The organism is Mitsuaria sp. BK037, assembly GCF_014193045.1.
GTDB lineage: Bacteria > Pseudomonadota > Gammaproteobacteria > Burkholderiales > Burkholderiaceae_C > Roseateles.
The window spans coordinates 2,505,297-2,730,849 of record NZ_JACHYS010000001.1; the positions used below are offsets into that span (position 1 = coordinate 2,505,297).

210 protein-coding genes and 5 tRNA genes (2 of these 215 only partly in view) are annotated in these 225,553 nt (G+C 70.0%); 74 read left to right on the plus strand and 141 right to left on the minus strand.

Annotated features, from left to right (window positions below; translation table 11 throughout):
• The 4 genes from FHT37_RS10340 to FHT37_RS10355 form a co-directional block, all read left to right on the plus strand.
• Positions 1-592 carry the 3' end of a cytochrome-c peroxidase gene (locus tag FHT37_RS10340; RefSeq protein ID WP_183480624.1) on the plus strand. 821 nt of this gene lie to the left of the window's left edge, so only the last 592 of its 1,413 coding nucleotides appear in the window; its start codon lies beyond the left edge, outside the window; its stop codon occupies positions 590-592.
• A 14-nt stretch (positions 593-606) separates the two neighbouring features.
• A complete protein-coding gene (locus FHT37_RS10345; RefSeq protein WP_183480626.1) occupies positions 607-1,269 on the plus strand; it encodes a hypothetical protein in 663 nt (220 codons plus the stop codon).
• Positions 1,270-1,277: 8 nt separating this feature from the next.
• Complete coding sequence (locus FHT37_RS10350; RefSeq protein WP_183480628.1) at positions 1,278-2,180, plus strand: 2OG-Fe(II) oxygenase; 903 nt, start codon at positions 1,278-1,280, stop codon at positions 2,178-2,180.
• A gap of 75 nt (positions 2,181-2,255) precedes the next feature.
• Positions 2,256-4,427, plus strand: a complete 2,172-nt coding sequence (locus FHT37_RS10355) for a glycoside hydrolase family 13 protein (RefSeq protein WP_221210996.1) — start codon at positions 2,256-2,258, stop codon at positions 4,425-4,427.
• Between the two features lie 19 nt (positions 4,428-4,446).
• On the opposite strand, the gene FHT37_RS10360 is transcribed toward FHT37_RS10355, so the two are convergent.
• From FHT37_RS10360 to glk, 4 genes are all read right to left on the minus strand, one after another.
• Positions 4,447-5,691, minus strand: a complete 1,245-nt coding sequence (locus FHT37_RS10360; RefSeq protein ID WP_183480632.1) for a type II toxin-antitoxin system HipA family toxin — start codon at positions 5,689-5,691, stop codon at positions 4,447-4,449.
• Positions 5,688-6,038 (minus strand): XRE family transcriptional regulator, encoded by a 351-nt coding sequence (locus FHT37_RS10365; protein ID WP_183480634.1) that lies wholly within the window; start codon positions 6,036-6,038, stop codon positions 5,688-5,690. Before FHT37_RS10365 ends, FHT37_RS10360 begins: the two co-directional genes overlap by 4 nt.
• Before the next feature lie 172 nt (positions 6,039-6,210).
• The gene (locus FHT37_RS10370) at positions 6,211-9,006 is read right to left on the minus strand and encodes a TonB-dependent receptor (RefSeq protein WP_221210997.1); all 2,796 of its coding nucleotides are present in this window, start codon (positions 9,004-9,006) and stop codon (positions 6,211-6,213) included.
• 329 nt (positions 9,007-9,335) lie between these two features.
• A complete protein-coding gene (gene glk / locus FHT37_RS10375; RefSeq protein ID WP_310739735.1) occupies positions 9,336-10,346 on the minus strand; it encodes a glucokinase in 1,011 nt (336 codons plus the stop codon).
• Between the two features lie 405 nt (positions 10,347-10,751).
• On the opposite strand from glk, the gene FHT37_RS10380 reads away from it, so the two are divergent.
• Together FHT37_RS10380 and FHT37_RS10385 are read left to right on the plus strand one after the other, a co-directional pair.
• On the plus strand, positions 10,752-12,665 hold the full coding sequence (locus tag FHT37_RS10380; RefSeq protein ID WP_091732595.1) for a glucokinase: 1,914 nt from the start codon (positions 10,752-10,754) through the stop codon (positions 12,663-12,665).
• Between the two features lie 17 nt (positions 12,666-12,682).
• Entirely contained in the window at positions 12,683-13,267 is a 585-nt protein-coding gene (locus FHT37_RS10385; protein WP_183480635.1) for a PH domain-containing protein, read from the plus strand.
• Positions 13,268-13,345: 78 nt separating this feature from the next.
• Here the strand turns inward: FHT37_RS10385 and FHT37_RS10390 are convergent, their stop codons facing one another.
• The 17 genes from FHT37_RS10390 to FHT37_RS10470 all read right to left on the minus strand — a co-directional run bounded on the left by FHT37_RS10390 (position 13,346) and on the right by FHT37_RS10470 (position 29,529).
• Positions 13,346-14,119 carry a class II aldolase/adducin family protein gene (locus FHT37_RS10390; RefSeq protein ID WP_183480637.1) on the minus strand — a complete coding sequence of 258 codons (774 nt, stop codon included), beginning with the start codon at positions 14,117-14,119 and terminating at the stop codon, positions 13,346-13,348.
• 98 nt (positions 14,120-14,217) lie between these two features.
• Positions 14,218-14,637 (minus strand): hypothetical protein, encoded by a 420-nt coding sequence (locus tag FHT37_RS10395; protein WP_183480639.1) that lies wholly within the window; start codon positions 14,635-14,637, stop codon positions 14,218-14,220.
• Complete coding sequence (locus tag FHT37_RS10400) at positions 14,637-14,831, minus strand: hypothetical protein (RefSeq protein ID WP_141225431.1); 195 nt, start codon at positions 14,829-14,831, stop codon at positions 14,637-14,639. Before FHT37_RS10400 ends, FHT37_RS10395 begins: the two co-directional genes overlap by 1 nt.
• Positions 14,832-15,023: 192 nt before the next feature.
• Complete coding sequence (locus FHT37_RS10405; protein WP_091732560.1) at positions 15,024-16,217, minus strand: acyl-CoA dehydrogenase; 1,194 nt, start codon at positions 16,215-16,217, stop codon at positions 15,024-15,026.
• Between the two features lie 66 nt (positions 16,218-16,283).
• On the minus strand, positions 16,284-16,721 hold the full coding sequence (locus tag FHT37_RS10410) for a RidA family protein (RefSeq protein WP_147240687.1): 438 nt from the start codon (positions 16,719-16,721) through the stop codon (positions 16,284-16,286).
• A 13-nt stretch (positions 16,722-16,734) separates the two neighbouring features.
• Positions 16,735-17,181 carry a thioesterase family protein gene (locus FHT37_RS10415; RefSeq protein WP_091732553.1) on the minus strand — a complete coding sequence of 149 codons (447 nt, stop codon included), beginning with the start codon at positions 17,179-17,181 and terminating at the stop codon, positions 16,735-16,737.
• Positions 17,182-17,191: 10 nt separating this feature from the next.
• On the minus strand, positions 17,192-17,905 hold the full coding sequence (locus FHT37_RS10420; RefSeq protein ID WP_409072697.1) for an ABC transporter ATP-binding protein: 714 nt from the start codon (positions 17,903-17,905) through the stop codon (positions 17,192-17,194).
• Positions 17,902-18,786: an ABC transporter ATP-binding protein gene (locus FHT37_RS10425; protein ID WP_183480641.1), complete on the minus strand. Its 885-nt coding sequence runs from the start codon at positions 18,784-18,786 to the stop codon at positions 17,902-17,904. The genes FHT37_RS10420 and FHT37_RS10425 overlap by 4 nt, the downstream gene beginning before the upstream one ends.
• The gene (locus tag FHT37_RS10430; protein WP_409072707.1) at positions 18,779-19,744 is read right to left on the minus strand and encodes a branched-chain amino acid ABC transporter permease; all 966 of its coding nucleotides are present in this window, start codon (positions 19,742-19,744) and stop codon (positions 18,779-18,781) included. Before FHT37_RS10430 ends, FHT37_RS10425 begins: the two co-directional genes overlap by 8 nt.
• 73 nt (positions 19,745-19,817) lie before the next feature.
• Positions 19,818-20,738: a branched-chain amino acid ABC transporter permease gene (locus tag FHT37_RS10435; RefSeq protein WP_183480645.1), complete on the minus strand. Its 921-nt coding sequence runs from the start codon at positions 20,736-20,738 to the stop codon at positions 19,818-19,820.
• Positions 20,739-20,757: 19 nt separating this feature from the next.
• Entirely contained in the window at positions 20,758-21,903 is a 1,146-nt protein-coding gene (locus FHT37_RS10440; RefSeq protein WP_255489611.1) for an ABC transporter substrate-binding protein, read from the minus strand.
• Between the two features lie 164 nt (positions 21,904-22,067).
• Positions 22,068-23,702, minus strand: a complete 1,635-nt coding sequence (locus tag FHT37_RS10445) for a benzoate-CoA ligase family protein (protein ID WP_183480649.1) — start codon at positions 23,700-23,702, stop codon at positions 22,068-22,070.
• Positions 23,703-23,712: 10 nt separating this feature from the next.
• Positions 23,713-24,864, minus strand: coding sequence for an acyl-CoA dehydrogenase family protein (locus tag FHT37_RS10450; protein WP_183480651.1), 1,152 nt, complete (start codon positions 24,862-24,864; stop codon positions 23,713-23,715).
• Positions 24,865-24,871: 7 nt separating this feature from the next.
• Positions 24,872-25,711 (minus strand): enoyl-CoA hydratase family protein, encoded by an 840-nt coding sequence (locus FHT37_RS10455; protein WP_091733802.1) that lies wholly within the window; start codon positions 25,709-25,711, stop codon positions 24,872-24,874.
• Positions 25,712-25,814: 103 nt separating this feature from the next.
• Entirely contained in the window at positions 25,815-26,330 is a 516-nt protein-coding gene (locus FHT37_RS10460; protein ID WP_183480653.1) for a MarR family winged helix-turn-helix transcriptional regulator, read from the minus strand.
• On the minus strand, positions 26,330-27,118 hold the full coding sequence (locus FHT37_RS10465) for an SDR family NAD(P)-dependent oxidoreductase (RefSeq protein WP_183480655.1): 789 nt from the start codon (positions 27,116-27,118) through the stop codon (positions 26,330-26,332). Before FHT37_RS10465 ends, FHT37_RS10460 begins: the two co-directional genes overlap by 1 nt.
• Positions 27,119-27,180: 62 nt before the next feature.
• The gene (locus FHT37_RS10470; RefSeq protein ID WP_183480657.1) at positions 27,181-29,529 is read right to left on the minus strand and encodes a bifunctional salicylyl-CoA 5-hydroxylase/oxidoreductase; all 2,349 of its coding nucleotides are present in this window, start codon (positions 29,527-29,529) and stop codon (positions 27,181-27,183) included.
• Between the two features lie 222 nt (positions 29,530-29,751).
• On the opposite strand from FHT37_RS10470, the gene kynB reads away from it, so the two are divergent.
• The 5 genes from kynB to FHT37_RS10495 all read left to right on the plus strand — a co-directional run bounded on the left by kynB (position 29,752) and on the right by FHT37_RS10495 (position 35,166).
• On the plus strand, positions 29,752-30,387 hold the full coding sequence (gene kynB / locus FHT37_RS10475) for an arylformamidase (protein ID WP_183480659.1): 636 nt from the start codon (positions 29,752-29,754) through the stop codon (positions 30,385-30,387).
• A gap of 74 nt (positions 30,388-30,461) precedes the next feature.
• Entirely contained in the window at positions 30,462-31,766 is a 1,305-nt protein-coding gene (kynU, locus tag FHT37_RS10480) for a kynureninase (protein WP_183480661.1), read from the plus strand.
• Between the two features lie 8 nt (positions 31,767-31,774).
• Complete coding sequence (kynA, locus tag FHT37_RS10485) at positions 31,775-32,665, plus strand: tryptophan 2,3-dioxygenase (RefSeq protein ID WP_091733800.1); 891 nt, start codon at positions 31,775-31,777, stop codon at positions 32,663-32,665.
• Between the two features lie 121 nt (positions 32,666-32,786).
• A complete protein-coding gene (locus FHT37_RS10490) occupies positions 32,787-34,604 on the plus strand; it encodes an aminopeptidase P family protein (protein WP_183480663.1) in 1,818 nt (605 codons plus the stop codon).
• Between the two features lie 280 nt (positions 34,605-34,884).
• Complete coding sequence (locus FHT37_RS10495) at positions 34,885-35,166, plus strand: hypothetical protein (RefSeq protein WP_141225430.1); 282 nt, start codon at positions 34,885-34,887, stop codon at positions 35,164-35,166.
• Between the two features lie 62 nt (positions 35,167-35,228).
• Here the strand turns inward: FHT37_RS10495 and FHT37_RS10500 are convergent, their stop codons facing one another.
• The 4 genes from FHT37_RS10500 to FHT37_RS10515 all read right to left on the minus strand — a co-directional run bounded on the left by FHT37_RS10500 (position 35,229) and on the right by FHT37_RS10515 (position 38,244).
• On the minus strand, positions 35,229-36,059 hold the full coding sequence (locus tag FHT37_RS10500) for a LytTR family DNA-binding domain-containing protein (protein WP_183480665.1): 831 nt from the start codon (positions 36,057-36,059) through the stop codon (positions 35,229-35,231).
• Positions 36,056-37,153, minus strand: coding sequence for a sensor histidine kinase (locus FHT37_RS10505; protein WP_183480668.1), 1,098 nt, complete (start codon positions 37,151-37,153; stop codon positions 36,056-36,058). The genes FHT37_RS10500 and FHT37_RS10505 overlap by 4 nt, the downstream gene beginning before the upstream one ends.
• Positions 37,154-37,334: 181 nt before the next feature.
• Positions 37,335-37,589, minus strand: coding sequence for a hypothetical protein (locus FHT37_RS10510; RefSeq protein WP_091732496.1), 255 nt, complete (start codon positions 37,587-37,589; stop codon positions 37,335-37,337).
• 148 nt (positions 37,590-37,737) lie between these two features.
• Positions 37,738-38,244 carry a hypothetical protein gene (locus FHT37_RS10515; RefSeq protein ID WP_183480670.1) on the minus strand — a complete coding sequence of 169 codons (507 nt, stop codon included), beginning with the start codon at positions 38,242-38,244 and terminating at the stop codon, positions 37,738-37,740.
• A gap of 247 nt (positions 38,245-38,491) precedes the next feature.
• Here FHT37_RS10515 and FHT37_RS10520 point away from each other — a divergent pair, with 247 nt between their 5' ends.
• The gene (locus FHT37_RS10520; RefSeq protein WP_183480672.1) at positions 38,492-40,756 is read left to right on the plus strand and encodes a bifunctional (p)ppGpp synthetase/guanosine-3',5'-bis(diphosphate) 3'-pyrophosphohydrolase; all 2,265 of its coding nucleotides are present in this window, start codon (positions 38,492-38,494) and stop codon (positions 40,754-40,756) included.
• Positions 40,757-40,839: 83 nt separating this feature from the next.
• Here the strand turns inward: FHT37_RS10520 and greB are convergent, their stop codons facing one another.
• Positions 40,840-41,409: a transcription elongation factor GreB gene (gene greB, locus FHT37_RS10525; RefSeq protein ID WP_091732486.1), complete on the minus strand. Its 570-nt coding sequence runs from the start codon at positions 41,407-41,409 to the stop codon at positions 40,840-40,842.
• Between the two features lie 107 nt (positions 41,410-41,516).
• Between greB and FHT37_RS10530 the strand changes: the two genes are divergently transcribed.
• Positions 41,517-42,626, plus strand: a complete 1,110-nt coding sequence (locus FHT37_RS10530) for a CaiB/BaiF CoA-transferase family protein (protein ID WP_183480674.1) — start codon at positions 41,517-41,519, stop codon at positions 42,624-42,626.
• 113 nt (positions 42,627-42,739) lie between these two features.
• Here FHT37_RS10530 and FHT37_RS10535 read toward each other — a convergent pair.
• The 6 genes from FHT37_RS10535 to hemC form a co-directional block, all read right to left on the minus strand.
• Positions 42,740-42,816, minus strand: a tRNA-Arg gene (locus FHT37_RS10535).
• Positions 42,817-42,925: 109 nt separating this feature from the next.
• Positions 42,926-43,002 (minus strand) — tRNA-Arg (locus FHT37_RS10540).
• Between the two features lie 84 nt (positions 43,003-43,086).
• Complete coding sequence (locus tag FHT37_RS10545; protein WP_183480676.1) at positions 43,087-44,334, minus strand: heme biosynthesis HemY N-terminal domain-containing protein; 1,248 nt, start codon at positions 44,332-44,334, stop codon at positions 43,087-43,089.
• 10 nt (positions 44,335-44,344) lie between these two features.
• Positions 44,345-45,484, minus strand: coding sequence for a uroporphyrinogen-III C-methyltransferase (locus FHT37_RS10550; RefSeq protein WP_310737379.1), 1,140 nt, complete (start codon positions 45,482-45,484; stop codon positions 44,345-44,347).
• Complete coding sequence (locus tag FHT37_RS10555; protein WP_091732477.1) at positions 45,481-46,344, minus strand: uroporphyrinogen-III synthase; 864 nt, start codon at positions 46,342-46,344, stop codon at positions 45,481-45,483. Before FHT37_RS10555 ends, FHT37_RS10550 begins: the two co-directional genes overlap by 4 nt.
• Positions 46,344-47,273, minus strand: a complete 930-nt coding sequence (hemC, locus tag FHT37_RS10560) for a hydroxymethylbilane synthase (RefSeq protein WP_183480678.1) — start codon at positions 47,271-47,273, stop codon at positions 46,344-46,346. Before hemC ends, FHT37_RS10555 begins: the two co-directional genes overlap by 1 nt.
• Before the next feature lie 414 nt (positions 47,274-47,687).
• Between hemC and ppc the strand changes: the two genes are divergently transcribed.
• Positions 47,688-50,432, plus strand: a complete 2,745-nt coding sequence (gene ppc, locus FHT37_RS10565) for a phosphoenolpyruvate carboxylase (RefSeq protein WP_255488814.1) — start codon at positions 47,688-47,690, stop codon at positions 50,430-50,432.
• 8 nt (positions 50,433-50,440) lie between these two features.
• Here the strand turns inward: ppc and FHT37_RS10570 are convergent, their stop codons facing one another.
• Complete coding sequence (locus tag FHT37_RS10570; RefSeq protein ID WP_091732467.1) at positions 50,441-51,268, minus strand: LytTR family DNA-binding domain-containing protein; 828 nt, start codon at positions 51,266-51,268, stop codon at positions 50,441-50,443.
• Between the two features lie 56 nt (positions 51,269-51,324).
• Positions 51,325-52,515 (minus strand): sensor histidine kinase, encoded by a 1,191-nt coding sequence (locus FHT37_RS10575; protein ID WP_255489534.1) that lies wholly within the window; start codon positions 52,513-52,515, stop codon positions 51,325-51,327.
• A 191-nt stretch (positions 52,516-52,706) separates the two neighbouring features.
• Between FHT37_RS10575 and argH the strand changes: the two genes are divergently transcribed.
• From argH to FHT37_RS10590, 3 genes are all read left to right on the plus strand, one after another.
• Positions 52,707-54,164 carry an argininosuccinate lyase gene (gene argH / locus FHT37_RS10580; RefSeq protein ID WP_183480682.1) on the plus strand — a complete coding sequence of 486 codons (1,458 nt, stop codon included), beginning with the start codon at positions 52,707-52,709 and terminating at the stop codon, positions 54,162-54,164.
• A gap of 3 nt (positions 54,165-54,167) precedes the next feature.
• Positions 54,168-54,659 (plus strand): hemerythrin domain-containing protein, encoded by a 492-nt coding sequence (locus tag FHT37_RS10585; protein ID WP_183480690.1) that lies wholly within the window; start codon positions 54,168-54,170, stop codon positions 54,657-54,659.
• A gap of 72 nt (positions 54,660-54,731) precedes the next feature.
• Entirely contained in the window at positions 54,732-55,976 is a 1,245-nt protein-coding gene (locus FHT37_RS10590) for a DNA polymerase IV (RefSeq protein ID WP_183480692.1), read from the plus strand.
• On the opposite strand, the gene FHT37_RS10595 is transcribed toward FHT37_RS10590, so the two are convergent.
• Entirely contained in the window at positions 55,977-56,432 is a 456-nt protein-coding gene (locus FHT37_RS10595; RefSeq protein ID WP_183480694.1) for a YbaN family protein, read from the minus strand.
• 93 nt (positions 56,433-56,525) lie between these two features.
• Here FHT37_RS10595 and FHT37_RS10600 point away from each other — a divergent pair, with 93 nt between their 5' ends.
• Positions 56,526-57,425, plus strand: a complete 900-nt coding sequence (locus FHT37_RS10600) for a LysR family transcriptional regulator (protein WP_183480696.1) — start codon at positions 56,526-56,528, stop codon at positions 57,423-57,425.
• Positions 57,426-57,529: 104 nt separating this feature from the next.
• A complete protein-coding gene (locus FHT37_RS10605; RefSeq protein WP_091732446.1) occupies positions 57,530-58,675 on the plus strand; it encodes an alpha-hydroxy acid oxidase in 1,146 nt (381 codons plus the stop codon).
• Positions 58,676-58,969: 294 nt separating this feature from the next.
• Here the strand turns inward: FHT37_RS10605 and FHT37_RS10610 are convergent, their stop codons facing one another.
• Positions 58,970-61,129, minus strand: a complete 2,160-nt coding sequence (locus FHT37_RS10610; RefSeq protein ID WP_183480698.1) for a S46 family peptidase — start codon at positions 61,127-61,129, stop codon at positions 58,970-58,972.
• 270 nt (positions 61,130-61,399) lie between these two features.
• Here FHT37_RS10610 and FHT37_RS10615 point away from each other — a divergent pair, with 270 nt between their 5' ends.
• The 3 genes from FHT37_RS10615 to FHT37_RS10625 are packed head-to-tail and all read left to right on the plus strand — an operon-like array spanning position 61,400 to position 63,232.
• On the plus strand, positions 61,400-61,663 hold the full coding sequence (locus FHT37_RS10615; protein ID WP_091732438.1) for a hypothetical protein: 264 nt from the start codon (positions 61,400-61,402) through the stop codon (positions 61,661-61,663).
• Positions 61,664-61,700: 37 nt separating this feature from the next.
• Positions 61,701-62,405, plus strand: coding sequence for a DNA adenine methylase (locus FHT37_RS10620; RefSeq protein ID WP_221210998.1), 705 nt, complete (start codon positions 61,701-61,703; stop codon positions 62,403-62,405).
• On the plus strand, positions 62,402-63,232 hold the full coding sequence (locus tag FHT37_RS10625; protein ID WP_183480700.1) for an 8-oxoguanine DNA glycosylase: 831 nt from the start codon (positions 62,402-62,404) through the stop codon (positions 63,230-63,232). The genes FHT37_RS10620 and FHT37_RS10625 overlap by 4 nt, the downstream gene beginning before the upstream one ends.
• 87 nt (positions 63,233-63,319) lie before the next feature.
• On the opposite strand, the gene FHT37_RS10630 is transcribed toward FHT37_RS10625, so the two are convergent.
• The gene (locus FHT37_RS10630; protein WP_183480702.1) at positions 63,320-65,968 is read right to left on the minus strand and encodes a DNA internalization-related competence protein ComEC/Rec2; all 2,649 of its coding nucleotides are present in this window, start codon (positions 65,966-65,968) and stop codon (positions 63,320-63,322) included.
• Positions 65,969-66,034: 66 nt separating this feature from the next.
• Between FHT37_RS10630 and FHT37_RS10635 the strand changes: the two genes are divergently transcribed.
• From FHT37_RS10635 to FHT37_RS10650, 4 genes are all read left to right on the plus strand, one after another.
• Entirely contained in the window at positions 66,035-66,502 is a 468-nt protein-coding gene (locus FHT37_RS10635; protein WP_183480704.1) for a RidA family protein, read from the plus strand.
• A complete protein-coding gene (locus FHT37_RS10640; RefSeq protein WP_091732419.1) occupies positions 66,502-66,999 on the plus strand; it encodes a disulfide bond formation protein B in 498 nt (165 codons plus the stop codon). The genes FHT37_RS10635 and FHT37_RS10640 overlap by 1 nt, the downstream gene beginning before the upstream one ends.
• Before the next feature lie 50 nt (positions 67,000-67,049).
• A complete protein-coding gene (locus FHT37_RS10645) occupies positions 67,050-67,436 on the plus strand; it encodes a VOC family protein (protein ID WP_183480706.1) in 387 nt (128 codons plus the stop codon).
• 78 nt (positions 67,437-67,514) lie between these two features.
• Positions 67,515-69,116, plus strand: coding sequence for an alkaline phosphatase (locus FHT37_RS10650; protein ID WP_091732405.1), 1,602 nt, complete (start codon positions 67,515-67,517; stop codon positions 69,114-69,116).
• On the opposite strand, the gene FHT37_RS10655 is transcribed toward FHT37_RS10650, so the two are convergent.
• From FHT37_RS10655 to FHT37_RS10675, 5 genes are all read right to left on the minus strand, one after another.
• Entirely contained in the window at positions 69,117-69,740 is a 624-nt protein-coding gene (locus FHT37_RS10655) for a helix-turn-helix transcriptional regulator (RefSeq protein ID WP_183480708.1), read from the minus strand.
• Between the two features lie 282 nt (positions 69,741-70,022).
• Entirely contained in the window at positions 70,023-71,411 is a 1,389-nt protein-coding gene (locus tag FHT37_RS10660) for a DUF1501 domain-containing protein (RefSeq protein WP_254783549.1), read from the minus strand.
• Positions 71,412-71,452: 41 nt separating this feature from the next.
• Complete coding sequence (locus FHT37_RS10665; protein WP_310739736.1) at positions 71,453-73,255, minus strand: DUF1800 domain-containing protein; 1,803 nt, start codon at positions 73,253-73,255, stop codon at positions 71,453-71,455.
• Positions 73,256-73,594: 339 nt separating this feature from the next.
• A complete protein-coding gene (locus FHT37_RS10670; protein WP_183480710.1) occupies positions 73,595-74,980 on the minus strand; it encodes a DUF1501 domain-containing protein in 1,386 nt (461 codons plus the stop codon).
• Positions 74,981-74,994: 14 nt separating this feature from the next.
• Positions 74,995-76,704: a DUF1800 family protein gene (locus FHT37_RS10675; RefSeq protein ID WP_091732387.1), complete on the minus strand. Its 1,710-nt coding sequence runs from the start codon at positions 76,702-76,704 to the stop codon at positions 74,995-74,997.
• A 252-nt stretch (positions 76,705-76,956) separates the two neighbouring features.
• Here FHT37_RS10675 and FHT37_RS10680 point away from each other — a divergent pair, with 252 nt between their 5' ends.
• Positions 76,957-80,334: a hypothetical protein gene (locus FHT37_RS10680; RefSeq protein WP_183480712.1), complete on the plus strand. Its 3,378-nt coding sequence runs from the start codon at positions 76,957-76,959 to the stop codon at positions 80,332-80,334.
• Between the two features lie 8 nt (positions 80,335-80,342).
• Here FHT37_RS10680 and FHT37_RS10685 read toward each other — a convergent pair whose 3' ends face one another.
• Entirely contained in the window at positions 80,343-80,981 is a 639-nt protein-coding gene (locus FHT37_RS10685; protein ID WP_147240842.1) for a 3-oxoacid CoA-transferase subunit B, read from the minus strand.
• Between the two features lie 10 nt (positions 80,982-80,991).
• Positions 80,992-81,693 (minus strand): CoA transferase subunit A, encoded by a 702-nt coding sequence (locus FHT37_RS10690; protein ID WP_147240843.1) that lies wholly within the window; start codon positions 81,691-81,693, stop codon positions 80,992-80,994.
• Between the two features lie 133 nt (positions 81,694-81,826).
• Here FHT37_RS10690 and FHT37_RS10695 point away from each other — a divergent pair, with 133 nt between their 5' ends.
• From FHT37_RS10695 to FHT37_RS10710, 4 genes are all read left to right on the plus strand, one after another.
• Positions 81,827-82,234 carry a PaaI family thioesterase gene (locus FHT37_RS10695; protein ID WP_254783547.1) on the plus strand — a complete coding sequence of 136 codons (408 nt, stop codon included), beginning with the start codon at positions 81,827-81,829 and terminating at the stop codon, positions 82,232-82,234.
• A gap of 20 nt (positions 82,235-82,254) precedes the next feature.
• The gene (locus tag FHT37_RS10700; protein ID WP_091732371.1) at positions 82,255-82,809 is read left to right on the plus strand and encodes a LuxR C-terminal-related transcriptional regulator; all 555 of its coding nucleotides are present in this window, start codon (positions 82,255-82,257) and stop codon (positions 82,807-82,809) included.
• 194 nt (positions 82,810-83,003) lie between these two features.
• Complete coding sequence (locus FHT37_RS10705; RefSeq protein WP_091732368.1) at positions 83,004-83,345, plus strand: HU family DNA-binding protein; 342 nt, start codon at positions 83,004-83,006, stop codon at positions 83,343-83,345.
• Between the two features lie 97 nt (positions 83,346-83,442).
• Positions 83,443-85,365, plus strand: a complete 1,923-nt coding sequence (locus tag FHT37_RS10710) for a radical SAM protein (protein ID WP_183480714.1) — start codon at positions 83,443-83,445, stop codon at positions 85,363-85,365.
• 30 nt (positions 85,366-85,395) lie between these two features.
• On the opposite strand, the gene FHT37_RS10715 is transcribed toward FHT37_RS10710, so the two are convergent.
• From FHT37_RS10715 to FHT37_RS10730, 4 genes are all read right to left on the minus strand, one after another.
• A complete protein-coding gene (locus FHT37_RS10715) occupies positions 85,396-86,703 on the minus strand; it encodes a cyanophycinase (RefSeq protein WP_183480716.1) in 1,308 nt (435 codons plus the stop codon).
• Positions 86,704-86,827: 124 nt separating this feature from the next.
• Complete coding sequence (locus FHT37_RS10720) at positions 86,828-87,067, minus strand: hypothetical protein (protein ID WP_091732360.1); 240 nt, start codon at positions 87,065-87,067, stop codon at positions 86,828-86,830.
• 13 nt (positions 87,068-87,080) lie between these two features.
• Complete coding sequence (locus tag FHT37_RS10725) at positions 87,081-88,112, minus strand: hypothetical protein (RefSeq protein WP_183480718.1); 1,032 nt, start codon at positions 88,110-88,112, stop codon at positions 87,081-87,083.
• Between the two features lie 174 nt (positions 88,113-88,286).
• Positions 88,287-90,272 (minus strand): ATP-binding protein, encoded by a 1,986-nt coding sequence (locus FHT37_RS10730; protein WP_183480720.1) that lies wholly within the window; start codon positions 90,270-90,272, stop codon positions 88,287-88,289.
• 318 nt (positions 90,273-90,590) lie between these two features.
• Here FHT37_RS10730 and FHT37_RS10735 point away from each other — a divergent pair, with 318 nt between their 5' ends.
• The gene (locus FHT37_RS10735) at positions 90,591-91,976 is read left to right on the plus strand and encodes a hypothetical protein (RefSeq protein ID WP_183480722.1); all 1,386 of its coding nucleotides are present in this window, start codon (positions 90,591-90,593) and stop codon (positions 91,974-91,976) included.
• A 36-nt stretch (positions 91,977-92,012) separates the two neighbouring features.
• Here FHT37_RS10735 and FHT37_RS10740 read toward each other — a convergent pair whose 3' ends face one another.
• The 3 genes from FHT37_RS10740 to FHT37_RS10750 form a co-directional block, all read right to left on the minus strand.
• Positions 92,013-92,663 (minus strand): YceH family protein, encoded by a 651-nt coding sequence (locus FHT37_RS10740; protein ID WP_183480724.1) that lies wholly within the window; start codon positions 92,661-92,663, stop codon positions 92,013-92,015.
• Positions 92,664-92,713: 50 nt separating this feature from the next.
• Complete coding sequence (locus tag FHT37_RS10745; protein WP_091732344.1) at positions 92,714-93,496, minus strand: SDR family oxidoreductase; 783 nt, start codon at positions 93,494-93,496, stop codon at positions 92,714-92,716.
• 80 nt (positions 93,497-93,576) lie between these two features.
• Positions 93,577-93,978 (minus strand): OsmC family protein, encoded by a 402-nt coding sequence (locus tag FHT37_RS10750; RefSeq protein ID WP_091732340.1) that lies wholly within the window; start codon positions 93,976-93,978, stop codon positions 93,577-93,579.
• Positions 93,979-94,232: 254 nt separating this feature from the next.
• On the opposite strand from FHT37_RS10750, the gene FHT37_RS10755 reads away from it, so the two are divergent.
• On the plus strand, positions 94,233-95,915 hold the full coding sequence (locus FHT37_RS10755; protein ID WP_183481523.1) for an electron transfer flavoprotein-ubiquinone oxidoreductase: 1,683 nt from the start codon (positions 94,233-94,235) through the stop codon (positions 95,913-95,915).
• A gap of 9 nt (positions 95,916-95,924) precedes the next feature.
• Here the strand turns inward: FHT37_RS10755 and FHT37_RS10760 are convergent, their stop codons facing one another.
• The 7 genes from FHT37_RS10760 to cysS all read right to left on the minus strand — a co-directional run bounded on the left by FHT37_RS10760 (position 95,925) and on the right by cysS (position 102,689).
• Complete coding sequence (locus tag FHT37_RS10760; RefSeq protein WP_183480726.1) at positions 95,925-96,590, minus strand: FMN-binding negative transcriptional regulator; 666 nt, start codon at positions 96,588-96,590, stop codon at positions 95,925-95,927.
• 90 nt (positions 96,591-96,680) lie between these two features.
• A tRNA-Ser gene (locus FHT37_RS10765) sits at positions 96,681-96,773 on the minus strand.
• Positions 96,774-96,852: 79 nt separating this feature from the next.
• Entirely contained in the window at positions 96,853-98,124 is a 1,272-nt protein-coding gene (locus FHT37_RS10770) for an aspartate kinase (RefSeq protein WP_183480728.1), read from the minus strand.
• 87 nt (positions 98,125-98,211) lie between these two features.
• Positions 98,212-99,714 carry a tRNA lysidine(34) synthetase TilS gene (gene tilS / locus FHT37_RS10775; protein WP_255489535.1) on the minus strand — a complete coding sequence of 501 codons (1,503 nt, stop codon included), beginning with the start codon at positions 99,712-99,714 and terminating at the stop codon, positions 98,212-98,214.
• Positions 99,665-100,636, minus strand: a complete 972-nt coding sequence (locus FHT37_RS10780) for an acetyl-CoA carboxylase carboxyltransferase subunit alpha (protein WP_091732330.1) — start codon at positions 100,634-100,636, stop codon at positions 99,665-99,667. The genes tilS and FHT37_RS10780 overlap by 50 nt, the downstream gene beginning before the upstream one ends.
• Before the next feature lie 2 nt (positions 100,637-100,638).
• Complete coding sequence (locus FHT37_RS10785; protein WP_091732327.1) at positions 100,639-101,292, minus strand: DNA-3-methyladenine glycosylase; 654 nt, start codon at positions 101,290-101,292, stop codon at positions 100,639-100,641.
• Complete coding sequence (cysS, locus tag FHT37_RS10790; protein WP_183480732.1) at positions 101,292-102,689, minus strand: cysteine--tRNA ligase; 1,398 nt, start codon at positions 102,687-102,689, stop codon at positions 101,292-101,294. The genes FHT37_RS10785 and cysS overlap by 1 nt, the downstream gene beginning before the upstream one ends.
• A gap of 193 nt (positions 102,690-102,882) precedes the next feature.
• On the opposite strand from cysS, the gene FHT37_RS10795 reads away from it, so the two are divergent.
• From FHT37_RS10795 to FHT37_RS10815, 5 genes are all read left to right on the plus strand, one after another.
• Entirely contained in the window at positions 102,883-103,368 is a 486-nt protein-coding gene (locus FHT37_RS10795) for a tetratricopeptide repeat protein (RefSeq protein WP_183480734.1), read from the plus strand.
• Positions 103,369-103,460: 92 nt separating this feature from the next.
• A complete protein-coding gene (locus FHT37_RS10800; RefSeq protein WP_091732320.1) occupies positions 103,461-104,036 on the plus strand; it encodes a peptidylprolyl isomerase in 576 nt (191 codons plus the stop codon).
• Positions 104,037-104,048: 12 nt separating this feature from the next.
• Positions 104,049-104,552 carry a peptidylprolyl isomerase gene (locus tag FHT37_RS10805; RefSeq protein ID WP_091732316.1) on the plus strand — a complete coding sequence of 168 codons (504 nt, stop codon included), beginning with the start codon at positions 104,049-104,051 and terminating at the stop codon, positions 104,550-104,552.
• Positions 104,553-104,575: 23 nt separating this feature from the next.
• Positions 104,576-105,400 (plus strand): UDP-2,3-diacylglucosamine diphosphatase, encoded by an 825-nt coding sequence (locus FHT37_RS10810; protein ID WP_310739737.1) that lies wholly within the window; start codon positions 104,576-104,578, stop codon positions 105,398-105,400.
• The gene (locus FHT37_RS10815; protein ID WP_183480736.1) at positions 105,397-106,188 is read left to right on the plus strand and encodes a zinc-dependent peptidase; all 792 of its coding nucleotides are present in this window, start codon (positions 105,397-105,399) and stop codon (positions 106,186-106,188) included. Before FHT37_RS10810 ends, FHT37_RS10815 begins: the two co-directional genes overlap by 4 nt.
• Positions 106,189-106,363: 175 nt before the next feature.
• Here the strand turns inward: FHT37_RS10815 and clpA are convergent, their stop codons facing one another.
• Together clpA and clpS are read right to left on the minus strand one after the other, a co-directional pair.
• Positions 106,364-108,685, minus strand: coding sequence for an ATP-dependent Clp protease ATP-binding subunit ClpA (clpA, locus tag FHT37_RS10820; protein ID WP_091732310.1), 2,322 nt, complete (start codon positions 108,683-108,685; stop codon positions 106,364-106,366).
• On the minus strand, positions 108,682-109,050 hold the full coding sequence (clpS, locus tag FHT37_RS10825; protein WP_091732307.1) for an ATP-dependent Clp protease adapter ClpS: 369 nt from the start codon (positions 109,048-109,050) through the stop codon (positions 108,682-108,684). Before clpS ends, clpA begins: the two co-directional genes overlap by 4 nt.
• Positions 109,051-109,228: 178 nt before the next feature.
• On the opposite strand from clpS, the gene FHT37_RS10830 reads away from it, so the two are divergent.
• The gene (locus FHT37_RS10830) at positions 109,229-109,513 is read left to right on the plus strand and encodes a cold-shock protein (protein WP_091732303.1); all 285 of its coding nucleotides are present in this window, start codon (positions 109,229-109,231) and stop codon (positions 109,511-109,513) included.
• A gap of 172 nt (positions 109,514-109,685) precedes the next feature.
• On the opposite strand, the gene icd is transcribed toward FHT37_RS10830, so the two are convergent.
• From icd to hemN, 3 genes are all read right to left on the minus strand, one after another.
• Entirely contained in the window at positions 109,686-110,939 is a 1,254-nt protein-coding gene (gene icd, locus FHT37_RS10835; RefSeq protein ID WP_091732300.1) for an NADP-dependent isocitrate dehydrogenase, read from the minus strand.
• A 107-nt stretch (positions 110,940-111,046) separates the two neighbouring features.
• Positions 111,047-111,766: a sulfite exporter TauE/SafE family protein gene (locus FHT37_RS10840; RefSeq protein WP_255489536.1), complete on the minus strand. Its 720-nt coding sequence runs from the start codon at positions 111,764-111,766 to the stop codon at positions 111,047-111,049.
• 19 nt (positions 111,767-111,785) lie between these two features.
• Complete coding sequence (gene hemN, locus FHT37_RS10845; RefSeq protein ID WP_183480738.1) at positions 111,786-113,249, minus strand: oxygen-independent coproporphyrinogen III oxidase; 1,464 nt, start codon at positions 113,247-113,249, stop codon at positions 111,786-111,788.
• Between the two features lie 108 nt (positions 113,250-113,357).
• Here hemN and FHT37_RS10850 point away from each other — a divergent pair, with 108 nt between their 5' ends.
• Positions 113,358-114,107, plus strand: a complete 750-nt coding sequence (locus FHT37_RS10850) for a helix-turn-helix domain-containing protein (protein WP_183480740.1) — start codon at positions 113,358-113,360, stop codon at positions 114,105-114,107.
• Positions 114,108-114,132: 25 nt separating this feature from the next.
• Here the strand turns inward: FHT37_RS10850 and FHT37_RS10855 are convergent, their stop codons facing one another.
• From FHT37_RS10855 to FHT37_RS10890, 8 genes are all read right to left on the minus strand, one after another.
• On the minus strand, positions 114,133-114,405 hold the full coding sequence (locus tag FHT37_RS10855; RefSeq protein WP_183480742.1) for a hypothetical protein: 273 nt from the start codon (positions 114,403-114,405) through the stop codon (positions 114,133-114,135).
• A gap of 55 nt (positions 114,406-114,460) precedes the next feature.
• Positions 114,461-115,888 carry a cytochrome c oxidase accessory protein CcoG gene (gene ccoG / locus FHT37_RS10860; RefSeq protein ID WP_255489537.1) on the minus strand — a complete coding sequence of 476 codons (1,428 nt, stop codon included), beginning with the start codon at positions 115,886-115,888 and terminating at the stop codon, positions 114,461-114,463.
• A complete protein-coding gene (gene ccoP, locus FHT37_RS10865) occupies positions 115,875-116,777 on the minus strand; it encodes a cytochrome-c oxidase, cbb3-type subunit III (RefSeq protein WP_183480745.1) in 903 nt (300 codons plus the stop codon). The genes ccoG and ccoP overlap by 14 nt, the downstream gene beginning before the upstream one ends.
• On the minus strand, positions 116,770-116,946 hold the full coding sequence (locus FHT37_RS10870; protein WP_147242059.1) for a cbb3-type cytochrome c oxidase subunit 3: 177 nt from the start codon (positions 116,944-116,946) through the stop codon (positions 116,770-116,772). Before FHT37_RS10870 ends, ccoP begins: the two co-directional genes overlap by 8 nt.
• A 13-nt stretch (positions 116,947-116,959) precedes the next feature.
• Complete coding sequence (gene ccoO / locus FHT37_RS10875) at positions 116,960-117,586, minus strand: cytochrome-c oxidase, cbb3-type subunit II (RefSeq protein WP_091732274.1); 627 nt, start codon at positions 117,584-117,586, stop codon at positions 116,960-116,962.
• 25 nt (positions 117,587-117,611) lie between these two features.
• Complete coding sequence (gene ccoN / locus FHT37_RS10880; protein ID WP_183480747.1) at positions 117,612-119,072, minus strand: cytochrome-c oxidase, cbb3-type subunit I; 1,461 nt, start codon at positions 119,070-119,072, stop codon at positions 117,612-117,614.
• A gap of 76 nt (positions 119,073-119,148) precedes the next feature.
• A complete protein-coding gene (gene ccoS / locus FHT37_RS10885; RefSeq protein ID WP_091732264.1) occupies positions 119,149-119,295 on the minus strand; it encodes a cbb3-type cytochrome oxidase assembly protein CcoS in 147 nt (48 codons plus the stop codon).
• 40 nt (positions 119,296-119,335) lie between these two features.
• Positions 119,336-121,696 carry a cation-translocating P-type ATPase gene (locus tag FHT37_RS10890; protein WP_183480749.1) on the minus strand — a complete coding sequence of 787 codons (2,361 nt, stop codon included), beginning with the start codon at positions 121,694-121,696 and terminating at the stop codon, positions 119,336-119,338.
• Between the two features lie 35 nt (positions 121,697-121,731).
• Here FHT37_RS10890 and FHT37_RS10895 point away from each other — a divergent pair, with 35 nt between their 5' ends.
• Positions 121,732-122,208 carry a DUF192 domain-containing protein gene (locus FHT37_RS10895; protein ID WP_183480751.1) on the plus strand — a complete coding sequence of 159 codons (477 nt, stop codon included), beginning with the start codon at positions 121,732-121,734 and terminating at the stop codon, positions 122,206-122,208.
• Positions 122,209-122,308: 100 nt separating this feature from the next.
• Here the strand turns inward: FHT37_RS10895 and FHT37_RS10900 are convergent, their stop codons facing one another.
• Positions 122,309-122,893, minus strand: a complete 585-nt coding sequence (locus FHT37_RS10900) for a superoxide dismutase (protein WP_091732254.1) — start codon at positions 122,891-122,893, stop codon at positions 122,309-122,311.
• Between the two features lie 115 nt (positions 122,894-123,008).
• A complete protein-coding gene (gene xseA, locus FHT37_RS10905; RefSeq protein WP_183480753.1) occupies positions 123,009-124,373 on the minus strand; it encodes an exodeoxyribonuclease VII large subunit in 1,365 nt (454 codons plus the stop codon).
• A gap of 328 nt (positions 124,374-124,701) precedes the next feature.
• Between xseA and FHT37_RS10910 the strand changes: the two genes are divergently transcribed.
• The 7 genes from FHT37_RS10910 to FHT37_RS10940 all read left to right on the plus strand — a co-directional run bounded on the left by FHT37_RS10910 (position 124,702) and on the right by FHT37_RS10940 (position 129,565).
• A complete protein-coding gene (locus tag FHT37_RS10910) occupies positions 124,702-125,403 on the plus strand; it encodes a MotA/TolQ/ExbB proton channel family protein (protein ID WP_091732246.1) in 702 nt (233 codons plus the stop codon).
• Positions 125,400-125,813: a biopolymer transporter ExbD gene (locus FHT37_RS10915; RefSeq protein WP_091732241.1), complete on the plus strand. Its 414-nt coding sequence runs from the start codon at positions 125,400-125,402 to the stop codon at positions 125,811-125,813. The genes FHT37_RS10910 and FHT37_RS10915 overlap by 4 nt, the downstream gene beginning before the upstream one ends.
• A gap of 34 nt (positions 125,814-125,847) precedes the next feature.
• A complete protein-coding gene (gene lpxK / locus FHT37_RS10920; protein WP_183480755.1) occupies positions 125,848-126,903 on the plus strand; it encodes a tetraacyldisaccharide 4'-kinase in 1,056 nt (351 codons plus the stop codon).
• Positions 126,884-127,087 (plus strand): Trm112 family protein, encoded by a 204-nt coding sequence (locus FHT37_RS10925; protein ID WP_183480757.1) that lies wholly within the window; start codon positions 126,884-126,886, stop codon positions 127,085-127,087. Before lpxK ends, FHT37_RS10925 begins: the two co-directional genes overlap by 20 nt.
• The gene (gene kdsB, locus FHT37_RS10930; protein WP_183480759.1) at positions 127,084-127,842 is read left to right on the plus strand and encodes a 3-deoxy-manno-octulosonate cytidylyltransferase; all 759 of its coding nucleotides are present in this window, start codon (positions 127,084-127,086) and stop codon (positions 127,840-127,842) included. Before FHT37_RS10925 ends, kdsB begins: the two co-directional genes overlap by 4 nt.
• A gap of 148 nt (positions 127,843-127,990) precedes the next feature.
• Positions 127,991-128,644, plus strand: coding sequence for an adenylate kinase (gene adk / locus FHT37_RS10935; RefSeq protein WP_147240717.1), 654 nt, complete (start codon positions 127,991-127,993; stop codon positions 128,642-128,644).
• A gap of 162 nt (positions 128,645-128,806) precedes the next feature.
• Positions 128,807-129,565 (plus strand): 3-hydroxyacyl-CoA dehydrogenase, encoded by a 759-nt coding sequence (locus FHT37_RS10940; protein WP_183480761.1) that lies wholly within the window; start codon positions 128,807-128,809, stop codon positions 129,563-129,565.
• 45 nt (positions 129,566-129,610) lie between these two features.
• On the opposite strand, the gene FHT37_RS10945 is transcribed toward FHT37_RS10940, so the two are convergent.
• The 7 genes from FHT37_RS10945 to FHT37_RS10975 form a co-directional block, all read right to left on the minus strand.
• Positions 129,611-130,954, minus strand: coding sequence for a patatin-like phospholipase family protein (locus FHT37_RS10945; RefSeq protein ID WP_221210999.1), 1,344 nt, complete (start codon positions 130,952-130,954; stop codon positions 129,611-129,613).
• 180 nt (positions 130,955-131,134) lie between these two features.
• A complete protein-coding gene (locus tag FHT37_RS10950; RefSeq protein WP_183480763.1) occupies positions 131,135-131,617 on the minus strand; it encodes a YXWGXW repeat-containing protein in 483 nt (160 codons plus the stop codon).
• A 67-nt stretch (positions 131,618-131,684) separates the two neighbouring features.
• Positions 131,685-132,104 carry a succinate dehydrogenase, cytochrome b556 subunit gene (sdhC, locus tag FHT37_RS10955; protein ID WP_175538450.1) on the minus strand — a complete coding sequence of 140 codons (420 nt, stop codon included), beginning with the start codon at positions 132,102-132,104 and terminating at the stop codon, positions 131,685-131,687.
• An 87-nt stretch (positions 132,105-132,191) separates the two neighbouring features.
• Positions 132,192-132,815 (minus strand): TetR/AcrR family transcriptional regulator, encoded by a 624-nt coding sequence (locus FHT37_RS10960; RefSeq protein ID WP_091732215.1) that lies wholly within the window; start codon positions 132,813-132,815, stop codon positions 132,192-132,194.
• Between the two features lie 85 nt (positions 132,816-132,900).
• Positions 132,901-134,337: an AdeC/AdeK/OprM family multidrug efflux complex outer membrane factor gene (adeC, locus tag FHT37_RS10965; protein ID WP_183480765.1), complete on the minus strand. Its 1,437-nt coding sequence runs from the start codon at positions 134,335-134,337 to the stop codon at positions 132,901-132,903.
• A gap of 1 nt (position 134,338) precedes the next feature.
• Entirely contained in the window at positions 134,339-137,512 is a 3,174-nt protein-coding gene (locus FHT37_RS10970; RefSeq protein WP_183480767.1) for an efflux RND transporter permease subunit, read from the minus strand.
• A gap of 19 nt (positions 137,513-137,531) precedes the next feature.
• Positions 137,532-138,728 (minus strand): efflux RND transporter periplasmic adaptor subunit, encoded by a 1,197-nt coding sequence (locus FHT37_RS10975; RefSeq protein ID WP_183480769.1) that lies wholly within the window; start codon positions 138,726-138,728, stop codon positions 137,532-137,534.
• A gap of 135 nt (positions 138,729-138,863) precedes the next feature.
• On the opposite strand from FHT37_RS10975, the gene FHT37_RS10980 reads away from it, so the two are divergent.
• Entirely contained in the window at positions 138,864-139,517 is a 654-nt protein-coding gene (locus FHT37_RS10980) for a TetR/AcrR family transcriptional regulator (protein ID WP_147240061.1), read from the plus strand.
• Positions 139,518-139,621: 104 nt separating this feature from the next.
• Here the strand turns inward: FHT37_RS10980 and FHT37_RS10985 are convergent, their stop codons facing one another.
• The 13 genes from FHT37_RS10985 to tadA form a co-directional block, all read right to left on the minus strand.
• On the minus strand, positions 139,622-140,872 hold the full coding sequence (locus FHT37_RS10985) for a hypothetical protein (RefSeq protein WP_091732195.1): 1,251 nt from the start codon (positions 140,870-140,872) through the stop codon (positions 139,622-139,624).
• An 84-nt stretch (positions 140,873-140,956) separates the two neighbouring features.
• The gene (locus tag FHT37_RS10990) at positions 140,957-141,388 is read right to left on the minus strand and encodes a biopolymer transporter ExbD (RefSeq protein ID WP_175538449.1); all 432 of its coding nucleotides are present in this window, start codon (positions 141,386-141,388) and stop codon (positions 140,957-140,959) included.
• A gap of 12 nt (positions 141,389-141,400) precedes the next feature.
• Positions 141,401-141,829, minus strand: a complete 429-nt coding sequence (locus FHT37_RS10995; protein ID WP_091732187.1) for a biopolymer transporter ExbD — start codon at positions 141,827-141,829, stop codon at positions 141,401-141,403.
• 25 nt (positions 141,830-141,854) lie between these two features.
• Positions 141,855-142,706, minus strand: coding sequence for a MotA/TolQ/ExbB proton channel family protein (locus FHT37_RS11000; protein WP_091732184.1), 852 nt, complete (start codon positions 142,704-142,706; stop codon positions 141,855-141,857).
• Between the two features lie 103 nt (positions 142,707-142,809).
• Positions 142,810-143,391: an ABC transporter substrate-binding protein gene (locus tag FHT37_RS25665; RefSeq protein ID WP_147240063.1), complete on the minus strand. Its 582-nt coding sequence runs from the start codon at positions 143,389-143,391 to the stop codon at positions 142,810-142,812.
• A gap of 636 nt (positions 143,392-144,027) precedes the next feature.
• Positions 144,028-144,729 (minus strand): 2OG-Fe(II) oxygenase family protein, encoded by a 702-nt coding sequence (locus FHT37_RS11010; RefSeq protein ID WP_091732176.1) that lies wholly within the window; start codon positions 144,727-144,729, stop codon positions 144,028-144,030.
• 78 nt (positions 144,730-144,807) lie between these two features.
• Positions 144,808-147,492: a TonB-dependent receptor gene (locus FHT37_RS11015; protein WP_091732172.1), complete on the minus strand. Its 2,685-nt coding sequence runs from the start codon at positions 147,490-147,492 to the stop codon at positions 144,808-144,810.
• Between the two features lie 441 nt (positions 147,493-147,933).
• A complete protein-coding gene (locus FHT37_RS11020; protein WP_183480771.1) occupies positions 147,934-149,958 on the minus strand; it encodes a dipeptide ABC transporter ATP-binding protein in 2,025 nt (674 codons plus the stop codon).
• Positions 149,959-149,968: 10 nt separating this feature from the next.
• Positions 149,969-151,414, minus strand: coding sequence for an ABC transporter permease (locus FHT37_RS11025; protein ID WP_183480772.1), 1,446 nt, complete (start codon positions 151,412-151,414; stop codon positions 149,969-149,971).
• A gap of 34 nt (positions 151,415-151,448) precedes the next feature.
• The gene (locus tag FHT37_RS11030; RefSeq protein ID WP_147240069.1) at positions 151,449-152,432 is read right to left on the minus strand and encodes an ABC transporter permease; all 984 of its coding nucleotides are present in this window, start codon (positions 152,430-152,432) and stop codon (positions 151,449-151,451) included.
• Positions 152,432-154,672: an ABC transporter substrate-binding protein gene (locus FHT37_RS11035; RefSeq protein WP_183481534.1), complete on the minus strand. Its 2,241-nt coding sequence runs from the start codon at positions 154,670-154,672 to the stop codon at positions 152,432-152,434. Before FHT37_RS11035 ends, FHT37_RS11030 begins: the two co-directional genes overlap by 1 nt.
• Before the next feature lie 243 nt (positions 154,673-154,915).
• Positions 154,916-155,896: an LD-carboxypeptidase gene (locus FHT37_RS11040; protein WP_183480774.1), complete on the minus strand. Its 981-nt coding sequence runs from the start codon at positions 155,894-155,896 to the stop codon at positions 154,916-154,918.
• On the minus strand, positions 155,893-156,564 hold the full coding sequence (gene tadA, locus FHT37_RS11045; protein ID WP_091732151.1) for a tRNA adenosine(34) deaminase TadA: 672 nt from the start codon (positions 156,562-156,564) through the stop codon (positions 155,893-155,895). The genes FHT37_RS11040 and tadA overlap by 4 nt, the downstream gene beginning before the upstream one ends.
• 48 nt (positions 156,565-156,612) lie before the next feature.
• Here tadA and FHT37_RS11050 point away from each other — a divergent pair, with 48 nt between their 5' ends.
• Complete coding sequence (locus FHT37_RS11050) at positions 156,613-157,785, plus strand: DUF72 domain-containing protein (protein ID WP_183480776.1); 1,173 nt, start codon at positions 156,613-156,615, stop codon at positions 157,783-157,785.
• A gap of 66 nt (positions 157,786-157,851) precedes the next feature.
• On the opposite strand, the gene FHT37_RS11055 is transcribed toward FHT37_RS11050, so the two are convergent.
• The 3 genes from FHT37_RS11055 to FHT37_RS11065 all read right to left on the minus strand — a co-directional run bounded on the left by FHT37_RS11055 (position 157,852) and on the right by FHT37_RS11065 (position 159,476).
• Complete coding sequence (locus tag FHT37_RS11055; RefSeq protein ID WP_183480778.1) at positions 157,852-158,403, minus strand: 2'-5' RNA ligase family protein; 552 nt, start codon at positions 158,401-158,403, stop codon at positions 157,852-157,854.
• Positions 158,400-158,627, minus strand: a complete 228-nt coding sequence (locus tag FHT37_RS11060) for a hypothetical protein (protein WP_183480780.1) — start codon at positions 158,625-158,627, stop codon at positions 158,400-158,402. Before FHT37_RS11060 ends, FHT37_RS11055 begins: the two co-directional genes overlap by 4 nt.
• A gap of 72 nt (positions 158,628-158,699) precedes the next feature.
• On the minus strand, positions 158,700-159,476 hold the full coding sequence (locus FHT37_RS11065; protein ID WP_183480782.1) for an NIPSNAP family protein: 777 nt from the start codon (positions 159,474-159,476) through the stop codon (positions 158,700-158,702).
• Between the two features lie 252 nt (positions 159,477-159,728).
• Between FHT37_RS11065 and FHT37_RS11070 the strand changes: the two genes are divergently transcribed.
• The 4 genes from FHT37_RS11070 (at position 159,729) to FHT37_RS11085 (ending at position 161,343) form a co-directional block, all read left to right on the plus strand.
• Positions 159,729-159,944: an AbrB/MazE/SpoVT family DNA-binding domain-containing protein gene (locus tag FHT37_RS11070; protein ID WP_141225424.1), complete on the plus strand. Its 216-nt coding sequence runs from the start codon at positions 159,729-159,731 to the stop codon at positions 159,942-159,944.
• Positions 159,931-160,434 (plus strand): type II toxin-antitoxin system VapC family toxin, encoded by a 504-nt coding sequence (locus FHT37_RS11075; RefSeq protein WP_183481537.1) that lies wholly within the window; start codon positions 159,931-159,933, stop codon positions 160,432-160,434. Before FHT37_RS11070 ends, FHT37_RS11075 begins: the two co-directional genes overlap by 14 nt.
• 194 nt (positions 160,435-160,628) lie before the next feature.
• Positions 160,629-160,844, plus strand: coding sequence for an AbrB/MazE/SpoVT family DNA-binding domain-containing protein (locus FHT37_RS11080; protein WP_183480784.1), 216 nt, complete (start codon positions 160,629-160,631; stop codon positions 160,842-160,844).
• Complete coding sequence (locus tag FHT37_RS11085) at positions 160,822-161,343, plus strand: type II toxin-antitoxin system VapC family toxin (protein ID WP_310737382.1); 522 nt, start codon at positions 160,822-160,824, stop codon at positions 161,341-161,343. The genes FHT37_RS11080 and FHT37_RS11085 overlap by 23 nt, the downstream gene beginning before the upstream one ends.
• A 44-nt stretch (positions 161,344-161,387) precedes the next feature.
• Here the strand turns inward: FHT37_RS11085 and guaA are convergent, their stop codons facing one another.
• From guaA to guaB, 3 genes are read right to left on the minus strand one after another with little or no spacing between them, the layout of a single operon-like run.
• On the minus strand, positions 161,388-162,992 hold the full coding sequence (gene guaA, locus FHT37_RS11090) for a glutamine-hydrolyzing GMP synthase (protein WP_091732129.1): 1,605 nt from the start codon (positions 162,990-162,992) through the stop codon (positions 161,388-161,390).
• Between the two features lie 52 nt (positions 162,993-163,044).
• Positions 163,045-164,340, minus strand: coding sequence for an MFS transporter (locus FHT37_RS11095; protein WP_409072698.1), 1,296 nt, complete (start codon positions 164,338-164,340; stop codon positions 163,045-163,047).
• Positions 164,337-165,809, minus strand: coding sequence for an IMP dehydrogenase (gene guaB, locus FHT37_RS11100; protein ID WP_091732127.1), 1,473 nt, complete (start codon positions 165,807-165,809; stop codon positions 164,337-164,339). The genes FHT37_RS11095 and guaB overlap by 4 nt, the downstream gene beginning before the upstream one ends.
• Before the next feature lie 60 nt (positions 165,810-165,869).
• On the opposite strand from guaB, the gene FHT37_RS11105 reads away from it, so the two are divergent.
• Positions 165,870-166,367, plus strand: coding sequence for a DUF4124 domain-containing protein (locus FHT37_RS11105; RefSeq protein ID WP_091732123.1), 498 nt, complete (start codon positions 165,870-165,872; stop codon positions 166,365-166,367).
• Between the two features lie 149 nt (positions 166,368-166,516).
• Here the strand turns inward: FHT37_RS11105 and FHT37_RS11110 are convergent, their stop codons facing one another.
• A complete protein-coding gene (locus tag FHT37_RS11110; protein ID WP_147240092.1) occupies positions 166,517-166,840 on the minus strand; it encodes an RnfH family protein in 324 nt (107 codons plus the stop codon).
• On the minus strand, positions 166,827-167,291 hold the full coding sequence (locus FHT37_RS11115) for a type II toxin-antitoxin system RatA family toxin (protein WP_091732114.1): 465 nt from the start codon (positions 167,289-167,291) through the stop codon (positions 166,827-166,829). Before FHT37_RS11115 ends, FHT37_RS11110 begins: the two co-directional genes overlap by 14 nt.
• Positions 167,292-167,397: 106 nt before the next feature.
• Here FHT37_RS11115 and smpB point away from each other — a divergent pair, with 106 nt between their 5' ends.
• Complete coding sequence (smpB, locus tag FHT37_RS11120; RefSeq protein ID WP_091732110.1) at positions 167,398-167,862, plus strand: SsrA-binding protein SmpB; 465 nt, start codon at positions 167,398-167,400, stop codon at positions 167,860-167,862.
• Positions 167,863-167,938: 76 nt separating this feature from the next.
• Here the strand turns inward: smpB and FHT37_RS11125 are convergent, their stop codons facing one another.
• A complete protein-coding gene (locus FHT37_RS11125; RefSeq protein WP_310739738.1) occupies positions 167,939-169,138 on the minus strand; it encodes a PLP-dependent transferase in 1,200 nt (399 codons plus the stop codon).
• Positions 169,139-169,286: 148 nt separating this feature from the next.
• On the minus strand, positions 169,287-170,696 hold the full coding sequence (rimO, locus tag FHT37_RS11130) for a 30S ribosomal protein S12 methylthiotransferase RimO (RefSeq protein ID WP_183480787.1): 1,410 nt from the start codon (positions 170,694-170,696) through the stop codon (positions 169,287-169,289).
• A gap of 167 nt (positions 170,697-170,863) precedes the next feature.
• Between rimO and FHT37_RS11135 the strand changes: the two genes are divergently transcribed.
• Positions 170,864-171,331 (plus strand): GFA family protein, encoded by a 468-nt coding sequence (locus tag FHT37_RS11135; protein WP_147240087.1) that lies wholly within the window; start codon positions 170,864-170,866, stop codon positions 171,329-171,331.
• Between the two features lie 28 nt (positions 171,332-171,359).
• Here FHT37_RS11135 and phaR read toward each other — a convergent pair whose 3' ends face one another.
• The 10 genes from phaR to FHT37_RS11185 all read right to left on the minus strand — a co-directional run bounded on the left by phaR (position 171,360) and on the right by FHT37_RS11185 (position 181,993).
• Complete coding sequence (gene phaR, locus FHT37_RS11140; RefSeq protein ID WP_183480789.1) at positions 171,360-171,941, minus strand: polyhydroxyalkanoate synthesis repressor PhaR; 582 nt, start codon at positions 171,939-171,941, stop codon at positions 171,360-171,362.
• Positions 171,942-172,056: 115 nt separating this feature from the next.
• The gene (locus tag FHT37_RS11145; RefSeq protein WP_255489540.1) at positions 172,057-173,061 is read right to left on the minus strand and encodes a tripartite tricarboxylate transporter substrate binding protein; all 1,005 of its coding nucleotides are present in this window, start codon (positions 173,059-173,061) and stop codon (positions 172,057-172,059) included.
• 161 nt (positions 173,062-173,222) lie between these two features.
• The gene (locus tag FHT37_RS11150; RefSeq protein ID WP_183480793.1) at positions 173,223-174,254 is read right to left on the minus strand and encodes a LacI family DNA-binding transcriptional regulator; all 1,032 of its coding nucleotides are present in this window, start codon (positions 174,252-174,254) and stop codon (positions 173,223-173,225) included.
• A 32-nt stretch (positions 174,255-174,286) separates the two neighbouring features.
• Entirely contained in the window at positions 174,287-175,471 is a 1,185-nt protein-coding gene (locus tag FHT37_RS11155; protein ID WP_183480795.1) for a DUF1624 domain-containing protein, read from the minus strand.
• Positions 175,472-175,482: 11 nt separating this feature from the next.
• Positions 175,483-177,666: a TonB-dependent siderophore receptor gene (locus tag FHT37_RS11160; protein ID WP_255489541.1), complete on the minus strand. Its 2,184-nt coding sequence runs from the start codon at positions 177,664-177,666 to the stop codon at positions 175,483-175,485.
• A gap of 103 nt (positions 177,667-177,769) precedes the next feature.
• Complete coding sequence (locus FHT37_RS11165) at positions 177,770-178,192, minus strand: hypothetical protein (protein ID WP_147241377.1); 423 nt, start codon at positions 178,190-178,192, stop codon at positions 177,770-177,772.
• Between the two features lie 165 nt (positions 178,193-178,357).
• Positions 178,358-178,434 (minus strand) — tRNA-Val (locus FHT37_RS11170).
• Between the two features lie 113 nt (positions 178,435-178,547).
• Positions 178,548-178,624 (minus strand) — tRNA-Val (locus FHT37_RS11175).
• A gap of 183 nt (positions 178,625-178,807) precedes the next feature.
• Entirely contained in the window at positions 178,808-181,081 is a 2,274-nt protein-coding gene (locus FHT37_RS11180; RefSeq protein ID WP_183480797.1) for a bifunctional (p)ppGpp synthetase/guanosine-3',5'-bis(diphosphate) 3'-pyrophosphohydrolase, read from the minus strand.
• A gap of 45 nt (positions 181,082-181,126) precedes the next feature.
• Positions 181,127-181,993: an alpha/beta fold hydrolase gene (locus tag FHT37_RS11185; protein ID WP_091732061.1), complete on the minus strand. Its 867-nt coding sequence runs from the start codon at positions 181,991-181,993 to the stop codon at positions 181,127-181,129.
• A gap of 48 nt (positions 181,994-182,041) precedes the next feature.
• Between FHT37_RS11185 and FHT37_RS11190 the strand changes: the two genes are divergently transcribed.
• Positions 182,042-182,812 carry a 3-hydroxybutyrate dehydrogenase gene (locus FHT37_RS11190; RefSeq protein WP_091732057.1) on the plus strand — a complete coding sequence of 257 codons (771 nt, stop codon included), beginning with the start codon at positions 182,042-182,044 and terminating at the stop codon, positions 182,810-182,812.
• A 102-nt stretch (positions 182,813-182,914) separates the two neighbouring features.
• Here the strand turns inward: FHT37_RS11190 and FHT37_RS11195 are convergent, their stop codons facing one another.
• On the minus strand, positions 182,915-183,652 hold the full coding sequence (locus FHT37_RS11195; protein ID WP_183480799.1) for an SIMPL domain-containing protein: 738 nt from the start codon (positions 183,650-183,652) through the stop codon (positions 182,915-182,917).
• A 227-nt stretch (positions 183,653-183,879) separates the two neighbouring features.
• Between FHT37_RS11195 and ompR the strand changes: the two genes are divergently transcribed.
• A complete protein-coding gene (gene ompR / locus FHT37_RS11200) occupies positions 183,880-184,608 on the plus strand; it encodes a two-component system response regulator OmpR (RefSeq protein ID WP_091732051.1) in 729 nt (242 codons plus the stop codon).
• An 85-nt stretch (positions 184,609-184,693) separates the two neighbouring features.
• Entirely contained in the window at positions 184,694-186,019 is a 1,326-nt protein-coding gene (locus FHT37_RS11205; RefSeq protein WP_310739739.1) for an ATP-binding protein, read from the plus strand.
• Positions 186,020-186,045: 26 nt separating this feature from the next.
• Here FHT37_RS11205 and FHT37_RS11210 read toward each other — a convergent pair whose 3' ends face one another.
• The 4 genes from FHT37_RS11210 to ispD all read right to left on the minus strand — a co-directional run bounded on the left by FHT37_RS11210 (position 186,046) and on the right by ispD (position 188,644).
• Positions 186,046-186,465, minus strand: a complete 420-nt coding sequence (locus FHT37_RS11210) for a GNAT family N-acetyltransferase (protein WP_183480801.1) — start codon at positions 186,463-186,465, stop codon at positions 186,046-186,048.
• Between the two features lie 107 nt (positions 186,466-186,572).
• Positions 186,573-187,061 carry a 2-C-methyl-D-erythritol 2,4-cyclodiphosphate synthase gene (ispF, locus tag FHT37_RS11215; protein WP_147241380.1) on the minus strand — a complete coding sequence of 163 codons (489 nt, stop codon included), beginning with the start codon at positions 187,059-187,061 and terminating at the stop codon, positions 186,573-186,575.
• 93 nt (positions 187,062-187,154) lie between these two features.
• Positions 187,155-187,910 carry a type I methionyl aminopeptidase gene (gene map / locus FHT37_RS11220; RefSeq protein ID WP_183480803.1) on the minus strand — a complete coding sequence of 252 codons (756 nt, stop codon included), beginning with the start codon at positions 187,908-187,910 and terminating at the stop codon, positions 187,155-187,157.
• A complete protein-coding gene (gene ispD, locus FHT37_RS11225; RefSeq protein ID WP_183480805.1) occupies positions 187,907-188,644 on the minus strand; it encodes a 2-C-methyl-D-erythritol 4-phosphate cytidylyltransferase in 738 nt (245 codons plus the stop codon). The genes map and ispD overlap by 4 nt, the downstream gene beginning before the upstream one ends.
• An 81-nt stretch (positions 188,645-188,725) precedes the next feature.
• Between ispD and FHT37_RS11230 the strand changes: the two genes are divergently transcribed.
• The 6 genes from FHT37_RS11230 to FHT37_RS11255 all read left to right on the plus strand — a co-directional run bounded on the left by FHT37_RS11230 (position 188,726) and on the right by FHT37_RS11255 (position 197,435).
• Positions 188,726-189,781, plus strand: a complete 1,056-nt coding sequence (locus FHT37_RS11230) for an RNA methyltransferase (protein WP_183480807.1) — start codon at positions 188,726-188,728, stop codon at positions 189,779-189,781.
• A 200-nt stretch (positions 189,782-189,981) separates the two neighbouring features.
• Positions 189,982-193,449, plus strand: coding sequence for a transcription-repair coupling factor (gene mfd / locus FHT37_RS11235; protein ID WP_183480809.1), 3,468 nt, complete (start codon positions 189,982-189,984; stop codon positions 193,447-193,449).
• 55 nt (positions 193,450-193,504) lie between these two features.
• Entirely contained in the window at positions 193,505-194,026 is a 522-nt protein-coding gene (locus FHT37_RS11240; RefSeq protein ID WP_183480810.1) for a hypothetical protein, read from the plus strand.
• A complete protein-coding gene (locus FHT37_RS11245) occupies positions 194,013-194,588 on the plus strand; it encodes a PIN domain-containing protein (protein ID WP_183480811.1) in 576 nt (191 codons plus the stop codon). Before FHT37_RS11240 ends, FHT37_RS11245 begins: the two co-directional genes overlap by 14 nt.
• Positions 194,589-194,736: 148 nt before the next feature.
• Positions 194,737-195,459: a phosphoserine phosphatase SerB gene (gene serB, locus FHT37_RS11250; protein WP_183480812.1), complete on the plus strand. Its 723-nt coding sequence runs from the start codon at positions 194,737-194,739 to the stop codon at positions 195,457-195,459.
• Between the two features lie 128 nt (positions 195,460-195,587).
• Positions 195,588-197,435 carry a bifunctional diguanylate cyclase/phosphodiesterase gene (locus tag FHT37_RS11255; RefSeq protein ID WP_221211000.1) on the plus strand — a complete coding sequence of 616 codons (1,848 nt, stop codon included), beginning with the start codon at positions 195,588-195,590 and terminating at the stop codon, positions 197,433-197,435.
• A 103-nt stretch (positions 197,436-197,538) separates the two neighbouring features.
• Here the strand turns inward: FHT37_RS11255 and rraA are convergent, their stop codons facing one another.
• The 4 genes from rraA to FHT37_RS11275 form a co-directional block, all read right to left on the minus strand.
• Positions 197,539-198,075: a ribonuclease E activity regulator RraA gene (rraA, locus tag FHT37_RS11260; RefSeq protein WP_091732022.1), complete on the minus strand. Its 537-nt coding sequence runs from the start codon at positions 198,073-198,075 to the stop codon at positions 197,539-197,541.
• A gap of 123 nt (positions 198,076-198,198) precedes the next feature.
• On the minus strand, positions 198,199-198,426 hold the full coding sequence (locus FHT37_RS11265) for an RNA-binding S4 domain-containing protein (RefSeq protein ID WP_147240705.1): 228 nt from the start codon (positions 198,424-198,426) through the stop codon (positions 198,199-198,201).
• A gap of 14 nt (positions 198,427-198,440) precedes the next feature.
• Positions 198,441-200,165, minus strand: a complete 1,725-nt coding sequence (locus FHT37_RS11270; protein WP_183480813.1) for a thiamine pyrophosphate-binding protein — start codon at positions 200,163-200,165, stop codon at positions 198,441-198,443.
• 168 nt (positions 200,166-200,333) lie between these two features.
• A complete protein-coding gene (locus FHT37_RS11275; protein ID WP_183480814.1) occupies positions 200,334-201,590 on the minus strand; it encodes an MFS transporter in 1,257 nt (418 codons plus the stop codon).
• A gap of 69 nt (positions 201,591-201,659) precedes the next feature.
• Between FHT37_RS11275 and FHT37_RS11280 the strand changes: the two genes are divergently transcribed.
• The 3 genes from FHT37_RS11280 (at position 201,660) to FHT37_RS11290 (ending at position 204,350) form a co-directional block, all read left to right on the plus strand.
• A complete protein-coding gene (locus FHT37_RS11280) occupies positions 201,660-202,601 on the plus strand; it encodes a helix-turn-helix domain-containing protein (RefSeq protein WP_183480815.1) in 942 nt (313 codons plus the stop codon).
• 12 nt (positions 202,602-202,613) lie between these two features.
• Positions 202,614-203,720 (plus strand): quinolinate synthase NadA, encoded by a 1,107-nt coding sequence (gene nadA / locus FHT37_RS11285; protein WP_091732003.1) that lies wholly within the window; start codon positions 202,614-202,616, stop codon positions 203,718-203,720.
• 342 nt (positions 203,721-204,062) lie between these two features.
• A complete protein-coding gene (locus FHT37_RS11290; protein ID WP_091731999.1) occupies positions 204,063-204,350 on the plus strand; it encodes a late competence development ComFB family protein in 288 nt (95 codons plus the stop codon).
• An 18-nt stretch (positions 204,351-204,368) separates the two neighbouring features.
• Here the strand turns inward: FHT37_RS11290 and nadB are convergent, their stop codons facing one another.
• Both nadB and FHT37_RS11300 read right to left on the minus strand, forming a co-directional pair.
• Entirely contained in the window at positions 204,369-205,982 is a 1,614-nt protein-coding gene (gene nadB, locus FHT37_RS11295; RefSeq protein WP_091733767.1) for an L-aspartate oxidase, read from the minus strand.
• A gap of 98 nt (positions 205,983-206,080) precedes the next feature.
• The gene (locus FHT37_RS11300; RefSeq protein WP_183480817.1) at positions 206,081-206,974 is read right to left on the minus strand and encodes an NAD(P)/FAD-dependent oxidoreductase; all 894 of its coding nucleotides are present in this window, start codon (positions 206,972-206,974) and stop codon (positions 206,081-206,083) included.
• Between the two features lie 113 nt (positions 206,975-207,087).
• Between FHT37_RS11300 and FHT37_RS11305 the strand changes: the two genes are divergently transcribed.
• Positions 207,088-207,729, plus strand: a complete 642-nt coding sequence (locus FHT37_RS11305) for a TetR/AcrR family transcriptional regulator (protein WP_091731992.1) — start codon at positions 207,088-207,090, stop codon at positions 207,727-207,729.
• A gap of 45 nt (positions 207,730-207,774) precedes the next feature.
• Here FHT37_RS11305 and FHT37_RS11310 read toward each other — a convergent pair whose 3' ends face one another.
• The 14 genes from FHT37_RS11310 to FHT37_RS11375 all read right to left on the minus strand — a co-directional run bounded on the left by FHT37_RS11310 (position 207,775) and on the right by FHT37_RS11375 (position 220,628).
• Positions 207,775-208,149 carry a response regulator transcription factor gene (locus FHT37_RS11310; RefSeq protein ID WP_183480818.1) on the minus strand — a complete coding sequence of 125 codons (375 nt, stop codon included), beginning with the start codon at positions 208,147-208,149 and terminating at the stop codon, positions 207,775-207,777.
• Positions 208,150-208,272: 123 nt separating this feature from the next.
• The gene (locus FHT37_RS11315; protein ID WP_175538442.1) at positions 208,273-208,440 is read right to left on the minus strand and encodes a hypothetical protein; all 168 of its coding nucleotides are present in this window, start codon (positions 208,438-208,440) and stop codon (positions 208,273-208,275) included.
• 121 nt (positions 208,441-208,561) lie between these two features.
• A complete protein-coding gene (locus FHT37_RS11320) occupies positions 208,562-209,989 on the minus strand; it encodes an aldehyde dehydrogenase family protein (protein ID WP_183480820.1) in 1,428 nt (475 codons plus the stop codon).
• Between the two features lie 111 nt (positions 209,990-210,100).
• Positions 210,101-212,155, minus strand: coding sequence for a phenylacetic acid degradation bifunctional protein PaaZ (gene paaZ / locus FHT37_RS11325; protein WP_183480822.1), 2,055 nt, complete (start codon positions 212,153-212,155; stop codon positions 210,101-210,103).
• A complete protein-coding gene (locus tag FHT37_RS11330; RefSeq protein WP_183480824.1) occupies positions 212,152-213,309 on the minus strand; it encodes an ABC transporter substrate-binding protein in 1,158 nt (385 codons plus the stop codon). Before FHT37_RS11330 ends, paaZ begins: the two co-directional genes overlap by 4 nt.
• Positions 213,310-213,403: 94 nt before the next feature.
• Positions 213,404-214,045 carry a TetR/AcrR family transcriptional regulator gene (locus FHT37_RS11335; RefSeq protein ID WP_091733927.1) on the minus strand — a complete coding sequence of 214 codons (642 nt, stop codon included), beginning with the start codon at positions 214,043-214,045 and terminating at the stop codon, positions 213,404-213,406.
• Between the two features lie 21 nt (positions 214,046-214,066).
• Entirely contained in the window at positions 214,067-215,146 is a 1,080-nt protein-coding gene (paaE, locus tag FHT37_RS11340; RefSeq protein ID WP_183480826.1) for a 1,2-phenylacetyl-CoA epoxidase subunit PaaE, read from the minus strand.
• A gap of 47 nt (positions 215,147-215,193) precedes the next feature.
• Positions 215,194-215,790: a 1,2-phenylacetyl-CoA epoxidase subunit PaaD gene (gene paaD / locus FHT37_RS11345; protein WP_183480828.1), complete on the minus strand. Its 597-nt coding sequence runs from the start codon at positions 215,788-215,790 to the stop codon at positions 215,194-215,196.
• Positions 215,791-215,821: 31 nt separating this feature from the next.
• Complete coding sequence (gene paaC, locus FHT37_RS11350) at positions 215,822-216,595, minus strand: 1,2-phenylacetyl-CoA epoxidase subunit PaaC (RefSeq protein ID WP_183480830.1); 774 nt, start codon at positions 216,593-216,595, stop codon at positions 215,822-215,824.
• Between the two features lie 10 nt (positions 216,596-216,605).
• Positions 216,606-216,911, minus strand: a complete 306-nt coding sequence (paaB, locus tag FHT37_RS11355) for a 1,2-phenylacetyl-CoA epoxidase subunit PaaB (protein WP_147242123.1) — start codon at positions 216,909-216,911, stop codon at positions 216,606-216,608.
• A 45-nt stretch (positions 216,912-216,956) separates the two neighbouring features.
• Complete coding sequence (gene paaA, locus FHT37_RS11360; protein ID WP_183480832.1) at positions 216,957-217,958, minus strand: 1,2-phenylacetyl-CoA epoxidase subunit PaaA; 1,002 nt, start codon at positions 217,956-217,958, stop codon at positions 216,957-216,959.
• Positions 217,959-217,967: 9 nt separating this feature from the next.
• Positions 217,968-219,275: a phenylacetate--CoA ligase PaaK gene (gene paaK, locus FHT37_RS11365; RefSeq protein WP_183480835.1), complete on the minus strand. Its 1,308-nt coding sequence runs from the start codon at positions 219,273-219,275 to the stop codon at positions 217,968-217,970.
• 37 nt (positions 219,276-219,312) lie between these two features.
• Complete coding sequence (gene paaI, locus FHT37_RS11370; protein ID WP_183480838.1) at positions 219,313-219,768, minus strand: hydroxyphenylacetyl-CoA thioesterase PaaI; 456 nt, start codon at positions 219,766-219,768, stop codon at positions 219,313-219,315.
• Positions 219,768-220,628: an enoyl-CoA hydratase-related protein gene (locus tag FHT37_RS11375; protein ID WP_183480841.1), complete on the minus strand. Its 861-nt coding sequence runs from the start codon at positions 220,626-220,628 to the stop codon at positions 219,768-219,770. Before FHT37_RS11375 ends, paaI begins: the two co-directional genes overlap by 1 nt.
• Positions 220,629-220,840: 212 nt before the next feature.
• Here FHT37_RS11375 and FHT37_RS11380 point away from each other — a divergent pair, with 212 nt between their 5' ends.
• A complete protein-coding gene (locus FHT37_RS11380) occupies positions 220,841-221,458 on the plus strand; it encodes a phenylacetic acid degradation protein PaaY (protein WP_183480844.1) in 618 nt (205 codons plus the stop codon).
• 45 nt (positions 221,459-221,503) lie between these two features.
• Here the strand turns inward: FHT37_RS11380 and FHT37_RS11385 are convergent, their stop codons facing one another.
• From FHT37_RS11385 to FHT37_RS11395, 3 genes are all read right to left on the minus strand, one after another.
• A complete protein-coding gene (locus FHT37_RS11385; protein ID WP_183480847.1) occupies positions 221,504-222,466 on the minus strand; it encodes a carbohydrate kinase in 963 nt (320 codons plus the stop codon).
• A 74-nt stretch (positions 222,467-222,540) separates the two neighbouring features.
• Positions 222,541-222,819, minus strand: coding sequence for a DNA-binding transcriptional regulator (locus FHT37_RS11390; RefSeq protein ID WP_183480850.1), 279 nt, complete (start codon positions 222,817-222,819; stop codon positions 222,541-222,543).
• Positions 222,812-223,123 carry a transcriptional regulator gene (locus FHT37_RS11395; protein WP_183480853.1) on the minus strand — a complete coding sequence of 104 codons (312 nt, stop codon included), beginning with the start codon at positions 223,121-223,123 and terminating at the stop codon, positions 222,812-222,814. Before FHT37_RS11395 ends, FHT37_RS11390 begins: the two co-directional genes overlap by 8 nt.
• 205 nt (positions 223,124-223,328) lie before the next feature.
• Between FHT37_RS11395 and moaA the strand changes: the two genes are divergently transcribed.
• The 3 genes in view from moaA to FHT37_RS11410 are tightly spaced (each overlapping or abutting the next) and all read left to right on the plus strand, a layout consistent with a single transcriptional unit that may run on beyond the window.
• Positions 223,329-224,462 carry a GTP 3',8-cyclase MoaA gene (moaA, locus tag FHT37_RS11400; RefSeq protein ID WP_183480856.1) on the plus strand — a complete coding sequence of 378 codons (1,134 nt, stop codon included), beginning with the start codon at positions 223,329-223,331 and terminating at the stop codon, positions 224,460-224,462.
• On the plus strand, positions 224,462-225,217 hold the full coding sequence (gene mobA / locus FHT37_RS11405) for a molybdenum cofactor guanylyltransferase (RefSeq protein WP_183480859.1): 756 nt from the start codon (positions 224,462-224,464) through the stop codon (positions 225,215-225,217). The genes moaA and mobA overlap by 1 nt, the downstream gene beginning before the upstream one ends.
• A protein-coding gene (locus FHT37_RS11410; protein ID WP_183481593.1) for a GNAT family N-acetyltransferase crosses the window boundary here: on the plus strand, positions 225,186-225,553 show its 5' portion. The gene runs 205 nt beyond the window's last position; 368 of the gene's 573 nt are visible here — the first part of the coding sequence; the start codon lies at positions 225,186-225,188; its stop codon lies off the right edge, out of view. The genes mobA and FHT37_RS11410 overlap by 32 nt, the downstream gene beginning before the upstream one ends.

The following is a 225,553-nucleotide window of genomic DNA, read 5'->3' on the forward strand; positions in this document are numbered from 1 at the left end:
CCAGGGCGCCGGCCTGAACGGCAGCACCGCGCTCTTCACCGACTTTTCCTACGAGGCCATCGGCGTGCCGCGCAACGCGGCGCTGCCCGTGAACGCGGACCCGAACTACGTCGACCTCGGCCTGTGCGGCCCGGCCCGCACCGATCACCCACCCACGCCGGGCAACCGCTTCTGCGGCATGTTCAAGTCGCCCACGCTGCGCAACGTCGCTTCGCGGCGCAGCTTCTTCCACAACGGCATCTTCCATTCGCTCGAGCAGACGATCCGCTTCTACAACACGCGCGACACGATGCCGGAGCTCTGGTACCCGACCGTCGGCGGCCAGGCCAAGGCCACGCCCGATCCGGACTTCCCGAGCTACGGCCTGATCACCACGCAGTACGTCGGCGGCCAGGTGTGCAAGTTCGACGACCTGCCCGCGCGCTTCGTCGGCAACATCGACACGCAGATGCCGCTGGACGGCCGTCCCGCCCACAGCAAGCCGCCGATGTCCGAGCAGGACATCGCCGACCTCCTCTGCTTCCTCAACACGCTCAACGACAAGGACGTCCAGCCGGCCGAGCCGCCCAGGCCGGGGGCCTGCACGTCGTGATGCTTCGCTTCCCCATGACTCACGCCCTCTCCTTGCGCCGCACCGCCGTGTCCATCGGCCTGATCGCGAGCGCGCTCGTCCTGAACGCGCTCAGCGGATGCGCGCGCTCGCCGGCACCTTCCTCGGACCAGTTCGCCGCGGCGCTGAAGGACTACCTCGCCCAGCGCGGCGACCTGTGCCTGGCCAAGACCGACTGGCCCATCGACCTGACGCAGCACGAGATCGACACCGGCGCGCGCAACGCGCTGCAGCTGCCGGTCCTGGAGCGACTGGGGCTGGCGAGCTCGACGGTCGCCGAAGTCGAGGTCCAGGACGACCAGGCGGTGTCGCACCGCATGAAGGTCCGCCGCTATGCGCTGACCGAGGCGGGCCGGCAGTTCTACCTGACGCGGGAGCGAGCCACGCCGGGCGGCGGCCGGCAGACGGTCGGCGACTTCTGCGCGGCCAGGCTGAGCCTGGACCGGGTCGTCCATTGGGAACTGGCCGGCGAAGGCCGGGACCGGCTCGCGACGGTCAGCTACACCTACCAGGTGAAGGCCGCGCCCTGGACCGCGGACGCCGAGGTGCAGCGGGTCTTCCCCGTCGTCGCCCAGGTGATCCGCGGAGCGGGCAGCGCGCAGTTGCAGGAGCGGTTCCGGCCGACGGCGACCGGCTGGGTCGCGGTGGACCTGCCCTGAGCGCCGCCATGACGAGCGTCGTGCGCTTTCCCTCGGCCCTGGGCGACTGGGTCCGTCGACATCTGGACGACGGCGCGTCGCCCGATGAGCTGTGCCACGCGCTGCGCGAGCGCGCCATCGCGCCGGAGGCCGCGCAGGCGATCGTCGACGGCTTCGTCCGCGCGCGCCACGGCCACGCGCCGATGCCGGTGGATCAGGTCGCGCTGCCCTCGCCCGCGGAGCCGGGCGGCACGCCGCTGCCGCCATATCGCCATGGCGAGCCGCGCCTGCGTCCCGGCACCTCGATCGCGACGCATGACCGCGTCGTGCGCGTCGCCGCGCGCGCGGCGCAGCCGCTGCTGGCGGTGCTGAACGGCGTGATCGATGCCGATGAATGCGAGCAGCTCATCGCGCTGGCGCGCCCGCGACTGCGGCCCTCGACGCTCGTCGATCCGCACACCGGTCGCGACGTGGTGAGCGGCTTGCGCAGCAGCTTCGGCATGTTCTTCCGGCGCGCCGAGACGCCGCTGATCGCGCGCCTGGAGCAGCGCCTGGCCGAGCTGATGAACCTCCCGGTCGCGCACGCCGAAGGCCTGCAGGTCCTGCACTACCCGCCAGGCGCCGGCAGCGCGCCCCACTACGACTTCCTCGTGCCGTCCAACCCGGCCAACCGGGCCTCGATCGATCGCAGCGGCCAGCGCGTCAGCACCTTGGTGACCTACCTGAACGACGTGCCCGCCGGCGGCGAGACGGTCTTCCCGGCGGTCGGCTGGGCGGTGTCGCCGCAGCGCGGCCACGCCGTCTACTTCGAATACACCAATGCCCAAGGGCAACTGGACCACGCCTCGCTGCACGCCAGCGCGGCCGTTGTCCAGGGCGAGAAATGGGTCGCGACGACCTGGATGCGGGAGCGCCCGTTCGTGAGCGCGTAGGCCGGAGGGACGCAAGCCCGAAGAAGGGCTGACCCCGAGGGCCCTCGCCTCGAATCCGAGGTAGCGTTCCCGGCCATGCACGCCTCCTTGCCACGCCGACGCGCGCCGCTCGCGTCCCTCCCCGCCGCGCTGCTGACCGGCCTGGCGGCCACGCTGTACGCCACCGGGCCGGCGCTGGCCGCGCGGGCCGACGAGGCCGGCCCACCTCCAGCGATGCCCACGCCGAGCGCTTCGGGCGCCTGCGCCGCGTCGCTGGGCGCCGTCGCGGCAAGCCTGCGCTACGACTCGCGCCTCGCCGCCTTCAAGACGCCCTTCGGCGCGCAGCCGGCCAAGACCTGGATCGAGTTCCAGCTGACCGCGCTGCCCGGCGTCGAGAAGCTCGAGCTGGTCGTCGAGCGCCGCCGCGTCGAGGGCAACGAGGACCTGATCGCCTATGCCGAGGAGGCCCGCGTGCCGCTGCACAAGGCCGGCACCGCCGGGGGCCGCGAGCGCTGGAAGGCCCGTCACCGCTTCGGCGCGCCGGGTGTCTACGGCTACTACTTCATCGCCACGATCGACGGTGCCCGCTACGTCGTCCAGAACAACGCCGACCCGATCCACTGGACCAAGGAGAAGGGCTCGATGGGGCCGGCCAGCATCGCGCCGCTGCCCGAGGGCCCCGATGCCAAGGGGCCTTTCTCGATCCGCCGCTATCGCCAGACCATCCACGCCTCCGACTTCGCCGTCCCCGGCTTCGCGCGCGACCTCATCTACTACTACGTCTTCCCCGAGCGCTTCCGCAACGGCGACAGCTCCAACGATCCGCAGGTCGGCCAGGCCCGGTACCAGGACCACGGCATCGAGCGCCATCCGCGCTGGCTGGACCGTCCGTACAAGCCGGGCAGCGGCGACGGCTCGGACGCGGTCTACAACAACGACTTCTTCGGCGGCGACCTGGCCGGCCTCATCGACAAGCTCGATGACCTGCGCGAGCTGGGCGTCAACGCGCTGTACCTGACGCCGGTCTTCCAGGCCGCCAGCAATCACAAGTACGACACCGGCGACTACAAGCGCATCGATCCCGCCTTCGGCAGCAACGACGACTTCCAGCGCCTGACCAGCGAGGCCGGCAAGCGCGGCCTGCGCGTGATCCCGGACACCTCGCTGAACCACGTCGGCGCGGACTCGCCCTACTTCAACCGCTTCGGCAACTTCCCGGCCGGCGGCGCCTTCGACAACGGCAAGGCCAACCCGGCCTCGCCCTATGCGAGCTGGTTCCGCTTCGACCTCTCCCGGCCCAAGCCCGACGACCAGTACGCCGCCTGGATCGGCATCAAGGACCTGCCCGAGCTGGACAAGTCCAGCCGCGCCTTCCGCGACTACGCCTTCGGCCGGGACGGCGTGATGCAGTTCTGGCTGGACCGCGGTGCGGCGGGCTGGCGCATGGACGTCGCGCCCTGGGTGCCGGACGATTTCTGGCGCGCCTGGCGCATCGCGGTCAAGCGTCACCAGCCGGAGGCGCTGACGATCGCGGAGACCTGGTTCGACGCCAGCAAGTTCTTCCTCGGCGACACCTTCGACGCGACGATGAACTACATCTTCCGCAATGCCGTGCTGGACTTCGCGGCCGGCGTCAGCGCGGAGCGTGCCTACCAGAACCTGGAGCTGCTGCGCGAGTCCTATCCGCCGCAGGCGCTGTTCGCGTCCATGACGCTGCTGTCCTCGCACGACCAGCCGCGCGCGCTGCATCACTTCGGCGTGCGCGACGACAGCCCGCCGGAGAAGGTCGCCGACGGCAAGCGGCGCCTGCTGCTGGCGATGTTCTTCCAGATGAGCTACCCGGGCGCGCCGACGATCTATTACGGCGACGAGGTGGGCCTTGGCGGCGGCGAGGACCCGTACAACCGCGCGCCCTACCCCTGGGCCGACGAAGGCGGGCAGCCGGACCTGGCGCTGCGCGCGCAGGTCAAGCGGCTGGTCGGCCTGCGGCAGTCGCAGCCGGTGCTGCGGCACGGCAGCCTGTCCGCGCCGCTGTGGCTGGACGAGCACGTGATCGTGCTGCTGCGCCAGGACGGCCGCCGCAGCGCGATCGTGGCGATGAACAACGCCACCGAGCCGATGCGGGTGACCATCGCGCTGCCGCCGGCGCCGCGCGCCACGCCCTTCATCGACGCGCTGACACCCGGCGCGCCGATGAAGGCGGCGGGCAACGGCCAGTTGCTGATCGAGATCGGCCCGCTGAGCGGGCGGGTGCTGGTGGGCGATTGAGTCCGGTCGGGGATCGGGCTCAAGCCAGATGCGCTGCGCGCTGGCGGGCAAGGAAGGGCCGATCGATCTGATCCGCGAGCAACGCGATGTCGCGCGGCGACACGCCCGCGCGTTGGAAGTGATCTCGCCAGCCGTCCACGGCGCGGGCGACCCGGGACACCTCGGCTTCGGCCTCCCGCTCCTTCAGGCCAAAGAAGCGCGCCTCGGTGAGCGCGTTGACGATCGTCGATTCATGCCCCTGCTCGCCGACGCGGAGCTGCTGGTAGCCGAGCGCCTGTCCCGAGGGCAGCACGTCGAAGGCCGGTGACAACACGAGTTCGCCGTGAGGGGCGGTCAGCAGCACATGGTTCTTCTCGTGGTCGTCGGTGTTGTCGATCAGGATGTTGAACACCATGCGCCGGAACAACTCGCGCATCTGGGCCTGCGCCAAGCCATCCTCGGCCACGCCTCGGCGGCGCAACAACTGGGCCAGTTCGGGGTATCCCAGATCCGCCTTCATCGCCCTCAGCGCCACATGGGCGGACATCGCGTGCAGCCGCTGCCCGTTGCGCCGATCGAAGCGGCGCACTGCCACCGCATTGCCGCGCGGCAACGGGATGGCACGCGTCTCGGCCGCCTCGATGCCGGCACTGGCGCACAAGGTCATCGTGGCATGCTCGACCAATGGCATGTCGAAGACCTCGCCCGGCTCGGAGAACTTGACGACCCACTGATGGCCGTCGATCTCGACCAGTCCCTTGGGGCGCGCGCCGCCGAAGGTCACGCCCGGCACGATCAGGCGCCGGCTGGCGTCGTCCACCGGCTCGCCGGCCAGGACACGCAGCGCCAGCGCCTCCATGGCCGCCACATCGGCCAATTGCGGCAGCGGCCCGAGCCGACGCGGCAGATAGGCATCCGGCGCGGTCGACACGCCCAGCGCGCCGAAACGCTCATGCCCGGCGTAGTACAGGTAATCGAGCACCGCCAGGCGCGGGGGCCTGTCGAGGAATCGGATCACGCGCTCGCCCCAACGGTCTGGACGGGCGTCGTCGACCGCGCCCGCGGCGCTTTCCTTGTCCGTTGGCAGGAACTCGCCCGGATCCAGGGGAAGGTCCTCGCTGAGCGCGAACCCGTTCTTCAACCAAGCCTGCGAGTAGGTGAGGGACACGCCCTTCAGCGGCCGGACCAGGCGCAGCTCGCCGATGGGACGAGGCGTCTGCGGGTCGCCCAGCCACCACAGCCACAACTGGTCGGTCGGCTCATAGGCCCCGCTGTCCATCGTCATGCGTCCTCTCCTGGCTTCACTGGGCCGTCGCTGCCGGCGGCGAGTCGCTCATCGATCGTCGTTCGCCGCTTCACCGCCCGCTGACGGGCGACCCGCACAGCCTGCGCCAGCGCGCCGCGATCATGCTCCGGCGCCGCGAGGTCCGGCAGGGCCGCGTCGCGCCCCATCAGCCACAGCGCCGTCGCGTAGACCGCCATCGACACCGTCGGGTCGCCCTTCTCCATGCGCATCAGCGTGGGTTCAGAAACGCCGATCCGCCGGGCCCACGACTTCAGCGGCTCCTGTCTTCGCTTGCGCGCCAAAGACAGGTTTTCGCCCAGTTCGCGCAGGTGCGCGAGCACGGCCATGGGCATCTGCTCGATCGCGGCTGGTCTTTTTGGCATGACATAGATATTAGTACAACGGCTGATTTGCCAACATCTATGTTTGTTGAGCCAAAGAAACAGCCCCGCCGGCTCTCGCCGTGCGGGGCTGCATCACTCGACCCACCGGGCCCGGCCCGGTGGCTTCAGCGGGCCATCAGAACTTGTAGGTCGCCCCCAGCAGGAAGGTGCGGCCCCACTTGATGTACTCCAGCGGGCGGTCCTTGGTCTGCGCGTAGGTGCGGTAGGCCTCGTCGGTCAGGTTGTTGACCTGCGCCAGCAGCCCCAGTCCCTTCAGCGGACCTTCGGTGAAGTTGTAGCCGATCTGCGCGTCGACGATGCTCTCGCCCACCACGTAGCGCAGCGTGCGCGAACCGTTGAAGTTGCCGATCTCGCCGATGAAGTCGGACCGCTTGCGCTGGCTGATCCGGAACTCGAAGCCGTTGGCCTCGTAGTACGCGGTCAGGTTGTAGACCCGCTTGGACAGGCCCGGCAGCGAGATCGGCCCGCTGCCCACGCTGCTCGCGCTGTCCGGATCCTTGATCGAGATGTTGCTGTCGTTGAAGGTCGCGCTGGCGACGATGCCGAAGCCGTTCAGCATCGGGCTCACCAGGTTGAGCGGCAGCGACGCCGTCAGCTCCAGGCCCTTGAGCTGACCACCCTTCCCGTTGTACGGGGCGGTGAAATCGCCGGTCAGCTGCGCCGGCGGCTGGCCCGGCTGCGGCACGTAGTCGACGACGAAACGCGAGAAGTCGTAGCCATCCACCGTCTGCTTGTAGATGTAGCTGCGCAGGTCCTTGTAGTAGGCGGCCGCCGCCACGTAGGCCTTGTTGCCGAAGTACTTCTCCCACGACAGGTCGACGGCGTTGGCACGCCACGGATTCAGCGTCGGGTTGCCGCCCGTGGCGCCCGGCCTGCCGGTCGTGCCGTTGACGCCGAACTCCAGGCCCGCGTTCATCTGCTCCACGCGCGGACGCGCCATCTGCTTGGCCAGCGCGAAGCGCACCGTCTGCTCGCCCGGCAGGCTCCACGACAGGTTCATCGAGGGCAGGTAGTCGGTGTAGGTCTTGCCGCCCTCGATCGGCTTCACGCCGCCCGCGTTGTTGTTGAGCGTCGCGTCCCAGTAGTTGGACTGCGAGGACTGGTCGGTGCGCACGACCTGCAGCCCGATGTTGCCGCGCATCGGCACGCCGAAGGTGGTCGCGTCCAGGTTGCCCTTCAGGAAGGCGGTGGTCGTCTTCTCCTTGACCTGCCAGGCCTTGGGGATCAGGTAGCTGGCCGTCTCCGTCGGCGCGAAGGTCATGTAGCGGCCGACCGCGCCCGGCACGTTCCACGCCGGGATCAGGCCCAGGCCGGCGAAGCTCAGGTCCACCGGGCTGTACTGCAGGTCCGGCGCGATCGCGGTGTCGCCCTGCGCACCGACGTTGATGTTGCCTTCCGGCTGGCGCTTCTTCTTCGAGCGGTCCGCGTAGTTCAGGCCCGCCTCGAAGTCGGAGAACAGCCCGGAGGCGAAGTCGGGCGCCGGCAGGTTGCCCACCAGCTTGAAGCCGGTCAGCTCGTCCTTGACGCTGGGCACCTTGCCGTAGCCGGAGCCGTAGATCGTGTTCTGCAGCAGCAGCTGGGTCGGGTCCGAATAGTTGCGCAGCCCCGGCACGATCTGCGAGAAGCCGCCGGTGCGGAACGCCAGGCCCACGTTGTCCAGCGGCCAGTCGGTCGCGGAGGCCCGGGCCAGCTGCGTGTTGTTCTCCAGGCTCAGCTCGTTGCGGGTGGCGCGCGAGTAGTTCACGTCAGCCGTCAGCGACAGGCCGCTCTCGAACTTCAGCTTGTTGTTCCAGCCCGCGGCGACGATCTTGTCGTCGCGCTTGTTGTACATGCCGCGCACCAGCGGATAGGCATTCAGCAGCGTGCCGCCGGTCTGGGTGCCGTTGTCGTTGACGGTGGGGTTCGACCAGTTCAGGCCGGCCGGCGGGTTGTTGCCGTTCCAGCCCAGGTTCATCTCGAACTGGTTGGCGGTGTCGACCTGCTTGGCCTTGGTCCAGAAGCCGTCGACGACGCTGGTCCAGTTCTGGCTCGGACGGAACTCGATCGTGCCCATCAGCGCGTCGCGCTCGCTCTTGCCGGTGCGGCGCAGCGCCTTGATGCCGCCGGAGTTGTAGGTGCCCGCCGGCAGGCCGGTGCGGCCGGTCTGGTCCCAGGGCTCGTAGAAGCCGACCTGCTCTTCCTGGACCGGCGTCTCCTGGTGCGCATAACCCAGCGACACGCCGATGCTGCGGTTGGCGAACTGGTCGATGTAGCTGGCGCTCAGGCGGTTGCCGGTGGCGCTGGCGTCGGCCGCCTTGCCCAGCGAGTTGCGCTGGCCGCGGGCGTTCAACGTCACCACGCGGTTGCTGAAATTCAGCGGACGGACCGTCTGCATGTCGATGGTGCCCGACAGGCCCTGGCCGACCAGTCCCGCTTCCGGCGTCTTGTAGACCACCACGGCGCTGAGCAGTTCCGACGGGTACTGGTCGAACTCGACGCTGCGGTTGTCGCCGGTGGAGACCAGTTCGCGACCGTTGAGCAGCGTGGTCGCGAAGTCGGGCGACAGGCCGCGGACCGAGATCACCTGCGCGCGTCCCGCGACGCGCTGCGCCGACAGGCCGGGCAGACGGGCGATGGACTCGGCGATCGACACGTCGGGCAGCTTGCCGATGTCCTCGGCGGAGACGGCCTCGACGATCGCGTCGGCATTCTTCTTGACCGAGATGGCGGCCTCGATGCCGCGGCGGATGCCGGTGACGGTCACCGTCTCCAGCGTCTTGTCGGCCGCGGCCTTGGCGGCAGCTTCCTTGTCCGTTTCGGTCTGGGCCTGCTGCGCCTGGGCGGCGCCGGCCATCAGGGCCAGCGTCACCAGGCAGCCGGCGGCGACCGGCTGCACACGGAACAGCTCGCGGGGGGCGTGCGATGTCTTCATTGGGTTTGTCTCCTGTAGCTCTGGCTGCGCTCGAGCGTCTTCTGGCGCTCGCTGGCTCGTCCTGCGGGGCACTGCGACCGGGAGGTTCACGTTGCAGGGACCACGGAACCCCTTGTTCGGAAAGAATTCTGTACTAAAACTAGATCACCCACCTAGTTCTCGCAAACCCTGGCGCTATTGAGTTAGCCGATTTATGGTGTGAAAACCACGAATAGTCTGCGGGTTTCCACCGATAAAGCCGCAAAATGAGCAGCGGAAATGAAAAACGGCGACCGCGCGGGTCGCCGTTTTGGCTTGGTGATGTAGCTGTACTACAGCGCGTCGCTTCCTCAGCGCACCGACTGCTCCAGCGCGAACGCGGCGCCGGCCAGTGCCGTCAGGGTGTCGGTGATCAACACGCAGGGAACGGCCGCCAGGTAGGAGGCGAAGCGCCCCTTGGCCTCGAAGCGCTCGCGGAACGGCGACTCGAAGAAGCGATCCCCCAGGCGCGGCACGATGCCACCACCGATGTAGACGCCGCCGCGCGCCCCCAGCGCCAGCGCGACGCTGCCGGCGAAGCTGCCCAGGAAGGCGCTGAACTGCGTCATCGTCCGCGCGCAGATCTCGTCACCGCCCAGCGCGCGCTCCACGATCTGCTCCGCGGTCAGGCGCTGCGCCGGCGGCTGGCCCGCCACGGTCGCGACCGCGGCATGCAGCGTCGGCAGGCCGATGCCCGACAGGAAGCGCTCGGCCGACACATGCGGGAACTCGCGCCGCGCGACGGCGAGCAGTTCGCTTTCATAGTCATTGATCGGGGCCAGCGTCATGTGACCGCCCTCCCCCGGCAGCGCGATCCAGCCGCCCGAGGTCTCGATCACGCCGCCGACGCCCAGCCCGGTGCCGGGCCCGATCACCGCCAGCGTGCCGCGCGGCGTCGTCAGCGCGGGCCCAGGGACCGCGGCCACCTGGTCCGGTCGCAGGCCGGGCAGCGACAGCGCCAGCGCCTCGAAGTCGTTCAGCAGCCGCAGCTCGTCCAGGCCGAGGTCGGCCTGCAGCTGGCTGCGGGAGAAGGTCCAGTGGCTGTTGGTCAACTCGATGCGGTCGCTCTTGATCGCGGTCGCGAGCGCCAGCGACGCCCGCCGAGGCCGCGCCTGCACGCCCAGGCCGGCGAGTTCCTTCAGATAGGCCTCGGCCGCCGCGCGCAGCGATTCATATTGAGCGACCGGCAGCTTGCGCACATGCTCGACCGACTTGCCGGGGCCGTCGACCCACGCGAAGCGGGCATTGCTGCCGCCGATGTCCGCCACCAGCCACGGATACCCCGCGGCGCCCGTCGTCGCCACACCCTGATCTGCTTGCACTGTGCTTGTCCTGCTTGTTCGGCTTGTTGAAGCGCACCCCCAAGGTGCGCCGGAGGCCGCCTCGGAGGCGGAATCCGCGCAAGGTAGCAAAACTACAGCAATCGCACAAGAGCACTGTCACCCGGTCGCCCATTTCGCGACGGTGATCATGACGCAATCACTCCGCTTTCGTCGGCAAATGCTTGTCACTAATCACTTTTACCTCCCCATCCATGCCGCTGGCGGCCTCGAAAATCACTGTAGTCTCACTACAGCGCCACACGCCAAGACCAAGGCACGGCTAGGGGCGAACCCTTCCGGCGCTCCCGGGCGTGGAGGCCATAATCGCCGCTTCCCCGCCGTCCCCGCGCCGCCCCGATCCGCCCGGATCCATGCCAGGCCCGAGGCGGCCAGCACCTCTCCTTCATGCGTGAATTCGACAGTCCCCGGCTGATCGCCGACATCGGCGGCACCTTCGCCCGCTTCGCCCTGGAGACCTCCCCGGGAGAGTTCGAGCACATCGCGCTGCTGCGCTGCGCCGAGCACGCCGACTTCCACGCCGCCGTGCGGGCCTTCATGGACCGGTTGCCGCGCCAGCTGCGGGTGGCGCACGCGGCGATCGCGATCGCCAACCCGGTCGAGGGCGACCAGGTGCGGATGACCAACTACCACTGGCAGTTCTCGATCGAGGAAGCGCGCCAGCGCCTCGGCCTGGACACGCTGGTGGTCGTCAACGACTTCACCGCGCTGGCGATGGCGCTGCCGCGGCTGCGGGGCGGCGAGATCCGCCAGATCGGCGGCGGCGAGCCGCGCGCCCACAGCGTGATCGGGCTGCTGGGCTCGGGCTCGGGCCTGGGCGTGTCGGGCCTGATCCCGGCGGGCGAGGGCTGGATCTCGCTGGGCTCCGAAGGCGGCCACACCAACTTCGCGCCGCGCGACGAACGCGAGATCGCGCTGCTGCGCTTCGCCTGGAACGAGTACGAGCACGTCTCCTTCGAGCGGCTGCTGTCCGGCCCGGGCCTGGAGCTGATGCACCGCGCGATGGCGGACTACCTCCAGCGCCCGTCGGAGCCGCTGAGCGCGCCGGAGATCACCGCCCGCGCGCTGGAGGCCACCGACCCGGTCTGCGAGGAGACGCTGGAGCTCTTCTGCACGCTGCTGGGCACGGCCGCGGCCAACCTGGCGGTGACGCTGGGCGCCTTGGGCGGCATCTACATCGGCGGCGGCATCGTGCCGCGGCTGGGCGAGTATTTCGACCGCTCGCGCTTCCGCGCCCGCTTCGAGGACAAGGGCCGCTTCTCCGACTACGTCGCCGCGATTCCCACCTTCGTGATCACCGCGGAGCACGCCACCTTCAAGGGCGCGTCGGCGATCCTGGAGGCGCAGCTGCGCAGCCTGCAGACCAGCGGCGGCGCGTCGGCGATCGTCGGCCAGATCCGGCGCGCGCGCGACGGCCTGTCGCCGGCCGAGCAGCGCGTCGCGGACCATGTGCTGGCGCATTCGCGCAAGGTGCTGAACGATCCGATCGCCGAGATCGCCAAGGCCGCCAACGTCAGCCAGCCGACGGTGATCCGCTTCTGCCGCTCGCTGGGCTGCGAGGGGCTGTCCGACTTCAAGCTGCGGCTGGCGTCGGGCCTGACGGGCACGGTGCCGGTCAGCCACACGCAGGTGACGCAGGACGACTCGATGGTCGAGCTCGGCGAGAAGGTGCTGGGCAACACCGCGTCGGCGATCCTGCAGGTGCGCAGCCAGCTCAACCGCGACATGATCGACCGCAGCATCGAGCTGCTGCTGAAGGCCTCGCGCATCGAGTTCTTCGCGATCGGCCATTACGGCGTGGTCGCGCAGGATGCGCAGTTCAAGTTCCTGCGCCTGGGCGTGGCCTGCAACGCCTACGTGGAGCCGCGGCTGCAGCTGCTGGCGGCGCAGACGCTCAAGCCGGGCGACGTGGCGGTGCTGATCAGCAGCAGCGGCAAGCTGCCGGAGCTGATCGCGGTGGCCGACGCGGCGCGCGAGCGCGGCGCCCATGTGGTGGCGATCACCGCCAGCCAGTCGCCGCTGGCGAAGAAGGCCGACGCGGCGCTGATCGTCGACCACGTCGAGGACGTCGCGACACACCTGCCGATGATCAGCCGCATCCTGCACCTGCTGGTGATCGACATGCTGGCGGTGGGCGTGGCGATGCGGCGCGATCCGGCGGGACCGGCCGGCGCGGTGCTTGGCGCCGCGCATCCGGACCTGGACGAGACCGACGAGGACGGCCGCGTCAGCGCGCGCCGCGCGGCGCCGGGCGTCAGCCTGGCCTCGCCGCTGGCCAAGCTCACGGCGCACAGCCGCTGAGGGAGACGCGATCCCGCATGCAAGACACCTGGTGGCAATCGCTCGTCCAATGGACGCTCTGGGGCGCCGCGATGGCGCTCGTCATGGGCTGGGTCGGCCGCAACCGGCTGAAGCCCCGTCCCGAGGCTGAGGCGCAGTTGCTGCGCCATCCGATCAGCACGCTGGTGATCGGCGTCATCGGCGCGGTGTTCTTCTTCGGGCTCGCGATCATCTCCAACACCGTCGGCAAGAACCCCACCGCGACCGTCTGGACCACGCTCTGCTTCATCAGCCTCGGGCTGATGTCGGCGCCGATGATCCTGGACTACGTCTACGGCCGCCACCAGGTGTCGGAGGAAGCCATCGCCTATGGCCGCCTGCTCGGCCGGCGCGGCGTCATGCGCTGGGCGGACGTCCGGCGGATCCGCTTCTCGCCGGGCATGAAATGGTTCGTGCTGGAAGACCAGCAGCGCACCCGCGTGCGCGTCTCGGCGATGCTGATGGGCCTGCCGGAGTTCGCGCGGCTCGCGCTGGCGCGGGTGCCGCCCGAGGCCCTCGACGACCGCACCCGCACGCTGCTCACCGAGACCAGCCTGGGTCGGCCACCGCGGGTCTGGGGCTGAGCCCGGCTTCTGGCGGACCCAGGCGGCCCGCGCTGGCCACGACGCCCAGCCGCCCCGCTGGTAGCAGGGCGTCTCGCTTCAGGCGTCGAACCCGGGGCACTGCCGATGCGCCTGCCGCAGCAGCGTCGGCCAGACGAAGGCACCGCCCAGGCCGCCGGTCTGCACCCGCATCGACTCGGCGGTGCCGCGGATGACCGCGTCGTCGACCGGCGTGAGCGCCGCGCCGCCGGCCTGCGCGGCGATCTGGATCTGGCAAGCGCTCTCGAAGGTGTACATCGACAGGAAGGCGTCACCGATGGTCCTGCCCACGGTCAGCAGGCCGTGGTTGCGCAGGCAGTAGAAGATCTTGTCGCCGAGGTCGCGCTGCAAGCGCGGCTGCTCGTCCGGACGGATCGCGACGCCCTCGTAGTCGTGGTACGCCAGCGAGGCCAGCACGAAGGTCGACTGCTGCGAGATCGGCAGCACGCCGTCCTTCTGCGCCGACACCGCCACGCCGGCCCGCGTGTGCGTGTGCAGCACGCAACCCACGTCCGGCCGCGCCGCATGGATGGCCGAATGGATGATGAAGCCGGCCTGATTCACCGGGAACGGCGTCTCCTGCAGCTTGTTGCCGAGCGCGTCGACCTTGATCAGGCTGGAGGCCGTGATCTCGTCGAACATCAGGCCGTAGGGGTTGATCAGGAACTCATGCGCATCGCCGGGCAGCCGCGCGCTGATGTGCGTGAAGATCAGGTCGCTCCAGCCGTAGCGCGCCACCAGCCGGTAGCAGGCGGCCAGGTCCACGCGCAGCTGCCATTCGGCGTCGCTGACCTGGCCCTTGAGCGATGGGATCCGGGCGGTGATGTCGTCCATGAACGCGTCTCCTGGTCGCGCCCGGCCCTTCCTCGGGCCGGGTCCGCGGCGGATCGTCCTCCCGGAGCGCCACCGCGGCTGTCGCGTTCAGGACATCGTCATTGAGCAAGGTACTTCAGCAAGCCAGACCAGAAGTTGATCTTGCTTCCGAACACCAGCACGACAAGGAAGACGGAAATGCCCGCGGCGATCAGGTTGGCAATGACGTTGGACCACACGCCGGACCAGAAGCCGAGCGTGCGTTCGATCCGCCTCAGCCGCCTCAGATGATCGGCCTCAGCGTCCGCCAGCGCGTCCGACAGCGACTCCTCGGCCATATCCTCGAGCATCATTTCCGCGCGCGTGCGGTACGTGTCGATCTGCGATGGCAGATTCATGCTCAGCACAAAGCCGTGCACATCCACCTGCGGATGCGCCTTCATGAATTCCACCTTGTCCGCCTTGTAGAGCGCGTACGCAATCAGGCCTGCAAGGTCCCTGGGGTTCTGAACGAAGGACTGGAATGTCTGGTGCAGCATCAGACGATGACCTTGGCTTTCGCCAACCATCGCTCAAGTGCATTGTTCGCGGCCCTGACGATGTCCTCACGGCTGGGAAGTACGGCGCGCACCGCAGGCGACGGCTCGTGGTCACGCTCACGCGTCATGAGACGCTTGTTCGCGCGCCGGATCGTGTGCACGGTGATGTACTTGCGGGCAGCCGAGGACTTCATGGGAAGCGACCCTACAGCCGTGAGGCCATGGGGCTAATTGGCAATGATCGAACGGCGACGGACCTGCGATGCGGCGCATGAGCCGGCGAACAGGAACGAATGGTCGGCAGCATTGCACTGCCGGAGATCTCGATCAATGACCCGTATCAGTGACGAGCCCCGCTGGAAGAAGGCTCCGGCGGGGCAGGTCGTTCAGAACGCCGCGATCCCCGTCTGCGCCCGTCCCAGGATCAACGCGTGGATGTCATGCGTGCCCTCGTAGGTGTTGACCACCTCGAGATTGACCAGGTGGCGCGCGATGCCGAACTCGTCGCTGATGCCGTTGCCGCCCAGCATGTCCCGCGCGGTGCGCGCGATCTCCAGCGACTTGCCACAGCTGTTGCGCTTCATGATCGAGGTGATCTCCACCGCCGCCGTGCCCTCGTCTTTCATGCGCCCCAGCCGCAGGCAGCCCTGCAGGCCCAGCGTGATCTCGGTCTGCATGTCGGCCAGCTTCTTCTGCACCAGCTGGTTGGCGGCCAGCGGCTTGCCGAATTGCTTGCGATCCATCGTGTACTGCCGCGCGGTGTGCCAGCAGGCCTCGGCCGCGCCCAGCGCGCCCCAGGCGATGCCATAGCGGGCGCTGTTCAGGCAGGTGAACGGGCCCTTCAGGCCGCGCACCTCGGGGAAGGCGTTCTCCTCGGGGCAGAACACCTCGTCCATCACGATCTCGCCGGTGATGGACGCGCGCAGCCCCACCTTGCCGTGGATCGCCGGCGCGCTCAGGCCCTTCCAGCCCTTCTCCAGCACGAAACCGCGGATCTGGCCGCCATCGTCCTTGGCCCAGACGACGAACACGTCCGCGATCGGGCTGTTGGTGATCCACATCTTGCTGCCGCTGAGCGAGTAGCCGCCCTCGACCTTGCGCGCCCGCGTGATCATCGACCCCGGGTCCGAGCCGTGGTTCGGCTCGGTCAGCCCGAAGCAGCCGATCCACTCGCCGCTGGCCAGCTTGGGCAGGTACTTGCGCTTGGTCGCCTCGTTGCCGAACTCGTGGATCGGCACCATCACCAGCGAGCTCTGCACGCTCATCATCGAGCGGTAGCCGCTGTCCACGCGCTCGACCTCGCGCGCGATCAGGCCGTAGCAGACATAGTTCAGTCCGGCGCCGCCGTATTCCTCGGGGATGGTCGGGCCCAGCAGGCCGAGCTCGCCCATCTCGCGGAAGATCGCCGCGTCGGTCTTCTCATGCCGGAAGGCCTCCAGCACCCGCGGCGCCAGCCGGTCCTGGCAGTAGGCCCGCGCCGCGTCGCGCACGGCGCGCTCGTCGTCGCTCAGCTGCTGCTCCAGCAGCAGCGGATCGTCCCAGTGGAATGCGGCCTTCGCGGCCTTGGATGCTTGGCTCATGATGTCTCTTCCGTTCCTGTTGATGTGACTGCGTCTCCCGGGACGCGGCGCAGGCTGGGACCGATCCTAGTCCCGCGCCGGCACCACCGCCGTCACCTCGATTTCAACCTTCGCACGATCCTCGATCAGCCCCGCCACCTGCACGGCGGTCATCGCGATGCCGTACTCGCTGCCCAGCACCTCGCGGTAGGCCTGCCCGACCTCGCGGCCGCGCGCGACGTACTCCCGCTTGTCGACCAGGTACCAGGTCATCCGCGCAATGTGCCTGGGCTCGGCCCCGGCCTCGGCCAGCACCGCCTTGATGTTGATCAAGGCCTGCCGCACCTGGTCGACGAAATCGTCGCTCTCGAACTGGCACTGCCCGTTCCAGCCGATCTGGCCGGCGACGAAGACCTGCGTGCCGACCGCGGCGACGCCATTGGCATAACCGCGCGGCGCGGCCCAGGCCGCCGGCTGCAGCAGGCGCTTTGCGGCGGGGGTGTTCTTCTCGTTCTCGTGGCTCATCGTCGTGACTCCTCTACTGCTCGGACGATTGATGGGATTGCTGCGCCTGGACCGCCCGCACCAGCGCGGCGCGGACGTCCTCGGGAAAGGGCTGGGACTGATGCGTCTCCAGCGAGGTGCACACCAGCACCTGGCCGAAGCTCACGCGCGCGCCGTCGGCGCCGTCGAAGCGCACCCTCAGCGACAGCGAGCTGCGCCCCACCCGCTCGATCCACAGCCGCTGCGTGAGCCGGTCGCCCTGGCGGCTGATGCGCTCGAAGTTGGTCTGCAGCTGCACCGTGGGCAGGCCAATGCGACGCGGGCCCAGCAACTCGGCGTACGACACGCCCAGGCCCTCGTTGAACCAGTCTTCGACGAAGGCGTTCAGCAGCTCGTAGTAGCGCGGGAAGAAAACGATGCCGGCCGGGTCGCAATGACCGAAGCGGATCAGCACCTCACGCTCGAAGGCGGCGTTCGTCACATCGTCCTCCTCAGACGCCCAGATGGCGGTGCCACACGCCGTGATCGGCCGCCAGCGCCGCGGAGTCGCCCCGCCAGACGACCTGGCCACGCTCCACGATGCTGTGCCGGTCGGCGAGGCGGATCAGCCGCTTCACGTACTTGTCGACCACCAGGATGGTCTGGCCCGCCTGGCGCAGCGTGTCCAGGCAGCGCCAGATGTCCTCGCGGATCAGCGGCGCCAGGCCCTCGGTGGCCTCGTCCAGCACCAGCAGCCGCGGATTGGTGACCAGCGCGCGGCCGATGGCGAGCATCTGCTGCTCGCCGCCGGACAGCTGCTGGCCGAGGTTGGCCGCGCGCTCCCGCAGCCGCGGGAACAGCGCAAAGACCCGCTCGACGCTCCACGGCTCGGCCGCGCGGCAGCGGTTGGCCTCGAAGGCCCGCAGGTGCTCCAGCACGCTGAGGTTGGGGAAGACCTGGCGCCCCTCGGGCACGATGGCCAGGCCCAGCCGCGCGATGCGGTCGGCGCGCCAGCCGGTCACGTCCTCGCCGGCGAAGCGGATGCGCCCGCCGCTCGGCGCCAGCCAGCCGGACAGGCAACGCAGCGTCGTGCTCTTGCCCATGCCGTTGCGGCCCAGCAGCGTCGCGACCTCGCCCGGCGCGATGCGCAGGTCGACGCCGAACAGCACCTGGCTGCCGCCGTAGCCGGCGCGCAGGCCCTCGATCTCGAGCAGCGCGTCGCTCATGCGCCCTCCTTCGCCGGATGGCTCCGGGCCGACGGGCCGGCCGCGTCCGCCGCATCCATCGCGTCCGCCCGGTCCGCGTCATCCGCCTCGTCGCCGAGGTAGGCCTGCCGGACCGCCGCGTCGTTGCGGATCTCGTCCGGCGTGCCCGTGGCGATGACGCGCCCGCTCACCAGCACCGACACGCGGTCGGCGAGCCGGAAGACCGCGTCCATGTCGTGCTCGACCAGCAGCAGCGTCAGCCGCTGCGCCTTCAGCGCCGACAGCAGCTCGACCATGCGCGCCGACTCGTCCGGCCCCATGCCCGCCATCGGCTCGTCCAGCAGCAGCAGCCGCGGCCGCGCCGCCAGCGCCAGCGCGAGTTCCAGCTGGCGCTGCTCGCCATGCGCCAGCGTGCCCGCGACGCGGTCGGCCATCGCCGTCAGACCCACCAGCGCCAGCATCGCCTCGGCATCGGCATAAGCGGCCTCGTCCGCGCGCGCCGGTCGCCACCACGAGGGCGCCGCCGGCCGCCGCGCGAGCACCGCCAGCACCACGTTGTCCAGCACGGTGAAGCGCCGGTAGATGCTGGTGATCTGGAACGAGCGCACCAGGCCGCCGCGCACGCGCTGCGGCATCGACAGCGCGGTGACGTCCTCGCCGTCGAAGAACAGGCCGCCGCCATCGGGCGCCAGCGCGCCGGAGATCTGGTGGATCAGCGTCGTCTTGCCGGCCCCGTTCGGGCCGATCAGCGCATGGGTCTCGCCGGCGCGCACCTCGAGGCTGGCCTCGTCGGTCGCGGTCAGCGCGCCGAAGCGCTTCACCAGCCGATGCACCTGCAGCAGCGCGAGCTCGGGCAAGCGCGACGGCGCCGCCCTCGACAGGTCGTGCAGAGCCTCAGGCATGCGCGGCCTCCTTGGACCGGCCGCTCCTGCGCCCGACCAGCCCGGTGAGCCCGCGCGGCGCGAAGAGCACGACCACCAGCAGGATCGCGCCGAGCGCGAACTGCCAGTGGATCGTGACGCCCGACAGCAGCTCCTCGAGCAGCAGGAAGGCGGCCGCGCCCAGCGGGCCGCCCCACAGCGCGCCGGCGCCGCCCAGGATCACCATCACCATCAGCTGGCCCGACTGCGACCAGTGCATCAGGTGCGGCGACACCAGGCCGTTCAGGTTGGCCAGCAGCGCGCCGGCCAGGCCCGCGATCGCACCGGCGACGACAAAGGCGGTCCACTGCACCGCGAAGACCCGGCCGCCGGTCGCGGCGACGCGGGTCTCGTTCTCCCGCGCCGCCTGCAGCAGCCAGCCCAGCGGCGAATTGACCAGCCGGCGCAGGCCCGCGAACACCAGCGCGAAGATGGCCAGCGCGACCCAGTAGAACGAGGCATCGTCGGCGAGGCTGAGCGGCAGGCCGGACAGGGTCGAGCGCGCCGCCAGCGGCAGGCCGTCGTCACCGCCGTAGGCCTTCAGCGAAACCGCCAGGTAATGGAACATCTGCGCGAAGGCCAGCGTGATCATGATGAAGTACACGCCGCGCGTGCGCAGGCTGATGGCGCCGATCACCGCCGCCGCGACGCCCGACACGACCATCGCGGCCGGCCATGCGATCCAGGCCGAGCCGATGCCCGCGTCCGCGAGCACGCCGACGGTGTAGGCGCCCAGGCCGACGAAGGCCGCGTGGCCGAAGCTCACCAGCCCGCCGAAGCCCAGGATCAGGTTCAGGCTCGCCGCGGCGATCGCGAAGATCAGCACCCGCGTCGCGACCACCGTGTAGAACTCCAGGCCCAGCGCCTGCAGCAGCGGCGGCAAGGCCGCCAGCGCCGCCAGCAGCGCCCAGGCCCACGGGCCCAGGGCGCGATGGTGCAGCAGCGTGTGGCGGGTCGTCACGGGCTCGTTGATCGGCCCAATGATCGGCTCGGTGATCGGCTCTGTCATGGGCTCAGCCTCTCGCGGGGAACAGGCCGCGCGGTTTCCAGAACAGCACCGCCGCCATCAGCAGGTAGATCAGGATCGACGCCAGCGCCGGCCCGAGGTTGGACGCCACCTCCGGCGACGCCACCTGCCGCAGCACCGCGGGCAGCAGCGTGCGCGAGCCGGTGTCCACCAGCCCCACCAGCAGCGCGCCGACCAGCGCGCCGCGGATCGAGCCGATGCCGCCGATCACGATCACGACGAAGGCCAGGATCAGGATGCTCTCGCCCATGCCCACCTGCACCGCCAGCAAGGGGCCCAGCAGCGAGCCCGCCAGCGCGCACAGCGCCGCGCCGACGCCGAAGACCGCGGTGAACAGCCGGTCCGCGGGCACGCCCATCGCAGTGGTCATCGCGCGGTTGGAGGCGCCGGCCCGTACCCACATGCCCCAGCGCGTGCGCGTGACCAACAGGTACAGCCCCACCGCCACGACCAGCCCCACGCCGATGATGAGCAGCCGGTAGGCGGGATACATCAGCCCGGGCAGCAGCTCGACGGGACCGGACAGCGCGGCCGGCGTGTTCAGCATCAGCGGCTGCTCGCCCCAGATCATGCGCACGCCTTCGTTGAGCATCAGGATCAGCGCGAAGGTCGCCAGCACCTGGCTCAGGTGGTCGCGCTGGTAGAGCCGGCGCAGCAGCGTCACCTCCAGCGCCATGCCCAGGAGCGCGGTGCCCGCGATCGCCGCCAGCACGGCGATGCCGAAGGACGCGCCTGCCGCCATCGCCGCCGCGGCCAGGTAGGCGCCGACCATGTACAGCGAGCCATGCGCCAGGTTGATCAGGTCCATGATGCCGAAGACCAACGTCAGGCCGGCCGCCAGCAGGAACAGCATCAGCCCGAACTGCAGGCCGTTGAGGGCCTGCTCGGCGACGAGGATGAGGTCCATCGATGCGCGCCCGCCGCCTTCACTTCATCTTGCACAGCGGCGCGTAGGCGTCGGCGTGCTGCTCGAAGATCTTGCCCAGCGTCCGGTTGGTCACGCGGCCCTGCGGGTCCTTGGTGATCACGCGCAGGTAGTAGTCCTGCACCGGGTACTGGTTGTGGTTGAAGCGGAACGGGCCGCGCACCGAGTCGAACTTCGCCGCCTTCAGCGCCTTGAGCAGCGCGGGCCGGTCCTCGACCTTGCCCTTCACGTCGCGCACCGCCGCGCCGATCAGCTGCGCCGCGTCGTAGCCCTGGCTCGCATACAGCGAGGGCAGCCGGCCGTAGGCCTTGACGAAGTCGGCCACGAAGCGCTTGTTGGCCGGGTTGTCCAGGTCGTGCGCCCAGTGCGAGCTGTTGAACATGCCCAGCATCGGCTCGCCGACCGCCTTGATGACGTCCTCGTCGGCGGAGAAGCCCGGCCCGAAGAGCGTGATGTCCTTGGACAGCCCCGCGCCGACGAACTGCTTGATGAAGTTGATGCCCATGCCGCCGGGCAGGAAGATGTACATCGCATCGGGCTTGGCGGCGCGCGCCTGCGCGAGTTCCGCGGCGTAGTCCAGCTGGCCCAGCTTGGTGTAGATCTCGTCGGCCACCGCGCCCTTGTAGTAGCGCTTGAAGCCGGCCACCGCGTCCTTGCCGGCGGGATAGTTGGGCGCCAGCACCACGACCTTCTTGAAGCCCTTGTCCATCACCGTCTTGCCGACGGCCTCGTGCAGGTTGTCGTTCTGCCAGGCGACGTTGAAGAAGTAGCGGTTGCACTGCTCGCCGGCGTACTGCGAGGGCCCGGCGTTGGCGCTGACATAGGGCACCTGCACCGCGAAGACGCTGGGGCCGACGGCCAGCATCACGTTGGAGAACACGATGCCGGTCATCACGTCGACCTTGTCGCGCTTGAGCAGCCGTTCGGCCGATTGCTTGGCGACCTCGGGGTTCTGCTGGTCATCGGCGGTCAGGACCTCGACCGGCAGGCCGCCCAGCTTGCCGCCACCCTGCTGGACCGCGAGCGCGAAGCCATCGCGGATGTCGACGCCCAGGCCGGCGCCGGGCCCGGACAGCGTGCTCAGCATGCCGACCTTGAGCTTGTCGGCGGCCTGCGCAGGCGCCGCCAGCGCGAGCACCGCCCCCATGGCGGCGAGCGCGGCGAGCGCGCGCTGGACAACGGTGGGCTCGTACTGCGGCGACGGCTTCGTTTCGTTCGCGTTCATCGGACGCTCCAGAAAGGCCCCGTGAGGGGCGGGTCGGATGGTCACGCCGGTACGGCTGGGCGCGGTGGGGATCGCTGCGCGCGGCGTCATGCTTCGCGCAGCCGGAAGCGCTGCAGCTTGCCGGTCTCGGTCCGGGGCAGGCTGGCGCGGAACTCTATCGCACGGGGGTACTTGTACGGGGCGATCGTGGCCTTGACGAAGTCCTGCATCGCCTTGACCAGCGCGGCCTCGTCGTCGGCGCCCGCCGCGCCGGGCTTGAGCACGACAAAGGCCTTCACCAGCTGGCCGCGCTCCTCGTCCGGCACGCCGACCACCGCGCATTCGGCGACCGCCGGATGGGCCAGCAGCGCCGACTCCACCTCCGGCCCGGCGATGTTGTAGCCGCCGGAGATGATCATGTCGTCGGTGCGCGCCTGGTAGACGAAGTAGCCGTCGGCGTCGATGAGGTAGGCGTCGCCGGTCAGGTTCCAGCCGTGCCGCACGTACTGGCCCTGCCGGTCGTCGGCAAGGTAGCGGCAGCCGGTCGGTCCCTGCACCGCGAGCTTGCCGACGGTACCCGCCGGCACGTCGCGCCCCGCGTCGTCGACGACGCGGGCGCGGTAGCCCGGCACCGGCCGTCCGGTCGCGCCGGGCCGCGCGGTCTCCTCGGTGTGCGAGATGAAGATGTGCAGCAGCTCGGTCGCGCCGATGCCGTCGATCAGCTCGATGCCGGTGGCGTCCTTCCACAGCTGCCGCGTCGCCGCAGGCAGCGCCTCGCCCGCGCTGACGCACTTGCGCAGCGACGCCAGGTCGTGGGACGCCGCCTGCGCCGCCATCGCGCGGTAGGAGGTCGGCGCGGTGAAGCACACCGTCGCGCGTTGCTTCGCGATCGCGGGCAGCAGCACGTCAGGCGAGGCCTTCTCCAGCAGCACCGTCGACGCGCCGACGCTGAGCGGGAACAGCACCAGCCCGCCCAGGCCGAAGGTGAAGGCCAACGGCGGACTGCCGATGAACACGTCGTCGGCGTTCGCGCGCAGGCAGTGCACCGGCCAGCAGCGGCAGATCGCGATCACGTCGCGATGGAAGTGCATCGTGCCCTTGGGCTGGCCGGTCGTGCCGGAGGTGAACGCGATCAGCGCGCAGTCGTCGGACGCGGTGTCGACGTTGTCGAAGCGCTCGGATTGGCGTTCGGCCAAGGCCTCCAGGCCATCGGCCGCTTCGCTGCGGAACAGACAGACCCGCGCCAGCACCGGGCACTGGGCGCGCGCCGTCTCCAGCTCCGCGGCCAGCGCCGCGTCGCACAACGCATGCGAGATGCGCGCCTTCTCGATGACCTGGCCCAGTTCCTTCGCGCGCAGCAGCGGCATCGTCGCCACCGCGATCGCGCCGGCCTTCATCACCGCGAACCAGCAGGCCGCCATCTGCGGCGTGTTGGCGCCGCGCAGCAGCACGCGGTTCCCCGGCACCACGCCCATCTCGTTCACCAGCACGTTGGCGATGCGGTTGGCCTGCGCCTGCAGCTCGGCATAGGTCCAGCGCAGCTCGCCGCCGCGCCCGTCGCCGCCGATCACGCAGGCGCGATCGCCCTGCCCCTGCGCGACCCAGCGATCCAGCAGCTCATGCGCGCAGTTCATCCGCTCCGGGAATCGCAGCGCCGGCAGGTCGAAGACCAGCTCCGGCCACTGGTCCAGCGGCGGAAGGTTGTCACGGGCGAAGGTGTCCTGGTGAGCGCTGCGGTGCATGAGGAAGTCCTTATCCGTTCTTCAACAGGTCTCGTCCGATGATCAGCTGCTGGACCTCGCTGGCGCCCTCGTAGATGCGCAGCGCGCGGATCTCGCGGTACAGCGACTCGACGATCTCGCCGCGTCGCACGCCGCGCCCGCCATGCAGCTGCACCGCCGCGTCGATGACGCGCTGCGCGCCTTCGGTGGCCATGAGCTTGGCCATCGCGGCCTCGCGGGTGATGGTGCGGCCCTGGTCGCGCTCCCAGGCCGCGCGGTAGACCAGCAGCGCGCTGCTGTCGACGGTGCAGGCCATGTCGGCCAGCTTGGCCTGCGTCAGCGGCAGGTCGGCCAGCGTCGCGCCGAACATCGCGCGCTCCTTGGACTGCGCGAGTCCTTCCTCCAGCGCGCGACGGGCGAAGCCCAGCGCCGCGGCGGCCACCGAGGTGCGGAACACATCCAGCGTGCGCATCGCCACCTTGAAGCCTTCGCCCGGCGCGCCGACCATCGCGGACTTCGGCACGCGGCAGCGCGTGAACCGCAGCGTCGCCAGCGGGTGCGGCGCGATCACGTCGATGCGCTCGGCGATCTCGAAGCCGGGAAGTCCCGCGTCGACGATGAAGGCGCTGATGCCGCGCGAGCCGGGCGCTTCGCCGGTGCGCGCGAACACCACGTAGAAATCAGCGATGCCGCCGTTCGAGATCCAGGTCTTCTGGCCGTCGAGCACGTAGTGGTCGCCGTCCTCGCGCGCGGCGCACTGCATCGCGGCGACATCGGACCCCGCCTCCGGCTCGGAGAGCGCGAAGGCCGCCAGCGCTTCACCGCGCGCGACGCGCGGCAGGTAGGCCTCGCGCTGCGCTGGCGTGCCCATCAGCGAGATCGCGCCCGAGCCCAGCCCCTGCATCGCGAAGGCGAAGTCCGCCAGCCCGTCGTGGCGCGCCAGCGTCTCACGCAGCAGGCAGATCGCGCGGGTGTCGATGGCCTCGCCCTCGCCGGCCACCGCATGCGTCAGCCAGCCACCGGCGCCGAGTGCCTTCACCAGTGCCTTGCAGCTCGCGTCCACGTCCTCGTGATCGACCGCGCCATGGGCGAGGTGCTTCGCGCACCACGCGTCCAGTTCGCTCGCGAGCGCGCGATGCCGGTCCTCGAAGAACGGCCAGTCCAGGTGCTTCAGGTGATTCATGCCGTCCTCAATCGCCCTTGAATTCGGGGCGCTGCTTGGCGACGAACGCGTGGTACGCGCGGTGGAAGTCCTGCGTCATCATGCAGATCGCCTGGGCTTGCGCCTCGGCCTCGATGGCCTCGTCGACGCCCATCGTCCACTCCTGATGCAGCATCCGCTTGGTCATCGCATGCGCGAAGTTGGGGCCGGCGGCGATCTCCGCGGCCCAGGCCACCGCTTGGGCTTCCAGCGCGTCCGGCTCCGCCACGCGGTTGAAGAAGCCCCACTGCAGCGCCTCTTCACCGCCCAGGCTGCGGCCGGTGTAGAGCAGGTCCGACGCGCGGCCCTGGCCGACGATGCGCGGCAACAGCGCGCAGGCGCCCATGTCGCAGCCGGCCAGGCCGACGCGCGTGAACAGGAAGGCCGTCTTGCTGCGCGCGGTGCCGACGCGCAGGTCCGAGGCCATCGCCATGATCGCGCCGGCGCCGGCGCACACGCCATCGATGGCGGCCACGACCGGCTGCGGGCAGGCCCGCATCGCCTTGACCAGGTCGCCGGTCATGCGCGTGAACGCGAGCAGGTCCGGCATCGACATCGCCGTCAGCGGGCCGATGATCTCGTGCACGTCGCCGCCGGAGCAGAAGTTGCCGCCCGCGCCCTGCACGACGATCGCGTTCACCTCGTCGACATAGGCCAGCGTGCGGAACAGGTCGCGCAGCTCGGCATAGGACTCGAAGGTCAGCGGGTTCTTGCGCTCGGGACGGTTCAGCGTGATCACGCCGACCTCGCCCTCCTGCCGCCACGCGAAGTGGCGGGGCTCGAAGCCCTTCAGGCTGCGCCGGTTGCCGCTGATGAGGTGTTGATCCATCGATTCCTACTCCTTGATTCGTTCACTGGCGCCGATGCGCCGCATCGGTCATCGGTCCGTTCATCGCTCCGCACCGCGTGGCGCCACGGCCTGCATCCGCCGCTCATCGGCGCGCGGCGTCCAGCTGCGCGAGGTGGCCCTTCAGCCCCGCAAGCAGCGCGTACACCTGGGTCTTCTCCTCGGGCGACCAGCCGGCCAGCAGCTCGACGATCCAGCCCTCGTGCGTCGCCGCCATGCGCTTGAACTGGCGCCGCCCGGCCGGCGTCAGCCGCACGGTCACGCTGCGCCGGTCCGACGGATGCGGCTCGCGCACGACCAGCCCCTCGGCCTCGAGCTGGTCGGTGATGCCGGTGATGTTGCCGCCGGTGACCATCAGGCGCTGCGACAGCTCGCGCATCGTCAGACCGTCGGGGCTGCGCTCCAGCTGCGCCAGCAGGTCGAAGCGCGGCAGCGTCGTGCCGAAGTCGTTGCGCAGGCGCTGGCGGATCTGGTCCTCGATGCGCGTCGTGCAGGCCAGCAGGCGCAGCCACAGGCGCAGCGCCTGATGGTCGCCATCGTGCAGGCGCGACTCCAGGTCGGGCACGAGCTCGGGGCCCAAGTCCTCGTCGCTGTCGCGCATCACATCACCTCCCCGCCGGCGACCGCGATGGCCTGGCCGGTGATGGATCCGCTGTCGCGCCGCGCCAGCCAGGCGACCGAGGCGGCGACCTCCGCCGGGTCCACCAGCCGCCCCTGCGGATTCACCGCCGCCAGCTCGGCCCGGGCTTGCTCCGGCGTGCGGCCGGTCTTGGCGACGATGGTGTCGATCGCGCCGGCCACGATGTCGGTCTCGGTGTAGCCGGGGCAGACCGCGTTGACGGTCACGCCCTTGCGCGCCGTCTCCAGCGCCAGCGCGCGCGTCAGGCCGAGCACGCCATGCTTGGCCGCGCAGTAGGCCGCGACATAGGCGTAGCCCTTCAGCGCGGCGGTGCTCGCGACATTGACGATGCGGCCGAAGCGGCGCTCGGTCATCGCCGGCAGCACCTCGCGGCTGCACAGGAAGCTGCCGGTGAGGTTGACGTCGAGCAGTCGCCGCCAGGTCTCCAGCGAGGTCTTCGCGAACGGCGCGGTCTCGACCTGGCCGGCGTTGTTGACCAGCAGGTCGACCGGCCCGGCGGCCTTCACGGCTGCGGCGAAGGCCTGGCGCACGCTGGCCTCGTCGGCGACGTCGCAGACCTGCAGCTCGACCGACGGACCGCCGTCGACGCTCAGCCGGTCACGCTGCGCCTGCAGTCGGTCCAGCCGGCGCCCCATCAGCGTTACGCGCGCGCCGTCGGCGATCAGCGCCTGCGCGATCGCGGCGCCGATGCCGGAGCCGCCGCCGGTGACGACCGCATGCAGTCCTTCGAGGGGATACGGGTTGCTCATGCCGCCTGCCTGTCCATCGTTGCTCGAATGCCCATCGCCACGCGTGCGCCGCGTCCGGCCGCTCAGACGCCGAGCGCCCGGTTGGCCTGCTCCTGCGCCGCGGCGCCGCCGCCCATCGCGCGCTGGCGTTCGAAGTCGCGTTCCATCTGGCTCTTGCCGGACAGGTACTGCACCGGCCAGTCCAGGCCCGGGCCGGACAGGTAGCCGATGCGCGCGGCCTCGGTCAAGGTCCAGGCCGGATTGGCCAGGTGCGGCCGCGCGACGGCGCACAGGTCGGCGCGCCCGGCCGCGATGATGCTGTTGACGTGGTCCGCCTCGGAGATCGCGCCCACGGCGATCGTCGCGATGCCGGCGCGGTTGCGCACGCTCTCGCTGAACGGCGTCTGCCACATGCGGCCGTAGACCGGCTTCTCGCGCTTGCTGACCTGGCCGGACGAGACATCGATCAGGTCGGCGCCCGCGGCCTTGAAGGCCTCCGCGATCGCGACCGCGTCCTCGGGCGTGGTGCCGCCGGGCACCCAGTCGTGCGCGGAGATGCGCACCGACATCGGCCGATCCGCCGGCCAGACTGCGCGCATCGCGGTGAAGACCTCGAGCGGATAACGCAGCCGGTGCTCCAGCGTGCCGCCGTAGTCGTCGGTCCGTTGATTGGTCAGCGGCGACAGGAAGCTCGACAGCAGGTAGCCGTGCGCGCAGTGCAGCTCCAGCCAGTCGAAGCCGGCCTCGGCGGTACGGCGGGTTGCGGCGACGAAGTCGGCCTTGACGCGGTCCATGTCCTCGCGCGTCATCGCGCGCGACCACTGGCTCACGCCCTCCAGGTACTGCTGCGGCGAGGCCGATATCAGCGGCCAGTTGCCCTCGTCCAGCGGCTGGTCGATGCCGTCCCAGGCCACGCGGGTCGATCCCTTCGCGCCGGCATGGCCGAGCTGCATCGCGATCTTGGCGGTGGAGCTCGCATGCACATGGTCGACGATGCGCCGCCAGCCATCGCGCTGCGCGTCGTTCCACAGGCCCGGGCATCCGGGCGTGATGCGGGCGTCGGGCGAGACGCAGGTCATCTCCGCGAAGACCAGGCCCGCGCCGCCCATGGCGCGGGCGCCCAGGTGCGCGAGGTGGTAGTCCGCCGGCTGGCCGTCGACGCAGGAGTACTGCGCCATCGGCGAGACGACGACCCGGTTCTTCAGCGTCGTGCCGCGCAGCGTGAACGGCGTGAACATCGGCGGCGCGGCGCGGTCCAGGCCCGAGCGGCGCGCCAGCCAGGCCTCGTATTCGCCGACATAACGCGCATCGCGCAGGCGCAGGTTCTCGTGCGAGATCCGCTGCGAGCGCGTCAGCAGCGAGTACGCGAACTGCTCCGGCGCCAGGCGCGCGTGGCGGTCGACGTTCTCGAACCACTCGGTCGAATTGCGCGCCGCGTTCTGGATGCGCAGCACCTCGATCGAACGCGTGGCTTCGTATTCGTCGAGCGCCGAGGACAGGCTCTCCACGCCGCCACCGTGGCGTTCGATGTCGCGGGCCAGCGCGATCGCATCCTCCAGCGCGAGCTTGGTGCCCGAGCCGATCGAGAAATGCGCCGTGTGCGCCGCGTCGCCCATCAGCACCACCGGCGCGCGGCCGTTGTGATGCACCCAGCGCTTGCAGACCACGCGCGGGAAGCGGATCCACTGCGCGGATCCGCGCAGGTGCGCCGCGTTGGAGATCAGCGGATGGCCGTCCAGCACCTTGGCGAAGAGCCGCTCGCAGAAGGCGATGCCGTCTTCCTTGCTCATGTCCTCCAGGCCGGCGGCCTTCCACACCGGCTCGGGCGTCTCGACGATGAAGGTCGAGTGCGTCTCGTCGAAACGGTAGGCATGCGCCTGGAACCAGCCCCATTCGGTCTTCTGGAAGTCGAAGGTGAAGGCGTCGAAGAGCTTGGTGGTGCCGAGCCAGACGAAGCGGCACTGCCGCAGGTCGATGTCGGGCTGGTAGGTCGCGGCGTACTTCTGGCGCAGGCGGCTGTTGAGGCCATCGGCCGCGATGATCAAGTCGGCATCGATGTCCGCGTCGTCGACGACCTCGGTCTCGTAGCGGATCGCGACGCCCAGTTGCTCGCAGCGCGCGCGCAGGATGTCCAGCAGCTTGCGGCGGCCGATGCCGCAGAAGCCATGCCCGCCCGAGACCATGGTGCGGCCGTCGATGTGGACGGCAATGTCGTCCCAATGGTTGAAGGACTGCAGGATCTGCTCGGCGGTCTGGGGATCGGCCTCGCGCAGCGCGGCCAGCGTCTGGTCGGAGAACACCACGCCCCAGCCGAAGGTGTCGCCGGCGCGGTTGCGCTCCAGCACCGTGACCTCATGGGCGGGGTTCTGCCGCTTCATCAGCAAGGCGAAGTACAAGCCGGCGGGGCCGCCGCCGATGCAGGTGATGCGCATGTTTCCGAGGCCTGCTCGCGCCGGCCGATGACTGCTTGACGGGAGCACTTTAGGCATTGATAGTTGAGGTGTCAACGATCTGGATAACCCTGAGCCCATCGGCGTCGTGAGGCCGGGCGGCTTGCGGAAACGATGCCGCCTTGTTGGAATTAACCGACACCACGGCCTCCGACCCGGCGCTAAGGTGCGCGCCGTCGTGCCCAAGGCCGGCAGGAGCAACAGATGAAGTCAACACGCCCGTCCCTGTGGGACATCTCGCCGGTGGTGGCGCCCGACGCGCCGATCTTTCCCGGCGACGAGCCCTACGCGCTGAAGTGGACCGCCCGGCTGTCGCCGGAGTGCCCGGTGAACCTGAGCGCGATCACGATGTCCCCGCATGTCGGCGCGCATGCCGACGCCCCGCTGCATTACGCCGACGGCGTCGCGAGCGCCGCGGAAGTCGCACTCGATCCCTACCTCGGCCCCTGCCGCGTGATCCATGCGATCGGCTGCGGCCCGCTGATCCGCGTCGAGCACCTCGAGCACGCCGCGCACGACCTGCCGCCGCGCGTGCTGGTGCGCTGCAACGAGCGCGCCGACACGGTCTGGAATCCCGAGTTCAGCGCCTATGCGCCGGAGACCGTCGAGTGGCTCGCGGCGCGCGGCGTGAAGCTGATCGGCCTGGACACGCCCTCGGTCGATCCCGCCACCAGCAAGACGCTGGACAGCCACCAGCGCCTGCTGCGCCTGGACCTGCGCGTGCTCGAGAACCTGGTGCTCGACGACGTGCCCGAGGGCAACTACGAACTGATCGCGCTGCCGCTGAAGCTGGCCGGCGCCTGCGCCTCGCCGGTGCGCGCGGTGCTGCGCTCGCTGTGAGCCGGGCCGCCGATCCTCGCGCCGCCGCCATCCCCTTCCCTTCCACCTTCCCCTTGCATTGGTCTGGAACCCCCATGACGACAAGACAAGATTGCCTGGCCCTGGACGCCGCCGATCCGCTGGCGACGCTGAAGGACCAGTTCTCGCTGCCCGCGGGCACGCTCTACCTCGACGGCAATTCGCTCGGCGCGATGCCCAAGACGACCGCGGCCCGCGTGCAGCAGGTCATCGCGGACGAGTGGGGCCGCGACCTGATCAAGAGCTGGAACACCGCGGGCTGGATGGACCTGCCCGGCCGCATCGGCGACAAGATCGGCCGGCTGATCGGCGCCGCGCCCGGCGAGACCATCGTCGCGGACTCGACCTCGCTCAACCTCTACAAGGTGCTGAGCGCGGCGCTGCGCATCGTCCAGGCCGATGACGCCGCGGGTCGCCGCACGATGATCGTGTCGGAGCGCAGCAACTTCCCGACCGACCTCTACATCGCCGAGAGCCTCGCGCAGCAGCACGGCATGACGCTGCATCTGGTCGATCACGTCGATGAGATCCCCGGTCTGCTCGACGAGCGCCTGGCCGTGCTGATGCTCACCGAGGTCAACTACCGCACCGGCCGCAAGCACGACATGAAGGCCGTCACCGCCGCGGCGCACGCCGCCGGCGCGCTGACCGTCTGGGACCTGGCGCACTCCGCCGGCGCGATCCCGGTCGACCTGAACGGCGCCGACGCCGACTTCGCCATCGGCTGCGGCTACAAGTACCTCAACGGCGGCCCCGGCGCGCCGGCCTTCGTCTGGGCGCATCCGCGCCACGCGGACCGCTTCTGGCAACCGCTGTCGGGTTGGCTGGGCCATGCGTCGCCGTTCCAGTTCACCTCGAACTACGCGCCCGCCGCCGGCATCAAGCGCTACATCTGCGGCACGCCGGCGATCCTGTCGACGGCGGCGCTCGAGTGCGGCGTGGACACGCTGCTGGCGGCCGAGCCCTTCGGCGGCATGGGCGCGCTGCGCGAGAAGTCGATCGCGCTGACCGAGCTCTTCGCCCGCCTGGCCGAGGAACGCTGCGGCGCGCAGGGCGTCCACGTCGTCTCGCCGCGCGAGGCCGCGCTACGCGGCAGCCAGGTCTGCCTGGCACTGAAGGCGCCGCTGCACGAGGCGGGCTACGCCGTCGTGCAGGCACTGATCGAGCGCGGCGTGATCGGCGACTTCCGCGCCGGCGATCCCGCGCGGCTGGACCAGGTGCCGCACATCCTGCGCTTCGGCTTCACGCCGCTGTACATCGGCTTCGCCGACGTGTGGGACGCGGTCGAGCATCTGCATCAGGTGCTGGCCAGTGGCGAATGGCGCGAGGCCCGCTTCAACACCAAGGCGGCGGTGACATGAGCTGCCCGATGGGACACGGCACCGGCGCCGTCACGGGAACCGGCGCGGGCGACACCCCGGCGCCGGGCGGCGAGGCGATCGTGCGCGAGGAAGGCGCGCAGCTCGACTTCTCCAAGGACATGAGCTACGGCGACTACCTGCACCTGGACAAGGTGCTGAGCGCGCAGCATCCGCTCTCGCCCGACCACAACGAGATGCTCTTCATCGTCCAGCACCAGACCTCGGAGCTGTGGATGAAGCTGATGCTGCACGAGCTGCAGGGCGCCGTCGCCCACGTCGCGGCCGACCAGCTGCCCGAGGCCTTCAAGATGCTCGCGAGGGTGTCGCGAATCATGGAGCAGCTGGTGCACGCGTGGGACGTGCTCGGCACGATGACGCCGCCGGAGTATTCGGCCATCCGGCCCTACCTCTCCAACAGCAGCGGCTTCCAGAGCGCGCAGTACCGGCGCATCGAGTTCATGCTCGGCAACAAGAACGCTGCGATGCTCAAGCCGCATGCGCATCGCGCCGACCTGCTGGCCCAGGTGCAGGCCGCCTATGAGGCGCCGTCGCTGTACGACGAGGTGCTGCGCCTGATGCAGCGCCGCGGCATCGCGGTGCCGGCCGCGCGCCTGGACCGCGATTGGACCCAGCCCTATGCCGCCGACGACGGCGTGAAGGCCGCCTGGCTGGAGGTCTACCGCGACCCCAAGGCGCACTGGGACCTGTACCAGATGGGCGAGGAACTGGTCGACCTCGAGGACGCCTTCCGGCTCTGGCGCTTCCGCCACGTCACGACGGTGGAGCGCGTCATCGGCTTCAAGCGCGGCACCGGCGGCACCGGCGGCGTCAGCTACCTGCGCAAGATGCTGGACGTGGTGTTGTTCCCCGAGCTCTGGGCGCTGCGCACGGAACTCTGAGCGCACCGCCGCCACGCCGGCGGAAGGAAGTCATGGGGGCCCCGCTTCTACAATCGGCGGCTTCGGCGCGCGGCTGACCCGGCCGCCGCGCTTCATGCCCGTCAACCCGTCGAGGCCCGCCATGGACACCCGCCTTTCCGAGATCAAGCTGCGCATCGCCAGGCTGCGCGACGCGCTGCGCAACGCCGGCGCCCACGCCATCCTGGTCCCCTCGGCCGACCCCCATCTCTCCGAATACCTGCCGCGCCGCTGGCAGGCGCGCGAGGTGCTCTCCGGCTTCACCGGCTCGATGGGCACGCTGGTCGTCACGCTCGACGACGCGCAGCTCTTCGCCGACAGCCGCTACTGGACGCAGGCCGAGCGCGAACTCGCCGGCAGCGGCATCGCGCTCTTCAAGATTCCCTCCGGCGCGTCGGTGCAGCACATCAGCTGGCTGGCGGAACGCCTGCAGCCGGGCCAGACGCTGGTCGTCGACGGCCAGGTGCTGGGACTGGCGCTCGCGCAGCAGCTGCGCTCGGCGATGGGCGCCAAGGGCGTGCGCATCGACACCACGCTCGACCTGATCGACCACGCCTGGGACGAGCGCCCCGGCCTGCCCGACGCCCCGATCTACGAGCACGCCGCGCCGCAGGCCACCATCGGCCGCGCCGACAAGCTGCGGCAGGTGCGCGAGGCGATGACGCGGCACGGCGTCAGCCACCACCTGATCTCCAGCGTCGACGACGTCGCCTGGCTGTTCAACCTGCGCGGCTCGGACGTCAGCTACAACCCGGTGTTCCTGGCGCACGCGCTGCTCGACGCCAACGGCGCGACCCTGTTCGTGCAGCCCGGCAAGATCGACGCCGCGCTCGCGCAGCGCTTGGCCGCCGATGGCGTGCGCATCGCCCCCTATGCCGACGCGCGCGCCACGCTCGGCGCCCTGCCCGCCGATGCCCGGGTGCTGATCGATCCGCGGCGCGTGACCCTGGGCCTGCGCGAGTCGCTGCCCTCGACCGCCACCATCGTGGAGGCGATCAACCCCAGCACGCTGCTCAAGAGCCGCAAGAACGCCGCCGAGGCGCAATTCGTCCGCCAAGCGATGGAGCAGGACGGCGCGGCGATGTGCGCCTTCTACGCCTGGTTCGAGGCGGCGATGGCCCGCGGCGAAGCGATCTCCGAGCTCACCATCGACGAGCGCCTGAGCGCCGAGCGCGCCAGACGACCCGGTTTCGTCGGCCTGTCCTTCCCGACCATCGCCGGCTTCAACGCCAACGGCGCGATGCCGCATTACCGCGCGACCGAGGACGCCTTCGCCCGGATCGAAGGCGACGGCCTGCTGCTGATCGACTCCGGCGCGCAGTACCTGGGCGGCACGACCGACATCACGCGGGTATGGCCGATCGGCCGCATCACCGACGACCACCGCCGCGACTACACCCTGGTGCTCAAGGGCACGATCGCGCTGTCGCGCGCCGCCTTCCCGCGCGGCACGCTCAGCCCGATGCTGGACGCCCTCGCCCGCGCCCCGCTGTGGGCCCATGGCCTGGACTACGGCCACGGCACCGGGCATGGCGTCGGTTACTTCATGAACGTGCATGAAGGCCCGCAAAGCATCTCCAAGGCCGTGCCCGACGCCAACATGGCGATGGAGCCCGGCATGATCACCTCGATCGAACCCGGCCTCTACCGCCCCGGCCAATGGGGGGTGCGGATCGAGAACCTGGTGCTGAACGTGTCCTTCGACACCCCCGAGAAGGGGCAGTTCGGCGAGATGCTGGCCTTCGAGACGCTGACGCTGTGCCCGATCGACACGCGCTGCATCGCGGTGGCGCTGCTGTCGGACGACGAACTGGCCTGGCTGAACGCCTATCACGCCGAGGTCCGCCGCCGCCTGGCGCCGCTGGTCGATGGCGAAGCCCTGGCCTGGCTGAACACCCGCACCGAGCCGCTGAACCGCTGAGCCGCAGCGTCGCTGCGCCGCTGACCGCGGCGCCGGTCGCAGGGATCCCGTCCACCTCCTGCGACCGGGTTTGCGACGGAGGGGGCAAAAGCGTGGCTGAGCCGCGCTTTTTTACCCGCGGCCTCGCTGGAAGCCCTTGGGGCCGCCACCTAGACTTGTTGCAGGCTGTCGGCTCGCGTGCCGCTCGATGTCTTCATCGCCGGGGCATGTCCGGTGAACCGGGCGGGCGATCCGACGGCCCTCGCAGAGACCAGGACCAGAGGACTTCGAGGAGCAGGCCATGGATACCAGACTCTCCCAGGCGTGGCACGGTTGGCGCCTCCACGCGCGCGCCGGTTCGCCGACCAACGACGAGCGGTCGATGCATCGCTTTTCCGACGGCGCGATGCACACCGCGCTGATGGCGGCAGTCATCGCGGTGGCCGTGATGGCGGTGGTGCAGATGATCAACGTCGGCGTCCAGATGTGGCAGCTGGAGCCGGTTGTCGTGCAGGGCAAGGCGCAGAACCTGCCGCTGCCGGCGGCGCCCCAGCCGCTTGAACCGGCGCAGCCCTCGCGCTGAACATCGATCCGGCGCCGTGCAGGCGCCGGCCTCGCGTCGACCTCGCGCCGGACCCCGGCGCGCTACATCTGCCGGAACAGATGCAGGTAACTGCGGCTGACCGGCAGCACTTCGGGGCGGGCCTTCAGGTGGAGGTCCGCGGTTTCGTTGGGGCCGCGGGTGACGTGGCTGATCGCATGCAGGTTCACGACCACCGACCGGTGGACCTGCACGAAGCGCTGCGGATCCAGCCGCTCGATCAGTTCGCGGATCGGCGTGCGGATCAGCGCCTCGCCTTCGGCGGTGACCACCAGCGTGTACTTCTCGTCCGAGCGCAGGAACAGGATCTCGTCGACCGGAATCAGCTTCAGCGTCGACCCGACCGAGGCGCGTATCCACTGCAGCGGGCCGGTGTCGGCCGCCAGCGCGCCGCCGGCCGGCACGGAGAGCGCCGGCGCACGCGCCATCCGGCGCGAGAGCTCATCGATCACCGCCTCGAGCGCCGCCGGGTGCGCGGCCCCCAGCCCCGGGCGACCGCCGAGCCGCTCCTTCAAGCGCCCGATCGTGTCGGCCAGCCGCGCCTCGTCGACCGGCTTGACCAGGTAGTCGATCGCGCCGCGTTCGAAGGCCTGCAGCGCGTATTCCTCGAAGGCGGTGACGAACACCACCTGCGCCTGACGCGCGATCTGCCGCGCCGCTTCCATGCCGTTGACGCCCGGCATGTGCACATCGAGGAAGGCGATGTCGGGCCGGTGAAGCTCGAACATCTCCACCGCCTCGCGGCCGTTGCGCGCCTGCGCGACGACGCGCAGTTCCGGCCACAGCAGCGCGAGGCTGCGCTGCAGGCTGTCGCGCAGCAGCGGTTCATCGTCGGCGATCAGGGCGGTCGGCGCGGGGGAGGCAGCGGCACTCATCTCGTTGCGGGGGTGAAAGTCAGTTCGGCGCGCAGGCCGTGCGGGCGATTCTCGGTGAGCGCCAGGGCCGCGCCCTGGCCGTAGAACAGCGTCAGGCGCTCACGCAGGTTGCGCAGCCCGGTGCCGCTGCCCATCGCCTGCGTCATGCCGACGCCGGTGTCGCTGACCCACAGCCGCACCTGGTCGTCGACGCGCTCGCCGCCGACCTCGATGCGACCGCCCTCCTCGCTCGGGTCGATGCCGTGGCGCACCGCGTTCTCGACCAGCGTCAGCAGCGCCATCGGCGGGAAGCGCAGGCTGCCGAGCTCGGGCGGCAGGTCCACGAAAAAGTCCAGTCGGTCCGGCATGCGCAGGTGCATCAACTCGAGGTAGGCGCGCACCAGGCCCAGTTCGTCCGACAGCGTGGTGGCGTCGCCCTGCAGGCGCGGCATCGCGGCGCGCAGGTAGGCGATCAGGCTGCGCAGCACCGGCGCCGCCTGCGGCGAGCCGGTTTCCACCAGCGCCCGGATATTGGCCAGGGTGTTGAACAGGAAATGCGGCTCGACCTGGGCCTGCAGCAGCCGCAGCCGGGCGTCCAGCGCCTGGCGTTCCAGCTCGCTGCGCTCCAGTTCGAAGCTGAGCGCCTGGCTGCGGGCTTCGGCATCGCGCTGGCGGTACAGCGCGCCCATGGCCAGCAGCGGGCCGACGACCAGGCCGGAGCCGGCGATCCAGAGGAAGCCGAGCATCCGGGATTCGGACTCGACGAAGCTGGAGAAGTCGCCACCGACGGCGACCATGTAGACCGCCAGGGTAGCCAGCGGCACGGCGGCCGCGACCACGACCACCTGGAACAGCCAGCGCGCCCACCAGCGCGGCAGCCGGCGCGGCCACTGACCGGCCGCCGAAAAGGCCAGCAGCGCCAGCATGCCGACGAACATCGTCCGTCCCAGCAGCACCGGGAAGGGCGTGATGAAGATCGGTTGCAGCGCCAGCGCGAAGACCGTGGCCAGCGCGAGCGCCAGGAGGACCCGCTGCGGCGTCAGGTAGGAAACGAAGCCGTGCCAGGCCGGATGCGCCGGTTCGGGCGGGTGGGCGGGAAGGACCGGGGTCGACATGCCCGCACGATAGCGGGGGCGCGGCGGTGAACCAAGGGCGCGGCGGGTCTGGCGCGACGAAGCACGGGTTGAGCCGCTTGAGCCACGGGCGCCGGGCCGGCAATCGCCCGCTCGCGCTGGGCCGCCGGCGCGGCCACGCGGGGGAGCGTGGCGAGGAAGTCCTCGAACAGCGCGTCGGCCTTCATGCGTACATCCCGATGCGGCACATCACCGCTTCCTTGCCTGCGCTGATCGCGAAGCGCAGCGCCTCGGCCGGCGTCGCCCAGCCGTAGCCGCCGGCCAGGTTCTCGTCGCGGAAGGCCTCGCGCTTGTTCAGCGCCGGCGTGCCCTCGACCCGCATCACCACGACCGCCGCCACGTAGCCGAACTGGCGCGGGCGCTCGATCGCCCCGGCATAGATGCGGTAGTCCCCGGTCTCGACTTCGGCGAAGTGCATGGCTGACTCCTTGAACGCACAGCGGCCGGTAAGGCCGCGATGGAGTCAACTTTGCGCGCTGGAACGCGCACTGCCTACCCGACTGAGGAGGGCCCTCGGAAGGGGGAGGTCTCGACGAGCCCCCCTTTGGAGCGAAGCGTCCGGCGGATCAGAACTGCTGTTTGGCGATGGCGGTGTACTCGCGCAGCTCGGCGTCGACGACGCGCTTGGGCGGCACGTCCGCCGCGCGCTGGCCCAGGGTCGGATGGACGACGTCGTAGGCCCGGCGCTCGGCCGGCGAGATGACGCCGTTCTGGTCCGAATCGGCCTCGGCGTAGACCAGGTTGGGCACCAGGCTGATCGGCTCGGGGAATTTCTCCGGCTCCTCGGCCGCCAGGGAGACGGTCTGCGTCGCGGCGGGCTGGGCGGGCGGCGCGGCGGTCACGGGCTGCGAGGTCGCGGTCTGCACGGCCGTGGCCGGACCGGTCGCCGCCTGGGCCGGCGCGGCGGCGCCCGACGCCGCCAGGCTCGCCGCCTGCGGCGACAGGCTCACCACGGCGGACGCCTCGGCCTGCGAGGTGGTCGAGGGATCATCGGCTTCGCGCACGCGTGCCGACTGCCCGGTGGTCGCACCGGGACCATTCGATGTCGTTATGTTGTTCAGGGCAGCAATCATGGCGAGCCTCCCAGGAGGTTTCCGCACATTTCGGCCAGCGGACGCCGGGCCCGGAGCGCATTCCGGGTCGAAGCCCCTTCAGGGCATGTTCGGTTTATCGGCGGGCGATCTCCGGACTTTAGGCCTCGATTCCAGGGAATCGCACTTTCTTGATAGGTGAAAACCCTCGGTCCGGCGACGCGCGGGCGCATGGAGGCTCAAGTCCACTCGTCGGAAACCCCTGCTGCCATCGGTTAAATTTCCACGCATGGGTCTCCGCTCCTTCGCCACCGCTCACATCCCCGGCCTGACGGGCCTGGCCGGTCCCCGGACCGCGCCGGACACGGCCGCCGAGGCGTCGTCCTTCGACGCGCTCGTGGACCGCCTGCATTACCTGCCCAAGGCGGACGTCAAGCGCATCCGGGAGGCCTACAAGTTCGCCGACGAGGCCCACCTGGGCCAGTTCCGCGCCAGTGGCGAGCCCTACATCACCCATCCGATCGCGGTGGCCGGCCTGTGCGCCGACTGGCGCCTGGACGCGCAGGCCATCATGGCCGCGCTGATGCATGACGCGATGGAGGACTGCGGCGTCACCAAGACGGAGCTGATCGAGCGCTTCGAGGCGCCGACGGCGGAACTGGTCGACGGCCTGACCAAGCTGGACAAGCTGCAGTTCTCGACGCGCGAGGAATCGCAGGCGGAGAGCTTCCGCAAGATGCTGCTGGCGATGGCGCGCGACGTGCGCGTCATCCTGATCAAGCTGGCCGACCGGCTGCACAACATGCGCACGATGCAGCACATGGCCTTCGACAAGCGCCGCCGCATCGCCCGCGAGACCCTGGACATCTACGCGCCGATCGCCCACCGGCTGGGCCTGAACGAGATCTACCGCGAGCTGCAGGAACTCTCCTTCCAGTACATCCATCCGTGGCGCCACGGGGCGCTGGCCAAGGCCGTGACGAAGGCGCGCGGCCACCGCCGCGACCTGGTCGCGCGCATTGAACGCGACGTCCAGAAGGCCTTCTCCGAGGCCAACCTGCGCGTCGAGATCCAGGGCCGCGAGAAGACGCTGTTCAGCATCTACAAGAAGATGCGCGAGAAACACCTGAGCTTCGCGCAGGTCAGCGACATCTTCGGCTTCCGCGTGATCGTGCAGGACCTGCCCCAGTGCTACTGGTCGCTGGGCGTGCTGCACCAGCTCTACAAGCCGCAGCCAGGCAGATTCAAGGACTACATCGCCATCCCCAAGCCCAACGGCTACCAGTCGCTGCACACGACGCTGGTCAGCCCGCTGGGCACGCCGGTGGAATTCCAGATGCGGACCGAGGCGATGCACATGGTCGCCGAGAAAGGCGTGGCCGCGCACTGGCTCTACAAGAGCAAGGGCGACGCCAAGGGCTCGCAGCAGCTGGGCTCGCGCTGGCTGCAGTCGCTGCTGGACATCCAGGACGAGACCCGCGACGCGACCGAGTTCCTGGAGCACGTCAAGATCGACCTGTTCCCCGACGCGGTCTACGTGTTCACGCCCAAGAGCAAGATCATGGCGCTGCCCAAGGGCGCGACGCCGGTGGACTTCGCCTACGCGATCCACTCGGACGTCGGCGACCACTGCGTCGCCGCCAAGGTCAACGGCGAGCCGGTGCCGCTGCGCACCGAGCTGCGCAGCGGCGACGTGATCGAGATCGTGACCGCCGCCGGCGCGCGCCCCAATCCGGCCTGGCTGAGCTTCGTGCGCACCGGGCGTGCGCGCTCCAAGATCCGCCATTTCCTGAAGAACCTGGAGCAGGAGGAATCGCGCGAGCTCGGCCACAAGATGCTGGCCCAGGCGCTGCGCGCCGAGGGCCTGGCACTGCCCAGCCTGAAGGAAGAGGACGAGGCCGCCGCCGCGCTGTGGCAGGACCTGGCGCGCTGGGCCGGCAACCGCCATGTCGACGAACTGCTCGTCGAGATCGGCCTGGGTCGCAAGATCGCCACCATCGTGGCCAAGAAGCTGGCGCGCACCCTGTCCGACCAGGGGCAGCGTCCGGACGCGGTGCTGCTGACGATGGGCCGCTTCGCCACCGACGACGCACCGGCCCAGGGCCAGGTGCTGCTGGACGGCAGCGAAGGCGCGTCGGTGCGGCTGGCCACCTGCTGCCGGCCGATCCCCGGCGACGACATCAAGGGCTACCTGGGCCGTGGCGAGGGCCTGGTGGTGCACACCGCGGAATGCTCGGTGGGCCGGCGGCTGTTCCAGCGCGACAGCGAGCACTGGATCGCGGTCGGCTGGGCGGAGGAACTGACGCGCAGCTTCGAGGCCGAGGTCGGCGTGCTGATGCGCAACGGCAAGGGCGTGCTCGCGCAGATCGCGACGGCGGTCAGCAGCGCCGAGGCCGACATCACCCACATCGCCATGAGCGACGACTCGCAGCAGCGGGAGACGGCGGAAATGACGCTGCTGCTCGCGGTGCGTGACCGGCTGCATTTGGCCGACACCCTGCGCACGCTCAAGCGCTCGAGCGCGGTGATGCGGGTCTGGCGCGTCAAGCCGTGATCGCGCCCTGACCAAGCGCGCGGCAATCGGAGCATGCGGGCCTCAAGGCCCGCATGCCTCCGCTTTCGGCCGACGGCCGCGAGTCAGGCGCCGGGCTTTGGATAACGGACTTCGACGACCTCGATCGTCTCGACGCCGACCGGCGTAACCAGCTGCAGTTCGTCGCCCTCGCGCGCCTTGAGCAGCGTGCGCGCGATCGGCGACACCCAGCTCACCTCGCCCGCGAGGCTATCCGCCTCGTCGATGCCCATGATGGTGATGGTGCGCTCTTCCCCCTTGGCATTGGCATAGGTCACCGTCGCGCCGAAAAAGACCTGGTCGCTGCCGTGGTGCGCGCTGGGATCGACGACTTCCGCGATGTCCAGCCGCTTGGTCAGGAAGCGCAGCCGGCGGTCGATCTCGCGCAAGCGCTTCTTGCCGTAGAGGTAGTCCCCGTTCTCGGAACGATCGCCGTTCTTCGCGGCCCAGGAGACGGTCTCGACGATCTTGGGCCGCTCGACATCGAGCAGCTGCATGAACTCCGCCCGCAAGCGCGCGTAGCCCGCCGGCGTCATGTAGTTGCGAGAGCCCTTGGGCAGCGCCGGCAGCGAGGGGCCGTCGTCCTCGTCGTCGTCCGGGGCGGCGTCGTTTTCCTTGGTGAATGCCTTGCTCATGGGGTTGGATTGTGTCGCCCTTCCACGGTGGCCGCGCGAGGGACGACGGAGCCCCGCGCGCGAACGCGGTATGGTGTCGCGACCCATCCCCCCGGAGGCACCGAGGCATGAGCGACACGACGGAAACCGGCAGCGGCCCCTTGGCCGGATTGAAGATCGTCGAGTTCGCGGGCATCGGGCCGGCGCCCTTCGCGGGGCTGGTGCTGGCGGACTTCGGTGCGACCGTCACCGTGGTGGAGCGACCCGGCGGCGAGCAGCGTCTTGGCGGCGGCGCCGCGCTGAACCGCGGCAAGCAGGTGGTACAGGCGGACTTGAAGTCAGCGCACGGCCTGGCCCGGGTGCGGGAGCTGATCGCGCAGGCCGATGCGCTGGTCGAGGGCTTCCGGCCCGGCGTGATGGAGCGGCTGGGGCTGGGTCCCGACACGCTGCTGGCGGCGCATCCAAGGCTGGTCTACGCGCGGCTGACCGGCTGGGGCCAGACCGGCCCGCTCGCGCGCACCGCCGGACATGACATCAACTACGTGGCGCTCAGCGGGCTGATGCCTTTCGCGGGTCGGCCCGGGCAGGCACCTGCGCTGCCGGCCACCTTGCTGGGCGACGTCGGCGGCGGCGCGTTGACGATGCTGTTCGGGCTGATGTGCGCACTCTGGGAGTCGCGTCGCTCCGGTCGGGGCCAGGTCGTGGACGCCGCGATCATCGACGGCGTCGGCTACATGGGGACGCTGATCCAGGCGCTGCGCGCGGGCGGCCGATGGGACGAGGACCCGGAACGCAACTTCTTCCTGCATCGCTCGCATTTCTACGACAGCTTCGAATGCGCCGATGGGCGCTGGTTGTCGCTGGGCGCCATCGAGGCGCCCTTCCACCACGAACTGATGGAGCGCCTGGGCCTGACGCCGCTCCCGGCGCAGGACGATCCGAGCCAGTGGCCGGCGCTGCGCGAGCGGGTGGCCGCGCTGATCCGCGAACAGCCGCTGGCGCATTGGGCCGCGGTGTTCGAGGACAGCGATGCCTGCGTCGCGCCCGTGCTGACGGCCTCCGAGGCGCCCCTGCACCCGCAGCATCAGGCGCGGCGCAACTTCTTCATGCAGGATGGGCTGGCGTGGCCGATGCCGGCGCCGAAACTCTCTCGCACGCCGGCGATGCCCGGTCCCGCGGCCGGGGCGACGAGTATGCCGCCGGGTTTATCCGACGCGGACGATATTCGCACCGGATAACCGGCCCGGGTATCCGGCCGGTATTCAGGAACGGTCTTGGGCAAACAAGCGCAGGGCGGAAATGAATCAGGCAAAGAAAAAGGCCAGTGTTTTTCAACACTGGCCTTTCGATTTGGCGCGGCTGGCAGGATTCGAACCCACGACCCCTTGGTTCGTAGCCAAGTACTCTATCCAACTGAGCTACAGCCGCACGACTTTTACTGATCAGGAACCGCCGTCGTGGAAGCGATTCCAGGTTTTTGTTGTTGCTTCTTCTTTGTTGCCGAATCTTCGGTTGCCCTGGGATTCAACAGTTTTTCTGGCGCGGCTGGCAGGATTCGAACCCACGACCCCTTGGTTCGTAGCCAAGTACTCTATCCAACTGAGCTACAGCCGCTGAAAGACTGCGACTATAGCATGCGTTTTTGGAGGTCCGCAAGAATCTCCCCGAAAAATCCTTCGGGCGACCGGTCGCGGTGCTTCAACCCAGACGCGCCGCCGCCTCGAAGCAGCGGGCGCGGCGCTCGCCGTCGTCGTCCTGGTCGGCCATCTCCGCCAGGCGCAGCCAGCTGCGGCGACGCGCGGCGACGGACAGTTCCCGGTCCTCCGCCGCCTGCTCCAGCATCAGGCGCGCCTTGCCCCACAGCTGGCGCTCCGCCAGCGCGTGGCCCAGGGCCAGCGCCATCGTGCCGTCGCGCGGGAAACGCTGCACCGCGCCCTCCAGGCGCTGCAGCCATTCGGGGCCCAGCCCCGGCGTGCACAGCACCAGCGCCTCGGCCAGGGCCTGGCGCTCATCGGCGCCCTGCTCCGTGATCGCTTCCCAGAACGGACGCAGCCAGCCGCGGCCATCCTCCGGCGCGCCCAGGGCCGCCGCGCAGTTCGCCGCGCGCGCGGCGACGAACACGTCGCGCCGGTCCGACGCATCCAGCTGCTGCCAGACCGCGCGCAGCTGATCGATGTCGCGTGCGGTCTCCAGCGCCTCGCAGGCCAGCGAGCGCAACAGCCCCTGCGCCGCCGACTTCGAGAAGCCCTGGTGCTTGGCCAGCAGGCGCGCGGTGCGCAGCGCCTCCAGCGGCTGATGCGCCAGCCGGCTGCCCTGCAGCTTCAGCCGCAGCGCCTGGGTGCGGCGCGCCACGCCGGGGGTCAGTTCGCCCAGCAGGCCGAGCGCGCGCGGCGCGTCCCGGTCGTCGAGCGCCCATTCGGCCGCCAGCAGCCGGGCGCCCTCTTCCTGCACCCGCGCGCCGACCGAGGTCGCCGCCACCTGCAGCGCCTGGCGCAGGTGCTCGTCGCGGTTGCGCCGGTCCTGCAGCTTGTGCGCGCTCTGCGCGGCCACCAGGTGCGCCAGCGCCATGAACGCGCCGTCCTGCGCCAGGTCCGGCGTCTGCGACTGGATGTTGAGCGCGCGTTGCGCCGCCTTCTGGGCGCGGCTGTAGCGCGCGCCGAAATACTCGGCCCAGGCCTCGCGCAGCGCGACCTGCGCGCTGCGCTCCCGCTGGGCCATGCGCCAGAGCCGCGCGCGCTTGGGCAGCGTCAGCAGCGCATCCAGCGTCTGCATCAGTGTCATCAGCGCGAAGCAGCCCGCCACCAGCAGCAGCAGGAACAGGTTGAGCGACAGGTCCATCCGCCAGCCGCGCCAGTAGAAACTGGCCAGGCCGTCGTTGTTGCCCAGCGTCAGCGCCGCGACCACGGCCGCGACGAACAGCAGCACCAGCCAGATCACCATCCGCATGGCGATCTCCTCAGCGGGCCACCGCGCTCAGCGCGGCAAGCGTGTCGTCGGGTCGCGGCACGCTGACCTGGCGGGACTGGCCCTGCACCTGGCGCAGCAGCTCCACCGTCTGGGACAGCTTGCGCGAACGCGCGTCGAAGTAGCGGTCCAGCATCGCCTGCGCCTCGCGCAGGTCGACCTGCGCGGTGTCGAACTGCCGGCTCAGCAGCGCCAGGCGGGCGTTGAGCAGTCTGAGCTTCAAGTTCTCGCGCAGGAAGAAGGCCTGCTCCGGCGCGATCAGGGCCGCCTCCGGATGATCGATGCGCGTCACGCGCAGCAGCCCGCGGGCCTCGCGCCAGACTTCGCCCGACAAGTGGGTCCAGCGCTCGCCGGCCTGGTCCCACAGGCGCGACCACCAGCCCGGCTCGCCGTCGGCGGCGGCGAGCGACGCCGAGGACGCCGGCCGGCGCGCCGCGACCGGCTTCACCGCCGCCGCGCTGGCCGAGGCCTGCGGCGGCGGCCCGCCTTCGCGGCCGGGCTGGGCCACGGCCAGCAGCGGCAGGTCGTCGACCTGGCGCACCACCTCGTCGAGCTTGATCGTCAGCGTCGAGACGTCGACGACGCTGACCGCCTTGATCCGTTCCAGGTCCCGCGTGACGGCGCGGCGCACGCCCTCCAGGCGCGGCTGCTTGTAGCGCGCCAGCCGCTCGTCGGCCTGGCGCAGCGCGGCCACCAGCGGCTCGGCGCTGCCGGTGATCGTGCCCTGCTGCATCGCGACCCGCAGCGAGGCCTCGATGTCGCCGACGACGTTCTCGTCGCGCGACCGGTTCATCGACTGCATCAGCCCCTCGAGCTGCTCGCGCTGCACCGCCACCTCGGCCAGCCGCGCGTCGAGCAGCGCGACCTTGGCCGCCGTGTCGCGGCTCAGGTCCTGGGCCTGGCGCGCCTGGTCGCGGGCGATGTTGGCCTCGCTCTGGCTGCTGTCCTGGCGCCGGACGAGTTCCTGTTCGACCTGCTTGAGCCGCTGCTGGCTCTGCCAGGCCAGGCCGAGGGCCAGCAGGGCCACGAGGCCGACGCCGGCCACGACGGCCTGGGTCAGCGTGGCGCCGGATTGCCGGACGGGCTTGTGGGGCGACGAAACGTCGGCCGCTGGGGTGTTGGTCTCGCTCACGTCGGCGATTCTAGGGTGGACCCTGACAGCATCCGGAACCCGGCCGCGACGGCCGCCGCGTCGGGTCGCACCAAAACCACATGCCCCACCCCGAGGGCCCGCGCACGGGCGGCGATCCGCTCATGGGTCGCGAGTGCCCTCACCCGCCCCCAGTCGGCGGGCATGGGCAGGGGGTCGGACGGGGGGGCGGCGGGATCGCGCGTCCCCTGTTCGAGGGAATCCAGGTGGCCGATGGCCTCCGAGCTACTGAAGAGCCAGACATGGCGGTCCGGCGCCTCGAGCGCCTCGCGCAGCAGGCGGCGCCCCGGCGCATCGAGGACGGGACAGGCGCGGCGGTAGACGCTCACGGCCGACACCGTCGCGCCCGCTTCGCGGAGGCGATCGCCGAGCCATTCCCGCCCGCCATCGCCGCGCACCAGCAGCGCCCGGCGGCCGGTCCAGTCCGCGCCGGCGACGCGGCACAGCTCCGGCCAGAGATGTTCCGAATCGAGGCTGTCCGCCTCGGCCGGCGGCTGGACGATGCGGGCCTCGGGCACGCCGCGCTCGACCAGCGCGCGCGCGCTGCCGGGGCCCACCGTGGCGGCCCAGGTCCGGTCGGGCCATGCGTCCTGGCCGCCGTCCGCGCGGCACCGGTCGAAGAAATGCTCGACGGCATTGGGGCTGACGAACATCGCCAGATCCGTCGCCGGCAGCGCCGACCACGCCTGCGCCAGGCCGGCAGGATCGGCGGCGGGGGCGATGTCGATCAGCGGCAGCGAGGCGGTGGGCACGTCCAGCGCCGCCATCCGCCGGACCCAGTCGTCGGCCTGGGCCCGGGGACGGGTCAGCAGCAGTCGGACCGGGGCGACCTCGCCCGGCATCAGGCGTCCTTCAGGTACTCGGCGGCGCCCCGCTCGCGCAGCGCGTTCGCGGCGGCGACGCCCAGCCCCTCGGCCTGGCCCAGGTCGGACACGGTCGCGGCCGTCTCCGCCCGCAGCAGGGCCCGCTCCGGCTGGGTCGGGTGCCCCAGGGCGGCGGACAGCGTCAGCCGGCCGTCAGCCGCCCAGACCGCGTGCGCGGCCAGCGGCATCGAGCAACTGCCGCCGAGCTCGCGCGACACCGCGCGTTCGGCGGCCGCGGCCAGCCAGGTGGGCGCGTGCGCCAGGGCGGCCAGGTGCTCGGCCAGGGGCGCCTGCCCGGCGCGGATCTCGATGCCCAGCGCGCCCTGTCCGGCGCACGGGATCATCTCGTCGACGCCGAAGTACTGGCGGATCCGGCCCTCGAGTTGCAGGCGCTTGAGGCCGGCGGCGGCCAGGACGATCGCGTCGTACTGGCCCTCGTCGAGCTTGCGCAGCCGCGTGTCGAGGTTGCCGCGCACCGGCTCGATGCGCAGGTCCGGCCGCATGTTCTTCAGCTGCGTCACGCGGCGCAGGCTGGAGGTGCCGACGCAGGCACCCTGCGGCAGCGCGGCGAGGCTGTCGTACTTCGCGGACACCAGCGCGTCGCGCGGATCCTCGCGCTCCAGCACCGCGGCGAGCACGAAACCCGCCGGCAGCTCCATCGGCACGTCCTTGAGCGAATGCACCGCGAGCTGGGCGCGACCGTCCTCCAGCGCCGTTTCCAGCTCCTTGACGAACAGGCCCTTGCCGCCGACCTTGGACAGCGTGCGATCCAGGATCTGGTCGCCTCGGGTGGTCATGCCCAGCAGCCGCACCGCCAACCCCCGTGCGCGCAGCAGGGCCTGCACATGTTCGGCCTGCCACAACGCCAGCCGGCTCTCGCGCGTGGCGATCACGAATTCTTGGTTCATGGGGCGGGATGCTAGCCGAGCAGGCACGGCGTTTCTCCCCGCCCCCGGGGACCACCGCTTGCCGCGAAGCGTCGCTTGCGCGATCCCGGAGCGAGTCGCGGCGTCCGCGCCACGCCGCCGTGCGGGCCGCGCACGGAGAAACTGCTAAAGTGAACCGGAGGTAACTCCGTTACATCACCAGTCTCCGCTCACCCCTCCGGTCTCTGACGAACTCCTGACGCCACCATGCCCGCCAGTACCGCTTCCCGCCCCGACCGCCCCGCCGCCCGTTCCGCCGCCAAGCCGTCCTCGACCCCGCGGGCCAAGGCCGCCGCCACGCCCGCCTCAAAGAAGGCCGAGAAGGCCGAGAAGGCCGGCAACGCCAAGGCCACCACGCGTTCGATCCAGATCGTCAAGGACAAGAACCAGCCGCTGATGGACGACATCCGCCTGCTGGGCCGCATCCTGGGCGAGGTGATCCGGGAGCAGGAGGGCCGCGAGGCCTACGAATTGGTGGAGCGCGTGCGGCAGCTGTCGGTGGCCTTCCGCCTGAAGCGGGATGCGCAGGCCGGCAAGCAGATGGACAAGCTGCTCAAGAGCCTCTCGGGCGAGCAGACGGTCAGCGTGATCCGCGCCTTCAGCTACTTCTCGCATCTGGCCAACATCGCCGAGGACCGCCACCACGTGCGCCGCCGCGAGGTGCACGACCGCGACGGCTCGCTCCAGCCCGGCTCGCTCGCCTATGCGCTGGAGCGGCTCTTCGACGCCGGCGTGCGGCCGGCCGAGGTGGCCAGGACGCTGGAGAACGGCTTCGTGTCGCCGGTGCTGACAGCCCATCCGACCGAGGTACAGCGCAAGAGCATCCTGGACGCCGAGCGGGCGATCGCCGAGCTGGTCGGCGCCCGCGACCGGCTGCACACCGAGCGCGAGAAGGCCGCCAACGAGCACCTGATCCGCGCCCGCGTCACGCAGCTGTGGCAGACGCGCATGCTGCGCTACTCGAAGCTGACCGTCGCCGACGAGATCGAGAACGCGCTGAGCTACTACCACGCGACCTTCCTGCGCGAGATCCCCAAGCTCTACACCGAGCTCGAGGAGGCGCTGCCCGGCGAGGAGGTGGCGCCCTTCCTGCGCATGGGCCAGTGGATCGGCGGCGACCGCGACGGCAATCCCAATGTCACCGCCGACACGATGCGGCTGGCGCTGCGCCGCCAGAGCGAGCTGGCGCTGCGCCACTACCTGACCGAGCTGCATGAGCTGGGCGCGGAGCTGTCGATCTCGCTGCGGCTGGCGGGCGTGACGCCGGCGATGCAGGCGCTGGCCGAGCGCAGCCCCGACCAGAACGAGCACCGCATGGACGAGCCCTACCGGCGCGCGCTGACCGGCATGTATGCGCGGCTGGCCGCGACGCTGCAGGCCTTGACCGGTACCGAGGCGCTGCGCCACGCGGTCGCGCCGCAGGACCCGTACCTGACGCCCGAGGACCTGCTGGCGGACCTGCGCGTGATCCAGTCCTCGCTGGAAAGCCACCATGCCCATGCGCTGATCGCGCCGCGGCTCAAGCCGCTGATGCGGGCGGTGCAGGTCTTCGGCTTCCACCTGGCCACCCTGGACCTGCGCCAGAGCAGCGACCAGCATGAGCTCACCGTCGTCGAGCTGCTCAAGACCGCGCGCGTCTGCGAGGACTATTCGGCGCTGGGCGAGATGGAGCGCCGCGCGCTGCTGGTGGACCTGCTCAACCAGACGCGCCCGCTGCGCGTGCTGGGCGCCGACTACAGCGAGCGCACCCTGGGCGAGCTGGCGATCTTCGAGACGGCGCGCGAGTCGCTCAAGCGCTTCGGCCGCGAGGCCCTGCGCCACTACATCATTTCGCACACCGAGGACGTCAGCGACCTGCTCGAGGTGCAGCTGCTGCTCAAGGAGGTCGGGCTGCTGCGCGGCACGCTCGATGGCGAGGCGGTCAGCGACCTGATCGTCGTGCCGCTGTTCGAGACCATCGCCGACCTGCGCAACGCGCCCGGCATCATGCGCGGCTTCTACGAGCTGCCCGGCATGGCGGCGCTGGTGCGCCGCTCCGGCGGCGAGCAGGACATCATGCTGGGCTACTCCGACTCCAACAAGGATGGCGGCGTCTTCACCAGCAGCTGGGAGCTGTATCGCGCGGAGATCGCGCTGGTGCAGCTGTTCGACGAGCTGCGCGCCCAGGGGCCGCTGACGCTGCGGCTGTTCCATGGTCGCGGCGGCACGGTGGGTCGCGGGGGCGGCCCGAGCTACCAGGCCATCCTGGCCCAGCCGCCCGGCACGGTGAACGGCCAGATCCGCCTGACCGAGCAAGGCGAGGTCATCAACTCCAAGTACGCCAATCCGGAGATCGGCCGACGCAACCTGGAGACGCTGGTCGCCGCGACGCTGGAGGCCACGCTGCTGCATCCGACCAAGCCGGCGCCCAAGGCCTTCATGGACGCGGCGCAGGCGCTGTCCGACAGCAGTTTCGCGGCCTATCGCGGACTGGTCTACGACACGCCGGGCTTTGCCGACTTCTTCTTCGCGACGACCCCGATCCGCGAGATCGCCGAACTCAACATCGGCTCGCGGCCGGCGTCGCGCAAGGCGACCCGCGCGATCGAGGACCTGCGCGCCATTCCCTGGGGCTTCAGCTGGGGCCAGTCGCGCATCACGCTGCCAGGCTGGTGCGGCTTCGGCTCGGGCATCCAGGAGTTCCTGGGCAAGGACAAGGCGGGCCGCGACGAAAAGCTCGCGCTGCTCAAGCGCATGTACAAGCAGTGGCCCTTCTTCCGCACCCTGCTGTCCAACCTGGACATGGTGCTGGCCAAGGCCGACCTGGACATCGCCCGCCGCTACCTGGAGCTGGTGGAGGACAAGCGCCTGGGCAAGAAGATCTTCGGCGCGATCGAGACCGAGTTCGCCCGCACCGAGGCGGCGCTGGCGCTGATCACCGGCGAGAACGACCGGCTCGCGGCCAACCCGGCGCTGGCGCGCTCCATCGAGCACCGCTTCCCCTACATCGATCCGCTGAACCACCTGCAGGTCGAGCTGATGCGCCGCTACCGCGCCATCCCGGCCGAGAAGCGCGCCGAGGACCCGCGGCTGGAACGCGTGCAGCGCGGCATCCACCTGTCGATCAACGGCATCGCGGCGGGGCTGCGCAACACCGGCTGAGGATCGCCTCAGCGCTGGCCGGCCAGCGCCTCCCGCACCGCGGCGACCTGGCGGCGCGACACGGCCAGCCATTCGTTGACGTGGGCGATGCGGACCGCCCAGCCGAGTTCGCCGCCGTTGTCGCCGTCGCCATCCGCCGGCCCGTCGGTGGGCACGTGGCGCTCGAGCTCGCGCACCGCCGCCTTCGCGACCAGCGCATTGCGGTGCACGCGCAGGAAGCGGTCGCCCAGGCGCTGCTCCAGCTCGCTCAGGGACCCGTCCATCACATGGCTCTGCGTGGCGGTGCGCAGCGTCAGGTACTTGAGCTCGGCCTTGAAGTAGAGGACCTCGGCCAGCGGCACCCGCAGCAGGCGGCCGCGTTCGGTGATGTTGATGACGGGCGCCTCGGCGGCCGGCGCGGCGCCCGGGCCGTGCGGCGCGCCCGCCTCGCGCGCCTTCGCGGCCGCGCGTTCGTCCAGGCGCTGCGCCGCCCGCGCGAGGCTGGCCTGCAGCCGCTCGCGCCGCACCGGCTTGGTCAGGTAGTCCAGCGCCTCCAGCTCGAAGGCCTGCAGCGCGTGCTGCGCATGGGCCGTCACGAACACGATCGCCGGCGCGAAGGGCCGGCCGCGCAGCGCCTGCGCCAGGCCCAGGCCGTCCAGGCCCGGCATCTGCACGTCGAGCAGGATCAGGTCGCAGGCATGGTCCTTGAGCCAGGCCAGCGCCTGCTCGCCGCTGCCGGCCTCGGCGGCAACCTCGGCGCGCGGCTCCTCGTTGGCCTCGACCAGGCCCCGCAACCGCAGCCGCGCCAGCGGCTCGTCATCGACGATCAAGACCCTCAGCGGCGGATGCGTCAGCATGTCTTCCTTCCCTGTCCTCGTTCCCGTTCCGGTTCAGCTCCGGTCGTGTGATCGCGTCATCGCGGCATCACGATGCGCACGACAAAGCGGCCCTCGCCCGGCCCGGCCTCCAGCCGCGCCGCCACGTCGTGCATCAGGCGCAACCGCTGCCGCACGTTGCGCAGCGCCAGGCCATGCCCCTGGGCGCGCGACGGCAACCCGACCGTGTTGACGACGCGGATCTCGACCTCGCTGCCGCGCGCGCGGGTCACGATGTCGACGTCGCCGCCCTGGTCGTTGGGCTCGATGCCGTGACGCACCGCGTTCTCCACCAGCGGCTGCAGCAGCAGCGGCGGCACGCGCGCGTCGGCCGCATGCGGATCGAGCTGCCAGTGCACGCGCAGGCGGTCGCCGAAACGCAGCTGCTCGATCGCGAGGTAGCGCCGCGCCAGCTCGACCTCCTGGTCCAGGCGCACGCCCTCGGCCGTCGGGCCGGCGTCCGCCAGCGCGACTCGGAACAGCTCGGCCAGGTCCTCCAGCACCTCCTCGGCGCGGTTGGGATCGACGCGCACCAGCGCGATCGCCGTGTTCAGCGTGTTGAAGAGGAAGTGCGGCCGGATCCGCGATTGCAGCTCGACCAGCCGGGCCAGCGCGTCGGCTGGCGCCTGGGCGCGTTCGCGCAGCTTCAGCCAGCCCAGCAGCACACCGGCCGCGAGCCCGCCGGTGAGCGCCGCGGCCACGCGCGGCAAGGCGCCCAGATGCCCCAGTTCCACCGCCTCCAGCAGCAGCGCGCCGCCGTGGGCGCAGGCGGCCCCCAGCGCGATCGGCAGCGTCCATTGCGCCCACTCCGGCAGCCGCGCCAGCAGCCGCTTGGCGGCGCACACGATCAGCAGCCAGGCCAGCACCGCGCTCAGGGCGGCGACGGACGCGCCGCCCATGGCCCAGGCCCATTGCGCCAGCGTCTCCGACATCAGCGCCAGTCCGAGCGACAGCACCAGCTGCACGCCCAGCACCGCGCGCAGCACCAGGCCGACATGGCAGACGTCGAAGCGGCGCTGGGCATCGATCAGCCGCGGCGCCTCGGCCGTGCGCGCGTCCAGGCGGGTCTCCTCCCAGGCGGGCTGCGTGGGCAGCGGCTGGGTGCTCATGGGCTGGGTGCTCGCCGGCTGCGTCGAGGCCTCGCGCGTGTCGCGCGCGTTGCGAGAGGGGTCGGCCGGGCGTCGCGGCGCGTCGCCCGACGTCCGTCCGCTGCTTGCCTTGCTGGCCATCGGCTCCTCCCGTCCCCGCACTGTCCTTGCCCTCTGCCTGCGCCCGGGCGCCGGGATGGCGCCCCTTCCAGCCCGTGGGCGACCGGATGGCGCCCCCTTTAGAATCGGCGGCTCATTCTCTCCCAGGCGTCCGGCCGCGACCAATGCGGGCCCGCCCGGGGCGCCGCGAAGTCGTAACGCCTTGCAAGCCGATGTCCTCCTCCCCTGCTGACTCCCTGGCCGACGGCCAACCCGCCGACAACCAGCTCGCCAACAAGTCGCAAGCCTGGTCCGCCCTCTTCTCCGAGCCGATGAGCGAGCTGGTCAAGCGCTACACCGCCAGCGTCGACTTCGACAAGCGCCTGTGGGCCGCTGACATCCAGGGCTCGCTCGCCCACGCCGACATGCTGGCCGCGCAGGGCATCATCGGCGCCGACGATCTGGCCGCGATCCAGAAGGGCATGGCGCAGATCCGCGAGGAGATCGCGTCGGGCCGCTTCGAATGGAAGCTGGACCTGGAGGACGTGCACCTGAACATCGAGGCGCGCCTGACCGAGCTGGTCGGCTTGGCCGGCAAGCGGCTGCACACCGGCCGCAGCCGCAACGACCAGGTCGCCACCGACGTGCGGCTGTGGCTGCGCGGCGAGATCGACACGCTGGTCGGTCTGCTGGGCGAGCTGCAGCGGGTGCTGGTCGAGCAGGCCGAGCGCCATGCCGACGTGATCCTGCCCGGCTTCACCCACCTGCAGGTGGCGCAGCCGGTGGCCTTCGGGCATCACCTGCTGGCCTACGTCGAGATGTTCGCGCGCGACGCGGAGCGCCTCGTCGACGCGCGCAGGCGCGTGAACCGACTGCCGCTGGGCGCGGCCGCGCTGGCCGGCACCAGCTACCCGCTGGACCGCGAGCGCGTCGCGCGCACGCTGGGCATGGAGGGCGTCGCGCAGAACAGCCTGGACGCGGTCAGCGACCGCGACTTCGCGATCGAATTCAGCGCCGCCGCCGCGCTGATCATGGTGCACATCTCGCGCCTGTCGGAGGAGCTGATCCTGTGGATGAGCCAGGCCTTCGGCTTCATCGCGCTGCCGGACCGCTTCTGCACCGGGTCGAGCATCATGCCGCAGAAGAAGAACCCCGACGTGCCCGAACTGGCACGCGGCAAGAGCGGCCGCGTGGTGGGCCACCTGATGGGCCTGATCACGCTGATGAAGGGCCAGCCGCTGGCCTACAACAAGGACAACCAGGAAGACAAGGAGCCGCTGTTCGACACCGTCGACACGCTCAGCGACACGCTGCGGATCTTCGCGGAGATGATGGCCGGCCTGACGGTCAAGCCCGAGGCGATGGAACGCGCGGCCCTCAAGGGCTACGCGACGGCGACCGACCTGGCGGACTACCTGGTCAAGAAGGGCCTGGCCTTCCGCGACGCCCACGAGATCGTGGCGCACGCGGTCAAGACGGCGCAGGCGCAGGGCATCGACCTGTCGGCGCTGCCGCTGGACGCGCTGCGGCAGTTCGACGCCCGCATCGGCCAGGACGTCTACGAGGTGCTGTCGCTGCAGGGCTCCCTGAACGCGCGCAACATCCTCGGCGGCACCGCGCCGGCGCAAGTCCGCGCACAGGTGGCGCGTCATCGCGAGCGCCTGGGCGCGGCCGTCGCCGCGAAGGGCTGACCGATGAGCACGCTGGCCTGGACGGACGAGCTGGTGCTCAACCAGCCGGAGCTCGACCACACGCACGAGGAATTCGTCGAGCTGCTGAACCGCTATGGCGAGGCGCTCGACCGCGGCGAGGACGCGCTGCCCGCGTTCAAGGCGCTGCTGGCGCACACCGAGGAGCACTTCGCGATGGAGGAGCGCTGGATGGCGGCCACCGGCTTCGAGCCGGAGAACTGCCACAGCAGCCAGCATGCGATGGTGCTCAACGTGATGCGCGAGGTGGTGCGTTATGCCGAGGACCTCGGCGACCGCGAGCCGCTGGGCATCGTGCGCACCGAGCTCTCGCAGTGGTTCCCCGGTCATGCGGAGATGATGGACGCGGCGCTGGTCTACACGATGCAGCAGCGCGGCTTCGACCCGAAGACCGGCGAATGCCGCGATCCGATCCGCCCCGCGGCCGAAGCGACGGACGCGGTCTCGGCTTGCGGCTCGACGTCCTGCGGCCACTGAACCGCCCTTGCTGAAGGGCGGCTCCGGCCCTGCTGACAGCGCCTGTCAGCCGGCGCCGCCACAATCCGCCGCATGGCCGAGCCGACGCCCGCCCTGCCCGATCGCCTGATCGCCCACCTGGACATGGACGCGTTCTACGCGTCCGTGGAGCTGCTGCGTTATCCGGAGCTCAAGGGGCTGCCGGTGGTGGTCGGCGGACGGCGCGCCCACACGCCGCAGGAACGCCCCGACGGCACGCGCGAGTTCTTCAAGCTGGCCGACTACACCGGCCGAGGCGTCGTGACCACCTCGACCTACGCGGCGCGCGCGCTGGGCGTGTTCTCGGCGATGGGACTGATGAAGGCGGCGCTGCGCGCGCCGCAGGCGATCCTGCTGCCGGCCGACTTCGATTCCTACCGGCATTACTCGCGGCTGTTCAAGGCGGCGGTGCGAGAGATCGCGCCGGTCATCGAGGACCGCGGCATCGACGAGATCTACATCGACCTGACCGACGTGCCAGGCGCGCGCGAGCCGGTCGGCCACGATCCGCTGGGCGGCGTGCGGGCGGTGGCGCGGGAGATCAAGAACTCGGTGCAGAGCGCCACCGGGTTGACCTGCTCCATCGGGGTGACGCCCAACAAGCTGCTGTCCAAGATCGCGTCGGAGCTGGACAAGCCCGACGGGCTGACGCTGGTGACGATGGCCGATCTGCCGACGCGGATCTGGCCGCTGCCGGCGCGACGGATCAACGGCATCGGCCCCAAGGCCGGCGAGAAGCTCGAGGCGCTGGGCCTGCACACGATCGGGGAACTCGCGGCCGCGCCGCTGGAGCTGCTGCAACAGCATTTCGGCCCCGGCTACAGCGCCTGGCTGCACCAGGCGGCCTGGGGCCTGGACGACCGGCCGGTGGTCACGCACAGCGAGCCGGTCTCCATCAGCCGCGAGACCACCTTCGAGCGCGACCTGCACGCACGTCGCGACCGGCCGGAGCTGTCGCGCATCTTCACGGCGCTGTGCGAGCAACTGGCCTCGGACCTGCAGCGCAAGGGCTACCTGGGCCGCACCATCGGCATCAAGCTGCGCTTCGAGGGCTCCCGCACGGTGACGCGCGACCTGACGCTGGACCAGCCGGTGCAGGACGCCGCGGCCATCCGGCATGCGGCGGGGCTGTGCCTCAAGCGGGTGGACCTGAGCCAGCGGCTGCGCCTGCTGGGCGTGCGCGTGGGCAAGCTGAGCCGCCCCGGGGAGATCGAGCCGGCCCGGCGCGGTCGCGCCGGCGCCGCCAGCAAGCCGGAGGATCCGCGACCGCGGCCGGAGAACCTCAACCTGTTCGGCTGATCAGGCGGTGGGCAGGCGCCAGAGCCAGATCCCGACCGCGAGGCAGCACACCGCCGGCAGCCAGGGCAGCACCGGCATGACTGCCCAGGAGATCGCCGAGCTCAGGGCCATCATTCCCCAGGCCAGCTGCTTGGCCCGCAGCGGCACGGCGCGACGCGCGCGCCACTGGACGACCATCGGCCCGAAGCGTGGATGAGCGAGCAGCCAGGCCTCGCAGCGCGCCGAGCCCCGCGCGAAGCAGAACGCGGCCAGCAGCACGAACGGCGTGGTGGGCAGCAGCGGCAGGAAGATGCCGACCACGCCGAGCAGCAGGCTCAGCGCGCCGCCGACCAGCCAGGGCAGGCGCCGCCACAACGCGGCCTCCTCGAGCGCGCTGATCGTCGCGTCATCGGCGACGACAGCATCCACGGCTTCAGGAGCCTCGGTCGGGCGCTCGGGATCGACGGCTTGGGACATCGCGCGACTGTAGCGGCGACGCGCGGCGGCCGGTGCGGCGGCCGCTCAAGTCCGCTGGCGAGGCGGGACCTCCGGCGGCTACAGTCGCCCTCCATGAGCGATGCCCCCAGCGATTCCCCGCGCCTGCCCTCCCTCGACGGCCTGCTGGCCTTCGAGGCCGCCGCGCGCCTGGGCAGCCTGGAGCGCGCCGCCGAGACGCTGCATGTCAGCGCCAGCGCCGTCGGCAAGCGCATCGCGACGCTGGAGGAGCGCCTGGGCCTGCCCTTGATGACGCGCCAGCCCTTGCGCCTGACGGCGGCGGGCAAGGAATACCTGGCGCAGGTGCGCACCGCGCTCGCGCTGCTGGCGGCCGTGCCGCTGCACCAGCGCGAGCGGCCACGCGTCACGCGCCTGAGCGTCAGCAGCCCGCCGACCTTCGCGCGGCAGGTGCTGGTGCCGGCGCTGCCCGGCTTCGCGGCCGCGCATCCCGATGTCGAGCTCGAGCTGCTGCTGTCGACGCCCTTCCTGGATCAACCCGCGCCGCCCGCGGAGGTCGAGATCTTCGCCGGCACCGTGCCCGCCGGCGGCGAGGTCCTGCTGGACGACATCGTCACGCCGATGGCGGCGCCGGCGCTGCTCGCGCGGCTCGGCGCGATCGAGACGCCGGCGGACCTGGCCTCCGCCCCGCTGCTGCGCACGCCGCTGCAGCCGTGGCAGCCCTGGCTGCGCGCCGCGGGGCTCGATTGGCCGGAGCCCGCGCAGGGCACGCGCTTCGTGGACCTGGGTTTGACGCTGGAAGCGGCCGCCTGCGGCCAGGGCGTCGTGCTGGGCCGCCCCAGCTTGGCCGCCACCGCGCTGCGCAGCGGCGCGCTCAAGCGCCTGTTCGACCTGGCCGTGCCGGCCGCCATGCCCTATGGCCTGGTGCGCCATGGCGACGGCGAGGCGGCCCGTGTGTTCTCGCGCTGGCTGGTCCGGCATTGCGAGGCGCTGAGCGCCGAGGCGCACCCAGCCTGACGCTCACGCCCAGGGAAGTCCCTGACCGATCCGGAACGATCTTCCGGCGCGCGCGTCCAAAGTTTCCGGCCGGGCCAGCGGTGGCTCGCCTAGCATCCGGCCCCATGAGCGTCATCACCTGCATCGAAGACCTGCGCGTGCTCGCGCAGCAGCGCGTCCCGCGGATGTTCTACGACTACGCGGACTCCGGTTCCTGGACCGAGAGCACCTATCGCGCCAATGAATCGGACTTCCAGTCGATCAAGCTGCGCCAGCGCGTGGCAGTCAACATGGAAGGCCGCAGCACCGCCGCGACGATGATCGGCCGCCCGGTCGCAATGCCGGTGGCGATCGCGCCGACCGGGTTGACCGGCATGCAGCATGCGGACGGCGAGATCCTCGCCGCCCAGGCGGCCGAGGCCTTCGGCGTGCCGTTCACGCTGTCCACGATGAGCATCTGCTCGATCGAGGACGTGGCGGCGAATACGACGGCGCCGTTCTGGTTCCAGCTCTACGTGATGCGCGATCGCGGCTTCATCAACAGCCTCATCGACCGCGCCAAGGCCGCGAAGTGCGAGGCGCTGGTGCTGACGCTGGACCTGCAGATCCTGGGCCAGCGGCACAAAGACCTGAAGAACGGCCTGTCCGCGCCGCCCAAGCTGACGCTGCCCAACCTGATCAACATGGCGACCAAGCCGCGCTGGTGCCTGGGCATGCTGGGCACGCCGCGGCGCCAGTTTGGCAACATCGTGGGGCATGTGAAGGGCGTGGGGGACATGGGCTCGCTGTCCGAGTGGACGGCCAAGCAATTCGATCCGCAACTGAGTTGGGACGACGTGCAGTGGATCCGCGAGCGCTGGGGCGGCAAGCTGATCCTCAAGGGCATCATCGACGAGGAGGACGCGAAGCTCGCCGCCGCCACCGGCGCCGATGCGCTGATCGTCAGCAACCACGGCGGCCGGCAGCTCGATGGCGCGGAGTCCAGCATCCGCGCGCTGCCCCGCATCGTGGACGCGGTCGGCGACCGCATCGAGGTCCACATGGACGGTGGCATCCGCTCGGGGCAGGACGTGCTCAAGGCCTGGGCGCTGGGCGCGCGCGGCACCTACATCGGCCGCGCGTTCCTGTATGGCCTGGGCGCGATGGGCCGCCCCGGCGTGACGAAGGCGCTGGAGATCATCCACCGCGAGCTGGACCTGACGATGGCGTTCTGCGGCCATCGGACGCTGAGCGGCGTGGATCGCCAGGTGCTGCTGCCGCGGCCGGCCTGAGGCTCGGCGACGCTCTCATGGAAGGAGGGCAGCAGTGTCCAGGGCCGTCTTTCCGCGCTCCATGACTTGCAGGAGCCACACCGGCTCCAAGCGCTGCTGCATCACCGCCCTTTCGCTGCCAACGTCCGGCGCCGCACGCTCCACGTACGCCCACTCCCACATCCAGTTCGTACCCGCTCGCAATCCGGCCCGGAAATCAGGCCCGGAAAACAAAACGCCCCGCATCAAGCGGGGCGTTCTCGCGTCTGCACGCGCGCGGCGGCGTCGTCAGGACGCCTCAACCAGGTCGCGCGATCACAGCGCGTTCATTTCCTTCAGCAGACGATCCGCCTTGTCGACGACCTTCATCTGCCACAGCATGTAGCGCGCATCCAGGCAGATGCTGCGGTTCATGTGGTCGTTGTAGTCCCAGTCCGAGATCACCGCGTCCAGCGTGCCGTCGAACAGCAGGCCCACCAGCTCGCCATGGCCGTTGAGCACCGGCGAACCCGAGTTGCCGCCCGTCGTGTCCAGCGTGGCCAGGAAGTTCACCGGCACCGAGTCCAGCGCCTTCACGCCGTACTTGTCGAAGCGCCTGGCCTTGATCGCGGCCAGTTGCTCGGCCGGCGCGTTGAACTCGCCATTGCCGGTGTGCTTGGCGACGATGCCGCGCAGCGTCGTGAACGCCGTCCAGGTCGTGCCGTCCACGCCCGGCGCGCGGCCCTTCACCTGGCCGAAAGCCACCCGCAGCGTGCTGTTGGCATCCGGATAGACCGGCTGGCCGCGGCTGGCCTTGAAGTCGATCTCCGCCTGCATCGTCGCGGCATAGGCCTGCTGCAGCTTGCCGGCCAGTTCCTTGTCGCGGTTCTCGCGCGCCAGCTCGTCGGCATGCAGCGCCACCGCGGCCTTGACCAGGGTGTCGTCACTCGCCTCGAAGGCCGACGCGTCACGCGACAACCAGGCGCCGCGCTCGGCCTTGTCGGTGAGCTTCGTACCGGCATACAGCGCGTCCACCCGCGCGGTCACCGCCGCGGCGTCCATGCCGGCGCGCACGCCCAGCGCGTTCAGCAGCGCGCTGTTGAGCTGGTCCGCCGGCAGCGCCAGGTACTGCGTCAGGAAGTGGCTGACGACCTTCTTCTCGGTGATCTCGTCGAAGCGGCGGTCCACCGTCTCCAGCGCCTGCCGGCGGCGCAGCTGGTCGCGGTCCTGGTAACCGGCCTTGCGTTCGGCGTCCGGCTTGCGGCGCTGCAGCGCCTGCTCGTACAGGTCGCCCGCGCTCTTGACCAGCGTCGGCGTCGCGTAGCCCAGCAGGAACTCGCGACGGGTGATCTCCTGGCGCTCGGCGATCAGGCGGTCCACCTCGGCCAGCGACGCGCCGTAGGTCGCGCGACGCTTGGCGTCGGCATTCACCCAGGCCTTCATCTCGTCGAAGGCGGCCTGCTTGCGCGCGAGGATGTCGCTGCCCGCGTAGCTGGCCATCTGACCCTGGTAGTTCTTGTAGTAGTTGTTGACCCCGGCCACGGTGTTGGCCAGCTTGATCTCGGCGTCACGGCGGCCGGCGGTCGCCTCCTTGATCAGGTCGAGCTGCTCGCCCATCGCCTTGACGCGATGCGGGAAGTCCCAGGCGAAGGCGAAGTCCACCTCCTTGGGCAGGCGGTGGCGGTTGGTGCGGCCCGGATAACCGGCCACGGCGACGAAGTCGCCCTCGTTCAGCGGCGCGCTCGCCAGCTTCAGGAACTGCGACGGCTGGAAGGGCTTGTTGTCCTTGCTGAAGTCGGCCGGCTTGCCGTCCGGACCGACGTAGGCGCGATAGAAGCTGTAATCGCCGGTGTGGCGCGGCCACATCCAGTTGTCGGTGTCGCCGCCGAAGACGCCCACGCCCTCGGCCGGCGCGTGGACCAGGCGCACGTCGCGGATCTCGAGCTGCTTGGTCAGCTGGTACATCAGGCCGCCGTAGAACGCGCCCACCGAGCAGCGATGGCCGGCGTCCTTCTCGCAGGCGGCGACCAGCGCCTTCTCGTTGGCTTCGATCGCATCGATGCGGGCCTTGCCCTGCAGCGCGGCGGTCGCCTTGTCGATCACCTTGTCGGTGACGTCGGTCAGCGCGACCGTCACCAGGATGCGGCTGCCCGGCGCGGCCGGCAGTTCCTCGCCCAGCGAGGCGGCCAGGAAGCCGTTCTTCAGCAGGTCCTTCTGCGGCGTCGAGTTGTACTGGATGCTGCCGAAGGCGCAGTGGTGGTTGGTCACCACCAGGCCCTGCGGCGACACGAAGGAGGCGGTGCAGCCGCCCAGGCTGACGACGGCCCCCATCGGATAGCCCAGCGGCTGCGACAGGCGCGCCGGATCGAATTTCAGGCCCAGGGCCTTCATGTCCTTGGCCACCAGCGGCAGCTGCTGGGGCATCCACATGCCTTCGTGCGCCTGGGCGCCGGCCGCGGCGCCCAACGCCAGCGCGGCCCACATCAGTCGTTTCATTCGCGGGACTCCTGTCCACCTTCTTGAGAAGGGGCGAACCATACACGAGCCCGCCGCGCGCCCACCGTGCCGGTTGGCACCCGTGCCCATGCCGCATCGCGGAATCCCCCGCAGCGCCACTCGGGCTCCTTGTTCTTGGGATGGGGGAATCCCTGACTCCAAACTTACAATTCCACCCGTTCCCGCCCATTCCCCGCCCATTCGATCGCCGCCGTCCGATGGCCCTCCGGACGCCGCCGCGCCCTCTCTCCGGCCGTCCAGGAGCCCGCCATGACCCTCAAGCAGCTCAGCCAGGTGAAGCGCTGGATGGTGATGCACAGCGCGCGTCACCCGGTCGAACTGGCGGTGTGGAACGTCGTGCTGACGATCTGGATGCTGGGCTTCATGGGCGTTCCGGGCGCGTTATTGATCCAGGCATGGATCGCACTGCCGTTGTGCCTGGTGGCCTGGATGCTGCCGATGGCCTACACCGGCGGCCGGCGCCGGCTGCACCGCTCGGGCCGCCTGCGCTGCGACTGGCTGACGGCGCTCTGAGCCCGCCGGCGCCTTGACATCATCGTCACTTCTGACGATGATTCGCCGCATGAAGTATCCAGGCGGCAAGGGCAAGACGTACCAGCACGTCATCAACCTGATGCCTCCGCACCGGGTGTACATCGAGACGCATGTCGGCGGCGGCGCGGTCCTGCGCCACAAGCTGCCGGCGGCGCGCTCGATCGCCATCGACGCCGACGACCGGGTCATCGCGCACTGGCGCGCCATGGCCCTGCCCGGCGTCGAACTCGTCCACGGCCGCGCGGAGGACTTCCTCGCGCGGCATGCGTTCGAGGGCGACGAGCTCGTCTACGTGGACCCGCCCTATCACCCCGAGACGCGGCGCCAGTCACGCATCTACCGGCACGAATACGGCGCCGCCGACCACGAGGCGCTGCTAGCGCTGCTGGCGACGCTGCCGTGCCGGGTGATCGTGTCGGGCTACGCCCATCCGGTGTACGACGCCCTCCTGCGGGGGTGGCGGACGACCGAATTCCGGGCGAAGACCCACACCGACGTGCGCACCGAAACGCTGTGGTTCAACTTCGAGCCGCCCGAGATCCTTCACGACAGCCGGCACCGCGGGACGAACTTCCGCGAGCGCCAGACCAACAAGCGGCGCCTCGAACGCCTCCAAGAGCGTGTCCATGCCATGGATCCGGTCGAGCGCGCCGCGTTCCGCCAATGGCTGGACGCCACCTATCCAGCCGCCCAGAGAGGCGGCGTCTTTGCAGTCCCATGACCCAGATCGTCGCCATCGTTTCCCGCCACGGCTCCCTTCACCGAGCACTTCCCGATCCCGATCACCTCCTCCTCACCGGCGTGCGCTGGGGCGCCGTCGAGGAGTTCCCGACCCCCGCCTACTGGACGCAGCAGGCGCTGCGGCACCGCCTCGACGGCCCGGCGCCCCGCGCCTCGGGCCGCTCGCTGGCCGAGGAGGTCGGCGCCGCCTTGCTGGGCGGCCCCGGCATCCCAGCGGCCGTGGGCCAGGCGGCCTTCGCGCGGGTGCGCGAGCGCGGCGCCTTCGTGCAGCCCGGTGTCTGCGAGGCGACCTTGAACGCCTGGCTCAGCGAGCCCCTGGACGTGCAGGGCCGTGCGCTCAGCTTCCGCTTCGCGGCGCAGAAGGCGAGGCACCTGGCGGCGGTGATGCCGGCGCTGCTCTCGGCGCCCGACTTCGAGGCGGGCCAGGAGGTGCGCAACTGGCTGATGGCCCTGCCCGGCATCGGGCCGAAGACGGCGTCGGCCATCGTGCGGGGCTGGTCGGCGTCGGAGGAGGTCGCGCTGCTGGACGCCCACCTGCTGCGCGTGGGCCAGGTGATCGGCCTGTTCCCGCGCAAGCACGGCATCGAGCGGCATTACCTCGAGCTCGAGGCCCGCCTGCTCAAGCTGTGCGCGGCGATGGACGTCAGGCCGTCCGAGCTGGAGGCGGTGGTCGCGGCGGAGATGAGCCGCTCGCCGGAGACGGCGCGCTTCCTCGTCGACCACCTGAAGGCGACCGAACCGGCACCGGCCCGCAAAGCCAGCGCGACCCGCATCCCGGAGCAGATCGCGCTGGTCTTCACAGCCTGAGCGCCGCAGGTGCCCGCGTCAGCCGCCAGCGCGGCGTCACGACGTGGCGCACGCACCCTCGTGCGCGATGAACGACGGCGGCTGAAGTCAAGGCGAGCTTGCTTCGATGGCCGGATCGGAACCCTCCCCTTCTCCGACTTCCGCGGACGCTGACGACGCCGACGACGCGGCCATCGCGGCGGCAGGTGTGGCAGATGCGGCAGGTGCCGCGGGCACCGCTGGCGCCGTCAACCAGTAGCGGCGGCGCCGGGTCCGCTCGCAATCGGCCAAGGGCTGCGTCCAACGGTCGCTGCGCCATTGCCAGGCGCCGCAGTCGACGGTATTGAGCACCGTCGCGCCGGCGGCCAGGTAGCGCGCCACCACCTCGGGCCGGGGATGACCGAAGCGGTTCAGATGACCGGACTGCAGGGCCGCCACGCGCGGCGCCGTCGCCTGCACGAAGGCGGTCGACGACGAAGTCCGGCTGCCATGGTGCGGCACGACCAGCACCTCCACGCGCAAGTCGTTCGCCTTCGTCTCCGTCTCCGTCTCCGTCTCCGTCTCGGTCCCAGTCTCCGTCTGCGTCACTGCCCTGGCCTCGCCGGCCAGGCGCAGCAGCTGCGCCTCCTGCGGCGATTCGATGTCGCCGGTCAGCAGCAGGCGACGCCCCGCCGCGTCGACGCGCAGCACGCACGAAGCGCCGTTGCGCTTCGCGCCGGCCGCGTTCTCCCGCGGCGCCGGCGCCTCGAGCGGCCACAGCACCTCGAAGCGCACGCCGTCCCACGCCCAGCGCTGCCCTCGGCGGCAGCCCGCCGCTCCCGGCACCGCCCCGAGCCGCCGCTCGACCGGCAGGCCCCGCAGCAGGCTGCCGGTGCCGCCGGCGTGGTCCTGGTCCGCGTGGCTGACCATCAGCAGGTCCAGGCGCCGCTCGCCCAGGCCGCGCAGCAGCGGCAGCAGCACGCGCTGCGCCGCGTCGCTGTCGGGACCCCAACGCGGTCCGGCGTCGAAGACCATCGTGTGGCCGTGAGTGCGCAGGATCGCGGCGCCGCCCTGCCCGACGTCGGGCAGCCACAGTTCGACCGCTCCTGGCGGCGGTCGGTCGACGACCGGCCACAGCAGCGGCACGCACAGCGCGAGCCCGCCCAGCCGCAGCCGCCACGGCCAGGGCATCGCCAGCAGGACGCCGCCGACCAGGCCCAGCGCCTGCGCCCAGCCTGGCGCCCAGGGCAGGTGCCAGACGGCGAGCGGCCAGGCGCGCAGGGCCTCGAGCAGCAGGTTCAACGCGGCGACCAGCCAGGTGCCGAGCGTCCACAGCGGCGGACAGGCCGCGCCGAGCAGCGCCAGCGGCGTGATGACGTAGGACACCAGCGGGATGGCGACCGCGTTGGCGACCAGGCCGACGAGCGACAGCTGCTGGAACAGCAGCAGCGTCAGCGGTGCGAGGCCAAGCGTCACCACCCACTGCGTGCGCCAGGCCGCGCGTAGCGCGCCGCGCCAGCCGGGTTCCGCGCGCGAGTCGGCCGCCATCAGCAGCGCGACCGCGCAGAACGACAGCCAGAAGCCGGGCTGCGTCAGCGCCCAGGGATCCTCGACGCAGACGACTGCGGCGGCGACGCCCAGGCTCATCGGCCAGGGCCAGCGCACGCCGACTTGCCGCAGCAGCGCGAGGATCGCCAGCAGGCCGAAGGTGCGCTGGGCCGGCACGCCCCAGCCAGCGAAGAGCGCGTAGCCGCCCGCCGCGGCGACGCCCAGCCACATCGCCGCGCGCGGCGCGGGCAGCCACAGGCACAGGCGCGCGCTGCGCCGCCACGCCCAGCCGCCCGCGGCGCCGGCGAGCCACGCGAACAGGGTCACGTGCAGGCCGCTGACGCTGAGCAGGTGCGCGACACCGGTATCGCGATAAAGCGCCCAGTCGGCCGCGCTGACGGCGCCCTGGTCGCCCAGGCTCAGGGCTGCCAGCACGCCGGCGCCGCGCCGGTCGCGCGCCTGGCCGAGCTCGCGGTCGATCGCGTCGCGCAGCGACTGCCGCAGCGCATCCACGCCCGGCGCTGCGGAGGACAGGCGCTGCTGTCCCTGGCCTCGACAGCTCGCAGCGGCGGGCAGGTCCTGTTCGAGCATCCACAGCGCCTGGTCGAAGCCCTGCGGATTCAGCAGCCCATGCGGGCGGCGCAGCTTGAGCGCCAGTTGCCAGCGCTCTCCGGCGCGCGGCGTTTCAGGCATCTGGTAGCAGGACAGCAGCAGCCGCGGCGGCGCCCCGGCAGCGATCGAGGCGGCATCGGCGGCAAGGACGAAGCGCCAGCCCTCGGTGCCGCCCAGGCCGGTGGTGCGCTGCGGCAGGCTGGCGACGCGGCCGGCGATCATCATGACCTGGCCCTCGCGCGCCGCCGGCAGCACCTCGGCCAGGCGCCACGCGGCGCGGTGGGCGGTCAGGCCCGAACCGGCCAGCGCCGCGAGCAGCGCCCACGCGAGCCAATGGCTCGACCATCGCGACCATCGCGGTCGCGGTCGTGACGCCCCTCCTTGCCATGCGGGCCCCCGCAGCCATGGCGCCCATCGTGTCCATCGTGTCCATCGCGGCCAGGGCCGGTCCACGTCGCCGTCGGCCGCCGCCGATCGATCCCGCACCAGGGCGACCGGCAACACCATCGTCAACACCAGCGCGACGACGCACGCGAGCCAGGCGCCCCACGCCTGCGGTCCGGGCAGGACCGGCAGGCGATGGACCAGCCCCATGCCGACCAGGGCTGCTGCGGGCACCAGCGTCCAGCGCCATGCCGGGGTGTAGGATTCGCGGCGCTTTTTTTCACTTCCGCGCACATCCTCATGAGCACTTCCGTCTATGACCGCCTGACCCAACTCGGCATCGAGCTGCCGCCGGTGGCGGTGCCCGCTGCGGCCTACGTGCCCTTCGTCCGGACCGGCAACCTGGTGTTCCTCTCGGGTCATATCGCGAAGAAGGACGGCAAGCCCTGGGTGGGCCAGCTCGGCAAGGACACCGACACGGCCACCGGCCGGCAGGCGGCACGCGTGATCGCGATCGACCTGCTCGGCACGCTGCACGCGGCGGTCGGCGACCTGAACAAGGTCAAGCGGGTCGTCAAGCTGATGAGCCTGGTCAACAGCACCGGCGACTTCACCGAGCAGCACCTGGTGACCAACGGCGCCTCCGAGCTGATCGGCGAGGTCTTCGGCCCCGAGAAGGGCGCGCATGCTCGCAGCGCCTTCGGCGTGGCGCAGATCCCGCTCGGCGCCTGCGTCGAGATCGAGCTGATCGCCGAGATCGCGGACTGATGCGCGCGCTGACCGCCTCGCGCGTGCTGGCCTTCAGCGCGCTGGTGTCGCTCGCCGGCGTGGCGGCGGCGCTGGTGGCGCAGTACCAGTTCGGGGTCAAGCCCTGCCCCTGGTGCGTGATGCAGCGCGGCATCTTCCTGCTGATCGCCGCGGTGAGCGCGCTGGGCTGGCTGCTGCAGCGCGTGGGCGCCGCGCGCGTGGTGGCGCTGCTGCTGACCGCGGCGCTCGGCGTGGCGGGTCTGTTCGCCGCGGGCTACCAGCATGAAGTGGCCTCCAAGCTGGCCACCTGCGACATGACCTTCGCCGATCGCGTGCTGACGGCGCTGGACTTGGAAACCAGGCTTCCGAGTGTCTTCATGGTCACGGCCAACTGCAGCGAGGCCTCCGCGTACACGCTGCTCGGTCTACCTTATGAAATCTGGAGCGGCGCGCTGTTCACCCTGATCGCGCTACTGTGTCTGCTGACGCTCAAGCGCGGCGCGGTGCATCGTCGGTGAGCCGACGCGCCGATGTCCTTGCGATCGGTCAACCTGACGGGAGTCTCCCCATGAAGCGTGTGACAGGCATCGGCGGCATCTTCTTCAACGCCAAGGACCCGGCGGCCTTGCGCGACTGGTACCGGACGCACCTCGGCGTGGACGTGCTGCCCTGGGGCGGCGCGGCGTTCACGTGGACGGACGAGGCGGGCCAGCCCACCGGCGGCACGACGATCTGGTCGATCGGCGCGGCGGACCCGGCCGGCTTCGGCCCGCACGGCAAGTCCTTCATGATCAATTACCGCGTCGCCGACCTGGCCGCCCTGCTGCAGGCGCTGCGCGCCGAGGGCTGCGAGGTGCTCGACAAGACCGACGACTCCGAATACGGCAAGTTCGGCTGGGTCATCGACCCCGAAGGCAACCAGGTCGAGCTCTGGGAGCCGCCAGCGGGGCAGTGAGCACCGCCGCGGTGTTCACCGCCGCGTCATACCCAACCGGCAGCATCGCGGGCTTTGCCACTTCGCCGGGAGACCCGCATGGACCGCCGCCGCTTCCTCCACGCCAGCACCTTGCTCGGAGGCGGCACGCTGCTGGCGCCCCACGGCCTGCGCGCGCAGGGCACGCCGCAGGCGCCGGCCCTCATCACCCGCGATGCGATGCGGCCGCAGATGCCCCATGGCATCCAGTCCGGCGATCCGATCGCCGATGGCGCCATCATCTGGACCCGCGCCGACCGCCCCGCCCGGCTCTGGCTCGAGTGGTCCACCACCGCCAGCTTCGCCAACACGCAGCGGGTGCGCGGTCCGCATCTGCTCGAGGACTCCGACTTCACCGGCCGCGTCGACCTGCGCGGCCTGCCCGCCGGCCAGGAGATCTTCTACCGCGTCATCCTGCAGGACCTGCGCAACGAGCGCGTCCTGTCCGAGCCGATGCCCGGCCACCTGCGCCTGCCCGACGCCTTCGGCAGCCGGTCGGTGCGCGACCTGCGCTTCGCCTGGAGCGGCGACACCTGCGGTCAGGGCTGGGGCATCAACGAGGCCTGGGGCGGGATGAAGATCTACGAGCAGATCCGCCGCATCAATCCCGACTTCTTCCTGCACAGCGGCGACACCATCTACGCCGACAGCCCCATCCCCGCCGAGATCACGCTGCCCGACGGCTCGCTCTGGCGCAACCTCGTCACCGAGCAGACCAGCAAGGTCGCCGAGACGCTGGACGAGTACCGCGGCCGCTACCGCTACAACCTGATGGACGCCAATGTCCGCCGCCTGTCGGCGCAGGTCCCGCAGATCTGGCAGTGGGACGACCACGAGGTCACCAACAACTACTCGGACAGCAAGGACCTCTCCGGCGACGCCCGCTACACCGAAAAGAATGTCCCGCTGCTGGTGGCCCGCGGCACGAAGGCCTTCCAGGAATACGCGCCGATGCGCCGCTTCGGCGACGCCGAGAGCGAGCGCATCTACCGTCACCTGCCGCAGGGGCCGCTGCTGGATGTCTTCGTCGTCGACATGCGCAGCTATCGCGGCCCCAACAGCGCCAACCTGCAGACCGAGGAGAACGCCGCCAGCGCCTTCCTGGGCCGCCCGCAGATCGGCTGGCTGCTGGACGGGCTCAAGCGCTCGAAGGCGGTGTGGAAGGTGATCGCGGCCGACATGCCGATCGGCCTGCACGTGAACGACGGCAAGGACGCCGAGGGCCGCGACAAGTGGGAGGCCATCGCCAACGGCGACGACGGCGCGCCGCGCGGCCGTGAGTTGGAGATCGCGCGCCTGCTCAGCGAGATCAAGCGCCACCGTCTGCACAACATCGTCTGGCTCACGGCCGACGTGCATTACACGGCCGCGCACTTCTTCGACCCGGCCCAGGCGAAGCACACCGACTTCCTGCCGTTCTGGGAATTCGTCTCCGGTCCGCTGCATGCCGGCGGCTTCGGCCCCAACAAGGCCGATGGCACCTTCGGCATGCAGGTGGTCTACCAGAAGGGCCCGGGCGTGGCCAACGCCGCGCCGGCGGTCGACACCCAGTTCTTCGGACAGGTCGACATCGACGCGAAGACCCGCGCGATGACGGTCACGCTGAAGGACCTGGCCGGCACCGCCCTCTTCAGCAAGACGCTGGCGCCGCGGCGCGGCTGATCAACGCAGCTCGACCACGCGCAGCACGCCCTGCATCGGCGGCAGCTGCGCCACCATCGCGACCAGGTCGCGGATGCTCTCGGTGGCCGTCTTCGCGCGCACGCTCGCGATCTGCGTGCGCACCGTCGAGATCGCCACGCCGTGGCGCTGCGCGATCTCCTGTGGCTGCAGGCCGGCGCACAGCGCCTGCAGCACCTGCTGCTCGGCCGCGGTCAGCTGATGCTCGCGCGCGAAGGCCAGCATCGGCAGCTCGCCGCACAGGTTGCGCTTGCCCAGCACCAGCAGCGCCTGCGCGGTGCGCCCCAGGCCGTCCTGCAGCGGCAGCACCGACAGCGACAGCCGCCCGGCACCCCGCCCCAGGCAGATCAGGTGGCGCAGGCCGCGCTGCACGTCGGCCAGCGCGCCCTCGAGCCGGAGCTGGTCATTGCGTTGTGGCGCCACCAGTTGGCCGTCGATGAGCTGCAGCGGCGAGGTCTCGTCGAGCTGCCGCCTGGCGGTGCTGTTGGCATACAGCAGCTGCCCGTCGCCGCCGACGAGGCAGACCCCCAGGTCGATCTCCTCCAGCGCGTGACGCCACCACCGGTCCGGCGATCCTCGCCGGCGCTCCGGACCGCGATAGGACATGAGCCGGCCCGTCTCGGGGCCCCTCCCCAACACCATGCCATCCATCTCAGCCTCCCTGTTCAGGCGCGTGTGGAACGCGGCCCCCGAACCTGCACGGTCTTCGCCGCGATGAAATGGGGGCCTTCGGGGATGTTAGGAGAACCGCCCGACATTGCGTAGCGGAACTTCGCGCGCGCGGCCCCCTAGGGCTGGGGGGCCGGCGATGTCGGGTCCGGCGCCGATATACCGGGAGGCCTGCCGGCCGCGCGACCCGTCGTCATCGGTGATCCACGCTGGTGCACGTCAGCCCAGGAAGCCCAGGTCGGCGGCCGCGAAGTTGCCGATGTTGGGCAGCACCGTCCGCAGCTCGCTGGCCGGCACGCCCATCCACAGCGCCAGCGTCGCGGCGAGCTGGTCCACCGAGGTCGTCGGCAGCAGCCGCCCCTGGCCGACGTCGTCGGGGCCGTTGACGCTCACCGACGGCGCCGTGCCGTAGAAGCGCCCGCCCCGCACCGCGCCGCCCATCACGAAGTGGTGCGCGCCCCAGCCGTGGTCGGTGCCGTCGCCGTTGCTGCTCAGCGTGCGGCCGAAATCGGAAGCGGTGAAGGTGGTGACCTGGTCCGCCATGCCCAGCTCGCGCAGCGCCGCATCGAAGCTGCCCAGCGCGCCGCCGAGCTGCTGCATCAACTGAGGGTGCCGCGAGGTGAGGCCGTCGTGCAGGTCGAAGCCGCCCATCGAGACGAAATAGACCTGCCGCGTCATCCCCAGCGAGGCGCGCGCCGCGATCAGGCTCGCCACCGTCTTGAGTTGGCGCGCGAGCGAGTCGCTCGCGAAGGCCGTCGTGATCGTGGCGCCGCCCGCCAGCGCGGTGCTCAGCGTCGACTGCAGCTCGATCGAGCGCGCCGTCACGCGGTTGAGCTCGACCTCCATGGGATGGCTCCGCTGCTCGGTGATCAGCGCCCGCAGCAGCGTCGCGCAGGAGCTGGACCCGAACATCTGGCTGCCGATGCCGTTGATCGGCTTCTTGCCGCCCGGCCCGGTCAGGTACTGGAAGGCCTGCTCGCCGGCCTGGAACACCGCGTTGCCCGAGACATTGATGCAGGTCAGCCCGGCACGGCCATTGGCCGAGAGCATCAGGTCGGCCATGCGCCCGCCCCAGCCGGTGCGCGCACCCTCGACGCTGGACGACTGCCAGAGGCTGGCCTGGTCGTTGTGGGAGAACAGCTTGGGCGGCGCCGGCACCGCGCCCGAGCGGTACTGCGCCAGCGTCATCGGCGCCATCAGCGTGCCGATGTTCAGCATCACCGCCAGCCGGCCGCCGTCGAAGACCGGCTTGATCGCCGACAGCCCCGGCGCCAGCGCCATCTGCCGACCGTCCGGCAGCGCCACGGTGGGCGCCAGCGCGGTCGCGGCCAGCGCGTCGCGGCCGATCGCCAGCGTCGGCCGGATCGCCGCGTAGGCCTGGTGGTTGACGGTGTCGTAGGGGATCACCGTGTTGCCGTGGTCGTTGCCGCCGTGCAGGAACACGCACACCAGCGCCTTGTAGTCGCCGCCGCCGGTGGCGGCCGCCGCATCGCCGATCGCGGCGAGCTGCAGCGCCCAGGGCGCGGCCGCGCCGGCCACGGACACGACCGAGGCGCGCTTGAGGAATTCGCGCCGATGCAGCGCGGACAGCTTGGACACATGGGCCACGGGAGGTCTCCGGTGTAGGTCGCGCGGACAGCGCGACGCGGTCATTTCTGGATCTGGTATTCGGGGCAGGCGAGCAGCAGCATCCAGCCGGCGCGGGCCCGGTTGATCCTGCCGTCGTCGGTGCCGGCGGCGATCGTGGCCGCCGCCGCCGCGATGCGCTGCTGCGTCGCGTCGGAGATGGCGCCGCCGCCCAGCAGCAGCGCCTGGCGCGCCACCATCGCGCGCGGGTCGGTCGAGAGCGCCATGTCGGCCGCGAGGTCCGGCTTGGCATCGCCCTGCCCGGTCGTCAGCAGCGTCTGCATGAAGTTCAGGTAGCCGGTGACCGTCACCTCGTTGAGCAGCTGGAACTCCGGCGCGGTGGTGCCGGCGGCGGTCATCGGGGAATTCGGCGGCACGTAGCCCGGCCGGTAGAAGTTGAAGACCGACGGGCTGAAGAAGGGGCTCTGGCCGAGCCGCGTCTCCGGATCGCTGGTCTCCGGGATGGTCCACAGGCCGGCCGAGCTCAGCCGCACCGCGCGCGCCACCTGCACGAAGCGCAGCACCGGCTCACGCAGCTTGCCGGAGTTGCTGGCGCCGGGCTCGATCAGGCGCGCCTCCGGATCGAGCAGCACCGCGCGCAGCACCGCCTTCAGGTCGCCGCGCTCGCCGCGACCGTTGTCGTTGAAGGCCTGGGCGACGCGCTGCACGTAGGCGGCGCTGGGGTGCGAGCAGACGAAGCGCTGGATCAGCTGCCGGCCGAAGAACGGACCGACGTTGGGATGGTTGGCGAGGATGTCCAGCGCCTGGCGCAGCGCCGCGGGGCCGTCGGCGCCGGCGGAGATGGTGGTGCCGAGCACCGTCTTCGCGCCCTCCGAGAAATTGGCCGCCTTGTGCACCATCGGCCGTCGCATGAAGCCGGGATCGGCGCCGGCGGGCGCGTTGGTGTCGAGGTCCCAGCCGGTGAAGGCGCGCGCGAGCTGCGTCACCGTGGTCAGGTCGTAGGTCTCGACCGGACGACCGCCGGCCATCTGCACCGAGCCGTCCAGGTTCAGCTGGACCAGGCCGATGGTGAAGAGCTGCATCACCTCGCGGGCGAAGTTCTCGTCGGGCTGACGGCCCTTGCCGTCCTCCTTCTTGCTGCCGCGCATGGCCAGGAAGGCGCCCATCGCCGGCGACAGCGCCACCGCCTCCAGCAGTCCGCGGAAGGTGCCGAAGGCCTGTTCCTCCAGCACGTCCGCGTAGGCGCCCATCATCATCGTGCGCCACGGCAGCGTGTTGCCCACTGCCGAGACGACGAAGATCTCCGACAGCGCCAGCACCATGCGCTGGCGCAGCTGGTCCGGCGAGGTGATGAACTTGCGCCAGACGCTGCCCGGCAGGCCGTCGAAGTAGGCGTACTTGTTGGCCTCGGTGGCGAAGCCGTTGCGGGTCAGCCAGTCCCAGTGAGACTCGGTGCGCGGCGCCAGGAACTGCAGATCCAGCCAGGACGCGTAGCCGATCGACTTGAGCGTGGCGATGTCCGCCTCGCTCGCGCCGAAGCCGGCCTGCGCCAGGAAACGCGCGGCCTGCGCGTCGCCGGGCAAGGGCAGCAGGGTGGCGGCCGCGGGCGCCGGAGCCGGCTGCGGCGCGGGCGCCGGTGTAGGCGCGGGGCTTGGCGCCGCGCTGTCGACCGGTGCGGGCGCCGGCGCCGGCGCCGGTGCTGGCGCAGGTGCGGGGCTGGGCGCCGGGCCGGGGGTGCCGTCGGGCGCGGGAGCGGCGCCGTTGGGCGTGGCCGGCATGTCGCCACCACCACCCCCGCCGCCGCAGGCGCTCAGGGCAGCGGCGGCAGCCGTGGCGGCTGCGGAAGACCAGGGAAATCGGAACATGGCGGTGGGGCGTCGGTACTGCTGACGCCCGGCACTCTAGAGAGTCCGCCCGCCCGAATCAGCCGCCAAACCGCAACAGCGGAAAGGCTCGGCAACGTCTCGGGTTACCGTGGTTTTCGACCTCGACGGCCGGCCGCGATCCCCGTCACCATCGGCCCTGCCGGCGATCAAGGGGCGATCGCGGGGTCGATCAGGGGCCGCTTCGTGCGGCTTCTCACGGCCCGCCTCCCGGCGGCGCCGGCGCTGTCCCCGCGCGAGGCCTTCAGGTCCTCGCGGCTCGCGGCCCGGCGCTGTAATTGGCCGCGACAAACCCGCCAGTTCCGGCGATCGACGCCCGAATCAGGCCGCGAAGAGACCGAGGTCTTTCTGGTTGAAGTTCACGATCCCCGGAAGGATGCCCGGCAGGTCGGTCGCCGGCACGCCCATCCACATCGCCAGCGTCGCGGCCAGCTGGTCCACCGAGGTCGTCGGCAGCAGGCGGCCCTGGCCGACGTCGTCCGGCCCGTTCACGCTCACCGAGGGCAGCTGGCCGTAGAAGCGGCCGCCCTTGACCGCGCCGCCCATCACGAGGTGGTGGCTGCCCCAGCCGTGGTCGGAACCGTCGCCGTTGGAGCTCAGCGTGCGGCCGAAGTCCGAGGCGGTGAAGGTCGTGACGTTCTGCGCGACGCCCAGCTCGCCCAGTGCCGCGTCGAAGCTGGCCATCGCGTTGGCGACGGTGCCCAGCAGGCCGGGATGCTGGGCCACCAGGTTGTCGTGCAGGTCGAAGCCGCCGATCGACACGAAGTAGACCTGCCGCTGCGCGCCCAGCGCCGAGCGGGCGCCTATCAGCCGGGCCACCGTCTGCAGCTGGGCCGCCAGGCCGCCGGTGTCGAAGGGCGTCTGCAGCGTCGAGTTGGCCAGCGCCGTCGAGATCGTGCCCTGCGCGCTGATCGAGCGCGCGGTGACGCGGTTGAGCTCCTGCTCCATCCAGTGCTGGCGCTCGGCGGTGACCAGGGCGCGCAGCGCTTCCGAGCAGGCCGCGGACCCGAAAAGCGACCGCGTCGCGCCATTGATGGCGACGGCGCCGCCGCTGCTCATCTGGTACTGCACCGCCTGCCCGCCCGACATGAACACCGCATTGCCGGAGACGTTGATGCAGGTGAAGGTCGCGTTGCCGTTGCTGCCCAGGAACTGGTCGGCCACCCGGCCGCCCCAGCCGGAGGTCGCGCCCTCGGGCCGGGACGATTGCCAGAGGCTGGACTGGTCGTTGTGCGAGAACAGCTTGGGCGGCAGCGGCACGTTGCCGGCCTTGTACTGGGCCAGCGTGGTCGGCTGCATCAGCGGACCGATGTTGAGCATCACCGCCAGGCGCCCGGCGTCGAAGACCGGCTTGAGCCGGGTCATCGTCGGCGCCAGCGCCATCTGACGGCCGTCCGGCAGCGCCGTGGTCGGCGTCAGCGCGGTGGCGGCGAGCTGGTCGCGCGGCGTCGTCAGCGCCTGGCGGATGGTGGCGTAGGCCTGATGGCTCGCGGCGTCGTAGGGCACCAGGGTGTTGCCGTGGTCGTTGCCGCCATACATGAACAGGCAGACGATGGCCTTGTAGTCGCCAGGCGCGACGGCGGCGGCCTCGTTGATCGCGGCCAGCTGCAGCGCCCAGGGCGCGGCGGTGCCGGCGACGGACAGCGCCGAGGCGCGCTGGAGGAATTCGCGGCGACGCAGCGACGCCAGTTTCGAGATGTGGGGCATGGCTGTCGCTCCGCTCACTTCTGCACTTGGTATTCGGGCGCCGCCAGCACCATCAGCCAGGAGGCCTTGACGCGGTTGAGCTTGCCGGCGTCGGTGTCGGCCTTGATCGTGGCGACGGCGGTGGCGATGGTGGTGATGGTCGTGGCCGACAGGTCGCCGCCCGCCATCACCAGGGCCTGGCGCTGCACCATCGCCGCCGGGTCGGCGGCCAGCGCGAGGTCCGCCGTGTAGTCGGGCTTCATGTCGCCGATGCCGTTGCCGATCAGGCTTTGCATGAAGTTCAGGTAGCCCGCCACGGTGCTCTCGTTGCAGAGCTGGAACTCCGGCGCGGTGACGTTGTTGGTGCCGAGCTGGGAATTGGGCGGCACGTAGCCCGGCCGGAAGAAGTTGAAGACCGAGCCGCTGCGCAGCGGGCTCTGTCCCAGGCGCGTGGCCGGGTTGCTGGTGTCGCCGATCGCCCAGAGGTCGCCGGGCGACGTCAGGTTGACGCTGCGGGCCCACTGGATCAGGCGCAGGATGGGCTCGCGCAGCTTGCCGCCGCCGGGCGCGGTCGAGGGCTGGCGGGCCTCGCTGTCGAGCAGGATCGCGCGGATCACCGCGCGCAGGTCGCCGCGCTCGCCCTTGCCGTTGTTGTCGAAGACCGCGGCGATGCGCTGCACGTAGGCGGGGCTGGGGTTGGACGCCACCAGGCGCTGGATCAGCTGCCGGCCGATGAACGGCCCGACGTTGGGATGCGCGACCAGCGTGTCCAGCGCCTGCTTCATCGCGGCGGGTCCGTCGGCGGTCTCGGGGATGGTGACGTCCAGCACCTTCTTGGCGCCGGTGGAGAAGCGGCTGGCCGTGTGCTTCATCGGCCGGGTCATGTAGCTCGGATCGGCGCCGTTGGCGTCGGTGGTGTCGAAGTCCCAACCGGTGAACACCCGCGCCAGCTCGGTGATCTGCGGCAGCGTGTAGGTGTCGATGGTCTTGCCGTTGCTGGTCTTGGGCGTGCCGTCGGGATTGAGCTGGTTCAGGCCGATGGTGAACAGCTGCATCACCTCGCGGGCGTAGTTCTCGTCGGGCTGGCGGCCGGTGCGGGGATCTTCCTTGCGGTTGCCGCGCATCGCCAGGAACACGCCCATCGCGGGGGACAGGGTCACGCCCTCGATCAGCGCGCGGAAGCTGCCGAAGCAGCGCTGCTCCAGCATGTCGACGTAGCCGGCGGTGGCCATGTTGGCCCAGCTCACCGGCAGGCCGGTCATCGACACGACGAAGATCTCCGACAGCGCCAGCACCACCCGCTGGCGCAGCTGGTCGGGCGAGCCGATCAGCTTGCGCCACAGCGTGGCGTCGACGCCGGAGAGGCTGTTGCGGAAGGACTCGGCGTTGTAGCCCTTGGCGACCAGCCAGTCGTAATGCCCCTGCGTGCGGGGCGCGGCGAACTGCTGGTCCAGCCAGCGGGCGTAGCCGGAGGACTTGACCGCGGCGATGTCGGTGGCGCTGGCCGCGAAGCCGGCCTGGCCGAGGAAACGCGCGGCCTGCGCATCGGTGGGCGGGACGCTGTTCTGCGGGTCGCTGTCGGGGCCGCCGCCGTCGGCGGTCTCGCCGCCACCACCGCCGCAGGCGGCCAGCAGGGCCGCCGCGGCCGCCGCCGCGAGCGCGGCCGAGGTCCCGGAGGTCGACGTCGCATCGACGACGCGGTCGTCGTCGGTCGGAGCGAAGGGGGTATGAGCGGCGGCAGTCATCTCGGCATCAGCCCGAAGCAGCGGATGCGGGATGGTGGCGAGACGGCGCGCTCAATACACCGTCATTCGTACAACAGGTGAAAGGCGCGGCAACAGGTTGTTGCCGCGTGATTTCTGCACGCGCGGAGTTTGTCGGACTCGGATACGGCGTGGAAACAAGTTGGTGAGGAATGGCGGACGCTTCGCCGGCGCCGCTCCCGCTTCGCGTTCGCGCGCGGGGCTGGGCGGGGTGACGCTCAGGCTGACGACGCCATGACAATTTCCCGTACTGCCGGGGGACCGCTCGCGCCGACCGTCGGCGCCGACCACGCGCCCTCGCCCGCCGCGCCGGTCACACCGTCCGCCCCCTCCCCCACGCATCCCTCGGAAGACGGCCTCCTGGACCAGCTCAAGCGCAAGCTCCGACCCGGTCCGTCGAGCGTCGCCGCGGGGCCCTTCTATCTCCGCACCTCGATCGCGCCGCTGCGGATGCCGGCGACGCCCGGCCCCGCGGTTGAGCTGTCCACCGGCACCGAGTTCCGCCCGGCGACCGCGCAATGGATCCAGGAGCGATCGGCCGCGCTCGTGGACCGGCTGCATCCCGCGGCCCAGGCCAGCACGGGCGCTGCCGGCGCTCTCGGCGCAGCGGGCGCTGCGGCGGCGACGGATGCGACGGATGGGACAGTTGCGCCAGGCTCGATCGTCGGCACGCCGGGGTCCACGCCGGACGCGACGCACGCGGCCGTGCGGGTGGTCGCCAGCGCCACGGACTTCGCGTCGGCCACGGCCGCGCTGTTCACGCGTGGCTCCCAGGAGACGACGGAATCGCCAGCGCTCCAACGACTGATCGACACCTTGCTGCCCGGCGCCCAGACACCCGCGACGCTCACCGCCGCCGGGTCATTCGGTCCATCGCTCCAGGTCGCACGCGCCCTGTCCACCGCCACGCGCGGTGATGCGGACGCCGCCCTCGCGGCGCTCGAGCGCCTGCGCCGGATGCCGATGGTGCCGTCGCTCGTTCGCGGGCTCGGTCCAGCGCCCGCCCACGGGACCGAGGCGTCCACCGCAGGCGCGCCCGGAGTGGAAGGCGTGGAAGGCCCGGCTGGTGCGGAAGGCGCGCCCGACGGCGTCCATCACTGCGCTTGGCGCGCGGCGCTGCTGCTGGGCGCCACCCGCAGCGGGCTCGAGGGACTGATCCGCCTGAGCGCGGACGCGAGCATGCGCGCCCCCGGCGAAGCCGGCGAGATGAAGCGCGAGAGCCTGCGGACCTTCCTGCAGGCCGCCGCGCACATCGAGTCGACCGGCACCGCTGCCGCCGGGGACCCGACGCGGCGGACGCACGCCACCGACGCGTTGCTGTGCGCGGCCAAGCTGTACGCCGATCCGATGGCCACGGCGGCCCAGATCGACGACCCCGCCCAGGTGTCGGCCTACGTCGCCTGGCGCAGCGGCTACCGCGACCGCGGTCCCGGCACGCCGCTGGCCCGCACGCAAGCGCGCATGGCCAAGTTCACCACCTGGATCCGCCGCGCCGAGCGCCGGGCGACCCAGCCGCGCGCGGCCTTCGATCCCCGCCGCCTGGTGGGCATGAAGAAGTCGCCGCTGAACGCCACCGCCTTCGCCGCGGGCGGGACCAACCTGGGGCTGGCGTCCACCGAAGCCCAGCGGCTTCAACAGACGCTCGGCGAGGCGCTCGGTGCCGCTTCGGCCCGTCTCGGCGCCCTGTCGACCTGGCGCGTGCTGCCGAGCGCGCGGCGCGCGGAACTGCTGCTGCGCCAGCAGTGCCTGGCGCGCTGGCGCCATGTCACCGGGCAAGCGGGAGCCGCGGTCGAATGGAAGCCCTCGAGCCAGGACCGCGCCACGATCGCGACCGCCGCGGCCGTGCTCGCGCCGGGGCTGGGCCTCGATCCCGCCAGCGTGAAGCACCATCCGGCCCTGGCCGAGCTGAAGCGGCTGGACCTGAAGACGCTCGCGCGCTGGCTCCAGGAGGCGCCGCCGGTCGCCGCGCCTGGAACGGGCGACGCGCCCGGCGCCAGCGCCGAAGCGCTCCTGGCCCGGGTGCGGGACCTCAACGCCGGCCGCCCCATCCGCCCGGCGGGCCCCGCTCGCGGCGACATCCAGGCGGCGCTGGCCGAAGTCATCGACACCACGCCGCTGGGCAACAACGTCCGCTACTTCGATGGCGCGACCTACGGCCTGAACGCCAACCAGTCGCTGAACATGCAGGACTTCAAGGCCATGATCGGCCTCTCGGTGGGACCGGGCTTCAAGGCGCTGCGCGGCCGGCACGCGTTCCTCGAGATCGGCTCCTCGTCCTACGGCGGCGAGGTCTTCATGGGCATCGACCAGCGGTCCTCGAAGGGCCTGAGCCTGGGCGTGTTCGGCGGCATCGCGCTGGGCGCCGGCGAATCGACCTTCCACGCCTCGCTGGGCGGCGGTGTCGGCTACGGCTACTCGCACGACACGAGCGGGCCGAGCGGCGTGATCATCCGCACCCGCGTCGAGCGCGACGAGGCCAACAAGCCGACCGACTCGTGGCGCGGCAAGGCCAACGAGGTGCTGGCCTTCCTCTTCGCGCAGAGCGAGCGCGCCGAGGGTGCGCGCGGCGCCGCGCCGGAGCAGCTCTGGCAGGACTTCAGCGAGCACTTCTTCCGCGAGCGGGACATCTCGGTGAACTGGCGCGATCAGCGGCGCGGCAGCCACACGGTGTCCAAGGTCGCGAACGCGATGGCACGCCTGTCACTGGCGGGATGGAACTTCGGTCCGTCGCTGAGCGCCAGCCGCGATCACCTGCTGGCCGGCAAGAACGAACGCATCGACGCCAACGGATGGCTCCGCGGCGTGGAGCGCTCGCGGGCGCAGTCGTCGGCGCTCAATGTCAATGCGGCGCTGGTGTCGGCTTCGGCCAGCCCGGGCCACTTCGCCCGGCATCCGGGTCAGCCGGAATCGGTCAGCCTGCCCAGCGTGCCGCTGGTCGGCGTCTCGGCCGCGCTCGTTCCGAAGGGCGCGAGCGTGACGCTGCGCATGGTCGATGAACACGGCGACCTGCATCCGGGCTACATCCGGCGGCTGGTCGAGTTCGTGGACCCCGCCTCCTTCAACGAATACCTCGGCGCGCGCGCCAACGACATCGCGAAGACGCCGCAGAGCCGGCAGCGGCTGCGGGACTTCGTCGCGGAAGTGAACCAGGCCGCGGTGCGCGGCAATCAGTCGTTCGGGGAAAGCCTCAAGCTGCGGCCCGAGGTGGTGGAGACGATCAACCTCCATCGCGATGAGATCGAGATGATCCGGCGATGCGCGGCGGTGTCGCGCGGTGGGCAAAGCCCGGCCCTGGAGGATGGTGCCGATGCCGGGGGACATGCGTGGGGACATGCGGGCGGCGACGCGCCCGTCGACGCGCGGGCCGCGCGGCTGGAAGCGGAGATCGCGCGGCTGCTCAACGAGCCGGCGAGCTGGAAGGTCTCCGGCTACTACACCTACGAGATCAACACCACCGGCTACACCGCCGGGCCGGCCTTCATCGCGCAGGCCACCGCGAGCACCGCCACCAATGGCGAACGCGTGCTGGCCGAACTGGCGGTGAGCGAGCTCGAAGCGCTCGACCAGCAAACCTTGGATCAGCCGCCGCGAGATCAGCAGCCGCGGGGCTGATGAGCGACTTACAGCAGCGTCACGCCGGTCTTGCTCTGCACGAAGTCCCGCGTGACCTCGGGCGCCAGCTCCACCAGCTTCAGGCCCTGGGGCGTGACGTCCATGACCGCCAGGTCCGTGATGATGCGGTTCACCACGCCCACGCCGGTCAGCGGCAGGGTGCACTTCGGGATGATCTTCAGGTCCTCGGTGCCGTCCTTCTTGCGGGCCACGTGCTCCATCAGCACGATCACGCGCGGCACGCCCGCCACCAGGTCCATCGCGCCGCCCATCCCCTTGACCATCTTGCCGGGGATCATCCAGTTGGCCAGGTCGCCGTGCTCGCTGACCTGCATCGCGCCCAGGATGCTCAGGTTGATCTTGCCGCCGCGGATCATCGCGAAGCTGTCGTGGCTGCCGAAGATGGACGAGCCGGGAATCGTCGTCACCGTCTGCTTGCCGGCGTTGATCAGGTCGGCGTCGACCTCGTCGTCGGTCGGGAACGGGCCGATGCCGAGCATGCCGTTCTCGCTCTGCAGCCACACCTCCTTGTCGGCCGGCACGAAATTCGCGACCAGCGTCGGAATGCCGATGCCGAGATTCACATAGAAGCCGTCTTCCAGCTCCTGCGCGGCGCGTGCCGCCATCTGGTCTTGGGTCCAGGGCATGTCGGTCTCCTCAGGCGGCGGGGCGGGTGGTGCGCTTCTCGATGCGCTTCTCGGGATTCGGGTTGTGCACGATGCGGTGCACATAGATCCCGGGCAGGTGGATGCTGTCGGGATCGAGCTCGCCGACCTCGACGATCTGCTCCACCTCCACCACCGTGACCTTGCCCGCCATCGCGCAGGCCGGGTTGAAGTTGCGCGCGGTGCGGCGGAACACCAGGTTGCCGCTCTTGTCGGCGATGTGCGCCTTGACCAGCGCCACATCCGGATTGAGCGCCCGCTCCATCACGTACTGATGGCCGTCGAACTCGCGGATCTCCTTGCCCTCCGCGACCATCGTGCCCACGCCGGTGCGGGTGAAGAAGGCCGGGATGCCGGCACCACCGGCGCGCAGCTTCTCGGCCAGCGTGCCCTGCGGCGTGAATTCCAGCTGCAGCTCTCCCGCCAGGTACTGGCGCTCGAATTCCTTGTTCTCGCCGACGTAGCTGGAGATCATCTTGCTGATCTGCCGCGTCTGGAGCAGCTGGCCCAGGCCGAAGCCGTCCACGCCCGCGTTGTTGCTGATGACGGTCAAGCCCTTGACGCCGCTGTCGCGCAGCGCGGCGATCAGCGCCTCGGGAATGCCGCACAGGCCGAAGCCGCCGACCGCCAGCAACTGGCCGTCCTTGACGATGCCGTCCAATGCCGCATCGGCACTGGGGAAAAGCTTGTTCATCCGATGTCTCCTGCTTGCCGTGCGATCCACGGGGTTCAGAACCAGCCGACGATTCTGCTACGTAAGACATTAGGTATCGCTACGTAGAATTGATTAAGCATCATCCCCGCCACCGCCCCTCGAAGGAAGCCCGATGACCCTGCCCCTGGACGAACTGCGTGCGCAGATCCCCAAGATCTTCGCCCCCTGGATCGTCGCGCTCGGCCTGGAGCCGGTCCATGCGGAGGACGGTCTGCTGCGCCTGACGATGCCGGTGGCGCCCGATCTGGTGCATGTGGGCGGCGTGATGTGCGGCCAGGCCTCGATGGCCGCGGCCGACACGGCCATGGTGCTGCTGATGATGCGCGAGCTCGGTGAGTTCCGCCCGATGACCACGGTGCAGCTGCAATCGACCTTCATCCGCCCGGTCTCCGGCACGCGCTGCACCATCGAGGCCCGCCTGCTGCGCCGCGGCAGGAACCTGGCGTTCGGGCAGATCGACCTGCTCGACGAGCAGGGCCGGCTCGCGGTGCAGTCCACCACGACCTACGCGCTGCTGTGACGCGCGGACCGACCGTCCCCATGAGCCTCGACTACCGCACCGCCTTCGACCAGGCCCCGATCGGGCTGGTCCTGTCCGAGAACCGCCTGATCAAGGACTGCAACCGTCTGGTGCTGGAGATCTTCGGCGCGCAGCGCGAGCAGCTGATCGAGCACAGCTTCGCGCTGCTGTATCCGAGCCCGGTCGAGTTCGAGCGCACCGGCGAGCGCATCGTCGCCAGCCTCGATGCCTCCGGCTACTACGCCGACGAGCGCGTGATGAAGCGCGTCGGCGGCCCGCGCGCGGGCGAGCTGTTCTGGTGCCATGTGTCGGGCCGCGCGCTCGACCCGGCGCGGCCGCATGCCAGCGGCATCTGGAGCTTCGAGGACCTGTCGGCCACGCGCCAGCTCAAGGCCGACCTGACCGCGCGCGAGCGCGAGATCGCCGCGCTGCTGATCGAGGGCCTGACCAGCAAGCTGATCGGCAAGCGGCTGGGCGTGAGCCCGCGCACCGTCGACGTCTACCGCGCGCGGCTGATGAAGAAGTACGGCGCGGCCAGCACGCCCGACCTGGTGCACCGGCTGCTCGTGTCCTGAAGCGTGCTGTGACAAATTCCCGGGCCAGCCCCGGCGCCGGGAAGGCCGATGGACAGGACCATCGCGCAAGACGTGACCCCGGATGTGCGATTTCATCGGTGATTTGCGGGGCAACCCGGGGATGCGGGCCGGATTTCTCGCGCACAATACGCGCCGTCCGGCTCGTGCCGGGCCTTAACTTGCAGAGTCAACGAATGAACAAGACCGAACTGATCGAACACCTGGCTTCCAAGCACGAACTGACCAAGGCCGAAGCCGGCCGCATCCTGGAAACGCTGCTGGACGCCGTGGTCACCACGGTGAAGAAGGGCGGCGCCGTCTCCATCCCCGGCTTCGGCTCCTTCAAGCAGCACGCCCGCGCCGCGCGCACTGGCGTGAACCCCAGCACCGGCGACAAGATCAAGATCGCCGCCGCCAAGCTGCCCAAGTTCACCCCGGGCGCCGGCTTCAAGGCCGCCGTGGACCCGAAGGCCGCCGCTCGCAAGGCTGCCGCCAAGCCGGCCGCCAAGCCCGCCAAGAAGGCCGCCAAGAAGTAATCCGCTTCTGGCATGCGCCGATCGCCGGAGCCCTCCGGCGATCCCGAACAAACCCGGCCCATGCCGGGTTTGTTTTTTTGCTTCTACAGTGCTGCCCATGTCCGCCGCCGCGCCCGCCCTCCGCGTGCTGTCGCTCATCCCGCCGATGACGCAGCTCAACACGCCCTACCCGTCCACCGCGTACCTGACGGGCTTCCTGCGCTCGCGCGGCATTCCCGCGGCGCAGCGCGACCTGGCGCTGGCGCTGGTGCTCAAGCTCTTCTCGCGCGAAGGCCTGCGGCGCGTGCGCGCCGCGGTGCAGGCGATCCCGCTGCCCGACCGCGGCATCGCCTCGCGCCACTTCGACGAGGACTTCGACCGCTACCTGGCCACGATCGCGCCGGTGATCGCCTTCCTGCAGGGCCGCGATCCGACGCTGGCGCACCGCATCAACACACGCACCTTCCTGCCCGAGGGCAGCCGCTTCCAGACCCTGGACGTCTACGTGTCCGAGGAGGGCGAGGATCCGCTCGCCTGGGCCTTCGGCGCGCTGGGCCTGCAGGACCGCGCGCGGCACCTGGCCACGCTCTACCTGAACGACCTGGCCGACGTGCTGCGCGAATCGGTCGATCCGCGCTTCGAGTTCGTCCGTTACGCCGAGCAGCTGGCGACCAGCCAGCCGACCTTCGACCCGCTGCGCGAGGCGCTGGACGCGCCGCCCAACCTCGTCGACGAGCTGCTGCGCGAGCTGACGCTGGCCGCCATCGATGCCGAGCGGCCCGACGTGGTGCTGCTCTCGGTGCCCTTCCCCGGCGCGGTCTACGCGGCGCTGCGCATCGGGCAGACGATCCGGCGCGAGCGGCCGGGCATCAAGATCCTGCTCGGCGGCGGCTTCGTCAACACCGAGCTGCGCGAGCTCGCCGAGCCGCGGCTCTTCGACTACGTCGACTTCGTGACGCTGGACGCCGGCGAGCGCCCGCTGCTGGCGCTGCTCGAGCACATCGCCGGCCGGCGCGGCCAGCAGCGCCTGGTGCGCTGCTTCGTCCGCGAGGACGTCGGCGAGCTGGCGGGCCAGGTCCGCTACATCAACTTCGTCGAGCCCGACGTGCCCTTCGAGGACGTGGGCACGCCGACCTGGGACGGCCTGCCGCTGCACGACTACCTGTCGCTGCTGGACATGCTCAACCCGATGAACCGGCTGTGGAGCGACGGCCGCTGGAACAAGCTGACCATCGCGCATGGCTGCTACTGGAAGAAGTGCAGCTTCTGCGACATCACGCTGGACTACATCTCCCGCTACGAGGCGGCCTCGGCCAAGACGCTGGTGGACCGCATCGAGGCGATCGTGGCGGAGACCGGCCAGACCGGCTTCCACTTCGTCGACGAGGCCGCGCCGCCCAAGGTGCTCAAGGCGCTGGCGCAGGAGCTCATCGCGCGCCAGGTGTCCATCAGCTGGTGGGGCAACGTGCGCTTCGAGAAGACCTTCACCCCCGAGCTCTGCCAATTGCTGGCCGACAGCGGCTGCATCGCGATCAGCGGCGGGCTGGAGGTGGCCTCGGACCGGCTGCTGCAGCTGATGCAGAAGGGCGTGTCGGTCGAGCAGGTGGCGCGGGTGACGCGCGCCTTCACCGAGTCCGGCATCCTGGTGCACGCCTACCTGATGTACGGCTTCCCGACGCAGACGGTGCAGGACACCGTCGATGCGCTCGAGTACGTGCGCCAGCTCTTCGAGAACGGCTGCATCCAGAGCGGCTTCTTCCACCGCTTCGCCTGCACCGTGCATTCGCCGGTGGGCCAGGACCCGGCCGCATTCGGCGTGCGGCTGCTGCCGCTGCCGCCCTCCCCGTTCGCGAAGAACGACGTCGGCTTCATCGATCCCACCGGCACCGACCACGACGCGATGGGCGACGCGCTGAAGAAGGCGCTCTACAACTTCATGCACGGCCTCGGGCTGGAGCAGGACGTGCGGCGCTGGTTCAGCGTGCGCGTGCCCAAGCCCAAGGTACCCAAGCACTTCATCGCGCAGGCGCTGGGCGCCTGACCGGCCGCCGCGATCGCGGTCGCCGCCGCGCTAGCGCAGGCCCGCGGGCGCGACCAGCGTCGCGCCGGGCAGCGTCGAGGCCGGCGCCGCCGCGTTGGGATCGGGCAGGCGCACCGGGCGGATGTCCAGGCGGACGTCGAGCAGCGTGACGTCGTGCGCGTTGCCGTCGGCATCGATCCAGCCCTGCGTGTCCGCGCCGCGATAGAGCCGGAAGACGAAGCCGGTGCGGTCGCGCGGCTCGGTGGCGCCGGGCCGGATGCGCGCCGCCATCGCGCGCACCTCGTTGGCCGGCGACTGCAGCAGCTCGCTCATCGCCTGCACGATGCGGTTGTCGCCGAGGATGTCCGGCTGGAAGGTATCGACCGGACCGCGCGACGGCATCGGCTGCCCCAGCGCCGACGCGCGGATCGGCACCGGTGCGCCGGCGGCGGTCTTGCGGGCTGCCGGGCTGGTGACGCCGCTGCGCAGGTCGTGGCGGTCGCCGTTGTCGAGGTAGCTGAGCCGCGCGCCGCGGAGGTTGAACATGCCCAGCGTCGGATCACTGCGCGCGTCGCGCAGGTCCACCAGCAGCGCGCCGCGTCCCCCGATGACGTCGATGCGGTCGCCGCGCACGACGGCGGCGCTGTTCTCCTCCACGCCCAGCCCGAAGCGGTAGCCCTTGGCCATCATCAGCGGCAGCATGCGGCCGATGCGACCGCGCTTGAGGAAGTGCTGGTCGACGAAAAGCTCGTCGCCGACGAAGCCCAGGCCGCGGTCGATCTCCTGGCCCTCGCGCAGCGTACCGCGCATCACCTCCATGACGTTGAGCGCGTCGCGGAACATCACGCGGCTCATGATCGCCGCGCCGGCGCTGGTGCCGGCCACGACGCCGCCACGGCGGTAGACCTCCCAGATCGCGTCGAGCATCTCGGTGCGGCGGCCGCCGGGCTGCAGCGTGTCGACGATGAAGCCCTGCGCACCGCCGGAGAAGAACACGGCATTGGAGGCGCGGATCTTGCCGATCAGGGCCGGGTCGTTGAGGTTGCGCTGCAGGTCGACGCCCTCGAGCCGCGGCGCGACGGGGATGTGCTCGGCCTGCGCGCCATGGCGCTTGAGCGCGTCGATGATCAGGCGGGCCGAGAGTTCCGGATTGGCCGCGGCGGTGGCGAGCACGGCGAAGCGCGCCTGGCCGGGGCCGCCGGCCTCGTCGACGATGCGCTGCCAGACGGCGTCGTTGTCCATGCGCAGCGCGCCGCCGATGACGATGGCGGTCTGGGCCGGGGCGGCACCGGCGCCGAGCAGCGCCGCCAGGGCGAACAGCGCGCGCAGCCGGATCGAGATCAGGCGGAAGGCATCCATGCCGCCCATCTTCCATATCGCTCGCCGGATGGGAAGCAGGCTGGACCTTCAACCTGGGGGGACGCGGGGATGTTTCACGGACGCGTCAGGTGGCGGCCGCCGCGATTCAGCGGGGCGCCGCGCGTCAGCGGGCCGCGTCGCGCCGGGCCGCGCGCGACCGGCGCGCCTTGCGCAGGCGGTAGATCAGCAGCGGCACGAACACCGCCAGGCCGATGACGAGCAGCGGCATGGCGCCGCCGCCCTGGCCGGGCTGCCGGAGCTCCCGCAGCAGGCCCATCAACTGGCCGAAGCCGCGCGTGATCAGCCAGAGGAAGAAGAGCGTGACCAGCGCCGAGAGCACGAGGCCGAAGAGGGTGCGTTTCATGGAACCCGCGATGCTACGCGCTCCCGGCGGCGTCGGCGGTGGGCGACGTCGCGTCGGTCGGAGCGCCAAGCCGCACGTCGCGCAGGATCAGCGTGCCGAGCGAGAGGTCGATGGCCAGGCCGTCATCGCGCACCTGGACGCGCAGCCGCAGCCGCGCGCTGCCGCGGCCGGCGCGCAGTTCGCGCTCCCCGATCCGGAGCCGCAGGTCCGCCAGGGCGACGTCGTCGAGCGACAGGCTCAGGCCGCGGCCCACGGCGGCGCTGTCCAGCAGCGCGGTGTTGCGGCCTTCGGCGCGGCCGACCAGGCGGACCTGCAACGGCCCCAGGTCGATCACGCCGTCGCCCGGACGCAGCTCGCCGCGCATCGCGGTGCGGGCGAACAGGGTGCGCGCCTGGGCGGTGAAGCCACCGGCGGCGCGCGGACCGCTGCGCGCCATCTGCGCCAGCATCGATTCCAGGAAAGGTCGCAGCGAGACCTGCCCGCGGTCGGTGGTCCAGTGGCCCAGCAGCGCACTGCGCTGCTCGTAGCGGACGCCGGCCTGGGCCGGCGTCGCGAATTGCAGCAGATACGTCCGCCCGCCGGGCGCATCGACGTACAGCCCCATCCGGCTGATGCCCATGCGGGAGTCCGGACCGATGTGCTCGACGCTGGCCTGGTTGAAGTCGACCTCGCCGGCGGAGACCGGCACCGTGACGCGGGCGTCGAACAGCAAGGCGGCATCGGTGATCACCGCATGCACCGCGCCGTCCAGGTGCTCGAGGGGCTCCAGCCGCCAGCGTTCCGCGCGCCCGGCCGACGCCACCGCCTGCTGCACCTCGGCCGGCGCCTCGGGAAGCGGCAGGTGGGCCTGGAGGCTCAGCGTCGACAGCTCGAGCTCCGCGGCGGTGCCGCTGGGCAGGCTGCCGCCGCCGGGCCACGCCAGGGCGGCATCGCGGAGCCGGAGCCGCGCGATGTCGACGCTCCCGCCGGGCCATTCCAGCCGGGCGGGACCGAATTCGGCGGACGGGAGCCGCCAGGGCATCGGCGTGGAGGGACGGTCCTGCATGGGGGCAATGCGTGGGCGTCGATGGGCCGGCGCGCGCTCGCGCCACATCGACCCACGGAGCAAGGCTGGTGCCCGGGCATTCATGGGCCTCCCCGCGTCTCCGTGGGCCTCGATGGACGTCACCCCACCTCGCCGCACGCCGCACGCCGCACGCCGCACGCCGCGCGCAGCGGCCTACGACAGAGCCTCCATCAGGGAGGCGAGGTCATACGGCTTGCGCAGCACGGTGAAGCCTTCCTCGCGCGCCCGCTCGGCGATGTCGCTGTAGCCCGTCACCAGCACGGTGCGGATCGCGGGAAAGCGGACCTTCACGATCCGCACCAGTTCGACGCCGTCCATGGCGCCCGGCATCACGATGTCGGAGACGAGGCAGTCCGCGGCGAAACCGCCGTCCAGCAGCGCCAGCGCCTGAGGCGCGTCCTCCACCACCCGCACCGCCAGCCCTTCGGCCGAGAGCAGCTGGCTGGAGGCATCCCGCACGTCGGCGTTGTCCTCCACGATCAGCACGACCTTGCCCTCCAGCGGCGGCCGCTCGACGGCGGCGGCGTCCAGCCGGCCGTTCGCCGTGGCCGCTGTCGCCCTCGTCGCCGGGAAGACCATGGTCACCGTGGTGCCGCGCCCGACTTCGCTGTCCACCTGCACCGTCCCGCCGCTGCCGGTCACGAACGCGTGGACCTGCGCCAGCCCCAGGCCCGTGCCGTGGCCGCGGACCTTGGTCGTGAAGAAGGGCTCGAAGACCTTGCCGAGGATCTCCGGCTTGATGCCCTCGCCTTCGTCCGTGACCTCGATCGCGATCGCCTGCGGATGGTCCGGCGTGGACGCATGCCGGGCGTGAATGCGCAGCCGGCCGCCCAGGTTCATGGCGTCGCAGGCGTTCGTCGCCAGGTTGGTCACCGCGATCTCGAGCTCGAGCGGATCCAGCGCGACCCGCGGCAAGCCCTCCTCCGCGCTGAGGTGGAGCTGGCAGTGCGCGCCGACCAGCGAGCGCAGCGCGTCCTCCATCTCGGCCAGCACCGGGGCGACCTCCAGCGGACGCGGCTGGTTGCGTCGCCGGCCCGACAGCAGCGTCAGCTGCCGGGTCAGCGCCTCGGCCTTCTTGACGCTGCGGCGCATCACCTGGACGTCGCCCTCGACCGATTCGCCGGCGCGTCGCCGGATGATGGCCAGGCGGCCGGTGAGCACCTGCAGGATGTTGTTGAGGTCATGCGCCAGGCTCGCGCCCAGGCGCCCCACCGCGTCCAGCTTCTGCGCGCGGGCGAGCTGGGCCTCCGCCGTCTCGCGCTTCTGGACCTGCGCCTGCAGCTGCTCGGTGCGATGCTGCAGCGTCAGGTAGGCATCGGTCAGGCGCTTCTGCACCGCGCGGAAATGCACCGCGACCACGCCCAGCATCACCGAGTTCGCCAGCAGGCCTTCGGCCCGGGCCATGTACCAGGCGATCGTGTAGCGCTGCCCGCTGTGGGTGCTCAGCCAGACGCCGGCGCCTTCCGCGACCAGCACGAAGGCCAGCCACGCGTAGATGGCCCGGCCGAACAGCCCGCGGCGCCAGATCAGCAGCACCGCGACCGCGGCCGCGCCGACGCTGAGGTAGGCGCCGACGCGGCTCACCGGACTGAGGAGCAGGCGCTGGCCGTCCGACCGCAAGGCGCCGAAGTCGGTGAGCTGCGAACTGACCGCCAACGCGCCGGCGGCCAGCAAGGCGACCAGCAGCGGCCAGGCACTCGGCCGGCGCCCGATGGGGCCGACGGCGTCCGTCTCCGCCAGGATCGCCCAGACCACGAACAGGCCGAAGCCCGCGCGCCAGCCGACGAACAGCCAACTGACCGCATGGGGGGAGCCGAACACCGCGCGATCCGCAAAAAGCGCGCCGGGGAAGGTCAGCACATGAAGGACCGCCATCAAGCTCGCGAACAGGTAGGCCGAGGCCACGATGACATGGGAGCGGTGCGGCCGCGGCGTCGAGATCAGCAGCCAGAAGGTGGCCAGGTCGATCATCGCGGTGGCGGCGCCATAGATGCCGCTGATGTGGGCCAGCGGCGGCCAGGGCCGCGCCGCCCAGGGCGCCACCGCCGCCACCGAGATCAGCACCAGCGCGCAAAGCAGGGCCACGGCCCAGCGCTGCGCCGGACTGGCCTGCTCCTGCACGAACCCGCGGTATGGCATCGCCTCTCCCTCGCGTCGACCTGCACCCGTTCATCCGCCAAGCCGGCTCGGCGACACGCCGCGCGCCGCGGGGCGTGCCTCCCGAAGGAGCTCGCAACCCGCGCAGGAGCAGGCGGGGTGCCCGCCTCCATCGGCCCGCGATTCTCGGCCCTGGCGTGCAAATGCACCGCCCCGCACCGTCTTGTTGCGCGCGCGTGAAGTTCCACGCCACACCGTCACGGATTCCTCACGTGGCCCGTTCCTATACTCGCCGCCCACAACACCGCGGAGGCCGTGCCTCGGACTTCCGCCTGCGCATTGCTTTCGAGGGAGGATCCCATGGTCTCGACGAGACACCAGAACGCCGCCATCCTGGCGGCCGTTGCCATCCTGGTCGCCGCTTGCGGCGGTGGCGGCGGCGAGGCCGGCACCCCGCTGACCGGCACCAACAACCCGCCGACGGCCGGCACGCCCAGTACACCGAGTACGCCCGGCACGCCGACCGGCGGGACCGCCACCGCGCCCACCTTCCAGACGCAGCCGGCCAACGCCAGCGTACTGACCGACGCCACCGCCAGCTTCACGGTGACCGCGTCCGGCAGCGACCTCGTCTACCAATGGAAGCGCAACGGAGCCGACATCGCCGGCGCGACCTCCACGAGCTACACGACGCCGCCGGCCACCTACGCCAACCACGGCGACCGCTACACGGTGGTGGTGTCCAACAAGGGCGGCAGCGTCACCAGCAACGCCGCGCAGCTGACGCTCAAGCTCAGCGCCAACCAGCAGGCCTTCGAAAGCACCATCCTCAGCCCGCAGCCGGGCAACTTCAACCTGCTGTGGTCGCTGCGGCTCAGCGGCCCGCAGGTGAGTGGCTCCAACTTCCTGATGTCCGATTTCGGCCAGCTCGCGCTGTCGCCGCTGACGAACGGCCCGCAGACCTATCGCCAGAGCGATCCGACCTCGCTCTCCCCCAAGCTCGCGCTGTTCTCGCCGACGGGCACGCGCGTGCTCAAGGACGGCGCCGTGCGGGTGGTGCCGTCCACCAGCGGCACCCAGCGCGCGAGTTATGTCGGCAGCGACGTGCGCGTGGACTTCCTGGCCAGCGACAACACGACGGTGGCGTACTCGACCATCCGCAGCGAATACCAGGCCGTGGCGCTGACCGGCGCGCTGGGCAGCGCGCCGGACGAGTTCAAGCACTTCCACAACGCGGTGTTCGCGAATCCCGGCGTGCTGGACAGCAGCGCCACCTTCGCCGCCGGCGCTGGCTATCTGAAGTACACGGCGAAGGTCGCCGGGGACCGCTACGACGTCTTCGACTGCCGCGGCATCACGACCGGCCCGGCCGTGTCCTCCTGCGCCGACGGCAGCACGCTGGCGGACGTCTTGAGCGCGGGCTTCACCTCCAACAGCGATGGCCGCACCTACCACCTGGCCGACGGCGAGATCCGAACCGTCGGCGGCGTGCCGATCTGGGTCGCGTCGTCGCCGCGTCCGCAGTCGAGCACGCTGAGCGCGACGGTCCAGTACCGCATCTACTTCGAACTGGGTGGCAACGTCTACACCGGCTCGATGATCAAGGACGGCACGCTGCTGGGCGCCGGCTCGTGGGTGTCGAACCCCGCGGGCGCCACGCTCGTCGACCAGTTGACCTTCCTCACGTACCAGGTCCGCCTGAACCAGGCCGCGCGCGACAGCCTGAAGGCCGCGGTGAAGATCTGACGAAGGATCCGGCGCGCGGGCCGGACTAGGCCGGCCTCAGCCGAGGCCGAGCTCGGCCTGGATGCGCGCCACCGCCGCCTTGAGCTGCTCGACCTCGGCGCGCAGCGCGGCGAGTTCCTCGTCGCGCGCGCTGCCGGACGACCACGATGACGACGACGCGCCCGACGACGCACCGCCGCCCACCGGGATCTCCGGCGCGCCGCTGAGCAGGTGGGCCCAGCGCGCCTCGCGCGCGCCGGGGGCCTTGGGCAGCTTCAGCGCCAGCGCCGGCTCACGCGTCGCCAGCTCCTCCAGGAAGCCCTCCACCGACGAGACATCGGCGAAGCGGTGCAGCCGCTCGCAGTTGATCCGCAGCTCCGCCGAGGTCTGCGGCCCGCGCAGCATCAGCACCGCCAGCAGCGCCTCGGCCTGGCCGGGGATGCCGTACACCCGCTTCATGTTGTGCTCGAAGCGCGCCACGCGGCTGCCGCTCACGCTGTTCACCAGGCTCATCGCCTTGAGCTCGTCCAGGGCCGCGGCCACGTCGGACTCGCCCGCGTTCATCACCGGATCGCGCGCCGTCTTCTGGTTCACGCCCAGCGTCAGGCTGTTCAGCGACATCGGATAGCTGTCCGGCACCGTGGACGCCTTCTCCACCAGCACCGCCAGCACGCGCGCCTCGAGCGCGCTCAGTTCTCTCACCGCCATCGGCTCGCTTCTTTCAGTTCTCTCGGTCTTGTCGGTCCGGCCCGTCCGGCTCAGACGCCGAAGCCGTCGTCCGCCTGGATGATCGCGCCATTGATGAAGCGACTCTCCTTGGCGCACAGCATCAGCAGCGTCGTGTCCAGGTCCTGCGGCGTGCCCACGCGCTTGCGGGGCAGCAGCTCCACCAGCTTGCGGCCCTGCTCGGTCTGCCAGTGGTGGTGGTTGATCTCGGTGTCGATGTAGCCGGGGCAGATCGCGTTGACGTTGATGTCGAACTTGCCCCACTCCAGCGCCATCGCGCGCGTCATGTGCACCACCGCCGCCTTGCTCATCGCATACACGCCGATCTGCGACAGCACCCGCAGGCCCGCCATCGACGCGATGTTGACGATGCGGCCGCCGGTGTAGGTGCCCGGCGCGGCGCCGCGCGCGCGGGCCAGCATCCGCTTGCCGACCTCCTGCGCGACGAAGAACGCGCCGCGCACGTTGGTGTCCATCACGAAGTCGTAGTCCTCCGGCGTCACGTCCACCAGCTTCTGGGTCGTGCTCACGCCGGAGTTGTTGATCAGGATGTCGAGCGTGCCGACCTCGGTCTCCGCGCGGGCGACCGCGGCCTTGATGCTGTCGATGTCGGTGACGTCCAGCTGCACCACGTGCGCGTCGCCACCGCCGGCCTCGATCTCGGCGCGCAGCGCCTTGAGCCGCTCCACGCGCCGCGCCGCCAGCACCACGCAGGCGCCCGACTTGGCCAAGGTTCTCGCGAACTGCGCGCCCAAGCCGCTGGACGCGCCCGTGACGAGGGCCACGCGGCCCTCCAGATCGATGCTGTAGCTCATGGCAAGGTCTCTCGCAAAACTTCTCGTGTGACCGGACAAGGTGCCGGGCACGATAGCACGCGCGCCGCGCCGCGCCGACCTCAGCCCGCCATCACGGTCTGGATCTCGGTCGTCACCTGCGTCATCAGCTTGTGGACCGGGCACTTCTCGGCGACGGCGAGCAGCTGCTGGCGCTGCTCGTCCGTCAGGTCGCCGACGAAGGTGAGCGTGGCCTTGAGCTTGTACAGCCCCTGCCGCTCCTGGGAGCCGTCGCGCTCGACCTCCACCAGCACGTCCTCCAGCGGCAGGCCCTTGCGCTGCGCATACCAGAGCACCGTCAGCGCCTTGCAGGTGCCCAGCGCCGAGTCGTAGAGCTCATGCGGATCCGGGCCGGCGTCCTCGCCGCCGCCGGACACCGGCTGGTCGGCGGTGAACTGGTGGTCGCGGATGCGCACCGTCTGCCGCATCGGGCCGGTCCTGTCGCGTTGGATGTGGATGGTCATGAGGTCCTCTGCTCACCATGGAGGCAGGCATGGTACGGCGCCCGCCTCGCGCGCAGCACCCCCATTCGGGTCGGCGCGACCGGACATCGCGCTGTCGACGTCCCTCTCTAGTTCACAAAAAGCACGACCGTTCTTTTTTTTGATCGCGCGGCTAGAATGCGCCGCAACCCGCCCCAGCCGGACCGCGAGCCGGCCCCCGCCCGCCGACCGCGCGGTCGCGGCCAGGCCTCTTACTAGAACGAGCAAGGATGACCATGACCTCCGAAGAACTTGTTGCCCAGTACGGTCCCCGCGACAGCATGGACTACGACGTGGTGGTCGTCGGCGGCGGTCCCGCGGGCCTGGCCACCGCGATCCGGCTCAAGCAGATCGCGGCCGAGAAGGGCCAGGAGATCTCGGTCGTCGTGCTGGAGAAGGGCTCGGAGGCCGGCGCCCACATCCTGTCGGGCGCGGTCATGGACCCCAAGGCCCTCACCGAGCTGTTCCCCAACTGGAAGGAACTGGGCGCCCCGCTGAACCAGCCCGTCACCGGCGACCAGGTGCTGTTCCTGAGCGAGTCCGGCCACACCGACACGCCGCAGTTCCTGATCCCGGGCTGCTTCCACAACGAGGGCAACTACGTCATCTCGCTGGGCAACGTCACCAAGTGGCTGGCGCAGCAGGCCGAGGCGCTGGGCGTGGAGATCTTCGCCGGCTTCGCCGCCGCCGAGGTCGTCTACGACGAGCAGGGTCGCGTCAAGGGCGTGGCCACCGGCAACGTCGGCCTGGGCAAGGACGGCGAGCCGCATGAGGGCTTCCAGCTCGGCATGGAGCTGCACGGCAAGTACACGATCTTCGCGGAGGGTGCGCGCGGCCACCTGGGCAAGCAGCTGATCGCGAAGTTCCAGCTCGACGCCGGCAAGGATCCGCAGACCTACGGCATCGGCATCAAGGAGCTGTGGGAAGTGCCGGCCGACAAGGCGCAGCCGGGCCTGGTGGTGCACACCGCCGGCTGGCCGATGGACAGCGAGACCTACGGCGGCGGCTTCCTGTACCACCTCGAGGGCAACAAGGTGACGCTGGGCTTCGTGGTCGGACTCGACTACAAGAATCCGTGGCTGTCGCCCTTCGAGGAAATGCAGCGCTGGAAGACGCACCCCGCGATCCGCAAGCACATCGAAGGCGGCAAGCGCCTGGGTTATGGCGCGCGCGCGATCACCGCGGGCGGCCTGCTGAGCCTGCCCAAGCAGGTCTTCCCCGGCGGCGCGCTGGTGGGCGACGACGCCGGCTACCTGAACGCCGCGCGCATCAAGGGCAGCCATGCCGCGATCAAGTCCGGGATGATGTGCGCCGACGCGATCGCCGATGCGATCGCCGCGGGCCGTCAACTCGACGAACTCAGCGCCTACCCCGCCGCCTTCGAGCGCAGCTGGCTGCGCGAGGAACTCGATCAATCGCGCAACTTCAAGACCTGGTTCAAGAAGGGCAACACCGTCGGCACGCTGATGACCGGCATCGAGCAGTGGCTGCTGCCCAAGATCGGCATCAAGAGCCCGCCGTGGACGCTGCACCGCGACAAGCCCGATCACGCCTACCTGCGCCCCGCGTCGGAGATGCCGAAGATCGAGTATCCGAAGCCCGACGGCAAGCTGACCTTCGACCGGCTGTCGTCGGTGTTCGTGTCCAACACGAACCATGAGGAGAACCAGCCCGCGCACCTGACGCTGAAGAACGACAGCGTGCCGGTGGACGTCAACCTGGCGAAATACGCCGGCCCGGAAAGCCGCTACTGCCCGGCCGGCGTGTACGAGTTCGTCGGCGACGCCGGCGCGCAGCGCCTGCAGATCAACGCGCAGAACTGCGTGCACTGCAAGACCTGCGACATCAAGGACCCGACGCAGAACATCGTCTGGGTCACGCCGGAAGGCGGCGGCGGGCCGAACTACGTGAGCATGTGAACCAAGCGATCAGCGCGGCGTGAGTTCGCGCACCCAGCGCGCCAGCATCTGCTCCTCGAGCGAGCCATGGTGCTCCTGGTGCGCGAGGATCCGCGCCCGCTCGTCGGCGGTGCGGTTCTGGCTGAGTTTGGCCTTCATCGTCCAGCGCTCGACCGGGATGCGGAAACCCACGATCGCGCCCAGCAGCTTGCGTTGGAAGTCCGCTGGCAGACCGCGCCACTGCGCGGCGTAATCGGGCTCCTGCGTCGCGATCAGGCGCTTGAGCAGCGCATCCTTGCCGGCCTCGTCGTCGATGACCTGCACGCCGCCATGGACCTGCAGGGTCAGGTAGTTCCAGGTCGGCACCGACAGCGGCGTGTCGTAATAGCTGGGCGAGATGTACGCGCCGGGCCCGTTGAACTGCACCAGCACCTCGCCGATCTCGCCGGACATCAGCGCCGCCACATGCGGGTTCGCGCGCGCGAGGTGGCCCTCGAGCCACCAGCCCTCGCCGGTCGACGCCTGGCCCGTCGCGCTGCTCGACGCCTCGCTCGGCGCGCCCCAGATCATCGGGACCGGTGTCGCCGACAGGCCGTGCCTGGGATCGATCAGCATCAGCGTGGCCAGCGGATGCTCCTGGATCATCAACCGCGCGTGCGAGAGATCCGGCAGGTCGAAATGCTTGGGCGTGTACATGCGGCCCACTGTAGGCCACATCGGGCCAAGCATGCCGGCCCTGAATGCGAAAACCCCCGCAACTTGCGCTGCGGGGGTTTCACATCTGGTTGGCGGAGACGGAGGGATTCGAACCCTCGATGCAGGTTTTGCCCGCATACTCCCTTAGCAGGGGAGCACCTTCGGCCACTCGGTCACGTCTCCAACCGGAGAAGCAGCGACTATAGCATGGCTTTCCAGGCCCTCAACCGAAACTCCGGTTGAATCGCCGTGCGACCGGCGCTCAGGCTTCGATTTCCTGGTCCAGATCGAACGCGCGATGCAGCGCGCGCACGGCCAGCTCCATGTACTTCTCGTCAATGACGACGGAGGTCTTGATCTCGCTGGTCGTGATCATCTGGATGTTGATGCCCTCTTCCGACAGCGAGCGGAACATCTTCGACGCCACGCCCACATGCGAGCGCATGCCGATGCCGACGATGGACACCTTGCAGATGCGCTGGTCGCCGATCACCTTGGCGGCCTGCACCGCCGGGCCGACGGTCTTCTCCAGCAGCTCCATCGCGCGCTGGTAGTCGTTGCGGTGCACGGTGAAGGAGAAGTCGGTCTTCCCGTCCTGCGACACGTTCTGGATGATGACGTCGACATCGATGTTGGCGTCGGCCACCGGGCCCAGGATCTGGAACGCGATGCCGGGCTTGTCCGGCACGCCCAGCAGCGTCACCTTGGCCTCGTCGCGGTTGAATGCAATGCCGGAGACGACGGCTTGTTCCATTTGTTCGTCCTCTTCAAAAGTGATCAGGGTGCCGGACTTGGCTTCCTCGTTGATGTCGATGTCCCACGGCGTGAAGCTGCTCAGCACGCGCATCGGCACGCGGTACTTGCCGGCGAATTCCACCGAGCGGATCTGCAGCACCTTGGAGCCGAGCGACGCCATCTCCAGCATCTCCTCGAAGCTGATGGTGCTCATGCGCCGGGCTTCCGGCACGACGCGCGGATCGGTGGTGTAGACGCCGTCGACGTCGGTGTAGATCAGGCATTCGTCGGCCTTGATCGCCGCCGCGATCGCCACCGCCGACGTGTCCGAGCCACCACGGCCCAGCGTCGTGATGTTGCGGTCCTCGTCCACGCCCTGGAAGCCGGTGATCACGACGACCTTGCCGGCATCCAGGTCGGCCTTGACCTTCGCGTCGTCGATGCTCTCGATGCGGGCCTTGGTGTACGAGTTGTCGGTCGACACGCCGACCTGCCAGCCGGTGTAGCTGACCGCGTCCATGCCCTCGGCCTGCAGCGCGATGGCGAGCAGGCCCACCGAGACCTGCTCGCCGGTGGAGGCGATCATGTCGAGCTCGCGCATCAGCGACGGCGAGGAACTGCCGGGCGACAGTTCCTTGGCCAGGCCGAGCAGGCGGTTGGTCTCGCCGCTCATCGCCGAGGGGACCACCACCATCTGGTGGCCGGCCCGCGCCCATTTGGCGACGCGCTTGGCGACATTGCGGATACGGTCGGTCGACCCCATCGAGGTGCCGCCGTACTTGTGAACGATCAATGCCATGGGAGTGTCAGAGACTGCTGGTGGGACGCCCTGGCGGCGTCCGCGTTAGCGCGGGAAGGAGGTGCACCGCGACCACAGCGGGCGATTCTAAGACGCGCCCTTGCCCGCAACGTCGCTGCCCATGCGTGATCCGCATGCATCCGGCACCCATCGCAGCGTCATTTGTGCTTCCCTGGCGTCCGATCGCCAGCGCGCATCCAGGCCCAGGCCGGGCACGAAGAGCAGGCGTCCGTCGACGTAGACCAGGGGCCCTTCCCTCTGGACAGCGGGGATTCCCGCGCTCTGCCAGCATTTCTTCAGCGCCCGCGCCAGGCCCTTGGGATGCGACTGGAACTGCTCGCCGCCTTCGCGCCGGCGCAACTCGACATTGCTGAGCGCAGAAAGCGCGACGCCCCCCGTGGTCACGGGTTCGACATCGAATGCGCCTCCCCACGACGGGATCGGGTGGCGGCCGGCGCGCGCGAGGTCGAGGCGCTCGCGCGGTGCGCAAGGGCTCATGGCGATGCCCAGTCCGATGAGCGACGCCGGCAACGCCTCCGCGGGCGCGGGAGGCGGCGTCTTCGAGCGGGCCTGCACGAAGAAGCGGCCGCGATAGAGGTGCAGTTCAACACCGCCCACGGCCCCCGCAGCGCTCGGAGCGCCCAGTGGCCATCGCGCCACCGTGGCAACGGGCGCTTCGTCGAGGAGCCGTCGGATCAGCGTGGCCGGTGCCGCCCGTCCGGTGACGCGATGCAGCCAGGCCCGCAGCGCGTTGGCCGCGCGCGCCGGGCTGAGGGACGTCAGCATCGCCTGCGCGAGGCCGCTCGCATCGGCCCATTGCGCGAGATCATCCTCGGCCACCTCGCGCTGGAGTTCAGCCGCTTCCTGCGCCCATCCGGCCGCGCGCGCCAATGCGGTTTCCGCGCCCGCGTCCTGCGCCATCAGCGCCGGCCAGAGGGTCTGGCGCAGCCGGTTGCGCGCGAAGCGTGGATCGCCATTGCTGTTGTCGTCGACGAAGCTCAGCTTGTGCTCGTGGACATAAGCCTCGATCGCTTCCCGCGGATGGTCCAGCCAGGGGCGAGCCCAGCAGACACCGTCGCGCCACTGCGCGCGCGGCATCGAGGACAGGCCCGCGACACCGGCGCCGCGCAGGGCCTGCAACAGGAAGGTTTCGGCTTGATCGCGGCGGTGGTGCGCCAGCAGCAGCAGGTCGGCGCCGGCGGCCAGGGCCTGGCGCTGCAGCGCCTCGTAGCGGCCGGCACGGGCCCATGCCTCGGTGCTGTCGCCAGGCGCCGGCGCATCCGTCAGGCGCTCATGGACGAACTCCACCGGCAGCCCTTGCGCAGCCCACTCGGTCACCTGCTCGCGCAGCTGCGCGAGCCACGCGTCCGCGTGGGCGCTCAGGCCGTGATGGATGTGCAGCGCCACCACGCGGACACCGAATGAACGGGCGGCGCTGGCGGTGGCATGGAGGAGCGCCGTCGAGTCGCGGCCGCCGCTGCAGGCGACCGCGATCACGCGGCGTGGTGCCGGATCGCCGAGGGTGGCGGATCCGGCGGGATCAGCGGCTCTTGGTGTCGCTGAATCGACCATAGGCCTGCAGGCGCTCATAGCGGCGCTCCAGCAGATCCTTGGTCTTCAGGTCGGAGACCTGGCGCAGCGCATCACCAAGGGCGCGCTTCAGGTTCGAAGCCATCTGCTTCGGATCGCGGTGCGCGCCGCCGACCGGCTCGTTGACGATCTTGTCGATCAGGCCCAGGGCCTTGAGGCGATGCGCGGTGATGCCCAGGGCCTCGGCGGCCTCGGACGCGCGCGCGGCGGTCTTCCAGAGGATGGACGCGCAGCCTTCGGGCGAGATCACCGAGTAGGCGGAGAACTGCAGCATCAGCACCTGGTCGGCGACGCCGATGGCCAGCGCGCCGCCGGAGCCGCCCTCGCCGATTACCGTCGCGACGATGGGCACTTCCAGTTGGGCCATCTCGAAGATGTTGCGGCCGATCGCCTCGGACTGGCCGCGTTCCTCGGCACCGATGCCGGGGTATGCGCCCATCGTGTCGATGAAGGTGAAGACCGGCAGGCCGAACTTCTCGGCCAGCTTCATCAGGCGCAGCGCCTTGCGATAGCCCTCCGGGCGCGGCATGCCGAAGTTGCGCAGCGTGCGCTCCTTGGCGTCGGCGCCGCGCTGGTGGCCGATGACCATGCAGGCCTGGCCATTGAAGCGTGCCAGGCCGCCGACGATCGCGGCGTCATCCGCGAAATGGCGGTCGCCGTGCAGCTCCTGGAATTCGGTGAAGACTTCGGCGCAGTAGTCCAGCGTCTGCGGACGTTGCGGATGGCGAGCCACTTGATAGACCTGCCACGGCAGGACATTCGCGTAGATGTCCTTCGTCAGCTGGTGGCTCTTCTTGCCCAGGCGGTCGATCTCCTCGGAGATGTCCACCGCGGACTCGCTCTGCACGTAGCGGAGTTCGTCGATCTTGGTTTCGAGCTCGGCGATGGGCTGCTCGAATTCGAGGAAGTGTTTCTTGCTCATTCTCAGTAATCCACGGGTAGCGGATCGAGGCTCCGCCAAATGTACCATGTGGCCACCGAGCGATACGGGGCCCAACCTTCGCCCAGTTCACGGGCCTCGGCCCGCGACACCGGCTCGTCACTGAAGTAGTGCTGGCTGATGCCTTTCAGCAATCCCAGGTCGTCCAGCGGCAGCACGTTCGGGCGCATCAGGTGGAAGATCAGGAACATCTCGGCCGTCCAGCGGCCGATGCCGCGGATCGCGACCAGTTCCTCGATGATGGCTTCGTCCTCCATCTGCGCCCATTGGCGCACATGGACCTGGCCCGACTCGAAATGCTGCGCCAGGTCGCTGAGGTACTCGACCTTGCGCACCGACAGGCCGACTTCGCGCAGCGCCGCCTTCTCCAGGCCCAGCACCTCGGTCGGCTTGATGCGGTTGGACGGCCCCGAGGTCAGCTCGGCGAACTTGTCCCACACGCTCTGCGCAGCCTTCACCGAAATCTGCTGACCGACGATCGAACGCGCCAGCGTGGTGAACGCGTCGCCGCGGCTCTGCAGCCGCGCCTCGCCGAATTGCGGGATCAGCTTCTTCATCACCCGGTCGCGCTTGACCAGGTGTCTGCAGGCCTCGTCCCAGTAGTCCGGGGTCACCCCGGCGGTCGCCACACGCGCCATCAGGCCTGCTCTCCCACCTTCGACGCGCGAACCCAGGTCGTGCCGGTGGCGGAATCCTTCAACTCGATGCCCTGATCGAGCAGCGCCTTGCGGATGCGGTCGGCCTCGGCGAAGTCACGGCCCGCCTTGGCCGCGGCGCGCGCGGCGATCTGCGCCTCGATCGCGCCTTCGTCCAGGCCGGCGCCGGCCTGCAGGAAGGCCTTGGGCGACTGCTGCAGCACGCCCAGCACGCCGCCAAGCGCCTTGAGCAGCCCGGCATCCTGCACGGAGCGGTCGCGATTGACCTGGTTGGCCAGCTCGAAGAGCACGGCCAGCGCGCCCGGCGTGTTGAAGTCGTCGTCCATCGCGGCCTTGAAGGCGGCAGCCGGGCCCTGCGCCCAGTCGATGGCCACCTCCGCCGGCGTCACCGCGTCCAGCGCGGTGTAGAGCCGGCGCAGCGCGGTGCGCGCGTCGTCCAGGCTGACGTCGCTGAAGTTGAACGGGCTGCGGTACTGCGTGCGCAGCATGAAGAAGCGGATCGACTCGCCGTCGAACTTCTCCAGCACTTCCTGGATGGTGAAGAAGTTGCCCAGGCTCTTGGACATCTTCTCGCCGTCGATGTTCAGGAAGCCGTTGTGCATCCAGAGGTTGACGAAGGGATGGCCGAAGGCGCCCTCGCTCTGCGCGATCTCGTTCTCATGGTGCGGGAACTGCAGGTCCATGCCGCCGCCGTGGATGTCGAAGCGCTCGCCCAGCAGCGCGCAGCTCATCGCCGAGCATTCGATGTGCCAGCCGGGGCGGCCTTCGCCCCAGGGGCTGGCCCACTTGGCCTCGGCCGGCTCGTCGGGCTTGGCCGACTTCCAGAGCACGAAGTCCAGCGGGTCGCGCTTGCCGTCGTCGACCGCGACGCGCTCGCCGGCGCGCAGCTGGTCCGGCGACTTGCCGCTGAGCTTGCCGTAGCCCTCGAACTTGCGCACCGCGTAGTTCACGTCGCCGCCGTCGGCGTGGTAGGCCAGGCCCTTGGCCTCGAGCTTGCCGATGATGTCCAGCATCTGCGGGACGTAGTCGGTGGCGCGCGGCTCGTGCGTCGGCGTGGCGATGCCCAGCGCCGCGAAGTCGCGGTGCATGGCCGCGATCATCTCGTCGGTCAGCTGGCGGATCGTGATGCCGCGCTCGAGCGCGCGGCGGATGATCTTGTCCTCGATGTCGGTGATGTTGCGCACGAAGGTGACGTCGTAGCCGCTGGCGGACAGCCAGCGATAGACGACGTCGAAGGCGAGGTTCATCCGCGCATGCCCCATGTGGCACAGGTCGTAGACGGTGATGCCGCAGACGTACAGGCGGACCTTGCCCGGCTCGATCGGTTGGAAGGGCTGCAGCTGGCGGGTCAGCGTGTTGTAGATGCGCAAGGAAGACATACGTATGTCGCGCCGGGCCAGCGACGGGTCGCTGGGCGTCGGCGCATTCGACGGTGCGGTGCGGGTGGGGCGGAGGGCCGGCCGGGGGACGAGCGGGAGACGAAAGCTCGCTCTAGAATGCCCGGCAGTATAGCGGCCCGACTTTATGCCAAGACTCCCCGCCCTGTTCCGAGCCTGCTGCGTCGCCCTGGCGATGACCGGCGCGACCCTGACGCACGCCGCCGTGCTCGACGAGGCCCAGGCCCAGTGGGCCGCCGGCAAACGCGAGCAGGCCATCCAGACCGCCGAAGCCGGCCTCAAGACCACGCCCGACGACCCCCGCCTGCGCTTCGCGCTCGGCACCATGCTGCTGGAGACCCAGCAACTCGAGCGGGCCCGCGTGGTCTTCACCCGGCTGACCGAGGACTTCCCCGACCTCGCCGACCCCTACAACAACCTGGCCGTCATCCATGCGGCGCGCGGCGAGTACGAGGCGGCGCGCCAGGCGCTGACCCGCGCGCTGGACCTGCAGCCGGACCATGCGCAGGCGCAGGAGAACATGGGCGACGTGCTCATGCGCCTGGCGCAGCAATCGTATGAACGCGCGCTCAAGCAGGCGCTGGGCGACGACACCGCGCTGAAGGTCAAGCTGCAGCGCGTCACCGCGTTCAACAACGCCAAGGGCGCCCAGCAGCGATGATCGGCGAGGGCGCGCCGACCGCGCGCCACGGCCCGCACACCGCCGCACATCGCCGCCCGCCCCCTTCCGCCACCCCCACCGACACGAGGACCATGAGGACATCCCCACTCCTGCTCGCCGCCGGCGCCGCCGTGCTGAGCCTGGCGGCATCACTCGCCCAGGCGCAGGTCGTCAAGCTGAACACCAGCGTCGGCGACATCAAGATCACGCTGGACGCCGAGAAGGCGCCCAAGACCGTCGCCAATTTCCTCGCCTACGTGAAGGCCGGCCATTACAACGGCGTGATCTTCCATCGCGTCATCGGCGACTTCATGATCCAGACCGGCGGCTACACGCCCGACCTGAAGCAGCGCCCGACCAAGGCGCCGATTCCGCTGGAGGCCGGCAACGGCCTGATGAACATCCGCGGCAGCGTCGCGATGGCGCGGACCAACGATCCGAACTCCGCGACCTCGCAGTTCTTCATCAACGTCGTCGACAACCCGGCCCTGGACCCCGGCTTCGCCGCCGACGGCCGCGGCTATGCGGTCTTCGGCTACGTGTCCGAGGGCATGGAGGTCGTCGACAAGATCCGGGCCGTGCCGACCGCGCCGTCGCCCAAGAATCCGGCGTTCCAGAACCTGCCGGGCACGCCCATCCTCATCCACAAGGCCACCGTCGAGAAATAAGGAGTCACCGACATGAGCAAGAAAGTCGAACTGCACACCAACCAGGGTCTGATCACCCTCGAGCTGGATGACGCCAAGGCCCCCAAGACCGTCGAGAACTTCCTGGCCTACGTGGCCAAGGGCCATTACGACGGCACCATCTTCCATCGCGTCATCAAGGGCTTCATGGCCCAGGGCGGCGGCTTCGAGGAAGGCATGAAGCAGAAGCCCACCGACGCCCCGATCCAGAACGAGGCCAACAACGGCCTGAAGAACGACAAGTACACCGTGGCGATGGCGCGCACCAATGCGCCGCACTCGGCCAGCGCGCAGTTCTTCATCAACACCGTCGACAACGACTTCCTGAACTTCAAGAGCGAAAGCCCGTCGGGCTGGGGCTACGCGGTGTTCGGCAAGGTCGTCGGCGGCCAGGACGTCGTGGACAAGATCGAGAAGGTCAAGACCAGCCGTTCAGGCTTCCACGACGACGTGCCGGTCGACGCGGTCATCATCGAGCGCGCCGTCGCGGTCGAGTGAGTCGCGGTTCCGCCGCCCGTCCCGTGTCGCCCGCGCCCCGACTGCCGTCGCCCCTGGCGACGCTGCGGGCCGAGCCCGGCTGGCGGCGGATCGACCTGATCTCCGACCTGCATCTGTCGCCGGACATGCCGGCGACGCTGGCGCGACTGCGCGCCCACCTGTCGGCCACGCCCGCGGATGCGATCTTCCTGCTGGGCGACATCTTCGAGGCCTGGATCGGCGACGACGCGCGCTGGCAGGCCGGTACGTTCGAGCAATTCGCGCTCGAACTGCTGCGCGGGGTCTCCGCGCGCAAACCCCTCTTCTTCATGCACGGCAACCGCGACTTCGCGCTCGGCGAGCCGATGGCCGAGGACGCCGGCATGCGGCTGCTGCCGGACCCGGCGCGGCTGGAAGCCTTCGGACGCGGTTGGCTGCTGAGCCATGGCGACCAGCTCTGCCTGGGCGATGTCGGCTACCTGCGCGCCCGCGCGGCGGTGCGGCGTCCCGGGGTGCTGGCGGCGCTGCGTGCGATGCCGCTCTTCGCGCGACGCGCTCTGGCGCGACATCTGCGGGCGAAGAGCCGCATGCACCAGAGCGATCCCTCGACCTGGGCGGATGTCGACGACGACGCGGCCCGGGCCTGGCTGCGCGATGCCGGTTGCGACACGCTGATCCACGGCCACACGCATCGCCCGGCGCTCCACGACCTCGGCGACGGCCTCGCACGCGCGGTGCTGTCCGATTGGGACTACGACCACGGCCCCGGCCGCGGGGATGTGCTGGTGATGGACGCCCAGGGCCTGCATCGCATCGCGCCGATGCACGCGGCGGCGGCGGACCCGCATGCGGGAGGCGGCTCGCCGTGATCGGCGACCTGCTCCAGCGCTGGCGCGCACGCCGCGAGCGCCAGCTGCTTGACCAGTACGCGATTCCCGACGAGCTCTGGACGCTGACGCTGGCGCAGTACCCGTTCATCGCCCGGCGCTCCGAGGCGGACCGGACCGAGCTGCGCCGGCTCTGCTCGCTGTTCCTGGCGTCCAAGGAGTTCCACGGCGCCGGCGGTTTCGAGGTCACCGACGAGGTGGCCGTCGCCGTGGCCGCGCAGGCCTGCCTGCCGGTGCTGAAGCTGGGACTGTCCTGGTACGACGGCTTCGTCGGCATCGTCATGCACGAGGGCGAAGTGGTCGCCGCCCGCGAAACGATGGACGAGGACGGCGTGGTCCACGCGTACGACGAAACCCTGGCCGGCGAGGCGATGGAAGGCGGCCCGCTGATGCTCGCCTGGAGCGAGATCGCCCCCGAGGCGACCGAGCGCGTGGAAGGCCACGACTCGGTCTACAACGTCGTCATCCATGAGTTCGCGCATGTGCTCGACATGCGCGACGGGGAGCCCGACGGCGCGCCGCCCATCGACGACCCCGCCCTGCGCCAGCAATGGGGCGCGACGATGGAAGCCGAATGGCACTGGTTCTGCGACCAAGTCGACGCGGGGCATGCGACGCTCATCGATCCCTACGGCGCCGAGGCGCCCGAGGAATTCTTCGCCGTCGCCGTCGAGGCCTTCTTCGTCGCGCCGCGTGAGCTGCTCGCCGAGCAGCCGCGGCTGTATCGGCTCCTCGTCGGCTTCTTCAGGCAGGACCCGGCACGCGATTGAGCACCATCAAGGGAACCCGGGCCCCGTCTCCTCCGTCTCCCTCCTTTGGCCGCCGCCACGGCCGCCAAATTCCCTCCTTAAGCTGCGGAGACGGGGCCCGGGTTCCCTTGATGCGATACACCGAGCAGGCATGAAAAAGCCCGCGTGAGCGGGCTTTCGGTGGAGGGGGCGGGCGTCAGTCGGCCGTCGCCGGCTCCGCCTTGGGCTTGTTGTCCTTCTTGTTGGGCGTGATGTCGAGCTGGACCTCGCCCTTGTCGTCCACGTCCACGCTCAGGCGACCACCGTCGACCAGGCGACCGAACAGCAGCTCGTCCGCCAGCGCGCGCCGGATGGTGTCCTGGATCAGGCGCTGCATCGGACGTGCGCCCATCTGCGGATCGAAGCCCTTGGCCGCCAGGTGCTTGCGCAGCGCGTCGCTGAAGGTGACCTCGACCTTCTTCTCGGCCAGTTGGCTCTCAAGCTGCAGCAGGAACTTGTCCACCACGCGCAGGATGATGTCCTCGTTCAGCGCGCCGAAGTTGACGATGGCGTCCAGGCGGTTGCGGAACTCCGGCGTGAACAGCCGCTTGATGTCGGCCATCTCGTCGCCCTGCTCGCGCTTGGTCGTGAAGCCGATCGTCGACTTGGTCATCGCCTCCGCGCCCGCGTTCGTGGTCATGATGATGATCACGTTGCGGAAGTCGGCCTTGCGCCCGTTGTTGTCGGTCAGCGTGCCATGGTCCATCACCTGCAGCAGCACGTTGAAGACGTCCGGATGCGCCTTCTCGATTTCGTCGAGCAACAGCACCGCGTGCGGCTTCTTGGTGATCGCCTCGGTCAGCAGGCCGCCCTGGTCGAAGCCGACATAACCCGGAGGCGCGCCGATCAGGCGGCTGACGGCGTGGCGCTCCATGTACTCGGACATGTCGAAGCGGATCAGCTCGATGCCCAGGATGTAGGCGAGCTGCTTGGCGACCTCGGTCTTGCCCACGCCCGTCGGACCGCTGAACAGGAAGGAGCCGATCGGCTTGTCCGGCTTGCCCAGGCCCGAGCGCGCCATCTTGATGGCCGCGGACAGCGCATCGATGGACGGATCCTGGCCGAAGACCACGCTCTTCAGGTCGCGGTCCAGGCTCTTGAGCTTGCCGCGGTCGTCCGACGACACCGAGGCCGGCGGAATGCGCGCGATCTTGGCGACGATGTCCTCGACCTCGGCGCGAGTGATGGTCTTCTTCTGCTTGCTCTTGGGCAGCACGCGCTGCGCGGCGCCAGCCTCGTCGATGACGTCGATCGCCTTGTCGGGCAGGTGACGGTCATTGATGTACTTGGCCGACAGCTCCGCCGCGGCCTGCAGCGCACCGAGCGCGTACTTGACGCTGTGGTGCTCCTCGAAGCGCGACTTCAGGCCCTTCAGGATCTCGACGGTCTGGTCCACGGTCGGCTCGACCACGTCGATCTTCTGGAAGCGCCGCGACAGTGCCGCGTCCTTCTCGAAGATGCCGCGGTACTCGCTGAAGGTCGTCGCGCCGATGCACTTGAGCTGACCCGAGGACAGCGCCGGCTTGAGCAGGTTGCTCGCGTCCAGCGTGCCGCCCGAGGCCGCGCCGGCGCCGATCAGCGTGTGGATCTCGTCGATGAACAGGATCGCGCCGGGCTGGTCCTTGAGCTGCTTGATCACCGCCTTGAGGCGCTGCTCGAAGTCGCCGCGGTACTTGGTGCCCGCCAGCAGCGCGCCCATGTCCAGCGAATAGACCACCGCCTCGGCCAGCACGTCGGGCACCTGCCCCTCAGTGATGCGCCAGGCCAGGCCTTCGGCGATCGCGGTCTTGCCCACGCCGGCTTCGCCCACCAGCAGCGGGTTGTTCTTGCGGCGGCGGCACAGCACCTGCACCACGCGCTCGACCTCGAGCTCGCGGCCGATCAGCGGATCGATCTTGCCGTCGCGGGCGTGCTGGTTGAGGTTCTGGGTGAACTGCTCGAGCGGGCTGCCCTTGCCGCCGCCCTGGCCCTGGCCTTCGCCTTCCTCGCGTTCGGACTCGGCACCGTTGCCTTCCGGGCCCTTCGGGGGCTCGGGCGGCTCGCTCTTCTTGATGCCGTGGGCGATGAAGTTGACGACGTCCAGGCGGGTGACGCCCTGCTGGTGCAGGTAGTAGACCGCGTGGGAGTCCTTCTCGCCGAAGATCGCGACCAGCACGTTGGCGCCGGTCACTTCCTTCTTGCCGTTGCCGGTGGACTGCACATGCATGATCGCGCGCTGGATCACGCGCTGGAATCCCAGCGTGGGCTGCGTGTCGACCTCGTCCGTGCCACCGACGGTGGGGGTGTTTTCCTTGATGAACTGCGCAAGCGACTTGCGCAGGTCCTCGATATTCGCTGCGCAGGCGCGCAGCACCTCGGCCGCGGACGGGTTGTCCAGCAGCGCCATCAGCAGGTGTTCCACGGTGATGAACTCGTGGCGCTGCTGGCGTGCCTCGACAAACGCCATGTGCAGGCTGACTTCAAGCTCTTGCGCAATCATGCGGCCTCCATAATGCACTGCAGGGGGTGACCGGCGCGCCGTGCGGCCGCCGACACCATTTCGACCTTGGTGGCCGCCACGTCCTTGGTGAATACACCGCAGACGCCGCGGCCTTCGTGATGGATCTTCAACATGATCTGGGTGGCCGTATCCAGGTCATGGCGGAAATACTCCTGCAAGACCATCACCACAAACTCCATCGGCGTGAAGTCGTCATTGAGCATCAGCACCTGATACAGGCGCGGAGGCTCCGTCTTCTGAGCGACACGCTCCAGCGTGGTGGAATTCCCACCCTCCTCCGTGCCCGGCGGCGGCGCGCCGCCAGGGGGACCCGCCGGGGGGAACTGTTGAGCAAACAAAGGCATGAGCCGATTCTATAAACAGCGGGAGCACCCTACATGGGGACGGGCCAACGCCTGTCAATGCCCAGAGTTTGTCACCTTCGCGGCGCCACACCCCGGGGAGTTCCTCAATTGACACTGGCTTGACACGGATTTGAGAATCCGCCCCGGTGCGAAAAAGACACCGGGATGGAGAAGAACGATGGCAACAGGCACGGTCAAGTGGTTCAACGATGCCAAGGGGTTTGGCTTTATTGAACCCGAACAAGGCGGAGGGGACGTTTTCGCCCATTTCTCGGCCATTCAGATGGACGGCTTCCGGACGCTGAAGCAGGGCTCCAAGGTGAGCTATGAATTGGTCCAGGGCCCCAAGGGCCAGCTGGCCCAGAACATCCGCCCGCTGGACGGCGGCGATGCGATGGAGGCGCCCCTGGGCATCCCGCTGATGGCGGACAACCTGGCCGGGCAACAGCAGGCCGCGGCGTGACCCGCCTGCGCTGATCCACCGTCCACAGCAAGGCCCGCGCGAGCGGGCCTTCTGCATTGGGAGAACCGCCGGGCGGCCGCCGCCGGGCCGCCGCTGAGCGAGCCACCAAAAAGAAAACCCCGGCGGGTCAGGCCGGGGTCGCGGGTCGGGACCGGCTCACGCCGGCCTGGACTCACATGTTGTCAATCATGACCTGGCCGAATCCGGAGCACGACACTTGCGTCGCGCCGTCCAGCAGGCGGGCGAAGTCGTACGTGACCTTCTTCGACAGGATCGACTTCTCGATCGACGAGATGATCAGGTCGGCCGCTTCGGTCCAGCCCATGTGGCGCAGCATCATTTCAGCCGACAGGATCTCGGAACCGGGGTTCACGTAGTCCTTGCCCGCGTATTTCGGCGCGGTGCCGTGGGTCGCTTCGAACATGGCGACGGAGTCGCTCAGGTTCGCGCCCGGGGCGATGCCGATGCCGCCGACCTGGGCAGCCAGCGCGTCGGAGATGTAGTCGCCGTTCAGGTTCAGCGTCGCGACGACCGAGTACTCGGCCGGGCGCAGCAGGATCTGCTGCAGGAACGCGTCGGCGATGCTGTCCTTGACCACGATGTCCTTGCCGGTCTTCGGGTTCTTGAACTTGCACCACGGGCCGCCGTCGATCAGCTCGGCGCCGAATTCCTTCTGGGCCAGGGCGTAGGCCCAGTCACGGAAGCCACCTTCGGTGAACTTCATGATGTTGCCCTTGTGCACGATCGTGACGCTGGGCTTGTCGTTGTCGATCGCGTACTGGATGGCCTTGCGGACCAGGCGCTCCGTGCCTTCCTTCGACACCGGCTTGACGCCGATGCCCGAGGTTTCCGGGAAGCGGATCTTCTTGACGCCGAATTCCTCCTGCAGGAACTTGATCAGCTTCTTGGCCTTGTCGCTCTGGGCTTCGAACTCGATGCCGGCGTAGATGTCTTCCGAGTTCTCGCGGAAGATGACCATGTCGGTCTTCTCGGGTTCCTTGACCGGCGACGGCACGCCCTTGAACCAGCGCACCGGGCGCAGGCAGACGTACAGGTCCAGTTCCTGGCGCAGCGCCACGTTCAGCGAGCGGATGCCGCCGCCCACGGGCGTCGTCAGCGGGCCCTTGATCGAGACGACGTAGTCCTTCAGGACCTGCAGCGTCTCCTCCGGCAGCCACACGTCGGGGCCGTAGACCTTCGTCGACTTCTCGCCGGCGTAGATCTCCATCCAGTGGATCTTCTTGGCGCCGCCGTAGGCCTTCGCCACAGCCGCGTCCACCACCTTGATCATCACCGGGGTGATGTCGAAGCCGGTGCCGTCGCCCTCGATGTAAGGAATGATCGGGTTGTTCGGAACGTTGAGCGAGAAGTCGGCATTGACCGTGATCTTCTGGCCGCCCTCGGGCACCTTGATGTGCTGGTACATGGAGTCGTCTCCGCGAATCGCGTGGGTGGGTGGGACAAACGGAAGCGCCGATTCTATGACAGCGAAACTTTCAATCGGCTGATGCCCCGGCCGGGGTCCTGGAGGCTTCACCCGCAGTACGCGCGGATCTGCGCCCACAAGCCGTGACCGAGCGCCCACAGGGCGCCGGCGGCCAGCATGACGCCGGAGAGCCGGGTCGCGATTCGCACACCCGATCCGCCGCTGGCGACACCCCGGTCAGCGCCGCCCAGGCGGGTCAGCAGCCAGGGGCCGGCGACCAGGCCCGGCGAGGAGCCAAGCGCGAAGGCCGCCATCACCGCCGCGCCCTGCCAGGGACCGTCGGCGAGGGCCGCCACCGTCAGCGCCGATTGCAGCAGCCCGCAGGGCCAGGCCAGCCACGCCATGCCGGCCAAGCCCGCGCTGGCCGTCCGCGCGGGCGTGAACGCGACGCCGCCCCCGGCCAACGCGCCGGCGGGAACGGTCAAGCGCACTGGCGTTCGTCCTGTCCAGCGCCGTACCGCCCATCCCGGCAGCTCCGCCCGCCAGGCGAGGAGCAGACCGAACATCAGCGCGGCGAGCTGAACCCCGAGCCACAGCGGGCGCAGCGCGCCGGAAGCGATCTCCCAGCGCAGCAGTCCGCCCACGCTGGCCGCGGCGACGGCCCCGCCCGCCGCGTAGCCCAGGAGCCGGCCGCCATGGAAGGCGGCGACACCGGCGCGTCGCCCACCGGAGACCACCGCGCATGGCGCGACGCACATGGCCGCGCAATGGACGCAGCCCACGATTCCCACGAGAAAGGCGGAGCCCGCCAGCGCCAGTGTCAGCATCCCGGCCTCTGGCGGCGCCTCAGAGGATGCGGGAGAAGCGCACCGGCGCCTCGGCCGCGACAACGGATGCTTGCTCGCCAGCCATCGCCATCAGCGGCGTGGCGCGATCCACCGCCTTCAGGTAGCGGTCGAACACCATCGCCACCGCCCGGACGAAGAACCAGCCCATCGGCGTGACCTGCACGCCGCGCGCATTGACCGTCACCAGGCCGTCCGCCGCGAACTGTCGCAGGCGCTCGAGTTCCGGCGCGAAGTAATCCGCGACGACGATCCCGTGCGAGCGCTCGATCGGATCGAACTCGAGCCGGCCCTGGCACATCAGCGCCATGATCGCGTCGCGCCGCACCAGGTCGTCCTGGTCGAGCGTCAGCCCGCGCTCGACCGGCAGGCGTCCCTCGCGAAGGGCGGCGTAGTACTCGGGCAGCGTCTTGACGTTCTGCGCGAAGGAGGCGCCGACCTTGGAGATCGCCGACACGCCCAGCGCCACCAGGTCGCAGTCCGGCTGGGTGCTGTAGCCCTGGAAGTTGCGATGCAGGCGCCCTTCCCGCTTGGCGACGGCGAGCGGATCGTCCGCCAGCGCGAAGTGGTCCATGCCGATGTAGCTGTAGCCACGGGCGATGAACCCGGCAATGGCGCCGGCCAGCATCCGCAGCTTGTCCGGGGCCGGCGGCAGCGCGGCGGTGTCGATGCGGCGCTGCGGCTTGAAGCGGTGCGGCAGGTGGGCGTACCCGTAGAGCGCGATGCGGTCGGGCCGCAGGGCGGCGACCTGGTCGATCGTCCGCGCGAAGGAGGTCGGCGTCTGGCGCGGCAGGCCGTGGATCAGGTCGACGTTGATCGAGCGGAAGCCCAGGTCGCGCGCGGCGCCCATCAGCGCCGTGACACTCTCCAGGCTCTGCTCGCGATGCACGGCCCGCTGCACGTCGGGATCGAAGTCCTGCACGCCGAAGCTCAGCCGGTTGAACCCCAGCGTGCGCAGATGGCGCAGCCGCGCGACGTCGATCGTCCGCGGATCGACCTCGATGGAGATCTCGGCATCGGCCGCGAGGCGGAAGTGGCGATGCAGCAAGGCCATCAGCATCGACAGCTCGCGGTCGGCCAGGAAGGTCGGCGTGCCACCGCCGAAATGCAGCTGCGACACCAGCGCGCGCGCCCCGAGCCGCCGGTGCACCAGCACCATCTCCGCCTCCAGCGCGTCGACATAGACCGCCGCGCGTTCGTGATGGCGGGTGACCACCTTGTTGCAGGCGCAGTAGTAGCAGACCGACTCGCAGAACGGGATGTGGACATAGACCGACAGCGGCTGCGTCGCCGCGGGGCCGAACGCGCGCAGCGCCAGCGTCTCTCCATGATGTTCGGCATCGATGCCTGCATGAAAGCGGTCGGCCGTCGGATAGGAGGTGTAACGCGGTCCGGCGATGTCGAGCCGGCGCAGCAGATCGGCATCGGGGATGCTGCGGTCCCACGGGGTCGGATCAGGGTTCATGGGCGGCGATCCTCACCCTTTGCTGCCAAATCGTCATTGATTGATGTCATTGCCGGCGCCGGGGCCCCGACAAAGAATCCGCCGCTTCCTCGCATGCCTGACCGCCTCATGTCGAGCCGCCTCCGACTTCCCCCGCCCCCTTCCGCGCCGCACGACCTCTTCAAGATCAGCTGCTCGTCTTGCGCACTGCGCCAGATCTGCCTGCCGACCGGCCTGCCCGCCGCGGAGGTGCTGCAGCTCGAACGCATGGTGAGCGATCGGCGCGCGATCGCGCGCGGAGCGGTGCTGTTCAAGACCGGCGACGTCTTCGAGGCGATCTACATCGTCCGCACCGGCTTCTTCAAGACCTCGGCGTCGGCGCAGGACGGCCGCGATCAGGTCACCGGCTTCCACATGGCCGGCGAGCTGCTGGGCCTGGACGGCATCTATGACGGCGCGCACGCGAGCCAGGCGGTCGCGCTGGAGGACTCGCAGGTGTGCGTCGTTCCCTACGGTCGGCTGGAGGACCTCACCCGCGAGTTCGACCGCCTGCAGCGCCAGTTCCATCGGCTGATGAGCCGGGAACTCGTGCGGGACCAGGCCATGATGGTGCTGCTCGGCTCGATGCGGGCGGAACAGCGCGTCGCCGCGTTCCTGATCAACCTGATGCGTCGGCTGCGCGCACGCGGCTTCTCGTCCTCCAGCGTCGTGCTGCGCATGACGCGCGACGAGATCGGCAGCCATCTGGGGCTCACGCTGGAGACGGTCAGCCGCACTTTCTCACGCATGCAGGAAGACGGCGTGCTGGAGGTGCGGGCGCGCGAGTTGCGCGTCCTCAAGCCGCGCCGGCTGCTGCAACTGGTCCGCCGCGCCGTGTAGGCACGAGCGCGGACGCCGGGATCGATCAGGGGGGCTGCCCGCCCGTCGCCGCGTGGTTGCGCGCCTTCATCGCAGGCGCCATCGCGGCGTCGGCGCCCGCCTCCGCTGCGACACCGCTCCGATCGACGCCGTCCGACGAAGGGACGACGGGGTCGGGATGCGTCAGCGCGAGCACCAGGGTGGCCACACCCGCCACCACGACCATACCGGGCCCGCCGACCACCAGCCACATCATCGGATGTCGCCACCAGGGACCGCTGCCCGGCGCGTCCAGGTCGCTGATTCGTGTCGTCGTCATGGAAGCTCCCGCTGAAGGCCGGGGCGCCGACGAGGCGCCGGATCGGATGCCACGCTCATCGCGGCACCATGAAAGTGGATTTCTCGAACAGTTCACGTGCATCGCCGGCCCCCGACGGGCCGCCCGCCTCCACCCGGCGGATGGAGAACCGCATCGGATGCACGCCCGGTCCCAGCCGCCGCGCCTGCTCCGCGGGCAGACGCAGCGAGACGGTGACCCAGCGCGCCTCGGCGGGCGCCAGCGTCAATCGCCCGGTCGGTGCGGCGACCCGCAGGCCGGGGATGCCCTCGACGTCCAGCACGAACCCCTGCGTCGATTCGGCGGCGTTCATCAATTGCAGGCGATAGACGTTCTCCACGACGCCGTCCTCGACCTCCCGCGCCAGCGCGGCGCGATCACGCACCACATCCACCTTGAAGGGCATCCGCACCGCCAGGCTCCAGACCAGCGCCCCCGACACCGCCAGCAGGATCCCGCCGTAGATCAGCACGCGGGGCCGCAACACACGTCGCCATTGGCGCGCGGCGCCCCAACGATGCTGCATGCCGTTCTGCGTCGCGTATCGGATCAAGCCGCGCGGATAGCCGAACTTGTCCATCACGTCGTTGCAGACGTCGATGCAGGCGGCGCATCCGATGCACTCGTGCTGCAGGCCCTTGCGGATGTCGATGCCGGTGGGACACACGTGGACGCACTGCTGGCAATCGACACAGGCGCCCAGTCCGATCGTTGACAGGTCCGCCTTCTTCGAGCGCGGGCCGCGCGGATCGCCGCGCTCGACGTCGTAGCTGATGATCAGCGTGTCCCGATCCAGCATCGCGCTCTGGAAGCGGGCATAGGGACACATGTACTTGCAGACCTGTTCCCGCAGGTAGCCCGCATTGCCATAGGTCGCCAATCCGTAGAACAGGATCCAGAAGACTTCCCATCCGCCGAGCGCCGCCTGCATGGCGTTCTCGCCCAGCAAGCGGATCGGTTCGAAGTAACCGACGAAGGTGAAACCGGTCCAGAGCGACACGGCCAGCCACGCGGCATGCTTCGCCGTCTTTCGCCCCAGCTTGCCAAACGACCAGCCCGCCTTGTCGAGACGGATGCGCGCCGCGCGGTCGCCCTCGGTGTGCCGCTCGATCCACAGGAAGATCTCGGTGTAGACCGTCTGCGGGCAGGCGTAGCCGCACCACAGCCGGCCCGCCACCGCGGTGAAGAAGAACAGCCCGAAGGCCGACACGACCAGCAAGGCGGTCAGGTAGATGAAGTCCTGCGGGTACAGGATCAGGTCGAAGATCAGGAAGCGCCGCGCGTCCAGGTCGAACAGGACGGCCTGGCGGCCGTTCCAGCTCAGCCAGGGCAGCCCATAGAACAGCAGCTGCGTCGCCCACACCAGCGCCCAGCGCCAGAAGGCAAACCACCCATGCACCGCGCGGGGATAGACCTTCGCCTCGGAGGCATACAGCGAGATCGTCTTGAACTCAGGGCTGCTCATGAGACAGCCCCCAGACATAGGCCGCCAGCACGCGGATCTGCTCAGGGCTGAGCCGGGAGCCGTGCTCCGGCATGTGGCTGTGCTTGCCGTTGTTGATCATCGCGACGATCGCAGGCTCGCCCCAACCGTGCAGCCAGACCTTGTCGGTGAGGTTGGGAGCGCCCAGCGCCTGATTGCCGCGGCCGTCCATGCCGTGGCAGGCGGCGCAGGCGGTGAATCTGGATTTGCCCAGCGCGGCCGCCACCGAGTTGTGCGGACTGCCCGACAGGCTCAGCACGTAATGCGCCAGGTTGCGCACATCCTCGCCGTTGCCGACCGCCGCCGCCATCGGTGGCATCGTGCCTTCCCGGCCACGCGTGATCGTCTCGATGAGGGTCTCGCCGCTGCCGCCATACAGCCAGTCGTTGTCGGTCAGGTTCGGGAAGCCCTTGGATCCCTTGGCGTCGGAGCCATGGCAGGTGGCGCAGTTGTTGGCGAACAGGCGTTCGCCGATGCCCATCGCCTGCGGATCCCTGGCCACGGTTTCCACCGGCAGCCCGTCGAACCTGGCGTAGATCGTCCGCATGGCCTCGCGGGCCTTGGCCTGCTCGGCCTCGAATTGGCCGGTGCTCGACCAGCCCAGCCGACCGGCGTAGCCGCCCAGACCCGGATACAGCGCCAGATAGAGCACCGAAAAGACCACCGTCAGCACGAACAGCACCATCCACCAGCGAGGCAGCGGGTTGTTGAGCTCCCGGATGTCCTCGTCCCAGACGTGGCCGGTGGAGTTGTCGGCGGCCATCACCTTGCGGCGGCTGGCGATGATCAGCAGGGCCAGGCACAGGGCCAGGCCCAGCACGGTGGCGGCGGCCACGAACAGCGACCAGCCGTTCGAAACGAAATCACTCATGACGACCTCCTTGGAGCGCCACGTCCTCGTCCGACAGGACGAGCGCCCCCTGGTCTTCGAATCGTTCCCGGTTGCGGCGGGCATAGGCCCACCCCACGATGCCGGCGAACACCAGCAGCGACAGCACGGTCACCGCGCAGCGCAGCACATTCACATCGATGTCAGGCATGACGGCGCTCCGATCAGGGCTTCAGCGCGGTGCCCAGCACCTGCAGGTAGGCGACGACGGCATCCATTTCGGTCTTGCCCTGGACTTCGGCGCCGGCCTGGGCGATCTGCTCGTCCGTGTAGGGCACACCGACGGTCCGCAGCGCGCGCATCTTGGGCGCGAGGTCCTTCGGATCGAGCGCCGCGCCCGACAACCAGGCGTAGGCCGGCATGTTGGACTCGGGCACCAGGTCCCGCGGATTGGTCAGGTGCAGGCGGTGCCACTCGTCGCTGTACTTGCCGCCGACCCGGGCCAGGTCGGGGCCGGTGCGCTTGCTGCCCCACTGGAAGGGGTGGTCGTAGACGAACTCGCCGGCGACCGAGTAATGCCCGTAGCGCAGCGTCTCGGCGCGCAGCGGGCGGATCATCTGGGAGTGGCAGTTGTAGCAACCCTCGCGGATGTAGACATCGCGGCCGGCGAGCTGCAGCGGCGAATACGGCTTCAGATGCTCGACGGCCTGCGTGGTCGAGCGCTGGAAGAACAGCGGGACGATCTCGACGATGCCGCCGACGATCACCGTCAGCAGCACCAGCACGATCATCAGGAAGTTGCTGGTCTCGATGCGCTCGTGACCGGTGGCGGGGGCATGGGCGTTGGCCATGACGTGCTCCTTGGGGTCCGGGCGTTCAGGCGGCGGCCGCGAACGCGGCGCCGGGAATGGGATGGCGGGCCGGGCGGCCGACTCGGACCGTCATCACGACGTTCCAGGCCATCAGGCACATCCCGCTCAGGTACAGCAGGCCGCCCAGCAGCCGCACCACGTAGAACGGGTAGGTCGCCTTGACGCTCTCGGCGAAGGTCCAGGTCAGCGTGCCGTCCGGATTCACCGCGCGCCACATCAGGCCCTGCATGACGCCGGCGATCCACATCGCGGCGATGTAGAGCACGATGCCCAGCGTGGCGATCCAGAAGTGCAGTTCGATGGCGCGCTTGGAATACATCTCCACGCGGCCGTACATGCGGGGGATGAGGTGGTACAGCGCCCCCATCGAGATGAAGCCCACCCAGCCCAGCGCGCCGCTGTGCACGTGGCCGACGGTCCAGTCGGTGTAGTGGGAGAGCGCGTTGACGGTCTTGATCGACATCATCGGCCCCTCGAAGGTCGACATGCCGTAGAACGACAGCGCCACGATCAGGAACTTCAGGATCGGGTCGTCGCGCAGCTTGTGCCACGCGCCGCTGAGCGTCATGACGCCGTTGATCATCCCGCCCCAGCTCGGCGCCAGCAGCACCAGCGAGAACAGCATGCCGACGCTCTGCGCCCAGTCCGGCAGCGCGGTGTAGTGCAGGTGGTGGGGGCCCGCCCACATGTAGGTGAAGATCAGCGCCCAGAAGTGGACGATCGACAGCCGGTAGCTGTAGACCGGCCGGTTCGCCTGCTTGGGGATGTAGTAGTACATCAGGCCGAGGAAGCCGGCCGTCAGGAAGAAGCCGACCGCGTTGTGGCCGTACCACCACTGCACCATGGCGTCCTGGACGCCGGCATAGGCGGAGTAGCTCTTGGTCAGCGAGACCGGGATCTCGGCGCTGTTGACGATGTGCAGCAGCGCCACCGCGATGATGAAGGCGCCGAAGAACCAGTTGGCCACGTAGATGTGGCGCACGCGACGAACGCCGATCGTGCCGAAGAAGACGATCGCGTAGGCGACCCAGACCACGGCGATCAGGAGGTCGATGGGCCATTCGAGTTCGGCGTATTCCTTGCCGGTGGTCAGGCCCAGCGGCAGGGTGATCGCGGCGAGCACGATGACGACCTGCCAGCCCCAGAAGGTGAACCACGCCAAGGCGGGGGCGAACAGCTTCACATGGCTGGTGCGCTGGACGACGTGGAAGGCGGTGGCCATCAGCACGCAGCCGCCGAAGGCGAAGATCACCGCGTTGGTGTGCAGCGGCCGGAGCCGGCCGTAGCTGATCCAGGGAATGCCGAAGTTCAACTCCGGCCAGGCGAGCTGCGCGGCGATGACCACGCCGACCAGCATTCCCACCACGCCCCACAGCACCGCCGCCAGCGCGAAGGCGCGGACCACGCCGTCCTCGTAGCTGGGCGCGCCTGAGCGTGCGCCCGTTGACTCTGATTTGCTTGCCATGCTGGCTCCTCGAGGCGCTCTTCGCGCGATTGGCGGCGATTGTTCGGCGCCTGGTTCGCCAGCGTGTTGATGACGGTCAAGCTCCGGCGTCGTCCTCGAGGATTCGTTGACCTTCCCGGTCCAGCGACTCGAGCTGTCCGTCCTGCACGGCCCAGCCGAACACCATCAGCACCAGCAGGACCAGCACGACCGAGAACGGGATCAGCAGGTAGAGGATGTCCATGTGCGGGTTCCGGAACGATGTCGAGGCGTCGGGGGCGGCCTCACCGACGGAAGGTCGTGTCGCGTCCGAGGCGTGCGGCGTTGGCCACCACCAGCAGCGAACTCGTCGCCATGCCCAGGCCCGCTGCCCACGGCGGCAGCCAGCCCACCAGCGCCATCGGCACGCACGCCGCGTTGTAGAGCGCCGACCAGGCCAGGTTCTGGCGGGCCACCTGGCGCGTTCGCCGGGCCAGGCCGAGCGCGTTGGTGATTGCGCCGAGCCGGTCCGACACCAGCAGCGCGTCGGCGCGCGACTTGGCGAGGTCGGCGCCCTGCCCCATCGCCACCGAGACCTGCGCACGGGCGAGCACCGGCGCGTCGTTGATGCCGTCGCCGATCATCAGCACGCGATGGCCGCAGGCCTGCAAGGCCGCCACATGGGCCAGCTTGTCTTCGGGACTCGCGCCGCCGCGCCATCGCACCGGGCCGACCTGGTCCGCGATCGCGGCCACGCGCTCGGGTGCATCGCCGGACAGCAGGTGCACCTCCAGCCCGCGCTCGCGCCAGGCGCTCACCGCCGTCCGTCCATCGTCGCGCAGCGCCTCGTCGAACAGCCAGGCGGCCCGGGCGATGCCGTCACAGGCGAGCACGACCTGCGCATCGGCCACGCCGGTTCGCCGCTCCTGCGGCTCGAAGTGCGTCAGCGCCCAGCGCGGCGCGCCGAGCCGCCATCGCCGTCCATCGTCGGCCAGCGCTTCCAGGCCACGACCGCTGAACTCTTCGATCACCCACTGCTTCGCCGGCGACGACGGGGGCCGAGCGTCGAGTTCGGATTCCAACGCTCGCGCGAGCGAGCGCGCCAGCGGATGGTGCGACGCGCCGGCCAGCGCGAGCGCCGCCGACCGCGCGTCGGCGTCGAGCGTGTCGGGCCATTGGCGCCGGGGCCGGGGCGATGGATCGGTCAGTGTGCCGGTCTTGTCGAGGACGACGACGTCGATGTCGGCCAACGTCTCGATCGCCTCGAGCCGCGACAGCAACAGCCCGCGTCGCGCCAAGGTGCCCGCGGCGGCCACCCAGGCCGCCGGCGCCGCCAGCGACAGCGCGCAGGGACAGGTCACGATCAGCACGGACACCGCCACGGCCACCGCCCGCGAGGGATCGATCAGTTGCCACGCGAGCGCCGCCAAGCCGGCCAGCACGAGCACCGCCGCCAGGAACCATCCCGCCACGCGGTCGGCCATGCGCAGCGTCGCCGGGCGGTCCTGGAAGGCCTGCGTCATCAACTGGCGGATGCCGGCCAGCCGGGTCTGTTCGCCCACCTGCCGCACGCGCAGCATCAGCACACCCTGGAGGTTCAGGCTGCCGGCGAGCACCTCGTCGCCAGGCGCCTTCGCGACCGGTCTGGACTCGCCGGTGAGCAGCGACTCGTCCACCGCGCCAGCACCGGCGTCCACCGTGGCATCGGCGGGAATGCGCTGCCCGGCTGACACGCGCACGAGGTCGCCCGGCGCCAGCTGCGCCACGGGCACCGTTTCGACGCTGCCGTCCGGCTTCTGGCGCTCGACCCGCTCCGGCAGTTCGCCGGCCGCCTGCTCGAGCGCCTGCGCGGCGCGGTGTCGCGCGCGCAGTTCGAGGTAGCGCGCGCCCAGCAGGAAGGCCACGAACATGGTGATCGAGTCGAAGTAGACCTCGTGCCCGAAGAGCCCGCCCGGATCGAGCGTCGCGCCGCTGCCGGCGACGAAGGCGACCGCCAGTCCCAGGGCCACGGGCACGTCCATGCCGATGCGGCGCTGGCGCAGCTGCGAGGCCGCGGCCTGGAAGAACGGGCCCGCCGCCAGCAGCATGACCGGCAGCGTCAACACCCATTGGCCCCAGCGCAGCAGGGCCGCCTGGTCCGGCGCCATCTCGCCAGGCGCGGCCACGTAGGACGGCCACGCCAGCATCATCACCTGCATCATCAGGAAGCTCGCCACGAACAGCCGCCAGACGGCCTGTCGGTGCTCGCGCCGGCGCAGTTCGCGCGCGGGCCCGGCGAGGTCAGGGGCGAGGTCGTAGCCGGCGGCCCTCAGCGATTGCCGCAGCTCCTCGAACGGGACGTCCGCCGGCAACCAGTCCAGCAACAAGGTCTGGGTGGAGGCGTTCACCTGCGCCGCGTGAACCCCGCGGCGCGCCTGCAGCGTGGTTTCGATCAGCCCGGCGCAGGCGGCGCAATGCATGCCCGAGAGCCGCAAGCGCGTGCGCGCGATGCGCTCGCCGCCCGTTGCCGCGTGCCATTGCGTGACGGGGCGCAGCGCTTCGTCGAGCCCATCGGGCGCCGAGGACGCCGCCCGCGTCAGCGGCGTGTCGCGGCGGGGGCGATTGGCGGGCGGGATGTCGGCGCCCCGGGCGCCGGCATCGGCCGAGGCGGCGGGGGCGGGCAACATGGCCGCGATAATCCGCCCATCCTCGAGGTCACGTCATGCTCAATATCAAACGCGCCGCATCGTCCGCCGCCCTGTCGACCGCCCTGTTGATCACCGCGCTGTCGGCCGCCACGCCCGCCGTGGCCCAGCAGATCCCGCAGACCGGCCTGCCGGTCGTCGAGCTCGGCGCGGGCATGCATCTGATCCATGCCGAGGTCGCCCGCACCGACGAGCAGCGCGCCATCGGCCTGATGGCCCGCAAGGAGATGGCGCCCAACGCCGGCATGATCTTCGTGTTCGAACAGCCCGCGCAGCAATGCTTCTGGATGCGCAACACGCTGATCCCGCTGTCGGCCGCGTTCGTCGCCGACGACGGCACCATCGTCAACATCGTCGAGATGCAGCCGCTGTCCGACGTCTCGCACTGCTCCGCCAAGCCGGTGCGTTACGTGCTGGAAATGAACAAGGGCTGGTTCGACAAGCGCGGCCTGAAGGCCGGCTCCAAGCTGCGCGGCGGCCCCTGGCCCAAGTGAAGCGAAGCCGCGAGGTCACGGCCGCCTGAAACGACAACGGCCCGGGAGCGATCCCGGGCCGTTGGTCCATCTGGCGCCCGCTCGCGCAGGCGCCGCGGCGTCAGTTGCCGAAGTTGGCTTGCGCGAAGTCCCAGTTGACCAGGCTCTTCAGGAAGGTCTCGACGAACTTCGGACGCGCGTTGCGGTAGTCGATGTAGTAGGCGTGTTCCCACACGTCGATCGTCAGCAGCGCGGTGTCGGCGGTGGTCAGCGGGGTGCCGGCGGCGCCCGTGTTGACGATGTCGACGCTGCCGTCGGCCTTCTTCACCAGCCAGGTCCAGCCGGAACCGAAGTTGCCGACGGCGCTCTTCTGGAAGGCTTCCTTGAAGGCATCGACGCTGCCCCACTTGGCATTGATCGCGTCAAGCAGCTTGCCGGTCGGCGCGCCGCCGCCGTTGGGCTTCATGCAGGACCAGAAGAAGGTGTGGTTCCAGATCTGGGCGGCGTTGTTGTAGATCGGACCGCTCGAGGTCTTGACGATCTCTTCCAGCGTCTTGCTTTCGAACTCGGTGCCCTTCTGCAGGTTGTTCAGGTTGTCCACGTAGGCCTTGTGATGCTTGCCGTGGTGGTACTCGAAGGTCTCGGCGCTGATGTGCGGTTCCAGCGCCTTCTTGTCGTACGGCAGCTCGGGCAGGACGTGTTCCATGAGGGACTCCTAATCGGTTGGTGGTGGGACGGATGTCGCGGGCGATTGTAGGCAGCGAAATCATGCCCCTGCCGGGAGCACGCGTACCCCGCCGCCCCGGGGCGCAGGCCGCCCCTCAGCGCTCCCGGCGGGCGATGCGCCCGACCCGCAGGTCGGCCTCGCCGTCGGCCAGCACGGCGCGCAAGTCCTGGCCCTCGTGGAGCTGGTCCACCGAACCGAGCGCCCGGCCCTGGCCGTCGTCCAGCCAGGCATAACCGCGCGCCAGCACCTGGCGCGGGTCGAGCGCCTGAAGGCGCGCCGCCAACCCCTCCAGCCGCTGGGCGCCGCGCTGCGCCTGTTGCGGCAGCGCGCGGTCCAGCCGCTGCGCCAGGTGCCGCAGCCGCTGCTGTTCCAGGGCGGCGGCGCGGGGCGCGACCTGGGCCAGGCGCTGCGCGAGGTGGCGCAGGCGCTGGGTCTCCATCGACACGGTCCGCGGCGCGACCTGTCTCAGCCGCTGCGACAGCAGATCGAGCCGGCGGCGTTGTCTCGACAGCGCGTCGCCCGGCCGCGCCAGCCGCAGCGCGAGCCGGTCCAGCCGCTGCGCCGCCGCGTCCAGACGCTGCTCGACTCGGCGCCGCAGCTGCCGCTCCAGCGCGTCGAGGCTGTCCAGGCATTGCTGGCGGGCCACGGTCGCCAGCTCCGCGGCGGCGGTCGGCGTCGGCGCCCGCAGGTCGGCCGCCAGGTCGGCGAGGGTGATGTCGGTCTCGTGCCCGACGCCGCAGATCACCGGCAGCGCCGATTCGCCCACCGCCTGCACGACGCGCTCGTCGTTGAAGGCCCAGAGGTCCTCGAGCGAACCGCCACCGCGCACCAGCAGCAGCACCTCGGCGTCGGCACGGGCGTTCGCCGCGGCCAGCGCGCGAACGATCGCCGGCGGGGCCTCGCTGCCCTGCACCAGCGTCGGGTAGATGAACACCCGCGCATGCGGCGCGCGCCGGCGCAGCGCCGTGAGCACGTCATGCAGAGCCGCGCCGCCGGTCGAGGTGATCACGCCGATCCGGCGCGCGTAGGGCGGCGGGCGGCGCTTGCGGTCGGGATCGAACCAGCCCTGCGCCTCCAGCCGCGCCTTCAGGCGCAGGAACTGCTCGTACAGCGCGCCCTCGCCGGAGCGCCGCATCGCCTCGACGATGAATTGCAGTTCGCCGCGCGGCCCGTAGAGGTCGAGCCGGCCTCTCAGCTCGACGGTCATGCCGTCGCGCGGCGCGAAGTCGACCATCGAGGCGGCGCGCCGGAACATCGCACAGCGCAGCATCGCCGGTTGGCCGTCGGCATCCTTCAGGCTGAAGTAGCAGTGGCCGCTGGCCGCGCGGGTGAAACCCGACAGCTCGCCTTGCACCGTCACGACGGGGAATCTGGCCTGCAATGCGTCGGAAAGGGCCGTCAACAGGGCCGCGACCCCCCAGACCATCCGTGGCGATGCGGGTTGTGGGGCGTCAATCATGCGCAAACCCAGCAATGGCGCGGGTCGGGAACTCCACAGCCGCGCCAATGCTGGCTCCGCAGGCCATATTGCCCGTCATGCCCGCGTCACATATCGATAAGCGCTTGTTTTTCAAAAGCTTTTTCCTGCTCATTTTTGAAGCAGGCTAATCCTTGCCGTTTGCTGACGGGCCCTGGCGCGGTTCCGCGACCAGTTGCCCACAAAGTTATCCACAGGTTCGGTGGATGTTTGTAAGGGCTTGTGATGAGGGGCCGCGGTGGTCGAAGCGCGGGCGGCGTGGCGCCATAATGCGCCGCCGGGCCGGAGATGCCCGAACGGAGGGAAAGCCTTGTTTTCGATCATACAAGCCGCCGGTTGGCCGATCTGGCCGCTGCTGCTGTGTTCCGTGGTGGCCCTGGCGCTGATCATCGAGCGCGTCGTGAGCCTGCGCGCCGCCCGGGTGGCGCCGCCCAGCCTGATCGAGGAAGTGCTGGGCGTGACCCAGCTGCAGATCCCGAGCGGCGAGGTCGTGGGCAAGCTGGCCGAGAACTCGCTGCTGGGCCAGGTGCTGGCCGCCGGGCTGCGCGCCTCGCAGGCCGATCCGCGCGCCGGCGAAGCCCGCCTGCGCCAGGTCTTCGAGCTGGCCGGCCGCCACGCGATCCACCAGATGGAGCGCTACCTCAACACGCTGGGCACCATCGCGGCGGCCGCCCCGCTGCTGGGCCTGCTCGGCACGGTGGTGGGCATGATCGAGATCTTCGGCAGCCAGAGCCCCACCGGCAACAACCCCGGCCTGCTGGCGCACGGCATCTCGATCGCGCTCTACAACACCGCGTTCGGCCTGATCGTGGCGATCCCGTCGCTGATGTTCTACCGCTACTTCCGCGGCCGCATCGAGGCCTACGTGGTGGACATGGAACAGGCCAGCGAGCGCCTGCTGACGCACCTGGTGAACCGCGCGATGCCCGCCGGCGCCCATGCGGCCAACACCGGTCCGGTGACCGTGCCGCCGCCGGTCGCCACGCCCGCGCCAGGCAAGGCCAAGGCATGAAGTTCCGCCGTCGCCAGAGCGAGGAACCGGAGATCAACCTGATCCCGTTCATCGACGTGCTGCTGGTCGTGCTGATCTTCCTGATGCTGTCGACCACGTATTCCAAGTTCACCGAGCTGCAGCTGACGCTGCCGACGGCGGACGCCCAGCAGCTGAAGGACCGGCCGGCCGAGATCATCGTGGCCATCTCGGCGGACGGCCGCTACGCGATCGACCGCAACGCGGTCGAAGGTCGCAGCGTCGACCTGCTGACCGCCGCGCTGCTGCAGGCGGCGCAAGGCAAGCAGGAACCGGTGGTCATCGTCTCCGCCGACGCGGCGACGCCGCACCAGGCGGTGGTCAACGCGATGGACGCGGCGCGTCGCGCCAACCTGACGCGACTGACCTTCGCCGCCAACAAGCCGCAATGACCGCCGTGGGCGCCGCGGTCGGCCGGGCCCGCGCATGACTCGGCCGGCACTTGAAGACCGGCTGCAGCGCGCCTGGCGCGACGACGACCGCCTGGCTCACCTGCTCCGCCCGCTGGCCGCGCTGCACGGCGCGGTGATCCGGCTGCGGGTGCTGCTCTACCGGCTCGGCCTCAAGCGCAGCGAGCCGCTGCCGGTGCCGGTCATCGTCGTCGGCAACTGGGTCGTCGGCGGCGCCGGCAAGACCCCCACCACCCTCGCGCTGCTCGACACGCTCCAGCGCATGAACCTGCGCGCCGGCGTCATCTCGCGCGGCTACGGCCGCGCCGACGAGGCGCAGGTCCGCGTCATCGCCGACGGCGACCGCGCCGAGGACGTCGGCGACGAACCCCTGCTGATCAAGCTGCGCGCCGGCGTGCCGGTGGCCGTCGGCCGCGACCGCATAGCGGCGGCGCGCGCGCTGCTTGAGGCCAACCCCGACATCCAGCTGCTGGTCTCCGACGACGGCCTGCAGCACTGGCGGCTACCGCGGCAGCTGAGCCTCCTCGTCTTCGACGAGCGCGGCCTGGGCAATGGCCGGCTGCTCCCGGCGGGGCCGCTGCGCCAGTCACGCGCCCTGCCGCCACCGCCGGGCTCCTGCGCGGACACCCTGGTGCTCTACAGCACCGGCCGGCCCAGCACCGCCCTGCCCGGCTACGTCGGCACCCGGCAACTGGCCGGCGCGGTCGCGCTGGCGGACTGGTGGCGCGGCGAGCCCGCCCGGCTCGAGCGCCTGCACGCGCTGCGCGGCAAGCCGCTGCTGGCGGCCGCCGGCTTGGCGCGGCCGCAGCGCTTCTTCGACATGCTCGGCGAGCAGGGCCTGAACTTCCGCGCGCTGGCCCTGCCCGACCATGCCGCGCTGGACCCGCTGCCCTGGGCGCGCACCGACGAGGTCGTCATCACCGAGAAGGATGCCGTCAAGCTGCGCCCCGAGGCGCTGCAGGGCTGCCGCATCTGGGTGGTGGCGCTAGACTTCCGCCCCGAACCCGCTTTTGAAGAGGCGCTGCAGCGCGAGTTGCGGCGGCTGCTCCCCCATGGACCATCGACTGATTGAGATGCTGGTGTGCCCCGTCTGCAAGGGCCCGCTGGAAGACCGCCGCAACGCCGCGGCGACCGGCCTGCCCGACCGCGAGCTGGTCTGCCCCGCCGACCGCCTGGCCTTCCCGATCCGCGACGGCATCCCGGTGATGCTGGCCAACGAGGCCCGCTCCACCGACGCCGAAGGCGACGCGGCGTGAGCACGCCCTTCCACATCGTCATCCCGGCCCGGCTGGCCTCGACGCGGTTGCCGAACAAGCCGCTGGCGGACATCGCCGGCGCGCCGATGATCGTGCAGGTCGCGCGCCGGGCCGCGCTGGCCGGCGCGGCCCAGGTCGTGGTGGCCACGGACGCGGCCGAGGTGCGCCAGGCCTGCGAGGCCCACGGCATCCGCGCGCTGATGACCCGGGCCGACCACGCCAGCGGCAGCGACCGCCTGGCCGAGGCCTGCGAGCTGCTGGCCCTGCCGGACGACGCGCTGGTGGTGAACGTCCAGGGCGACGAGCCGCTGATCGCGCCGGCGATGATCCGCGCCTGCGCCGAGCTGCTGGCCGCGCGGCCGCAGTGCGCGATGGCGACGGTCGCGCACGCGATCGACGACGACGCCGAGTTCGCGAATCCGAACGTGGTGAAGCTGGTGACCGACGCGCAAGGCCTGGCGCTGTATTTCTCCCGCGCGCCCATCCCCTGGTGGCGCGACGCGCCAGGCGGCGGCGCCCGCATCAAGCCGGGGGCGGTCCTGCGCCACGTCGGCCTGTATGCCTATCGCGCCGGTTTCCTGCGCCGCTTCCCGACGCTGGCCGTCTCGCCGCTGGAGCAGATCGAGGCCCTCGAGCAGTTGCGCGTGCTGTGGCACGGCGAGCGCATCGCGGTGCATGTCAGCGACGAGCGGCCCGGTCCCGGCGTGGACACGCCCGAGGACCTGGAACGCGTCAGACAGCTGATGGCCAGCTGAATCGCGGCCCTGGCCCGACCGGGTGACGGGCCCTGTCATTCGACGGTCGCGTCAGCGGGGCGTAGGCAGGCCCGTGCTATCCTCGCCCGCAGTTTTCGAGGGCGCGTCGACCCGTGCGGCGCGCCCTCTCCCCATATCGAGGAGACCCATGCGACTGATTCTTCTGGGCGCCCCTGGCGCCGGTAAAGGCACCCAGGCGGCTTTCATCTGCCAAAAGTTCGGTATCCCGCAGATCTCCACCGGAGACATGCTGCGCGCCGCCGTCAAGGCGGGCACCGAGCTCGGCGTCGCGGCCAAGAAGGTGATGGACGCCGGCGGCCTCGTCAGCGACGACATCATCATCGGCTTGGTCAAGGAACGCATCGCGCAGCCGGACTGCGCCAAGGGTTTCCTGTTCGACGGCTTCCCCCGCACCATCCCGCAGGCCGACGCGATGAAGGCCGCCGGCGTGAAGCTGGATTTCGTGCTCGAGATCGACGTCCCTGACGCCGCCATCATCGAACGCATGAGCGGCCGCCGCGTGCACGTCGGCTCGGGTCGCACCTATCACACCAAGTTCAACCCGCCCAAGGTCGCCGGCAAGGACGACGTCACCGGCGAGGACCTGATCCAGCGCGACGACGACAAGGAAGAGACCGTCAAAAAGCGGCTCGAGGTGTACCAGGCCCAGACCCGCCCGCTGGTGGACTACTACTCGACCTGGGCCGCCAGCGGCGACGCGCAGGCGCCGCAGTACCGCCGCATCGAAGGCATCGGCACGGTCGACGAGATCACCAGCCGCGCCCTCGCCGCGCTGGGCTGAGACCCGACGATCCGCGACGCGCGCGTCGCGACAGCAACGATGGCGGCCCACGAGGTCGCCATTTTTTCGCCGACAATTGACGTTTACGTCAACGGCAACCAGCCGGCGCGCGGCCGCCTCGCCGCCGCCCGGACACAGGAACCCCCTGGAAGGAGACATCCCATGGACATCGCGAACAAGGTCTTCATCGTCACCGGCGGCGCGTCGGGACTCGGCGAGGGCACGGCCCGCATGCTGGCGCGCGAAGGCGCGACCGTCGTCATCGCCGACCTGCAGGTCGAGCGCGGCGAAGCCCTGGCCCGGGAGCTGAACGGCGCCTTCGTCAAGTGCGACGTCAGCCAGGAGGCCGACGCGCAGGCGGTCGTCGCCAAGGCGGTTTCGCTGGGCAAGCTGATGGGCCTGGTGAACTGCGCCGGCATCGCGCCGGCCGCCAAGACGGTCGGCAAGGACGGCGCGCATGCGCTGGCGACCTTCTCCAAGGTCGTCACCGTCAACCTGGTCGGCAGCTTCAACATGATCCGACTGGCCGCCGAGGCGATGAGCCGGAACGAACCCGAGCCCACCGGCGAGCGCGGCGTCCTGATCTCGACCGCCTCGGTCGCCGCCTATGACGGCCAGATGGGCCAGGCGGCCTATGCGGCCTCCAAGGGCGGCGTCGTCGGCATGACGCTGCCGATCGCGCGTGACCTGGCCCGCAACGGCATCCGCAACATGACGATCGCCCCCGGCATCTTCGGCACGCCGATGCTGTTCGGCATGCCGCAGGAGGTGCAGGACGCGCTGGCCGCGAGCGTGCCCTTCCCGTCCCGCCTGGGCCGCCCGGAGGACTACGCCAAGCTGGTCCACCAGATCGTCACCAACGACATGCTCAACGGCGAGGTGATCCGCCTGGACGGCGCGATCCGGATGGCGCCGAAGTGAGCATCGAGGGGCGCGCCGGGCGGACGCTGCGGCGCCCGCCGCGCCTCACTTCAGCCGGCCCAGGCTTTCCCTCAAGCGGATGAACGCGGGGGCCGAACGCAGCGCCTCGGCACCGGCCTTCTGCAGCTCCTGCACGTCGCGGCCCTCGATGGTGAAGGCCGTCGGCACGCGCAGCAGGCTGTGGCGGATCTTGTCGTCCGGCACGTCATGCAGGCTCACGCTGACGATGTGGAGCTCGGCGTCCGCCGCGAAGGGACTCCCCGGCGTGCCGCGCGTGCGCATCAGTTCCGCCTGCCAGCGACGGTGGTCGTCGTTGAGCATGGCCAGCGTGACCTGCGTCTCGCGCGCGCCGGCGCCGAAGACCAGCGTCTCGATGACCTGCCCCGTCGACGGCACCTGGTCGCTGGCGTCGATGCGCTCGGCCAGGTCGCGCTCCGAGTTCACGGTGATCAGGACCATCCGGTGGATCGAGCCGGGCGGCGCGTCCGGGAAGGACGAGGCGATCGAGCCGCCGGCCAGCAGCCGGTCCAGCATCAGCCGCGCGCCGGTGTTGTCGGAGACCCCGCCGTCCACGAGGTGGATGTACGGCCGCTCCTTGGCGTCGCGGTAGCTTTGCGCGCTCAGCGCCAGCAGCCGGGTGCGGTAGTCGTCGGACGTCGCCGGGCCGCGCGGTGGCGTCGCCGCGGGGGCGCACTCGCCGGCGTGGTTCTTCAGGGTCATCGGCGACAGCAGGATGGGCACCGCCGACGAGGCGGCGACCGCGAACGACAGCGGCGTGCGGTCCAGGTCCGAGCAGATCAGGCCGAACTGCTCGGGCGTGAAATCGAAGGGGGCGCCGGTGGTGAGGTCGGTGGCGGTCACCATCAGGTCCGGCGCATGGGGGCGTGACTTCAGGTCGCCGAAGGTCAGGCCGCGATAGAGCTCGTCGAGCCGCTGCGCCAGGATGTGGCTGCGGCCGTACCACGGCGAGGTCAGGTGATACAGGCGCGTCGGCGCGAAGGCCTGGCGGATCAGGCCGGCCTCGAAGGGCACCATCAGGAAGTCGGGCTCGAAGCGCGTCAGCGTCTCGTCGCCGAAGGCCGCGAAGTGCGCGGCCAGGATGCTGCCGCCGGACACCCCGCTGACCAGCGCGACCTGGTCCAGCAACGTCGTGGGTTGGCCCTCGAGACTGAACGGCGTGGCCTTCATCTCGCGCAGCACGCCCAGGCCGAACGCGGCCGCCCGCGCGCCCCCACCGGACAGCGTGACGGCGGCCACGACCGCCGGCGGCGTGCGGCGCGGGGCGACCGGCGCCGCGGCGGGTGCGCCATCCGCGCCCGCCGCGAGGCCGCCATTGATCCAGGGCCGATAGGTCGAGCAACCGGCCAGCGTCGCCGCCAGCACCAGCATTCCGAGACGTCTTCCAATTCCCACGCACATCACCTTCAAGGGCTGACTCCCCGCCGAGATGCGGCCGGGGGACAAGCCGCCGACCGCATCGGGCGCGGAGCATCTCATATTCCGTCCAGGCGCGAGCGAGGCAGATCCTGGCGGTGAAAGCGCGACCTCACCGCGAGCAGCCCGCAGCGATCAGCGCGCGACCCAACCGCCAAGGTCGAGCCGCCACAGCGCGCCTTCACGAACCCAGCCAGGAGCGCGGTAGCTGTATCCGCGGCGCGCGGTTTCCCATCGCCCCCCGATCCATTGGTATCGATCTCCCGTCCAGTCCCAGTAACCGCCTATCCACAGGGCGCCTTCGAAGGGCGCGGGCGGGATGCGCTCGACCATCGGAGGCGGTGGCGCCTGGTCGAGCACGATCGCCGACACGGTGACGTGTGGGGGTGGAAGCAGCGGCAATGGCGGCGGCGGCAATGGCGGCGGTGGCGGTGGCGGTGGCGGCAGCGGCAGTGGTGGCGGTGGCAATGGCGGCGGCGGTGGTGGCGGCAGTGGCGGCGGTGGCAGGAGCGGCACCGGAAGCGGGACCGGAGGTGGAGGCTCCTGGCCGTGGCCGACGAGCGGCACCAGGCACATGAGGATGACCAGCGCCTGGATGCAACGCACAAGCTTTGTCATGGGGCTTCCTTGAGAAGGCGGGGGATCGCTGCGACCAGCGAGGGGGCCTGCCGCGCCCATCGCGTGCTCATAGGAGCGCGAAGGCCTTGGCGCCCACCGCCACCGTCAGCGTCAGGCTCGAGATCAGCACCCACCGCGCGGAACGCGATGCCCGGTGCTTCTCCACCGCGCGGTGACTCATGTCGAGCAGCACGAACCGGAGTCCGGCGGCCAGGTGGTGCAGGAAGGCCCACAGCAGGACCAGCGACAGCAGCTTCATGAGCCAGCCCGGCAGGCCGCCCCAACCGGTCGAGAACACCGCCGTCAGCCGTTCGTAGGAGCCCGCGGAGGCGAGCGCGGCCTCGAGGGTCGCGATGACCAGCGGCAGCGCCACGACCAGGAGCAGGCCGCTGACGCGATGCAGCAGCGACACCCAGGCGGTGGACGGGAACCTGGCCATGTAGGCCGGCAGTTGCGCAAGCCCGACGTTCCTGTGTGCCGGACGCATTTCTTTTTTCATCGGTGACAAGTCCTCGCGAATCAAGTGGGACGGTTGTGATCGGGCCCCGTCGCGGCGACCCCGGCGACGCAGCCCTCACACCGGCTGGAGCCGCTCCTGCGCCGGCCCGGCGCCGACCAGCCGGCGCAGCGCCTGCGCCAGCGCATGCTCGCCAGCGATGTCCCTGGGCATGAAGGCCATGAACTCGATGAGCGAGCCCATCACCATCGCGTGCGCGAGCTGCACCCGGTGCCGCCGCGCCACGCGACCGAGCACGTCGCGCCGGGCCACGCAATGCCGCGCCAGGAACCAGGTGACCGCGACCCGCACCCGAGCCATCCGCGCCCGCGCCGCAGCCTCCGACGCGTTGAACAGCAGCGTCACGCAGAGCCCGCGCAGGCGCTCCTGGGTCACGCAGGCCATCACCGCCCGTGCCAGCGTCGTGCAAGGATCCTCCCAGGCCTGCTGTCGCAATTGCTCCAGCGGCAGCGTCGTCGCCGCGAGCGACTCCTCCACCAGGCGCTCCTTCGACCGGAAGTGCCAGTACACCGCGCCCCGCGACACCCCCGACGCCGCGCACACCTCCTCCAGCGTCATGTTGCGGATGCCGCGCTCCTGCAGCACGCGGATCGCCGTCGACAGCAGCATCGACCGCCGCGACGGCCGGCCCCGCGGCGCGGGCGCCGGGCCCGCTGGTTTCATGTCGCCTTCCTGGTCCATGGATGCCCTCCTGGTGCTCAACACTGCCCCTCGCGACCGCGACCGCGACCGCGACCGCAACCACGGCCGCGGCCGCGACCGGCGCTCAGCCGTTCCAGCCACCGCCCAGCGCCTTGTAGAGCGTCACCCCGTTGGTCAGCCGCGAGAGCCGCATGCCGATCAGCGTCTGCTGCGCGCCGTACCAGGAGCGCTGCGCATCCAGCACGTCCAGGTAGCTATCGACGCCACGCGCGAAGCGGGCATCGGACAGCTTCAGCGCATCGCCGCTCGCCTCGACCAGCGACTGCTGCGCCTGCAGCTGACCGCTCAGCGCCTCGCGCTGCGCCAGCGCATCCGCCACCTCGCGGAAGGCGGACTGGATCGCCTGCTCGTACTGCGCCACGGCGATGTCGCGCCCGGCGATGGCGCTGTCGAGCGAGGCCCGGTTGCTGCCGCCATCGAAGATCGGCAGGCTGATCTGCGGCAGGAAGGTCCAGGATCCCGAACCGCCCTTGAACAGGCCTGACAGGTCCGCGCTGCCGCTGCCCGCCGAGGCCGTCAGGCTGATGCGCGGATAGAAGGCCGCGCGCGCCGCGCCGATGTTGGCCGTGGCGGCCTTGAGCTTGTGCTCCGACTGCAGCAGATCGGGCCGGCGCAGCATCAGCTCCGACGGCAGTCCGGCCGGCAGCTCGGGGAGCGCGTTGAGCGAGTCGCCGAGAGCGCCCGGCGCCAGTTCGGCCGGCACCGGCGCGCCCAGCAGCAGCGCCAGCGCATTGCGGTCCTGCGCGATCTGGCCGGTGTAGCGCGCCACGTCCACGCGCGCGCTGTCGACGCTGGTCTGCACCTGCCGCAGCGTCAGCGCCGAGGCGCTGCCCAGCTCGAAGCTGCGCTTGGTCAGCGTGTAGGTGTCGGACTGGCTGCGCAGCGTCTCGCGCGCCAGCGCCAGGCGCTCCAGGTCCGCGGCCCAGGTCAGGTAGGCCGTGGCCACCTCGGCCACCAGCGAAATCTGGGTGCTGCGCCTCGCCTCCTCGGTGGAGAGGTATTGCTCCAGCGCCTGCGCGCTCAGGTTACGCACGCGGCCGAACAGGTCCAGCTCATAGGCGCTGACGCCCAGCGTCGCGCTGTACTGGTGGCTGGTCAGCGCTTCGCCAGTCGCCGAGAGGCTGGCCGGCGTGCGGGTCGCGGTGCCGCTGCCGTTGGCGCTCAGCGTCGGCAAGGTGGCCGCGTCCTGGATCCGGTACTGCGCGCGGGCCTGCGCGATGTTGAGCACCGCCACGCGCAGGTCGCGGTTGTTGTCGAGCGCCAGCTCGATCAGGCCGCGCAGCTTCGCGTCGGCGAAGAAGGTCCGCCAGCCGACGTCCGCGTTCGCGGCGCCGTTCGATCCAGCGTCCGCCGGAGCGTCCGGGTAGTGCGCCGGCACCGGCGCGGCGGGACGCTCGTAGCGCGGCGCCAGGTTGACGCAGCCGCTCAGCAGCAGGGCCGCCGCCAGCGCCGTCAGGCCGGGCCAGGTCGGCGAAGGGACCAGGGAGATCAATCGGGTCATGTCAGTGGCCCTCGTTCAACAGGGGGGAGGCATCGGCGGCGGGGGCCCCGGCGGACTCGGCCGCCGCAGGCTTGTTACGCCCGAACAGTCCCTGCACGACGACGAAGAACAGCGGCACGAAGAAGATCGCCAGCACCGTGCCGGACACCATGCCGCCGACGACGGCCGTGCCGAGCGCGTTCTGCGCGCCGGCGCCGGCGCCCTTGCTGACCATCAGCGGCAGCACGCCCAGGATGAAGGCCAGCGAGGTCATCAGGATCGGCCGCAGGCGCATGCGCGCCGCGGCGATCGCGGCCTCGAGGGTGGACATGCCTTTCGCATGCAGCTCCTTCGCGAACTCGACGATCAGGATCGCGTTCTTCGAGGCCAGGCCCACCGTGGTCAGCAGGCCCACCTGGAAGTAGACGTCGTTCATCTTCCAGGTCAGCACCGCGCCGACCAGCGTGCCCAGCACGCCCAGCGGCACCACCAGCACCACCGAGAACGGGATGGACCAGCTCTCGTACAGCGCCGCCAGGCACAGGAACACCACCAGGATGGACACCGCGTACAGCAGGCCCGCCTGGCCGCCGGCCTCGCGCTCCTGGCGCGAGACGCCGGTCCACTCGTAGCCGATGCCCGGCGGCAGCGCGGCCGCGTGGCGCTCCACCAGGTCCAGCGCCTGGCCGCTGGACAGCGCGCCCGGCAGCGCCATGCCCAGGATCTCCACCGACGGCACGCCGTTGTAACGCTCCAGGCGCGGGGAGCCCAGGGTCCAGCTGGCGGTGGCGAAGGCGCTGAAGGGCACCATGGTCCCGGCGGCATTGCGGACGAACCAATGGTCGATGTCGCCCGGCAGCATCCGGAACGGCGCATCCGACTGCAGGAAGACCTTCTTCACCCGGCCACGATCGATGAAGTCGTTGACGTAGTTGCTGCCCCAGGCGGTCGAGAAGGTCGCGTTCACGTCGCTCATCGACAGGCCCAGCGCGCCGACCTTGTGCTCGTCGATGTCGAGCCGGAAGTCGGGCGTGTCCTCCATGCCGTTGGGCCGCACGGCGACCAGGCCCGGCTCCTTCATCAGTGCGCCCAGCAGCTGGTTGCGGGCCTGCATCAGCGCGGCATGGCCGAGGTTGGCGCGGTCTTGCAGCATCAGGTCGAAGCCGCTTGCATTGCCCAGCTCCGACACCGCGGGCGGCACGATCGCGAAGACCGTCGCGTTGCGGATCTTCGACAGCGTCTCCATCGCCCGTCCGGCCACCGCCGCGGCCTTCAGCTCCGGCCGGACGCGGTCGCCCCAGGGCTTGAGCTTCACGAAGGCGAAGCCGGCGTTCTGGCCGCTGCCCGCGAAGCTGAAGCCCGCCACGGAGAAGATGGCGTCCACCGCGTCTTTCTGCTCGACCAGGAAGTGATGGTCGACCTGCTGGAGCACCTCCTGCGTCCTGGCCTGCATGGCGCCGGGCGGCAGTTGCACCAGCGTGAACAGCGTGCCCTGATCCTCTTCCGGCAGGAAGCCGGCGGGGATCTTGCTGAAGACGAATCCAACCACCGCCACCAGCACCGCGTAGCCGGCCATGTAGCGCCAGCCGCGGCCCAGCATGTGCTGCACGATGCCCTGGTAGCGGCGGTTGCCACGGTCGAAGGCGCGGTTGAACGCGCCGAAGAAGCCGGTCGTCGCCAGCGCATGGCCCTTGGCCACCGGCTTGAGCAGCGTCGCGCACAGCGCCGGCGTCAGGATCATCGCCACCAGCACCGACAGTGTCATCGCCGACACGATGGTCACGGTGAACTGGCGGTAGATCACGCCGGTCGAGCCGCCGAAGAAGGCCATCGGCACGAAGACCGCCGCCAGCACCAGCGCCACGCCGACCAGCGCGCCGGTGATCTGTCCCATCGACTTGCGCGTCGCCTCCAGCGGCGACAGGCCTTCCTCGCTCATCACGCGCTCGACGTTCTCGACGACGACGATCGCGTCGTCGACCAGCAGGCCGATGGCCAGCACCATCGCCAGCATCGTCAGCGTGTTGAGCGAGTAGCCGAACACCGCCAGCACGCCGAAGGTGCCCATCAGCACCACCGGCACCGCGATCGTCGGGATCAGCGTGGCGCGGAAGTTCTGCAGGAACAGGTACATCACCAGGAAGACCAGCACCACGGCCTCGATCAGCGTCTTGATCACCTCCTCGATGGAGATGCGCACGAACGGCGTCGTGTCGTAGGGCTTGATCACCTTGACGCCGGGCGGGAAGAACTTGCTGAGCTCGTCGAGCTTCGCATCGATGCCCTTGACCGTGTCGAGCGCGTTCGCGCCGGTCGCCAGCTTGATCGCCAGGCCCGCCGCCGGCTTGCCGTTGAAGTGCGCGACCGTGGCGTAGCTCTCGCTGCCCAGCTCGACGCGCGCCACGTCGCGCAGCCGCACCGCCGAGCCGTCCGCCTGCGTGCGCAGCAGGATGGCCTCGAACTCCTCGGCCGTCTTCAGCCGCGTCTGCGCGGTGATGGTGGCGTTGAGCTGCTGGCTCGGCACCGCCGGCAGGCCGCCGAGCTGGCCGGCCGAGACCTGCGCGTTCTGCGCCTGCACCGCGGCCTTCACATCCAGCGGCGTCAGCTTGAAGCTGTTGAGCTTGCCCGGGTCCAGCCAGATGCGCATCGCATATTGCGAGCCGAACAGCGTCGTGTCACCCACGCCTTCCACGCGGCTGATCGGGTCCTGCACGTTGGCCGCGACGTAGTCCGACAGGTCGGACCCGTTGAGCCGGCCATCCTCCGAGATGAAGGCCAGCACATTCAGGAAGTTGTTGGCCGACTTGGCAACCTGCACGCCCTGCTGCTGGACCTCCTGCGGCAGCAGCGGGGTCGCCAGCGCCAGCTTGTTCTGGACCTGCACCTGCGCGGTGTCGGGATTGGTGCCCGTCTCGAAGGTCAGCGTGATGGTCACGCTGCCGGTCGATTCGCTGGTCGAGGCGATGTAAGAGAGCCGGTCCAGCCCCTTCATCTTCTGCTCGATGACCTGCGTGACGGTGTCCTCCAGGGTTTTGGAGGAGGCGCCGGGATAGTTGGCCGTGATGGCGATGGCGGGCGGGGCGATGGTGGGGTATTGCGCGATCGGCAGGGTCAGCACCGCCACGGTGCCGGCCAGCATCGTGATGATGGCCAGGACCCAGGCGAAGATCGGACGGTCGATGAAGAAGCGAGCCATGAGGGTCTCCGTCCGATGCTCAATGCGCGGTCGCGGCGCTGGCCGCGGCGGTCTTCACGGCGGCGGGCAGGGACGGCGCGCCCGCCGCCTTGACCTCGACCGGCTGTCCCGGCCGCGCCTTCTGCTGGCCCTCGACGACGAGCCGGTCGCCCGCCTTCAGGCCGCTGCCGACCAGCCACTGGTCGCCGATGGCCCGCTCCGTCGTCAGCGCGCGCTGCGCGAGCTTGCCGTCGCCGTCCACGACGAAGGCCACCGGCTTGCCGGTGCTGTCGCGACTGACCGCCGGTTGCGGCACCAGCACGGCCTGGTCGATCACGCCCTCCTCGATCACCGCCTTCGCGTACATGCCGGGCAGCAGGTCGCCGCGCGGATTCGGGAACTCGGCCCGCAGCGTCACGGCGCTGGTGTTCTGGTCCACCGTCACCTCGGAGAACTGCAGCTTGCCGGCCTGCGGATAGACGCTGCCGTCCTCGAGCACCAGCCGCACGGCGGCCGTGCCGCTCTTGAGCCGGCCGTTCTCCAGCGAGCGCTTGAGCGCCAGCAGCGTGCCGCTGGATTGCGTCACGTCGACGTAGATGGGATCGAGCTGCTGCACCGTCGCCATCGCGGCGGCCTGGTTGGCGGTGACCAGCGCGCCCGGCGTCACCGTGGAGCGGCCGATGCGCCCGCTGATCGGCGCGGTGATGCGGGTGTAGGCCAGGTTGATGCGCTGCGTCTGCAGCGTGGCGCGCGCGGCGCCGACGTCGGCCTCGGCCTGCAGCAGGCTGGCGGCGGCATCGTCGGCCTCCTGCTGGCTCACGGCCTTGATCGCGGACAGCTCGTGGTAGCGGCCGGCCTTCAGCCGCGCCGACACCAGCGTCGCCTCGGCCTTGGCGAGCGTGGCCTGCGCGTTGTCGACGCTGGCGCGATAGGTCGCCGGATCGATCTGGTACAGCAGTTCGCCGGCCTTGACCTCGCTGCCCTCCTTGAAGCGGCGCTCCTGCACCAGCCCGCCGACCTGCGGTCGCACCTCGGCGACGAGCGCCGCCGTGACCCGACCCGGCAACTCGGTCGTCAGCGCCAGGCGCTGCGGCTTCACAGTCGTGACAGCGACCTGCGGCGTGCCGTTGCCGCCCATGTTGGGCGGATGCGGCGGCTCGCCGCAGGCAGCGAGGGCCAGTGCCGCGACAGCGGCCAGCAGCGCCGTGGGCGGGAAGGGATCGTGGCGGATGCTCATGGCGGACCTCCGGGTCGAGCAGTCTTGGTCATTTCTAAAACGTACCGAACGGTTCGGTATTGGCGCGGATTATTGGATTGACAGTTCCCGGGTGTCAAGAAAAAATGGACCGATTGGTACGGTTAAGGAGATGTCGTGAAAGTCCGCACTGAAGCGCGCCGCGAGGCCATCCTCGAAGTGGCCTCGCAGGTGTTCCTGGAGTTCGGCTACGAGCGCGCATCGATGGCCGAGATCGTCAAGCGCATCGGCGGATCGAAGTCGACGATCTATGGCTACTTCGCGTCGAAGGAAGAGCTGTTCCTCGCGGTGACCGAGGCGGCCGGCGACCGGCACATGGCCACGGCGCTGGCGGAGATCGCGGAGTACCGCGGCGGCGACCTCGAGGCCAGGCTCACCCGCTTTGCCGAGAAGCTGACGGCGTTCCTGACCAGCGACGAATCGGTGTCGGCGCACCGCATGGTGCTGGGCGCGGCCGGCCATTCGGACATCGGCCGCATGTTCTACGAGGTCGGCCCGCAGCGAGGCATGGCGGTCATGACGGAGATGTTCCGGCAGGCGGTGGAACTGGGCGAGCTGCGCCGCGAGGACCCCGGCCTCCTGGCGCAGTACTTCGGCGCGCTGGTCAACGCGGAGCACTACCACCGGTGGTTCCACCGCGATCTTCCGCCGCCGAGCCGGCTCCAGATCAAGCGGGCCGCGCGACGCGCGGTGGACGTCTTCCTCAGGGCCTACGCCCCCGCCGGCGCGCCCCCTGCCCCTCCCGCCGGCAAGGACGCGCGATCGTCCTGATCACTCCGGGCGGGCGAGCGTCCATGAAAAAAGCGCCGACGTTGCCGTCGGCGCTTCTTGGCGTTTGACCGGCGCCGCGAGGGGCGCCGGGCAGTCTGTCGCGATCAGTGCTTCGCGCTGCGCGCGTACACCGACCACAGGCCGGCCAGGTCGGCCGAGCCGTCGGTGCCCTTGACGGTGCGCCAGGTCGCTTGCGCCTTGGCCTTGTCGCCGGCCAGGAACTGCGCCAGGCCCAGGTAGAGCTTGGCATCGTCCGGACGCTTCAGGTTGCCCTTGGCGATGCCTTCCTCCATCAGCTTGATGCCGGCGGCGGCCTGGCCGCGCTGCACCTGCGCGAAACCGACCTTCACCAGCTCGTCGCCTTCACGGGCGCCGCGGGCGGCCGTCTCGGCGGCGGCGGCGCCGGCCTTGGCTTCGGCGATCCGCTTGTCCAGCAGGTCGGCCAGTCGCTTCGGACGGCCGTTGTCGTCGGTCGGCTTCAGGACGCCGGCGGCGAAGCCCTTGTCCAGCACCTTCTTGCCTTCGTCCGGATAACCCGCCGCGCCCGCCAGCTGGGCCAGCTCCATGTAGTCGTTGGCGCCCTGCATGTTGTCGGTCACCAGGCGCAGGCGCAGCACGTCGACCTGGTAGCGGCCGGCGGCGAAGCCCTTCTTGCTCTGCAGCGTGCCCAGCGACTGCGCCCACAGCTTCTGCGTCGGGTAGTAGTTCAGCAGCTTCTGGATCAGCGCCGACTCGGTGGCGCCGTCGCCCTTCTTGTTGGCGGCCCACAGCGCGGTGTTGAGCTTGTCCTGCGACGGCGTGCGACCGGCCTTCTCGTCGGCGGCGATCTCGGCCAGCGTGTCCTTCAGCACCGTCGTCACGTCACCGGAACGCAGCTGCGCGGCGCTCTGGATCTGCTTCATCGTCGGGCTGTTGCCCCCGGCGGCGTTGTACTTGTTGACCCACTCCAGCGCCTTGGCGCCATTGCCCGCGCGGAGGTAGGTGCCGGCGATGGCTTCCATCGTCAGCAGCTTGTTGGCCGCGGGCATCTTGCCGGCGGCGCTCAGCGCGTCATAGGCCTTGGCCATGCCGTCGGCATCGCCCAAGCGCGAGGCGGCGGACAGGCGCAGGCCTTCCAGCGTCGCGTTCTCGTCGGCGTTGCGGCCGGGAACGGCTTCGGCCTCGCGGATCTTGGCCATCGCTTCCTGCGCCTTGCCCGCCTTGAGCAGGTCGGACGCAGCCTTGAGCGCGCCGCCGACTTGCGGGCGCACCTGCGCGGCGGCCTGGGACAGGACGCTCAGGCTGCCTTCGGGCGTCGTGCCCAGCACCAGCGCGGCGGCGCCCACGGCGGCGGTTGCCAGCAGTTTGAGTTTCATTCGCTTGCTCTCCTACGAAGAAAAACGCGCCACCCTCGCGGGCAGCGCGTTCTGGTCAGACACCAATCAGACAGGCATCCGGTCTCAGTTCAGGAACTGCTCGTTCCCGACCATCGCCATCTTCTTGACGCCCAGGCGCTGCGCCGACGCCATCACGTTGGCGACATAACCGTACTCGGCCAGCTTGTTCGGCTTGATGTGCACTTCCGGTTGGTCCGGAATCGCCGCGATCTCGGCCATCTTGGCCTCGAGCGCCGCGTGGTTCGGCACGGCCGCGCCATCCCAGAACACGGTGCCGTCGAAGTCGATCGCCACTTCGTGGACGATCGGCTCGGTCGGCGGCGTCTGGTTGTTGGGCGGCGGCATGTCCAGGTTGACCGAATGCAGCTGGATCGGGATGGTGATGATCAGCATCACCAGCAGCACCAGCATCACGTCGATCAGCGGCGTCGTGTTGACGTCCAGCATGGTTTCGGGATCGTCACCACCACCGGAGCTTCCGACATTCATACCCATTCTTCAGCTCCTTCAGCCACCACGAGCCGGCGGCTCGGTGACGAACTTGATGGACATGATGCCCGCGCGCTGGCACGCGACCATCACCTTGCCCACGTTCTCGTAGCGCGATTTCTCGTCGCCACGGATGTGGACTTCCGGCTGAGGATTCAGAACCGCCACCTTCTTCAGGCGCGCCACCAGCGTTTCCGTATCCGGAATCGGCTGCACGCCCCAGTAGATGTCGCCATCCTTGGTCACCGCGATTTCGATGTTCTCCGGCTTGGTGACGCGGACGACGTTCGTCTCCTTCGGCAGGGTCACCCCCACCGATTGCGTCACCACCGGCACGGTGATCAGGAAGATGATCAGGAGCACCAGCATCACGTCCACCAGGGGCGTGGTGTTGATGGTCGAGACCACCTCGTCGTCGCCACCGGACGAACCTACGTTCATCCCCATATTGCGTCTCCGGGACTGCTGTGGATTAGCGGCCGGCGACCTTGCGGCTGCCCATCAGGACGCCGTGCAGGTCAGCAGCGAAGGCACGGACCTGGCCCATGACCGACTTGTTGCGGTTGACCAGCCAGTTGTAGCCCAGCACGGCCGGAACGGCCACGCCCAGACCGATGGCGGTCATGATCAGCGCGGCGCCCACGGGGCCGGCGACCTTGTCGATCGAAGCCTGACCGGCCACGCCGATCTGGGTCAGCGCCTGCAGGATGCCCCACACGGTGCCGAACAGGCCGATGAAGGGGCTGGTCGAGCCGACGGTGGCCAGGAAGCCCAGGCCGCCTTGCAGGCGCGAGTTCACTTCCTGCACGGCGCGGTCGATGTTCATCGTGACCCAGGTGTTGTGGTCGATGTTCTCGGTCAGCGCGCCTTCGTGGTGTTCCGAAGCTTCCACGCCGGTCTGGGCGATGAAGCGGAACGCGCCGGTCTCGCTCAGGCTCTTCAGGCCTTCCTGCAGGGAAGCCTTCTTGAAGAACGAGGCGCGGACTTCCTTGGCTTCACGGGCGATCTTGGAGGTGTCCCAGAGCTTCGTGAACAGGATGTACCAGGAACCCATGGACATGATGGCCAGGATGGCCAGCACGGCCTGGTCGACCACGTTGCCGTGGGCGACGATGTTGCCCAGGCTGTAGGGGTTGTCGACCGGCTTGGCGGCGGCCGGTTCGGCGACGGCGGCGGGAGCGATGTCGGCAGGAGCGGGAGTGGCTTCAGCGGCGGAGGCGGCGGCCGAGGCAGCCTGGTCCTGCGCTTGGGCGGCCAGCGGGGAGACGGCCAGGGTCGCGGCGCAGGCGACGGCCGCAAACAAGGCAGACAGACGAGAGATCATGGAGTTAGCTCCTACGCAAAAAGTCTTGAACTCAGGGTTGAGGGGTCCGGAGCGCGTCGGGCGCTCCGTATTCAGTCGATCGCGGGTCGGACGGTCCCGCGGATCATTCCATGTTGAACACGAATTCCTGTTCCAGGACCGCGTCCACGCATTCATAGGTCTCCGACAGCGTCGAGGTGATCGCGTTCTTGAGCGCGCGATCCGCCTTGCGGTCGCTGGCGCCACGCAGGGTCGCCAGGGAGATCTCGACCACCTTGCCACCCCTGACGGTGAACGTGGCCTTGTAGCTGGCGGTGCCGCTCCAGTTGAGCGCCGGCATCTCCGGCTTGCCCATCTTGCTGCAGCTGCCGATTGCCGAACGCACCTTCGGGGCCGGCGGGGCCGGCGGCGCGGGAGCGGCCGGCGGCGGTGCCGGGCGGAACTCCTGGGCCGGCGGCGGCGTCGTCGACTGCACGGCCACCGTCTGGGTCGGCGGCGGCGGGGCCGTCACGACGACCTCGGGCGGCGGCACGAACGGCGGCGGCGGCGCCTTGATGTCCGGGGGCGGCGGCACGACCTTTTCAGGCGGCGGCGGCGGCTTGACCTTTTCCTCGACGACCTTGACGTCGATCGGGCCCTTCACCGCCTCCTTGATCTTCGTCGCCAGGCCGCTGGCCAGGGCGCCGACGATCAGGACGTGGACCAAGACAACGAGGCCGAAGCCCGTCAGGCGCGATGACCCGCCTTTATCCTGCGCAAAGTTCATGCGCGCTCCTTCATCAAACTGCGAATTACTTTCATCGAAGCTACAAGGGGAGTTCGACTCAACACAGCGTCTGGTCGGATCAGGCGTTCGCGCCGCAACCTGGGGTCAGCAGCGCCTGTCTTGCCGGCTGTGCGAGCGACGGAAGCGAACGGTGCCAAGCCGCCGAAGCGCCACGGACCGCCGACCCGCCGAATGCAGGATGGACACACGAAGACTCGAAAACCCAGGGCACGATACGAACCCGACTCAACAAAAATGCCCGTCAGCTTGTGGCCGCGGGCGTCTCAAGGATCAGTCAGAAAACCGTAGGAAAACTACAGATTTCGGCTACCTTTCACGACCTTGATCATAAACGACATGCGCAAGCCGCCAGCCATGGGGTTTGCCCGAGCATGCGGGCATCGCCCATCGCACGGGTCACCTGCGGTTACAGCGGCGCCGTCGCCGGAGGGTCACCCCTCCTACCCTGGTATTCTACTGGTATGCCCTCTGCTCACCTTCCTCGGGGTGCTAGGGCTAACCCGCGAAGAGGTTACGGAACGAACAGCCGCTAGCCCCCAGCAATCCGCGTGCCGCTTACGCCGCGATCAGCCAGCCGGTGATCGCCTGGCGCTCCGCCATGGCGAATGGCGGCACGTAGGAGACGAAATGTCGCTGCGGCACAGTGAACAGCGACAGTGAATTGAAGTGGGGGAAGAAGGTGTCGAGCACCGATCCGTCCTCCGCGGTGAAGTGGAGCATCCCGCCCCAGTCGGGCCGCCAGCGCGGCGTGAGGTTGATCACGTAGGCGATCCGGCGGTCCTCGCGGTCGACATGGTCGTCGTGGGTGGTGAGGAAGTTACCGCGCGAGTACATCGTCGCCTGGGCGAAGACGCCATTGATTTCGGGGTCACCGCTGAGCTCGCGCATCGGCGACAGGAAGGCGTCGTCCGCCATCCAGCGCATGAAGCGGGCCAGCAGGTCGGAGCGGCCGTCCTTGACCGCGCGGACCAGCGAGTCGGAGAAGAACGAAAACTGGAAGCCCTCGCGCGCGATCCCGTGGATGCCCTCGGTCAGCTGCATGCGCTGTTGGGGCGTGAGCGCGCGCAGCTGCTCGCCGGTCAGGCGGCGGTCGCCGGTCGCGTCGCGATAGACCAGCTCCCAGTCGATCGCCTGCAGCGCCCGGTCCAGGGCCTCGGCCACCTCGGGCACGAAAAAGTCGCGAATAAGCACTCGGCCATCGGCGCGCAGCGTCCGGCCGAGCGCGGCGAAATCCAGCGTGGGGTTCAGATAGTTCATGGAAGCCTTGATGATGCCAGCCCCAACGAAAGCAGGCCCCGAAGGGCCTGCGGATCAGGTCAGGTCAAGAGACCCGGATCAGAAGCGGTAGGTGCCGCGCAGGTAGAAGGTGCGGCCCTTCACGTCGGCGTACGTCGGGTCGAAGCCCACCTGGAAGTAGTCTTCCTGGACGGTCGACGGCGGCTTCTTGTCGAACAGGTTGCGGATACCGACCGTGAAGATCATGTTCTTCACGCCCTTGTAGGTCGTCTGGAGGTCGGCCAGGTCGTAATGCTTGACCTTGCTGACCTCGTCGTAGTCCTGGTAACCGTTCTGGCGGAAGTAGCGGGCGCCGACGCCCCAGTTGCCCATGTCCCAGTCGACCGAGAAGGTCTGCTTGAAGCGGATCACCGGGCCGCCCACGGCGTACTTGCCCAGGTTGTCGACGGTGTCGCCGGAGATCACGTTCGTTTCCGTGCTCTTGGTCAGGATGGTGCCTTCCCAGCCCGGCGTGAACGTGCCCCACTCGGTGCGCAGGCGGGTGCGCGCGCTCAGGTCGAAGCCCTTGACGCGAGCCTGGCCGACGTTCTCCAGCGAGGCGTCGACGTGGTCCAGGTAGCCGGTGACCGGGTCGCGAACCAGGCGGCTCGAGAACACCGACGAGCTGGTCGTCGGGCCAGTCTGGTTCTTGAACCAGTCCTTCAGGATGTCGTCGCCGGTCAGCGCACGGATGCCGTTGGTGATCTTGATGTCGAAGTAATCGATTCCGACTGTCGTGTCCTTGATCAGCTCGAACACCAGGCCCGCAGTGAAGGTCTTGGACTTCTCCGGCTTCAGGTTCGGGTTGCTGTTGTTCACCGCGGTCAGCTGCGTGCTGCAGTGATCGGTATTCGGGAAGGCCGTGCAGCCGCGCAGCGCTTCATAGAACGGATCGGTGTAGTTGCTGCCCGTGTTCGTGCCGGCGGACGGCGCGTACAGGTTGTCCAGAGCCGGGGCGCGGAAGCCCTTGCCGGCCGAGGCGCGCAGCAGCACGCCGGTCATCGGGGTGAAGCGGACGGAGAACTTCGGGCTCGTGGACGACAGGCTCGGCGAGCTGAACGAACCGTCACGCGACTCGCCCTTCGTGCCGCTGTAGCGGTCGTGGCGGACGGCCGCGTTGAGTTCCAGCATCTTGTGCACCGGGAAGTTCGCCTCGGCGAAGATGCCGCTGACGTCACGCTGGCCGGTCACCGCGCCGGCGTTGCCGGAGCCGCCGACGATGTCGCCGGAGCCGGCGATGTCGGAGTAGCCGTCGTGGTACTTCTCCTTGCGGAATTCACCGCCGAAGGCGATGCCGGCATTGCCTGCGCCCACATTGAACAGCTCGCGGGACAGGGTGAAGTCGACGCCGGTGTTGCTGGTCTTGGACTTGCGGTTGTTGCCGGACAGCTCGGCCGACTTGAGCGCCGCGAGACCGGCGGCGTCGTTCGGGCCGAACGGGTTGATCAGGCCGGTCGCCAGCGCCTGGACCAGTCGGGTGTCGGAGAAGATGCCGCTGACATAGTCGTCGCGCGCCTTGCCCTCGGCGTAGACGAAGGCGGCCTTGTAGTCGAAGCCCGCCAGCGTGCCCTCGGCACCGGCGACGGTGCGCAGCACTTCGTTGGTCACCTTGTCACGGCGCTGGCCGCCGTCGACCATCCGCCAGGAGATCCGCAGCGGACCGCGGTAGCCCGGCTGCACGGCGTCCACGGCTGCGGTCGGGTACCACTTGCCGCCACCGGGATACAGGTAGGCGGGCTTGCCAGTGGTCGTCGACGGGGTCTGCGACGAGCCCAGGATGATCTCGTTGCGGCTGTACGCGACTTCGGCGAAGAGCGTGTGATCAGGCGACGGCGCGATCGTGCCCTTCACCAGGGCGCCGTAGCGTTCCTGCTCAGGCACCAGATCGATGTAGTGGGTGTAGTCGTAGCGGCAGTTGGTGGCGCCCGGGTACGAGAAGCTGTCGGGCGGCGCGCAGTTCGGGAAGTTCGCCGCCAGCGGCACGTACTGGCCGGTCGACGGGATCACCGCGTTGGCGGGGAAGGTGTTGCCCGAATCCTTGATGATGCCCAGGTCCGGCCGGTTGCCGGTGGAGGCGTAACCACGGTCCTTGGCGCGGATCGGGTCGTACTTCTGGTAGTTGAACGTGCCCAGGACGTTGAACTTGTCCTTGTTCAGATCGCCGAAGCCCAGGCCGCCGGACAGCGAGAACACGTCGCCGACCGAGTGCGGGGTCTCCAGGCCGACCGACAGTTCGCCGCCGCGCCAATCCTTGCGGGTGATGAAGTTGATGACGCCGCCGATGGCGTCCGAACCGTAGGTCGCCGAGGCGCCATCACGCAGCACTTCGATGCGTTCGATCGCCGCCAGCGGGATCGAGTTCAAGTCCACGCCCTGACCCGAGAACGGGTAGATCGGCATGCGACGACCGTTCAGCAGCACCAGCGTGCGGGCGCGACCCAGGCCGCGCAGCGAAGCGCCGGTCTGGCCCGTGGCGGAGGAGTCTCCGATCGACTGGCCCATCGCGATGCCGCCGCCGTTGTTGTAGCTGAGGCGATCGACCAGCTCCTGCACGTTGGACGCGCCGCTCTTGTCGATGTTGTCGCGGGTGATGACGCTGACGGGCAGCGCCGTTTCAGCGTCGATCCGCTTGATCGAGGTACCGGTGATCTCCACGCGGTCCAGTTGCTGTTGAGCCATCGCCGGGGCGGCGATCACGCCGAGGGCAAGCAGCGCGGCGGTGTTGACGCTCTTTCGTTTGAACATGAGGACTCCTTATCCAGAAACACTTTTGGCTTGTTCCCGGGAACACGGGCGGCCGGGGTTCGGCCAGCGCCCTCCGAGCGGTGTTCCCGGGTCAGGGCCGCGCCAGTTTGTTGTCCGCTTTGCGAAGGAATCCCCCGTAATCTCCCTATGCAGCTTTTAACTAGCCTGTTTCTGGTAGGAAAACGCGGGTAAACACCGAAGGGCGCTCTGCAACCGACGTTGCAGCCGCGCGACGCGCGGGGAGCGCCCGAAACCCGTCGCCAAGGGGTGCCAAACGGCATGATTTGCACCATAACGGTGCATGTCAATCACGATGCCGAGCGCGCTCCGCCCATCCGCCTTGGAAGCGGGCGGATTTCAGCGACTTTCAATGTGGCGTGAAGGTGCTGGCACCTGACGAACCCAAACGAAACCTCGTTCGGCACCGGAACGGTGCAAGGCTCAAGCCACCGATCGGGCGACGACGCGCGGCACCGCCGCGAGCAGCGTCCGGGTGTACCCCTCGCGCGGTTGCCCGAGCACCGTGTCGCAGCTGCCCGATTCCACGATGCGGCCGGCCTGCATCACTGCGACCTCGTCGGCGATGTACTCGACGACGCCGATGTTGTGGGTGATGAACAGGTAGGAGAGTCCGCGGCTGCGCTGGAGTTCGCGCAGCAGGTTCAGGATCTGCGCCTGGACCGACACGTCCAGGGCCGAGGTGGGTTCGTCGCAGACGATCAAGCGCGGCTCCACGGCCAGCGCGCGGGCGATGGCGATGCGTTGGCGCTGGCCGCCGGAGAACTCGTGCGGGAAGCGGGCCAGCGCGTCGCGGCGCAGGCCGACCTGGTCCAGCAGCTCGTGGAGCAGCGTCAGGCGTGCCTGCGCATCGAGTTCGGGCCGCAGCGCCAGCAGGCCTTCCTCGAGCACTTCCTGCACGCGCAGCCGCGGATTCAACGACGCGAACGGATCCTGGAAGATGATCTGCACCTGCCGGCGCGCCTCCCGGAGTGCGTCGCCGTCGAGCTGGAACAGGTCCTGGGGCGCCCCGCCCTGCCCTGCGGCGTCAACCGGCGTGTGCAGCAGGGCCTGCCCCCCGATCACCGCCACGCGCCGAAGCAGCTGGACGATCGCCTTGCCGGAGGTGGTCTTGCCGCAGCCGGACTCGCCGACGAGGGCCAGGGTCTTGCCGGCCTCGATCGAGTAGGAGACCCCGCCGACGGCGTCGAACCAGCGCTTCGTCCCCCCAAAGAACCCGCGCCCCATCGGATACCGCACGGTCAGGTCCTTCACCTCGAGCAGCAACCGAGGCGACTGCACGGTCGACTGCTCGGTCGACTGCATGGGGGGCTGCGATGGCGACTGCGCGAAGCCGTCGGCGCCGGTGCCCCTCGGAGCGAATGCCGAGCGTGCGGAGGCGTCTGAGCGGAGAGGGGCACCGGTGCCGACGGCGATCTCCCGATCTGCCACGTCCCCAGATCCTCTCGCCACGTGGCCAGATCCTCCCGCCACGCCCCCCGTGGCATCGGCATAAAGCAGACACCGCACTTCATGCCCCACAGCGCCATCGGCCAGTCCGGCGAGCACCGGCTGCGTCGACGCGCAATGGGCCATCGCGCGATCGCAACGCGGCGCGAAGCGGCAGCCTGAGAAGGTCTGCCACAACGGCGGCACGGTCCCCGGGATGGCGGCCAGCGGCTCCCCGCGGCGCTGCGCGTCCGGCAGTGCGCGCAGCAGCAAGCGCGCATAAGGATGTCTGGGTGCCGCGAAGAACTCCGCCGCCGACGCCACCTCGACGATCTGCCCGGCGTACATCAGCGCCACCTGGTGCGCCATCCCCGACACCACGCCCAGGTCGTGGGTGATCAGCAGCAGCCCCAGCCCGCGCTCGCGCTGCAGGTCCTTGAGCAGGTCCAGGATCTGCGCCTGGATGGTGACGTCCAGCGCGGTGGTCGGCTCGTCGGCGATGAGGAAGTCTGGCTCGGCTGCCAGCGTCATCGCGATCATGATCCGCTGCTTCTGGCCGCCGGACAGCCGGAACGGGTACTCGTCGATGCGGCGCTCGGGTTCGGGGATGCCCACGCGGCGCAGCCAGTCCACCGCCTTCTGGCGCGCCGCCGCGCCGCGCAGCGGCGTGTGAGCCTCGATCGCCTCGACGATCTGGTCGCCGACCTTCATCACCGGATTCAGGCTGGTCCCCGGCTCCTGGAAGATCATCCCGATGCGTCCGCCGCGCACGTCGCGCATGCGGGCCTCGCTCAGGTCGAACAGGTCCTGGCCATCGAGCTCGAGCCGGCCGGCGGCGATGCGCCCGTTGTCCGGCAGCAGCCGCATCAGCGCCAGCGCCGTCATGCTCTTGCCGCAGCCGGACTCGCCCACCAGCGCGAAGGTCTGGCCTTGCGCCAGCGTCAGCCGCATGCCATCGATGGCGCGCACCAGGCCGGCGTCGGCGTCCAGGTGGACGTGGAGGTCGTCGATCTTCAGCATCTGGCGTTCCTCAGGCCTGGGCGTTCTTCTTCTTAAGCGACAGCACCTGCGGCCGCAGCTTGCGGGCGCGCGGGTCGAAGGCATCGCGCACGCCATCGGCGAACAGGTTGGCGGCCAGCACCAGGCTCACCATGAAGCCGAAGGCCGCGACGAAGCTCCACCACACCACCGGGTCTCGGCTCATCTCCGAGCGTGCCAGGTTGATCATGCCGCCGAAGCTGTTCATGCCCGGGTCCACGCCCACGCCGACGTAGGTCAGCACCGCCTCGTAGAGGATGAGGTCGGAGAAGTTGAGCACCAGCGAGATCAGCACCAGGTGCATCACGTTGGGCACGATGTGGCGGACCATGATCGTCGTGTCGCGCACGCCGAAGGCGGTCGCGGCCTGCACGAAATCGGCCTCGCGCAGCTTGAGCGTCTCGCCGCGCACCAGCCGGCACAGCGTCGCCCAGCCGGTCACGCCCAGGATCACGCAGAGCAGGAAGATCTTGAGGTCGGCGCGTTCGGCGCCGGTCTCGAAGGCCTCCGGGTGCTTGTCCAGGAAGACCTGCACCATCAGCACGCAGGCGGCGATCAGCAGCACGTTGGGGACCGAGGTCAGCACCGTGTAGAAGTACTGGATCGCCTCGTCCACCCAGCCCTTCAAGTAGCCGGCCAGGATGCCCAGCACCAGCGCGAAGGGCAGCGTCGCCAGCGTCGACAGCGCGCCGATCACGAAGGCGGTGCGGATGCTCTTGAGCGCCTGGTAGAGCACGTCGTTGCCGGTCTGGTCGGTGCCGAAGACGTGGTAGTGGCCCATCAGCGCGATCACCGGTCCCGCCAGCAGCGCGATGACCGACAGCGTCCCCAGCGCCGCGCGCCACGGGTAGTGCGTGCGGTCGGCCAGCAGGTCCTTCAGGCCCTGGCGGAAGCCGCCGTGATGCGGCGCCAGGGCTGCCGCCATCGCCATCGCGATCAGCGCTGATGCCAGCGCGCCCAGCGCCAGGCCGGTCAGCGCGCGCCGCGTCACGTCGCCGGACCAGTCGCGCGCCGGATCCTTCAAATGCGCGCCGCCGAAGGCCAGTCGCGGGAACTCGCGCACGATCTCGCTGCCGTGGGCGACGCTGTCCAGCGTGAAGCCCTGGTAGGCCAGCGGCGCCGAGTAGCTGGTCTCGCGCATCTCGATCTGGCGCGCCAGCAGCAGGTCCAGGACCGATTCGGTGCGGGTCTCGTAGAACTGCTGGCCGGCCGGGCTGTCGGCCAGCGCGCGACGGAAGTGCAGGCTGTCCAGCGCCGTGATGCCCAGGAACAGCGCCAGCACCACGCCAGCGCTGAGCGCGGCCGGATCGCGCAGCACGCGCTGCCAGTTGGCGCGCAGATGCGGGCGCCGGATCAGCCGCGCGATGTAGAACACCAGCGCCGCGAACATTGCCCACAGCGCCACGTCGGTCCAGAGGATGACGACCTTGAATCCCATGTCGAATCTCTTGTCGGATCGGCGCGAGGCCGCGTCAGGTCAGCCGCACGCGCGGGTCGACCCAGGTGTAGACCACGTCGATCAGCGCGTTGCTCGCGATGTAGAGCAGCGCGCCGAGGAACACCATGGTGCGCACGATGGCGAAGTCCTGGCCGGTGATCGCGTCGATGACGAAGGCGCCCAGGCCCGGGATGCCGAAGAAGCTCTCGAACACCAGGCTGCCCAGGAACACGTAGGGCAGATAGGCGCCGGCGCTGGTGATGATCGGGATCAGCGCGTTGCGCAGCACATGGCGCATCAGCACCACGGGCTCGGACAAGCCCTTGGCGCGGGCGGTGCGGACATAGTCCTTGCCGACCTCCTCGAGCAGCATCGCGCGGTACAGGCGGGCCTCGCCGCCCAGCCGCGACAGCAGCGACAGCGCGATCGGCAGCGCCAGGAACTTGAGCGCGTCCAGGCCCGGCTCGTAGCCGTTGATCGGCACCAGGCGCAGCACCCGCGAGAAGAAGAACTGCCCGACGATGATGTAGAAGAGGCTGGAAATCGACAGCATCAGCACGCACAGCACGACGCCCCAGAAGTCGATGCGCGAGTTGCGGAAGAAGGTCAGCAGCAGCGCGAAGGCCACGCTCACGATCAGCTGCAGCACGAAGATCGGCACCGCCAGCTGCAGGCTCACGCCCATGCGGGTCTTGATCTCGTGGCCGATGTCGACGGCCTGGCGCGCGTCGGAGCGGCCGAACTCCAGCAGCATCAGCGAGACCGAGCGCTCCCAGAACACCGTGTGGGTCAGCTGCGCGGTGCCGCTGCGCGAGGCGTCCCAGTACAGCGGCTTGTCGTAGCCGCGCTCGGCCTTCCACTTGTCGATCTGTTCCTGCGAGACGCGCTTGCCGCCGATGTTCAGCCGCGCCATGTCGTCCGGCGTGTTGACGGTGAAGAACAGGAAGAAGGTCAGCAGGTTGACGCCCACCAGGATGGCCAGCCCGTAGGCCAGGCGACGAGTCAGGTACTTGAACATCAGTCGGCTCCCCGGGCGGCGCTCAGGGCGTCGTTGGCGGCCAGCGGCGCGGCGGTGCCACGCGCGGTCGCGGTTTCGCGCTTGCGGAAGCTGCGCCGCGTCATCCAGACGATGGCGGCGAAACCCACCACCAGCACCAGCAGCGGCCACCAGACCGGCCGGTTCCATTCGCCCTGGCGCTGGGCGCGCTCTTGCGGATCGATGCGGTAGTAGCGCACCGGATCGCGGATCACGATGCTGGGTTTGCCGTTGTGGACCCAGCTCTGATACGCCTGCCCGGTCCAGGCCCAGTAGCCGAAGGCCCAGGGCGCGTCCTGCTGGGTGATCGCCACCATGCGGTCGATCACCTGCTGCTTCTGCGGGCCGTCGTCGAGCACCTGCACCTGCTTGAACAGCCGGTCGAATTCGGCGCTCTCGTAGTTGGCCGAGTTTTCGCCTTCATGCAGCGACTTGCTGTTGGGCCCGTAGAGCAGGAATAGGAAATTCTCGGCGTCCGGGTAGTCCGCGAACCAGCCCCACCAGAAGACCTGGTGCTTGCCCTGGCGGACCTTCTCCTGGAACTGGTTGTAGTCGGTGGCGCGCACGTCGAGCTGGATGCCCAGCTTGGCGAACTGCTTCACCAGCCAGTCGTTCTCGGCCTTCACCTCCGGCGTGACGGTGCGCATGAAGTCGTAGTTGAGCACCAGCGGCTGACCGGTCTTCGCGTCGCGGCCATCGGGGTAGCCGGCCTCGGCCAGCAGCTGCTTCGCGTCCTCGAGCGGACGGCGCTCGACCTTGCCATTGACCAGCCGATGCGTGACCGGATTGAAGAAGCCCGGCTGCGCCTCGCGCGAGCCGAACACGCCGGGCGGCACCGGTCCGTAGGCCGTCACGCCGCCGCGGTTCTTGAAGATGCGACCGTAGCCCTCCTCCCAGTCGATCGCGATGGACAAGGCCTGGCGCAGCTTGCGGTGTCGCTCCTCTTCCTCCGGCGTCCTGCCCTTGCCGATCACCGGATCGAGCATGTTGAAGCCCAGGTACCAGTTGTTGGGATCGGTCGAGCGCGGGAAGGCGAAGCCGCGCTGGCGGAAGAAGGCGTCGGTCTCGGCGGAGTCGCTGGCATCAGCGTAGAACTCGACGCCCCAGTCGCCGCGTTCCAGGTCGGGAAGGTCCAGGTAGCCCTGCTTGAACATCTCCTTGCGCGGCACCCGCTCCTTGATCAGCGTGGCGACGATCTTGTCGATGAAGGGCATGGGCTTGCCGCAATCGGCCAGGCGCCCCGCGGGACCGTCGTCGGGCATGCCCTCGCAGGGGTAGAGATCGTCCTTGCGGTAATTCGGATTGCGCGACATCACATGACGGCGATCCTGCTCGTAGGTCGTCATCATGTAAGGCCCGGTGCCCACCGGCCACTGGTTCCAGGACAGGCCGTGCTCGGCCATGCCGGGCTGGGCGTAGAACAGGTCCGCCTCCCACGGGATCGGCGCCATGAAGGTCGTCGACATCCAGTAGGACCACTGCGGGTACTTGCCCTTGATGCGCACGCGCAGCAGGTGCTTGTCCACCGCCTCGGCGCCTTCCAGCGGCCACTTGCGGAAGTCCAGGAAGGGCTTGTCGGGCGTGCTCTCCGGCAGGCCCTTGAGCAGCTTCGCGTTCTCCTCGCGTATCAGCGCGCCGTAGGCCTTCAGGCCGAGCACGTGCTCGGAGAACAGGCCGAAGATCGGCGCCTCGATGCGGGTGGTCGCGTGGCGCTTGAGCGCGTAGACGAAGTCCGCGGCCTCGAGCTCCCGGGTGCCCTGGTGCTCGAACTGCCAGGGCGAGCGCTTGTCGCCGAGCTCTTTCGCCGTGAGGTGGTGGTAGCGGTAGTGGCCCTGCTCGTCCTTGGCGAATGCGGGGCTGGGCGCGTACAGGACACCGGGCCGGATGGGCACGTCGTAGACGCTTTGCGCGATCTGGTCCGCGGGCGCGTCCTCGGGCAGGCGCCGGCCCTGCGCGTCCAGGTAGTACGGCTTGACCACCGCCGCCGCGACGCGCGGGATCAGCGTGTAGGGCCGCTTCAGGTAGTGGTAGCCGTAGAGCGGCTCGGTGATCTGGTAGGTGTAGACCGACTCGGGCGCGGTGTAGGACGCGGTCGGATCCAGGTAGCGCGGCGAGCGCTCGTCGAAGGACAGGTAGAGCGTGTTGTCCTTGGCCGCGCCGGCCGGATAGGGACTGTTGTTGCACGCGGCCAGCAGCGACGCGGCACACACCGCCGCCGCCATCGCCCCCGCGCCGCCCAGGCGGCGGATCGCCACGAACCGGGCCCACGCCGCACGCCAGCCCTCAGCCGCGTGCAGCGACGCGTTCCACAGCCCCGACGACATCGTCATCCTTCCCAAAAGCAAACGCCGCATCCTGGGGATGCGGCATTGCCAGATTGTTGCCAAGGCCGCGCCCCTCGTGGAGGCCGGCCGCTGCCGGGGCGGATCATAGCGGCCCCGCTCGCGCGGCGCCCGTGACGTCGGTCAGTGCTCGTGACCGGGGTGGTCGTGATCGTGGCCGTGGTGATCGTGGGGGGCGTGATGATCGTGTCCGTGGCCGACATGGCCCCAGGCCACGATCACGTCGCGGCCCTCGACCATCATCTCGGCCTTCGCGCCCACGGGCAGGCACACCTTGGTCGGCACATGGCCAAAGGGCAGCCCGGTGAGGACAGGCACCCTGACGCGCTCGCGCAGCGCCTGCACGCAGCTCTTCATCGAGTAGCCGCGATCCAGCGGCGACTTCTTCCAGCCGCTGAAGCTGCCCAGGATCACCGCCTTCTGCGCGTCCAGCACGCCCGCCTGCCAGAGTTGCAGCAGCATGCGCTCGACGCGGTAGGGATGCTCGTTGACGTCCTCCAGGAAGAGGATGCCGCCCTTGATTTTCGGGAAGTGCGGCGTGCCCAGCAGCGAGCACAGCACCGCCAGGTTCCCCCCCCACAGCGTGCCGCGCGCCTCGACGCCGTCCAGGCCCGCCTCGGTGCGGAAGCCGATGGCCTCTAGCGAACCGTCCATCGCCTCGAGGAAGCAGTCGCGGGTGATCTCGTCGACGCCGCCGTCGCTTTCGGCGCGGCCGAAGTCGTCGCAGGCGATCGGACCGGCCCAGCTCGTCTGCTTCGTGTGGGCCAGCAGCGCCAGCTGCAGCGCGGTGACGTCGCTGAGGCCGACCCAGCGGGTGCCGCGCTCCGCGCTGCGCGCCATCAACGCCCAGTCGATGCGGTCGAGCAGCCGCGTCAGGCCGTAGCCGCCGCGCGTGGCCAGCGCCACCGACGGCGCCGCCTCGGCGACGCGGTGCAGCGCGGCCAGCCGCGTGTCGTCGTCGCCGGCGAAGCGCTGGTGCTTCGCCAGCGCGGCCTCGTCGATGCTCACGTCGAAGCCGAGCGCCGTCAGCCGCTTGGCCGCGCGCTTGAGCGGCTGCGCCTGCGCCAGGACGCCGGAGGGGGTGTAGAGGATCAGGGAGCTCATCGCTGCGGGTCGTCCTGCGGAGGATCGGAATTCGGGGAAAGGTATTGCGCGTCGCCGACCGGGATCACCGGAAACTCCTGCACCTCGGGCAGCGCGGTCAAGGCGGGCAGGCCGTCGGCATCCACGGCGGCGCCGGCTTCGATGGCCCGCTCGGCGGCCGCCTGGCGACGCGTCTCGCGCAGCTGGCGCGCCGCCTCGCGGCGCTCGGCGAAGAACTCGCGCAGCAGCTTGGCCGAGGCCTCGGCCAGCACGCCGCCCTGCAGCGCGGTGTGGTGGTTGAGCTGCTTCTGCCCGAACAGGTCCAGCACCGAGCCGGCCACGCCGGTCTTGGGATCCGGCGCGGCGAAGACCACGCGCTTGAGCCGCGCATGCATCATCGCCATCGCGCACATCGCGCAGGGCTCGAGCGTCACGTAGAGCTCGCACTCGGGCAGCCGATAGTTGCCCAGCAGCTGCGCGGCATGGCGCAACGCCACGATCTCGGCATGCGCGGTCGGATCGTGCGTCGTGATCGGGCGGTTGTAGCCGGTCGCGATCACCTGGCCGGCGCGCATGATGACGGCGCCCACAGGCACCTCGCCCACCAGCCAGGCGTTCTGCGCCTGGTCGAGGGCGAGCCGCATCGCGTACTCGTCGGCGGGGAGGAGGGAGGAAGGCTCGATGGACATGGCGAAGCTCGCGCGGCAGTGTAGCCGTGCCCGCTATGCTGCCGGCCCATGCAACAGGAGTTCCTCGGCCACCAGGACGATCTCTTCGGCGAGCTGCTGGCGCCAGCGCCCGCCCCCGGCGCGCGGCCATCGACGACCGGGCGGCAGGCGCGCGGCGCCGACAGCGCCGACCGCGACAACGCGGGCGATGCGGACGACGCAAGCGGCGCGATCACCGAAGGCGCGCCCTCGCCCGCCACCGACGGGCCGCCGAAACGCCGCCGCGCCGGCGTCCAGCCGCAGCCGGTGGACGAATCGCAGGCCGCCCTCGCCGCCGCGCTGTCGCCGCGGATCCGGCTGGGCACCTCGTCGTGGAGCTATCCGGGCTGGCAGGGCATCGTCTGGGCCGGCCGGCACGGCGAATCCACCCTGTCGCGCAACGGCCTGAGCGCCTATGCGCAGCAGCCGCTGCATCGCGCGGTCAGCATCGACCGCGGGTTCTACCAATCGCTGACGGCCAGCCAGTACGAGCGCTACGCGCAGCAGGTGCCCGAGGACTTCCGCTTCACGGTCAAGGCGCCGAGCGTGGTGACCGACGCGCAGGTGCGGACCGAGGACGGCCGCGGCCGCCAGGCCAACACGGCCTTCCTCGATCCGCGGCTGGCGGTCCAGGAATTCCTCGAACCCGCAATGCAAGGGCTGGGCGCGCGCATCGGCGCGCTGGTGTTCCAGCTCAGTCCGCTGCCCCTGGCCATGCTGGGCCGGATGCCGGAGCAGCTCGACCGGCTGCACGCGATGCTGGCCGCCCTGCCCTCGCTGCGCGACGTGGCGCCGGAGGCGGTGGTGGCGGTGGAGGTCCGCGATCCCGAATGGCTCACGCCGGACTTCGTCGCCGTGCTCAAGGACACCGGCGCGCGCTACTGCCTCGGGCTGCATCCGAAGCTGCCCCCGATCCAGGACCAGTTGCCGCTGCTGCGCGCGATGTGGCCCGGGCCGCTGGTCTGCCGGTGGAACCTGCACCGCGTCCATGGCCCGTTCGGCTACGAGGACGCGGAGAAGAAGTACGGCGAGTACGCCGAGGTCATGGATCCCGATCCGGAGACCCGAGCCGTGCTGGCGAAGGTCGTGCGCGCCACCGCCGAGGCCGGCCAGCCCTGCTACGTGACGATCTCCAACCATGCCGAGGGCTCCGCCCCGCTGAGCCTGCGCGCGCTGGCGCGGGAGATCGTCGACCCGGCCTGAGCGGGGCGAGCTCCAGGGGCGGGTTTAGCCGTCGATCGGCGAGGCCCGCTGACGCCCGGTCCGGGCTCAGTCCAGCGGCCAGCGGGCCAGGTCGACGTGCGTGGACTGTCCCTGCAGGCTGTCCAGCAGCAGGAACTCGGAGGCGGTCCAGCCGGACACGATGAAGGGCTGCGGCTCGACGGCAACGTCGTCGTAGAAGAGCGTGAGATGCGGCGTGAAGCGCGGATCGGTCCGCAGGCCCACCGCATGGAGCCGGTCGCCGAGCGCGGCCCGCATCGCGCGCGCGCCGTCCAGGCAAACGCCGCCGCTGAGCACCAGCGGCAGGTTGCGCGGTTTGCGGGTGAAGCTCAGCAACTGGTCGAAGTCGACCCGGACCGGCCCGTGCCGCAGCGCCGCGGCGGCGTCCTCAGCGAGTTGCCGGACTTCGGCCATCGTTTCGGCCTGGTCGGTCGTGTCGTCATACCAGCCGAGGTGATGGAGCGTCACATGCAGGCGCTCGGTGCGGGGCGGTCGAATGCGCAGCCCGAAGCGGCGGGCGATGTCGACCGACACGGCGCTCAGCCTCGCCGCGGTGGCCGGATCGGGCCGCAGGCAGAAGAAGAGCGCATGCACGGTCATCGGGCGTCAGCCTCCGAGGCGCGCTGCTCGCCCTGCTTCATGAGGTCCTGCACTTGGCGGCCGACGGCCGCGGGCTGAGGCAGGTCCGACGGCGCGGCCGCGCCCGAGGAGGCGGCGGACGCCGCGGGCGGGCGGGGCTTCATGGTTTCCATCTGCTTCTTCGCGGTGAGCATGATGATGCTGAGCACGATCACGACGGCCAGGATGGACAGGGCGCTGCGCATGGGGAGATCCGGAAATCGAGGCAATGGCGGGCAGCATAGCCAAGCGGGCGCGCCGCGGCGCGTCGACCCGGCTCAGCGCAGGGCCGAGCCGACGCTCGGTCGCAGGCGCAGGATCTGCGGTGCCCGTTCCTGCGCGTCCAGCCAGCGCGGTGCGAGCGCGCGCCAGGCCGGCGCATGCCGGCACGCGCTCCAGCGCAAGGCCCAGTCGTCGGCATCGTCGGCACGCGTCATCCAGACGAAGACCTTCTCGCCCTCGCGCACCGGCAGTCGCGGGAAGTTGTTGGGCGAGCGCTCCGGGATGAAGCTGCCGATCACCGGCAGTCCCGCGGCCTCGATCACCGGCGCGACCTCGTGCTCGAAGAAGCGGGCGAAACCGTCCTCCGGATCGACGGGATCCTTCCAGAGGTAGCACAGGTGGAGCAGCACGAGTCCGGTGCCGCCGTCGCTGCCCGCGCCGAGCGCGCCGCCCGCCCTGCCCGCCCTGCCCGCTCGGCCCGCGTCACGTGCCACATCGATGCGCGCCGGCACCGCCCCGCCTGGCGTCGGCCGCAGCAGCAGGACGTTGTCGTTGTCGTCGAGCAGCGGGTTGGCCTCGTCGCGGCGAGCCTGCCAGACCGGGCCGGAATAGAACGCGTGGAGCGCGCGCTCGCGCGCCGCCATGTCGTCGAAGCCGCGGATCCAGACGAAGCGGCCGGGGTCGTCCAGGTCGGCGAACTGGCCGTACAGCCGCATCCCGACCGCTTCCTGCGAGTCGACGAACGCCTCGTCGAACAGCCGCATGAAGCGGTCGCGCTCGCCCTTGACGATCTTGTACTGGCGCAACTCGAAGACGGGATGGGCGTCGGACATGGTGGACCTCCTGGGTCGTGGGCGTCGAAGTGATCGTGCGATTCTGGGGAGACGCCCTGTCACCGCGTGTCAGCAACGGCCGGCGCTCCATGGGTTCATGGCGATGGCGAACGTCAACTGCTCATCAACGTCGACAGCACCTCGACCTTCGGTAGTCACGGCGTGGCCACCACTCGTCAAGGTCGTAGTCCTCAGAGGCCCGTGAGCGAAGAATCGGCGGCTTCCCGCTTCACTGATCGCCATGGAGGACACATGCCCGCACCCACCGGAGAACTTTCTCCTCGCCACCGCATCGAGCTGCCCAAAGAGCTTCGCGACTCCTTGAAATGGAAGTCGGGGCAGAAGCTGATGTTCATCCGCCGAGGCAACGGCATCTTCATTTGCCCACACGTCACGCCGCAGGAACTCTTCGGGATTGCAAAGGGCGCCAACACGGAGGGATACCGTGATCGCAATGACCGCTACTAGCGCCCATCCCGAGGGCACATGCAGTCCGATCGTGGTCGATACATCGGTCTGGATCGAGTGCTTCTCCCAGACCGCCCTGGGGCAGCGAATTGCCGCTGTGCTCCCGGCCAAGGCTCACTGCATCGTTCCAACAATCGTGCAGCTGGAGCTCTCCAAATGGGCCCTGCGCGAATTGACCGAAGCAGAACGGGAGCGGCTGGAACAGTCGCTGGAGGACTGCCAAGTCGAGCTGCTCGATTCCGAAACCGCAGCGCTCGCGGCGCAGGCCAATGTGCAGCACAAGCTCGCCACTGCGGATGCGGTCATCTACGCCACCGCACTGCGGCTTGGCGCGGAAGTTCTCACCTGCGATGCGCATTTCCGGGACCTTCCGCTGGTCAGGCTGTTCGCCAAGGGAAGTGCAGCAGGCAGTGCCGCTTCAGGGTCCGAGCCGACCGGACGATGGGATCGCTGGCCAACGGCGAAGCAGCTGGCGCCAACGGCGCAATAGCACGGCAACGACGCGGCAATAGCGCTGCAATAGCGTCCCGCCGTCGCCGCGACGTTCAACCACACATGCAAGTGGGCCCGTCACTGGTTCTCGGCAAGCAGAGGTCGATTCACATAGGTCCAGGTCGTGGCTGCCGTCGAGCGGAAGGCGAAGAATCTTTCGTTCTTCGTTCTGCTGGACGCCATGGAGGCCACATGCCCGCACCGATCGCCGAACTGTCCCCCCGCCACCGCATTGAACTTCCCAAGGAGCTTCGCGAGGAACTGAAATGGAAGCCCGGTCAGAAGCTCATGCTGATCCGACGCCACGACGGCGTCTTCATTTGTCCCGAGGTGACGTTCGAGCAGCTGCGGGGCATCGCCAAGGGCGCGAACACGGAGGGATGTCGTGATCGCAACGACCGCTACTGACCCACCCGCAGCAGCAACAGGGCCGAAGTTGGTCGTCGACACATCGGCTTGGATTGAGTGGTTCGTCGACTCGGACATCGGCCGCCTGGTGGATGCGGCCCTCAGCCAGCCCGAGCGCTGCATCGTCCCGACGATCGTGCAGATGGAACTTGCCAAGTGGGCCTTGCGCGAACTCCCCGAGGATCAACACCTTCGGCTTGTCCGATTGACGCAGAAGTGCCACGTCGACGCGCTCGACAGCGGAACCGCGTTCATGGCCGCTTCCGCGAACGTCGAACACAAGCTCGCTCTGGCGGACGCCATCATCTACGCCACCGCGCAGAAGTTTGGTGCCGAAGTCGTGACCTGCGACGCGCACTTCAAGGGCCTACCGGCGGTTCGGTTCTATCCAAAACTCGCCCGGGCCAGCGAGAACTCGATCCCGGCGTTCAGTCCTTGGGAGCGCTGGCCGACCTCGGATCAGTTCGATCACCCCCAATTGACCTGGCCACGGCAATAGCGAACAAGGGCCCCGAAGGGCCCTTGTGCATCAGCGTCGAGCGCTCATTCCCACTCGATCGTCGCCGGCGGCTTGCTCGACACGTCGTAGGTCACGCGGTTGATGCCGCGCACCTCGTTGATGATGCGTCCTGAGCAGCGCTTGAGCAGGCTGTACGGAAGCTCCGCCCAGTCCGCCGTCATGAAGTCGCTGGTCTGCACCGCGCGCAGCGCGACGACGTAGTCATAGGTCCGGCCGTCGCCCATCACGCCCACGCTCTTCACCGGCAGGAACACCGTGAAGGCCTGGCTGGTCAACTCGTACCAGGTCTTGCCGGTCGCCTCATCGCGCGTGTTGCGCAGCTCCTCGATGAAGATCGCGTCGGCGCGGCGCAGCAGGTCCGCGTATTCCTTCTTCACCTCACCCAGGATCCGCACGCCCAGGCCCGGACCCGGGAACGGATGGCGATAGACCATCTCCGGCGGCAGGCCCAGCGCCACGCCCAGCTCACGAACCTCATCCTTGAACAGCTCGCGCAGCGGCTCCAGCAGCTTCAGGCCCAGTTGCTCCGGCAGGCCGCCCACGTTGTGGTGGCTCTTGATCGTCGTGGCCTTCTTGGTCTTGGTGCCGCCGCTCTCCACCACGTCCGGATAGATCGTGCCCTGCGCCAGGAAGGTCGCGCCCTTGTGGCCGCCACCGCTGGCCTTGAGCTTCTCCGCCTCGGCCTTGAACACGTCAACGAACAGGCCGCCGATGATCTTGCGCTTGCGCTCCGGGTCGGTCACGCCGGCCAGTTGGCCAAGGAACAGCTCGCTCGCGTCGACACGGATGACCTTCGCGTGCAGCTTGCCCGCGAACATGTCCATGACCATGTCGCCTTCGTTCAGGCGCAGCAGGCCGTGATCGACGAACACGCAGGTCAGCTGGTCGCCGATCGCGCGGTGGATCAGTGCCGCCGCCACCGACGAGTCCACGCCACCGGACAGGCCCAGGATGACTTCCTCGTCACCCACCTGCTCGCGGATCTTCTGGACGGCTTCCTCGATGTAGTCACCCATGATCCAGTCGCCGCGGCAGCCGCCGATGTCGCGCACGAAGCGCGTGATCATCGCGGCGCCCTGCACCGTGTGCGTCACTTCCGGGTGGAACTGGAACGCGTAGTAGCCCTTCTCCTCGTTCGCCATGCCGGCGATCGGGCAGCTCGGCGTCGAGGCCATCAGCACGAAGCCCGGCGGCAGCGCGGTGACCTTGTCGCCGTGGCTCATCCAGACCTTCAGCATCCCGTGGCCCTCGGGCGTCGAGAAGTCCTGGACGCCGGCCAGCAGCTTGGTGTGGCCATGCGCGCGGACCTCGGCGTAGCCGAACTCGCGGTGGTCGCTCCACTCGACCTTGCCGCCGAGCTGCACCGCCATCGTCTGCATGCCGTAGCAGATGCCCAGCACCGGCACGCCCAGGTCCCACACCGCCTGCGGCGCGCGCAGTTCGTGGTCCTCGTAGGTCGACGCATGGCTGCCCGACAGGATGATCGCCTTGGGCGCGAACGAGCGGATGAAATCGTCGCTGACGTCGTTGGGATGGATCTCGCAGTAGACGTGGGCTTCGCGCACGCGACGCGCGATCAGCTGGGTCACCTGGGAGCCGAAGTCGAGGATGAGGACTTTGTCGTGCATGGTCAGCTTCTAGCGATGCTTGGGAATTCGATTGCGGACGGAGCGGCGGCGCTCACGCCTTGGCCGCGGCGGCCTGCGCCGGCGGCTCCGCGGTGAAGTGGCGCCAGGCGAAGGCCAGCGAGGCCAGTTGCAGCAGCGCGCACAGGTAGAACGGGGCGCCGATGCGCCAGTCGGTCTTGGGCAGCTCGGCCACCAGCGCCATCAGGCCCAGGCCAGCGATCGGCGAGATCACCGCCATCAGGCTGTTGATCGCGGCCACCGCGCCCATGGTCTCGCCTTGCGTACGCGCGTCGGCGGCATTGGAGATCACCCCCTGCATCGCCGGACCGGCGGCCACGCCGCAGACGTTCAGGAAGATCGCAGCGACCATCATCCAGGCCTCGGTCGAGAGGCCCCAGATCAGGTTGGTCGCGATCGAGGTCGTCAGGCCGATCAGCACCAGCCGGCGCGGCCCCAGCCATCTCAGCAGCGGTTGCAGCAGCACGCCCTGCACCAGCACCGCCACCAGGCCGACGACGAACAGCGACAGGCCGTTCTCCTTCGGGCCCCAGCCGAATTTGTGCTGGTTGTAGAGCACCCAGCTGGTCTGGATCACCAGTTGCGCCAAGCCCGAGCAGGCGATGACGTAGATCAGCGGCCCGACCCCGTGCAGCTTGCGCAGCCGGCCGAGTGCGGCGAACGGGTTGGCCTTGCGCCAGTCGAAGGACCGGCGGTGCTCCGGCGCCAGCGATTCCGGCAGCACGAAGAAGCCATACAACCAGTTCATCAGCGCCAGCGTGCCCGCGACGTAGAACGGCAGGTGCAGGTCGATCGCGCCGAGCAGCCCGCCCATCACCGGCCCCAGGATGAAGCCCATGCCGAAGGCCGCGCCCAGCATCCCGAAGCGCTTGGCGCGATCGGCGGGCGGGGTGATGTCGGCCACGTAGGCGTTGGCGACGGCCGCATTGGCCTGCATCGCGCCGGAGAACAGCCGCACCACGACCAGCATCCACAGCGCCTGCGCCATGGCCGTCACGAAGAAGCTCAGCGCCAGCCCACTGAAGCCGACCAGCATCACCTTGCGGCGGCCGAAGCGGTCGGAGAGCCCACCCAGGATGGGCGAACCGAAGAAATTCGCGAGACCGAAGGCGAAGGCCACCGCCAGTTGGGCGAGCGCGTGCTGGGTCTCGTTCTGGGTGAAGGTTCCGACCAGCGGCGGCAGCACCGGGATGATCAGGCCGATCGAGACCATGTCGATCAGCACCGCGATCAGGATGAACGACATGGCGGCCTTGCGGCCGCCATGCGTGGTCGAGGCCGCGACGGCGTCGGGGCCGTCGCGCTGCGCCGGGTCGGACAAGGGCGTCACTCCAGACGGTAGTTGGGCGCTTCCTTGGTGATCTGCACGTCGTGGACGTGGCTCTCACGGATGCCCGCCGAGGTGATCTCGACGAACTCGGCCTTCTCGTGCATGTCGGCGATGCTGGCGCAGCCGCAGTAGCCCATCGAGGCCCGCAGCCCGCCGCCCATCTGGTGCACGATCGCGACCATCGAGCCCTTGTACGGGACGCGGCCTTCGATGCCTTCCGGCACCAGCTTGTCCGCGTTGGGATTGGTCGTCTCGTCGTTTTCCTGGAAGTAGCGGTCCGCCGAGCCGGCCTTCATCGCGCCGATCGAGCCCATGCCGCGGTAGCTCTTGTAGCTGCGGCCCTGGTACAGGATCACTTCGCCCGGGGCCTCCTCGGTGCCGGCGAACATGCCGCCCATCATCACCGTGCTGGCGCCGGCGGCGATGGCCTTGGCGATGTCGCCCGAGTAGCGGATGCCGCCGTCCGCGATCAGCGGCACGCCGGTGCCCTTGAGCGCGGTGGCGACGAAGTCGATCGCCGCGATCTGCGGCACGCCGACGCCCGCCACGATGCGGGTGGTGCAGATCGAGCCCGGGCCGATGCCGACCTTGACCGCGTCCGCGCCGGCTTCCACCAGCGCCAGCGCCGCGGCGCCGGTGGCGATGTTGCCGCCGATGACCTGCACCTGCGGGTAGTTCTTCTTGACCCAGCGCACGCGCTCGATCACGCCGCTGCTGTGGCCGTGCGCGGTGTCGACGACGATCGCGTCGACGCCAGCCTTCACCAGCAGTTCGACGCGCTCCTCGGTGCCCTCGCCCACGCCGACGGCGGCACCGACGCGCAGCTTGCCGTGGTCGTCACGGGCGGCATTGGGGAAGTTGGTCTGCTTGGTGATGTCCTTGACGGTCATCAGGCCGCGCAGCTCGAAGCTGTCGTTGATGACCAGCACCCGCTCCAGCTTGTGCTTGTGCATCAGCGCCTTGCCGTCGTTGAGCGAGGCGCCCTCCCGGACGGTGATCAGGCGTTCGGCCGGGGTCATGATCTCGCTGACCGGGGCGTCCATGCGGGTCTCGAAGCGCAGGTCGCGGCCGGTGACGATGCCGACGACCTTCTTGCCCTCCAGCACCGGGAAACCGGAGATGCCGTGCTGCTCGCTGAGCTGCTTGACCTGGCGGACGGTGGTCTGGGGGGTGATCGTGATGGGGTCGCGGAGCACGCCGGACTCGTAGCGCTTGACGCGGGCCACTTCGGCCGCCTGCTGCTGCGGGGTCAGGTTCTTGTGGACGATGCCGATGCCGCCTTCCTGGGCGATGGCGATCGCCAGTCGCGCTTCGGTCACGGTGTCCATCGCGGCGGACACGAGGGGAAGATTCAGGCGGATGCCACGCGTGAACTGCGTGGCCAGACTGGTGTCGCGCGGCAACACCTGGGAGAACGCCGGCACCAGCAACACATCGTCGAAGGTGAGCGCTTTTCCGAGTAGGCGCATGAGGGAAGCTCCAGACGCAAAGGCGCATTATAGAGAAGCCCGGCAGTACACTCCACGCCCATGATGAATCCCCGACTCCCGCGACGCCCGCTGGGCGTGATGTGCGCGCTGGCGCTGATGGCGCTGACCTCGATCGCGCACGCCCAATGGAAGTGGCGCGATGCCGATGGCCGCACGCAATACAGCGACCGTCCGCCGCCGCCGAGCGTGGCCGAGAAGGACATCCTGCAGCGCCCCACCAATGCCGTGCGCGTGGCCCCGGCGCCGGGCGTGCCGGCTTCGGCGGCGGCCTCCGGAGCCTCCGCGCCGGGCCGGGCCGCCAGCGAGCCGTCTTCACGCGAGAAGGTCGAGCGTGAGCGCAAGGCGCAGGAGGACAAGGCCCGCACCGAGGCGATGGCCGAGAACTGCCGCCAGGCGCAGAACCGCCAGCGCATGCTCGAGTCCGGCGTGCGCCTGCGCTCCGGCACGGCCGGTGGCGAATCGCAGCCGATGACCGAGCAGATGCGCCAGGACGAGATCCGCCAGATGCAGACGGTGATCACCGCGAACTGCAAGTAAGGCCCGGAACGCGTCCGGGAAACAACACCGGGCGGCAAGCCGGACGTAAGTCCGGTGACCGCCGGTAAGACGAAAGGCCGCTCGCGCGGCCTTTTTGCTGCGCGCCTCCCGGCGCTCCTTGGCGCTCCTTGGCGCTTCCCCGCTCTCCGTCAGGCCTTGCGGCCCAGCGGTCGATGCCGCGTCACGATGCGGCTGCCCGCCGCTTGATAGCGCTGACGGCGCGCCTCCTTCGGGTCAACGGTCAGCGGGCGGTAGACCTCGATGCGGTCGCGCTCGCGCAGCGGCGTGTCCAGCGGCACGGTCCGGCCCCAGATGCCGGCCGTCAACGCCTCGATCCGGTCCGGCTCGAACCACCGGCTGCCCAGCAAGGCATCCCGTAGTGTGCTGCCCGCGGGCAGGCGAAGCTGCTGTTCGCGGAGCTCCCCGCGAACGGGACTCCAGAAGAGGTCGACCGACAGTTCAGCGGGGTCCATGGACCTGCTCGGCGCGCTTCACGAAGCTGTCGACGAAGGTGTTGGCGATGCGATCGAACACCGGGCTGACGACCGCCTCGAGCGCGAAGCTCGAGAACGCGTAGCGCAGTTCGAACTCGACCTTGCAGGCCTTGGGCTCGCTGCCCGGCGGCGTGCCGGGGCGGTTCAGCGGCAGGAAGCGCCAGTCGCCGTCGAGTTTGGAGAACGGCCCGTCGACCAGTTCCATGCGCACGCGCTGGTCGGTCTCGTGCGTGTTGCGGGTGGTGAAGGCGTGGCGCAGGCCGGCGTAGTGCAGCGACAGCCGGGCGGTCATGCCGTGGTCGTCACGCTCGAGGATGTCGGCCGCCGAGCACCACGGCAGGAACTCCGGATAGCGCTCGACCTGGGTCACCAGCTCGTACATCTCGCGCGGCGAGTACCAAAGGAGGACTGTCTTCCGGACGTGCTTCATGGCGGTTCTTAGAATGGCGGGATTGTAGGCGGCCCGATCGCCCCCATCTGGCCGCCATCCGGCTGTCACGCCCGCCGTGCGCCGCACGAGAAGAACACCCCCGCCTATGTCCATCGCAGAAAACCGCCGCGCCCGATTCGAGTACCACATCGAGGAGCAGTACGAGGCCGGCATCGTCCTGGAAGGCTGGGAAGTCAAGGCGATCCGCGCCGGCCAGGTCCAATTGCCGGACGGCTACGTCCTCATCCGCGAGGGCGAGCTCTTCCTGATCGGCTGCCGCATCAATCCGCTGCGCACCGCATCCACCCATGTGCATCCGCAAGCCGACCGGACCAAGAAACTGCTGATGAGCCGGGCCGACATCCGCCGGCTGATCGGCAAGGTCGAGCAGCGCGGCTTCACGCTGATTCCGCTGGACCTGCACTACAAGAACGGCCGCGTGAAGGCGCAGATCGCGCTGGCCAAGGGCAAGGCCCAGCACGACAAGCGCGAGACCGAGAAGAAGCGCGACTGGGAGCGCGAGAAGGGCCGCCTGATGCGCCACAAGGTGTCGGGCCCGGCCAAGGACTGAGGCTGCGGCCCTGGCCGCTCCGTCGTCCCGGGTCCGTCGCTTCTTCGGCGGCTCGGCCGCTCTGCCCTTCAGCCGCTCAACCCTTCAGCACCTCGAAAGCCTGCGCCAGGTCGGCGCGCAGGTCCTCCACGTCCTCCAGCCCGATGGCGAAACGCACCAGCGTGCCGCCCTCCTGCGCCGTCCACGGCAGCCCGAGCGAACGGCTCCGGCTCAGGTCGTAGGGCACCGCCAGGCTCATCGGCCCGGCCCAGGAATAACCGATCCCGAAGCAGCGCAGCGCGTCGACGAAGGCGTCGACGCGCCGTGCGTCGTAGTCCGGCCGGAACACCGCCGAGAACAGGCAGCCCGCCGCATCGGGGCTCACCTGTCGCCAGTGCGCATGACCCGGCGAATCAGGCAGCGCCGGATGCAGCACACGCGCGATCTCCGGCCGCGCAGCCATCCACCGGGCCAGGTCGCGAGTCGCGGCGTCCTGCGCGCGGTAGCGCAGCACGATGCTCGGCAGGCCGCGCAGCACCGCCTCGACATCGTTCTGCCCGACGCCATGGCCGAGGTACTCGTGCATCGCCACCAGTTGCCGATGCAGCGCCGCGTCCCGCGTGCAGACGGCGCCCATCAGCAGGTCCGCGCCGCCGGACGGGAACTTGGTCAGCGCCTGCATGCTGAGGTCGGCGCCGAGGCCCGGCGCCACCTCGAACGCATTGAAGGCAAGCCCCGCGCCCCAGGTGTTGTCGAGCGCGGTCAGCACGCCGCGGGCACGGCAGGCGCTCAACAGGCCGATGAGATCGGGGAACTCCAGCGTGATCGACCCAGCGGCCTCCAGCCACACCAGCTTCGTGCGGGGTGACAGCATCGCCTCGAACGCCGGCACGTCCAGCGGATCGTAGAAGCGGTGCGTGATGCCGAGCCGCGTCAGCAAGCCGGTGGTGATGTGCCGGTTCTGGCCATAGACGTTGTCCGGCACCAGCACCTCGTCGCCGGGCTGGAGGAAGGCCAGGCTGGTCAGCGTGATCGCGGCCAGGCCGCTGGGCGTCAGCACGCAATGCTGCGCGTGCTCCAGCGTCGCGATGCGCGCGGCCAGCGTGTAGGTGGTGGGCGTGCCCGGCAGGCCGTAGCGGTAGCTGATGCCGTCCTGCGCGCGCGGCCGGTGCAGTTCGGCGGTGTCCTTGAAGAGCACCGTCGAGGCCTTGGCCACGGGCACCGCGACGGCGTCCCAGCCGTCTGGCGCGCGGAACGGGTGGTGGATCTGCTCGGTGGACGGGCCGCGTTTGCTCACGAAGTCTCCTGGCGCTGGGAACGGGACGGCCATTCTGCGGCAGCCGCGACAGCCGTGCGCCCGCAATGAAAACGCCGGCACGAGGCCGGCGTGGCGGGTGAGCGGCGGAGGCGCCCGGGATGCGCGGGCCCGGCGGGCGCGTCGCCGATCAGATCGGCAGCGCGATCAGGTCGTGCCCCTCGGCGCCGACGATGCGGGCGCGGGTGAACTCGCCCACGCGGAGCTGCTTGCTGGCCTTCTCCGGCGGCAGCAGGCGGACGGTGCCGTCGATCTCGGGCGCATCGGCATACGAGCGGCCGACGCCGCCCTTGCGGCCCAGCGCCGGCGCCGAGTCCACCAGCACCTGCATCGTCGCGCCGATGCGGCGCTGCAGCTTGGCGATGGACACCTCCTCGGCCACCGCCATGAAGCGGGCGCGGCGCTCCTCGCGGACTTCGTCGGGCAGCGCGCCTTCCAGCGCGTTGGCCGGCGCGCCCTCGATCGGCGAGTAGGCGAAGCAGCCGGCGCGGTCGATCTGCGCTTCGCGCATGAAGTCCAGCAGGTACTGGAACTCGGCTTCGGTCTCGCCGGGGAAGCCGGCGATGAAGGTGGAACGGATCACCAGTTCGGGACAGATCTCGCGCCAGCGCTGGATGCGCTCGAGGTTCTTCTCACCGTTGGCCGGGCGCTTCATGCGCTTGAGCACATCCGGATGCGCGTGCTGGAACGGGACGTCGAGATACGGGAGGATGAGGCCCTCGGCCATCATCGGCAGCACCTCGTCGACATGCGGATACGGATAGACGTAGTGCAGGCGCACCCAGGCGCCGTAGGGCTTGGCGATCTCGCCGAGCTGGGCGACGAGGTCGAACATGCGGGTCTTGACCGGCTTGCCGTCCCAGAAGCCGGTGCGGTACTTGATGTCGACGCCGTAGGCGCTGGTGTCCTGGCTGATGACCAGCAGTTCCTTGACGCCGGACTCGAACAGCGCCTTGGCCTCGGCGAGCACGTCGCCGATGGGACGCGAGACCAGGTCGCCGCGCATGCTCGGGATGATGCAGAAGCTGCAGCGGTGGTTGCAGCCCTCGGAGATCTTCAGGTAGGCGTAGTGCCTGGGCGTGAGCTTGATGCCGGCCACGCCGCGGGCCTCGGGGACGAGGTCGATGAAGGGGTCGTGCGGCTTGGGGACGTGGGTGTGGACGGCGTCCATCACTTCCTGCGTCGCATGCGGGCCGGTGACGGCGAGGACGCTGGGATGCACCTCGCGGACCATGTTGTCGGAGCTCGCGCCGGCCTTGGCGCCGAGGCAGCCGGTGACGATGACCTTGCCGTTCTCGGCCAGCGCCTCGCCGATCGTGTCCAGCGACTCCTTCACGGCGTCGTCGATGAAGCCGCAGGTATTGACGATGACGAGATCAGCGCCGGCGAAGGTCTTGGAGGTCTCGTAACCCTCGGCGCGCAGCTGCGTGAGGATCAGTTCGGAATCGGTGAGCGCCTTGGGGCAGCCCAGGGAGACGAAGCCGATCTTCGGAGCGGCAGCCTTCTTGTCGGCGGGGATGTCGTAAGTCGTTGATTCCATTTGAATTCCGCCGGAGGGCCTGGCTGGGAGCTGGGGCGGCATTGTAAGCGAGCGGCCCTCTTGCCGGGCATGGCCGCCGCCGGCAGCCGTGATTTCCTCTGCGCGCACCGCGCCCTCGCCGGGGCACGCGACTTGCCGCGACTCCCGATCCCGCCCGGAGATCCACCATGCACCTCGAAGGCTCCTGTCACTGCGGCCGCGTCCGCTTCTCGGTCGAATCGACCGAGCCCTGCCCCTACCTGCGCTGCTATTGCTCGATCTGCCGCAAGACCGCCGGCACCGGCGGCTACGCGATCAACATCGGCGCCGACCACCGGACCTTCAAGCTCATCAAGGGCAAGCGCGAGCTGCGGGTCTACCGCGCGGTGATCGACGGCAAGGAAAGCTCCGGCCAGCGCCACTTCTGCGGCCGCTGCGGCACCGCGCTCTGGATGTACGACGACAACTGGCCCGACCTGATCCACCCGCATGCCAGCGCCATCGACACGCCGCTGCCCACGCCGCCGGAGAACGTGCATGGCCTGCTCGACTCGAAGGCCGCCTGGGTGGAGGTCGAGGGCCGGCCGGGCGACCAGCGCTTCGACCATTTCCCCGACGAATCACTCGCCGACTGGCATCGGCGGCACGGGCTGTAGCGCCACCGCGACCGCCGCCGGTCGTGCCCTACTTCTTGGGGTGCTGCGGGGGGAAGCCCGGCATGCCGGGGAAGATGTTGCCGGCGCTCTGGAACTGCTCCTGCATCTGCAGGAACAGGTTCTTGGACTGTTCCAGGTAGTTGCCCATCAGGCCCTGCATCATCGGCGCCTGGCCGCTCATGAACTGCGACCACAGCTGCGGGTCGAAGCCCGCGCCCTTGCTCTGCTCGGCAAAGCGCGCCTGCATCTCGCCGAAGGCCTGCAGGTTCTTCTCGAGGTAGGCGCCCATCAGGCCCTGCATCGCATGGCCGTAGAAGCGGATGATCTGCGCCAGCAGCGGCGTCGAGAACATCGGCATCCCGCCCATCTCCTCCTCCAGGATGATCTGCAGCAGGATGGAGCGCGTCAGTTCCTCGCCCGACTTGGCGTCGCGGACCTCGAAGACCTCGCCCTCGAGCACCATCTTCTTGACGTCCGCCAAGGTGATGTAGCTGCTGGTCTGGGTGTCGTAGAGCCGCCGGTTGGGGTACTTCTTCAGCACCCGCGGCCCCTTGGGTTGCGTGGGGTCCTCGCCGCCGGTTGCCGTCTTGCCGCGTCGGGCCGTCGCCATGCTGTCTCCTCTGAGGGTCTGCGGCCCATTCTAGGAGGGGCCCGGCAAGCACCCCGCCGGGTGCTTTCCCTTGCTGTGCGGGGGACGCATCGGCCCGACGAGGGGCGCTTGACGATCAGTCGGGCTTGACGTTGCCGTCCTTGATCACCTTGGCCCAGCGGGCCTGCTCGGCCTTCTGGAACTCGGTGAACTGGGCCGGGGTGTTTGGCGCGTACTCCAGGCCGAGCGATTCCATCTTGGCCTTCACGTCGGGCTGGGCGACGATCTTCTGCACCTCGGCATTGAGCTTGGCGACGATCGCCGGCGGCGTGCCCGCCGGCAGGTACAACGCCTGCCAGCTCGACACGTCGAAGCCGGGCACGCCGGACTCGGCCAGCGTCGGCACGTCGGGCAGTTGCGCGCTGCGCTTGGCCGAGGTCACCGCCACCGCCTTGACCTTGCCCGCCTTGATCTGCGGCAGCGCCACGGTCACGGTCTCGAAGCTCATCGGCACCTGGCCGCCCATGACGTCCTGGATCGCCGGCGCACTCCCCTTGTAGGGGACATGCGTCAGGTCGGCGCCCGTCATCAGGCGGAACACCTCACCCGACAAGTGCTGCGAGGTGCCCTGCCCCGCCGAGGCGAAGGTGATGTCGCCCGGCTTGGCCTTGGCGGCGGCGACGATGTCCTTGACCGTCCGAGCCTGCGCGCCCGGGCCGATCAGCAGCACGTTGGAGATCTTGCCCAGCAGGATCACCGGCGCGAAGTCGCGATCGGCCTTGTAGGGCATCTTGGGCATCAGCGCCGGGTTGATCGCATGCGTGGCGATCGTGCCCAGCAGCACGGTGTAGCCGTCAGGCGCCGCCTTGGCCACGCTGTCCGCGCCCAGCACGCCGCCCGCGCCGGCCTTGTTGTCCACGACGACCGTCTGCTTGAGCGCCACCTGCAGCCGCGCGGCGATCTCCCGCGCCAGCACGTCGGAGGTGCCGCCGGGCGCGAACGGCACGATCAGCTTGACCGGTTGCGTCGGCCAGTTCGTGGCGTCGGCGGCGAGCGCCGGGGTCATCGTGATCGTCGCACCGAGCGCCATCGCCGCCGCGGCGCCCAGGAGCCGCACGCGGCTGCGCTTCACCAGAGTCATCTCGCTTGTCTCCATCCATGACGGCACGGGCCTCGCCGACCTCGGATTGGTACCGATACCATCTTCTTGATGGCGACGATGGTATCGGTACCGTCACGAACGTCAAGGTCGCGTTCATGAGGGATTTCACCGGGTCGGACGCCTGCGCGGGCGCCCGCGGATCAGCCGCTGGCGCGCTGGACCAGCTCGAAGCCGATGTCGATCGCGCGGCGCTCGACCGGGCCATCGGCGCGATCGAGGATGAAGCGCGCCGCCTGCCGCCCGATGGCGAAACCATCGATGCGCACCGTGGTCAGCGCGGGTTCGAGGTCCCGGGCCAGCGCGAGGTCGCCGAAGCCGACGATGGCCAGGTCCTGCGGCACGCGCAGCCCGCGGGCCTGCGCCTCGATGAGCACGCCCAGCGCCAGCGAATCGGAGCTGCAGAACACCGCGTCGATGCCGTCGGGATGCGCCAGCAGTTCCGCCAGGCCGCGGCGACCGCTGCCCAGCGTGGTCGGCGTGGCGACGGTGGCGACCGGCACGTGGGCCACGCCCAGCGCCCTCGCCTGCTCCTGGAAGGCGCGGAAGCGGCGCATCGCGCGTTCGTCGCTGCCGGCCACGCCGGCCAGCCGGCGGTAGCCGCGCTCGTGCAGGTAGGTGGCCACCTTGCGGCCGACCTCCACATGGGAGAAGCCCACCAGCATGTCGATCGGATCGTCGCTCTGGTCCCAGGTCTCGACCACTGGCACGCCGGCGGCGCGCAGCCGCGTGCGCGCCTGCTCCGAATGGCTGGTGCCGGTGAGCACCAGGCCATCGGGCCGGCGGCCGATCATCGCGTCCAGCCAGGCGTCCTCGCGGGCGTTGTCGTAGCCGGTCTGGCCGAGCAGCACCTGGTAGCCAGCCTCGAACAGCGCCTCGGTCAGGCTCTGCACGGTGTCGAGGAAGACCGGACCGGCGATCGTGGGGACCGCGACGCCCACCATGCGGCTCTTCATCGACGACAGCGCGCCCGCGAGCAGGTTGGGCACGTAGCCGGTCTGGCGGACCGCCTCGGTGACCCGTCCCAGCACCTCGGGCGAGACCTGGGACGGCGTGTTGAGCGCTCGGGACGCGGTGATCGGGGCCACGCCCGCCAGTTGCGCGACGTCGCGCAGCGTGACGGCACCACTGCCCTTGCGACGACGGGGACGGGGGAAGCGCTCGGTCTCTGCCATATGGGCGCCGATCATAGGGGCGCGCCGGCGCCTCAGAAGTACTTCACCCAGGCGCGGCGGGTGCGCCGCTTGTAGGCTGCGAAGGCCTTCACCGGCGGGTACAGCAGCGGGACCAGCGCGAGCCAGATCAGCCAGATCAGCGCGAACCCGCCCTCGTCGACGCCCAGCCGCGTGCCCTGGTTGGGACCGAGCAGCGCCAGCGCGACCCGGTACCCGATCAGCAGCAGGTAGAGGTGGAGCAGGTAATAGAACATCGGCGCGCCGCCGAAGACCGCGCACACCCGCGTGAAGGCGCCGCGCGCGCGCTCGAGCACCGCCAGCAGCGCCAGTCCGATGCCCAGGGTCAGCAGCAGGAAGTCCAGCGACGGCGGGTACTTCGTGAAGTTGAGCCACGACATCGCCGTCTCCAGCGCCGAAGCGCCGCGGACCCACGGGGCGTTCTCACCGTAGAGGTTGAAACCGCGCAGCACGGCCAGCAGCGACAGGCAGGCCGCCGAGATCGCCAGCAGCGCGCGACGTCGTCGGTCCGCGTCCACCGCCCGCGCGAACAGCGGCCCCATCGCGTAGCCGAGCAGGATCACGCCCACCCAGGGCAGCGCCGGATAGCTCACCCGCACCCGCACGAGCCCTTCCGGGACCAGCCAGTCGCGATGCAGCATCAGCGTCCACGGCGCGTGCCAGGGACTGTCGGGCGGCACCACAACGCCGGCCAGCGCGTTGTGGCCGCCGACGATGGCCAGGCCGATCGCCACCAGCAGCCAGCGCGGCAGCGACGACAGCAGGGCCAGCGCCAGCATGCTGAAGCCGATCGCCCAGATCACCTGGAGATAGATCACCCGGAAATGCCCGCTCCAGGCGAAGGTCACCAGCGTGAGTTCCAGGCCGACCAGCAGCAGCCCGCGCTTGAGCAGGAAGGCGCGCACGTCGCGGCGCGGTGCGCCATCGGGGTTCGCGTAGAGCCAGGCCGACAGCCCGGTCAGGAACACGAATACCGGCGCGCACAGGTGCGCCGCCAGGCGCGAGAAGAAGAGCTCCGGCGGGGTGCCCGGCACCGCCATGGGGTCGCTCACCTGCAGGTGCAGGTAGAAGGTCTCGCGGACGTGATCCAGCAGCATCACGATCATCACCAGGCCGCGCAGCGCGTCGATCGAGGCGATGCGCACCAGGCGCGGCGCGGATGCGGGAGTCGTCGAGGTCGTCGGGGTCAACGGGGTCATCAACGCCCGCCTCAGAAGCCGTAGCGGACCGTGGCGACCACCCGCCGCCCCTGCCCCGGCGCGACCCAGACCTGGCTGTACGAACTGGCATACCAGGTCCGGTCGAACAGGTTGTCGACGTCCACGGACAGCAGCCAGTGCCGGTCGACGCGGTAGCTGCCCAGCAGCTTCACCGTCGCGTAGCCCGGCAGGGCGAAGTCGTCGGCGGCGGCCAGCGGCGCGACCGCGCCCTCGCGCCGTCCGGCGACGTTCAGGCCGATGCCGGCCGTCGCGCGCTGCCCGCCGATCGCGAAGCCCTGCACCAGCAGCAGGCTCGCGCTGTGCCGGGGCACGTTCGCGAGCTGGCGGCCGACGAGGAAGGCGTTGTTGTCCTCGGTCACCCGGGCGTCGGTGAACGCATAGGCGAAGGACAGGCGCAGGTCGCGCGCCAGCTCGCCGCCGATGTCGAGTTCGACGCCCTGGCTGCGCACCTCGCCGGCGGCGACCGAGAACTCGTTGGGCGCGAGCGGGTCCGGCGTCAGCACGTTGTTCTTCTCGATGCGGTACAGCGCCAGCGTGGCGGACAGGCCGCCGGCGGCGTCGTACTTCGCGCCGACCTCCCGCGAGCGGCCCTGCTCCGCCGGGAAGGACGTGTAGTCGCGGCTCACGCCGCTGTTGGGGCGGAAGCTCCGCGAGGCGGTCGCATACAGCGAGACCGTCCCGCTGGGCTGGTAGACCACGCCGGCGCGCGGCGAGGTCGCGCCCAGCGACTGGTCGGTCGCGATGCCGCTGCGGCGGTTGAGCACCGTCTGGTCGTAGCGGTCATGGCGCAGGCCGAGCAGCAGCTTCCAGCGCTCGCCGAGGTCGATCTGGTCCTGCGCGTAGACGGCATGCGCCTTCTGCGCCTCGCGGGTCCAGGCGCTGAGCGCCATCGGCGGCGGCGTGGCGCCGTACACGGGCTCGAAGAGGTCGATCGGCGTGGAGGTGACCACGCGCTGCTGCTGGCGCCGGTCGACGAAGCGGTACGCGTCCACGCCGGCCAGCAGGTGGTGCCGCAGCCCGGCCGCCCGCACCGTGCCGAGCACCTCGAAGCGGCCCGACAGGTCGTTCGCCGAGAAGTCCCGCGCGCGGCGCTGGCGCACCAGCGTGCGCTGGTCCGGCTGGACGAAGCGGGCTTCGGTCGCGATGCCCGCCAGCGAACTCTCGCGATAGCTCAGGCCGGTCTGCAGCGACCAGTCGTCGTTGAACTGGTGCTGGACGAAGAGCTGGAGGCCGACGCTCTCGGTCGCGATCGGGCCGTCGTCCGGCTCGCCGTAGAACGCATGGCGCGGGACCCGGCCCAACTGGCCGCCGATCGCGACAACACCGCGATCGAAGGTCGCCTTCTGCCGCGCAACCTCGAGCTCGTAGCTGACCGTCGTGTCGTTGCCGACCATCCACAGGAAGGACGGCGAGATCGCCGTCCGACGCGCCTCGACGTGGTCGCGGTCGCTGGCGCTGCCCTCCCGCGCGACGCCGAGCCGGTAGGCCACGCGCTCGCCGAGCGGGCCGGTCGCCTCGGCGCTGGCGCGCCACAGGTCGTGGCTGCCGGCGGAGAACTGCAGCGCATAGGCGGGCGTGAACGAGGGTTTCTTCGTCGTGATGTTGACCGTGCCACCCGGCTCGCCCCGGCCGTAAAGCGCCGAGGCCGGCCCCTTGAGGACCTCCACCGACGCGGTGTTCACCGTGTCGCGCAGGCCGTTGTAGCCGCGGCTGGAAGTGAAGCCATTGACCATGTAGTCCGAGCCGAAGTTCGGATCGCCGGTGAAGCCGCGCATCGCGTAGCTGTCCCACAGGCCGCCGAGGTTGCTCTGGCGGGCGATGCCGCTCGCCAGGTCCAGCGCCTGGTCGAGGCGGGTGACGCCGGCGTCGGCCAGCAGGGCGCCGGACAGCACGCGCACGCTCTGCGGCAGGTCGCGCGCCGGCGTGTCGGTCTTCATCGCGCCGGTGACGACGAGCGTGCGATACGGCTGGCGGGCGCCGTCCACGGTGACCGCGTCGAGGGCGGCATCGGCCGCCGGCATGGTGGGCGGTGTGGGGAGTGCGGGCGTTGTAGGCGCGTCCTGCGCCCGGAGGCTGGACGCGGCCAGTGCCAGTTCCAGGATGAGGAGGGATTGCAGCGGGACGGACGAAGACAGGCGCGCGCCGTCGGCGCGCAGGACGGAAGAAAAGGACATGACAAAGCGAGGAATGGCCGCCGGGCGGGCGTGACGACGCGTCGACGCCGCCCGTGCGTGGTGAACCGGATGAGCGAAAGCGCGCCTGGCGCGCGCGGGCGGTTCAGGCGGCCGGCGGGCCTCTCGGCTTCGCGACGGTCCAGTCGCGGGAGCAGACCCGTCCGCAAGGCAAGGCCGCTGGCGGCGGGCTCGCCTCGGCGTGGGCCAGCAGTGCCTGCGGCGTGCCGCCAGGCGCGACGGCTTGCGCGTGGAACAGGCACCACGCGCAGCTGTCCGATTTCGCGCCCGGGGAGTCCTCCTGACCGGACACCGGATCGTCCGCTGTCGCGGCAGCAGCGGCCGTCGCAGCTGCGGCACCGCCGACGACCGGCGACGCATCGATGCGCCCGGCCGCTGCGATGCCGGCGGTTTCGCCGAACGGATGCGCGACGTGCCAGGCCTCGTGCAGCGGCCGACCCAGCAGGCTGCATGCCAGCACGAGCAGCAGCAGCCAGGGGGAACGGAAACGGCGCAACGGGAACTTCATCGTCGGACAGGCAGCGCCGGGACGGCGGCGGTCGAGCAGAGCGCGCATTCTGCACGAGCGCAGGCGCGCGACCGTGGAAGGCCTGCGACGAATGTCGCTGCGCATTGGTCGCGCGGTACCAAAACAAAAACCCCGGAGAGTCTTCCGACTCACCGGGGTGTGCTTTGGTAGGCGCGATTGGATTCGAACCAACGACCCCCACCATGTCAAGGTGGTGCTCTAACCAACTGAGCTACGCGCCTGAAATACTCGGCCAGCGGTGGTCAATCCACTGGTCCGCAAAACAAATCGCCCGCTTTCCATTTTTTTAGCGGGCGATCTTCTGAGGTGTCCCGAAGGACTTGCCTACCAATTCTGGTAGGCGCGATTGGATTCGAACCAACGACCCCCACCATGTCAAGGTGGTGCTCTAACCAACTGAGCTACGCGCCTGAAGAGCCTCGCAGTATATGCCGGATTTTTGCGTCCGTCCAGGAAGCCGCAAGAAAAATGGAACAGCGCCCGCCTGGACCCACGCAGCGCTCGCCGGTCGCGACACCCACCGATCGCCCACAGCCCCGATGAACACGGGCTGAACGGCCGCCTCCCCTCGCCGGACCGCGGCCACTCCAGGCTTCAGCGCCGCCGCGCGCTGCGCACGCCGCTCACCTGCGACAGGGCGACCAGCGTCTGCTGCAGCCGCTGCGCGTCGCTGACCTCGACAGTGAAATTCATCCGCGACAGGTCGCTGCGTGCCGGCTTGCCCTTGCCGCTCTGCTGGTTCACCGAGATCACGTTCAGCTTGTCCTTGGCGAACAGCTCCAGCACGTCCCGCAGCAGCCCCGGCCGGTCCGCCGCCTCGACGACCAGGTCCACCGGATAGAGCGCGCCCTTGCCCGCACGGTCCGGCGCGGGCTCGCCCCAAGCCACCGCGATGACGCGCTCCGGCGCGGACTGCGCCATCTGCCGCAGGTTCGCGCAGTCGGCGCGGTGGATCGCCACGCCCTTGCCGCGCGTCACGTAACCGGTGATCGGATCCGGCGGCGCCGGCCGGCAGCAGCGCGCCAGGCTGGTCAGCAGCGAGTCGACGCCCACCACCAGCACCCCGCCCTTGGGCGTGCGCCCTTCGCCGACGGCGCCCTTGGTGTGCTTCTGGACGAGCAGTTCCTCCTCGTCCGCCTCCGGCACCGGCGGACGTAGCAGGGTCTCGATGTTGCGCAGCGAGTACTCGTCCTTGCCGACGACCTCGAACAGCGCGTCCGCGCTCTTGAAGCCCAGCCGCCCGGCCAGGTCGTCCAGCTTGATCGCCGTCTTGCCCTCGCGCTGCAGCAGTTTCTCGACCAGCTCGCGGCCCTTGGCGATCGTCTGCGACTGCACCTGCGCGTTGAACCAGGCACGGACCTTGGCCTTGCTGCGCTGGCTCTGCAGATAACCCAGCTCCGCATTGAGCCAGTCCAGCGACGGACCGCCCTCCTTCAGCGCGACGATCTCCACCGTCTGCCCGCTCTGCAGCGGCGTGTTCAACGGCACCATCTGGCCGTCGACCTTGGCGCCGCGGCAGCGGTGGCCGAGGTCGGTGTGCACCGCGTAGGCGAAATCCACCGCGGTCGCGCCCGCGCACAGCTCGACCACGTTGGCCTGCGGCGTGAACACATAGATGCGGTCATCGAAGCTGGGGCCGCTTTCCGCGACGTAATCGCGCTCCCAGGCCAGCAGCTGCCGCAGCACGGCCTTGCGCGCCTGCGCGACCTGCTCCTCGAATTCGCCGGCGGCGCTGACGCCGGCATACCCCTTGGTGCCGGCTTCCTTGTAGGCCCAGTGCGCGGCGACACCATGCTCGGCATGCTCATGCATCGCCCGGGTGCGAATCTGCACTTCCATCGGCCGGCCATCCGCCGCGATCACCACCGTATGCAGCGACTGGTAGCCATTGGGCTTGGGCCGGGCGATGTAGTCGTCGAACTCGCCATCGACCGGCTTGTAGAGCTCATGCAGCCTGGCCAGCACCGCGTAGCAATCCGCCACCTCCGGCACCACCACGCGCAGCGCGCGCAGGTCGAAGACGCGCTCGAGCGTCAGACCCTTGCCGCGCATCTTCTTCCAGATGCTGTACAGATGCTTGGGCCGCCCCTGCACCTGCGCCTCGATGCCATGGGCCTGCAGCTCGCGCTCCAGCGCGGCGCGCACCGACTCCACCGACTGCTCGCGCTCGACCCGCTTCTCGTGCAGGCCCTTGGCGAGCTGGTGGTAGTGCTCGGGCTCCAGGAAGCGGAAGGCCAGGTCCTCCAGTTCCCACTTGATCTGCCAGATGCCCAGCCGGTTGGCCAGCGGCGCGAACACCTGCAGCGATTCGGCCGCCAGTTCGCGCGGACACGGCGTCTTCGTCGCCGCGTACCAGCGCAGCGACTGCAACCGCGACGCCAGCCGCAGCAGCACCACGCGCAGGTCGCGCGAGAACGCCAGCAGCATCTTGCGCACCAGCTCGGTCTGCTCCTGGCGGCGCTGCTCCTCGACGCGCGCCTCGCGCGCCGCGCGCTGGATCTGCACCAGGCGACGCGTGTGCGCGACCAGGCTCGCGTCGCTCTCGCCGAAGGCCTTGGCGACGATCTCCTCGGGCTTGTTCAGGTAGTCGCCGGCGTAGACCAGGTAGGAGGCGGCCTGCATCGAGGGCGCCGCGCCGACGCCGGCCAGGATCGCCGCCACGCCGTCGGCATGGTCGAGCGCCGGTTCGCCGGTGCCCAGGCGATGGTCCGCCAGCAGCGGCTCCGCGAACGCGCGGGCCCGGCGCACCGGGTCCGCGGTTTCCTCGGCGCGCGGCGGCGCGGCCGGCAAGCGATGAGGCAGGTCCCCGTCCAGCAGGGCCACGATGGGCGCCGCCTGGTCCTGCCGCAGCCCCAATTCCGTCTTCATTCGTCGTTCATCCGTGTCCGCGCGGCGCGATCCGCCGCCGGGACGTCATCCGCGGTCGAGGAATCGCTCCACCACCTGGATCTGTTGTTCTTGCACCAGCGTCGGCGCATGGCCGACGCCCGGGAACTCGTGCAGCTCGGCGCGCGGGCCGCGCTGCGTCATCAGCTCGGCCGTCGCCCGCGTGAGCAGGTCGGATTCGGCCCCGCGCAGCAGCAGCGTCGGACAGCGGACCGCGTCGTAGGCGGCCCAGAGCTGGGCCTCGCCGGCCTTGGCCAGCTCCGGCGTCAGGCCGGCCAGGCCCTGGCCGATGCGCGGGTCGTAATGCAGGCGGCAGCGGTCGCCGTCCGGCTTGAACATCGCGCGCGACAGCGCCAGCCATTGCTCGTCGGTATGCGGGCCGAAGCCCTCCGAAATGCCGCGCAGGTAGTCGGCGCCCTGCTGGCAGTTCTCGAACTGCGGCGCCCGGCCCAGGTAGCTGGCGATGCGCTGCAGCGCGACGAACTCGATGGTCGGGCCCACGTCGTTGAGGATCAGGCGCTTGATCGGGCTGGACGGCATCGCCGCCAGCGCCAGGCCGATCAGCCCGCCCATCGACGTTCCCAGCCAGTCCACCTGCGGCGCGCCGATGCGGGCCATCAGCGTCACCATGTCGGACACGTACTGCGGCAGCTGATAGTTGCGCGGATCGCCCAGCCATTCCGACTCCCCGCGGCCCACCACGTCCGGGCAGATCACGCGGAAGCGATTGCTCAGGCGTCTGGCGATCACGTCGAAGTCGCGCCCCTGGCGCGACAGCCCGTGCACGCAGACCAGCACCCGCGGGTTGTCGGCCTGCCCCCACTCCCAATACGCGACCTGGTGCAGGCCGCAAGGGCTCAGCGCCTGGACTTTTTTCAACAAGGGTTCAGACATCGCTCGTATCCTTTGCACCCATCCTAACAACCCTGAAGAGGACGCGGCATGCTGAAAGGAAAGACGGCCCTGGTCACCGGCTCGACGAGCGGCATCGGATTGGGGATTGCCCTGACCCTGGCCCGCCAGGGCGCGGACATCGTGCTCAACGGCTTCGGCGACCACGCGGGCCCGAAAGCGGAGGTCGAGGCGCTGGGCGTGAAGGTCGGTTATCACGGCGCCGACATGAGCAAGCCGGCCGAGATCGAAGCCATGATGGCCTATATCGATGAGCAGTTCGGCGGCTGCGACATCCTCGTGAACAACGCCGGCATCCAGCACGTGGCCAACGTGGACGAGTTCCCGCCCGAGAAGTGGGATGCGATCCTGGCGATCAATCTCAGCTCCGCCTTCCACACAATGCGGCTGGCCCTGCCCGGCATGAAGAAGAAGCAATGGGGCCGCGTCATCAACATCGCCTCGACGCATGGGCTGGTGGCCTCGGCCGGCAAGTCGGCCTACGTGGCGGCCAAGCACGGCCTGGTCGGACTGACCAAGGCCGCGGCGCTGGAGACCGCGACGCTGCCCGTCACCGTCAACGCGATCTGCCCGGGCTGGGTGCTGACGCCGCTGGTGCAGAAGCAGATCGACGCGCGCAGCGAGAAGGAGAAGCTCGACCCCGCCGAGGCCAAGCGCCAGTTGCTGGCCGAGAAGCAGCCCTCGCTGCAGTTCACGACGCCGGAAGAGCTCGGCGCGCTGGCGGTGTTCCTGTGCTCGGACGCCGCGGTCAATGTGCGCGGCCAAGCCTGGGCGATGGACGGCGGCTGGACCGCCCAGTAAGCCGGGCAGCCCCGCTGCAAGGAAAAACGCCCGGTCGAGCCGGGCGTCTTTCGTTCAGGGGGAGCGCCCCCAGCAGGTCATCAGCGGATCACCACCGCACCATCACCGCGTCATCACGACATTGCCGCTGACGTTGACCGTCACGGTGGCCTTGCCGGACTCGACCGGCAGCGCCTCGTCGGCGGCCACGGCCATCGCCTTGAAGCGGGGCGCCGCGGCCATCATCACCGGCATCGGCTGGTCGGCGTTCACGCTGACCTCGCCGATCCGGTAGCCGGCGTAGCCGAACTGCTGCGCGTACACCGAGGCCTTGGCCTTGTAGCTGGCGATGGCCTGGGACACCACCTCGTTCTCGGCCTTCTCGCGCGCCTCGCGCGACAGCCCGTAGCTCACGTTGGCGATGGCCAGCGACTGGATGCGGCCGCTCAGCTTGGAGATGGCTTCCATGTCACGGCCCTGCACCAGCAGTTCCACGCTGCCTTGCCAGCCGGTGATCTGCGGCGAGCCGCTCGTGCCCGGCTTCACCTGGCCGTAGCGCGGATAGACGGACAGGTTGCCGGCCTGCAGGTCGACTTGGCCCGGTTTGGCGATCTTGCGGGCCTCGGCCAGCGCGGCGTCCAGCGCCTGCTTGAGCTCGTTCTGGACCGCGGCGGCTTCCTTGCCCTCGCGCGTCGTGGAGAAGCGCAACTGGAGCAGGTCGCGAGCCACCTCGGTGGTGGCGGAGGCGCTCAGCGCCAGGACGTCGGTCTTCGCAGGTTCGGCATACGAAACTGCTGGCACCAGGGCGATCGCGCCAGCGGCGATCAGGGCACGGGTCAGCGTCTTGGAGGTTCGGATCATTCGGGTTCCTACGGAGAGTCCTCGGGGAGGCCAGCATAACGGGTGAGGAAACCGTCACGGTTGACCGGCGCTGCACCCCTCTTTTGGGCCATTCAACCCACCTCTTGTGAGGTCTCCACGGCGCTGTTACAAAAGATGTAACCATCCAGTAAGGACTGCTGCATCCCGCAAACAGGCGGGAAAACTGCCCTTACAGTGCCGCTGTTACAAATTCCGGAGTGGCCGCCATGCAAAGCACAACCCGCCCTAACCGCATCCTGGTCGTGGACGACGATGCCCGCATCCGCGACCTGCTGCGCCGTTATCTCGCCCAGGAAGGCTTCGAGGTCCTGCTGGCCGAGGACAGCAAGGCGCTGAACAAGCAGCTCACCCGCGAGACGGTGGACCTGATCGTCCTGGACCTGATGCTCCCGGGCGAGGACGGCCTGTCGATCTGCCGCCGGCTGCGCGCCGCGGGCGACAACACGCCGATCATCATGCTGACGGCCAAGGTCGAGGAAGTGGACCGCATCGTCGGCCTGGAGGTTGGCGCCGACGACTACCTGGCCAAGCCCTTCAACCCCCGCGAACTGCTGGCCCGCATCAATGCGGTGCTGCGCCGTCGCCCGCCGCCGGAAGCCCCGGGCGCGCCGTCCAAGGAACCGATGACGGTCCAGTTCGGCCCGTTCGAGTTCGACCTGGCGCTGCGCCGCCTGGCCAAGAACGGCGAGCCGGTGCCGCTGACCACCGGCGAGTTCTCGATGCTGAAGGCGCTGGTGCGGCATCCGCGCCAACCGCTGTCGCGCGACAAGCTGGCGATGCTGGCCCGCGGCCGGGAGTTCGAGCCCTTCGACCGCAGCCTGGACGTGCAGGTCTCGCGCCTGCGCAAGCTGCTGGAAGAGGACCCGGCGCAACCGCGCTTCATCCAGACCGTCTGGGGCGTGGGCTACGTGTTCGTGCCCGACGAGGCGGCCTGATCGGCCGCCCGCCCGCCGCGCCGCGTGCGCAAGTCCGGAGGCCGGCGACGGCCGACGGCCGAGCCCTTGAATGCCGTCGATTCCCGTGACCCCTCCCCGTCTGGCGCTCAACCTGTTCTGGCGCACCTTCGCGCTGCTGGCGCTGCTGCTGGCCGCGGGCGTGCTGGCCTGGCAGCAGACCTTCAAGGCCCTGGAGGCCGAACCGAAGGCGCTCGAGGCCGCGCAGCAACTGGCCGGCCTGGTGAACCTGTCGCGGGTGGCGCTGTCCAGCACCGACGCCATCAACCGGGTCGCGGTGGTCAAGTCGATCGCGCGCAGCGAGGCGGTGTCGGTCGAGGTGGCCGAGGCCACCGACCGCTGGCTCCCTTATGAGAACTCTCCCTTCGCGCAGCGCCTGCGCAAGGAACTGGTCTCGCGGCTGGGGCCGCAGACCGTGCTGGCCAGCGGCCTGAACGGCGTGCCGGGGCTGTGGGTGCGCTTCGACGTCGGGCCCGACCAGTTCTGGCTGCAGACCAATCCCGCGCCGCTGCAGGCCAACATCTCCAGCAACTGGTGGTGGATCGCGATCGCGCTGGGCGCCTCGCTGCTGGGCGCGGCCGCGATCGCGCGGCTGATCAACCAGCCGCTGCGCGAGCTGTCCATCGCCGCCAGCCGCATCCGCGAGGGCGAATACGACTCGCGCCTGGACGAAAGCACGCTGACCAGCGAGATCCGCGAGGTCAACATGGGCTTCAACCGGATGGCGCGCGAGCTGGCCAAGATGGAAGAGGACCGCAGCGTGATGCTGGCGGGCATCTCGCATGACCTGCGCACGCCGCTGGCGCGCCTGCGGCTCGAGGCCGAGATGAGCGTCAACGACGAGCAGGCGCGGACCTACATCGCGCAGGACATCGACCAGCTCGACGCGATCATCAACAAGTTCATGGACTACGCGCGGCCCAGCGAGCTGCAACTGCAGGCGCTCAACCTGCGCGAGCTGGTGGAGCGCGAGGCGCAGGGCTTCCGCGACCCGCAGCAGATCGTGATCAGCGTGCGGCTGTCCGCGGCGCTGCGCATCTGGACCGACCCGACCGAGCTGGGCCGCATCCTGCTCAACCTCTTCGAGAACGCGCGCCGCTACGGCCATCACGGCGACGAGCCCGCGCGCGTGGACGTCACCGCCGAGGCCGACAGCGCCTGGGTGCTGCTGACGGTGCGCGACCACGGCCCGGGCGTGCCGCCGGACAAGCTGTCGAAGCTGACGACCCCGTTCTATCGCGGCGACACCGCCCGCACCGCCGCGACCGGCGCGGGACTGGGGCTGGCGATCGTCGAGAAGTCGGTGCAGCGCCTGGGCGCTCACCTGCGCCTGTCCAACGCCGACGACAGCGGCTTCGTCGCGCAGCTGCGGCTCAAGCGGGCCAGCGTCTGAGACGAGTGGCGGCGGTCCCCGCCGTCTCAGCGGCGCGAGAGCGCCATGCCGATCGAGGCGGGTGCTGTCGGCTTGAAGCCGAATTTCGCGTAGAGGTGCTGGGCATCGCCGTCCGCGATCAGGCTCACGTAGCCGCCTTGGGGCACATGGGCATCAAGCCAGCGGCGGATCTCGGTCATGATCCGCTTGCCCAGCCCGCGCCCCTGATGCGCGGGCAGGACCGCGATGTCGCAGACCTGATAGAAGCAACCGCCGTCGCCGATGACGCGGCCCATCGCGACCGGTTGTCCGCCCGCGTCAAGCAACTGGACCGCGAAAAGCGTGTTGGGCAGGCCCTGCGCGACCGCTTCAGCGGACTTGTCGCTGAGGCCGCTGGCCACGCGCAGATGGCGATAAGTCGCGGCGTCGGGCGTCGCCAGGAGGACGGTGATGGCGGTGTCGTTCATGACCCGATTCTGGGCCAGCCGCTGTCGAACCATGTCAGGACGCCGTGCATGCCGCCCCACCGCCGGCTCCTTCGCGCGCTGGCGGGAAAGAGCGGGGGTGAAGGTCTTCAGGCGTCGCGCACCAGCAGGCAGACCGCGCGCGCCTCGATGGCCTTGAGCTCGCCGACGGGACCCATCTTCTCGGCCGTCTTGGCCTTCACGTTGATCTGACCGGCGTCGATGTCCAGCACCTGCGCCAGCCGCTCGCGCATCGCCGGGATGTGCGGCGCCATCTTGGGCTGCTGCGCCACGATGGTCGTGTCGACGTTGCCGATGACCCAGCCCAGCGCCTTCACGCGGCGGTAGGCCTCGGCCAGCAGCACCATCGAGTCCGCCCCCTTGAACTCCGCGGCGGTGTCGGGGAAGAGCTTGCCGATGTCGCCCAGCGCGGCGGCGCCGAGCAATGCGTCGGTGATCGCGTGCGCGAGCGCGTCCGCGTCCGAATGGCCCAGCAGGCCGTGCGTGTGCGGGATGGTGATGCCGCCGAGGATCAGCGGGCGGCCGGCGACGAGCTGGTGGGTGTCCCAGCCCTCACCGATACGGAAGTTCAAAGCCATGGCGTGGATGCGAAGCTGCGGAGTCAGCGGAGTCAGCGGAGTCAGCGGAGTCAGCGGGGTTTGCGGTTCTGCGGGAGGCGCGTGGCGCCCGGATCAGTGCGGCAGTGCGTTCGTCACGACCAGCGGTCCGTTGCGGGTCACGATCATCGTGTGCTCGAACTGCGCGGAGAGGTTGCCCTTGACGCCGGACAGCGTCCAGCCGTCGGCCTCCTCGTCGACCCAGCGGCTCTTGGTCGAGAGGAAGGGTTCGATGGTGATGACCATGCCTTCCTCGAGGATGCGCGTGTCGTTCGGGTCGTAGTAGCCGGGGATGGTCTTGGGCTCCTCGTGCAGCGAGCGGCCGACGCCGTGGCTGCACAGGTTCTCGATGATCTTGAACTTGTGCGCCTTGGCCACCCGCTCGATCGCATGGCCGATGCGGTTGAGCCGCGCGCCCGGCTTCACTTCCTTCATCGCCTGCTCCAGCGCGTACTGCGCGGCGAAGACCAGCTGGGTCTTGGTCGGCGTCGTCGGCGGGACGATGCGCGTGCCGCCGGTGTCGCCGAAGTAGCCATTCATCTCGGCCGACACGTCCACGTTGACGACGTCGCCCTTCTGGATGACGCGGTCACCGGGAATGCCATGCGCGGCCTGCTCGTTGATGCTGATGCAGGTGGCGCCGGGGAAGTCGTACATGACGCGCGGCGCGGACCGGGCACCGAAGTCCTCCAGCCAGCGGGCGCCCATGTCGTCGAGCTCGCGGGTGGTCATGCCGGGCCGGATCGCGTCCAGCATGCGGCGCAGCACGGTGGCGACGGCTTCACCGACGGCCTTCAGGCCCTGGATGTCGTCATCGGATTCGACCGTCATGCGCGGCTCCTCAGCAGGCGTTCGGCCAACGCGAAGTCGGCGGGATAGGTGACCTTGAAGTTCTCCATCGAGGCCTCGACCAGGCGCGGCGCGTGGCCCAGCGCCTCGACCGCGCTGGCCTCGTCGGTGACGCCGTCCAGCGGCCCGGCCAGCGCCGGCGCGAGCAGGCCCAGCCGGAACATCTGCGGCGTCTGCGCGGACCACTTGCCGCGGCGATCGACGGTGGCGGCGACGCGGGCCGCGCCGTCCGCAGCCGCGGCGGCGTCCTTGAGCGTGTCGGCGACGGGCAGCGCGAGCAGGCCGCCGACCTCGTCGTCGGCGCAGGCATCGATCAGCGCGTCGACCCATTCGGGCCGCAGCAGGCAGCGGGCGGCGTCATGCACCAGCACCCAGTCGTGCGGCTGCACGCCGCGCTCGCGCAGCGCCGACAGGCCGGCGGCGACGGTCTCGGCGCGCGTGGCGCCGCCGGTGCGGACGACCCAGCCGCGCTCGCCCGCGAAGCCGGGCACGGCGGCCTCGAACTGGTCGTCCTCGGGCGACAGCACGACCAGGGTGGCGTCGATCCGGGCCACCGCGCCCAGCGCCTGCAGCGTGTGGGCGATCAGCGCCTGGCCGGCGAGCGGGACGTACTGCTTGGGACGGTCGGCGCCGGAGCGGCTGCCGACGCCGGCGGCGGGCACCAGCGCGAAGCAGCGCGGCTGCATCCCCGCGGGGCCGATCGGGAAGGAACTCATGGGGCGCGATTGTAGGGAGCGGCGCCCGGGCGGACCGATCGGCGAAAATCCGGCCCTTCGCCCTTCCCGGATCCGATTCCCGTGCTCGCCATCGCCGACCTCCGACGCCGCCTCGCCGCGCTGGGCGCCAACGACGCCCACGTGGGCCGCGTGCTGCGCCACTGGGTCCAGGCCCGGCCGCTGACCGAGGGTCGGCGCAAGCTGGAGCACTACCTGCCGCAAGCGGTGCGCGAGGCGCTGCCGGCGCTGATGGACGAGCTCCACGGCCTGGCGACGCTGGTCGAGCGCCATCCGGGCGAGGACGGCTCCGCGCGCCTGCTGGTCGGACTGCGCGACGGCCAGACCGTCGAGAGCGTGCTGCTGCCGCGCGACGGCCTGTGCGTCTCCAGCCAGGTCGGCTGCGCGGTGGGCTGCCGCTTCTGCATGACCGGCAAGGACGGGTTGCTGCGCCAGGTCACCAGCGCCGAGATCGTCGCCCAGGTGGCGCTGGCGCGGCGCGAGCGCGTGGTGAAGAAGGTCGTGTTCATGGGCATGGGCGAGCCGTCGCACAACCTGGACGCGGTGCTCGAGGCGATCGAGCTGCTCGGCACGGAAGGGAACATCGGCCACAAGCAGCTGGTGTTCTCGACGGTCGGCGATCCACGCGCGTTCGAGCGACTGGGCGCCGGACCGGTGAAGCCGGCGCTGGCGCTGTCGCTGCACACGACCAAGGCGGCGCTGCGGCAGGAACTGCTGCCGCGCGCGCCGCGGCTGACACCGCGTGAGCTCGTCGAGGCCGGCGAGCGCTACGCCCGGGCGACCGGCTACCCCATCCAGTACCAGTGGACGCTGCTCGAAGGCGTCAACGACGGCGAGGACGAACTCGACGGCATCGTCGAGCTGCTGCGGGGTCGCTACGGCGTGCTCAACATGATTCCCTACAACAGCGTGCCCGAGCTGCCCTTCCAGCGCCCGGACTGGGACAAGGCGCGCGACATCGCCCGTCGCCTGCACCAGCGCGGCGTGCTGACCAAGCTGCGCGATTCCGCCGGGCAGGACGTCGACGGCGGCTGCGGTCAGCTGCGCGCGCGCAGCCTGGACACGCCGGCGACGATGCGCGACATGCGCCGGGCGATCCCGATCACGCCGGCCGGCTGAGCGTTTGCCAGCATGGTCGCCGGCACGGTCGCCGGCGCGATCGCGGCGCTGACGCCGGTCTTCGCCACGATGCCGGGCATGCCGGCTGCTCGGCATCCAGCGACGCCGGCGGACCACCTCGCGCTCCTGACATCGCGTGTCGCCGCGCCCTCCCTACAATTCCGGCGAGCCCCTTCCGGGGCTGTCCTCATTTGTGCGCCATGCAGCTGTCCACGATCTCCCCCGGCAAACGCTTCACCCTGCCCCGCCCCACCGGCTCCGCCGACGCGCTGCTGCTCGCCCGCTTCGCGCGGCAGCAGCTGGCCGCCGGGCGCCTGACGGTGATCGTCACCGCCGAGCCCGGCGACACCCAGCGCCTGGAGGACGAGCTCAAGTTCTTCGCGCCCGAGCTGCGCGTGGCCGTGTTCCCGGACTGGGAAACCCTGCCCTATGACAGCTTCAGCCCGCACCAGGACCTGATCTCCGAGCGACTGGCCACGCTGTGGCGGCTGCTGCAGGCCGGCGGCAAACCGGTGGCCGAGCGCGACCTCGACGTCGTGCTGCTGCCCGCGACCACCGCCCTCACCCGGCTCGCGCCGCCGTCCTTCCTGGCGGCGACGACCTTCAACTTCCGCCAGAAGCAGCGCCTGGACGAGGCCGGCCTGAAGCAGCAGCTGACGCTGGGCGGCTACCAGCATGTCAGCCAGGTGGTTTCGCCCGGCGAGTACGCGGTGCGCGGCGGCCTGATCGATCTCTACCCGATGGGCTCGCCGGTGCCCTACCGCGTCGACCTGTTCGGCGACGAGGTGGATTCGATCCGCGTCTTCGATCCGGACTCGCAGCGCTCGCTCTATCCGGTGCCGGAGGTGCGCCTGCTGCCCGGGCGCGAGTTTCCGATGGACGAGAGTTCGCGCAAGGCCTTCCGCGCGCGCTGGCGCGAGAAGATGGACGGCGATCCGACCAAGTCGCGCATCTACAAGGACATCGACACGGGCCTCGCCACCGCCGGCATCGAGTACTACCTGCCGCTGTTCTTCGACGAGGTCGCCAGCGTCTTCGACTACCTGCCCGCCGAGGCCGGCCTGGCGCTGCACGGCGAGGTCGACGAGGCGCTGCAGCGCTTCTGGACCGACACCCGCGAGCGCCACCGCTTCCTGCAGCACGACCCGGACCGGCCCATCCTGCCGCCCGAGGAGATCTTCCTGCGGCCCGAGGAGTTCTTCACCGCGACGCACCGCCACGCGGTGCTGTCGGTGCGCGGCCAGGAACCGGTCGACTACGCGCGGCCGCTGCCCGACGTCAGCGTCGAGCGCGGCGCGCAGGAGCCGCTGGCGCGCCTGGCGGCCCATCTGAAGGACACGGCCTTCCGCGTGCTGCTGCTGGCCGAGAGCGAGGGCCGCCGCGAAAGCCTGCTCGAGCTGCTGCGCGACAACCGGATCGATCCGCCCTCGGTCAAGGACCTCGCCGAGTTCGAAGCCAACCGCGATGAGCGCTTCGCGATCACCGCGGCCCCGCTGGCCGCGGGCTTCTTCTGGAACGAGCCCGACGAGGGCCGCCAGATCCAGCTCTTCACCGAGACCGAGCTGTTCGCCACGACGCCGACCACGCGCCGGCGCCGCAAGCAGGAGCAGGTCAGCGACGTCAACGCGCTGATCAAGGACCTGTCGGAGCTGAAGGTCGGCGACCCGGTGGTGCACACCAACCACGGCATCGGCCGCTATCTGGGCCTGATCAACATCGATCTTGGCGATGGCCCCAGCGAGTTCCTGCACCTGGAGTACGCCGACAAGGCCACGCTCTACGTGCCGGTCGCGCAACTGCACCTGATCAGCCGCTACACCGGCGTCAGCGCGGAAGAGGCGCCGCTGCACAAGCTGGGCTCCGGCCAGTGGGACAAGGCCAAGCGCAAGGCCGCGGAGCAGGTGCGCGACACCGCCGCCGAGCTGCTCAACCTCTACGCCCGCCGCGCCGCGCGCGAGGGCCATGCGTTCCGCTACTCGCCGCACGACTACGAGGCCTTCGCCGCGAGCTTCGGCTTCGAGGAGACGCCCGACCAGCGCGCCGCGATCCACGCCGTCATCCAGGACATGATCAGCCCCAAGCCGATGGACCGGCTGGTGTGCGGCGACGTCGGCTTCGGCAAGACCGAGGTCGCGCTGCGCGCGGCCTTCGTCGCGGTGATGGGCGGCAAGCAGGTGGCGCTGCTCGCGCCCACCACGCTGCTGGCCGAGCAGCATTACCAGAACATCGCCGACCGCTTCGGCAAGTGGCCGGTCAAGGTCGCCGAGATGAGCCGCTTCCGCTCCGCCAAGGAGATCAAGGCGGCGATGGAGGGCCTGGCCGACGGCTCGATCGACATCGTCATCGGCACGCACAAGCTGCTCTCGGCCGACGTGAAGTTCAAGCGCCTGGGCCTGCTCGTCATCGACGAGGAGCACCGCTTCGGCGTGCGCCACAAGGAGGCGATGAAGGCCATGCGCGCCGAGGTCGACGTGCTGACGCTGACCGCCACGCCCATCCCGCGCACGCTGGGCATGGCGCTGGAGGGCCTGCGCGACCTGAGCGTCATCGCCACCGCGCCGCAGCGGCGCCTGGCGATCAAGACCTTCGTTCGCAGCGAGACCAGCGGCACCATCCGCGAGGCGGTGCTGCGCGAGCTCAAGCGCGGCGGCCAGGTCTACTTCCTGCACAACGAGGTCGAGACCATCGAGAACCGCCGCATGAAGCTGCAGGAGCTGCTGCCCGAGGCGCGCATCGTCGTCGCCCACGGCCAGATGCCCGAGCGTGAGCTGGAACGCGTGATGCGCGAGTTCGTCGGCGGCAAGCACAACCTGCTGCTGTGCTCGACCATCATCGAGACCGGCATCGACGTGCCCTCGGCCAACACCATCGTCATCAGCCGCGCCGACAAGTTCGGCCTGGCGCAGCTGCATCAGCTGCGCGGCCGCGTCGGGCGCTCGCACCATCAGGCCTATGCCTACCTGATGGTGCCGGACATCGAGGGCCTGACCAAGCAGGCGGCGCAGCGGCTCGAAGCGATCCAGGCGATGGAGGAACTGGGCTCGGGCTTCTACCTGGCGATGCACGACCTCGAGATCCGCGGCGCCGGCGAAGTGCTGGGCGAGCACCAGAGCGGCAACATGATGGAGGTGGGCTTCCAGCTCTACAACGAGATGCTGTCCGAGGCGGTGCGCTCGCTCAAGGCCGGGCGCGAGCCGGACCTGCTCAGCCCGCTGTCGGCGACGACCGAGATCAACCTGCACGCGCCCGCGCTGCTGCCCGACGCCTACTGCGGCGACGTGCACCAGCGGCTGTCGCTGTACAAGCGGCTGGCCACGGCCGACCGCGCCGAGCAGATCGACGCGATGCTGGAGGAGATCACCGACCGCTTCGGCAAGCTGCCGGCGCAGGGGCAGACGCTGTTCGACACGCACCGGCTGCGGGTGCTGGCCAAGCCCTACGGCGTGATGAAGATCGACGCGGCGCCCAGCGTCATCAACATCAACTTCCGGCCCAATCCGCCGATCGATCCGATGCGCGTGATCGAGCTGGTGCAGAAGAACCGCAACATCAAGCTGGTGGGCAACGAGAAGCTGCGCATCGACAAGGCGCTGACCGATCCCAAGGACCGCGCGCAGGCGGTGCGCGAGGTGCTGCGGCTTCTGGGCGCGCCGGTCGCGCAGGCGTGATCGAGACCTGCTCGAACTGCTGGCAGGCGTCGGGCAGGTCCACGAGTCCGGGTCAGTGACCCCGGCGGAACCGCTTCCTAGACTGAGGGCTTCTCAACTTCTGGAGATGCCGATGCATCAGCACATGCCCCTGTCACCCGGGATCGATGTGGGCGAATCGATCGAGGCCGCGGCGGCCCGCCAGGCGCGGGAGCGCGCGGAGGAAGACGCGGAGGAAGACGCGGAGGAAGACGCGGAGGAGGACGCCTGGCAAGCCGAGCGCGACGCCGAGATCGCCGCCAAGGAGCGGGGCTGCGCCTACGCGATGACCTGCCTCGACTGCCGCCACCTGCCGCCGGACGACCGCCTGAGCGATCCGGATTCATTCATCCGCACGATCTTCAAGAGCAAACGCATCGCGCGACTCATCGTGCATGCGCGCGAGGGCTGCGAGACCTGCCCCTATCTGCCGGAGAACTACGGCAAACCGGTGCGGGCCCGCGTGGGTGGACTCGACGATTGGGAAGACGGTCCTGAAGTCGAGCGCATCCGACGCGCGCGGTTCGAAGCCTGGGAGGTACAACATGGATCGCGTTGAACCGCTCTACATGCTCGACACCAACATCCTGAGCTACATGATGGATCCGAAAGCGCGGGTGCAGCGCGTCTATTGCGAAGAGCGATTCGCGGCGCTGCGGGGACGGATCGCCATCAGCGTGATCGTCCAGGCGGAGGTCTTTGCCGGGCTCGAAAAGAATCCCTCGCCCGGCAAGGAACTGCGCCTGCGGGAGTTGATGCGCCGCATCCGCGTCGAATACCTCGGCCCGGGCCTGTGGTTCTCCGATCTCTTCGCCTGTATCAAGGCCTCGCTGGAGCGGCGAGGCCTGCCCAAGGAGCAGTTCGACATGGCGATCGCCGCGCACGCGATGGCGCTCGGTGCGACCTTGGTGAGCGACGACAAGGCGCTGTCGCACATCGAGGGCTTGAAGCTGGAGACCTGGGGCGTCGCCGAGTTCGCGAACCGGCGGCGTGGCGTCGCGGAGCCGGCAGCCGCGTATCTCCCGCTGCGAGGTCTTGCGGGTCCTGGCCTGGACCTGCCGCCGGCAGCCTGGATGACCGGCGCACGCGCCGCCCCCTACGCCACGGCCCATGCGCATTGAGGCCCGCCCCGGCGAGTGCGCTAAGCTCCCGCCCGTCCCCGCCGGCTGGTCGTCCTGATCGCCGACGGGGACCTTCCGCGTTCAAGCGCCCCCTGCCCCACTCGCGCCCCATTCGCGCCCCGCTCGCCCCACTCGCCGCCCTGCCCGCATGACCTCCTCGTCGACCTCCACCTCCCCGCTGTCCCCGCTCGTCCTGCAGGGCTTCACCGCGCCGCTGGCGCTGCGCGACTTCAAGCTCGCCGCCTTCGACATGGACTCCACGCTGATCACGATCGAATGCATCGACGAGATCGCCGCGGCCGCGGGCCGCAAGGCCGAGGTCGCCGCGATCACCGAGGCCGCGATGCGGGGCGAGATCACCGACTTCAAGGACAGCCTGCGCCGCCGGCTGGCGCTGCTCAAGGGCGTCGGCGAGGACGCCCTGGCGCAGGTGCTGCGCGACCGGCTGAGATTCAATCCCGGCGCGCGCGAACTCTGCGCCGCGCTGAAGGCGGCGGGCCTGAAGCTGGTGCTGGTGTCGGGCGGCTTCACTTACTTCACCCGCTTCGTCGCGGGCGAGCTGGGCATGGACTTCGTCCGCAGCAATGAGCTGGAGATCGTCGACGGCGCGCTGACCGGCGGCCTGGTGATGCAGGACTGGGGCGACATCTGCGACGGCGAGGAGAAGCGCCGCATGATGCTGGCCTGCGCCGAGCGCATCGGCGCCACGTCCGCGCAGTGCATCGCCGTGGGCGACGGCGCCAACGACCTGCCGATGATGGGCGCCGCCGGCCTGTCGGTCGCGTACCACGCCAAACCCAAGGTGCGCGAGCAGGCGATGGTCGCCATCAACGACGGTGGCCTGGACCGGCTGCTGGACGTGCTGCGCTGACCCGGCCACGGCGGCCCGCCCGCGCATTCATTCACGACCATCCCCCCGGGCGCCGCCGCCCCGCCCGCCGGCGCTCTTGAAGCGGCGCCGCTTCCCTGCCATGCTCGCCGGGGCTACAGGGAGCAGCGATGCGGGAACAGCACGCGACAAGAACCGATGAGCAGGCCTCCATCGACCACCTCCAGCGCGACGTGCTGGAAGCGGTGGCCCTGGGCCGTCCGCTGGCCGCGGTGATGGACCTGCTGTGCCGCGGCGTCGAGACCTTGGCGCCGGAGGTGATCTGCTCGGTGCTCTCGGTCGACGAGGACGGTCGGGTCCATCCGCTGGCGGCGCCCAGCCTGCCCACCTCCTTCAGCGGCGCCCTGGAGGGCTTCTCGATCGGCCCGCGGGCGGGCTCCTGCGGCACCGCCGCCTGGCGCCGGCAGCCGGTCGAGGTCACCGACATCGCCAACGACCCGCTCTGGGCCGATTTCCGCGAGCTGGCATTGCCGCACGGCCTGGCCGCCTGCTGGTCGACGCCCATCCTGCTGGGGACGGACCAGGTCGTCGCCACCTTCGCCCTGTACTACCGCGAACCGCGCGCCGCCGCGCCCTTCCATCGCCGCATGGTGCAGGCCTGCGCTCAGCTGTGCCAGATCGCCTTCATGCATGACCGGCACCAGCGCGAGATCGAACGCCTGGCCTACTTCGACGGCGTCACCGGCCTGCCCAACCGCACGCTGCTGGCCGACCGGGCGCGCCAGGCGCTGCTGCTGGCCCTGCGCAGCGAGTCGCCCGCCGCGCTGCTGCTGCTGGACATCGACCGCTTCAAGACGGTCAACGACTCGCTCGGGCACGCGGTCGGCGACCAGGTGCTGAAGCACATCTCCAAGCGCCTGTCGGGAGCGCTGCGCGACAGCGACACGCTGGCGCGGCTGGGCGGCGACGAGTTCGTCGCGCTGCTGCCGGGCTGCACCGTCGAGGATGCGATGCATGTCGCCGACAAGCTGCGCGCGGTGCTGGAGGCGCCGATCCCGCTCGACGGCAGCCATGCCCGGGTGCAGATGACGGCCAGCATCGGCGTCTGCGGCTTTCCCAAGGACGGCCAGGACCTCGACCAGCTGCTCAAGAACGCCGACATCGCGATGTACGAAGCCAAGCGCGCCGGCCGCGATTGCGCGCGCTTCTTCCTGCGGGCGATGAACCAGGCGCTGGACGAGCGGCTGGACATCGAGGCGGCGCTACGCCACGCGTTGTCCCAGGGGCTGCTGCAGCTGCACTTCCAGCCCAAGATCCGGCTGAGCGATCGCCGGCTGGTCGGGGTCGAGGCCCTGCTGCGCTGGCACGATGCCGAGCGCGGCTGGGTGCCGCCGGACCGCTTCATCCCGGTCGCCGAGGAGAGCGGCCTGATCAACGCGCTGGACGCCTGGGTGCTGGAGCAGTCCTGCGCCCAGCTGGCGCGCTGGCGGGCCCAGGGCGTCGACGTCCCCGGCCTGTCGGTCAACGTGTCGCCGCAGCGCTTCCACCAGGATGACGTCGCGGCGCATGCGCGGGCGCTGCTGGCGCGGCACGGCCTGGCGGCGAGCGACCTGACGCTGGAGGTCACCGAGCGGCTGATGCTCGACGACACCAGCCGCCCGCGCGCGCAGCTGCAGCAGCTCCATGAGATGGGCGTGGGCGTGTCGGTGGACGACTTCGGCACCGGTTATTCCAGCCTGAGCTACCTCAAGCGGCTGCCGGTGACGGAGCTCAAGCTGGACAAGAGCTTCGTGCGCGACCTGGAGCAGGATGCCGACGATCGCGCGCTGTCCAGCGCCGTGATCGGCATCGGCCGGTCACTCGGGCTGACGGTGGTTGCAGAAGGCGTGGAGACCGCCGGCCAGCGCGACCTGCTGCTGACGATGGGCTGCGACGCGGCGCAGGGCTGGCTGTTCGGCCGGCCGATGGCGCCCGAGGCCTTGCCGGGTTGGATGGCGGTGCACGACGCCGCCGCGTGAGCCGGCGGCAGGTGCACCAGTCGCCGCGGTCGCCCCGATCACAGCAGCCGTAACGGCCGTAGCAGTCGTTGCAGTTGCTGAAGACGCCGCGGTCGCGGGTCGCTCAGCCGGCCGGATGCACCGCGCTGGGCGTGATGACGACGCCGTCCTCGTCGGCGTAGAGCCAGTCGCCTGGACGGATCCACATGCCCTCGATTTGCACCGGCAGGTCGGCGAGCCCCGGCTCGCGGCGCTCGGTGGGCATCGGAACATGGCCGAGCGCGAAGATGCCCACGGCCGCTGCGCGCAGTTCCTCGAGGTCACGTACCGCGCCATGCACCAGCACGCCGGCCCAGCCGTTCTTCGCGGCGCTGGCGGCCAGGTTCCCGCCCAGCAGCGCGCGCCGCAGCGACGCGCCGCCATCGACCACCAGCACGCGGCCGGCCCCGAAGCTCTCGACGGCCGCCTTCACCGGCGTGTTGTCGTCCAGGCAGCGCACCGTCGCCACCGGCCCGGCGAAACGCGCCTGTCCGCCGTAGCTGCGGTACAGGCTGCCGGGCAGCCAACGGGTGGCGCCACTGCTGTCCGACTTCAGCGAGTCGCAGAGGTCGCAGGTGGAGAAACGGATTGCGGCACGGCTGGAAGCGCTGGGGCTGGTCATCGGGTCACTCCTGGAAGGGTTCGATCATCGATGCGGTCATTGGGGCGATCATCGGCGCGGTCTTCAACGCCGGCTCGTCGCGGTCGTCATCAGGCGGGCGCGCGGTCTCGCTCCGGCTCAGGCTCAGGCGGGCGGCAACACCTCGACGCGCTGGCCGTTGAACTCGACCACCTGGCCGGCACGGACCTTGGCGGTCTTGCGCAGCTCGACCTGGCCGTCGACGCGGACCTGGCCCTCGGCGATGAAGTGCCGGGCCTCGCCGCCGCTGCCGGTCAGCGCGGTGGCCTTGAGCAGCTTGTCGAGTTCGATGAAGTCGCCGCGCAGGGCGAAGGGGATGGCGGATGCGGACATCCGTGCATTCTCCGTCAGTGGCCCAGGCGCTTGATCGCCGCCTCCCGGATGCTGCTGAGCGTGGCGCGGCTGGTGGAGATCTCCACCGGCAGCTTCAGGTGGAGCAGCGTCGGCACCTGCGCGGCGATGGCCGCTCTCAGCGCGGGTTCCACCTCCTCGGTGCGCGAGGCGCTGTGGGCCTGCCAGCCGTAGGCGCGGGCCAGGGCGGCGAAGTCGGGGTTGTGCAGGTCGCTGCCGCTGACGCGGCCGGGGTATTCGCGCTCCTGGTGCATGCGGATCGTGCCGTAGCTGCCGTTGTCGACGACGACGCAGATCAGCCGGCGCGCCCCGTGGGCCATGGCGGTCGACATTTCCTGGCCGGTCATCAGGAAATCGCCGTCGCCGGCGATGTTGACGACCCAGCGCTCGCGCTGCAGCAGCGCCGCGGCGACCGCCGCCGGGAAGCCGTAGCCCATCGCGCCGCTGGTCGGCGCGAGTTGCGTGCGGCCCCCTTGATGCAGCGCGGTGTAGCGATGGAAGCGATGCAGCCAGCCGCTGTAGTTGCCGGCGCCGTTGGTGAAGATGGTCTCGGCGGGCAGCAGGCGATCCAGCAGGTGCATCACCTCCGCCAGGTCCATCGGCCCCACCGGCAGCGCCTGCTGGTTGCGCTGGTAGTCGGCGCGGGCCTCGCGGGTCCAGTCCAACCAGGGCAGCTCCGCATGGCCGCCCGGCGGCCGCAGCTGCTGCAGGGCCAGCGCGGCGCCGCTCATGCTGGCCTGGATCATCTGGTCGGCCGCGTAGACACGACCCAGTTCCTCGGGCCCAGCATGGATGTGGACCAGCTGCTGCGCCGGGCGCGGCGCCTTCAGCAGCGTGTAGCCGCCGGTGGTCATCTCACCCAGCCTCGGGCCGATCGCGAGGATCAGGTCGGACTCGGCGATGCGCCGGGCCAGCGCCGGATTGATGCCGATGCCGACATCGCCCGCATACAGCGGGTCGCGGTTGTCGTAGAGGTCCTGGAAGCGGAAGGCGCAGCCGACGGGCAGTTGCCAGGCCTGGGCGAAGTCCTGCAGCGCGGCGCAGGCCTGCGGCGTCCAGCCGCCGCCGCCGGCGATGACGAAGGGCCGCTGCGCCGCCTCGAGCCGCGCCTGCAGCTCGACCAGGTCGGCCGGCGCGGGCCAGGCCACCGCCGGCCTGGCGCGCGGCAGCACCGGTGCATCGGTGGGCTGCGTGAGCATGTCCTCGGGCAGCACCAGCACGACCGGTCCGGGGCGGCCCTGCATCGCGGTGTGGAAGGCGCGGGCGACGTATTCGGGCAGGCGAGCCGGGTCCTGCACCTCGCCGACCCATTTCGCCATGCCCAGCGTGCCGGGGCCCAACATCTGGCGGTAGTCGACTTCCTGGAAGGCCTCGCGATCGCGCTGGTCGGAGGCAACCTGGCCGATGAACAGGATCATCGGCGTCGAATCCTGGAAGGCTGTGTGCAGGCCGATGCTGGCATTGGTCGCGCCGGGGCCGCGCGTCACGAAGCAGATGCCGGGCCGGCCGGTCAGCTTGCCCTGCGCCTCGGCCATGAAGGCGGCGCCGCCTTCCTGCCGGCAGGCCACGAAGCGGATGCACTCGCGATGCTCATGGAAACCGTCGAGGACCGCGAGATAACTCTCGCCGGGAACGCCGAAGACATCGGTGATGCCTTGCTCGATCAGGGCCTCGACGAGGACGTGACCGGCGGGACGGGTGACGGTGCGGTGCTGATCCATGGCGGACCACTGTAGCGAGCAGCCCCGCCATTGCAAGCCGGCATTCGTCCCCTGTTGCGGCGCGGCCCCGGTCAAGCCCTCGGGAGCGGCAACTATGGGTAGAACACCGCCGGGCAAGCCCCTGTTCGGGGCCAGGTCTTGCCCAACCCTGATCAGCTCAGTGGGCGATCAGCCGCGGCCCTTGCGGACCAGGCTGGCCGCGCCGATGCCCAGCAGCAGCGCCAGCGAGGCGCCGAAGAAGACCGCGTTGTTCCAGTGGCGGTCCATCAGCGCGCCGAAGATCGGCGCGGCCACCGCGAAGCCGGTATCCAGGCCCGAATAGACGGTGCCGTACACGCGTCCCGTCGCGCCCGGGGGCGCGGCGCGCTTGATCAGCATGTCGCGCGACGGGCCCGCCAGGCCGGTGCCGAAGCCGGCCGTCGCCGCCGCGATCAGCGCCGCCGTCGCGGGCAGCCAGCCGGTGGCGGTCAGCGCCAGCAGCGCGGCGGCGGCGAACATCGCGCCGGCGATGTTGCGCTCCAGGTTCTGCGACTTCGCCACCAGGAAGCCGCCGACGATCATCCCCGCCGCGCCCGCCAGCATGTAGCCGGTCACCACGAAGGCGGTGCTGGCCAGGCTCACGCCGTACATCGCCGACAGCGCCGGCGAGGCGAAGCTCTGGATCGCGCTCAGCGCCGAGGTCGTGAAGAAGAAGAACGAGAAGCACAGCCACACCGACGGCAGCTTCAGGAAGGCCATCGGATGCTCGTCGACCGGCGCCTTGGCCGCGCCGGCCTTCTCATGGCCCCAGGCGCCCTGGCTGTCGTCGATCGCGTCGCGCTTGAACGCCAGCAGGGCGATCACGAACAGCGCCCAGGCCGCCGTCGCGGCGTAGCCGAGCCGCCATTGGCCGGTCGCCTCGTGCATCGAGATCAGCAGCACCGGCGCGACCGCCCAGCCCAGGTTGCCGGTGATGCCGTGCACCGAGAACGCATGGCCCAGCCGCTGCTGCGACACCCGCTTGTTGAGGATGGTGAAGTCCACCGGGTGGAAGGGCGAATTGCCCAGGCCGGCGAGCGCGGCGGCCAGCGCCAGCCCGACGAAGCCCTGCGCCGTCCCCGCCGCCAGCGAGGCCAGCACGAAGCAGCCCAGCGCGACGAACAGCACCGGCCGGGCGCCGGTCTTGTCCACCAGGAAGCCCGACAGCGCCTGCCCCACGCCGGAGATCACGAAGAAGATCGTCACCAGCAGGCCCAGCTCAGAGTAGCTCAGGCCGAATTCCCGCATGAACACCGGGAACAGCGGCGGCAGCAGCATGTGGAAGAAGTGGGAGGTGCCGTGCGCCAGGCCGATCAGGCTGATGGTCTGGATGTCTCGCTTGGCGCTCTGCGCGGGGCTCAGCGACGGGAGCGCGGCCGCGGTGGCGGTGGTGGTGGCGGAATTCATGGGCGAAATGGTGACAGGGCCTTCACGACGGAATTACGATAGCCGGCCAAGTTCTGTCGAGTTTCCGCCATGAACCCCTCCCGCCCCGCCGTCGCCCCCCCTGCCCCCTCGGCGCGATCCCGTCCGTCCCTTGGGGGCAGCCCTTCGGGCGTCGTCGGAGCGGCCCGCGCGCCCCACGCGTCCCGGGCCTCCCGGGCGCCGCTGCCCGAGGCCCCGGGCCGCACCAGCCTGCCGCCGCTCGATCCCCGCCGCTACGCGCCCAGCGCCGAGCGCCCGGTGCGCGCCAAGTCGCGCAGCCTGGACGGGCACATGGACATCCAGGCGCACTTCCACACCTGGGGCCAGTTCGTCTTCTCGGTGACCGGCGTCGTGCGCGTCAGCACCGACCGCGCCACCTTCCTGGTGCCGCCGTCGCGCGGGGTCTGGATCCCGGCCGGCGTGGTCCATGCGGTGACGGCGGTCGAGCGCTGCGAGCTGCGCACGCTCTACCTGCTGAACCCGCCGGCGGACGCCGCGGCCTGGGCCTCGAACCGCGTGCTGGAGGTCTCGCCGCTGCTGCGGGAACTGGCCGTGCAACTGGCCCGGGACGAGGTCGAGCCGGGTGACGCCGTCGCCGATCGCGAGGCCTGGATCGGCCAGTTGATCCTGGACGAACTGCGCCGCGCGCCGACGCTGCAGCTGGGGGTCGCGCTGCCGACCGACAAGCGCCTGCGCCGGCTGTGCGAGGCGGTGCTGGCCGAGCCCATGCGCCATGCCAGCCTGGACGACTGGGCGGCCGAGGTCGGCGCGAGCGCGCGCACCGTGTCGCGGCTGTTCCGGCAGGAGCTGGGCAGCAGCTACGCCCAGTGGAGGCAGCAGGCGCTGCTGGCCGAGGCCTTGCGCTTGGCCGCGCGTCGCAAGCCGATGCAGGTGATCGCCGCGGAGCTGGGTTATGCCAGCGCCAGCGCCTTCACCGCGATGGTCACCCGCACGGTCGGCATGCCGCCGAGCCGGTTTTTCGGTCACACCTAGAATTCCGGCCCTATGGAACAGGTTCTTTACGACTTCGCCCGCCAGGACGCACAAGGCGCCACCTGCACCGCCCATGCCTGGGCCAAGGTGCCGGCGCCGCTGACGCCCAGCCAGCGCCAGCAACTGAAGGCCCGCGCCGCCGAGCTGCTCAAGGCCAAGGGCGCCGTGCTGGTGGCGCACTACTACGTGGACGGCGACCTGCAGGACCTCGCCCGGGAAACCGGCGGCATCGTGTCCGATTCGCTGGAAATGGCCCGCTTCGGCCGCGATCACGCGGCGCGGACGCTGGTCGTCGCCGGCGTGAAGTTCATGGGCGAGAGCGCCAAGATCCTCAGCCCCGAGAAGCGCGTGCTGATGCCCGACCTGGACGCCACCTGCTCGCTGGACCTGGGCTGCCCGGCCGAGGACTTCGCGGCGTTCTGCGACGCCCATCCCGACCGCACCGTGGTCGTCTACGCCAACACCAGCGCCGCGGTGAAGGCGCGCGCGGACTGGATGGTCACCAGCTCCTGCGCGCTGGAGATCGTCAGCGAGCTCAAGGCCCGCGGGGAGAAGATCCTGTGGGCGCCGGACCGCCACCTGGGCCGCTACATCCAGGATCAGACCGGCGCCGACATGCTGATGTGGAACGGCGCCTGCATCGTGCATGACGAGTTCAAGGGCCTGGAGCTGGAGCTGCTGCGCGAGCAGCATCCGGACGCGATGATCCTGGTCCATCCGGAGTCGCCGGCCTCGGTGGTGGCGCAGGCGGACGTGGTGGGCTCGACCTCGGCGCTGATCAAGGCGGTGGTCGAGGGCAGCGCGCGCGAGTATGTCGTCGCGACCGACAACGGCATCCTGCATGCGATGCGCCAGCTGGCACCGGGCAAGGTGTTGATCGAGGCGCCGACGGCGGGCAACAGCGCGACCTGCAAGAGTTGCGCGCACTGTCCGTGGATGGCGATGAATGGGCTGCAGGGCCTGGTCGATTGCCTGGAGCACGGCAGCGGGGAGATCTTCGTCGAGGAGCCGATCCGCTCGCAGGCGCTGGGGTGCATCGACCGCATGCTGGACTTCACCGCTCAGCTCAAGGCCCGCCAGGCGGCCGGTGCGCTGGTGCCGGGCATCGGCGCCGCCTGAGGGCGGCGCAAGACCCCTCACCCCACCCTCTCCCCGCACGCGGGGCGAGGGAGCCATACCGCCCGCGATCATCCCCTCCCTCGCACGCGGGGTGAGAGCCTCATACCGCCCCGGTCATCCCTTCTTTCCGCACGCGGGGTGAGAGCATCAACCGCCCCGGTCATTCCCTCGCCCCCGCAAGGGGGAGAGGGTGAGGGGGTTCGCCGCAGGACCGCGATGCCAACCTCACGCCCCACACGAACGAGGGGTCGCCGGGGGGCTTTTCATTTGCGCCGGAGCGCGCGATGCTGCGCTCCATCCCCGGTCATCCCGGCCAACCCGGCCACTCCGCAGGACGCGCCCATGGACTTCACCTCGCTCTACAACCACCACGAACGCGAAGTGTTCGCCGCGGTGATGGAATCCGCGCCGCAGTATCCCGAGATCCACCGCGAGCCCGAGCTGCTGGCCGATGTCGCCTGCGTCGCGCTCAACCGCCTGCCGCCGCGCTACATCCGCCATGCCGTCGACTACTCGTTCTACCTGACCGAGCAGGAACGCCACGACGTCGACGCCGCGATCAAGGAAGCGGTCGCCCACGCCTTCGAATTCGTGCAGTCGCGCAGCGCGCTGCGGGCGAGACAGCGCTAGGCCCGGCGCCGGGCCCGCTCAGCGCGTATTGCCGTTGCGCACCAGCACGGTGGGCAGGCTGGCGGGCAGCGTGCGCGGATAGTCGCGGCTGTAGTGCAGCCCGCGGCTTTCATGCCGCAGCAGGGCCGAGCGCACGATCAGCTCCGCGCAGTCGACCAGGTTGCGCAGCTCCAGCAGGTCGCGGCTGACGCGGAAGTTGGCGTAGTAGTCGTCGATCTCCGCGCGCAGCAGGTCGATGCGGTGCAGCGCCCGCTGCAGCCGCTTGGTCGTGCGCACGATGCCGACGTAGTTCCACATCAGCAGCCGCAGCTCGTCCCAGTTGTGGGCGATGACCACCTGCTCGTCCGCATCCTCGACCTGGCTCTCGTCCCACGCGGGCAGCGGCGCGGGGTCGAGCTCGGGCTGCGACAGGATGTCGGCGGCGCACCCGCGGCCGAGCACGACGCACTCCAGCAGCGAGTTGCTCGCCAGCCGGTTGGCGCCGTGCAGGCCGGTGTGGGCGGTCTCGCCGACGGCATACAGGCCGGGCAGGTCGGCGCGGCCCTGCAGGTCGGACACGACGCCACCGCAGGTGAAGTGCACGGCCGGCACGACCGGGATGGGCTGGCGCGCGATGTCGATGCCCAGCGCCAGGCAGCGCGCGTGGATGGTCGGGAAATGTTCCTTGAGGAAGGCCTCGCCCAGGTGGGTGGCGTCCAGCCAGACGTGATCCAGGCCGTGCTTCTTCATCTCGAAGTCGATCGCGCGGGCGACGACGTCGCGCGGCGCGAGCTCCAGGCGTTCGTCGTGCGCCGCCATGAAGCGGGTGCCGTCCGGCAGCTTGAGATGACCGCCCTCGCCGCGCAGCGCCTCGGTGATCAGGAAGCTGCGTTCCTGCGGGTGGTAGAGGCAGGTCGGGTGGAACTGGATGAACTCCATGTTGGCGATGCGGCAGCCCGCTCGCCAGGCCATGGCGATGCCGTCGCCGGTGGAGGTGTCCGGATTGGTCGTGTAGCGATAGACCTTGCCGGCGCCGCCGGTGGCCATCACCACGGCGCGGGCGGCGATCGCGTCCACGCGCTGCGCGTCCATGTCGAGCGCGTAGATGCCGTAGCAGCGTGACGGCTCCTCGCGCTGCACATGGCGCGAGGTGATCAGGTCCAGCGCCATCCAGCGCTGGCGCAGCTCGATGTTGGGATGGGCCGCGGCCTTGGCCAGCAGCGCGTCGTGGATGGCCTTGCCGGTCGCGTCAGCGGCATGGGCGATGCGGCGCACGGCGTGGCCGCCCTCGCGGGTCAGGTGCAGGCCCAGCGGGCCCTGCTCGTCGGGGGTGAACGGGACGCCCTGCTCGACCAGCCAGCCGACGGCGTCGGCGCTGCGTTCGGCGATGAAGCGGGCGGTGGCCTCGTCGACCAGGCCGGCGCCCGCGTCCTGCGTGTCGCGGACGTGGCTCTCGATGCTGTCGTCGGACCCGAGCACGCCGACGATGCCGCCCTGGGCCCAGGCGGTGGCGGCCTCGTTGAGCTCCCGCTTCGCCAGGACGATCACCGGCACCCGATCGGCCAGGTGCAGCGCCACGGTCAGTCCGGCCAGGCCGGCACCCACGATCACCACCGGCGTCTGCGCGGCACCGGTCGGAACAGCTGCTGTCATCGTCATCGCCCCGTCACCAGGGCGTCATCGCTTGGGAGTCGGCGATTCTACGAGCGGTCAAATCGGCTCGCGGCAACCGGAGCCGCGAATCCCCGCGCTCAAGCCAGCATCGACTGCTGCGCGAAGATACCCGCCATCGCGCCCTGCGACGAAGCCTGGGTGACCGAGGGCAGGAAGGGCGTGGCCAGGTCGCCGGCGGCGTAGATGCCGGGCACGCTGGTCTGGCGGCGGTCGTCGACCTGGAGAACGATGCCGGTGGGCGTGTCGATCGTGGCGAGGCCCAGCGATTCATGGAGGCTGGCGGACGGCTTGTTGCGCGGGTGGGCAAACAGCACGTCGACCGCGACGTGGCGGTCGGCATCGAGATGGACGGCGGCGATGCGGCCCTCTTGATGGGCGATCTCGACGATCCGGCCTTCGACGACAGGGATGCCGCGGCCAGCAAGATCGGCCTGGACCTCGGGCGGCATGTCGTGCCCGTTGGCGAAGACGGTCAGCTGGTCGGTCCAGTGCTGGAAGAGCCGCGCCGACTGGTGGGACTGCGGGCTGGACCAGAGCAGACCCCAGTGCTGGCCGGCGACCTCGAAACCATCGCAGTAGGGACAGGGCACGATCGATGTGCCCCAGCAGTCCGCGAAGCCCGGAACGCTCGGCATCTGATCGGCCACGCCATAACTCAGGATCACGCGGCGTGCCCGACGGCGTTCGCCATCCCCGGTGAGGACCGAGAAATCGTCGATGGCGCCGGTGACGCTGTCCGCCCGCGCATTGACCAGCTTGACCGTCGGGTAACGCGCCAGTTGCCGCCGCGCCTCGGCCAGGATGTCCAGCGGCGACTTGTGATCGTGGCCGAGCAGGCCATGCGAATGGCCGGCGAAGCGATTACGCGGCAGACCGGTGTCCAGGACAGTGACCTGGCGGCGGGCGCGGCCGAGCTGCAGGGCGGCGGCGAGGCCGGCAAAGCTGCCGCCGATGATGATGACGTCATCCATGGTGAGGGCTCCGTGTTGCAAGGGGAGTACGCAAGCTTGCGTCAATTATTGGACTTTCAAGTCCAGTAATGTGCGGCCGCTATAGTGAACTGTCAAGTCCACTAATTGCGCCCATGTCTTCGACCCCGACTCCCGCTCCCAAGCCCCAACGCGGGCGGCCACGCGATCCGGAGCGCAGCCGGCGCATCCTGGAGGCGGCGCAGAAGCACTTCAACGAGCACGGCCTGGAGCGTGCCAGCGTGGACGCGATCGCCGCGGACGCGGGGGTCTCCAAGATGACCGTCTACAACAACTTCGGCTCGAAGGAAGGGCTGTTCCAGGCGGTCGTGCGCGACCGGTCGGCACCGGTGGTGGCGGGCGTCCCGGGCGCCGGGGCGCTGGATCCGGAGCAGCCCGAGAAGGCGCTGCTCGCGATCGGCACCCGCTTCCTGGCACTCGCGCGCGGCGATGACGCCCTGGGGGCGTTGCGCGCCATCTACGGCGTCGCGGGGGTGCAGCCGGAAGCCTGCCAGGCGTTCTACCGGGAAGGCCCGGAGCGCGTGATGGGCGAGCTGGCCGCCTACCTGCGCCGAGCCCACGCGGCCGGCACGCTGAAAGTGCGGCACCCGCCTCAGGCCGCGGACCTGTTCCTGTCGATGTTCTTCGGCTCCGCGCACATGCGCGGGCTGCTGAAGCTGGAGGCGCCGGATCCCCGCGAGAACCGCGCGCTTCTGCGCGAGGCCGTGCGGGTCTTCATGGCGGCATACGGCGCATGAGCGCCTTCATCGGCTTGGACGCCAGGACGGGGTCTGAAGACGTTCCTAGAACACCGGCTTCTCGCCGGCCAGCACCCGCAGGTCGTCGAGCAGCTGGAGCTGATCGTGGGCCTTGTCGTAGAAGCCGTCGGCGCCGTGCTTCTCGCACAGCGAGCGGTAGAAGTCCGGGTCGCGGCTGCTGAGCACCCACAGCTTGCCGGTGTAGCCGCCGCGGCGCGCGCGGCTCAGCACATGCATGCCGGAACCCACCTGCAGGTTGAGGTCGACCAGCACCACGTCCGGCTTCAGCGCCGGGATCGCCTGGACCGCGTCCTCTTCGCTGTCCGCATAACCCACCACCTCGACGAAGTCCAGGCCTTCGAAGAGCCGCAGGAACTGCGTGCGAATGAACTCGGAATCCTCGACGAGCAGAACACGCATGCCCTTTTCCCTTCCCCGGTCTGAATGCTGCGACGCATTCTGGCGCGAGGCCGAATCACGCAGCGGCGTCAGGGACGTCGAGTTCGCAACGGGTCGTATCCGGCGCGCGAGCAGCGCACCGGTTCAGACCACGACGGCGATCGCCGTGCACACGCCGCCGAAGCCGGCCGCGGAAGCGAGGAAGGTGACGTCGCGCCGCTCGCTGCCGCCTCGCCAGGCCATCAGGGCGACAAGGGCCAGGGTCCCGGTGAAGAGCAGTCCGGCGATGACAGGCGTGGTGAGGAGGTCCAAGGTCGTGAGCGGCGAGGTGGAAGGAAGGCCGCAGTGTGGGCGGCCCGCCCCTGCCACTCAAGGCCGGACTTCCTGGGCGCCGCTGCGGCTTTGCCGAAGCGACGCCCCTCCCCGCCTGGGATCAGCCGATCGTGATGGTCCTGGGTTCGAGGAAGGCTTCCAGGCCCATCACCCCGAACTCCCGTCCCTGCCCCGACAGCTTCACGCCGCCGAACGGCGCGAGCAGGTCGGGCGCGACGCGGTTGACCAGCACCGTGCCGGTCTCGATCCGCCCGGCCACGCGGCGGGCCCGCGCTTCATCGGCCGAGAACACATAGCCCTGGAGGCCGTAGGGCGAGTCGTTGGCGATTGCGATCGCCTGTTCCTCCGAGTCCACCGGCAGGATGGACAGCACCGGCCCGAAGATCTCCTCGCGCGCGATGTCCATGTCGTTGCGCACGTCGGTGAAGACGGTGGGCCGCACGAACCAGCCGCGCGTCAGTCCCTCGGGGCGACCTTCGCCGCCGACCACCAGGGTCGCGCCCTGTTCCTGGCCGCGCCGGATGTAGCGCTGGATGCGCTCGAACTGGGTACGGCTGACCATCGGGCCGATCGCCGTCGCCGGATCGCGCGGATCGCCGACGCGCATCGTCGCGACCGCGGTTCGCACCTGCTCGACGACCTCGGCCAGCCGCGCGCGCGGCACCAGCAGCCGCGTGCCTGCGACGCAGGCCTGTCCGCTGTTCATGAAGGCCGCGCCCAGGGCCAGCGGCACGGCGACGCGCAGGTCGGCATCGTCGAGCAGCAGCGAGGCCGACTTGCCGGTGAGCGCCAGGCTCACCCGCTTCATCGAGTCCACCGCGGCGCGCGCGATCAACTGGCCGGTCGGCGTCGAGCCGGTGAAGGACAGCTTGGCCACGCCGGGATGGGTGCCGATTTCGGCGCCCACGTCGGCGCCGCGGCCGGTCACGACGTTGACGACGCCCGGCGGCAGGTCCGCGTCATGGATCGCGCGGGTGATCACCAGCGCCTGCCAGGGGCTCAGCTCGCTGGGCTTGATCACCGTCGCGCAGCCCGCGGCGATGGCCGCGGCGAGCTTGCTGGCGATCGTCCCCGCGGCGGCATTCCACGGCGCGAAGAGCCCGGACACGCCGACCGGCCGCATCTGCAGGATCGACACGCCGTCCACACCGACGGGCCGCTCGAAGACATAACTCGACAGCGTGCGGGCGGCGTCGCCGAAGCACTGCGACGCGTAGTTGGCCACCCATTGGGACCGCGCCACCGGGCCGCCGTACTCGAGGATGGAGGACTCGCGCAGCGCATCGGCATTCGCGAGCATCGCGACCTGCAGCCGCTCCAGCATGGCCACGCGGTCCGTCACCGCGGTGCGGCCGAAGTCGGGCTGCGCGCGGACGGCGGCCTCGATCGCGCGGCGCGCGTCTTCGCGACTGGCCATGCGCGCGCGGCCGATCACCGTCTCGTCCGCGGGGTTGACGATGTCGACCTCTTCCTCGCCGGTGGCGGGGAGGAAGCGGCCGTCGATGTAGATCTGGTCGACGTGGATCATGGCGAACGGCCTGACGGCCTCAAGCTGCGATGCGCTCAATGTAGGAAGCGATCGGCCGCTTGATAAGCCATACGAAGGTTGCAGCCGCGCCGCCGGATCCGGCGGCCGGGCTCAGGCCTTCTTGGCGACCAGCGTCAGGATGTCGTAGCTCGCGACGAGCTCGCCGCGCTGGTTGGTCACCTGCACATCCCAGGCCACGACGCCCTGCGGCGGCTGGTCCGGGCGATTGCCGCGGTCGATGCGCCGCTTGCAGGTCAGGCGCGCCTGGATGGTGTCGCCGATCGCCACCGGATTGACGAAGCGCAGCGTGTCCAGCCCGTAATTCGCCAGCACCGGCCCGGGCGCCGGCGACACGAACAGCCCCGCCGCCGCCGACAGCACGAAGTAGCCGTGCGCGATGCGCTGGCCGAATTGCGTGTCCTTGGCGGCGACCTCGTCGAAGTGCATGTAGAAATAGTCGCCGCTGATGCCGCCGAAGTTGACGATGTCCGCCTCCGACACCGTGCGCCGGTGCGTCAGCAGCGAGTCGCCGACCTGGATCTCCTCGAAGTGCTTGCGGAACGGATGGATCGCGTCCTCCGTCACCTTGCCGCCGCGCACGTACTCGCCGGTGATCGCCGTCAGCATCGTCGGCGAAGCCTGCACCGCGCAGCGCTGCAGGTAGTGCTTCACCGCGCGGATGCCGCCGAGCTCCTCGCCGCCGCCCGCGCGGCCCGGGCCGCCGTGCTTGAGCATCGGCAGCGGCGAGCCATGGCCGGTCGACTCGCCGGCCGCGTCGCGGTCCAGCACCAGCAGCCGGCCGTGGAAGGCGGCCGCGTGGTACACGGCCTGCGCCGCCAGCGCCGGCGTCTTCGTGACCACCGAGCCCACCAGGCTGCCACGCCCCTTGGCCGCGAGTGCGAGCGCCTCGTCGAAGTCGCCGTAGGTCATCAGCGTCGACACTGGCCCGAAGGCCTCGACGCTGTGCACCGCCTCGTTGCGCATCGCGTCGCGACACAGCAGCAGCGTCGGCGCGAAGAAGGCGCCATCGCCGACGCCCTCGCCCACCGGCGCGAAGCCGTCGCGCTCACCGAAGACGATCTCGTTGCCCTGCGCCAGCTGCGCCAGGCGCTCGGCCACGTCCGCCTGCTGCGCCTTCGATGCCAGCGCGCCCATGCGCACGCCCTCGATGGCCGGGTCGCCGACCTTGATCTTCGCCAGCCGCTCGCGCAGCGCCGCGGCCACCGCATCGGCCTGCGCCGCCGGCACGATCGCGCGTCGGATCGCCGTGCACTTCTGGCCGGCCTTGGCGCTCATCTCCCGCATCACTTCCTTGACGAAGAGATCGAATTCGGGATCGCCCGGCTGCACGTCCGGCGCCAGGATCGAGCAGTTGAGGCTGTCCGCCTCGGCGTTGAACGGCACCGAGCGGCGGATCAGGTTCGCATTGACGCGCAGCTGCGCCGCCGTGTCCGCCGAGCCGGTGAAGGTCACCACATCGGTTTCCTCCAGCCGGTCCAGCAGATCGCCGGAACCCCCGATGACCAGCTGCAACGCGCCGCCCGGCAGCAGGCCGGATTCCTCGATCAGGCGCACGCAGGCCTCGGCGACGTAGCTCGTGGCGGTGGCCGGCTTGACGATGCAGGGCATGCCGGCGAGGAAGCTCGGCGCGAACTTCTCCAGCATTCCCCACATCGGGAAGTTGAACGCGTTGATGTGGACCGCGACGCCGCGCTTGGGCACCAGCACGTGCGTGCCCATGAACTGGCCGACCTTGCCGAGCTGCTGGGCCGGGCCTTCATGAACGATGTTGCTGGACGGCAGCTCGCGCCGGCCCATCGACGCGTACGCGAAGAGCGTGCCGAAGCCGCCCTCGATGTCGATCCACGAATCCGGCCGCGTGGCGCCGGTGTGCGCGGAGATCGCGTACAGCGCCTCCTTGCGCTCCTGCAGGTAGGCGGCCAGCGCCTTCAGGATCGCCGCGCGCTGTTGGAAGTCGAGCGCGAGCAGCGCGGGCAGCACCTGGCGGCGCGCGAAGTGCAGGCTCTCGCCGAAGTCGATCTCCTCGGCATGGGTCTGCGCCACCAGCCGGCCGTTGACGGCGCTGTGCAGGCCGCGCGCGGCGGTCGAGCCGATCCAGCGACCGGCGATCAGGCTTTGGAGGACGGGGGTGGCGCTGAGACTCATGGCTGATACTTCCAAGTTCCGTTTTCGATCTTGACCATCACGCGGGCGCGTTGATCCAGGCCCAGGTGGTCGTTGGCGGACATGGTGAACACACCATGCGCGCCGGGCAGTTCCTTCACGCCTTCGATCGCGTCGCGCAGCGCCGCGCGGAACTGCGGCGTGCCGGGCTGGGCCTTCTTGATCGCGTTCGGGATCGCCGCCTGCAGCAGCAGGCCCGCATCCCAGGCATGGCCGCCGAAGGTCGACACGCTGCCCTTGCCGTAAACCTTCTCGTACTCCGTCACATAGACCTTCGCGCTCTTCTTGGCCGGATGGTCGGCCGGCAGCTGGTCCACCACCAGCACCGGACCGGCGGGCAGGAAGGTGCCCTCGACATCCTTGCCGCCCACGCGCAGGAAGTCGTTGTTGGCCACGCCGTGGGTCTGGTAGTACTTGCCCTGGTAGCCGCGCTCCTTGAGCGTCTTCTGCGGCAGCGCCGCCGGCGTGCCGCTGCCGCCCACCAGCACCGCGTCCGGCTTGGCCGCCATGATCTTCAGCACCTGGCCGGTCACCGAGGTGTCGGTGCGGTTGTAGCGCTCGTTGGCGACGATGCTCAGGCCCTTGCTGGCGGCGACCTTGTTGAACTCGCCGTACCAGCCCTCGCCATACGCATCAGCGAAGCCGATGTAGGCCACCGTCTTCACGCCCTGCGCCTGCATGTGGGTGGCGATGGCCAGCGCCATCATGATGTCGTTCTGCGGCGTCTTGAAGACCCACTTCTTCTTCGCATCCATCGGCTCGACGATGCGCGCCGACGCCGCCATCGAGATCATCGGCACCTGCGCCTCCGACACCGCGTCGATCATCGCCAGCGAGTTCGGCGTCACCGTCGAGCCCACCACCACGTCGACCTTGTGCTCGGTGATCAGCTTGCGGGTGTTGGCCACCGCGGTCGTCGTGTCCGACGCGTCGTCCAGCACGATGTAGTTGACCTTCTGCCCGGCGATGGTCTTGGGCATCAGCGCGAAGGTGTTCTTCTCCGGGATGCCCAGCGAGGCCGCCGGCCCCGTCGCCGAGACCGTCACGCCGACGTTGATGTCGGCGCGGGCGGCGCCGCCCAGCGCCATCAGCGCGGCGCCGGCCACGGCCAGCAGGGTCTTCTCGATGCGTGTCATGTCGTCTCCTTGGAATGTCGTTGTTCAGGAACGCAAGGGAATGGGAGGTACTGCTACTGCGACTGCAAGGGGGCGATGCTCCTCCGCGAAACCTTCATGAGACTTGCGGCGCGGGATCGCGCGGGGCCGGGTCGGCGGCTTCGGTCCGGACTGCGCCCAGGCCGCCGAAGAACAGATCGGCCACCATCGGCGCGACCGCCTCGTAGGTCAGCGCGCCATCGGGGCGCAGCCAGGTGAAGGTCCAGTTGATCATGCCGAACAGCAGCATGGTCAGCGGCTTGTGCAGGTGAGCGCCGCGCAGCTCCGGCCGCACCGCGGCCACCGCGTCGGCGAAGCGGCCCACCACCTGGCGCTCAACCTCGACCATGCGCTCGCGGTGCTCGTCGTCGAGGAACTTCAGGTCCTCGGTCAGCACGCGGTGCTCGTTCTGCGCCTCGCCGTAGGCCTGCACGAAGCGATGGATCAGGCCGCGCAGGTGATCCTGTGGCGGCAGGCCCTGCGCGCTCACCTCGTCGACCAGGTCGACCAGATGCTGCAGGTGGTTCTGGCAGATCTGCGCGAGCAGCTCATGCTTGTCGCGGACATAGTGGTACAGCGTGGGCTTGCTGACCTCGCAGGCCTCGGCGACCTGGTTCATCGAGGTGGCCGGGTAGCCCTGGTTGGCGAAAAGTCGGGCGGCCTGCGCGAGGATCTCCTCGCGGGTGGCATCGAATCCGGGGGCGCGACCTCGGGCCATGGGTGTTGTTTTCCTTGTGAATCAGCGTTCGTCGAACGAGATCACGACGCGCGGCGTCAGGGCGTGGGCCTGACAGCTGAGGATGAATCCGGCCGCCACCTCGTGCTTCTCGAGGGCGAAATTCTTATCCATCCGGACCTCGCCCTCGATCAGCTTGCAGCGGCAGGTCGAGCACACGCCCGACTTGCAGGAGAACGGCACGTCCATGCCGGCGCGCGCCGCGGCGTCGAGCAGGCTGGGATCGCTCTTGCGGAACTCGATCTCGCGCGAGACGCCGTCGCGGATCACGAGCACCTTGGCGGCCTCGGCGTCCTCCTCGTGGATCTCGTGCGGCGCCGGACGGCCGGTCTGCATCTCCGGCGTGCCGAAGCGCTCGATGTGGATGCGGTCCTCGGGCACGCCGGCGGCGCGCAGCGCGGCCTCGGCCTGCTCGTTCATCTCGAAGGGGCCGCAGACGAAGACCTGGTCGATGCCGCCCGCCGGCACCGGCCCGGCCAGGAACTCGCCGAGCTTGGCCTGGTCCAGCCGGCCCGCCATCAGCGGCGCGTCGACATGCTCGCGCGAGAACACGTGATGCAGCGTCAGCCGCGTCATGTAGCGGTTCTTCAGGTCCTCGAGCTCTTCCTTGAACATCGCCGAGGCCGGCCGGCGGTTGCCGTAGATCAGCGTGAAGCGGCTCATCGGCTCGCGCGCCAGCACGGTCTTCATGATCGACAGGATGGGCGTGATGCCCGAGCCCGCCGCGATGCCGACGTAATGCCGTGCCGACGCCGGATCGATGGGCACGTGGAAGCGGCCCTGCGGCGGAAAGACCTGGACCTCGTCGCCGGCCTTCAGCTGCCGGTGGACCCAGGTCGAGAAGGCGCCGCCATCGACCTGGCGCACGCCCACGCGCAGTTCGCCGTCGTCGACGCCGGCGCAGATCGAGTACGAGCGGCGCAGGTCCTGGCCGTCGACGTCGCCGCGCAGCGTCAGGTACTGGCCCTGCGTGAAGCGGAAGGTCTCGCGCAGCGCCTCCGGCACGTCGAAGCACAGCACGACGGCGTCGTCGGTGTCCTGGTGCTTGGCGCGCAGGCGCAGCGGGTGGAAGTGCAGGCTCATGGCGATGGCGGGTGAATCGTGAAGGGAGGGCGCGACCGGGCGGCGGCTCAGATCGGCTTGAAGTGTTCGAAGGGCTCGCGGCAGGCGAGGCAGCGGTACAGCGACTTGCAGGCGGTCGATCCGAACGCGGACAACTGCTCGGTGCGCGCGCTGCCGCAGCGCGGGCAGGCGATGGCCTCGCGCCGGCGGACGACGCGCACCGGCACGCCCTGGCCCGCGTCCACCGGCCCCGGCGGCGCGATGCCATAGCGGCGCAGCTTCTCGCGGCCCTCGTCGGTGATCCAGTCGGTGGTCCAGGCGGGCGCGCGGCGCATCGTGACGGTGATCTCGCCGAAGCGGGCCAGCGCCTCGCGCACGCTCCGCTCGATCGCCTCGGTCGCGGGACAGCCCGAGTAGGTCGGCGTCAGCACGACCTCCAGGCCATCGGCGGTCTCGAGCAGATCGCGCACGATGCCGAGCTCCACCAGCGACACCGCCGGCACCTCGGGATCGAGGACCTGCGACAGCACTTCCCAGGCCGCGGACAGGCGCCCGCAGCCGAGGTCGGTGGGACCGGGTCCCGCATCGGACGGGGCCGGACGCGGACCAGCCGTCGTCAGCGACGACAACCAATCCAGGTGCGAGGGCGTCGGGGCAGCGTTCATGGTGGTCCTCGAAGCGTGGGCGTCGCCGCGCTCACCACACCCCGCCGGGGTAGGCGCGCTGCAGCGACTGCATCGTCGCCAGCATGTGGCCCATGTGCTCGCTGTGGACGCCGCGCACGCCGGCGTAGACGTGCGGCGTGTCCTTCGGGCGGGCCAGGCGCGCCTCGGCCAGCACCTCGTCCATCGCGGCGTTCCAGTCCGGCTTGAGCGACGACCAGGCCGGGCCCAGGCCGCTCGCCTCGGCGGCGGCATCGACGGCGTCCGACGCGAACAGCTCGTTCACGTAGGGCCAGAGCGCCGCCAGCGCGGTCGTCATGCGGCGGGTCGATTCCTCGCTGCCGTCGCCCAGGCGCACGACCCACTCGGCGGCGTGCTGCTGGTGATAGCGGACCTCCTTCACCGCCTTGGCGGCGATGGCGGCGACCTCCGCGTCGCTGGAAGCCTGCAGCCGCGTCCACAGCGGCAGCAGCCAGCAGGCGGCGATCAGATTGCGCGCCTGCGTGAACGCGAAGTCGCCGCGCGGCAGCTCCATCAGCACGGGGTTCAGGTAGTGGCGCTCCTCGCGCAGGTAGGCGAGCTGGTCCTCGTCCAGCGGCTCCTCGTTGAGCTGGCCGGCCCGGGTCAGCAGCGCGCGCGCCTGGCCCAGCAGGTCCAGCGCGATGTTGCCCAGCGCCAGGTCCTCTTCCAGCACCGGCGAGTGGCCGATCCATTCCGAGATCCGGTGCGACAGCACCAGGCAGGCATCGCCGATGCGCAGCAGGTATCGGACGTCCGCGCGCTGGCCGGGTTGAACGGAAGTGCTCATCGTCCGGTCCTCACATGTGGTCCAGCGAGGCGGGCAGGTCATAGAAGGTGGGGTGGCGATACACCTTGTCCTCCATCGGGTCGAACATCATCGACTTCTCGCCCGGATCCGACGCGACGATCGCCGACGAGGGCACGACCCAAATGCTCACGCCTTCCTGGCGGCGGGTGTAGACGTCGCGGGCCATCTGCAGGGCCATCTTCGCGTCGGGCGCATGCAGGCTGCCGCAGTGCTTGTGGTCCAGGCCCGCCTTGTTGCGGACGAAGACTTCCCACAGGGGCCATTCATTGGCGCCGGTCGTTTGGTTGATGCTCATGATTCGTGTGCCTGGAAGGTCGTGTCGGAGGGCCTGGTCGTGCGATCAGGCCGCCTGGGCGGCGGTGGCGCGCTTGTTCGCGTGGGCCAGCGCGGCGTCGCGCACCCAGGCGCCCTCCTCCCAGGCCTTGACGCGGGTGGCCAGCCGCTCGGTGTTGCAGGGACCGTTGCCGCCGACGACGCGCCAGAACTCGTCCCAGTCGATCGCGCCGAAGTCGTGCTGCTCGCGCTGGGCATTCCACTTCAGGTCGGGGTCGGGCAGCGTCACGCCGAGCAGCTCGGCCTGCGGCACGGTCGCGTCGACGAACTTCTGACGCAGCTCGTCGTTGGTCAGGCGCTTGATGCCCCAGCGCATCGACTGCTCGGAATTCGGCGAGTCCTTGTCCGCCGGCCCGAACATCATCAGCGACGGCCACCACCAGCGGTTCACCGCGTCCTGGACCATCGCCTTCTGCGCCGCGGTGCCCTCGCGCATCATGACGAGCAGGCTCTCGTAGCCCTGGCGCTGGTGGAAGGACTCCTCGCGGCAGATGCGGATCATCGCGCGCGCATACGGCCCGTAGGAGCAGCGGCACAGCGGCACCTGGTTCATGATCGCCGCGCCGTCGACCAGCCAGCCGATCACGCCGATGTCGGCCCAGGTCAGCGTCGGATAGTTGAAGATCGAGCTGTACTTGGCCTTGCCGTTGTGCAGCGCGTCCAGCATCTGGTCGCGGCTGGTGCCCAGCGTCTCCGCGGCCGAGTACAGGTAGAGCCCGTGACCGCCCTCGTCCTGCACCTTCGCCAGCAGGATGGCCTTGCGCTTGAGCGTCGGGGCGCGCGTGATCCAGTTGCCCTCGGGCAGCATGCCGACGATCTCGGAATGCGCATGCTGGCTGATCTGCCGCACCAGCGTCTTGCGGTAGTGCTCCGGCATCCAGTCCTTGGCCTCGATGAAGTCGCCCGCGTCGATGCGGGCCTCGAAGGCCTCGTTGCGCTGCTGCTCCTCGGCGGTCTGCAGCTTGGCCGCCTGGTCCTGCGGACCGACGCTCATGGCTTGCGTGTACATGGGGACTCCTTACGAATGCTTCGGACGCTGGTCGACGACGCGGCGCGCCTTGCCCACCAGCGTGCGTTCGATCGAATCGGGGGCGCCGACCGTCACGCGGGTCGACACGCCGATCAGCGTCTTGATGCGGTGCTGCAGCGACCTGGCTGCCGCCTGCGCGTCGCCGCCCGCAGCCGAGAGCTCGCAGCGCACCTCGACCTCGTCGAGGTGACCGTCGCGGCTGACGACGATCTGGTACTGGCCGGACAGGCCGGGCTCGGCGAGCACCAGTTCCTCGATCTGCGTCGGGAACAGGTTGACGCCGCGGATGATCAGCATGTCGTCGCTGCGGCCGACGATCTTGCCGATGCGGCGCATGCTGCGCGCCGTCGGCGGCAGCAGCCGCGTGAGGTCGCGCGTGCGGTAGCGGATCACCGGCAGCGCCTCCTTGCTCAGCGAGGTGAAGACGAGCTCGCCCTCCGAGCCCTCGGGCAGCACCTCGCCGGTCTCGGGGTCGATGATCTCGGGATAGAAGTGGTCCTCCCAGATCACCGGGCCGTCCTTGGTCTCGATGCACTCGGACGCGACGCCAGGCCCCATCACCTCGGACAGGCCGTAGATGTCGACCGCGTCGATGCCGGCCTTGTGCTCGATCTCGCGGCGCATCGCCTCGGTCCAGGGCTCGGCGCCGAACACGCCGGTCTTGAGCGAGCTCGCGCGCGGGTCCAGGCCCTGGCGCACGAATTCCTCGACGATCACCTGCATGTAGCTCGGCGTGACCATGATCACGTCGGGCTTGAAGTCCTGGATCAGCTGGACCTGCTTCTCGGTCTGGCCGCCCGACATCGGAATCACGGTGCAGCCCAGCCGCTCGGCGCCGTAATGCGCGCCCAGGCCGCCGGTGAACAGGCCGTAGCCGTAGGCGACATGGACGATGTCGCCCGCGCGCGTGCCGGCGGCGCGCAGCGAGCGCGCGACCAGATCGGCCCAGGTGTCGATGTCGCGCCGCGTGTAGCCCACCACCGTCGGCTTGCCGGTGGTGCCCGAGGACGCGTGCACCCGCACGACCTGCTCGCGCGGCACCGCGAAGAGGCCGAACGGGTAGTTGTCGCGCAGGTCCTTCTTGGTCGTGAACGGGAACAGGCGCAGGTCGGCCAGGTCCTTCAGGTCGTCGGGATGCACGCCCTTGGCGTCGAAGGCGGCCCGGTAGTGCGGGACGTTCTCGTAGGCATGCTTGAGCGTCCACTTCAGGCGCTGCAGCTGCAGCGCGCGCAGCTCGTCCTGGCTGGCGCGCTCGATGGGCTCGAGGTCCTCGGGCCGGAAGGTCTTCACCGTCATGGGTCTCGTCTCCTTGTCGCCGCGGGCTCGGGCCGGCTCAGCCGGGCAGCGGCAGGTCCGCCACCACGGGCCGGCCCTTCATGCGGTAGGACCGCCCGCGGAAAACCGCGACCAGCTCGTCTCGTTGATTGGTGATGCGGATGTCGTAGACGCCGGTGCGGCCGGCCAGCGAGGTCTCGCTGGCGCGCGCCGTCAGGACGTCCCCCAGTCGGGACGGCGCGACGAGGTCGATCGCGAAGCCCGAGGCCACCGTCATCTCGTTGTGCGAGTTGCAAGCGAAGGCGAAACAGGAATCGGCCAGCGTCGTCACGAAGCCGCCGTGGCAGATGTCGAAGCCGTTGAGCATGTCCTCGCGCACCGTCATCGACAGCGTCGCGGTGCCGGGACCGATCGCGTCGATGCGCAGGCCCAGGCCCTGCGACGCGCGGTCGTTGGCGAACATGGTGTCGCGCACCGCCTCGGCGATGCGCTGCGGATCGAGGGCCTCGCGCATCAGCGGTCCTTGAACACCGGCGCGCGCTTGGACAGGAAGGCGGCCGCGCCTTCCAGGTAGTCGTGCGCGTAGCCGAGCTGGCTCTGCAGCTTGGCCTCGAGCTTGAGCGCGTCCTCGAACTCCAGGTCCATCGACGCATCGAGCGCCTGGCGCGTCTGCACCAGCGCGCGGGTCGGCATCTTCGCCAGCTTCTGCGCGGTGGCCATGGCTTCGCTCTGCAGCTCGCCGTCGGCGACGCAACGCGCGATCAGGCCCCAGGCTTGCGCGTCGGCTGCGGGCAGCTTGTCGCCCAGCAGTGCCAGTTGCAGCGCACGGGCGCGGCCCACCAGCCGCGTCAGCAGCCAGGTGCCGCCGCAGTCGGGCACCAGTCCGATCTTGGAGAAGGCCTGGATGAACGAGGCCGACTGGCCAGCCAGCACCAGGTCGCAGCCCAGCGCGAAGTTGGCGCCGGCGCCCGCGGCGACGCCGTTGACCGCGCAGACGGTCGGCACCGGCATGCTGCGCAGGCGCAGGGCCAGCGGGATGTAGTAATGGTCCAGGAGGTTGCCGATGTCCTTGGCCTTGGGCTTGCGCTGCGGATCGGCGTCGCCCGCGTGGTCGTCGAACTCGGGCTTGATGTGCGGGTCGGACAGGTCTTGGCCGGCGCAGAACGCGCGGCCGGCGCCGGTGATGAGCACCGCCCTCACCGCCTCGTCGTGCGCCGCCTCGTCCAGGGCGATGCGCAACTGGCCCAGCAGGCCGGTCGTGAACGCGTTCAGCGCCTGCGGCCGGTTCAGCGTCAGGACGCGCACGGCGCCTTCGGTGCTGATCAGCAGCGGACTGTCTTCGGCGGTGGACGGGGGGGTGGGGGTGGTGCTCATTCGGCTTGTCTCCTCGGCCTGAGGGGGATTCAGCTTTTGCAGCTTTTTTTGATCGGCTTCTATTTACCGACCGGTCGGTAGATACTACGAGCCATCGAATCCCAACACAAGGCCAGTGACCTAGGGTTACCACCAAGATCGCGGTCATTTACAGGGAAAGTTCCCCTGGTGCTGGGGCCGAGGACGCCAGAACCACGATAGGAGACGAATCCATGCCCTGCTATGCCATCGACGGCCTGTCGCCGGTCGTCCATCCCAGCGCCCATGTGCATCCGACGGCGGTGCTGATCGGGGACGTGATCGTCGGGCCGGACTGCTACGTCGGGCCCTGCGCCTCGCTGCGCGGCGACTTCGGGCGGATCCGGCTGATGGCGGGCGCCAACGTGCAGGACACCTGCGTGATCCACGGTTTCCCGGGGTCGGACACCGTCGTCGAGGCCAACGGCCACATCGGCCACGGCGCGGTATTACACGGCTGCGTGGTGCGCCACGACGCGCTGGTCGGCATGAACGCGGTGGTGATGGACGAGGCGGAGGTCGGCGCCTACAGCATCGTCGCGGCCTGCGCGTTCGTGCGGGCGGGGCTGAAGCTGCCGGAGAAGTCGCTGATCGCCGGGCTGCCGGCCAAGGTGATGCGGCCGCTGACCGAGGACGAGATCCGCTGGAAGCGCGAGGGCACCGAGACCTACCAGGACCTGGCGCGGCGCTGCCACGCCAGCCTGGTCGAGGTCAGCCCGCTGGCCGAGGAAGAGGCCGACCGACCGCGCCTGCAGATCGGCGGCCCCAAGACGCTGGTGGCGACAAGACGCGAGGACGACGGCAGCGCCTGAGCGCGCTGGCGCCGCCTTGAACGCGGTAGCGGCGCCGGGGCGCCGTCAGACCATTTCGGCCCGCTGCACCTGCACCTGGTCGATCAGCGCGGTCACCAGGCCCGCCGACAGGCCATGCACGCCCGCGCCCGAGCAGGCCGCGGCGCCGGCCGCGACGGCCCAGCGCAGGTGCTCCTCGGGCTCGTGGGTCGCGCCGTTCATCAGGCTGTAGAGCAGCCCGGCCATGGCGGCATCGCCGGCGCCGATCGTGTCCACGACCGCGTCCAGCGGCGGCGGCGCGGCGCTGAGGTCGGCCTTCGGATGGAACAGCTGGGCGCCGCGCTCCCCCAGCGTCAGCATCACGATGGCGCGCGGGTTCCAGGCGGCGATCTGCGCCAGGCCGACATGGTGGTCGCGGCTGCGGAACAGCCCGCGCAGGTCTTCGTCCGACACCTTGATCACGTCCGCCAGCCGGCACATGCGCTCCAGCGTGCGGTCATAGCGCGAGTCCATCGAGATCCGGTAGTTCGGGTCGTAGCTGATGCGGGCGCCCTCGTCCTTGAGGGACTCGGCCAGCGCGATCAGCCGCGCGGCCAGCGGCTCGCGCGTCAGGCTGATCGAGCCGAAGTGGGCCCAGCGCAGCGCCCGGCGCCAGCCGGCGGGCAGCGCGTGGGGGCGGAAATGCAGGTCGGCGCTGTCGTCGCCGACGAAGGCGTACTCCGGCGGCGACATCTGGTGGACGAAGGCCATCAGCGGCGACTTGGCGAACTGCTGGATGAAGCGCAGGTCCAGGTGGGCGTCCGCGCTGGCCTGCCAGAGCTCCTGGCCGAAGGGATCCTTGCTCAGGCCGCCGGCGAAGGCGCTGAGCTGGCCGAGCCGCGACATCGCGATGGCCACGTTCCACGGCGAGCCCCCGCTGCGGCTGCACCAGGTGCCGGGACCGGTGCGGATCATGTCGGTGAGGGCTTCGCCGAAGGAGACGAAGCTGGCCAGGTCCGCATGGACCACGGTCGTGGGGGTCAAGCTCATTCCGGGATTCGAACGCGCCTGACCTTCCGGTGCAAGTGACAAGTCCTACAGGGTGACGACCCCCCGGGGCCGATTCAGCGCAGTTCCAACAGGACCTCCGGATGGGCCATCGCGACCCGGAGCAAGGCCCGGGCAGCGCCAGTCGGTTCGCGCCGGCCTTGCTCCCATTCCTGCAGCGTGCGCTTGGACACGCCCAGCAGTCCAGCGAAGTCAGCCTGCGACAGGCCGGTGCGGGCCCGTGCTTCCGCGGCACCAGGCACTTCGACGCGAGTGACCCGCGCGGCCTTGCCCGCTTTCATCTGCCGGATCGAGTCCAACAGATCCTGCTGAAACTTCTCCTGATCGTCAGGCATCTTCGACTCCTTGCTTCAGCTGTTCCAGAAATGCGGTGGGCAGGTTGTCGAACGCTGCCTTCGCATACACGATCAACAGCCAGATCAAGTACTCCTCCACATTGAAGTAGATCACCCGAACCCCGCCTCGCTTGCCGCTGCCGGCCTTGGACCAGCGCACCTTGCGGCATCCCCCAGTGCCCGGAATCACGTCCCCGGCATCCGGGTTCAATGCGATCCAGTTGATGAATTCCACGCGTTCCGCTTCGGTCCAAAGGTCCCGGGCGTACTTCTGAAAGATGGGGGTTTCGGCAACGGTTCGCATGTTGCCACGCTACGTCGCTGACGTACAAGCGGTCGATGACTCATCTCAGCCGTCCGCGCCGCTCGGCCGACTTGCTCCCGTGAGATCCCTGCCCTCGACGAGTGGGCTGGCCAGGAACGGCTCGCCGTGTCCGATTCACGAGACACCGCGCCGCCCTTGACCATCCTCGGACGAGGCGATGCCGCCGGCGGCACAATCGCTCCCCATGACCGATGGTGTGATTCCGCTGCTCGATCTGCGCCAGATCGGGCGGACGCCTCCCGTGCCGCATCCCCTCCCCCCGCCCCGCCCGGGGCCGTGGCTGGACGCGCGCGGCCGGCCGCTGCGCGACCTGCGCATCTCGGTCACCGATCGCTGCAACTTCCGCTGCAGCTACTGCATGCCGAAGGAAGTGTTCGACAAGCACTACACCTTCCTCCCCCACCGCGACCTGCTGTCCTTCGAGGAAATCACCCGTCTGGCGGGCGTCTTCGCCGGCCTGGGAGTCCAGAAACTGCGCCTGACCGGCGGCGAACCGCTGCTGCGCCGCAACCTCGAGGCGCTGATCGCCCAACTGGCCGAGCTGCGCACGCCCGAGGGCCAGCCGCTCGACCTGACGCTGACCACCAACGGCTCGCTGCTGGCGCGCAAGGCGCGGGCGCTGCGGGAGGCGGGCCTGCGCCGGGTCACGGTCAGCCTGGACGCGCTTGACGACGCCATCTTCCGCCGCATGAACGACGTCGACTTCCCGGTCGCCGAGGTGCTGCGCGGCATCGAGGCCGCCCAGGCCGCCGGCCTGGCGCCGATCAAGGTCAACATGGTGGTCAAGCGCGGCACCAACGACGACCAGATCGTCCCCATGGCGCGCCACTTCCGCGGCACCGGCGTGGTGCTGCGCTTCATCGAGTACATGGACGTCGGCATGAGCAACGGCTGGCGCATGGACGAGGTGCTGCCGTCCGCGCAGGTCCTGGCCCGCCTGCGCGAGGACGCCGAGCTGGTCCCCCTCGCCGCCACCGTGGAGGGCGAAACCGCCACCCGCTGGGGCTACGCCGACGGCAGCGGCGAGATCGGCCTCATCTCCAGCGTCACCCAGGCCTTCTGCGGCGACTGCAACCGCGCGCGGCTCTCCACCGAGGGCCGGCTCTACACCTGCCTGTTCGCCGGCGATGGCCACGACCTGCGCGCGCTGCTGCGCGGCGACGGCGAGCACCCGCCGCGGTCCGACACCGAGATCGCCGCCGCGCTGGGCGCGCTCTGGACCCGGCGCGGTGACCGCTACTCGGAGCTGCGCGCCAGCCTGCCGGCGGCGGACTCCGGCCCGGCGCGCCGCGTCGAGATGCACTACATCGGCGGCTGATGCGCGCCACCGCGCTGATCCTCTGCGGCGGCCGCGCCACCCGCATGGGCGGCGTCGACAAGCCGCTCCAGCCCTTCCAGGGCCGGGCGCTGGTCCACCACGTCATCGAGCGCATCGCCCCCCAGACCGGCGGCCGGATCGTGATCAGCGCCAACCGCCACCTCGACGACTACCGCCGCCTCGGCCACCCAGTCCTGCCCGACCCGCTGCCGGACTTCCCCGGACCGCTGGCCGGCATCCTCGCCGGGCTGACGGCGCTTGCGGATGCCCGCACTGCCTCCGGCCCCCGCCTCACCGACGCCTCCGACGCGGACGGTGCCTCGCCCGTTGATCGCGGGCCCGAGGACCGCCATCCCGGCGACCACAGCGCGGGGGATCGCGGTCCCGGCGACGGTAATGACCGCGTCGGCACCGACTGGCTGCTCGTCGTCGGCGGCGACTGCCCCTGGCTGCCGACCGACCTGCTCGACCGCCTGGCCGCCGGCCTCGCACCGGACCACAGCGCCGCGATGGCGCTGGGCCGCGAGGCGCCGGGCGAGCCGCTGCGCCCCCAGCCCTTGGCCAGCCTGATCCATGTCCGGCACCGTGCCGGGCTGGCGGCGGCGCTGGACGCGGGCGAACGGCGCGTCGAGGGCTGGCTGCGTTCGCTGCCGCTGGCGCGGGTCGCCTTCGACCGGCCGGCGGACGAGTGCGCCTTCGCCAACATCAACAACAGGAGCGAGCTTGAGCGACTCGAACGACTGGACCGCGGCTGAGGGCCCACCGGCCGAGGGCGTGATCACGCTGCGCCTGCTGACCGAAGCGGACCTGCCGGCCTACAAGGCCTTGCGCGACGCGATGCTCGCGCGCCACGAGCAGGCCTTCACCTCCGATGCCGAGACCGAGCGCGCGCGCGAGGCCTCGAGCTACCGCGTGCGGCTGCATCCGCAGGCGGGCGGCAAGTCGCTGTTCACGCTGGGCGCGTGGTCGGGCGAGCGGCTGGTGGGCGCCCTGACCTGCGAGCACGAGAACCGCAAGAAGGTGATGCACGTCGCGCACCTGATCGGGATGATGGTCGACGACGAGGTCCGTGGACGCGGCATCGGCAAGCG

Coding starts and splice junctions, on each gene's coding strand:
- FHT37_RS10345 (WP_183480626.1), top strand. CDS start 607: ATGACTCACGCCCTCTCCTTGCGCCGCACCGCCGTGTCCATCGGCCTG.
- FHT37_RS10350 (WP_183480628.1), top strand. CDS start 1,278: ATGACGAGCGTCGTGCGCTTTCCCTCGGCCCTGGGCGACTGGGTCCGT.
- FHT37_RS10355 (WP_221210996.1), top strand. CDS start 2,256: ATGCACGCCTCCTTGCCACGCCGACGCGCGCCGCTCGCGTCCCTCCCC.
- FHT37_RS10360 (WP_183480632.1), bottom strand. CDS start 5,691: ATGACGATGGACAGCGGGGCCTATGAGCCGACCGACCAGTTGTGGCTG.
- FHT37_RS10365 (WP_183480634.1), bottom strand. CDS start 6,038: ATGGCCGTGCTCGCGCACCTGCGCGAACTGGGCGAAAACCTGTCTTTG.
- FHT37_RS10370 (WP_221210997.1), bottom strand. CDS start 9,006: ATGAAGACATCGCACGCCCCCCGCGAGCTGTTCCGTGTGCAGCCGGTC.
- FHT37_RS10380 (WP_091732595.1), top strand. CDS start 10,752: ATGCGTGAATTCGACAGTCCCCGGCTGATCGCCGACATCGGCGGCACC.
- FHT37_RS10385 (WP_183480635.1), top strand. CDS start 12,683: ATGCAAGACACCTGGTGGCAATCGCTCGTCCAATGGACGCTCTGGGGC.
- FHT37_RS10390 (WP_183480637.1), bottom strand. CDS start 14,119: ATGGACGACATCACCGCCCGGATCCCATCGCTCAAGGGCCAGGTCAGC.
- FHT37_RS10395 (WP_183480639.1), bottom strand. CDS start 14,637: ATGCTGCACCAGACATTCCAGTCCTTCGTTCAGAACCCCAGGGACCTT.
- FHT37_RS10400 (WP_141225431.1), bottom strand. CDS start 14,831: ATGAAGTCCTCGGCTGCCCGCAAGTACATCACCGTGCACACGATCCGG.
- FHT37_RS10405 (WP_091732560.1), bottom strand. CDS start 16,217: ATGAGCCAAGCATCCAAGGCCGCGAAGGCCGCATTCCACTGGGACGAT.
- FHT37_RS10410 (WP_147240687.1), bottom strand. CDS start 16,721: ATGAGCCACGAGAACGAGAAGAACACCCCCGCCGCAAAGCGCCTGCTG.
- FHT37_RS10420 (WP_409072697.1), bottom strand. CDS start 17,905: ATGAGCGACGCGCTGCTCGAGATCGAGGGCCTGCGCGCCGGCTACGGC.
- FHT37_RS10425 (WP_183480641.1), bottom strand. CDS start 18,786: ATGCCTGAGGCTCTGCACGACCTGTCGAGGGCGGCGCCGTCGCGCTTG.
- FHT37_RS10435 (WP_183480645.1), bottom strand. CDS start 20,738: ATGGACCTCATCCTCGTCGCCGAGCAGGCCCTCAACGGCCTGCAGTTC.
- FHT37_RS10440 (WP_255489611.1), bottom strand. CDS start 21,903: ATGGGGGCGGTGCTCGCGCTGGCGGCGCCTGCGCAGGCCGCCGACAAG.
- FHT37_RS10445 (WP_183480649.1), bottom strand. CDS start 23,702: ATGCACCGCAGCGCTCACCAGGACACCTTCGCCCGTGACAACCTTCCG.
- FHT37_RS10450 (WP_183480651.1), bottom strand. CDS start 24,864: ATGAATCACCTGAAGCACCTGGACTGGCCGTTCTTCGAGGACCGGCAT.
- FHT37_RS10455 (WP_091733802.1), bottom strand. CDS start 25,711: ATGGATCAACACCTCATCAGCGGCAACCGGCGCAGCCTGAAGGGCTTC.
- FHT37_RS10460 (WP_183480653.1), bottom strand. CDS start 26,330: ATGCGCGACAGCGACGAGGACTTGGGCCCCGAGCTCGTGCCCGACCTG.
- FHT37_RS10465 (WP_183480655.1), bottom strand. CDS start 27,118: ATGAGCAACCCGTATCCCCTCGAAGGACTGCATGCGGTCGTCACCGGC.
- FHT37_RS10470 (WP_183480657.1), bottom strand. CDS start 29,529: ATGCGCATCACCTGCATCGGCGGCGGCCCCGCCGGCTTGTACTTCGCC.
- kynB (WP_183480659.1), top strand. CDS start 29,752: ATGAAGTCAACACGCCCGTCCCTGTGGGACATCTCGCCGGTGGTGGCG.
- kynU (WP_183480661.1), top strand. CDS start 30,462: ATGACGACAAGACAAGATTGCCTGGCCCTGGACGCCGCCGATCCGCTG.
- kynA (WP_091733800.1), top strand. CDS start 31,775: ATGGGACACGGCACCGGCGCCGTCACGGGAACCGGCGCGGGCGACACC.
- FHT37_RS10490 (WP_183480663.1), top strand. CDS start 32,787: ATGGACACCCGCCTTTCCGAGATCAAGCTGCGCATCGCCAGGCTGCGC.
- FHT37_RS10495 (WP_141225430.1), top strand. CDS start 34,885: ATGGATACCAGACTCTCCCAGGCGTGGCACGGTTGGCGCCTCCACGCG.
- FHT37_RS10500 (WP_183480665.1), bottom strand. CDS start 36,059: ATGAGTGCCGCTGCCTCCCCCGCGCCGACCGCCCTGATCGCCGACGAT.
- FHT37_RS10505 (WP_183480668.1), bottom strand. CDS start 37,153: ATGTCGACCCCGGTCCTTCCCGCCCACCCGCCCGAACCGGCGCATCCG.
- FHT37_RS10510 (WP_091732496.1), bottom strand. CDS start 37,589: ATGCACTTCGCCGAAGTCGAGACCGGGGACTACCGCATCTATGCCGGG.
- FHT37_RS10515 (WP_183480670.1), bottom strand. CDS start 38,244: ATGATTGCTGCCCTGAACAACATAACGACATCGAATGGTCCCGGTGCG.
- FHT37_RS10520 (WP_183480672.1), top strand. CDS start 38,492: ATGGGTCTCCGCTCCTTCGCCACCGCTCACATCCCCGGCCTGACGGGC.
- greB (WP_091732486.1), bottom strand. CDS start 41,409: ATGAGCAAGGCATTCACCAAGGAAAACGACGCCGCCCCGGACGACGAC.
- FHT37_RS10530 (WP_183480674.1), top strand. CDS start 41,517: ATGAGCGACACGACGGAAACCGGCAGCGGCCCCTTGGCCGGATTGAAG.
- FHT37_RS10545 (WP_183480676.1), bottom strand. CDS start 44,334: ATGCGGATGGTGATCTGGCTGGTGCTGCTGTTCGTCGCGGCCGTGGTC.
- FHT37_RS10555 (WP_091732477.1), bottom strand. CDS start 46,344: ATGCCGGGCGAGGTCGCCCCGGTCCGACTGCTGCTGACCCGTCCCCGG.
- hemC (WP_183480678.1), bottom strand. CDS start 47,273: ATGAACCAAGAATTCGTGATCGCCACGCGCGAGAGCCGGCTGGCGTTG.
- ppc (WP_255488814.1), top strand. CDS start 47,688: ATGGACGACATCCGCCTGCTGGGCCGCATCCTGGGCGAGGTGATCCGG.
- FHT37_RS10570 (WP_091732467.1), bottom strand. CDS start 51,268: ATGCTGACGCATCCGCCGCTGAGGGTCTTGATCGTCGATGACGAGCCG.
- FHT37_RS10575 (WP_255489534.1), bottom strand. CDS start 52,515: ATGGCCAGCAAGGCAAGCAGCGGACGGACGTCGGGCGACGCGCCGCGA.
- argH (WP_183480682.1), top strand. CDS start 52,707: ATGTCCTCCTCCCCTGCTGACTCCCTGGCCGACGGCCAACCCGCCGAC.
- FHT37_RS10585 (WP_183480690.1), top strand. CDS start 54,168: ATGAGCACGCTGGCCTGGACGGACGAGCTGGTGCTCAACCAGCCGGAG.
- FHT37_RS10590 (WP_183480692.1), top strand. CDS start 54,732: ATGGCCGAGCCGACGCCCGCCCTGCCCGATCGCCTGATCGCCCACCTG.
- FHT37_RS10595 (WP_183480694.1), bottom strand. CDS start 56,432: ATGTCCCAAGCCGTCGATCCCGAGCGCCCGACCGAGGCTCCTGAAGCC.
- FHT37_RS10600 (WP_183480696.1), top strand. CDS start 56,526: ATGAGCGATGCCCCCAGCGATTCCCCGCGCCTGCCCTCCCTCGACGGC.
- FHT37_RS10605 (WP_091732446.1), top strand. CDS start 57,530: ATGAGCGTCATCACCTGCATCGAAGACCTGCGCGTGCTCGCGCAGCAG.
- FHT37_RS10610 (WP_183480698.1), bottom strand. CDS start 61,129: ATGAAACGACTGATGTGGGCCGCGCTGGCGTTGGGCGCCGCGGCCGGC.
- FHT37_RS10615 (WP_091732438.1), top strand. CDS start 61,400: ATGACCCTCAAGCAGCTCAGCCAGGTGAAGCGCTGGATGGTGATGCAC.
- FHT37_RS10620 (WP_221210998.1), top strand. CDS start 61,701: ATGATTCGCCGCATGAAGTATCCAGGCGGCAAGGGCAAGACGTACCAG.
- FHT37_RS10625 (WP_183480700.1), top strand. CDS start 62,402: ATGACCCAGATCGTCGCCATCGTTTCCCGCCACGGCTCCCTTCACCGA.
- FHT37_RS10635 (WP_183480704.1), top strand. CDS start 66,035: ATGAGCACTTCCGTCTATGACCGCCTGACCCAACTCGGCATCGAGCTG.
- FHT37_RS10640 (WP_091732419.1), top strand. CDS start 66,502: ATGCGCGCGCTGACCGCCTCGCGCGTGCTGGCCTTCAGCGCGCTGGTG.
- FHT37_RS10645 (WP_183480706.1), top strand. CDS start 67,050: ATGAAGCGTGTGACAGGCATCGGCGGCATCTTCTTCAACGCCAAGGAC.
- FHT37_RS10650 (WP_091732405.1), top strand. CDS start 67,515: ATGGACCGCCGCCGCTTCCTCCACGCCAGCACCTTGCTCGGAGGCGGC.
- FHT37_RS10655 (WP_183480708.1), bottom strand. CDS start 69,740: ATGTCCTATCGCGGTCCGGAGCGCCGGCGAGGATCGCCGGACCGGTGG.
- FHT37_RS10665 (WP_310739736.1), bottom strand. CDS start 73,255: ATGTTCCGATTTCCCTGGTCTTCCGCAGCCGCCACGGCTGCCGCCGCT.
- FHT37_RS10670 (WP_183480710.1), bottom strand. CDS start 74,980: ATGCCCCACATCTCGAAACTGGCGTCGCTGCGTCGCCGCGAATTCCTC.
- FHT37_RS10675 (WP_091732387.1), bottom strand. CDS start 76,704: ATGACTGCCGCCGCTCATACCCCCTTCGCTCCGACCGACGACGACCGC.
- FHT37_RS10680 (WP_183480712.1), top strand. CDS start 76,957: ATGACAATTTCCCGTACTGCCGGGGGACCGCTCGCGCCGACCGTCGGC.
- FHT37_RS10685 (WP_147240842.1), bottom strand. CDS start 80,981: ATGCCCTGGACCCAAGACCAGATGGCGGCACGCGCCGCGCAGGAGCTG.
- FHT37_RS10690 (WP_147240843.1), bottom strand. CDS start 81,693: ATGAACAAGCTTTTCCCCAGTGCCGATGCGGCATTGGACGGCATCGTC.
- FHT37_RS10695 (WP_254783547.1), top strand. CDS start 81,827: ATGACCCTGCCCCTGGACGAACTGCGTGCGCAGATCCCCAAGATCTTC.
- FHT37_RS10700 (WP_091732371.1), top strand. CDS start 82,255: ATGAGCCTCGACTACCGCACCGCCTTCGACCAGGCCCCGATCGGGCTG.
- FHT37_RS10705 (WP_091732368.1), top strand. CDS start 83,004: ATGAACAAGACCGAACTGATCGAACACCTGGCTTCCAAGCACGAACTG.
- FHT37_RS10710 (WP_183480714.1), top strand. CDS start 83,443: ATGTCCGCCGCCGCGCCCGCCCTCCGCGTGCTGTCGCTCATCCCGCCG.
- FHT37_RS10715 (WP_183480716.1), bottom strand. CDS start 86,703: ATGGATGCCTTCCGCCTGATCTCGATCCGGCTGCGCGCGCTGTTCGCC.
- FHT37_RS10720 (WP_091732360.1), bottom strand. CDS start 87,067: ATGAAACGCACCCTCTTCGGCCTCGTGCTCTCGGCGCTGGTCACGCTC.
- FHT37_RS10725 (WP_183480718.1), bottom strand. CDS start 88,112: ATGCAGGACCGTCCCTCCACGCCGATGCCCTGGCGGCTCCCGTCCGCC.
- FHT37_RS10730 (WP_183480720.1), bottom strand. CDS start 90,272: ATGCCATACCGCGGGTTCGTGCAGGAGCAGGCCAGTCCGGCGCAGCGC.
- FHT37_RS10735 (WP_183480722.1), top strand. CDS start 90,591: ATGGTCTCGACGAGACACCAGAACGCCGCCATCCTGGCGGCCGTTGCC.
- FHT37_RS10740 (WP_183480724.1), bottom strand. CDS start 92,663: ATGGCGGTGAGAGAACTGAGCGCGCTCGAGGCGCGCGTGCTGGCGGTG.
- FHT37_RS10745 (WP_091732344.1), bottom strand. CDS start 93,496: ATGAGCTACAGCATCGATCTGGAGGGCCGCGTGGCCCTCGTCACGGGC.
- FHT37_RS10750 (WP_091732340.1), bottom strand. CDS start 93,978: ATGACCATCCACATCCAACGCGACAGGACCGGCCCGATGCGGCAGACG.
- FHT37_RS10755 (WP_183481523.1), top strand. CDS start 94,233: ATGACCTCCGAAGAACTTGTTGCCCAGTACGGTCCCCGCGACAGCATG.
- FHT37_RS10760 (WP_183480726.1), bottom strand. CDS start 96,590: ATGTACACGCCCAAGCATTTCGACCTGCCGGATCTCTCGCACGCGCGG.
- FHT37_RS10770 (WP_183480728.1), bottom strand. CDS start 98,124: ATGGCATTGATCGTTCACAAGTACGGCGGCACCTCGATGGGGTCGACC.
- tilS (WP_255489535.1), bottom strand. CDS start 99,714: ATGAGCGCCTGCAGGCCTATGGTCGATTCAGCGACACCAAGAGCCGCT.
- FHT37_RS10780 (WP_091732330.1), bottom strand. CDS start 100,636: ATGAGCAAGAAACACTTCCTCGAATTCGAGCAGCCCATCGCCGAGCTC.
- FHT37_RS10785 (WP_091732327.1), bottom strand. CDS start 101,292: ATGGCGCGTGTGGCGACCGCCGGGGTGACCCCGGACTACTGGGACGAG.
- cysS (WP_183480732.1), bottom strand. CDS start 102,689: ATGTCTTCCTTGCGCATCTACAACACGCTGACCCGCCAGCTGCAGCCC.
- FHT37_RS10795 (WP_183480734.1), top strand. CDS start 102,883: ATGACCGGCGCGACCCTGACGCACGCCGCCGTGCTCGACGAGGCCCAG.
- FHT37_RS10800 (WP_091732320.1), top strand. CDS start 103,461: ATGAGGACATCCCCACTCCTGCTCGCCGCCGGCGCCGCCGTGCTGAGC.
- FHT37_RS10805 (WP_091732316.1), top strand. CDS start 104,049: ATGAGCAAGAAAGTCGAACTGCACACCAACCAGGGTCTGATCACCCTC.
- clpA (WP_091732310.1), bottom strand. CDS start 108,685: ATGATTGCGCAAGAGCTTGAAGTCAGCCTGCACATGGCGTTTGTCGAG.
- clpS (WP_091732307.1), bottom strand. CDS start 109,050: ATGCCTTTGTTTGCTCAACAGTTCCCCCCGGCGGGTCCCCCTGGCGGC.
- FHT37_RS10830 (WP_091732303.1), top strand. CDS start 109,229: ATGGCAACAGGCACGGTCAAGTGGTTCAACGATGCCAAGGGGTTTGGC.
- icd (WP_091732300.1), bottom strand. CDS start 110,939: ATGTACCAGCACATCAAGGTGCCCGAGGGCGGCCAGAAGATCACGGTC.
- FHT37_RS10840 (WP_255489536.1), bottom strand. CDS start 111,766: ATGCTGACACTGGCGCTGGCGGGCTCCGCCTTTCTCGTGGGAATCGTG.
- hemN (WP_183480738.1), bottom strand. CDS start 113,249: ATGAACCCTGATCCGACCCCGTGGGACCGCAGCATCCCCGATGCCGAT.
- FHT37_RS10850 (WP_183480740.1), top strand. CDS start 113,358: ATGTCGAGCCGCCTCCGACTTCCCCCGCCCCCTTCCGCGCCGCACGAC.
- FHT37_RS10855 (WP_183480742.1), bottom strand. CDS start 114,405: ATGACGACGACACGAATCAGCGACCTGGACGCGCCGGGCAGCGGTCCC.
- ccoG (WP_255489537.1), bottom strand. CDS start 115,888: ATGAGCAGCCCTGAGTTCAAGACGATCTCGCTGTATGCCTCCGAGGCG.
- ccoP (WP_183480745.1), bottom strand. CDS start 116,777: ATGAGTGATTTCGTTTCGAACGGCTGGTCGCTGTTCGTGGCCGCCGCC.
- FHT37_RS10870 (WP_147242059.1), bottom strand. CDS start 116,946: ATGCCTGACATCGATGTGAATGTGCTGCGCTGCGCGGTGACCGTGCTG.
- ccoO (WP_091732274.1), bottom strand. CDS start 117,586: ATGGCCAACGCCCATGCCCCCGCCACCGGTCACGAGCGCATCGAGACC.
- ccoN (WP_183480747.1), bottom strand. CDS start 119,072: ATGGCAAGCAAATCAGAGTCAACGGGCGCACGCTCAGGCGCGCCCAGC.
- ccoS (WP_091732264.1), bottom strand. CDS start 119,295: ATGGACATCCTCTACCTGCTGATCCCGTTCTCGGTCGTGCTGGTCCTG.
- FHT37_RS10890 (WP_183480749.1), bottom strand. CDS start 121,696: ATGTTGCCCGCCCCCGCCGCCTCGGCCGATGCCGGCGCCCGGGGCGCC.
- FHT37_RS10895 (WP_183480751.1), top strand. CDS start 121,732: ATGCTCAATATCAAACGCGCCGCATCGTCCGCCGCCCTGTCGACCGCC.
- FHT37_RS10900 (WP_091732254.1), bottom strand. CDS start 122,893: ATGGAACACGTCCTGCCCGAGCTGCCGTACGACAAGAAGGCGCTGGAA.
- xseA (WP_183480753.1), bottom strand. CDS start 124,373: ATGATTGACGCCCCACAACCCGCATCGCCACGGATGGTCTGGGGGGTC.
- FHT37_RS10915 (WP_091732241.1), top strand. CDS start 125,400: ATGAAGTTCCGCCGTCGCCAGAGCGAGGAACCGGAGATCAACCTGATC.
- lpxK (WP_183480755.1), top strand. CDS start 125,848: ATGACTCGGCCGGCACTTGAAGACCGGCTGCAGCGCGCCTGGCGCGAC.
- FHT37_RS10925 (WP_183480757.1), top strand. CDS start 126,884: ATGGACCATCGACTGATTGAGATGCTGGTGTGCCCCGTCTGCAAGGGC.
- adk (WP_147240717.1), top strand. CDS start 127,991: ATGCGACTGATTCTTCTGGGCGCCCCTGGCGCCGGTAAAGGCACCCAG.
- FHT37_RS10940 (WP_183480761.1), top strand. CDS start 128,807: ATGGACATCGCGAACAAGGTCTTCATCGTCACCGGCGGCGCGTCGGGA.
- FHT37_RS10945 (WP_221210999.1), bottom strand. CDS start 130,954: ATGCTGGTGCTGGCGGCGACGCTGGCCGGTTGCTCGACCTATCGGCCC.
- FHT37_RS10950 (WP_183480763.1), bottom strand. CDS start 131,617: ATGACAAAGCTTGTGCGTTGCATCCAGGCGCTGGTCATCCTCATGTGC.
- sdhC (WP_175538450.1), bottom strand. CDS start 132,104: ATGCGTCCGGCACACAGGAACGTCGGGCTTGCGCAACTGCCGGCCTAC.
- FHT37_RS10960 (WP_091732215.1), bottom strand. CDS start 132,815: ATGGACCAGGAAGGCGACATGAAACCAGCGGGCCCGGCGCCCGCGCCG.
- adeC (WP_183480765.1), bottom strand. CDS start 134,337: ATGACCCGATTGATCTCCCTGGTCCCTTCGCCGACCTGGCCCGGCCTG.
- FHT37_RS10970 (WP_183480767.1), bottom strand. CDS start 137,512: ATGGCTCGCTTCTTCATCGACCGTCCGATCTTCGCCTGGGTCCTGGCC.
- FHT37_RS10975 (WP_183480769.1), bottom strand. CDS start 138,728: ATGAGCATCCGCCACGATCCCTTCCCGCCCACGGCGCTGCTGGCCGCT.
- FHT37_RS10985 (WP_091732195.1), bottom strand. CDS start 140,872: ATGAAACTCAAACTGCTGGCAACCGCCGCCGTGGGCGCCGCCGCGCTG.
- FHT37_RS10990 (WP_175538449.1), bottom strand. CDS start 141,388: ATGGGTATGAATGTCGGAAGCTCCGGTGGTGGTGACGATCCCGAAACC.
- FHT37_RS10995 (WP_091732187.1), bottom strand. CDS start 141,829: ATGGGGATGAACGTAGGTTCGTCCGGTGGCGACGACGAGGTGGTCTCG.
- FHT37_RS11000 (WP_091732184.1), bottom strand. CDS start 142,706: ATGATCTCTCGTCTGTCTGCCTTGTTTGCGGCCGTCGCCTGCGCCGCG.
- FHT37_RS11010 (WP_091732176.1), bottom strand. CDS start 144,729: ATGAACTATCTGAACCCCACGCTGGATTTCGCCGCGCTCGGCCGGACG.
- FHT37_RS11015 (WP_091732172.1), bottom strand. CDS start 147,492: ATGTTCAAACGAAAGAGCGTCAACACCGCCGCGCTGCTTGCCCTCGGC.
- FHT37_RS11020 (WP_183480771.1), bottom strand. CDS start 149,958: ATGCTGAAGATCGACGACCTCCACGTCCACCTGGACGCCGACGCCGGC.
- FHT37_RS11025 (WP_183480772.1), bottom strand. CDS start 151,414: ATGGGATTCAAGGTCGTCATCCTCTGGACCGACGTGGCGCTGTGGGCA.
- FHT37_RS11030 (WP_147240069.1), bottom strand. CDS start 152,432: ATGTTCAAGTACCTGACTCGTCGCCTGGCCTACGGGCTGGCCATCCTG.
- FHT37_RS11035 (WP_183481534.1), bottom strand. CDS start 154,672: ATGGCGGCGGCGGTGTGTGCCGCGTCGCTGCTGGCCGCGTGCAACAAC.
- FHT37_RS11040 (WP_183480774.1), bottom strand. CDS start 155,896: ATGAGCTCCCTGATCCTCTACACCCCCTCCGGCGTCCTGGCGCAGGCG.
- tadA (WP_091732151.1), bottom strand. CDS start 156,564: ATGTCCATCGAGCCTTCCTCCCTCCTCCCCGCCGACGAGTACGCGATG.
- FHT37_RS11050 (WP_183480776.1), top strand. CDS start 156,613: ATGCAACAGGAGTTCCTCGGCCACCAGGACGATCTCTTCGGCGAGCTG.
- FHT37_RS11055 (WP_183480778.1), bottom strand. CDS start 158,403: ATGACCGTGCATGCGCTCTTCTTCTGCCTGCGGCCCGATCCGGCCACC.
- FHT37_RS11060 (WP_183480780.1), bottom strand. CDS start 158,627: ATGCGCAGCGCCCTGTCCATCCTGGCCGTCGTGATCGTGCTCAGCATC.
- FHT37_RS11065 (WP_183480782.1), bottom strand. CDS start 159,476: ATGTCCGACGCCCATCCCGTCTTCGAGTTGCGCCAGTACAAGATCGTC.
- FHT37_RS11070 (WP_141225424.1), top strand. CDS start 159,729: ATGCCCGCACCCACCGGAGAACTTTCTCCTCGCCACCGCATCGAGCTG.
- FHT37_RS11075 (WP_183481537.1), top strand. CDS start 159,931: ATGACCGCTACTAGCGCCCATCCCGAGGGCACATGCAGTCCGATCGTG.
- FHT37_RS11080 (WP_183480784.1), top strand. CDS start 160,629: ATGCCCGCACCGATCGCCGAACTGTCCCCCCGCCACCGCATTGAACTT.
- guaA (WP_091732129.1), bottom strand. CDS start 162,992: ATGCACGACAAAGTCCTCATCCTCGACTTCGGCTCCCAGGTGACCCAG.
- guaB (WP_091732127.1), bottom strand. CDS start 165,809: ATGCGCCTACTCGGAAAAGCGCTCACCTTCGACGATGTGTTGCTGGTG.
- FHT37_RS11105 (WP_091732123.1), top strand. CDS start 165,870: ATGATGAATCCCCGACTCCCGCGACGCCCGCTGGGCGTGATGTGCGCG.
- FHT37_RS11110 (WP_147240092.1), bottom strand. CDS start 166,840: ATGGACCCCGCTGAACTGTCGGTCGACCTCTTCTGGAGTCCCGTTCGC.
- FHT37_RS11115 (WP_091732114.1), bottom strand. CDS start 167,291: ATGAAGCACGTCCGGAAGACAGTCCTCCTTTGGTACTCGCCGCGCGAG.
- smpB (WP_091732110.1), top strand. CDS start 167,398: ATGTCCATCGCAGAAAACCGCCGCGCCCGATTCGAGTACCACATCGAG.
- rimO (WP_183480787.1), bottom strand. CDS start 170,696: ATGGAATCAACGACTTACGACATCCCCGCCGACAAGAAGGCTGCCGCT.
- FHT37_RS11135 (WP_147240087.1), top strand. CDS start 170,864: ATGCACCTCGAAGGCTCCTGTCACTGCGGCCGCGTCCGCTTCTCGGTC.
- phaR (WP_183480789.1), bottom strand. CDS start 171,941: ATGGCGACGGCCCGACGCGGCAAGACGGCAACCGGCGGCGAGGACCCC.
- FHT37_RS11145 (WP_255489540.1), bottom strand. CDS start 173,061: ATGACTCTGGTGAAGCGCAGCCGCGTGCGGCTCCTGGGCGCCGCGGCG.
- FHT37_RS11150 (WP_183480793.1), bottom strand. CDS start 174,254: ATGGCAGAGACCGAGCGCTTCCCCCGTCCCCGTCGTCGCAAGGGCAGT.
- FHT37_RS11155 (WP_183480795.1), bottom strand. CDS start 175,471: ATGACCCCGTTGACCCCGACGACCTCGACGACTCCCGCATCCGCGCCG.
- FHT37_RS11160 (WP_255489541.1), bottom strand. CDS start 177,666: ATGTCCTTTTCTTCCGTCCTGCGCGCCGACGGCGCGCGCCTGTCTTCG.
- FHT37_RS11165 (WP_147241377.1), bottom strand. CDS start 178,192: ATGAAGTTCCCGTTGCGCCGTTTCCGTTCCCCCTGGCTGCTGCTGCTC.
- FHT37_RS11180 (WP_183480797.1), bottom strand. CDS start 181,081: ATGAAGACGGAATTGGGGCTGCGGCAGGACCAGGCGGCGCCCATCGTG.
- FHT37_RS11185 (WP_091732061.1), bottom strand. CDS start 181,993: ATGTCTGAACCCTTGTTGAAAAAAGTCCAGGCGCTGAGCCCTTGCGGC.
- FHT37_RS11190 (WP_091732057.1), top strand. CDS start 182,042: ATGCTGAAAGGAAAGACGGCCCTGGTCACCGGCTCGACGAGCGGCATC.
- FHT37_RS11195 (WP_183480799.1), bottom strand. CDS start 183,652: ATGATCCGAACCTCCAAGACGCTGACCCGTGCCCTGATCGCCGCTGGC.
- ompR (WP_091732051.1), top strand. CDS start 183,880: ATGCAAAGCACAACCCGCCCTAACCGCATCCTGGTCGTGGACGACGAT.
- FHT37_RS11210 (WP_183480801.1), bottom strand. CDS start 186,465: ATGAACGACACCGCCATCACCGTCCTCCTGGCGACGCCCGACGCCGCG.
- ispF (WP_147241380.1), bottom strand. CDS start 187,061: ATGGCTTTGAACTTCCGTATCGGTGAGGGCTGGGACACCCACCAGCTC.
- map (WP_183480803.1), bottom strand. CDS start 187,910: ATGACGGTCGAATCCGATGACGACATCCAGGGCCTGAAGGCCGTCGGT.
- ispD (WP_183480805.1), bottom strand. CDS start 188,644: ATGAGTTCCTTCCCGATCGGCCCCGCGGGGATGCAGCCGCGCTGCTTC.
- mfd (WP_183480809.1), top strand. CDS start 189,982: ATGCAGCTGTCCACGATCTCCCCCGGCAAACGCTTCACCCTGCCCCGC.
- FHT37_RS11245 (WP_183480811.1), top strand. CDS start 194,013: ATGGATCGCGTTGAACCGCTCTACATGCTCGACACCAACATCCTGAGC.
- serB (WP_183480812.1), top strand. CDS start 194,737: ATGACCTCCTCGTCGACCTCCACCTCCCCGCTGTCCCCGCTCGTCCTG.
- FHT37_RS11255 (WP_221211000.1), top strand. CDS start 195,588: ATGCGGGAACAGCACGCGACAAGAACCGATGAGCAGGCCTCCATCGAC.
- rraA (WP_091732022.1), bottom strand. CDS start 198,075: ATGACCAGCCCCAGCGCTTCCAGCCGTGCCGCAATCCGTTTCTCCACC.
- FHT37_RS11265 (WP_147240705.1), bottom strand. CDS start 198,426: ATGTCCGCATCCGCCATCCCCTTCGCCCTGCGCGGCGACTTCATCGAA.
- FHT37_RS11270 (WP_183480813.1), bottom strand. CDS start 200,165: ATGGATCAGCACCGCACCGTCACCCGTCCCGCCGGTCACGTCCTCGTC.
- FHT37_RS11275 (WP_183480814.1), bottom strand. CDS start 201,590: ATGAATTCCGCCACCACCACCGCCACCGCGGCCGCGCTCCCGTCGCTG.
- FHT37_RS11280 (WP_183480815.1), top strand. CDS start 201,660: ATGAACCCCTCCCGCCCCGCCGTCGCCCCCCCTGCCCCCTCGGCGCGA.
- nadA (WP_091732003.1), top strand. CDS start 202,614: ATGGAACAGGTTCTTTACGACTTCGCCCGCCAGGACGCACAAGGCGCC.
- FHT37_RS11290 (WP_091731999.1), top strand. CDS start 204,063: ATGGACTTCACCTCGCTCTACAACCACCACGAACGCGAAGTGTTCGCC.
- nadB (WP_091733767.1), bottom strand. CDS start 205,982: ATGACAGCAGCTGTTCCGACCGGTGCCGCGCAGACGCCGGTGGTGATC.
- FHT37_RS11300 (WP_183480817.1), bottom strand. CDS start 206,974: ATGGATGACGTCATCATCATCGGCGGCAGCTTTGCCGGCCTCGCCGCC.
- FHT37_RS11305 (WP_091731992.1), top strand. CDS start 207,088: ATGTCTTCGACCCCGACTCCCGCTCCCAAGCCCCAACGCGGGCGGCCA.
- FHT37_RS11310 (WP_183480818.1), bottom strand. CDS start 208,149: ATGCGTGTTCTGCTCGTCGAGGATTCCGAGTTCATTCGCACGCAGTTC.
- FHT37_RS11320 (WP_183480820.1), bottom strand. CDS start 209,989: ATGATCCACGTCGACCAGATCTACATCGACGGCCGCTTCCTCCCCGCC.
- paaZ (WP_183480822.1), bottom strand. CDS start 212,155: ATGAGTCTCAGCGCCACCCCCGTCCTCCAAAGCCTGATCGCCGGTCGC.
- FHT37_RS11330 (WP_183480824.1), bottom strand. CDS start 213,309: ATGACACGCATCGAGAAGACCCTGCTGGCCGTGGCCGGCGCCGCGCTG.
- FHT37_RS11335 (WP_091733927.1), bottom strand. CDS start 214,045: ATGGCCCGAGGTCGCGCCCCCGGATTCGATGCCACCCGCGAGGAGATC.
- paaE (WP_183480826.1), bottom strand. CDS start 215,146: ATGAGCCTGCACTTCCACCCGCTGCGCCTGCGCGCCAAGCACCAGGAC.
- paaD (WP_183480828.1), bottom strand. CDS start 215,790: ATGAACGCTGCCCCGACGCCCTCGCACCTGGATTGGTTGTCGTCGCTG.
- paaC (WP_183480830.1), bottom strand. CDS start 216,595: ATGAGCACTTCCGTTCAACCCGGCCAGCGCGCGGACGTCCGATACCTG.
- paaB (WP_147242123.1), bottom strand. CDS start 216,911: ATGAGCATCAACCAAACGACCGGCGCCAATGAATGGCCCCTGTGGGAA.
- paaA (WP_183480832.1), bottom strand. CDS start 217,958: ATGTACACGCAAGCCATGAGCGTCGGTCCGCAGGACCAGGCGGCCAAG.
- paaK (WP_183480835.1), bottom strand. CDS start 219,275: ATGACGGTGAAGACCTTCCGGCCCGAGGACCTCGAGCCCATCGAGCGC.
- paaI (WP_183480838.1), bottom strand. CDS start 219,768: ATGCGCGAGGCCCTCGATCCGCAGCGCATCGCCGAGGCGGTGCGCGAC.
- FHT37_RS11375 (WP_183480841.1), bottom strand. CDS start 220,628: ATGAGCACCACCCCCACCCCCCCGTCCACCGCCGAAGACAGTCCGCTG.
- FHT37_RS11380 (WP_183480844.1), top strand. CDS start 220,841: ATGCCCTGCTATGCCATCGACGGCCTGTCGCCGGTCGTCCATCCCAGC.
- FHT37_RS11385 (WP_183480847.1), bottom strand. CDS start 222,466: ATGAGCTTGACCCCCACGACCGTGGTCCATGCGGACCTGGCCAGCTTC.
- FHT37_RS11390 (WP_183480850.1), bottom strand. CDS start 222,819: ATGCCTGACGATCAGGAGAAGTTTCAGCAGGATCTGTTGGACTCGATC.
- FHT37_RS11395 (WP_183480853.1), bottom strand. CDS start 223,123: ATGCGAACCGTTGCCGAAACCCCCATCTTTCAGAAGTACGCCCGGGAC.
- moaA (WP_183480856.1), top strand. CDS start 223,329: ATGACCGATGGTGTGATTCCGCTGCTCGATCTGCGCCAGATCGGGCGG.
- mobA (WP_183480859.1), top strand. CDS start 224,462: ATGCGCGCCACCGCGCTGATCCTCTGCGGCGGCCGCGCCACCCGCATG.